The organism is Allobosea sp. GW822-FHT03F07 (assembly GCF_058801345.1).
In genome coordinates, this window is the sequence record NZ_JBXAND010000001.1 from 670,882 (window position 1) to 894,928 (window position 224,047).

206 protein-coding genes, 2 tRNA genes and 1 riboswitch (2 of these 209 running past the window's edge) are annotated in these 224,047 nt (G+C 66.3%); of the genes, 105 read left to right on the forward strand and 103 right to left on the reverse strand.

Annotation, left to right across the window (positions count from 1 at the left end; genetic code table 11):
- Positions 1 to 255, forward strand: partial view of a 2,3-bisphosphoglycerate-independent phosphoglycerate mutase gene (gpmI, locus tag AC1RMY_RS03210; protein WP_492862497.1) — the end only. It extends 1,260 nt beyond the left edge of the window; 255 of the gene's 1,515 nt are visible here — the last part of the coding sequence; the start codon falls outside the window, past its left edge; the stop codon is at positions 253 to 255.
- Between the two features lie 69 nt (positions 256 to 324).
- Here the strand turns inward: gpmI and AC1RMY_RS03215 are convergent, their stop codons facing one another.
- The 3 genes from AC1RMY_RS03215 to AC1RMY_RS03225 form a co-directional block, all read right to left on the reverse strand.
- A complete protein-coding gene (locus AC1RMY_RS03215) occupies positions 325 to 1,218 on the reverse strand; it encodes an outer membrane protein (protein ID WP_492862498.1) in 894 nt (297 codons plus the stop codon).
- Between the two features lie 383 nt (positions 1,219 to 1,601).
- Positions 1,602 to 2,945, reverse strand: coding sequence for a phosphoglucosamine mutase (glmM, locus tag AC1RMY_RS03220; protein WP_492862499.1), 1,344 nt, complete (start codon positions 2,943 to 2,945; stop codon positions 1,602 to 1,604).
- A gap of 139 nt (positions 2,946 to 3,084) precedes the next feature.
- On the reverse strand, positions 3,085 to 4,122 hold the full coding sequence (locus tag AC1RMY_RS03225; protein ID WP_492862501.1) for an L-idonate 5-dehydrogenase: 1,038 nt from the start codon (positions 4,120 to 4,122) through the stop codon (positions 3,085 to 3,087).
- A gap of 272 nt (positions 4,123 to 4,394) precedes the next feature.
- On the opposite strand from AC1RMY_RS03225, the gene AC1RMY_RS03230 reads away from it, so the two are divergent.
- Positions 4,395 to 5,162: an SDR family oxidoreductase gene (locus tag AC1RMY_RS03230; protein WP_492862502.1), complete on the forward strand. Its 768-nt coding sequence runs from the start codon at positions 4,395 to 4,397 to the stop codon at positions 5,160 to 5,162.
- Positions 5,163 to 5,171: 9 nt separating this feature from the next.
- Here AC1RMY_RS03230 and AC1RMY_RS03235 read toward each other — a convergent pair whose 3' ends face one another.
- Positions 5,172 to 5,582 carry a low affinity iron permease family protein gene (locus AC1RMY_RS03235; protein WP_492862503.1) on the reverse strand — a complete coding sequence of 137 codons (411 nt, stop codon included), beginning with the start codon at positions 5,580 to 5,582 and terminating at the stop codon, positions 5,172 to 5,174.
- Between the two features lie 76 nt (positions 5,583 to 5,658).
- Entirely contained in the window at positions 5,659 to 6,498 is an 840-nt protein-coding gene (gene fghA / locus AC1RMY_RS03240) for an S-formylglutathione hydrolase (RefSeq protein WP_492862504.1), read from the reverse strand.
- Between fghA and AC1RMY_RS03245 the strand changes: the two genes are divergently transcribed.
- Positions 6,497 to 6,676: a hypothetical protein gene (locus tag AC1RMY_RS03245; RefSeq protein WP_492862505.1), complete on the forward strand. Its 180-nt coding sequence runs from the start codon at positions 6,497 to 6,499 to the stop codon at positions 6,674 to 6,676. The two genes, fghA and AC1RMY_RS03245, sit on opposite strands and share 2 nt — an antisense overlap.
- A 20-nt stretch (positions 6,677 to 6,696) precedes the next feature.
- Here the strand turns inward: AC1RMY_RS03245 and AC1RMY_RS03250 are convergent, their stop codons facing one another.
- The 4 genes from AC1RMY_RS03250 to AC1RMY_RS03265 form a co-directional block, all read right to left on the reverse strand.
- Positions 6,697 to 7,809, reverse strand: a complete 1,113-nt coding sequence (locus tag AC1RMY_RS03250) for an S-(hydroxymethyl)glutathione dehydrogenase/class III alcohol dehydrogenase (RefSeq protein ID WP_492862506.1) — start codon at positions 7,807 to 7,809, stop codon at positions 6,697 to 6,699.
- A gap of 25 nt (positions 7,810 to 7,834) precedes the next feature.
- The gene (locus tag AC1RMY_RS03255; RefSeq protein ID WP_492862507.1) at positions 7,835 to 8,119 is read right to left on the reverse strand and encodes a metal-sensing transcriptional repressor; all 285 of its coding nucleotides are present in this window, start codon (positions 8,117 to 8,119) and stop codon (positions 7,835 to 7,837) included.
- 151 nt (positions 8,120 to 8,270) lie between these two features.
- On the reverse strand, positions 8,271 to 9,170 hold the full coding sequence (locus tag AC1RMY_RS03260) for a DUF6662 family protein (protein ID WP_492862508.1): 900 nt from the start codon (positions 9,168 to 9,170) through the stop codon (positions 8,271 to 8,273).
- Positions 9,171 to 9,346: 176 nt separating this feature from the next.
- The gene (locus AC1RMY_RS03265; protein ID WP_492862509.1) at positions 9,347 to 9,928 is read right to left on the reverse strand and encodes an NUDIX hydrolase; all 582 of its coding nucleotides are present in this window, start codon (positions 9,926 to 9,928) and stop codon (positions 9,347 to 9,349) included.
- A gap of 217 nt (positions 9,929 to 10,145) precedes the next feature.
- Between AC1RMY_RS03265 and AC1RMY_RS03270 the strand changes: the two genes are divergently transcribed.
- Entirely contained in the window at positions 10,146 to 10,928 is a 783-nt protein-coding gene (locus tag AC1RMY_RS03270) for a hypothetical protein (RefSeq protein ID WP_492862510.1), read from the forward strand.
- A gap of 4 nt (positions 10,929 to 10,932) precedes the next feature.
- Positions 10,933 to 11,415, forward strand: coding sequence for a hypothetical protein (locus AC1RMY_RS03275; protein ID WP_492862511.1), 483 nt, complete (start codon positions 10,933 to 10,935; stop codon positions 11,413 to 11,415).
- A gap of 60 nt (positions 11,416 to 11,475) precedes the next feature.
- Here AC1RMY_RS03275 and AC1RMY_RS03280 read toward each other — a convergent pair whose 3' ends face one another.
- The 3 genes from AC1RMY_RS03280 to AC1RMY_RS03290 form a co-directional block, all read right to left on the reverse strand.
- Positions 11,476 to 12,153 (reverse strand): isochorismatase family protein, encoded by a 678-nt coding sequence (locus AC1RMY_RS03280; protein ID WP_492862512.1) that lies wholly within the window; start codon positions 12,151 to 12,153, stop codon positions 11,476 to 11,478.
- 176 nt (positions 12,154 to 12,329) lie between these two features.
- Positions 12,330 to 12,986: a pyridoxamine 5'-phosphate oxidase family protein gene (locus AC1RMY_RS03285; RefSeq protein ID WP_492862513.1), complete on the reverse strand. Its 657-nt coding sequence runs from the start codon at positions 12,984 to 12,986 to the stop codon at positions 12,330 to 12,332.
- A 170-nt stretch (positions 12,987 to 13,156) separates the two neighbouring features.
- Positions 13,157 to 14,125 (reverse strand): MBL fold metallo-hydrolase, encoded by a 969-nt coding sequence (locus AC1RMY_RS03290; protein WP_492862514.1) that lies wholly within the window; start codon positions 14,123 to 14,125, stop codon positions 13,157 to 13,159.
- A 144-nt stretch (positions 14,126 to 14,269) separates the two neighbouring features.
- Here AC1RMY_RS03290 and AC1RMY_RS03295 point away from each other — a divergent pair, with 144 nt between their 5' ends.
- Complete coding sequence (locus tag AC1RMY_RS03295; RefSeq protein ID WP_492863550.1) at positions 14,270 to 15,175, forward strand: LysR family transcriptional regulator; 906 nt, start codon at positions 14,270 to 14,272, stop codon at positions 15,173 to 15,175.
- A 138-nt stretch (positions 15,176 to 15,313) separates the two neighbouring features.
- On the opposite strand, the gene aceB is transcribed toward AC1RMY_RS03295, so the two are convergent.
- Positions 15,314 to 16,936, reverse strand: coding sequence for a malate synthase A (gene aceB / locus AC1RMY_RS03300; protein WP_492862515.1), 1,623 nt, complete (start codon positions 16,934 to 16,936; stop codon positions 15,314 to 15,316).
- Between aceB and AC1RMY_RS03305 the strand changes: the two genes are divergently transcribed.
- From AC1RMY_RS03305 to AC1RMY_RS03315, 3 genes are all read left to right on the forward strand, one after another.
- Entirely contained in the window at positions 16,935 to 17,111 is a 177-nt protein-coding gene (locus AC1RMY_RS03305) for a hypothetical protein (protein WP_492862516.1), read from the forward strand. The genes aceB and AC1RMY_RS03305 overlap by 2 nt on opposite strands.
- Positions 17,112 to 17,223: 112 nt before the next feature.
- Positions 17,224 to 18,471, forward strand: coding sequence for a vWA domain-containing protein (locus AC1RMY_RS03310; protein ID WP_492862517.1), 1,248 nt, complete (start codon positions 17,224 to 17,226; stop codon positions 18,469 to 18,471).
- 203 nt (positions 18,472 to 18,674) lie between these two features.
- Positions 18,675 to 19,958 (forward strand): TadE/TadG family type IV pilus assembly protein, encoded by a 1,284-nt coding sequence (locus AC1RMY_RS03315; protein WP_492862518.1) that lies wholly within the window; start codon positions 18,675 to 18,677, stop codon positions 19,956 to 19,958.
- A gap of 60 nt (positions 19,959 to 20,018) precedes the next feature.
- On the opposite strand, the gene AC1RMY_RS03320 is transcribed toward AC1RMY_RS03315, so the two are convergent.
- The 3 genes from AC1RMY_RS03320 to ygfZ all read right to left on the reverse strand — a co-directional run bounded on the left by AC1RMY_RS03320 (position 20,019) and on the right by ygfZ (position 22,331).
- Positions 20,019 to 20,618, reverse strand: coding sequence for a YfbR-like 5'-deoxynucleotidase (locus tag AC1RMY_RS03320; RefSeq protein ID WP_492862519.1), 600 nt, complete (start codon positions 20,616 to 20,618; stop codon positions 20,019 to 20,021).
- Between the two features lie 172 nt (positions 20,619 to 20,790).
- A complete protein-coding gene (locus AC1RMY_RS03325; protein ID WP_492862520.1) occupies positions 20,791 to 21,450 on the reverse strand; it encodes a DNA-3-methyladenine glycosylase I in 660 nt (219 codons plus the stop codon).
- Complete coding sequence (ygfZ, locus tag AC1RMY_RS03330; RefSeq protein WP_492862521.1) at positions 21,447 to 22,331, reverse strand: CAF17-like 4Fe-4S cluster assembly/insertion protein YgfZ; 885 nt, start codon at positions 22,329 to 22,331, stop codon at positions 21,447 to 21,449. The genes AC1RMY_RS03325 and ygfZ overlap by 4 nt, the downstream gene beginning before the upstream one ends.
- Before the next feature lie 264 nt (positions 22,332 to 22,595).
- Between ygfZ and AC1RMY_RS03335 the strand changes: the two genes are divergently transcribed.
- Positions 22,596 to 23,936: a dihydroorotase gene (locus tag AC1RMY_RS03335; protein ID WP_492862522.1), complete on the forward strand. Its 1,341-nt coding sequence runs from the start codon at positions 22,596 to 22,598 to the stop codon at positions 23,934 to 23,936.
- A 155-nt stretch (positions 23,937 to 24,091) separates the two neighbouring features.
- Here the strand turns inward: AC1RMY_RS03335 and AC1RMY_RS03340 are convergent, their stop codons facing one another.
- A complete protein-coding gene (locus AC1RMY_RS03340) occupies positions 24,092 to 24,601 on the reverse strand; it encodes a 2'-5' RNA ligase family protein (protein WP_492862523.1) in 510 nt (169 codons plus the stop codon).
- A gap of 121 nt (positions 24,602 to 24,722) precedes the next feature.
- On the opposite strand from AC1RMY_RS03340, the gene AC1RMY_RS03345 reads away from it, so the two are divergent.
- From AC1RMY_RS03345 to AC1RMY_RS03360, 4 genes are all read left to right on the forward strand, one after another.
- Positions 24,723 to 25,835, forward strand: coding sequence for an ABC transporter ATP-binding protein (locus AC1RMY_RS03345; RefSeq protein WP_492862524.1), 1,113 nt, complete (start codon positions 24,723 to 24,725; stop codon positions 25,833 to 25,835).
- A gap of 32 nt (positions 25,836 to 25,867) precedes the next feature.
- On the forward strand, positions 25,868 to 26,998 hold the full coding sequence (locus tag AC1RMY_RS03350) for an ABC transporter substrate-binding protein (protein WP_492862525.1): 1,131 nt from the start codon (positions 25,868 to 25,870) through the stop codon (positions 26,996 to 26,998).
- Positions 26,999 to 27,216: 218 nt separating this feature from the next.
- Positions 27,217 to 28,047: an ABC transporter permease gene (locus AC1RMY_RS03355; protein WP_492862526.1), complete on the forward strand. Its 831-nt coding sequence runs from the start codon at positions 27,217 to 27,219 to the stop codon at positions 28,045 to 28,047.
- On the forward strand, positions 28,044 to 28,859 hold the full coding sequence (locus AC1RMY_RS03360; RefSeq protein ID WP_492862527.1) for an ABC transporter permease: 816 nt from the start codon (positions 28,044 to 28,046) through the stop codon (positions 28,857 to 28,859). Before AC1RMY_RS03355 ends, AC1RMY_RS03360 begins: the two co-directional genes overlap by 4 nt.
- 9 nt (positions 28,860 to 28,868) lie before the next feature.
- On the opposite strand, the gene AC1RMY_RS03365 is transcribed toward AC1RMY_RS03360, so the two are convergent.
- On the reverse strand, positions 28,869 to 29,780 hold the full coding sequence (locus AC1RMY_RS03365; RefSeq protein ID WP_492862528.1) for a LysR substrate-binding domain-containing protein: 912 nt from the start codon (positions 29,778 to 29,780) through the stop codon (positions 28,869 to 28,871).
- A gap of 132 nt (positions 29,781 to 29,912) precedes the next feature.
- Here AC1RMY_RS03365 and AC1RMY_RS03370 point away from each other — a divergent pair, with 132 nt between their 5' ends.
- Positions 29,913 to 31,190, forward strand: a complete 1,278-nt coding sequence (locus AC1RMY_RS03370) for a 2-methylserine hydroxymethyltransferase (protein ID WP_492862529.1) — start codon at positions 29,913 to 29,915, stop codon at positions 31,188 to 31,190.
- A 9-nt stretch (positions 31,191 to 31,199) separates the two neighbouring features.
- Here the strand turns inward: AC1RMY_RS03370 and AC1RMY_RS03375 are convergent.
- Positions 31,200 to 31,274, reverse strand: a tRNA-Gln gene (locus tag AC1RMY_RS03375).
- A 177-nt stretch (positions 31,275 to 31,451) separates the two neighbouring features.
- Here AC1RMY_RS03375 and AC1RMY_RS03380 point away from each other — a divergent pair.
- Positions 31,452 to 31,528: transfer RNA gene (locus AC1RMY_RS03380), tRNA-Pro, on the forward strand.
- A gap of 197 nt (positions 31,529 to 31,725) precedes the next feature.
- The gene (locus AC1RMY_RS03385) at positions 31,726 to 31,863 is read left to right on the forward strand and encodes a hypothetical protein (RefSeq protein WP_492862530.1); all 138 of its coding nucleotides are present in this window, start codon (positions 31,726 to 31,728) and stop codon (positions 31,861 to 31,863) included.
- 88 nt (positions 31,864 to 31,951) lie between these two features.
- Here the strand turns inward: AC1RMY_RS03385 and AC1RMY_RS03390 are convergent, their stop codons facing one another.
- Positions 31,952 to 32,578, reverse strand: a complete 627-nt coding sequence (locus tag AC1RMY_RS03390) for a biotin transporter BioY (RefSeq protein ID WP_492862531.1) — start codon at positions 32,576 to 32,578, stop codon at positions 31,952 to 31,954.
- Positions 32,579 to 32,705: 127 nt separating this feature from the next.
- Here AC1RMY_RS03390 and AC1RMY_RS03395 point away from each other — a divergent pair, with 127 nt between their 5' ends.
- Positions 32,706 to 33,620, forward strand: coding sequence for an MBL fold metallo-hydrolase (locus AC1RMY_RS03395; protein WP_492862532.1), 915 nt, complete (start codon positions 32,706 to 32,708; stop codon positions 33,618 to 33,620).
- 3 nt (positions 33,621 to 33,623) lie between these two features.
- Here AC1RMY_RS03395 and AC1RMY_RS03400 read toward each other — a convergent pair whose 3' ends face one another.
- Entirely contained in the window at positions 33,624 to 34,400 is a 777-nt protein-coding gene (locus AC1RMY_RS03400) for a DUF1499 domain-containing protein (protein WP_492862533.1), read from the reverse strand.
- Between the two features lie 189 nt (positions 34,401 to 34,589).
- On the opposite strand from AC1RMY_RS03400, the gene AC1RMY_RS03405 reads away from it, so the two are divergent.
- Positions 34,590 to 34,991 carry a MarR family winged helix-turn-helix transcriptional regulator gene (locus AC1RMY_RS03405; protein ID WP_492863551.1) on the forward strand — a complete coding sequence of 134 codons (402 nt, stop codon included), beginning with the start codon at positions 34,590 to 34,592 and terminating at the stop codon, positions 34,989 to 34,991.
- A 27-nt stretch (positions 34,992 to 35,018) separates the two neighbouring features.
- Here the strand turns inward: AC1RMY_RS03405 and AC1RMY_RS03410 are convergent, their stop codons facing one another.
- Positions 35,019 to 35,540 carry a YkgJ family cysteine cluster protein gene (locus tag AC1RMY_RS03410; RefSeq protein WP_492862534.1) on the reverse strand — a complete coding sequence of 174 codons (522 nt, stop codon included), beginning with the start codon at positions 35,538 to 35,540 and terminating at the stop codon, positions 35,019 to 35,021.
- Between the two features lie 215 nt (positions 35,541 to 35,755).
- Here AC1RMY_RS03410 and AC1RMY_RS03415 point away from each other — a divergent pair, with 215 nt between their 5' ends.
- Positions 35,756 to 37,135 (forward strand): aspartate aminotransferase family protein, encoded by a 1,380-nt coding sequence (locus tag AC1RMY_RS03415; protein WP_492862535.1) that lies wholly within the window; start codon positions 35,756 to 35,758, stop codon positions 37,133 to 37,135.
- A 491-nt stretch (positions 37,136 to 37,626) separates the two neighbouring features.
- Positions 37,627 to 38,520 carry a metallophosphoesterase gene (locus tag AC1RMY_RS03420; RefSeq protein ID WP_492862536.1) on the forward strand — a complete coding sequence of 298 codons (894 nt, stop codon included), beginning with the start codon at positions 37,627 to 37,629 and terminating at the stop codon, positions 38,518 to 38,520.
- 30 nt (positions 38,521 to 38,550) lie between these two features.
- Here AC1RMY_RS03420 and AC1RMY_RS03425 read toward each other — a convergent pair whose 3' ends face one another.
- Positions 38,551 to 39,147, reverse strand: coding sequence for a L,D-transpeptidase (locus AC1RMY_RS03425; RefSeq protein ID WP_492862537.1), 597 nt, complete (start codon positions 39,145 to 39,147; stop codon positions 38,551 to 38,553).
- Positions 39,148 to 39,375: 228 nt separating this feature from the next.
- Between AC1RMY_RS03425 and AC1RMY_RS03430 the strand changes: the two genes are divergently transcribed.
- The 5 genes from AC1RMY_RS03430 (at position 39,376) to ribB (ending at position 47,967) form a co-directional block, all read left to right on the forward strand.
- Positions 39,376 to 40,305, forward strand: a complete 930-nt coding sequence (locus AC1RMY_RS03430) for a histone deacetylase family protein (RefSeq protein WP_492862538.1) — start codon at positions 39,376 to 39,378, stop codon at positions 40,303 to 40,305.
- Between the two features lie 248 nt (positions 40,306 to 40,553).
- Complete coding sequence (locus AC1RMY_RS03435; RefSeq protein WP_492862539.1) at positions 40,554 to 44,576, forward strand: Pls/PosA family non-ribosomal peptide synthetase; 4,023 nt, start codon at positions 40,554 to 40,556, stop codon at positions 44,574 to 44,576.
- A gap of 52 nt (positions 44,577 to 44,628) precedes the next feature.
- Positions 44,629 to 45,414, forward strand: a complete 786-nt coding sequence (locus AC1RMY_RS03440) for a PhzF family phenazine biosynthesis protein (RefSeq protein WP_492862540.1) — start codon at positions 44,629 to 44,631, stop codon at positions 45,412 to 45,414.
- Between the two features lie 74 nt (positions 45,415 to 45,488).
- Positions 45,489 to 46,607 carry a chorismate synthase gene (gene aroC, locus AC1RMY_RS03445; protein WP_492862541.1) on the forward strand — a complete coding sequence of 373 codons (1,119 nt, stop codon included), beginning with the start codon at positions 45,489 to 45,491 and terminating at the stop codon, positions 46,605 to 46,607.
- Positions 46,608 to 46,689: 82 nt separating this feature from the next.
- Positions 46,690 to 47,967, forward strand: a complete 1,278-nt coding sequence (gene ribB, locus AC1RMY_RS03450) for a 3,4-dihydroxy-2-butanone-4-phosphate synthase (RefSeq protein ID WP_492862543.1) — start codon at positions 46,690 to 46,692, stop codon at positions 47,965 to 47,967.
- Position 47,968: 1 nt separating this feature from the next.
- Here ribB and AC1RMY_RS03455 read toward each other — a convergent pair whose 3' ends face one another.
- Positions 47,969 to 48,565, reverse strand: coding sequence for a histidine phosphatase family protein (locus AC1RMY_RS03455; protein WP_492862544.1), 597 nt, complete (start codon positions 48,563 to 48,565; stop codon positions 47,969 to 47,971).
- Positions 48,566 to 48,718: 153 nt separating this feature from the next.
- Here AC1RMY_RS03455 and folP point away from each other — a divergent pair, with 153 nt between their 5' ends.
- The 3 genes from folP to folK are packed head-to-tail and all read left to right on the forward strand — an operon-like array spanning position 48,719 to position 50,437.
- Complete coding sequence (gene folP, locus AC1RMY_RS03460; RefSeq protein ID WP_492862545.1) at positions 48,719 to 49,564, forward strand: dihydropteroate synthase; 846 nt, start codon at positions 48,719 to 48,721, stop codon at positions 49,562 to 49,564.
- Positions 49,561 to 49,935 carry a dihydroneopterin aldolase gene (gene folB, locus AC1RMY_RS03465; protein WP_492862546.1) on the forward strand — a complete coding sequence of 125 codons (375 nt, stop codon included), beginning with the start codon at positions 49,561 to 49,563 and terminating at the stop codon, positions 49,933 to 49,935. Before folP ends, folB begins: the two co-directional genes overlap by 4 nt.
- Complete coding sequence (gene folK / locus AC1RMY_RS03470) at positions 49,925 to 50,437, forward strand: 2-amino-4-hydroxy-6-hydroxymethyldihydropteridine diphosphokinase (protein WP_492862547.1); 513 nt, start codon at positions 49,925 to 49,927, stop codon at positions 50,435 to 50,437. Before folB ends, folK begins: the two co-directional genes overlap by 11 nt.
- A 59-nt stretch (positions 50,438 to 50,496) precedes the next feature.
- Here the strand turns inward: folK and fabI are convergent, their stop codons facing one another.
- The 3 genes from fabI to AC1RMY_RS03485 all read right to left on the reverse strand — a co-directional run bounded on the left by fabI (position 50,497) and on the right by AC1RMY_RS03485 (position 52,984).
- On the reverse strand, positions 50,497 to 51,339 hold the full coding sequence (fabI, locus tag AC1RMY_RS03475) for an enoyl-ACP reductase FabI (protein ID WP_492862548.1): 843 nt from the start codon (positions 51,337 to 51,339) through the stop codon (positions 50,497 to 50,499).
- 121 nt (positions 51,340 to 51,460) lie between these two features.
- Positions 51,461 to 52,381 (reverse strand): DnaJ C-terminal domain-containing protein, encoded by a 921-nt coding sequence (locus tag AC1RMY_RS03480; protein WP_492862549.1) that lies wholly within the window; start codon positions 52,379 to 52,381, stop codon positions 51,461 to 51,463.
- 141 nt (positions 52,382 to 52,522) lie between these two features.
- Complete coding sequence (locus tag AC1RMY_RS03485) at positions 52,523 to 52,984, reverse strand: RT0821/Lpp0805 family surface protein (RefSeq protein WP_492862550.1); 462 nt, start codon at positions 52,982 to 52,984, stop codon at positions 52,523 to 52,525.
- A 130-nt stretch (positions 52,985 to 53,114) separates the two neighbouring features.
- Between AC1RMY_RS03485 and pdxH the strand changes: the two genes are divergently transcribed.
- The 15 genes from pdxH to AC1RMY_RS03560 all read left to right on the forward strand — a co-directional run bounded on the left by pdxH (position 53,115) and on the right by AC1RMY_RS03560 (position 63,354).
- Complete coding sequence (gene pdxH / locus AC1RMY_RS03490; protein ID WP_492862551.1) at positions 53,115 to 53,729, forward strand: pyridoxamine 5'-phosphate oxidase; 615 nt, start codon at positions 53,115 to 53,117, stop codon at positions 53,727 to 53,729.
- Positions 53,730 to 53,743: 14 nt separating this feature from the next.
- Complete coding sequence (locus tag AC1RMY_RS03495) at positions 53,744 to 54,520, forward strand: SDR family NAD(P)-dependent oxidoreductase (protein WP_492862552.1); 777 nt, start codon at positions 53,744 to 53,746, stop codon at positions 54,518 to 54,520.
- On the forward strand, positions 54,501 to 55,019 hold the full coding sequence (locus tag AC1RMY_RS03500) for an NUDIX hydrolase (protein WP_492862553.1): 519 nt from the start codon (positions 54,501 to 54,503) through the stop codon (positions 55,017 to 55,019). The genes AC1RMY_RS03495 and AC1RMY_RS03500 overlap by 20 nt, the downstream gene beginning before the upstream one ends.
- Entirely contained in the window at positions 55,016 to 55,450 is a 435-nt protein-coding gene (locus AC1RMY_RS03505; protein WP_492862554.1) for a TIGR02301 family protein, read from the forward strand. The genes AC1RMY_RS03500 and AC1RMY_RS03505 overlap by 4 nt, the downstream gene beginning before the upstream one ends.
- Positions 55,451 to 55,667: 217 nt before the next feature.
- On the forward strand, positions 55,668 to 55,937 hold the full coding sequence (locus AC1RMY_RS03510) for a hypothetical protein (RefSeq protein WP_492862555.1): 270 nt from the start codon (positions 55,668 to 55,670) through the stop codon (positions 55,935 to 55,937).
- A gap of 42 nt (positions 55,938 to 55,979) precedes the next feature.
- A riboswitch (cobalamin riboswitch) is annotated at positions 55,980 to 56,192 on the forward strand.
- Positions 56,193 to 56,471: 279 nt separating this feature from the next.
- The gene (locus AC1RMY_RS03515; RefSeq protein WP_492862556.1) at positions 56,472 to 57,515 is read left to right on the forward strand and encodes an ABC transporter substrate-binding protein; all 1,044 of its coding nucleotides are present in this window, start codon (positions 56,472 to 56,474) and stop codon (positions 57,513 to 57,515) included.
- Positions 57,516 to 57,555: 40 nt separating this feature from the next.
- Positions 57,556 to 58,593 (forward strand): FecCD family ABC transporter permease, encoded by a 1,038-nt coding sequence (locus AC1RMY_RS03520; RefSeq protein ID WP_492862557.1) that lies wholly within the window; start codon positions 57,556 to 57,558, stop codon positions 58,591 to 58,593.
- Positions 58,590 to 59,375, forward strand: coding sequence for an ABC transporter ATP-binding protein (locus AC1RMY_RS03525; protein WP_492862558.1), 786 nt, complete (start codon positions 58,590 to 58,592; stop codon positions 59,373 to 59,375). Before AC1RMY_RS03520 ends, AC1RMY_RS03525 begins: the two co-directional genes overlap by 4 nt.
- Entirely contained in the window at positions 59,372 to 60,025 is a 654-nt protein-coding gene (locus AC1RMY_RS03530; protein WP_492862559.1) for a class I SAM-dependent methyltransferase, read from the forward strand. The genes AC1RMY_RS03525 and AC1RMY_RS03530 overlap by 4 nt, the downstream gene beginning before the upstream one ends.
- Before the next feature lie 94 nt (positions 60,026 to 60,119).
- Positions 60,120 to 60,413: a GNAT family N-acetyltransferase gene (locus tag AC1RMY_RS03535; protein WP_492862560.1), complete on the forward strand. Its 294-nt coding sequence runs from the start codon at positions 60,120 to 60,122 to the stop codon at positions 60,411 to 60,413.
- A gap of 38 nt (positions 60,414 to 60,451) precedes the next feature.
- Positions 60,452 to 60,757: a hypothetical protein gene (locus tag AC1RMY_RS03540; RefSeq protein WP_492862561.1), complete on the forward strand. Its 306-nt coding sequence runs from the start codon at positions 60,452 to 60,454 to the stop codon at positions 60,755 to 60,757.
- A 98-nt stretch (positions 60,758 to 60,855) separates the two neighbouring features.
- Complete coding sequence (gene blh / locus AC1RMY_RS03545) at positions 60,856 to 62,151, forward strand: bifunctional sulfur transferase/dioxygenase Blh (protein WP_492862562.1); 1,296 nt, start codon at positions 60,856 to 60,858, stop codon at positions 62,149 to 62,151.
- A 44-nt stretch (positions 62,152 to 62,195) separates the two neighbouring features.
- Positions 62,196 to 62,489 (forward strand): sulfite-sensing transcriptional repressor BigR, encoded by a 294-nt coding sequence (gene bigR / locus AC1RMY_RS03550; protein WP_492863552.1) that lies wholly within the window; start codon positions 62,196 to 62,198, stop codon positions 62,487 to 62,489.
- Entirely contained in the window at positions 62,486 to 62,893 is a 408-nt protein-coding gene (locus tag AC1RMY_RS03555) for a YeeE/YedE family protein (RefSeq protein ID WP_492862563.1), read from the forward strand. Before bigR ends, AC1RMY_RS03555 begins: the two co-directional genes overlap by 4 nt.
- Positions 62,890 to 63,354 carry a DUF6691 family protein gene (locus tag AC1RMY_RS03560; protein ID WP_492862564.1) on the forward strand — a complete coding sequence of 155 codons (465 nt, stop codon included), beginning with the start codon at positions 62,890 to 62,892 and terminating at the stop codon, positions 63,352 to 63,354. The genes AC1RMY_RS03555 and AC1RMY_RS03560 overlap by 4 nt, the downstream gene beginning before the upstream one ends.
- On the opposite strand, the gene AC1RMY_RS03565 is transcribed toward AC1RMY_RS03560, so the two are convergent.
- The 10 genes from AC1RMY_RS03565 to AC1RMY_RS03610 form a co-directional block, all read right to left on the reverse strand.
- Complete coding sequence (locus AC1RMY_RS03565) at positions 63,346 to 64,587, reverse strand: MFS transporter (protein WP_492862565.1); 1,242 nt, start codon at positions 64,585 to 64,587, stop codon at positions 63,346 to 63,348. The genes AC1RMY_RS03560 and AC1RMY_RS03565 overlap by 9 nt on opposite strands.
- Positions 64,584 to 65,567 (reverse strand): ABC transporter ATP-binding protein, encoded by a 984-nt coding sequence (locus AC1RMY_RS03570; protein ID WP_492862566.1) that lies wholly within the window; start codon positions 65,565 to 65,567, stop codon positions 64,584 to 64,586. The genes AC1RMY_RS03565 and AC1RMY_RS03570 overlap by 4 nt, the downstream gene beginning before the upstream one ends.
- Entirely contained in the window at positions 65,560 to 66,564 is a 1,005-nt protein-coding gene (locus AC1RMY_RS03575; protein WP_492862567.1) for an ABC transporter ATP-binding protein, read from the reverse strand. The genes AC1RMY_RS03570 and AC1RMY_RS03575 overlap by 8 nt, the downstream gene beginning before the upstream one ends.
- A gap of 4 nt (positions 66,565 to 66,568) precedes the next feature.
- Positions 66,569 to 67,408 (reverse strand): ABC transporter permease, encoded by an 840-nt coding sequence (locus AC1RMY_RS03580; protein ID WP_492862568.1) that lies wholly within the window; start codon positions 67,406 to 67,408, stop codon positions 66,569 to 66,571.
- Complete coding sequence (locus AC1RMY_RS03585; protein ID WP_492862569.1) at positions 67,408 to 68,412, reverse strand: ABC transporter permease; 1,005 nt, start codon at positions 68,410 to 68,412, stop codon at positions 67,408 to 67,410. The genes AC1RMY_RS03580 and AC1RMY_RS03585 overlap by 1 nt, the downstream gene beginning before the upstream one ends.
- A 33-nt stretch (positions 68,413 to 68,445) precedes the next feature.
- The gene (locus AC1RMY_RS03590; protein WP_492862570.1) at positions 68,446 to 69,990 is read right to left on the reverse strand and encodes an ABC transporter substrate-binding protein; all 1,545 of its coding nucleotides are present in this window, start codon (positions 69,988 to 69,990) and stop codon (positions 68,446 to 68,448) included.
- Between the two features lie 49 nt (positions 69,991 to 70,039).
- On the reverse strand, positions 70,040 to 70,783 hold the full coding sequence (locus tag AC1RMY_RS03595) for an SDR family NAD(P)-dependent oxidoreductase (protein WP_492862571.1): 744 nt from the start codon (positions 70,781 to 70,783) through the stop codon (positions 70,040 to 70,042).
- Positions 70,780 to 72,798, reverse strand: coding sequence for a hydantoinase B/oxoprolinase family protein (locus AC1RMY_RS03600; protein WP_492862572.1), 2,019 nt, complete (start codon positions 72,796 to 72,798; stop codon positions 70,780 to 70,782). The genes AC1RMY_RS03595 and AC1RMY_RS03600 overlap by 4 nt, the downstream gene beginning before the upstream one ends.
- The gene (locus tag AC1RMY_RS03605; RefSeq protein ID WP_492862573.1) at positions 72,795 to 74,858 is read right to left on the reverse strand and encodes a hydantoinase/oxoprolinase family protein; all 2,064 of its coding nucleotides are present in this window, start codon (positions 74,856 to 74,858) and stop codon (positions 72,795 to 72,797) included. Before AC1RMY_RS03605 ends, AC1RMY_RS03600 begins: the two co-directional genes overlap by 4 nt.
- Positions 74,859 to 74,970: 112 nt before the next feature.
- Positions 74,971 to 75,732 (reverse strand): SDR family NAD(P)-dependent oxidoreductase, encoded by a 762-nt coding sequence (locus AC1RMY_RS03610; RefSeq protein ID WP_492862574.1) that lies wholly within the window; start codon positions 75,730 to 75,732, stop codon positions 74,971 to 74,973.
- Positions 75,733 to 75,861: 129 nt separating this feature from the next.
- Between AC1RMY_RS03610 and AC1RMY_RS03615 the strand changes: the two genes are divergently transcribed.
- The gene (locus AC1RMY_RS03615) at positions 75,862 to 76,593 is read left to right on the forward strand and encodes an IclR family transcriptional regulator (protein WP_492862575.1); all 732 of its coding nucleotides are present in this window, start codon (positions 75,862 to 75,864) and stop codon (positions 76,591 to 76,593) included.
- A 251-nt stretch (positions 76,594 to 76,844) separates the two neighbouring features.
- The gene (locus AC1RMY_RS03620; RefSeq protein WP_492862576.1) at positions 76,845 to 77,153 is read left to right on the forward strand and encodes a hypothetical protein; all 309 of its coding nucleotides are present in this window, start codon (positions 76,845 to 76,847) and stop codon (positions 77,151 to 77,153) included.
- A 61-nt stretch (positions 77,154 to 77,214) separates the two neighbouring features.
- Here AC1RMY_RS03620 and AC1RMY_RS03625 read toward each other — a convergent pair whose 3' ends face one another.
- Complete coding sequence (locus AC1RMY_RS03625) at positions 77,215 to 78,429, reverse strand: glycosyltransferase (protein WP_492862577.1); 1,215 nt, start codon at positions 78,427 to 78,429, stop codon at positions 77,215 to 77,217.
- Entirely contained in the window at positions 78,378 to 79,001 is a 624-nt protein-coding gene (locus AC1RMY_RS03630) for a MarR family transcriptional regulator (protein ID WP_492862578.1), read from the reverse strand. The genes AC1RMY_RS03625 and AC1RMY_RS03630 overlap by 52 nt, the downstream gene beginning before the upstream one ends.
- Positions 79,002 to 79,324: 323 nt before the next feature.
- On the opposite strand from AC1RMY_RS03630, the gene AC1RMY_RS03635 reads away from it, so the two are divergent.
- The 14 genes from AC1RMY_RS03635 to galE all read left to right on the forward strand — a co-directional run bounded on the left by AC1RMY_RS03635 (position 79,325) and on the right by galE (position 98,439).
- Entirely contained in the window at positions 79,325 to 81,085 is a 1,761-nt protein-coding gene (locus tag AC1RMY_RS03635) for a type I secretion system permease/ATPase (RefSeq protein WP_492862579.1), read from the forward strand.
- On the forward strand, positions 81,082 to 82,437 hold the full coding sequence (locus AC1RMY_RS03640) for an HlyD family type I secretion periplasmic adaptor subunit (RefSeq protein ID WP_492862580.1): 1,356 nt from the start codon (positions 81,082 to 81,084) through the stop codon (positions 82,435 to 82,437). Before AC1RMY_RS03635 ends, AC1RMY_RS03640 begins: the two co-directional genes overlap by 4 nt.
- Before the next feature lie 325 nt (positions 82,438 to 82,762).
- Positions 82,763 to 83,557 carry a calcium-binding protein gene (locus AC1RMY_RS03645; protein WP_492862581.1) on the forward strand — a complete coding sequence of 265 codons (795 nt, stop codon included), beginning with the start codon at positions 82,763 to 82,765 and terminating at the stop codon, positions 83,555 to 83,557.
- A 157-nt stretch (positions 83,558 to 83,714) separates the two neighbouring features.
- Entirely contained in the window at positions 83,715 to 86,018 is a 2,304-nt protein-coding gene (locus tag AC1RMY_RS03650) for a glycosyltransferase family 2 protein (RefSeq protein WP_492862582.1), read from the forward strand.
- Complete coding sequence (locus AC1RMY_RS03655; protein WP_492862583.1) at positions 86,015 to 86,848, forward strand: class I SAM-dependent methyltransferase; 834 nt, start codon at positions 86,015 to 86,017, stop codon at positions 86,846 to 86,848. The genes AC1RMY_RS03650 and AC1RMY_RS03655 overlap by 4 nt, the downstream gene beginning before the upstream one ends.
- Entirely contained in the window at positions 86,845 to 88,098 is a 1,254-nt protein-coding gene (locus AC1RMY_RS03660) for a glycosyltransferase family 4 protein (RefSeq protein ID WP_492862584.1), read from the forward strand. The genes AC1RMY_RS03655 and AC1RMY_RS03660 overlap by 4 nt, the downstream gene beginning before the upstream one ends.
- The gene (locus tag AC1RMY_RS03665; RefSeq protein WP_492862585.1) at positions 88,095 to 88,847 is read left to right on the forward strand and encodes a hypothetical protein; all 753 of its coding nucleotides are present in this window, start codon (positions 88,095 to 88,097) and stop codon (positions 88,845 to 88,847) included. Before AC1RMY_RS03660 ends, AC1RMY_RS03665 begins: the two co-directional genes overlap by 4 nt.
- 4 nt (positions 88,848 to 88,851) lie before the next feature.
- Positions 88,852 to 91,032 (forward strand): glycosyltransferase family 2 protein, encoded by a 2,181-nt coding sequence (locus AC1RMY_RS03670; protein ID WP_492862586.1) that lies wholly within the window; start codon positions 88,852 to 88,854, stop codon positions 91,030 to 91,032.
- On the forward strand, positions 91,032 to 92,339 hold the full coding sequence (locus AC1RMY_RS03675; protein ID WP_492862587.1) for a glycosyltransferase family 4 protein: 1,308 nt from the start codon (positions 91,032 to 91,034) through the stop codon (positions 92,337 to 92,339). The genes AC1RMY_RS03670 and AC1RMY_RS03675 overlap by 1 nt, the downstream gene beginning before the upstream one ends.
- A 30-nt stretch (positions 92,340 to 92,369) precedes the next feature.
- Complete coding sequence (locus AC1RMY_RS03680) at positions 92,370 to 93,548, forward strand: polysaccharide pyruvyl transferase family protein (protein ID WP_492862588.1); 1,179 nt, start codon at positions 92,370 to 92,372, stop codon at positions 93,546 to 93,548.
- Positions 93,545 to 94,729: a hypothetical protein gene (locus AC1RMY_RS03685; protein WP_492862589.1), complete on the forward strand. Its 1,185-nt coding sequence runs from the start codon at positions 93,545 to 93,547 to the stop codon at positions 94,727 to 94,729. Before AC1RMY_RS03680 ends, AC1RMY_RS03685 begins: the two co-directional genes overlap by 4 nt.
- Entirely contained in the window at positions 94,726 to 96,186 is a 1,461-nt protein-coding gene (locus tag AC1RMY_RS03690; protein WP_492862590.1) for a polysaccharide pyruvyl transferase family protein, read from the forward strand. The genes AC1RMY_RS03685 and AC1RMY_RS03690 overlap by 4 nt, the downstream gene beginning before the upstream one ends.
- Before the next feature lie 93 nt (positions 96,187 to 96,279).
- On the forward strand, positions 96,280 to 97,314 hold the full coding sequence (locus AC1RMY_RS03695; RefSeq protein ID WP_492862591.1) for a GSCFA domain-containing protein: 1,035 nt from the start codon (positions 96,280 to 96,282) through the stop codon (positions 97,312 to 97,314).
- A 135-nt stretch (positions 97,315 to 97,449) separates the two neighbouring features.
- Positions 97,450 to 98,439: a UDP-glucose 4-epimerase GalE gene (gene galE / locus AC1RMY_RS03700; RefSeq protein WP_492862592.1), complete on the forward strand. Its 990-nt coding sequence runs from the start codon at positions 97,450 to 97,452 to the stop codon at positions 98,437 to 98,439.
- A 57-nt stretch (positions 98,440 to 98,496) separates the two neighbouring features.
- On the opposite strand, the gene AC1RMY_RS03705 is transcribed toward galE, so the two are convergent.
- Both AC1RMY_RS03705 and AC1RMY_RS03710 read right to left on the reverse strand, forming a co-directional pair.
- Positions 98,497 to 99,201, reverse strand: a complete 705-nt coding sequence (locus AC1RMY_RS03705) for an N-acyl amino acid synthase FeeM domain-containing protein (RefSeq protein ID WP_492862593.1) — start codon at positions 99,199 to 99,201, stop codon at positions 98,497 to 98,499.
- A 226-nt stretch (positions 99,202 to 99,427) separates the two neighbouring features.
- Positions 99,428 to 101,761 (reverse strand): putative bifunctional diguanylate cyclase/phosphodiesterase, encoded by a 2,334-nt coding sequence (locus tag AC1RMY_RS03710; protein WP_492862594.1) that lies wholly within the window; start codon positions 101,759 to 101,761, stop codon positions 99,428 to 99,430.
- A gap of 192 nt (positions 101,762 to 101,953) precedes the next feature.
- Between AC1RMY_RS03710 and AC1RMY_RS03715 the strand changes: the two genes are divergently transcribed.
- On the forward strand, positions 101,954 to 102,229 hold the full coding sequence (locus AC1RMY_RS03715; protein ID WP_492862595.1) for a hypothetical protein: 276 nt from the start codon (positions 101,954 to 101,956) through the stop codon (positions 102,227 to 102,229).
- A 4-nt stretch (positions 102,230 to 102,233) separates the two neighbouring features.
- Here the strand turns inward: AC1RMY_RS03715 and pepT are convergent, their stop codons facing one another.
- The 6 genes from pepT to AC1RMY_RS03745 form a co-directional block, all read right to left on the reverse strand.
- Positions 102,234 to 103,460, reverse strand: a complete 1,227-nt coding sequence (pepT, locus tag AC1RMY_RS03720; protein ID WP_492862596.1) for a peptidase T — start codon at positions 103,458 to 103,460, stop codon at positions 102,234 to 102,236.
- A gap of 88 nt (positions 103,461 to 103,548) precedes the next feature.
- A complete protein-coding gene (locus tag AC1RMY_RS03725) occupies positions 103,549 to 105,171 on the reverse strand; it encodes an ABC transporter ATP-binding protein (protein WP_492862597.1) in 1,623 nt (540 codons plus the stop codon).
- Positions 105,168 to 105,998, reverse strand: coding sequence for an ABC transporter permease (locus AC1RMY_RS03730; RefSeq protein ID WP_492862598.1), 831 nt, complete (start codon positions 105,996 to 105,998; stop codon positions 105,168 to 105,170). Before AC1RMY_RS03730 ends, AC1RMY_RS03725 begins: the two co-directional genes overlap by 4 nt.
- A gap of 4 nt (positions 105,999 to 106,002) precedes the next feature.
- Complete coding sequence (locus AC1RMY_RS03735; protein ID WP_492862599.1) at positions 106,003 to 106,980, reverse strand: ABC transporter permease; 978 nt, start codon at positions 106,978 to 106,980, stop codon at positions 106,003 to 106,005.
- Positions 106,981 to 107,020: 40 nt separating this feature from the next.
- Positions 107,021 to 108,628: an ABC transporter substrate-binding protein gene (locus tag AC1RMY_RS03740; RefSeq protein ID WP_492862600.1), complete on the reverse strand. Its 1,608-nt coding sequence runs from the start codon at positions 108,626 to 108,628 to the stop codon at positions 107,021 to 107,023.
- A gap of 96 nt (positions 108,629 to 108,724) precedes the next feature.
- Entirely contained in the window at positions 108,725 to 109,576 is an 852-nt protein-coding gene (locus AC1RMY_RS03745; protein WP_492862601.1) for a VOC family protein, read from the reverse strand.
- 324 nt (positions 109,577 to 109,900) lie between these two features.
- On the opposite strand from AC1RMY_RS03745, the gene AC1RMY_RS03750 reads away from it, so the two are divergent.
- Positions 109,901 to 111,229 carry an NAD(P)/FAD-dependent oxidoreductase gene (locus tag AC1RMY_RS03750; RefSeq protein ID WP_492862602.1) on the forward strand — a complete coding sequence of 443 codons (1,329 nt, stop codon included), beginning with the start codon at positions 109,901 to 109,903 and terminating at the stop codon, positions 111,227 to 111,229.
- Here AC1RMY_RS03750 and AC1RMY_RS03755 read toward each other — a convergent pair.
- The 3 genes from AC1RMY_RS03755 to pdxR all read right to left on the reverse strand — a co-directional run bounded on the left by AC1RMY_RS03755 (position 111,226) and on the right by pdxR (position 116,410).
- A complete protein-coding gene (locus AC1RMY_RS03755) occupies positions 111,226 to 112,629 on the reverse strand; it encodes an amidase family protein (protein WP_492862604.1) in 1,404 nt (467 codons plus the stop codon). The genes AC1RMY_RS03750 and AC1RMY_RS03755 overlap by 4 nt on opposite strands.
- A gap of 32 nt (positions 112,630 to 112,661) precedes the next feature.
- Entirely contained in the window at positions 112,662 to 114,695 is a 2,034-nt protein-coding gene (locus tag AC1RMY_RS03760; RefSeq protein ID WP_492862605.1) for a molybdopterin-containing oxidoreductase family protein, read from the reverse strand.
- Positions 114,696 to 114,847: 152 nt separating this feature from the next.
- Entirely contained in the window at positions 114,848 to 116,410 is a 1,563-nt protein-coding gene (gene pdxR / locus AC1RMY_RS03765) for a MocR-like pyridoxine biosynthesis transcription factor PdxR (protein WP_492862606.1), read from the reverse strand.
- A gap of 163 nt (positions 116,411 to 116,573) precedes the next feature.
- Between pdxR and fdxA the strand changes: the two genes are divergently transcribed.
- The 17 genes from fdxA to AC1RMY_RS03850 all read left to right on the forward strand — a co-directional run bounded on the left by fdxA (position 116,574) and on the right by AC1RMY_RS03850 (position 133,441).
- Positions 116,574 to 116,903, forward strand: coding sequence for a ferredoxin FdxA (gene fdxA / locus AC1RMY_RS03770; RefSeq protein ID WP_492862607.1), 330 nt, complete (start codon positions 116,574 to 116,576; stop codon positions 116,901 to 116,903).
- A gap of 44 nt (positions 116,904 to 116,947) precedes the next feature.
- Positions 116,948 to 117,721, forward strand: a complete 774-nt coding sequence (locus tag AC1RMY_RS03775) for a ferredoxin--NADP reductase (RefSeq protein ID WP_492862608.1) — start codon at positions 116,948 to 116,950, stop codon at positions 117,719 to 117,721.
- A gap of 36 nt (positions 117,722 to 117,757) precedes the next feature.
- Positions 117,758 to 118,546 carry a YggS family pyridoxal phosphate-dependent enzyme gene (locus tag AC1RMY_RS03780; protein WP_492862609.1) on the forward strand — a complete coding sequence of 263 codons (789 nt, stop codon included), beginning with the start codon at positions 117,758 to 117,760 and terminating at the stop codon, positions 118,544 to 118,546.
- Positions 118,547 to 118,675: 129 nt separating this feature from the next.
- Positions 118,676 to 120,175 carry a M81 family metallopeptidase gene (locus tag AC1RMY_RS03785; protein ID WP_492862610.1) on the forward strand — a complete coding sequence of 500 codons (1,500 nt, stop codon included), beginning with the start codon at positions 118,676 to 118,678 and terminating at the stop codon, positions 120,173 to 120,175.
- 32 nt (positions 120,176 to 120,207) lie between these two features.
- The gene (locus AC1RMY_RS03790) at positions 120,208 to 121,368 is read left to right on the forward strand and encodes a M20 aminoacylase family protein (protein ID WP_492862611.1); all 1,161 of its coding nucleotides are present in this window, start codon (positions 120,208 to 120,210) and stop codon (positions 121,366 to 121,368) included.
- An 11-nt stretch (positions 121,369 to 121,379) separates the two neighbouring features.
- Positions 121,380 to 122,528 (forward strand): M20/M25/M40 family metallo-hydrolase, encoded by a 1,149-nt coding sequence (locus AC1RMY_RS03795; protein ID WP_492862612.1) that lies wholly within the window; start codon positions 121,380 to 121,382, stop codon positions 122,526 to 122,528.
- 93 nt (positions 122,529 to 122,621) lie between these two features.
- Complete coding sequence (locus AC1RMY_RS03800) at positions 122,622 to 124,190, forward strand: ABC transporter substrate-binding protein (protein WP_492862613.1); 1,569 nt, start codon at positions 122,622 to 122,624, stop codon at positions 124,188 to 124,190.
- 33 nt (positions 124,191 to 124,223) lie between these two features.
- Entirely contained in the window at positions 124,224 to 125,165 is a 942-nt protein-coding gene (locus AC1RMY_RS03805) for an ABC transporter permease (protein WP_492862614.1), read from the forward strand.
- A 65-nt stretch (positions 125,166 to 125,230) separates the two neighbouring features.
- Positions 125,231 to 126,088, forward strand: coding sequence for an ABC transporter permease (locus tag AC1RMY_RS03810; protein ID WP_492863553.1), 858 nt, complete (start codon positions 125,231 to 125,233; stop codon positions 126,086 to 126,088).
- 14 nt (positions 126,089 to 126,102) lie between these two features.
- On the forward strand, positions 126,103 to 127,743 hold the full coding sequence (locus tag AC1RMY_RS03815; RefSeq protein WP_492862615.1) for an ABC transporter ATP-binding protein: 1,641 nt from the start codon (positions 126,103 to 126,105) through the stop codon (positions 127,741 to 127,743).
- 42 nt (positions 127,744 to 127,785) lie between these two features.
- Positions 127,786 to 128,571 carry an enoyl-CoA hydratase/isomerase family protein gene (locus tag AC1RMY_RS03820; protein ID WP_492862616.1) on the forward strand — a complete coding sequence of 262 codons (786 nt, stop codon included), beginning with the start codon at positions 127,786 to 127,788 and terminating at the stop codon, positions 128,569 to 128,571.
- 115 nt (positions 128,572 to 128,686) lie between these two features.
- Entirely contained in the window at positions 128,687 to 129,724 is a 1,038-nt protein-coding gene (rfbB, locus tag AC1RMY_RS03825) for a dTDP-glucose 4,6-dehydratase (protein ID WP_492862617.1), read from the forward strand.
- 29 nt (positions 129,725 to 129,753) lie between these two features.
- The gene (gene rfbC / locus AC1RMY_RS03830; RefSeq protein ID WP_492862618.1) at positions 129,754 to 130,311 is read left to right on the forward strand and encodes a dTDP-4-dehydrorhamnose 3,5-epimerase; all 558 of its coding nucleotides are present in this window, start codon (positions 129,754 to 129,756) and stop codon (positions 130,309 to 130,311) included.
- Positions 130,311 to 131,219 carry a dTDP-4-dehydrorhamnose reductase gene (rfbD, locus tag AC1RMY_RS03835; protein WP_492862619.1) on the forward strand — a complete coding sequence of 303 codons (909 nt, stop codon included), beginning with the start codon at positions 130,311 to 130,313 and terminating at the stop codon, positions 131,217 to 131,219. Before rfbC ends, rfbD begins: the two co-directional genes overlap by 1 nt.
- Positions 131,216 to 132,103: a glucose-1-phosphate thymidylyltransferase RfbA gene (rfbA, locus tag AC1RMY_RS03840; protein ID WP_492862620.1), complete on the forward strand. Its 888-nt coding sequence runs from the start codon at positions 131,216 to 131,218 to the stop codon at positions 132,101 to 132,103. Before rfbD ends, rfbA begins: the two co-directional genes overlap by 4 nt.
- Positions 132,104 to 132,118: 15 nt before the next feature.
- Positions 132,119 to 132,649, forward strand: coding sequence for a D-glycero-alpha-D-manno-heptose-1,7-bisphosphate 7-phosphatase (locus tag AC1RMY_RS03845; protein WP_492862621.1), 531 nt, complete (start codon positions 132,119 to 132,121; stop codon positions 132,647 to 132,649).
- Between the two features lie 537 nt (positions 132,650 to 133,186).
- Positions 133,187 to 133,441 (forward strand): hypothetical protein, encoded by a 255-nt coding sequence (locus AC1RMY_RS03850; RefSeq protein ID WP_492862622.1) that lies wholly within the window; start codon positions 133,187 to 133,189, stop codon positions 133,439 to 133,441.
- 7 nt (positions 133,442 to 133,448) lie between these two features.
- Here the strand turns inward: AC1RMY_RS03850 and AC1RMY_RS03855 are convergent, their stop codons facing one another.
- On the reverse strand, positions 133,449 to 134,618 hold the full coding sequence (locus AC1RMY_RS03855; protein ID WP_492862623.1) for an AGE family epimerase/isomerase: 1,170 nt from the start codon (positions 134,616 to 134,618) through the stop codon (positions 133,449 to 133,451).
- A 196-nt stretch (positions 134,619 to 134,814) separates the two neighbouring features.
- Between AC1RMY_RS03855 and AC1RMY_RS03860 the strand changes: the two genes are divergently transcribed.
- From AC1RMY_RS03860 to AC1RMY_RS03870, 3 genes are all read left to right on the forward strand, one after another.
- Positions 134,815 to 136,242 (forward strand): mannose-1-phosphate guanylyltransferase/mannose-6-phosphate isomerase, encoded by a 1,428-nt coding sequence (locus tag AC1RMY_RS03860; protein ID WP_492862624.1) that lies wholly within the window; start codon positions 134,815 to 134,817, stop codon positions 136,240 to 136,242.
- Positions 136,243 to 136,335: 93 nt separating this feature from the next.
- Positions 136,336 to 136,893 (forward strand): transglutaminase-like cysteine peptidase, encoded by a 558-nt coding sequence (locus AC1RMY_RS03865; protein ID WP_492862625.1) that lies wholly within the window; start codon positions 136,336 to 136,338, stop codon positions 136,891 to 136,893.
- Positions 136,894 to 137,423: 530 nt separating this feature from the next.
- Positions 137,424 to 137,708 carry a hypothetical protein gene (locus tag AC1RMY_RS03870; RefSeq protein WP_492862626.1) on the forward strand — a complete coding sequence of 95 codons (285 nt, stop codon included), beginning with the start codon at positions 137,424 to 137,426 and terminating at the stop codon, positions 137,706 to 137,708.
- 12 nt (positions 137,709 to 137,720) lie between these two features.
- On the opposite strand, the gene AC1RMY_RS03875 is transcribed toward AC1RMY_RS03870, so the two are convergent.
- The 13 genes from AC1RMY_RS03875 to AC1RMY_RS03935 form a co-directional block, all read right to left on the reverse strand.
- Positions 137,721 to 139,016 carry a hypothetical protein gene (locus tag AC1RMY_RS03875; RefSeq protein WP_492862627.1) on the reverse strand — a complete coding sequence of 432 codons (1,296 nt, stop codon included), beginning with the start codon at positions 139,014 to 139,016 and terminating at the stop codon, positions 137,721 to 137,723.
- A 48-nt stretch (positions 139,017 to 139,064) separates the two neighbouring features.
- Entirely contained in the window at positions 139,065 to 140,780 is a 1,716-nt protein-coding gene (locus AC1RMY_RS03880) for a heparinase II/III domain-containing protein (RefSeq protein WP_492862628.1), read from the reverse strand.
- Positions 140,781 to 140,825: 45 nt separating this feature from the next.
- The gene (locus tag AC1RMY_RS03885) at positions 140,826 to 141,794 is read right to left on the reverse strand and encodes an alginate lyase family protein (protein WP_492862629.1); all 969 of its coding nucleotides are present in this window, start codon (positions 141,792 to 141,794) and stop codon (positions 140,826 to 140,828) included.
- 152 nt (positions 141,795 to 141,946) lie between these two features.
- Positions 141,947 to 143,089 (reverse strand): glycosyltransferase, encoded by a 1,143-nt coding sequence (locus tag AC1RMY_RS03890; protein WP_492862630.1) that lies wholly within the window; start codon positions 143,087 to 143,089, stop codon positions 141,947 to 141,949.
- 135 nt (positions 143,090 to 143,224) lie between these two features.
- The gene (locus tag AC1RMY_RS03895; protein WP_492862631.1) at positions 143,225 to 144,550 is read right to left on the reverse strand and encodes a hypothetical protein; all 1,326 of its coding nucleotides are present in this window, start codon (positions 144,548 to 144,550) and stop codon (positions 143,225 to 143,227) included.
- Complete coding sequence (locus AC1RMY_RS03900; RefSeq protein WP_492862632.1) at positions 144,547 to 146,460, reverse strand: acyltransferase family protein; 1,914 nt, start codon at positions 146,458 to 146,460, stop codon at positions 144,547 to 144,549. Before AC1RMY_RS03900 ends, AC1RMY_RS03895 begins: the two co-directional genes overlap by 4 nt.
- 54 nt (positions 146,461 to 146,514) lie before the next feature.
- Positions 146,515 to 147,693, reverse strand: a complete 1,179-nt coding sequence (locus AC1RMY_RS03905) for a glycosyltransferase (protein ID WP_492862633.1) — start codon at positions 147,691 to 147,693, stop codon at positions 146,515 to 146,517.
- A gap of 73 nt (positions 147,694 to 147,766) precedes the next feature.
- Positions 147,767 to 148,615: an FkbM family methyltransferase gene (locus AC1RMY_RS03910; RefSeq protein WP_492862634.1), complete on the reverse strand. Its 849-nt coding sequence runs from the start codon at positions 148,613 to 148,615 to the stop codon at positions 147,767 to 147,769.
- Positions 148,612 to 149,598, reverse strand: coding sequence for a glycoside hydrolase family 26 protein (locus AC1RMY_RS03915; RefSeq protein WP_492862635.1), 987 nt, complete (start codon positions 149,596 to 149,598; stop codon positions 148,612 to 148,614). The genes AC1RMY_RS03910 and AC1RMY_RS03915 overlap by 4 nt, the downstream gene beginning before the upstream one ends.
- Before the next feature lie 4 nt (positions 149,599 to 149,602).
- The gene (locus AC1RMY_RS03920; RefSeq protein ID WP_492862636.1) at positions 149,603 to 150,532 is read right to left on the reverse strand and encodes a glycosyltransferase family 2 protein; all 930 of its coding nucleotides are present in this window, start codon (positions 150,530 to 150,532) and stop codon (positions 149,603 to 149,605) included.
- Positions 150,533 to 150,539: 7 nt separating this feature from the next.
- Positions 150,540 to 151,832 (reverse strand): lipopolysaccharide biosynthesis protein, encoded by a 1,293-nt coding sequence (locus AC1RMY_RS03925; RefSeq protein WP_492862637.1) that lies wholly within the window; start codon positions 151,830 to 151,832, stop codon positions 150,540 to 150,542.
- A gap of 40 nt (positions 151,833 to 151,872) precedes the next feature.
- A complete protein-coding gene (locus tag AC1RMY_RS03930) occupies positions 151,873 to 152,931 on the reverse strand; it encodes an NAD-dependent epimerase/dehydratase family protein (protein ID WP_492862638.1) in 1,059 nt (352 codons plus the stop codon).
- On the reverse strand, positions 152,928 to 153,944 hold the full coding sequence (locus AC1RMY_RS03935) for a Gfo/Idh/MocA family protein (RefSeq protein WP_492862639.1): 1,017 nt from the start codon (positions 153,942 to 153,944) through the stop codon (positions 152,928 to 152,930). The genes AC1RMY_RS03930 and AC1RMY_RS03935 overlap by 4 nt, the downstream gene beginning before the upstream one ends.
- A 298-nt stretch (positions 153,945 to 154,242) precedes the next feature.
- Here AC1RMY_RS03935 and AC1RMY_RS03940 point away from each other — a divergent pair, with 298 nt between their 5' ends.
- The 4 genes from AC1RMY_RS03940 to AC1RMY_RS03955 all read left to right on the forward strand — a co-directional run bounded on the left by AC1RMY_RS03940 (position 154,243) and on the right by AC1RMY_RS03955 (position 160,522).
- A complete protein-coding gene (locus tag AC1RMY_RS03940) occupies positions 154,243 to 158,277 on the forward strand; it encodes a family 16 glycosylhydrolase (RefSeq protein WP_492862640.1) in 4,035 nt (1,344 codons plus the stop codon).
- A gap of 189 nt (positions 158,278 to 158,466) precedes the next feature.
- Positions 158,467 to 158,730 (forward strand): spike base protein, RCAP_Rcc01079 family, encoded by a 264-nt coding sequence (locus tag AC1RMY_RS03945; protein WP_492862641.1) that lies wholly within the window; start codon positions 158,467 to 158,469, stop codon positions 158,728 to 158,730.
- A complete protein-coding gene (locus AC1RMY_RS03950; protein WP_492862642.1) occupies positions 158,730 to 159,119 on the forward strand; it encodes a hypothetical protein in 390 nt (129 codons plus the stop codon). Before AC1RMY_RS03945 ends, AC1RMY_RS03950 begins: the two co-directional genes overlap by 1 nt.
- Positions 159,120 to 159,121: 2 nt before the next feature.
- On the forward strand, positions 159,122 to 160,522 hold the full coding sequence (locus AC1RMY_RS03955) for an SGNH/GDSL hydrolase family protein (protein ID WP_492862643.1): 1,401 nt from the start codon (positions 159,122 to 159,124) through the stop codon (positions 160,520 to 160,522).
- Positions 160,523 to 160,540: 18 nt separating this feature from the next.
- Here AC1RMY_RS03955 and AC1RMY_RS03960 read toward each other — a convergent pair whose 3' ends face one another.
- Positions 160,541 to 160,801 carry a hypothetical protein gene (locus AC1RMY_RS03960; protein WP_492862644.1) on the reverse strand — a complete coding sequence of 87 codons (261 nt, stop codon included), beginning with the start codon at positions 160,799 to 160,801 and terminating at the stop codon, positions 160,541 to 160,543.
- 94 nt (positions 160,802 to 160,895) lie between these two features.
- Positions 160,896 to 161,552, reverse strand: a complete 657-nt coding sequence (locus tag AC1RMY_RS03965; RefSeq protein WP_492862645.1) for a transglutaminase-like cysteine peptidase — start codon at positions 161,550 to 161,552, stop codon at positions 160,896 to 160,898.
- Between the two features lie 316 nt (positions 161,553 to 161,868).
- Here AC1RMY_RS03965 and AC1RMY_RS03970 point away from each other — a divergent pair, with 316 nt between their 5' ends.
- On the forward strand, positions 161,869 to 163,071 hold the full coding sequence (locus AC1RMY_RS03970; protein WP_492862646.1) for a polysaccharide biosynthesis/export family protein: 1,203 nt from the start codon (positions 161,869 to 161,871) through the stop codon (positions 163,069 to 163,071).
- Between the two features lie 139 nt (positions 163,072 to 163,210).
- The gene (locus AC1RMY_RS03975; protein ID WP_492862647.1) at positions 163,211 to 163,981 is read left to right on the forward strand and encodes a metallophosphoesterase family protein; all 771 of its coding nucleotides are present in this window, start codon (positions 163,211 to 163,213) and stop codon (positions 163,979 to 163,981) included.
- Positions 163,982 to 164,069: 88 nt separating this feature from the next.
- Here the strand turns inward: AC1RMY_RS03975 and AC1RMY_RS03980 are convergent, their stop codons facing one another.
- Complete coding sequence (locus AC1RMY_RS03980) at positions 164,070 to 165,452, reverse strand: undecaprenyl-phosphate glucose phosphotransferase (RefSeq protein WP_492862648.1); 1,383 nt, start codon at positions 165,450 to 165,452, stop codon at positions 164,070 to 164,072.
- Between the two features lie 347 nt (positions 165,453 to 165,799).
- Between AC1RMY_RS03980 and AC1RMY_RS03985 the strand changes: the two genes are divergently transcribed.
- Entirely contained in the window at positions 165,800 to 166,060 is a 261-nt protein-coding gene (locus AC1RMY_RS03985) for a hypothetical protein (RefSeq protein ID WP_492862649.1), read from the forward strand.
- Between the two features lie 15 nt (positions 166,061 to 166,075).
- On the opposite strand, the gene AC1RMY_RS03990 is transcribed toward AC1RMY_RS03985, so the two are convergent.
- From AC1RMY_RS03990 to AC1RMY_RS04010, 5 genes are all read right to left on the reverse strand, one after another.
- A complete protein-coding gene (locus AC1RMY_RS03990) occupies positions 166,076 to 166,777 on the reverse strand; it encodes a hypothetical protein (RefSeq protein ID WP_492862650.1) in 702 nt (233 codons plus the stop codon).
- A gap of 3 nt (positions 166,778 to 166,780) precedes the next feature.
- Positions 166,781 to 169,111 carry a polysaccharide biosynthesis tyrosine autokinase gene (locus AC1RMY_RS03995; RefSeq protein ID WP_492862651.1) on the reverse strand — a complete coding sequence of 777 codons (2,331 nt, stop codon included), beginning with the start codon at positions 169,109 to 169,111 and terminating at the stop codon, positions 166,781 to 166,783.
- A gap of 308 nt (positions 169,112 to 169,419) precedes the next feature.
- Positions 169,420 to 170,157: a hypothetical protein gene (locus tag AC1RMY_RS04000; RefSeq protein ID WP_492862652.1), complete on the reverse strand. Its 738-nt coding sequence runs from the start codon at positions 170,155 to 170,157 to the stop codon at positions 169,420 to 169,422.
- A 66-nt stretch (positions 170,158 to 170,223) separates the two neighbouring features.
- Positions 170,224 to 171,591, reverse strand: coding sequence for an O-antigen ligase family protein (locus AC1RMY_RS04005; protein ID WP_492862653.1), 1,368 nt, complete (start codon positions 171,589 to 171,591; stop codon positions 170,224 to 170,226).
- A complete protein-coding gene (locus AC1RMY_RS04010) occupies positions 171,588 to 173,273 on the reverse strand; it encodes an FAD-dependent oxidoreductase (RefSeq protein WP_492862655.1) in 1,686 nt (561 codons plus the stop codon). Before AC1RMY_RS04010 ends, AC1RMY_RS04005 begins: the two co-directional genes overlap by 4 nt.
- Before the next feature lie 123 nt (positions 173,274 to 173,396).
- Here AC1RMY_RS04010 and AC1RMY_RS04015 point away from each other — a divergent pair, with 123 nt between their 5' ends.
- Together AC1RMY_RS04015 and AC1RMY_RS04020 are read left to right on the forward strand one after the other, a co-directional pair.
- The gene (locus AC1RMY_RS04015; protein ID WP_492862656.1) at positions 173,397 to 174,227 is read left to right on the forward strand and encodes an aldo/keto reductase; all 831 of its coding nucleotides are present in this window, start codon (positions 173,397 to 173,399) and stop codon (positions 174,225 to 174,227) included.
- Positions 174,228 to 174,344: 117 nt separating this feature from the next.
- Positions 174,345 to 174,971, forward strand: a complete 627-nt coding sequence (locus AC1RMY_RS04020) for a thermonuclease family protein (protein WP_492862657.1) — start codon at positions 174,345 to 174,347, stop codon at positions 174,969 to 174,971.
- 45 nt (positions 174,972 to 175,016) lie between these two features.
- Here AC1RMY_RS04020 and AC1RMY_RS04025 read toward each other — a convergent pair whose 3' ends face one another.
- Together AC1RMY_RS04025 and AC1RMY_RS04030 are read right to left on the reverse strand one after the other, a co-directional pair.
- Positions 175,017 to 176,327, reverse strand: a complete 1,311-nt coding sequence (locus AC1RMY_RS04025; protein ID WP_492862658.1) for an HlyD family type I secretion periplasmic adaptor subunit — start codon at positions 176,325 to 176,327, stop codon at positions 175,017 to 175,019.
- Between the two features lie 2 nt (positions 176,328 to 176,329).
- The gene (locus tag AC1RMY_RS04030; RefSeq protein ID WP_492862659.1) at positions 176,330 to 178,120 is read right to left on the reverse strand and encodes a type I secretion system permease/ATPase; all 1,791 of its coding nucleotides are present in this window, start codon (positions 178,118 to 178,120) and stop codon (positions 176,330 to 176,332) included.
- A 448-nt stretch (positions 178,121 to 178,568) separates the two neighbouring features.
- On the opposite strand from AC1RMY_RS04030, the gene AC1RMY_RS04035 reads away from it, so the two are divergent.
- Entirely contained in the window at positions 178,569 to 179,132 is a 564-nt protein-coding gene (locus AC1RMY_RS04035; RefSeq protein ID WP_492862660.1) for a WecB/TagA/CpsF family glycosyltransferase, read from the forward strand.
- A 109-nt stretch (positions 179,133 to 179,241) separates the two neighbouring features.
- Here AC1RMY_RS04035 and AC1RMY_RS04040 read toward each other — a convergent pair whose 3' ends face one another.
- The 3 genes from AC1RMY_RS04040 to AC1RMY_RS04050 all read right to left on the reverse strand — a co-directional run bounded on the left by AC1RMY_RS04040 (position 179,242) and on the right by AC1RMY_RS04050 (position 182,260).
- Positions 179,242 to 180,696, reverse strand: a complete 1,455-nt coding sequence (locus AC1RMY_RS04040) for an undecaprenyl-phosphate glucose phosphotransferase (RefSeq protein WP_492862661.1) — start codon at positions 180,694 to 180,696, stop codon at positions 179,242 to 179,244.
- A 275-nt stretch (positions 180,697 to 180,971) separates the two neighbouring features.
- The gene (locus tag AC1RMY_RS04045; RefSeq protein WP_492862662.1) at positions 180,972 to 181,346 is read right to left on the reverse strand and encodes a VanZ family protein; all 375 of its coding nucleotides are present in this window, start codon (positions 181,344 to 181,346) and stop codon (positions 180,972 to 180,974) included.
- Positions 181,347 to 181,513: 167 nt separating this feature from the next.
- Positions 181,514 to 182,260 carry a helix-turn-helix domain-containing protein gene (locus AC1RMY_RS04050; protein ID WP_492862663.1) on the reverse strand — a complete coding sequence of 249 codons (747 nt, stop codon included), beginning with the start codon at positions 182,258 to 182,260 and terminating at the stop codon, positions 181,514 to 181,516.
- A 184-nt stretch (positions 182,261 to 182,444) separates the two neighbouring features.
- Here AC1RMY_RS04050 and AC1RMY_RS04055 point away from each other — a divergent pair, with 184 nt between their 5' ends.
- Both AC1RMY_RS04055 and AC1RMY_RS04060 read left to right on the forward strand, forming a co-directional pair.
- Entirely contained in the window at positions 182,445 to 183,194 is a 750-nt protein-coding gene (locus AC1RMY_RS04055) for an aspartate/glutamate racemase family protein (RefSeq protein WP_492862664.1), read from the forward strand.
- Positions 183,195 to 183,317: 123 nt separating this feature from the next.
- Entirely contained in the window at positions 183,318 to 184,712 is a 1,395-nt protein-coding gene (locus tag AC1RMY_RS04060) for a DUF2793 domain-containing protein (RefSeq protein ID WP_492862665.1), read from the forward strand.
- A 15-nt stretch (positions 184,713 to 184,727) separates the two neighbouring features.
- Here AC1RMY_RS04060 and AC1RMY_RS04065 read toward each other — a convergent pair whose 3' ends face one another.
- From AC1RMY_RS04065 to AC1RMY_RS04080, 4 genes are all read right to left on the reverse strand, one after another.
- On the reverse strand, positions 184,728 to 185,474 hold the full coding sequence (locus tag AC1RMY_RS04065; protein ID WP_492862666.1) for an FkbM family methyltransferase: 747 nt from the start codon (positions 185,472 to 185,474) through the stop codon (positions 184,728 to 184,730).
- A gap of 197 nt (positions 185,475 to 185,671) precedes the next feature.
- Entirely contained in the window at positions 185,672 to 187,405 is a 1,734-nt protein-coding gene (gene araD, locus AC1RMY_RS04070) for an L-arabinonate dehydratase (protein WP_492862667.1), read from the reverse strand.
- Between the two features lie 172 nt (positions 187,406 to 187,577).
- Entirely contained in the window at positions 187,578 to 188,495 is a 918-nt protein-coding gene (locus tag AC1RMY_RS04075) for a dihydrodipicolinate synthase family protein (protein ID WP_492862668.1), read from the reverse strand.
- Positions 188,485 to 189,189 (reverse strand): GntR family transcriptional regulator, encoded by a 705-nt coding sequence (locus AC1RMY_RS04080; RefSeq protein WP_492862669.1) that lies wholly within the window; start codon positions 189,187 to 189,189, stop codon positions 188,485 to 188,487. Before AC1RMY_RS04080 ends, AC1RMY_RS04075 begins: the two co-directional genes overlap by 11 nt.
- 231 nt (positions 189,190 to 189,420) lie before the next feature.
- Between AC1RMY_RS04080 and AC1RMY_RS04085 the strand changes: the two genes are divergently transcribed.
- The 4 genes from AC1RMY_RS04085 to AC1RMY_RS04100 all read left to right on the forward strand — a co-directional run bounded on the left by AC1RMY_RS04085 (position 189,421) and on the right by AC1RMY_RS04100 (position 194,188).
- Positions 189,421 to 190,395 (forward strand): Bug family tripartite tricarboxylate transporter substrate binding protein, encoded by a 975-nt coding sequence (locus AC1RMY_RS04085; protein ID WP_492862670.1) that lies wholly within the window; start codon positions 189,421 to 189,423, stop codon positions 190,393 to 190,395.
- A 161-nt stretch (positions 190,396 to 190,556) separates the two neighbouring features.
- Positions 190,557 to 191,270, forward strand: coding sequence for a ribonuclease activity regulator RraA (locus AC1RMY_RS04090; RefSeq protein ID WP_492862671.1), 714 nt, complete (start codon positions 190,557 to 190,559; stop codon positions 191,268 to 191,270).
- 133 nt (positions 191,271 to 191,403) lie between these two features.
- Positions 191,404 to 192,495, forward strand: a complete 1,092-nt coding sequence (locus AC1RMY_RS04095) for an SMP-30/gluconolactonase/LRE family protein (protein ID WP_492862672.1) — start codon at positions 191,404 to 191,406, stop codon at positions 192,493 to 192,495.
- A gap of 139 nt (positions 192,496 to 192,634) precedes the next feature.
- Positions 192,635 to 194,188: a methyl-accepting chemotaxis protein gene (locus AC1RMY_RS04100; RefSeq protein ID WP_492862673.1), complete on the forward strand. Its 1,554-nt coding sequence runs from the start codon at positions 192,635 to 192,637 to the stop codon at positions 194,186 to 194,188.
- Here AC1RMY_RS04100 and AC1RMY_RS04105 read toward each other — a convergent pair whose 3' ends face one another.
- The 20 genes from AC1RMY_RS04105 to AC1RMY_RS04200 form a co-directional block, all read right to left on the reverse strand.
- Positions 194,189 to 195,220 (reverse strand): NAD-dependent epimerase, encoded by a 1,032-nt coding sequence (locus AC1RMY_RS04105; protein ID WP_492862674.1) that lies wholly within the window; start codon positions 195,218 to 195,220, stop codon positions 194,189 to 194,191. It abuts the gene before it with no gap.
- Positions 195,221 to 195,322: 102 nt separating this feature from the next.
- Positions 195,323 to 195,535, reverse strand: a complete 213-nt coding sequence (gene ccoS, locus AC1RMY_RS04110) for a cbb3-type cytochrome oxidase assembly protein CcoS (protein WP_492862675.1) — start codon at positions 195,533 to 195,535, stop codon at positions 195,323 to 195,325.
- The gene (locus AC1RMY_RS04115) at positions 195,532 to 197,739 is read right to left on the reverse strand and encodes a heavy metal translocating P-type ATPase (RefSeq protein ID WP_492862676.1); all 2,208 of its coding nucleotides are present in this window, start codon (positions 197,737 to 197,739) and stop codon (positions 195,532 to 195,534) included. The genes ccoS and AC1RMY_RS04115 overlap by 4 nt, the downstream gene beginning before the upstream one ends.
- 4 nt (positions 197,740 to 197,743) lie before the next feature.
- Positions 197,744 to 198,268, reverse strand: a complete 525-nt coding sequence (locus AC1RMY_RS04120) for a FixH family protein (RefSeq protein WP_492862677.1) — start codon at positions 198,266 to 198,268, stop codon at positions 197,744 to 197,746.
- A 36-nt stretch (positions 198,269 to 198,304) separates the two neighbouring features.
- Positions 198,305 to 199,747 (reverse strand): cytochrome c oxidase accessory protein CcoG, encoded by a 1,443-nt coding sequence (ccoG, locus tag AC1RMY_RS04125; RefSeq protein ID WP_492862678.1) that lies wholly within the window; start codon positions 199,745 to 199,747, stop codon positions 198,305 to 198,307.
- A gap of 2 nt (positions 199,748 to 199,749) precedes the next feature.
- Positions 199,750 to 200,637, reverse strand: coding sequence for a cytochrome-c oxidase, cbb3-type subunit III (ccoP, locus tag AC1RMY_RS04130; protein WP_492862679.1), 888 nt, complete (start codon positions 200,635 to 200,637; stop codon positions 199,750 to 199,752).
- Between the two features lie 18 nt (positions 200,638 to 200,655).
- Entirely contained in the window at positions 200,656 to 200,811 is a 156-nt protein-coding gene (locus AC1RMY_RS04135) for a cbb3-type cytochrome c oxidase subunit 3 (RefSeq protein WP_492862680.1), read from the reverse strand.
- An 11-nt stretch (positions 200,812 to 200,822) separates the two neighbouring features.
- Positions 200,823 to 201,587, reverse strand: coding sequence for a cytochrome-c oxidase, cbb3-type subunit II (gene ccoO, locus AC1RMY_RS04140; protein WP_492862681.1), 765 nt, complete (start codon positions 201,585 to 201,587; stop codon positions 200,823 to 200,825).
- Positions 201,588 to 201,598: 11 nt separating this feature from the next.
- Positions 201,599 to 203,290 carry a cytochrome-c oxidase, cbb3-type subunit I gene (gene ccoN / locus AC1RMY_RS04145; RefSeq protein ID WP_492862682.1) on the reverse strand — a complete coding sequence of 564 codons (1,692 nt, stop codon included), beginning with the start codon at positions 203,288 to 203,290 and terminating at the stop codon, positions 201,599 to 201,601.
- Between the two features lie 150 nt (positions 203,291 to 203,440).
- Entirely contained in the window at positions 203,441 to 204,406 is a 966-nt protein-coding gene (locus AC1RMY_RS04150) for a 2-hydroxyacid dehydrogenase (RefSeq protein ID WP_492862683.1), read from the reverse strand.
- A 31-nt stretch (positions 204,407 to 204,437) separates the two neighbouring features.
- Complete coding sequence (gene ggt, locus AC1RMY_RS04155; RefSeq protein WP_492862684.1) at positions 204,438 to 206,114, reverse strand: gamma-glutamyltransferase; 1,677 nt, start codon at positions 206,112 to 206,114, stop codon at positions 204,438 to 204,440.
- Positions 206,115 to 206,126: 12 nt separating this feature from the next.
- On the reverse strand, positions 206,127 to 206,807 hold the full coding sequence (locus AC1RMY_RS04160) for an RraA family protein (RefSeq protein WP_492862685.1): 681 nt from the start codon (positions 206,805 to 206,807) through the stop codon (positions 206,127 to 206,129).
- Between the two features lie 10 nt (positions 206,808 to 206,817).
- Positions 206,818 to 207,606, reverse strand: a complete 789-nt coding sequence (locus AC1RMY_RS04165; protein WP_492862686.1) for an ABC transporter permease — start codon at positions 207,604 to 207,606, stop codon at positions 206,818 to 206,820.
- On the reverse strand, positions 207,603 to 208,445 hold the full coding sequence (locus tag AC1RMY_RS04170) for an ABC transporter permease (protein WP_492862687.1): 843 nt from the start codon (positions 208,443 to 208,445) through the stop codon (positions 207,603 to 207,605). The genes AC1RMY_RS04165 and AC1RMY_RS04170 overlap by 4 nt, the downstream gene beginning before the upstream one ends.
- A complete protein-coding gene (locus tag AC1RMY_RS04175; protein ID WP_492862688.1) occupies positions 208,442 to 209,551 on the reverse strand; it encodes an ABC transporter ATP-binding protein in 1,110 nt (369 codons plus the stop codon). Before AC1RMY_RS04175 ends, AC1RMY_RS04170 begins: the two co-directional genes overlap by 4 nt.
- 75 nt (positions 209,552 to 209,626) lie before the next feature.
- Positions 209,627 to 210,685 carry an extracellular solute-binding protein gene (locus tag AC1RMY_RS04180; protein WP_492862689.1) on the reverse strand — a complete coding sequence of 353 codons (1,059 nt, stop codon included), beginning with the start codon at positions 210,683 to 210,685 and terminating at the stop codon, positions 209,627 to 209,629.
- A 74-nt stretch (positions 210,686 to 210,759) separates the two neighbouring features.
- On the reverse strand, positions 210,760 to 211,587 hold the full coding sequence (locus AC1RMY_RS04185; protein ID WP_492862690.1) for a creatininase family protein: 828 nt from the start codon (positions 211,585 to 211,587) through the stop codon (positions 210,760 to 210,762).
- Positions 211,588 to 211,622: 35 nt separating this feature from the next.
- Positions 211,623 to 212,426, reverse strand: coding sequence for an ABC transporter permease (locus tag AC1RMY_RS04190; RefSeq protein WP_492862691.1), 804 nt, complete (start codon positions 212,424 to 212,426; stop codon positions 211,623 to 211,625).
- Entirely contained in the window at positions 212,423 to 213,379 is a 957-nt protein-coding gene (locus tag AC1RMY_RS04195) for an ABC transporter permease (RefSeq protein ID WP_492862692.1), read from the reverse strand. Before AC1RMY_RS04195 ends, AC1RMY_RS04190 begins: the two co-directional genes overlap by 4 nt.
- A complete protein-coding gene (locus AC1RMY_RS04200; protein ID WP_492862693.1) occupies positions 213,376 to 214,920 on the reverse strand; it encodes an ABC transporter substrate-binding protein in 1,545 nt (514 codons plus the stop codon). Before AC1RMY_RS04200 ends, AC1RMY_RS04195 begins: the two co-directional genes overlap by 4 nt.
- Positions 214,921 to 215,137: 217 nt before the next feature.
- Between AC1RMY_RS04200 and AC1RMY_RS04205 the strand changes: the two genes are divergently transcribed.
- Positions 215,138 to 215,830, forward strand: coding sequence for a GntR family transcriptional regulator (locus AC1RMY_RS04205; RefSeq protein WP_492862694.1), 693 nt, complete (start codon positions 215,138 to 215,140; stop codon positions 215,828 to 215,830).
- Positions 215,831 to 215,834: 4 nt separating this feature from the next.
- On the opposite strand, the gene AC1RMY_RS04210 is transcribed toward AC1RMY_RS04205, so the two are convergent.
- A complete protein-coding gene (locus AC1RMY_RS04210) occupies positions 215,835 to 216,515 on the reverse strand; it encodes a flavin reductase family protein (protein ID WP_492863554.1) in 681 nt (226 codons plus the stop codon).
- 14 nt (positions 216,516 to 216,529) lie between these two features.
- Entirely contained in the window at positions 216,530 to 217,249 is a 720-nt protein-coding gene (locus tag AC1RMY_RS04215) for a GntR family transcriptional regulator (RefSeq protein ID WP_492862695.1), read from the reverse strand.
- 253 nt (positions 217,250 to 217,502) lie between these two features.
- Between AC1RMY_RS04215 and AC1RMY_RS04220 the strand changes: the two genes are divergently transcribed.
- From AC1RMY_RS04220 to AC1RMY_RS04245, 6 genes are all read left to right on the forward strand, one after another.
- Positions 217,503 to 219,104 carry an ABC transporter substrate-binding protein gene (locus AC1RMY_RS04220; RefSeq protein ID WP_492863555.1) on the forward strand — a complete coding sequence of 534 codons (1,602 nt, stop codon included), beginning with the start codon at positions 217,503 to 217,505 and terminating at the stop codon, positions 219,102 to 219,104.
- 179 nt (positions 219,105 to 219,283) lie between these two features.
- The gene (locus AC1RMY_RS04225) at positions 219,284 to 220,276 is read left to right on the forward strand and encodes an ABC transporter permease (protein WP_492862696.1); all 993 of its coding nucleotides are present in this window, start codon (positions 219,284 to 219,286) and stop codon (positions 220,274 to 220,276) included.
- A complete protein-coding gene (locus AC1RMY_RS04230) occupies positions 220,266 to 221,207 on the forward strand; it encodes an ABC transporter permease (protein ID WP_492862697.1) in 942 nt (313 codons plus the stop codon). The genes AC1RMY_RS04225 and AC1RMY_RS04230 overlap by 11 nt, the downstream gene beginning before the upstream one ends.
- 28 nt (positions 221,208 to 221,235) lie before the next feature.
- Entirely contained in the window at positions 221,236 to 222,432 is a 1,197-nt protein-coding gene (locus AC1RMY_RS04235; protein ID WP_492862698.1) for an amidohydrolase family protein, read from the forward strand.
- A complete protein-coding gene (locus AC1RMY_RS04240) occupies positions 222,429 to 223,928 on the forward strand; it encodes an amidohydrolase family protein (RefSeq protein ID WP_492862699.1) in 1,500 nt (499 codons plus the stop codon). The genes AC1RMY_RS04235 and AC1RMY_RS04240 overlap by 4 nt, the downstream gene beginning before the upstream one ends.
- Positions 223,925 to 224,047, forward strand: partial view of an ABC transporter ATP-binding protein gene (locus AC1RMY_RS04245; protein WP_492862700.1) — the 5' end (the start) only. The gene runs 867 nt beyond the window's last position; 123 of the gene's 990 nt are visible here — the first part of the coding sequence; the start codon lies at positions 223,925 to 223,927; the stop codon falls past the right edge of the window. Before AC1RMY_RS04240 ends, AC1RMY_RS04245 begins: the two co-directional genes overlap by 4 nt.

Here is a 224,047-nt window from a genome sequence, read left to right on the forward strand (position 1 = left end):
ATCGCGGAAGCGATCGCGCGGGCGGGAGGCGCGATGCTCGTCACCGCCGACCACGGCAATTGCGAACTGATGGTCGACCCCGAGACAGGCGCGCCGCACACGGCGCATACGACCTATCCGGTGCCGGTGATGGTCGTCGGGAGCAAGGCCACGGGGCTGGCGAATGGGCGCCTCGCCGATGTCGCGCCGACGCTGCTGGCGCTGCTGGGCGTCGCCCAACCGGCCGAGATGACCGGCCAGTCGCTGCTGCGCTGAGCTTTCCGAGGCCTCAAATGAAAGCAGCGCGGACCGGGGCCCGCGCTGCTCGTCGGTTTGTCGTCGCGCTCAGTATTTGCGGACCGTCGGCGCGTAGGCGATCGGCTTCTCGACCGGGCCGCAGCAGCTCGGATCGCTGAAGTTCCAGCGCATGCCGATGCGGATGTCGTGGCTGTCGATGTTCTTGAAGCGGACCGAGGAGCTCGGGTTGACGAGCAGGCCGTTGGCGCCGCCGAGGCCGACGGTCGGGCCGTCGCCCATGTTCAGATAGCGGTAGCCGATGTCGAGCTTGAGGTTCGAGGTGACGTCGTAGGAGACGCCGGCCATCAGCGCCCAGGCGAAGTTGGTCGTGCTGCGCGAGTCGCCATAGGCGTAGGAGACGTTGCCGAAGGCTGCGCCGACGGCCTGGTTGATGCCGTTGTCGGAGAGGCCGTTCACCGTGTGGTTGGCGAAGCCGATGCCGGCGCCGAGATAGGGTGTGAGGCAGTTCCAGGTGCCGAGATCGATATAGCCGTTGACCAGTCCGACGAAGGTCGCGATGTCCGCCCGATAGACGTTGGTCTGGTTGGTCGGAACGCCGAAATCATAGGAGATCTGATCGCGGCCGTTGAACGAGGCGCCACGATATTCTCCGGTCAGATCGAAGCGCAGCCAGTTGTTGAACTGGTAGCCGATGCCGACGCCGGCGAAGGCGGCAAAGCTGCGGTCCGGCTTGACGGTGGTGAAGGAGGTGACACCCGTGGTCTGAATGACCGGAGCGCCGTTCAGCTTCACATCCAGATCGTCATAGGACTGCGTGCCGACGCCGATGTCGCCGCGCAGGTAGAAGCCGCTGTTGATCGAGCCCCTCAGGACGGGCGGCTCCGCAGGCAGTGGGGCGGGATAGGCGAGGTCGGCGGCCGCGGCGGCGGATGCCCCGAGCGCCAAGGCGCCTGCCAGCGCAAAAGTTTTCAGGCTGCCCATGGCAGTGTCCCTCGAGTTTGCGCGGCGCCAAGAACGCAGCCCGCGCGAGTTACCGACGGGACGACCATGCCAGTGATTTCTTAAGCGAGACTTAACCTTAGCAATTAACCTCAAGAAAGTCTGAAATTCGGCTGAATACTTGCCGAGCCGTTAACGGCGGCGGTGCGTGACGCAAGGCAGGGTTCCTGAGCGTTCGGGCATGCGTGCTCAGGCACGTCGTCCTGCCTCGGAGACAGGCCGTCGTCCCGGGCGTAGCGCAGCGCAGACCCGGGATCATTCCCGGCCATAACCGACCTGCGCTCAGGCGTGGATCCCGGATCGGCGCCGCTGACGCGGCTTGTCCGGGTTGACCCGTTTTCTTGCCGGGCGCAGAACCGAGCGTCCTACGCAGCCGCCGTCGTCACCGCGTCGACGACGTTGTCGACCGCGCGCATGACGAGGTCGGCGTCGTCGCCCTCGGCCATGACGCGGATGACCGGTTCGGTGCCGGAGGGGCGGATGACGAGGCGGCCGCTCTCGCCGAGCATCTGCCGGGCGGCCTCGATGGCGCTGACGACGGGCTTTTCCGAAAGCGGCTGGCCCTGCTTGTAGCGGACGTTCTTGAGGATCTGCGGCAGCGGCTCGAAGGCGTGGCAGACCTCGGAGACCGGCTTGTCGTGGCGCTTGACGGCCGCCAGCAATTGCAGCGCCGCGACCAGCCCGTCGCCGGTCGTGCCGAAATCGGAGAGGATGATGTGGCCGGACTGCTCGCCGCCGAGATTGAAGCCGTGGTTGCGCATATGCTCCAGCACATAGCGATCGCCGACGGCGGTGCGGGCGAGGCTCAGGCCCAGCCCGGCCAGATAGCGCTCGAGGCCCAGATTGGACATAACGGTCGCGACCAGACCGGGCTGTGACAGGCGGCCATCCTCCAACCAGTCGCGCGCGATCACGGCCATGAGCTGGTCGCCATCGACGACATGCCCGAGCTCATCGACGATCAGCACGCGGTCGGCGTCGCCATCGAGCGCGATGCCGATGTCGGCGCGCAGCTCGCGCACCTTGGCGATCAGCGCGTCGGGAGCTGTCGAGCCGACATCCTTGTTGATGTTGAAGCCGTCGGGATCGACACCGATCGAAATGACTTCGGCGCCGAGTTCCCAAAGCGCCTCGGGCGCGACCTTGTAGCCGGCGCCATTCGCGCAATCGATGACAATGCGCAGGCCCTCCAGGCTCATATTGCGCGGCAGCGTGCGCTTGGCGAACTCGATATAGCGCGACTGGGCGCTGTCGATGCGCTTGGCCCGGCCCAGCGCGGGGGAGGCGGAGAGGCGGGGCGCGAGATCGGAATCGATCAGCTTCGAGATCTCGCTCTCGACCTCGTCGCTGAGCTTGTAGCCATCGGGGCCGAACAGCTTGATGCCGTTGTCCTCATAGGGGTTGTGGGAGGCCGAGATCATCACGCCGAGATCGGCGCGCATCGAGCGCGTCAGCATAGCGACGGCAGGCGTCGGCATCGGGCCGAGCAGCATCACGTCCATGCCGACGGAGGTGAAGCCCGCGACCATCGCGTATTCGATCATGTAGCCGGAGAGGCGGGTGTCCTTGCCGATCACGACGCGGTGCCGATAGTCGCCGCGATGAAAGGCCAGGCCTGTGGCCTGGCCGACCTTGAGGGCGAGGTCCGGGGTGATCGCGCCATTGGCGCGTCCGCGGATGCCGTCGGTTCCGAAATATTTGCGTGTCATTCTCGATTGCGTCCACATCGGGCGACGAGCCCGTTCCGACGCGTTTATAGCGGGGAATTCGTTTCCGCCTTCTCACATTTTGTGACGAATCCTATCCGGCGCCGATGGCGCCGGATGGTGTTCGCTTTGCTGGGCCGGCTCAGCCGAAGGCGAGTTGGACCTTCATCGCCTTCGACTTGTCGGCGGCGAGGTCGAAGGCCTCGATCGCACGCTCAACCGGAATCGTCGCCGTCAGCAAGGGGGAGAGGTCGATCGTCTTCGAGCCGATCATCGCCACCGCCCAGTCGAATTCCTCATGGAAGCGGAAGGAGCCGCGCAGGTCGAATTCCTTGGCGACGACGACATTCATCGGCAGGGTGAAATTTCCGCCGACGCCGATCTGGACGATGGTCCCGCCCGAGCGCAGCACATCGAAGGCTCCGGTCAGCGCGTGCTGGTTGCCCGAGGCCTCGAACATCACGTCGAAGGCGCCTTTCTCGGCTCCGTACTCGGCTTTCAGCAGGTCGGGCTGCGCCATCACGTTGATGGCCCGGCTCGCGCCCATCTTCAGCGCCGTCGGCAGGGGACCGTCGACGACATCGGTCCCGACGATCTCGGCCGCACCCGCCGCCTTCGCCGCGACGATCGCGAGGATGCCGATCGGCCCGGAACCGGTGACGAGGACACGCTTGCCGAGCAGCGGGCCGGCGCGCTTGGCGGCGTGGAGGCAGACCGCCAGCGGCTCGGCGAAGGCGGCCTCGGCTGCCGTGACGTGGTCGGCGACCTTCACAGCCTGCCGCTCCTCGATGACGAGCATTTCGCGGAAGCCGCCCTGGACATGGGGAAAGCGCATTGCGCTGCCATAGAACAGCATGTCGGTGCAGTGCTGCTGCAGGCCCATCTGGCAATAGCGGCAATGGCCGCAGGCGCGGCTCGGATTGACCGCGACGCGGTCGCCGACCTTCACGCGCGTGACCTCGCTGCCGACCTTCTCGACGCGGCCGGCGATCTCGTGGCCGAGGATCAGCGGTTCGCGGACCCGGATCGTGCCGAAGCCGCCATGCAGGTAGTAGTGCAGGTCCGAGCCGCAGATGCCGCCGGCCTCGATCTTGACGCGGACCTGCTGGGGGCCCGGCTCGCCGATGGCGACATCGTCGACGCGCAGGTCCTTCTCGGCATGGATGACGACGGCACGCATGGCGGCTTCTCCCTGGCTGGTCGGCATTCTTCTCGGCCCTCATCCTGAGGCGTGCTCGCACGAGCGCGTCTCGAAGGATGCTCCAGATGGTTCCGGAGCGTGCTGGTCCATCCTTCGTGGCGCCGCGTTCCGCGGCTCCTCAGGATGAGGGCTGAGAGAGTTTCGACCTCGTGATCGGTGTTGTCTAATCGTTTGAAAGCTGCTTACCCAGTTTCAATGGACCGGCGCAAACCCAAAGATGCCGGCTGCTTCAATCGTCGCGAGGATCGGCCATGTCTCTGTCGCTGTTCAATCTCGAGGGCAGGATCGCCCTGGTCACCGGCTCGGGGCAGGGGATCGGCCTTGCTCTGGCGGAGGGGCTGTCGGAGGCCGGCGCGCATGTCGTTCTGAACGGCCGCGACAAGGCCAAGCTGGAGCGAGCGGCGCAGGTCATTTCGACGGCGGGGCGCAAAGTCTCGGTCGCGCCCTTCGACGTCACCGACCATGCCGCCGTCGAGGCGGGGGTGGCGAAGATCGAGGCCGAGATCGGGCCGATCGATATCCTGATCAACAATGCCGGGATGCAGAAGCGCGCGCCGATCACCGAATTCCCGGTCGAGGGCTGGCATGAGCTGATGGCGACGAACCTGCATTCGGTGTTTTACGTCACTCAGGCTGTCACGAAGCGCATGGTGCCGCGCCGGAGCGGCAAGATCGTCAATATCGGCTCGGTGCAGAGCGAACTCGGGCGACCGACCATCATCCCGTACACCGCCTCGAAGGGGGCGGTGAAGATGATGACGCGTGGGCTCGCCGCCGAACTCGGCAAGCACAACATCCAGTCCAACGCGATCGGGCCGGGCTATTTCGCGACCGAGCTCAACGCCGCCCTGATGGCCGACGAGGCCTTTTCGAACTGGCTGTGCAACCGCACGCCCGCCGGCCGCTGGGGCGAGACCAAGGAACTGGTCGGCGCCGCGATCTTCCTGTCCTCGGCGGCGTCGGACTATGTCAACGGGCACCTGCTGATGGTCGATGGCGGGCTGACCGCGGTGGTCTGAGAGACGGCTTTAACGTTCCGCGTCCGAGAGCGGCTGATGATTGCGGGCCTGTTCGGCGCGCTGCTCGAACTCGCCCCGAATCGCCTCGATCTTGTCCTCGTCGAGCTCCTCGAGATCCATCAGCTCCTCGCGCGCGCCTTCGATCTTCGCAAGCAACTCGTCGAGCTTGATCTGCATCGCCGCCGTGTCGCGATTCTGGCTGTTCTGGATGATGAAGACCATCAGGAAGGTGACGATGGTCGTCGAGGTGTTGATCACCAGTTGCCAGGTGTCGTTGAAGCCGAAGATCGGCCCCGACACGGCCCACAGAACGATGATCGAGAGCGCGACGAAGAAGGTCTGCGGCTTGCCGGCCCAATGGGCGGTCGTCTGAGACAGCCGCGTGAAGAGCGAGCGATGCGGCTTTTGTCGATCGGCCATGGCATTTGCCCCGGTGCGCCGGAGCGGCGCATCCGGTCAACACGCGGGCAGGGCGATGCGTTCCGTGGAAGGTGGCTCAGAGCGCCGTCAATCGCTGGGCATGCCAGGCGATGTGCTGGGCCATGAAGGTCGAGATGAAGTTGTAGGAGTGGTCGTAGCCGTCGCGCATGTGCAGTTCGAGCGGGATGCCGGCGGCCGCACAGGCGATCTCCAGAAGCTGGGGCTTCAGGCCCTCGTCGAGGAAGCCGTCGGCGGTGCCCTGATCGACCAGCAGATCCCTGACGCGATGGCCGTCCGCGATCAGGAGGGTCGTGTCATAGGCGCGCCAGCTGCGCTCGTCGGTGCCGAGATACTTCTCGAAGGCCGGGCGCGACCAGCCGGCCGTCGAGGGCTGTACGATCGGCGCGAAGGCGGAGACGGAGGCGTAGCGCTGCGGGTTCTTCAGCGCGAGCGTGATGGCGCCATGACCGCCCATGGAATGGCCGAAGATGCCCTGGCGACCCATGTCGACCGGGAAATGGCGGGAGACCAGATCCGGCAACTCGTCGCGGATATAGCTCTCCATCCTGTAGTTCTTCGCATAGGGCTCCCGGGTGGCGTCGAGATAGAAGCCGGCGCCCACGCCGAACTGCCAGTTGTCCGGTTCGTCGGGAATGCCTTCGCCGCGCGGTGAGGTGTCCGGGCAGATGATGGCGATGCCGTTGGCGGCGGCTGCCGCGCGGTACTCGCCCTTGTCCATCGCGTTCTGGTGCGTGCAGGTCAGGCCCGAGAGATACCAGAGCAGCGGAACCGGCCCGTCCTCTATCTGATGCGGCAGATAGATCGCGAAGGTCATCGGGCAGGCGCAGGCGGCGCTGTCATGGCGATAGACCCGCTGCGAGCCGCCGAAGGCCTTCGAGGAGGAGAGGAGTTCCATGCGCTTTACCTTCTTGGTCGAGCTTGCGCGACAGCGCAGCGAAACCCGCGTCGTCATCCCGGACGCAGCGAAGCGGAACTCCGGGATCCATCGCAGGGAACTGCGCTCTACGATGGATCCCGGAGCAGCGCGGCTGCGCCGCTCGTCCGGGATGACGTCGAGCTTAGTGATCGACTGATACGGCGGAAGAACGGCGTCTCAGTAGACCACCACGCTCCTGATCGACTTGCCCTCATGCATCAGGTCGAAGCCGTGGTTGATCTCGTCGAGCGAGAGCTTGTGGGTGATCAGGTCGTCGATGTTGATCTTGCCCTCCATGTACCAGTCGACGATCTTCGGCACGTCGGTGCGGCCGCGCGCGCCGCCGAAGGCGGTGCCCTTCCAGACGCGGCCGGTGACCAGCTGGAACGGACGCGTCGCGATCTCCTTGCCGGCCTCGGCCACGCCGATGATGATCGACTCGCCCCAGCCGCGATGGCAGCATTCCAGCGCCTGGCGCATGACGTCGGTGTTGCCGGTGGCGTCGAAGGAGAAGTCGGCGCCGCCGCCGGTCAGGTCGACGATCGCCTGTACGACCTTGTCGTTGCCGATCTCCTTGGGGTTGACGAAGTCGGTCATGCCGAACTTCCGGGCCATCTCGACCTTGGCCGGGTTGATGTCGACGCCGATGATCTTGTCGGCGCCAACCATGCGGGCGCCCTGGATGACGTTGAGGCCGATGCCGCCGAGCCCGAAGACGACGACATTGGCGCCGGGCCAGACCTTGGCGGTGTAGATCACCGCGCCGATGCCGGTCGTCACGCCGCAGCCGATATAGCAGATCTTGTCGAAGGGGGCGTCCTCGCGGACCTTGGCGAGCGCGATCTCGGGCAGAACGGTGAAGTTCGCGAAGGTCGAGCAGCCCATATAGTGGAAGACCTCGCCGCCATCGCAGGAGAAGCGACTTGTCCCATCGGGCATGAGACCTTGCCCCTGGGTGGCGCGGATCGAGGTGCAGAGATTGGTCCGGCGCGACAGGCAGGACTTACAGTTGCGGCATTCCGGCGTGTAGAGCGGGATGACATGGTCGCCGACCTTGAGCGTGGTGACGCCGGCGCCGACCTCACGCACGATGCCTGCGCCCTCGTGGCCGAGGATAGCCGGGAACTTGCCCTCGGAATCGAGCCCCGACAGGGTGTAGGCGTCGGTATGGCAGATGCCGGTCGCCATCACCTCGACCAGGACCTCGCCGGCCTTCGGCCCGCCGATCTCGATGGTCTCGATGGTGAGGGGCTTGCCGGCTTCCCAGGCGACGGCTGCACGGGTCTTCATCGGGCGTTTCCTTCTTTTCGAGCGTTCATTTCAGATAGGGCCGGATGACGCGCATGATCTCGGCGATGGAGTCCGGGTTCTCGTCGCCTTCCTCGGCCGGGCGAACTGATGTCTGCATCGTTTCGCGCAGATGCATTTCGAGCACCTCCGCCATCAATCCGGTCGCAGCGCCGCGCAGGGCGGCGAGCTGCTGCAACAGCGCGCCACAATCCTCGCCGCGCTCGACGGCCAGGATCAGCGCGTCGGCCTGGCCTCTGATCCGGCGCAGCCGGGTGACGGCGCGCCGCTTGTCCTCGGGGCTGTGGGGCATACCGCAACCAATACTGGGGTGGAGTATCTCTACGCGATCGCTGATAGGATACTGGCCTGGAGTATGTCAACGTGATGGCGGCCCCGTACAAAACGAAAAGGCGGCCGCGTCGCCGCGGCCGCCTTTTCGAGCAGAGTGAAGGACTGGAGCCTCAGAAGCTGTAGGCGGCCTTCACCTTAACGAGGTGCTGGCTGAAATTGGTCAGGTCGAGATTGCCCGGCTCGTTTTTCGCCTTGCCCGCGACCTGGATGTTGTAGGCTGCCGAGATCGCGAACTGCTTGGTCGCCTGCCAGAACACGCCGGGGCCCGCGAAGGTGGCGTAGCCCGCCTCCTTGCCGAAGCCGAGCGTGTTGTGAGCGCGCTGATGGCGGACCTCGCCGCTGAGATAGACGCCGTCCAGCACCTGCCAGGCGAGCGAGCCACTGAGCGTGAAGGTCGAGGAGCGGGCGTAAGGGTCCGGCCCTGTCCAGGTCATGTCCTGCGAGAGGTTGAGCGCGGCGTAGAGCTTGCCGGGTACGAGCGTCTTGTCGGCGAAGAGGCGCAGGCCCGTGTTGTAGGTGGTGAAGCGTCCGGCGCCGTCGGGGTCGGTCCGGTTGAAGCTCGGGTCGATCACCACGGTCAGGCCGATGCCGTGCATGTCGCGGCCGAGGAGCTTGTACTTGGTCTCGATGCCGGCGCCGAAGCTGCGCTCGTCGGCGCTGACGCCGGCGAAGGAGGAGCGCGAGAAGCCGCCGAGCAGGTAAGGACCGACTTCGAGGCAGGGCGCGAGGCCGTATGAGCCCTGAAGCTGCAAGCCGTTGCTGTTGGACGAGCCCAGCCGCGTGCCATAGGCGCCGCCATAAGTCAGGCTCGCGCCAAAGGAGCCGGGATCGGCCACATCCGACCCGGTCGTGAAGCCGAAGGCGTCGGTGGGGATGCCCTCGCTTTCGGTACAGGCGGAGGCGACGGGCGGCGCGGCGGGGGCGCCCTTGCGCGAGGGCAGGTCGGCGGCGAAGGAGGCGGTCGCCGCGCCCGAGAGGAGGGCAGCGGCGGCGAGATGTTTCAGCGACATGGGGCAGGTTCCGGTTGCGTCGAGTCGATTTTATGCAAATGCGAATGATTTGCAATAGAGTCTGCGCGTTGACGTTGATTCAGTCTGCCCTTTGGCCGGGCTGCTGACGAGAGGATGCGGGCGCTAGAAATTGTAATAAAGTTACATGTTGCAATGCGGCAACATTGGGTCTTGGCTCAGCGCGGGGGCGTCAGGGTCCGAATCCGGGCGAGCGCGAGGGGGGCGATGTCCACGAGTTCCTCCAGCGGCTTCCAGGCGGCGGCATGGACCTCCTCGATCTGGGCGACGAGCGGCAGCGCCGGATCGGCCAGGAAGAGATATTGCAGGTCGTGATGGATATGGGCGGGTTCGGCCTTCGCCGGCTTGCCGGGCACGTCGTGGCTGTCGATGAAGAAGGGCAGGTCGCCGCCCTGGTGCCAGGGATGCAGCGCAAGGCCCTGTACGCCGGTCTCCTCCAGCGCCTCGCGTGCCGCAGACGCAGCGAAGGTCGGGGCGTCCTCCCAATGGCCGCCGGGCTGAAGCCAGCGGCCGATCACGACATGGTCGATCAGCAGGATGCGCGCATGGTCGGGCGAAAGCACATAGGCGCTGGTTGTGACATGGCCGGGGAAGGTGTCGCGCCGGTCGAGCGCATCGCCCTGGGCGATCTGCCAGCGCAGCAGCGAGAGATGCTCGCGCGGGCCCGCGACCTCGGCCCTGTAGCGCGTAACGGCCTCGGTCAGGCGGGCGAGGAAGGCGGTGTTCGCGGTGGTGCTCATGTGTCGGCAGTAGATGATTCGCCGCCGCCGTGCAGCGACCGCCTTCGGGCGCGGCGACAATTCGGCAACCGAATTCGGTGAATTTCGCCGGCTTCCGTAGCTGTCGCGGCGTGATTTGCTTGCGTCGGCAAGCGAGATGTGGCTTTTCGCGTGCGCTCTCCAAACAAGGCTGCGGATTTCGGTGCAGGACCAACTCGTCTGTCCCTATTGCGATGCCGTGCTCAACGGCAACGCATTGTCGTGCCGCTGCTGCGGCCGCGACCTGACGCCCGTCCTGCCGCTGCTGCGCCGCCTCAATGCGGCTGAGGCGCGCCTTGCCAGCCTCGATGCGTTCGAGGGGCGTATCGCCAGCTTGGAGCAGGCGCAGGAGCGGCGTCGCTTTCGGGCCGAGGTTGTGGAAGCCAGCGATGGCGGCGAAGCCGAAGCGGGGGAGAGTGCGGAAGTGGAGAGTCCTTTCCGGCTCGTCGCCGCACGCCGGCGCTTCTGGGTGCTCCCGATCGGCTTCCTCGCACTCATGGCCGCTTACTGGACGGTGGTTCTGGGGCTCGACCTGTCGCTCTCCGTGTTGCGGCTGTCCTCGATGGCCATCCCCTTCGCCACCGGCCTGTTCTATTTCGGCGTGCGCCCGCGCATGAGCGGGCTCGATGCGGCCGTCGCCGTGTTGTTCGCGATTTTTTCCGTCGCGGCGATGAACGCATTGCTGGGTTGGATCGACAACATCCCGTTGCTGCCGCAAGGAGTCGCCGCCTGGCGCGAAACGTCGTTCTACGCGCTGAGCATAGGCGCCTCCATGTTCGCCGGCATGTTGCTGCGCGTCACGCAGGCTGCCTTGAGCGCAAAGGGCCTCGCCTCGGTGCCGGCACTCCGAAAGGGGCTGCTCGCAGTGAACGGCAAGATGCCGATGGACACGCTCAAGGCCGTGGAGACGACCATCCTTCTCGCCAGCACCGCATTGTCGATCATGACCGGCCTAATCGCCGGTCTTCTGGGAGTGAAGTGAAACGATGACCAAGACGACGCTCATCCGGCACCTCCTGGCTGCCATGTTCGCTGCGGCTGTTGCCGCCGCCATTCCGTTCACCGCCGCGAAAGCCGCGGAGCCGGTCCAACTCATCACCCGCGAGGAGGCCGGATTGCCGGCTCCCGACGCGTCGGGCAGCGCCGTGCGCAACCTGACCCGCGGCCCTGGCATCGACACGCAGGGCACGCTGGGCTCGGGCGTCGCCGGCAAGCCGCTGCGGCTGGCGGTCAAGTTCCTGCCGAGCAATGGCGTCCCGATCGATCCCGAGAGCGTGCGCGTGATCTATCGCCGCCAGCCGGCGCTCGACGTCACCACGCGGGTCAAGGCGTTCATCACCGCGCAGGGCATCGAGGCGCCTGCCGTACTCGTGCCGCCCGGCAAGCATGTCATTGAGATCCAGGCTGTCGACAAGGAAGGGCGGGTCGGGCGCAGCCAGATGACCCTGAACATCGCGCCGGCGTCGTAGGGACGGGCTGCTACGCGAACCCCTGCCCCTCGTGGGAAGGGCAGGCGCGCGCCTGACCGGCTACCGCGCCTGCAAGGCTGCCTCCTGCGCCCGCTGATAGCTCTCCATCACCGCGGCATAGTTCGGAGCGACGAGCCCGTAGAGTTGGGCGAGGCTGGCAGCCTCCGGTCGAGCCCAGGTTCGGTGAAGTTCCGACAAGAGCGCGTTGGTCGTGGTCGGCTTGACGCCGCCTTGCACGAAGCGTGCGAGAGAGGTGCGCGACGCCATTTCACTCGGATCGCCCGACGCGTCGATCACGGCGTAGACATCGTATCCCGCCGCGCGTGCGTCGAGTGCAGGAAACATGACGCAGACGCTGGTCCAGACACCGGCCATGACGAGCGTCTTGCGGCCGGTCGCCTGGACCTGCGCCACGAAGTCCGCGTTGTCCCAGGCGTTCACCTCGCCCTTGCGCGCGACGTAGACAGCGTGCGGGGCGAGTTGATGGATCTCCGGCATGAGCGGTCCGTTCGTGCCGGCGGGTTCCGAAGCGGTGGTGACCACCGGAATGTTCAGCAGCGTGCACAGCCTGGCGATCATCTCCACATTGCGCCGAAGGTCGGCGACCGGGATATCCTTCACCGTCTGGAACAGCCCGGACTGATGATCGAGCAGAAGAACCAGCGTATCGGACGGGTCCATGAGCGCCGCGCCGCCGCCTGTCGGAAGCACGCTTGGCTTTTTCGACGACGATTCCATCGATCTTCTCCAATGTTCTCGTTGATGCGCTGGCGGGGTTGGCTGCGAAATCGAGTTGCTACGGAAGCTGCCCCCTTCGCGTGTTGCCTGAATTCATCGATCCAGGTGACGCTGCGTCTGTCGATGAGACATGACCGGCGTCGATTCAGGCCTCTTTGCGGATGCGAATAGGCTTTTCAAGCCGGCGGATTGGCGGTTCGAGTGGCGATCTCGCGCCGCAGGCGCTCGTTTTCCGCGCGCAGGCCCTTCAGTTCGTCGCGCACGGGTTCGAGCGCAGACTCCAGTTCGGCCTCGGTGAAACGCGGCGTGATGTGCTGGGGGCAGTTCCAGTCGAACGCCTCGACCGCGATCAGGACGAGGCGCTCGACGCGCCCCGCATAGCCCGGCACGGTCAGACGCTCTTCGAGAGCGGGGTCGTCCCCGGCGTCGATGACGCGCATGCGGCCGAAGACCTTCAGGCGCCTCTGGTGCAGGTAATCCATCAGGAAAAGCGACACACGGTCATTCGCCTGGACGTTGCCGGTCGTGATGTACTGACGATTGCCGCGGAAATCCGCGAAGCCCAATGTGCCGCTGTCGACGACACGCAGGAAGCCTGCAGGCCCGCCGCGAAACTGGACATAGGGCCAGCCCGACTCGGAGACGCTGGCCAGATAGAAGCCGTCGCGCGCAGCAATGAATTCCTGCTCGGCGGCGCCGATGCGCTGGTTGCGAACGGGCTCGTCGGGATTCGAGCGAGCGTCGGCGCGCGCCCACTGGTGGGCGCTGCCATAGTGCTCGCGCGCCGCCCTCACCGAGGGCGTCGACGCGATCTCGAGATATCTGTGACCCATGATGCCTCTCCCGATCGCGCCGCGAGCCGGCGAAGTCGTCCGAATGCGATGAACCCTTTAGATCATCGGACCGAACATCGTGCTCGGTCCGATGATCTAGCCTTTTGTTTTGCATCGGCTTTTCCGAAAACCGCATTCCACTTTTCGGGCCGATGCTCCAGGTTCCAAGGTCAGGTCTGGAGAGCCCAGTCCGCGACCTGCCAGCGCAACTGCCCGCGGTCGGAGACAATACGGCCGAGGCCCGGGAAGGGCATGTGCGTCGCGGCGATCAGCGCGCCTTCCGCTGCGGCGAGCGGAAAGAACCGGTCCCGCATCGCCTTGGCAGCCGCGCGATCCTGCTCGAACAGGAAGTTCACGTCGGTCGCGACGGGATGCACGACTGGAAAGACCATGTCGGACACCATGATGAGGCTCTGGCCGGCATCCTCGATCCGGACGCCGATATGCCCGGGCGTATGGCCGGTCAGATCGACGATCGAGATGCCGCGCAGGATGTCACGCGGGCCGTCGATCGCCTGCAGCCGCGGGTAGAGGCGCACGACATCCGTCGCCATGCGGAAGCTGGTCTGCAGATAGTCGGGGGCGGCGTTGCGCTTCGCCGGGTCGGTCCAATGGGTGACGTCGCGCCGGTCGATGTAGAGCTCGGCATTGGGGAAGTTGTTCTGCCCACCGGAGATCAGACCGCCCATGTGATCCTGATGCATGTGGGTCACGATCACGGCGTCGATCTGATCTCGACGCAGGCCGCGGGCGGCAAGCGCCTGCGGCAATGCGCCGGTCTGCCCGATCGACCCGGCCGGGCCTGTATCGAGCAGAATCCTGCGCTCGTCATCCTCGATCAAATACTGGTTGAACACGAAGCGGACACCGCTCGGCCGGGCGACGAACTGCGCGGTTGCCGCCTGCTCGACCTCGGCGGCCGTGCGGCCGGGGAAAAAGGTGTACGGCATGTCCGCATAGCCGTCGGTGAGCGCCGTCACGGTAAAGCGGCCGATCCGGATCTGCGCGAGGGGCGTCACAATGGCTTCCGCGGAAGGCGCGGCCACGCTCCGGGCTGGCGCGAGAAGAGGGACAAGGCCCCCTGCGAGGAGGCCGAGCGGAAGACCGCCCGCGAAGGCGCGGCGAGAAAGATTCGACATGATTTGCTCCGTCTGATCACTGACGCGACCTGAGGCGTGCCGTCCAGACTGGCCCCAACCGCCTGGTCCCTAAACTATTCCCTCCCTTCCAGTTGGAGTATCCTGCGGTATCGGGAGCCATCCTCCCGCATGGCGGGAGGAAAGATGGACAGGTTCGAGGCCATGTCGGTTCTGCTGGACGTCGTCGACGCCGGCAGTCTTTCGGCCGGAGCGCGGCAGTTGCGCGCCCCGCTCTCCACAGTCAGCCGCAAGATCGCCGAGTTCGAGCAGCATCTGGGCTCGCGGCTGTTGATCCGCACCAGCCGGGGGATTGCCCTGACCGACGCCGGCCGCGCCTTCGTCGCCGCCTCCCGGCGCATTCTGGGACAGTTGGAAGAGGCGGAGCGCGAGGCCGCCGGCGAACACAACGCGGCCCGCGGCGGGCTGCAGGTCACGGCGCCGATCGCCTTCGGGGAACGCCATCTCCTGCCTGTCGCCCTGGGTTTCCTGGCAGAACAGCCCGAAATCAAGCTGCGCCTGATCCTGGCCGACCAGCAGCTCAATCTGGCGGACGAGCATATCGACGTGGCCCTGCGCATCGGGCATCTGGCGGACAGCACGCTGATCGCGACCCGGGTCGGCACGGTGCGCCGGGTCATCTGCGCCAGCCCCGCCTACCTCGCCCGGCGCGGTGTCCCACGCGTGCCGGAGGATCTGGCGCTGCATGACGGAATCAGCTTCCAGGGCTTCGCGGTCGCCCCGGAGTCGCGCTACCGGCGGGACAGCGCGGCCTTCGCGGTCGACCCGCATCCGAGGCTTGCCGTCAATACGACGGAGGCCGCCATCCAGGCCGCCTTGGCCGGCTTCGGGATCGTCCGCCTGCTGTCCTATCAGGTGGAGGAGGAATTGCGCTCCGGCCAGTTGCAGGTCCTCCTGCCCGACTTTGCGCCGGAGCCGCTGCCGGTCAGCCTGATCTATCCAGAGGCGGACCTGCTGCCGCTGAAGGTGCGATGCTTCCTGGACTGGACCGTGCCGCGCCTCCGGGACCGGCTGGCCGCCCTCCATGCGTAGCGGTCGAGAGCAGGATGGCAGCAATGCCGGCAGACCGCGCGCGATCCGCCGGTGACACAGTGAGGGCTCTCCGCCATGCGTCGATGCGCGGCGAGGAAACCCGGCGCCACTCCGAGGTGGCGCCGGTCGATGTCGCTTTCAGCCCAGCTTCCCGTAAGCCGGCACGGTGAGGAAATCCTCGAATTCCGGCGCCAGCGACAGCTTCGAGAACAGCTCGATCGCTTCCGGGAAGCGGCCCTTGGCGTAGTTCTCGGCGCCGACTTCGCCCTTCACCCGCTCCATCTCCTCGGCGAGGCAGCGCTTGAACAGTTCGGGCGTGACCTTGGTCTTGCCGTCGACCTCGACGCCGTAGCTGACGAACTGCCAGATCTGGGCGCGGCTGATCTCGGCCGTCGCGGCGTCCTCCATCATGTTGTAGATCGGCACGGCGCCGCGGCCGCGCAGCCAGGCTTCGAGATATTGCACGCCGACGCGGATGTTCTCGCGGAAGCCTTCCTCCGAGCGCGTGCCCTCATGGACCTGCAGCAGGTCCTTCGTGCCGACATTCACGTCCTCGCGCTTCTTGTCGAGCTGGTTCGGCTGCGGCATCAGCCGGTCGAAGACCTCCATAGCGACGGGGACGAGGTCGGGATGGGCGACCCAGGTGCCGTCATGGCCGTTGCCGGCCTCGCGCTCCTTGTCGGCCTTGACCTTGGCGAAGGCCGCCGCATTGGCTTCCGGGTTGTTCTTGACCGGGATCTGCGCGGCCATGCCGCCCATGGCGAAGGCGCCCCGGCGGTGGCAGGTCTTGATCAGCAGCAGCGAATAGGCGTTGAGGAAGGCCTTGGTCATGACGACCTGCGAACGGTCGGGCAGGACATAGGCCGGGTTGCGGGCGAGCTTCTTGATGAAGGAAAAGATGTAGTCCCAGCGGCCGCAATTGAGGCCGGCCATGTGGTCGCGCAGCTCGTACAGGATCTCGTCCATCTCGAAGGCGGCTGGCAGCGTCTCGATCAGGACGGTCGCCTTGATCGTGCCGGTCTTGAGGCCGAGCGCGTTCTGGGCGGCGACGAAGACATCGTTCCAGAGCCGTGCCTCGAGGTGGCTCTCGAGCTTCGGCAGGTAGAAATAGGGGCCCGAGCCCGCCGCCAGCGCCGCCTTGGCGTTGTGGAAGAGATAGAGGCCGAAATCGACCAGCGAGCCCGAGGCGATCTCGCCGTCGATCTCGATATGGGCTTCCGGCAGGTGCCAGCCGCGCGGGCGGATGATCAGCACGGCGGGCTTCGGCCCGAGCTTGTAGGCCTTGCCGGTGGTCGGCTCAGTGAAGTCGATCCGGTTGGCCCAGCGATCCCGGAGGTTGATCTGGCCCTCGACCATGTTGGCCCAGACCGGCGAGGAGGCGTCCTCGAAATCGGCCATGAAGACCTTCGCGCCGGAGTTCAGCGCGTTGACGATCATCTTGCGGTCGACGGGGCCGGTGATCTCGACGCGACGGTCGAGCAGATCGGCCGGGATCGGCGCAACCTTCCAGTCGCCTTCGCGGATATGGCGGGTCTCGGCCAGGAAATCGGGCGTCTCGCCGGCGTCGAAGCGCTTCTGGCGCTCGGCGCGCAGCGAGAGCAGGCGCTTCCTCGTCTCGTTGAAGCGGCGCTGCAGCTCGGCCACGAAGGCGAGCGCGTCATGGCTCAGCACCTCGTCATAGCGGTCGGCGATGGCGCCCTTGACGACGACGCCCTTGGGAAGGGTGAGGGCCTTGGGCAAGGTGTGGGAAGGCTGCGACATGACCGTTTCCTTTCGACGCGGTGCCATCTGCGAGACTGCGACGGTTATGCGGCGAAAGCGGGTTTCTCGAAATCCGGAAAAGAGCGAGATCACCTTTGCAAAATTGGAAATAATCGAGCGCGCCGGCTGCGAGGCTGCGGCCGCGTTCGAGACAAATCGATACGAAAATGTCTGAAAAATCGGCAAATCGGAGGCTTGCAAACAATTTGACAGATTGATTTCAGCCCCGTGCAAGCCCCGCGGGCGCGTGCTTGGAGGCTGGAGTTGTCACCAGGGGGGATCAGGCAATGGCTCTGCGAGGCTGGCTGCTGAAGCGTCTGCGTGCGCTGCGTTCCGAAGAACGCGGCAATGTCCTCGTCATGTTCGGCTTCGCGCTGGTGCCCGTGATCGGGCTGACCGGCGCCACCATCGACTATTCGCGTGCCACCTCGGCGCGCCAAGTGCTCAACGCCGCGGTCGATTCGGCGGCGCTGATGGCGGCGCGCGATGCAGCCAAGCTCTCGGATGCCGAGCTGCGCAGCCGGATCGACAAGTGGATCGTGGCGAATCTACATGGCGATGCCGCGAAGGGCTTCACGAGCGCGACCACGGTGATCGACCGCACGGCGCGCACGATCGCCATCGAGGCGAAGCTCAACGTCGACACCAGCCTGACGCGGGTGCTCGGCAAGGACGCCATGACGATCAGCAGCAAGTCGCAGTCGACCTGGGGCACGAACACGATCGAGTTGGCGCTGGCGCTCGACAATACCGGGTCGATGGCGTCGTCCGGCAAAATGGATGCGCTGAAGACGGCGGCGACCAACCTGATCGACATCATGAAGGATGCGACGACGGAGACCGACCAGATCAAGGTCTCGATCGTGCCCTTCGCCACGCAGGTCAAGATCGCGACCAGCTTCAAGGACGAGACCTGGTTGCGCTTCGACCAGACCAAAGGCAGTGGCTGGAACAAGCAGACGATCACCAAATCCACCTGGACGGGCTGCGTCAGCGATCGCGACCAGCCCAACGACGTCAAGGACAACGAGACCATCCTCGCCTACGGGACGCTGTACCCGGCCGATTTCTGCGCGCAGTCGACTCTGGCGCCGATCCTGCCGCTGACAGCGGACTGGGCGGCCCTGAAGACCTCGATCAACGGCATGACTCCGGTCGGCAATACCAACGTCACGATCGGTGCGATCTGGGGCATGGCGACTCTGACGCCGGGCGTGCCTTTCACGCAGGCGCGCCCCTTCGCGACGCCGCGGCTGAACAAATACATGATCCTGCTGACAGATGGCGAAAACACGCAGAACCGTTTCACGAGCAACGGCGCCGCGATCGATGAGCGCACGAAGCTCGCCTGCCAGACGGCGAAGGATGCCGGCATCAGGGTTTACACCGTGCGCGTGATCAATGGCGACCGGACCCTGCTGCAGAACTGCGCCAGCGATGCGAGCATGTATTACGAGGTCAGCAGCGCCTCGCAGCTAACCCCGGTGTTCCAGCAGATCGCGCGCGAGATCAGCCAGGTGCGCCTGACGCATTGAGCCGGCGAAACATTCGAGGAAGTGCGTCTGCGCGGCTTGCTGCTTGTGGATTCGGGACAATGGCCCGGATCCGATGGTCGCACGAGCGTAAAATTTTTACCGAATTGAAGGTGAGGCCTGAATTCAGGCACCGATTTCATGGATTCGTAAGGTCCGATTCTCAAGGATCACGAAAGGTAAGGCGCACACCGAGGCATCAGGCTATGAACGGCCACGCGAAGCTGAAGCAGATCACCAAGTCCTTCGCGAGGGACCGGCGTGGCAATGTGGCGCTGATGTTCGCTTTCGCGCTGGTGCCGCTGATCAGCGCGGCCGGCGTCGTCATCGATTACAGCCGTGCCACGGCGGCGCGCGCGCGTCTCAACGCCGCTGCCGACAGCGCGGCACTGGCGGCGGTTTCGCAGGTGGCGATGCTGAAGACGGTGGCCGAGGCCAAGGCGGACGCCGAAAAGGTTTTCGACACCAATGCGGCCGAGTACAGGTCTATGCTCTCGATCCGCGAGGTCGAGGTCACCAATGTCGGGCTGAGCCGCACCGTCAAGGTGACCTATCGCGGCGATTTCCCGACGACGCTGATGTCGATGTTCGTCCCGTCCATGACTCTGGCATCGACCGCCGAGGCAGCGGGCGCGCGCGCTCCCTTCATCGATTTCTACCTGCTGTTGGACAATTCACCGTCGATGGGCGTGGCGGCGACGACAGCCGATATCGCGAAGATGGAAGCGGCGACCAAGTCCGTCCGGCAATGCGCCTTTGCCTGCCACGATCTCAGCAACCCCAACAATTTCTACAAGAAGGCGAAGCAGATCGGCGTCCAGATGCGGATCGACGTCGTTCGGAAGGCCTCGCAGGAGTTGATGGACACGGCTAAGTCGACGGCGACGCTGCCTCTGCAGTATCGCATGGCGACGTACACGCTCGGCCCATCCTGCGACGGCAAGAAATTGACCGAGATACAGGCGGTCACCAGCGATCTCGCCGCGGCGAAAACCTCGGCAAATGCGATTGACCTGATGACGATCCCCTATGACGGCTTCAACGCCGACCAGTGCACTGATTTCAACAAGGCGCTGCAGGATATCAAGGACATCATCCCGACTTCCAGGGATGGTTCGAGCCGAACCGATCCGCAAAGGGTGATGTATTTCGTTTCGGACGGCGTCGCCGACTACGCGAGCAGCAAGAGCGCCTGTTCGAAGAAGCTCTCCGGCAGCACGCGCTGCCAGGAGCCGATCAACATCCAGTATTGCGATGCGATCAAGAGCAAGGGCATCAAGATCGCCGTGCTCTATACGACTTATCTGCCGCTGCCATCCGACAATTGGTACAATACCTGGATCAAGCCGTTCCAGTCGGAAATTCCGAAGAAAATGGAAGCTTGCGCATCGCCGGGCCTGTTCTTCGAGGTCAGTCCGAGTCAGGGCATCTCCGAGGCGATGACGGCTCTGTTCCAGCGCATCGTGTCGAAGGCGCATCTCTCGCACTAGCGCCGGAGCCGATCAGGTCGAATCAACCTGATCGGCGCGCGCTCAAGGAAGCGGGCGACCTTACCCGGCGAGCGTGGTGAAGCGTTCGAGGAAGCGATCCTGCGCGGCTTGCGTGTCGAGCGGCGCGAGCAGGGCGGTGACATTGCGCGGCAGCGCCTGCGGGCGGCCGAAGAAGCGCAGCGCCTCCTCGCGTTCGAAACCCGCGAGTTCGGTCGCCTCGAGGAAGGCGGCGATGGTGTCGGCTTCCTTGGTCTTGCGCTTGAGCAGGGCCGGCGGCGCAGCGGGCAGGCCGAAGCGCAGATGGATCGCGCCGAGCAGCCTCGTCTCCACCGCCTTGTAGGCATCGCCCATCACGACCTTGAAGGGCGAGATCATGTCGCCGATGACGTATTCCGGCGCATCGTGCAGCAGCGCCATCAGCCGCCAGGCATCGGACCAGCCGGGGTTGAGATGATCGGCGATCGCCTCGACCAGCAGGCTGTGCTGGGCGACCGAAAAGGAATGCGGCCCTTGCGTCTGGCCGTTCCAGCGCGCGACGCGGGCGAGGCCATGGGCAATGTCCTCGATCTCGACATCGAGCGGCGAGGGGTCGAGCAGGTCGAGCCGGCGGCCGGACAGCATGCGCTGCCAGGCGCGGGGCGGGGCGGGAGCGCGGGCCATGCTCAGGCTGCCTCGATCGAAGCGCTCATCCCACGAGCCCTCATCCTGAGGAGCGCTTCGCAGGAGCGCGTCTCGAAGGATGATCCAGATGGTTCCGGAGCCTCCTCGACCATCCTTCGAGACGCCGCTCCGCGGCTCCTCAGGATGAGGGCTGAGAGGTGGAGATTCTGGGTCATGCCGGCCGCACGTCGCGCGCCAGCGCGGCGCATTCCTGCCAGCGGAAGCAGCCTGTGAGATGGTCGTTGACCAGTCCGCAGGCCTCCATGAAGGCGTAGACGATGGTCGGGCCGCAGAAGGTGAAGCCGGCCTTCTTCAGTTCCTTCGCCATCGCCTCGGAGAGTTTCGTCTGCGTTGGCACCTCGCTCTGCGAGCGAAAGCTGTTCTGCAGCACGCGGCCGTCGAGATGCTTCCAGAGGAAATCGGCGAAGGACTCGCGTTCGCTGACGGCTAGATAGGCGCGCGCGCTCCTGATCGTCCCCTCGATCTTGCCGCGATGGCGGATGATGCCGGGATCGGCCAGCAGCCGCTGCACATCGGCCTCACCGAAGCGGGCGACCGCCTCCGGCTCGAAGCCGGCAAAGCCGGCGCGAAAGGCGTCGCGCTTCCTGAGGATCGTGATCCAGGACAGGCCGGCCTGGAAGCCATCGAGGATCAGCTTCTCCCAGAGCGCGCGGGAGTCGTATTCCGGCACGCCCCATTCGGTGTCGTGATAAGCGAGGTAGAGCGGGTCGGTGCCCGGCCAGCGGCAGCGGAATTTGCCGTCCGGCCCCTGGATGGCGATGCGCTCTTCGCTCAAGGTCTTTGCCTCGCTTGCCGGCACTGCCTCGCTCATGTGGCGGCTCCGAAGCCGGCTTCGCCGGGGAAGGGGAAGCGGATGAAGTCGGGCTTGGCCAGGGTGAAGGCGAGCCCGCCGCCGAGCAGCGGTTCTCCCGCCGCCAGCGCATCCGCGACGCGGTCGAGCCGCAGCATGGCAAGGGCACGACCATTGGCGGCGGAGCCGACCTTGCCCAGCGTCTTGCCGCCCGCGGTCGCTTCCGAGCCCGTCTCGGCCGCGATGCCCTCGGTGAAGACGATCGGCACGACACGGGTGCGCGCCGTGCCGCGATGCTGCATGCGCGACACCACCTCCTGGCCGATATAGCAGCCCTTCTTGAAGGAAATGCCGCCGAGCTGGTCGAGCAGCGCCTCATGCGGGAAGGTGTCGCCATAGGCGAAATCCCTGCCGCCATCGGGGACGCCCAGCGTAATGCGCCGGGCGTGGTACGCATCGGCTGCCGCGCCGGCGACCGAAGCGACATCGTTGCGGTCGGTGATCGCGCGCTCGCCGAGCGCCGGCAAGCGCGGATCGGCATAGACGAGGCCGGCCTCGTCAGGCAGCGAGAAACCGCCGCTCGAGGCGACGACGGCCGCGATCTCGCTGAGATCATCGAGCGCGACCTTGGCGCGCAGCTTGTAGAGCTTCAGCCGTTTCATCAGATCGGGCACCTGCAGGAGCGGCACATCGAGGAGAAAGCCGCCGCGGTCCTCCTCCGGCACCGCGACCACGAGAAAATCGCCGATGATCTTGCCTTGCGGTGTCAGCAGCGCGCCATAGCCGGCTCGGTCGACCGTGACCGCATCCATGTCGTTGGTGACGATGTTCTGGAGGAAGTCGCGCGCATCCTCGCCGCTGACGCGGATGACGCCGCGATCGACCAGATGGGTGGCGGGCATGGACGGGGCTCCGATCCGGATTCGAAGGTCGAGGCGATAGGTAGGCGTATCGAGCCGTGTTCTCAACTCGCCTCCGCGCGCTCTTTCCGCTAACTCCCTTCGATCCGTTCAACCGCGCCGTCATCCCGGACGCAGCGAAGCGGAGATCCGGGATCCATGCCTGAACCGTTCCGGCATGGATCCCGGATCGGCGCCGCTTCGCGGCTTGTCCGGGATGACGGCGCGGTTCCTTCAGCAAGACCGCCCCCAACCCGGAGACCCGCCATGCCGCAAACCTTCGACGTCATCCTCAAGGGCGGCACCGTCGTGAATCATGACGGGCGCGTGCAGCGCGACCTTGGCATCACCGGCGGCAAGATCATGGCGCTGGGCGACCTGTCTCGCGCCTCGGCCGGCGAAGTGGTGGATTGCACGGGCCTGCACATCCTGCCCGGCGTGATCGACAGCCAGGTGCATTTCCGCGAGCCCGGCCTCGACCACAAGGAGGATCTGGAGACGGGCTCGCGCGCGGCGGTGCTCGGCGGCGTCACCACCGTCTTCGAGATGCCCAACACCATTCCGCAGACGGTGACGCCGGAGGCGCTCGCCGACAAGATCCGGCGCGGCAAGCATCGCATGCATTGCGACTTCGCCTTCTGGGTCGGCGGCACGCATGAGAACGTCAAGGACGTGCCGGAGCTGGAACGACTGCCCGGCGCCGCCGGCATCAAGGTGTTCATGGGCTCCTCCACCGGCGACCTGCTGGTCGAGGACGACAAGGGTGTCAGCGAGATCCTGAAGCGCACGCGCCGGCGCGCCGCCTTCCACTCCGAGGATGAGGGCATGCTGCGCGAGCGCATGCCGCTGCGCGTCGAGGGCGATCCGGCGAGCCATCCGGTCTGGCGTTCACCGGAGGTCGCGCTGACCTGCACGAAGCGGCTGGTCAGGATCGCGCGCGAGACGGGGGCGCGGGTGCATATCCTGCACATCTCCACCGGCGACGAGATGCTGTTCCTCAGGGACCACAAGGACGTCGCCACCGTCGAGGTGCTGCCGAACCATCTGACGCTGGTCGCGCCCGACTGCTACGAACGCCTCGGCACCTATGCCCAGATGAACCCGCCGATCCGCGACGACAGCCACCGCCAGCGCATCTGGTGGGGCGTCGAGCAGGGCATCGTCGACGTGCTCGGCTCGGACCACGCGCCGCACACCCATGAGGAGAAGCACCACGCCTATCCTGCCAGCCATTCCGGCATGCCGGGCGTGCAGACGCTCGTGCCGATCATGCTCGACCATGTGAATGCCGGGCGGCTTTCGCTGGAGCGCTTCGTCGACCTGTCGAGCCATGGCCCGCAGCGCATCTTCGGGCTGGAGGGCAAGGGCCGGATCGCAGCCGGATACGACGCCGATTTGACCATCGTCGACCTGAAGCGCCGTGAGACCATCACCAATGCCTGGGGCGCTTCGAAATGCGGCTGGACGCCCTATGACGGCGTCACCGTCACCGGCTGGCCGGTCGGCACCTTCGTGCGCGGCCAGAAGGTGATGTGGGAGGCGCAGATCGTGACGCCGGCGCAGGGCGAGCCGGCGCGGTTCCTCGAGGCGCTGCCGCGGGGCCTGTGATCGGCTGTTGAACCACTGCGTCATCCCGGATGCGGCGAAGCGGAACTCCGGGATCCATCGTAGGGAACTGCGCTCTACGATGGATCCCGGAGCGGCGCCGCTGCGCGGCTTGTCCGGGATGACGGCGCGCTTCTGAGGCTGGTCGAGACTTCGTCTCAACCCAGCATCGCCGTCTCGATGATGCGCCATTGGTCGATCGGCACATCCTGGCCCGAGGTGACGACACAGAGCCGGTCGAAACGGATCGGTCGCCCTGTGAGCAGCTTCGTGATCTCCGCGGCGGCTTCCGCCTTCGGCCCGGCCGCGACCGGCCCGTAGAGCAGCGAGACATGCGGCATGAAGGGCTCGCTCGCCTGTTCCTCGAGCAGCCGCTTCAGGGCCGCCAGCGGCGGGCTGACCGCGAAGCGCGCATAGAACGAGCGGAAGAAGGCCTCGCTCGTTTCAATTCCGGCGACGATCTCCGAGAAGGCCGCAACCTGCCGGGCCGCTTCCGCGATGGCGGCCGCCAGCGTCGGCAGAGGCAGGTCCGTGTCGCCCCTCACCGTCAGATGCGGCGTGAAGAGCGGCGTGCCGAAGCGCTGGGACAGCTCGGTCACGATGCCCGAGCAGAGGGTGCCGTGGGAGGCGTCCGGCATCAGCCAGATGGAATGGATCGGCGCTGTCATCAGAGGTTCACAAACCTATTGCACACGGTCGCTGCGGGGCGTTATGTTTGCTCCAAGCGTATCGGAAATGGAAGATACATTCCATTCATCCGGAAAAGATCGCGGCCAGGGAGACGGCGTCGTGCCAACGGATTTGCAGAGCGGGCCGCGGAGCGGCGCGGCCATCGCCGTGCGCGACCTGCAGGTCGCCTATGGCGGCACGCGCGTGTTGCACGGCGTCAGCATCGACTTCACGCCCGGCAGCTTCACGGCCCTGCTGGGCTCGTCCGGCTGCGGCAAGACCACGCTGCTGCGCTCGCTCTCCGGCTTCGTGCCGGTGGAATCCGGTTCGATCGTCGTCGGTGGCCAGGATGTCGCGGGGCTGCCGCCCGAGAAGCGCGGCATGGCGATGGTGTTCCAGTCCTACGCGCTGTGGCCGCATATGACCGTGCTGCAGAACATCGGCTACGGGCTGAAGCTGCGCGGCGCCTCCAGGGCCGAGATCGCGACCAAGGTCTCGGCGATGCTCGCGATGCTCGGCCTATCCGGCTATGAGGACCGCAAGGTCACGGCCCTGTCGGGCGGACAACGCCAGCGCGTCGCGCTCGGCCGGGCGCTCGCCATCGATCCCGGCATCCTGCTGCTCGACGAGCCCTTGTCGAACCTCGACGCCAAGATCCGCATGACGATGCGCCACGAGATCCGGGCGATCCAGCAGCGGCTCGGTCTGACCGCCGTCCATGTCACGCATGACCGCGAGGAGGCCATGACCATGGCCGACCGGCTCGTCATCATGCAGGCGGGCCGGATCGCGCAGGTTGGCACGCCGGAAGAGGTATATGATCGCCCGGCGACCGCCTTCGTCGCGAATTTCATGGGGGCGGAAAATGTCCTGCCCTTGCGCATCGAGCGTTCGGAGGCCGGCGCCTCGCTCACCATGGGCGATGCTTCGGCCACGCTTGGAGCGGAGCCGGCGCAGGCTTTGCCGGCCGGCGAGGCCGTCGCCTATTTCCGCGACGACGTCGCCCGGCTCGACGCTTCCGACGCCGCCGCTGGCGGGGATCTGCTGGTGTCCGGCCGGATCGCCGCGCGGGCCTATCCCGGCGGCGTCTACCGCTACCGCGTCGAGGCCGCCGGCCGCCAGATCACGGTCGACGACAGCGACCGCCACGAACTCGGAAGCACCATCGGCCTGCGCATTCCGCTGCAACGCCTCCACATCTTCCCGGCATCCGAGGCCGGGATCGCCGCCTGAACCAGCTTTCGAACCAACCCGGAGCCAGACCCATGCGCATCCTCACAATCGCCTGTTCGCTCGCAGCGCTGATGGCGGCGTCGCCGCTCTCCGCACAGACCCTCAATGTCGCCTCGGCCGGCGACCAGAACATGGTCGACTACGTCAAGGACTATCTCGGGCCGATGTTCGAGAAGGCCAATCCCGGCGTGAAGGTCGTCTCGGTCGGCACCGGCCCGGGCGATTCCGGCTCGCAGAAGATCTATGAGAAGCTCGACGCCCAGAAGGGCGCGGCCACGACCGATTTCGACGTCGTGGTGATCCACCAGAAGGCCGCCGGCCAGATGGTCAAGGAAGGCCTGCTGAACAAGTACACCGGCAATGTCGAGACGGCGAAGCTCGCCACCGGCGACAACGCCAGGAACGCGCTCGGCACCGACGTCTCGGGCTTCGTCATCCCGATGTTCCAGTCGCAGACGGCGCTCGCCTACAACGCCGACATGGTCAAGACGCCGCCGACGACCTTCGCCGAACTGGCCGACTGGGTGAAGAAGAACCCCAAGCAGTTCGGCTACAACGGCATCAAGGGCGGCATGTCCGGCGTCTCCTTCGTAGCCGGCTGGGTCTATGCCTTCGGCGGCGACGCCGACAAGCTGATGAAGGGCCCCTATGACGCCGCCACCAAAACCGGCTGGGACAAGGCCTTCGCCGATCTCAAGGACTTCAACAAGAATGCCGTCATCACCCCCGGCAACGCCGGCACGCTCGACATGCTGAACCGCGGCGAGATCGCGATCGGACCGGTCTGGGTCGACATGTTCTATTCCTGGCAGGCCGACGGGAAGCTGCCGCCGAACATGAAGCTGAAGCTCGTCTCGCCCGGCATGCCCGGCCAGCCCATGTATTACGCCGTGCCGGAGAAGTCGGCCCAGAAGAAGCTGGCCGAGGCCTTCATCGCGCTCGCGACCTCGCCGCAGGTCCAGGCCGACGGCATCGTCAAGAAGTTCAACTGGTATCCGGGCATCGATGCGAAGAACCTCGAGGGCAAGCTCGACAAGGCGGCCTGGGACAAGCTCTTCACCGACGTCACCCCGGCCGACCTCGCCAAGAACGGCAAGCCCTTCCCGATCGCGCCCTACTTCAACGACATCCTCGAGGGCTACGAGAAGAAGGTCTCGAACTGAGGTCGCTTTAGCTCGGAAACACGCGTCATCCCAGACAAGCCGCGCAGCGGCGTCGCTCCGGGATCCATCGTAGAGCGCAGTTCCCTACGATGGATCCCGGAGCTCCGCTTCGCTCCGTCCGGGATGACGGTGAGGTTCCGAGCCAGCGCCACTCCGCTTTGCAATCCTCCGGCCCGGCACATTGCCGGGCCGCCCCTCCCTCCAAACGGCGCTCGCCCATGCTCTCCCAACGCCATCTGGCGCTGATCCTGATCGCTCCCGGCCTGATGCTGGTCGCGGCGCTGTTTTTGTATCCGCTCTGCTTCTCGCTGGTCTCGGCCTTCACCAAGGATGGCTCCTTCACGCTGGAATGGTTCGCCAAGGCCTTCGAGCTCTATTCCACCGACATCGTCTTCACGGTGGTGATCGTCGTGGCCTCCTGTGCGTTGACGGCGATCGCGGCCATCGTGATCGCCGGCACGCTGACGCTCGGCGAGAACCGCGTCATCGTCGGCGTGCTGAAGGCGCTCTATCGCTGGCCGCTGTTCATTCCCTTCATCGTCGCAGCCCAGTGCATGCGCACCTTCCTCGCCAAGAACGGCCTGATGAACAACACCTTCGTCTCGATGGGGCTGATCGAGCCGCTGCAGGCGGTGAGCTTCCTCGACTGGCGCGGCATCATCGCGACCTTCGTCTGGAAGCAGACGCCCTTCGTCGCGCTGCTGCTGGCGGGCGCGCTCGCCTCGATCGACCGGGCGACGCTGGAGGCGGGCCGCAATCTCGGGGCGTCGCGGATGCGGGTGCTGCTTGAACTCGCGCTGCCGCAGGTGATGCCGACGCTGCTCGTCGCGCTGGTACTCTCCTTCGTGACGATGCTCTCGGTGCTGTCGGTGCCGATGATGGTGTCGGGCTCGCAGCCGACCATGCTGACGGTCGACATGGCCTTTCGGATCAACGCCTATGGCGACTACGCGACGGCCAACGCGCTCGGGGTCATCACCTATCTGATCTCGGCCGGCGCCGCGATCCTCTACCTCAAGCGCGGCCTATCGCAGGAGGCGCCGCGATGAGCCGGGTCACTTCGTCCGCGCGTATGGTGCTCGCGGTCTCGCTGCTCGTCGCCTTCGCCTTCGTGCTGATCGGCCCGCTGCTGAACCTCGCGCTCTGGTCCGTCGCCGAGCGCTGGTACACGCCCTACAAGCTGCCGGTCGTCTATGGCACCCGCTATTGGGAGCAGGTCTTCAGGCCGACCGGCGATGCGATGGTCTCGCTCGGCACCAGCGTCTGGATCGCGGTGCTGACGGTCGTCCTCGCGCTCGCGCTGTCGATCCCGGCCGGTTACGCGCTGGCGCGATTGAAGCTGCCGATGCGGGCGCTGTTCATGCTCGCCTTCCTGCTGCCGCAGGCGTTTCCCTCGGTCGCGATCTACATCAACGTCGCCCGGATCTTCTACCAGCTCGGCATCAACGGCACGGTGCTCGCGGTCGTTCTGGTTCATGCCGCGCATGGGCTGGTGTTCTCGGTCTGGATCGCGGCTGCGGCCTTCGCCGCGGTCGACAGGGATCTCGAACTCGCCGCGCGCAACATGGGCGCCTCGCCCTTGCGCGCCTTCTTCACCGTGACATTGCCGCTGGCGGCGCCGGGCATCATCGCGAGCGGCATCTTCGTCTTCCTGGAATCTCTCGACGAGTTCACCGGCACCTTCTTCGTCGGCGTGCCGCAGGTCACGACGCTGCCGTTGCTGCTCTACAATGCGGCGATGGGCGGCAACTATCAGGTAGCCTCGATCACGGCGCTGATCCTGCTCGTGCCCTCGGTGCTGTTCATGCTGTTCATAGAGCGCTTCCTGCGTGCCGACGTGCTGGCGAAGGTCGGCGCGTAGCGCCGCGCCTCAGGCCGGCGCAGGCCGGCTCGCCGCGGCCTGCGCCCCGATCTCTCGCATGAAGGCCTGCAAGGCGGGGCTGCGCTTCTCCCCCTTGCGGAAGGCCAGCGAGATGCGGCGCCGGATCTCGGGGACGAGCTGGCAGACCCAGACGTCCTGGAGATGGTGGCTGGCGCGGAGTCCCGGCAGCATCGAGATGCCGCAGCCCTCGCGGATCAGCGCGACCGTGACCTCGAAGCCGCGGCAGCGCGCGACGATATGAGGGTTGAAGCCGGCGGCCTGGCAGGCGGCGGCCAGCATCCGCGTATAGGTGTCCGAGGCGGTATCGATCGCCCAGCGTTCGTCGCGGAGTTCCTGCAAGGTCACGGTCGCGCCGCCGGCGAGCGCGTGCTGCTTCGGCAGCATGACGTTGAAGACATCCTCCATCAGCGGGATCGTCTCGACATTGGGATCGAGCGCACCGGTGGGGACGTTGAGATCGTCGATGATCGCGATGTCGGTCTGCCAGCTCCTGAGAGCTGCGAGGCTCTCGGCCGGCTCCATCTCGTCGAACTGAACCGTCAACTGGGGGTGAAGCCGCAGCAACTCGCGCACCGTGGCGGGTATCAGCGCAGCGGCGACGGAGGGAAAGGCCGAGACGCGGATTTCGCCGGCGATCTGCTTCTTGAGCTCGGCGATCTCGGCGCGGGCCGACTCCACTTCCGCGAAGATGCGTTCCGCCCGCTCAACGAGGTGCCGGCCGGCCGGGGTCAGGTGGACGCCGCGGCCGCGACGCTCGACCAGGGCGACGCCGACCTCGTCCTCGAGCAAGGCGATCTGCTGCGATACGGCCGATGGCGAGACATGAAGCGTCTCGGCGACCGCCGCCATGGTCCGGCGGAACGATAATTCGCGCAGCGCCCGCAATCGCGCGAGGTCCATCGTCCGATCCCGTTTTGGCTACACCGAATGATTAGCAAAACTGTATCTATGGACAAGTATTATTCACTTTTTCTGGCGGAATGGAGTCGCTACGGATTTCCACGCAACCACAGCAGGTTTCCGGAATCCGTCATGACCGACCAGACGCAGGCCTTCTTCTCCGCCACCGTGCATGAGCGCGACCCGCTCATCGCCCAGGCGCTGGACAGCGAGCGCAAGCGCCAGCAGAACCAGATCGAGCTGATCGCCTCGGAGAACATCGTCAGCCGCGCCGTGCTCGACGCGCTCGGCCATGAGATGACCAACAAGACGCTGGAGGGCTATCCCGGCAACCGCTTCCATGGCGGCGGCGAATTCGTCGATGTCGTCGAGCAGGCCGCGATCGACCGCGCCAAGGAGCTGTTCAGTTGCGGCTATGCCAATGTGCAGCCGCATTCGGGCAGCCAGGCCAATCTCGCCGTGTTCTTCCTGCTGCTGAAGCCCGGCGACAAGGTTCTGTCGCTGGATCTCGCGGCTGGCGGGCACCTTTCGCATGGCATGAAGGGCAATCTCTCGGGCCGCTGGTTCGAAGCCCACAGCTACAAGGTCAATCCGCAGAACGAGGTGATCGACTATGACGAGGTCGAGCGCACTGCCGAGGAGGTTCGCCCCAAGCTCCTGATCGCCGGCGGCTCGGCCTATCCCCGCGAGATCGATTTCGAACGGATGGGCCGCATCGCCAGGAAGGTCGGCGCCTGGTTCCTGGTGGACATGGCCCATATCGCGGGGCTCGTCGCGGGCGGGGTGCATCCCTCGCCCTTCCCACATGCCGACATCGTCACCTGCACCACGACGAAGACGCTGCGCGGCCCGCGCGGCGGCCTGATCCTGACCAACAACGAGGACTGGTTCAAGAAGCTGCAATCGGCCGTGTTCCCCGGCGTGCAGGGGTCGCTGCATAGCCAGGTCCTGGCCGCGAAGGCGATCTGCCTGGGCGAGGCGCTGCGCGACGATTTCAAGGTCTATGCGGCGCAGGTGAAGGCCAACGCCAGGGTGCTGGCGGCGACGCTGATGGAGCGCGGGGTCCGCATCGTCTCGGGCGGCACGGATACGCATCTCGTCCTGCTCGACCTGTCGAGCAGGGGGCTGAACGGCAAGCAGGCCGAGGTTGTGCTGGCGCGCGCCAACATCACCTCGAACAAGAACCCCATCCCGAACGACGGCCCGCGCCCGGCCGATTGGGTCGGCATGCGGCTGGGCGCCGCGGCGGCCACGACCCGCGGCATGAAGGAGGATGCCTTCGTGACGCTCGGCAACATCATCGCCGACCTGATCGAGGCCGAGGCCGCGGGCAATGCCGACGCCGCAGTCGAGGCCGCCAAGGCTGAGGTCGCGAGGATGACCGAAGCCTTCCCGGTCTACCGGAACTGAAAAGGAGGCTGGCTGGGGCGGGAGGATTCGAACCTCCGAATGGCGGTACCAAAAACCGCTGCCTTACCACTTGGCGACGCCCCAATACGCCGCGCCTTCTAGAACGCGTCGGGCTGTGGCGCAACCGGTCAGACGATCGACGGCCACCATGTGCCCAGCCCGATGTGATGATGGTGGGGATTACGGATAATTCGTCATCGACAGGCTCGCGACCTGTTGCGCCCGGCCGCAGCGCTGGCTATAAGCCCGCCACCAGTTGATCGGAGTGTGGCTCAGCCTGGTAGAGCACCTCGTTCGGGACGAGGGGGTCGCAGGTTCAAATCCTGCCACTCCGACCAAAATTTCCCGAAGTATTTCAATGCTTTGTGAAACAGGCCCTTCGGGGCCTTTTTCTTTTCCGGGCATGGATCCGGCCAGGTTCGATCCCCGTGGACGCGTCGGCCCTGCGTCTCTGATCGGCGCCACTGATCCGCCGCCGGTGGTCATCGCTGCGATTGCTCTCTAGGGTAGATCACCACCACCAGCGGAATCGATCATGAAGCGCGCCTTCCAACTCCTCGGCATTCTCGGACTGGCGACGCTGCTCGCAGGCTGCGACAAATGCGGCAATCTCGGCCCCTTCTTCACGGCGCCCGGGCAGAAGACATGCAGCAGTTCCGCTCCGAACGGCTGAGCGCGGATCCGGGCTGCTGTCCGAACGATCGACATGAAAAAGGCCGGGCATTGCCCCGGCCTTTTTCATGTTCGGCATTGCAGCAGGTTCAGCCGCGGCGCTGCAGCACCGACCAGCCGGCGCGCGCCAGGCAAGCGACCAGCGCGAGCTTGACGAGATCGCCGATGAGGAAGGGCTGGACGCCATAAGCGAAGGCCTTGGCGAAGCCGACGCCGGTTGCGCCCGACGCCATCTGGGCGCCGAAGGCGAGCCAGCCGAAGCCGAGCAGCATCATCACGAGTTCGGCTGCGACGAGGCCGCCGATCAGGCGCGGTAGCGAGGCATCGCGCGCGGCAGCCCAGCCGGCGATGGCGGCGGCAGCGACGAAGCCGACGAGGAAGCCGCCGGTCGGGCCGACCAGATAGAGCGGGCCGGCGGCGACCGGCGGGGTGTTGGTGAAGACCGGCAGGCCGGCGAGGCCATAGGCGATGTAGAGCGCGACGGTCGCGGCGCCGAGGCGCGAGCCCAAGGCGGCACCGAGGCCGAGCACGGCCAGCGTCTGCAGCGTCATCGGCACCGGCCAGAACGGCACCTTGATCTTGGCGGCGAGCACCAGCAGCAGGCTGCCGGCGACGGCGAGCGCGACATTGCGCAGCAGGGTCGCGCGCGGGCCAGAGACTGCGGGAAGAGCCGCGCCGGCCAGTGTCGGGGCTTGAAGGGGAAGCATCTGCGCCATGGGCATGTCATCCTGTTCGCGAAAGGCCGCGCCGCGCGACCATCTTTTCCGTCTATAGAAAATGCGGCAATGCCCCACAAGCGGCGTGCCGCGAGCGGGTGCGCCCAGCGGGAGTGCAGGATCACGCATGAGCGACGAGATTGAATTCGACCGCAGCGCCACGACTCCGCCTGGCGAGGTCGCGAGGCTGTCGCCGCTGGTTCGGCGCGTCATCGCCGGCAATGGCGGGCCGATGACCTTCACCGGCACCTGCAGCTACATCGTCGGGCAGGGGAGGGTGGCGATCATCGATCCCGGTCCCGACGATCCGGCCCATGTCGAGCGGCTCCTGGCGGCGGTTGCGGGTGAGAGCGTCAGCCATATCGTCGTCACGCATACGCATCGCGACCATTCGCCGGCCGTGCCGGCCCTGAAGGCGGCGACGGGCGCGATCGTGGTCGGCTGCGGGCCGCATCGCGCGGCGCGCGAGCTGGCCGAGGGAGAGATCAGCCGGCTCGATGCCGCCGCCGACCGCGACTATGCGCCGGACCAGGAGATGCGGGACGGCGATGCGGTGACCGGGCCGGGCTGGAGCCTCGCCGCCGTCGAGACGCCGGGCCACACCGCCAACCACCTCGCCTTCGCGCTCGCCGAGGAGGATACGCTGTTCTCGGGCGACCATGTCATGGCGTGGTCGACCTCGATCGTTGCCCCGCCGGACGGCTCAATGGCGGCCTACATGGCTTCGGTCGAGAAGCTGCGCGGCATGGAGCATGGCCTCTACCGGCCGGGCCATGGCGGCCCGGTGACCGAGCCGCAGCGCTTCCTGCGCGGTCTGGTGCAGCATCGTCGTCAGCGCGAGGCGGCGATTCTCAATCGCCTGCGGGCGGGCGACGAGCGAATCGCCGCGATGGTGCCGCTGATCTATCAGGGGCTGCCGCCGGCCCTGCACGGGGCGGCCGCGCTGTCGGTGCTGGCGCAGCTCGAGGATCTGGTGCTGCGGGGCGTCGTCATCTGCGACGAGCCGTTGCCCTCGCTGACGAGTCGTTATCGGCTCGCCTAAGCCTCAGCGCGCATCGACAAGCGTTTCGACCTCCTCGGCGAAGGCTGCGATGCGCGCGGCGTTGATACCGAGGTCGTGGCCGCCGAGGCGGGTCGCCGAGCGGATGTCGATGCGGCTGCCATCGGCGCGCGGCCGGATGCGGATGGTGATGTCCTCGGAGGTCCGCAGGATGCGCGATCGCGCGACCACCTCGATGCGGCCGGCGCCGGTGCGCCCGCCCGGCCGCGACGATTCGAGCACCTGCCAGCCGCGGGCCAGCGCCGCGCGGCGGGCGATGTCGAAGGCGATCTCGGCCGGCAGCTCGAGCACGATCGGCACCGCTTTCGGATAGGCCTGCCGCTGCAGGCGGCGTCGTTCGGGCGCGACATCGGGCGGCATGCGCCCGCTGCGGGCGTCGAGCGCGGCGCGCGAGCGGCTGAAGGCCGGAGGATCGTCGATATCGGTCGAGACATCGGCCAGGGCCGGCAAGGTTGCCAGCCGGAAACCGACAAAGGCGGCAGGCGCCAGCATCAGGACGCAAAGCAGGAAGGCGCCTGCTGCCATGCCGACGCCGCGATGGCCGGATTGCCAGATCCGCGCGAAGGCCAGCAGCGACAGGACCAGCGCCAGCAGGACGAAGAGATAGGCCGCGGCAACCGGCGCCAGGCCATCGAGGCTGGGCTCGCCGGTCCGGAAGACGAGGAGCGCGAGCAGCAGCACCGCGAGCGAAAACCAGGCCAGCCGCCGGCTCCAGAGCGCGGCGCGCGAGACAGGCTCCTCGAAGACGAGACGGCGGTGCATCGGCCATAGGTGACGCTGCGGCGGCGCGAAGGCAAGCCTTTGCCGGCAAGGCCTGCAGGCAGCCGATCTCGCCTCAGGCGGCGAGATGGTTTAGGCGTGATCTTTCTTGATGGGGGCAAGGCCGTGCCAGACTCGAAGACAGTGCAGCGCGTCGATGCGACCGAGCCGGATCGCGTATGGTTCCGCTTCATGCGGCTGCACCAGCGCATGCTGATCCAGATGACGGGGCGCATTCGCGCACTCGGCCTGTCGATCCCGCAATTCGACCTGCTCTCGACCCTGACCGAGCGCGAGGGCATCAGCCAGAACGAACTGGCCGAGCGGCTCTATGTCACCAAGGGCAATGTCTCCGGCCTGGTCGACCGGCTGGTCCAGGCCGGTCTCGTCGAGCGCCGGGCCATCGCAGGCGACCGGCGCTCCTACGCGATGCACCTGACGTCCGAGGGACGCAGGCTGGCGGAAGCCGGCATCCGGACGCAGCGCGAATTCGTGGCGCAGACGCTGGGCAAGCTGCCGGAGCGGGATCTCGCGGAACTTGATCGTCTCGTGCTCGCCTGGCGAGACCTCGCGCGCGCCGCCGACGAGCGATAGGACACGGACGAGAGACCGACGCCCTGGTCAGGCGCTCCGCCGGATCTTCTCCACGACCTGCCGTCCGCCGGGCAATTCACGCAGCACGATCCGCTCATCGGCTCCGATCTCGCCGAGCACCGTCTCGCCATGGGCTGTGAGGGCCGTGGCGAGCTTCCTGACGAAGACGATGACGGGGCGGTTGCCGGCCGCGGCCCAGCGCTTGAGCTGGCCGTAATAGGGCTCCTTGCGCCAGGCCTGTGCCGCGCCGGGGTCGGCCTGCACGAAAAGCCAGCGCGTTGCGGCATCCATGGTCAGGACGAAGCGGGCCTTGTCGGGCTTCCAGTCGGGGCCGAGGAAATCCTGGGTCATCCAAAGGCAGTGGAAGGCGCGGCATTGCTGCGGGCGCGTCTCGTAGATCTTGCAGCCGCGGCCCGGCAGGCAATTCGGGCACCAGTTGCCCGCCGTGGCCCCCGCATCAGGCACGTCATAGACCTTGCAGCAGAGGGTGCAGCTGCCGCAGGCCCGGCCGGGGGCGGGCTGGCTCATGGTTGCGACCGGATCAATCATGCGGCGTCTTTACAGGGATTCCAGATGCCGGACCATGGCGAGCGCGCTCCAGGCTGGCAAGCGATTGCGGCAAACGCCATGGCATCTGAAAAATCGCGTGCCAGCTCGTCGCCCTGCGGCAGAGTCTGCGGTGATGTGCGGTAAATTCGCTCAGCGCTTGCGGCATCGCCGATCTATGATGGCAAAAGCCACCAACCGCACTAGGGAACCGCACGATGCTGTCCAACCTCGCCGTCCGCGACATCGAGACCCTCGTCCATCCCTATACGAATCTCGCGACGCATCGCGAGACCGGGCCTCTGGTGCTGGAGAGCGGCAAGGGCATCTATGTCTACGACTCGGCCGGCAAGGAATATATCGAGGGCATGGCGGGGCTGTGGTGCACCTCGCTCGGTTACTCCAACCAGGAGCTGATCGAGACCGCCTATGAGCAGATGAAGAAGCTGCCCTTCCAGCATATCTTCGGCGGGCGCAGCCATGATCCGGCGATCGAGCTGGCCGAGAAGCTCAAGGAAATCTCGCCGGTTCCGATCTCCAAGGTGTTCTACGGCGCCTCCGGCTCGGATGCGAACGACACCCAGGTCAAGATCGTCTGGTACATGAACAATGCGCTCGGCCGGCCGCAGAAGAAGAAGATCATCTCGCGGCTGAAGGGCTATCACGGCGTCACCGTCGCGTCGGCCTCGCTGACCGGCCTGCCGAACAACCATATCGACTTCGACCTGCCGCTGCCGGGCATCCTGCACACCTCCTGCCCGCATCACTACCGCTTCGCCGAAGCCGGCGAGAGCGAGCAGGATTTCTCGTCGCGGCTCGCCGCTGAACTCGAGGAGATGATTCTGCGCGAGGGGCCGGACACGGTTGCCGCCTTCATCGCCGAGCCGGTGATGGGCGCCGGCGGCGCGATCACCCCGCCGGAGGGCTATTTCGAGAAGATCAACGCAGTTGTGGCGAAATACGACATTCTCTTCATCTCCGACGAGGTCATCACCGGCTTCGGCCGCACCGGCAACATGTTCGGGACGCAGACCTACGGCATGGCCGCCGACTCGATGTCCTGCGCCAAGCAGATCACCTCGGCCTATTTCCCGCTCAGCGCGGTGATGATGAACGAGCGCATCTATGAGGTGCTGGTCGACCAGAGCCGCAAGATCGGCACCTTCGGCCATGGCAACACCTATGCCGGCCATCCCGTCGGCTGCGCCATCGCGGTCAAGACGCTGGAGATCTACCAGCGCGACAGAATCGTCGAGCATGTCCGCAGCGTTTCGCCGACCTTCCTGCGCCGCCTGGACAAGCTGAACGAGCATCCGCTGGTCGGCGAGGCGAGGGGCGTCGGCCTGATCGGCGGCGTCGAACTGGTCAAGGACAAGGCGACCAAGGCGTCCTTCGAGACGAAGAAGGGCGTCGGCCCGAAATCGGTCATGTTCGCGCAGGAGGAAGGCCTGATCCTGCGCGCCATGGGCGATCGCGTCGCCTTCTGCCCGCCGCTCGTCATGAAGGAGGCCGAGATCGAGGAGATGTTCGACCGCTATGAGCGCGCCCTGAACAAGACGCTCAACTGGGTCAAGGCCGAAGGGCTGCTCGCGGCCTGAGGCCGGCGGCGAACGTTTTTCAATCAACCTCGTGCCGCCCTGTCGACTGACCGGGCGGCGTTACCTATCGACTTCTTGCTCGCTGCGCCGCAGCAATTCGTTCACAATTGTGGCGTTAGCCTGCGGAGCGACACAAATCGCCTTGAACCGATCACGATGGCGCCGTGGCGCCGTCCCGATCGCCGGTCAGGGTGGTTTCATGACGGTGGCCAGGAACCAGCGTCATCCGTGTGGCTAACGAAGTCGAGACCCATGACCTCCGCCGATCCGCGTCGCAAGACGCAAACGAATGCGAGTTTCCACGATGCATCCGCAAGGGAGGCCTATGCCTCCTGGTTCCGCCCGATCGCTTTTCCCGCAGTGGCGGCCGGAACCAGATCACCGGCTGCCGCGTTGGATAGACGTACGAAGGACGAACCATCCCGGCTTGCCGGGGTCCTTCGCCACGGTTTTGACGACTGAACATCGTAGACCCTTTTTCGAGACCCTCCATGTTTGACCGGCGCAGAGTCCTCAAAGCTCTCGCCGGTCTTTTTTTGTCCCTGCTGGGCCCCGGCGCCTACGCCGCGGCATGGGAGCCGGCGCAACAGGGAGTGACCCGTTACAGGCTGAGGCCGCGCGGCTGGCCCGAGGGCCGCCGCCTGCGACTGGTGGCGATTTCCGATCTCCATATCGGCTCGCTGCACGTGCCGCTCTCGCGCGTGACCGAGATCGTCGATACGGCCAATGCCCTCAAACCCGATCTGACGTTGCTGCTCGGGGATTTCGTGGCGAGCCGGAAGCGCGTCGACTCGGATCCCTCGATGCGCGAATGGGCGGCAGAACTGATCCGGCTCCAGGCGCGTGACGGGGTCTTCGCCGTGCTGGGCAATCACGACTGGTGGCAGGACGAGCGGGCGCAAAGCCTGCGCGCCGGCCCCTCGCTCGTCGGCCTGACGCTCGAGGACGCCGGCATCCCCGTCCTCGAAAACCGCGCCATGCGGATCGAGAGCGCCGCCGGCCCGCTCTGGCTGGCGGGACTGGGCGACCAGGTCGCCTTCATTCCGTGGCGACGCGGCCAGCGCAACAGCCTCGACGATTTGCCGGGCACGATGGCGCAGATCGCCGATGACGGCGCGCCGGTCATCATGATGGCTCATGAGCCCGACATCTTCGCCGAGATGCCGGATCGCGTTTCGCTGACGCTCTCGGGGCATACCCATGGCGGGCAGGTCCGGCTCCTCGGATGGTCGCCGATCGTGCCCTCGCGCTACGGCAACCGCTTCGCCTACGGGCATGTTCGCGAGCGGGGGCGCGACCTCATCGTCTCGGCCGGGATCGGCACGAGCAAGCTGCCGATCCGCTTCGGCATCCCGCCGGAAATCCTGCTGATCGAACTCGGCTGAGACCGGCGGCGGCCTCGCCGGCCGGCCGCGTCAGGTGACGATGACCTTGGTGCCGTTGGGCACGCGGTTGAACAGGTCGATCACGTCGATATTGCGCATCCGGATGCAGCCGGACGAGGCCGAACGGCCGATGGTCTCCGGCTCGTTGGTGCCATGGATGCGATAGAGCGTGTCGTGGCCGTTCTGGTAGAGATAAAGCGCGCGGGCGCCCAGCGGGTTGTCGGGGCCGCCCTCCATGCCGCCGGCGCGTGGCGCCAGATGCGGCCAGCGCGCGATCATCTCCGCGGGAGGCGTCCAGCGCGGCCACTCCGCCTTGCGCTGGATCACCGCTTCGCCGGTCCAGCCGAACGCCTCGTCGCCGGTCGCGACGCCATAGCGGATCGCCTTCTTGTTCGGCAGAACGTAGTAGAGATATTTCTCCTTGGTATCGACGACGATCGTGCCGGGCGCCTTGCCCGTCGGGTCGGCGATCTCATAAGGCAGATGCGTGATCTCATGCTCGAATTTCGGCACCAGCGCGATGTACTCGGCATCGCGGGCCGACAGGGCCGGAGCGTTGACGCTCTTGTACTGGCAAGCCCCCAGAAGGGCGGATATCGCCAGCGCAAGAATCACAGTCTGTTTCATGACGTCCTCAGAGCGGCCCGGAGGCGATCTTTATGGTGAATGCAGGGTTAATGCTTGGTTTCCGCCGCGTTCGGCAGGAGCATTGCCTGTTCGCCGATGCTCTAGGGCCCAAACCGGCATGGCGCAATTTCGGTTCCCGTCACGGCAGCCGAATCAGGCGTTTCGCAGTGCACCGTGGCCATGATGCCACGGCCCGCTCTCCTCGATCCCCGAAATGAGGCCTGCCCGGTGACGACGCTCCTGATCACGCACCCCTCGAGTCTCCTGCACGAGACCCCGCCCGGCCATCCCGAGCGCGCGGATCGCCTGCGCGCGGTCGAGGCCGCGCTGGAGGAGGAACGCTTCTCTGCACTGATTCGGGAAAGCGCCGCGCTCGGCTCGCTCGACCTGGTGAAGCTCTGCCATCCCCGGGATTTCGCGGAGGCGATCCTCGCCGCCTCGCCGGACAGCGGCCTCGTCCAGGTCGATGCGGATACGCTGATGTCACCGGGCACCGTCGATGCAGCGCTGCATGGCGTCGGGGCTGCGGCGCAGGCTGTCGACGAGGTGATGACGGGGCGGGTGGCGAATGCCTTCAGCGCGATGCGCCCGCCGGGGCATCATGCCGAGAGCGCCAAGGCGATGGGGTTCTGCTTCTTCAACAACGCCGCCATCGCGGCCCGACATGCGCAGCGACGCCATGGGGCCGAGCGGGTGGCGATCATCGACTGGGACGTGCATCACGGCAACGGTACGCAGGAAATCTTCTGGGACGATGCGAGCGTGCTCTACGCCTCGACCCATGAGATGCCGCTCTATCCGGGCACGGGGGCCGCCTCGGAGCGCGGCCAGCACGGTACGATCGTCAACGCGCCGCTGAGGGCCGGCGACGGCTCGGAGGCCTTTCGCGAGGCGATGGAGACGGCCCTGCTGCCGCGGATCGAGGCGTTTGCGCCGGATTTGATCGTCATCTCGGCCGGCTTCGACGCACACTGGCGCGATCCGCTGGCCAATCTCAACCTCAAGGAGCCGGATTTCGCCTGGGCCACACAGAGGCTGATGGAGATCGCAGATCGATCCTGCCGTGGGCGCATCGTCTCGATCCTCGAGGGCGGCTACGATCTCGAGGGGCTTTCCCGTTCGGCGGCCGCGCATGTCGCGGCGCTGATGCGGGGCTGAAGGAGCTCCTGCGCAGTGCCGATGCGGCAGCGTTCATCGCGGGTTCAGTCGTGCCCGAGCATGAGAAACATGCTAGTGGGGTGCCGTGTCGCGGCAGGTCGCTCGGCCGGGGGGTTCTACCGAACAGTTGCATCGGGGAGGTGCGCTTTTCGGATCAAGATGAGGTGCGGAAAGGGATTGCCGCATATGGAGGGCGCGCGATGCGGCGCTGCTCCTCGATGCGCCGGACCTGACTGCAGCGGGGCACGATGAACGATATGAGCAAGCTGTCGGCGACGACAGAGCTGGCGGCTGCCAGGCCGCTCGCCATGATGGCGGGCGAGAAGCGGCCGGACCTCCTGCGCGACGAGGTGCTTGGCGAGATCTTCGCGGCGACCGTGGCGGCGCGTGCCGCGCACCCGGCGCTGGTCGATGCGTCGCGCCGTCTGAGCTATGACGAGGTCTGGGCCGCGGCCGGGCGGCAGGCGCGCGGGCTCGCGCTCGCCGGCGTCGGGCCGGGCGATCTCGTCGGCCTGTGGATGCCGCGCGGCATCGACCTCTTGATCGCGCAGGTTGCGATCACGCGGGCGGGCGCGGCCTGGGTACCGTTCGACGCCGAGGCGCCGGTCGATCGCATCGCCATCTGCCTCAACGACGCCGAGGCGAAGGGTATCGTCACCGCCGCCGATTGGCAGGGGCGGGCAGCAGGTATCGGGCGCAGCGTCTGGACGCCCGAGGCCTTGGCGGCTGCCGATGACGGTGTCGCCATGCCGGCCCGCGCTGCCGGACTGACCAAGGACCACCCGGCCTATCTGATCTACACTTCGGGCTCGACGGGCACGCCGAAGGCGATCGTCATCAGCCACCGCAACATCTGCCATTTCCTGCGATCCGGGAACGCGCTCTACGAGATCGGTCCCGACGATGTCGTCTTCCAGGGGGCCTCGGTCGCCTTCGACCTGTCGATGGAGGAGATCTGGACGCCCTATCTGGTGGGCGCGACGCTGCATGTCGCCTCGCCGGAGATGATGGGCGACGCCGAGAAGCTGCCGGCGCTGTTGAGCGAAGCCGGCGTAACGGTCATCGACACGGTGCCGACGCTGCTCGGCATCCTGCCGGCTGACGTGCCGTCGCTGAAGCTGATCCTGCTCGGCGGCGAGGCATTGCCGCCCGCGACCGTGCAGAAATGGTCGAAGCCCGGCCGGCGCATCCTGAACACCTATGGACCGACGGAAGCGACCGTGGTCGCCACCGCGGCCGAGGTCACGCCCGGCGAGACGGTCACGATCGGCCGGCCGATCCCAAACTACACCGCCTATATCGTCAACGAGTCGATGGAGGTGGTCGGGCGCGGCGAGCAGGGCGAATTGCTGATCGGCGGCCCGGGTGTCGCCAGGGGCTATCATGGCCGCCCGGAGCTGACGGCCGAGAAATTCATCGCGAACCCGTTCGGCCATCCGTTCGGGAACGACGATCCGGTGCTCTACCGCTCGGGCGACGCGGTCAGCCTCGACGAGAACGGGAATATCGTCTTCCACGGCCGGATCGACGACCAGATCAAGATCCGCGGCTTCCGCGTCGAGCTCGGCGAGATCGAGTCGAAGCTCACCGAGGAGCCCGGCGTCAACCAGGCTGCCGTGGTGATGCGCATCGACGACGAGATCGAACGGCTCGTCGCCTTCGTCGTGGCCGAGCCGGGCGTCGCCGTCGACGGGGCGGCCTTGCGCGCCTCGCTGCGCGAGCAGCTACCGCCCTATATGGTGCCGGCCCATTTCGAGGCTGTCGGCTCGCTGCCGCGCATGGTCTCCGGCAAGGTCGATCGGCGGATGCTGAAGGCCGCGCCGCTGACGGCACCGAGCTCCGCCGGCGAGCAGGAGCCGCCGCGCAATGCGACCGAGGCCGCCCTGCTCGAAGCCGCCAAGCGCGTGCTGGGAGCATCGAGCCTGCCGCTGGACGCTGATTTCTTCGTCGATCTCGGCGGCCATTCACTGCTGGCGGCGCGCTTCATCTCGATCGTTCGCGAGAGCCCGGCCTATGCCGGTATCACGCTGCAGGACGTCTACGGCGCCCGCACATTGCGCGGCATGGCGGCCCTGCTCGACGGGCGCGGCATCGCCGAGACGCAGGACCTTTCCTTCACGCCGCCGCCCTTCATGCGGCGCTTCCTCTGCGGGCTGGCCCAGGCCGCCGTTCTGCCGGTCATCATCGGGCTCGCGACGGCGCAGTGGCTCGGCATCTTCGTGACCTACATGCTCCTGTCGGGCGAGGATCTGCCGCTGCTGGGGCAGGTTTTCGCACTGCTCGGCGTCTATGTCGCGATCACCATCGTCACCGGCCTGATCGCGATCGCGCTGAAATGGCTCGTGCTCGGGCGAACGAAGCCCGGGGTCTATCCGCTCTGGGGCGTCTATTATTTCCGCTGGTGGTTCGCCGCCCGGGTCGCCGGCCTCGTGCACATCAAATGGCTGCAGGGCACGCCGGTGATGCGGATGTACTGGCGCCTGCTCGGCGCCAAGGTCGGGCGCGACGTCATCATCTCCGACTATGAGGCCGGCGCGATCGATCTGATCACGATCGGAGACGGCACCAGCTTCGGCTCGAAAACGACCTTCGCCAATGGCGAGGCGGTCGGCGACAAGCTGGTCCTCGGCAGGATCACGATCGGCGAGGATGTCTGCGCCGGAGCTTCCGTCGTCCTCGGCCATGACTGCGTGATCGAGGACCATGCCGAGATCGGCGATCTGACGGCGATCGCGCCGCATGCCCGCATCGGCCGGGCCGAGATCTGGGATGGCTCGCCTGCCCGCAAGACCGGAATGGTCGATCTCGCCTCGCTGCCCCCGCAGGCCGAGGCCAGCCCGCAGCGGCGGGCCGCGATGACGGCTTTCTACGTCCTTATGCTCATCGTGCTGCCGCCGATCAGCCTGCTGCCGATCTTCCCGGCCTTCTGGCTGTTCGACAAGATCGACGACTGGATCGCGACCTGGTCGGATGTCAGCTATCTCTGGTATCTGCCGATCCTGACCTGGCCGACCGCGATCGGGCTGATCGCCTTCACCGTGCTGCTCATGGCGGGATTGCGCTGGGCGATCCTGCCGCGCGTGACCTCCGGCTCCTATTCGATCCATTCGAGTTTCTATGCGCGCAAATGGACCGTGGCGCTGGCGACCGAGGTGACGCTGGAAACGCTGTCCTCGCTGTTCGCGACGATCTATATGCGCTTCTGGTACCGGCTGATGGGCGCGCGCATCGGCAAGGGCGCCGAGATCTCGACCAACCTGTCGGGCCGCTACGACCTGACCGGGATCGGCGCCGGCAACTTCATCGCCGACGAGGTCGTCTTCGGCGACGAGGACATGCGGCGCGGCTATATGCGCCTCGACATGACTCGCACGGGCGAGCAGGTCTTCGTCGGCAATGATGCGGTCGTGCCGCCGGGCGCGTCGATCCCGGACCGGGTTCTGATCGGCATCAAGTCGAAGCCGCCGGCCAACGACCAGATGCAGCCGGGCGACACCTGGTTCGGCTCGCCGCCGATCAAGCTGCCGACGCGGCAGAAGGTCGATCTCGGGGCCGACTGGACCTACAAGCCGTCATGGCAGAAGCAGGTGGCGCGCGGGGCCTTCGAGGCGTTGCATACGTCGTTTCCGGCGATGCTGTTCATCACCTTCGGCACGCTCGCCGTCGATCTCGTGCTGCAGCAGAAGATCAACGAACAGGATTGGACCGGCCTCGTTTTGTCCTTCATGGGGGTGGCGATGCTGATCGCGATCGCCCAGGCGCTGATCTGCGCCGCCATCAAATGGCTGATGATGGGCGTCTACAGGCCCGTGATGAAGCCGATGTGGTCGTTCTGGGCGATGCGTACCGAAGCTGTCGCGGTGATGTATTGGGGGCTGGGCGGCAAGGTGCTGTTCGACTATCTGCGCGGCACGCCGTTCCTGCCCTGGTTCCTCAAGCTGTTCGGCGCGAAGTACGGCAAGGGCGTCTGGCTCGATTCGACGGATATCACCGAGTTCGACTGCATCACGGTCGGTGATTTCTGCACCGTGAACGCCCATTCCGCCCTGCAGACGCATCTCTACGAGGACCGCGTCATGAAGGTCGGCCGGGTGAAGCTGGGGAAGGGGGTCTGCGTCGGTGCGGGCGCCACCGTGCTCTACGACACCCATGTCGGCGACTATGCGCAGGTAGGCCTGCTGACGGTCATCATGAAGGGCGAGAATCTGCCGGCGCATACGCGCTGGGAGGGAGCGCCAGCGGTGCCGGCGAAGGCTGTGGCGGGGCATTGATCGGCTGGAGGAAATACTGGAGAACCCAGTCTCCGGCCACTACGCTGATCGCATGCAAGCTCGCCTGTTCCAACTCGATGCCTTCACTATCCGCCGATTCTCGGGAAATCCAGCGGCGGTCATGCTGTTCGAGGCGTATCCGGACGCGGCCGTGATGCAGGCGCTTGCCGCCGAGAACAATCTGGCCGAGACCGCCTTCCTCATCGCCGAAGGCGACGACTACCGGATACGTTGGTTCACGCCGACCGTGGAAGTTCCTCTCTGCGGCCACGCGACCCTGGCGAGCGCGGCGGTCGTGCTCGAGCGCCTGGATCCCGGGCGCGAGACGGTTACCTTTCATTCGCCCAGCGGACCGTTGATCGTCCGCCGGTCCGAGCGCGGCTACGTCATGGATTTTCCAGTGCGTCGCTGGGCGGCTGCGGAGGCTCCAGAGGGGTTGGCCGAGGCGCTGGGCGTCGCCCCAGCGGAAACACTGTGGGACGGGTTCAATTTCATCGCGCGGCTCGAAGCCGCTGACGCGGTGCGTGGCCTTCGTCCCGATCTGGCTGCGATCGCGCGCCTGCCTTGCGCTGGCGTCGTCGCGACTGCGGGCGGAGACGGCGTATACGACTGTGTCAGCCGCTATTTTGCTCCCGCCAAGGGTATTCCGGAAGACCCCGTCACGGGCGGCGCGCATTGTGCTCTCGTTCCATTCTGGGCGGAGCGGCTGGGCAAGCACGAGATCCATGCCTTTCAGGCCTCGGCGCGCGGTGGCGAACTGTACTGCCGGCTCGACGGCGACCGGGTGCATCTCGAAGGGGCCTGCGTCTTCTATCTGGAGGGTGTTGCGCGATGGTGAGCAGGGATGGGGGGCGGGGTTTCCTTGGCAGTTGTTAGCCCTTAAGAGCCTGCACGACAGTTCCGCAGGCAGCCATGTCCCACAACACATTCGGTCATCTCTTCCGCGTCACCACCTTCGGCGAGAGCCATGGCCCGGCGATCGGCTGCGTCGTCGATGGCTGCCCGCCGCTGCTGCCGCTGACCGAAGCCGACATCCAGGGCGATCTCGACCGCCGGCGGCCGGGCCAGTCGCGCTTCACCACACAGCGGCAGGAGCCGGACCAGGTCCGGATCGTCTCGGGCGTGTTCGCGCGCGAGGGCGACGGCGTCCAGGTGACGACCGGGACTTCGATCGGGCTGATGATCGACAATGTCGACCAGCGCTCGAAGGATTATTCCGAGATTAAGGACAAGTACCGGCCCGGCCATGCCGACTTCACCTATGATGTGAAATACGGCATCCGCGACTATCGCGGCGGCGGGCGTTCCTCGGCGCGCGAGACGGCGATGCGGGTCGCCGCCGGCGCCATCGCGCGCAAGGTTGTGCCGGGCATGGTCGTGCGCGGGGCGCTGGTGCAGATGGGCCCGCACAGAATCGACCGGAACAACTGGGATTGGGACGAGGTCGGCAACAACCCGTTCTTCTGTCCCGACGCCAAGGCGGCAGCGTTTTTCGAGGGGTATCTCGACGGCGTCCGCAAAGCCGGCTCGTCGATCGGCGCGGTGCTGGAGATCGTCGCCGAGGGCGTGCCGGCGGGGCTCGGTGCGCCGATCTATGCCAAGCTCGATTCCGAGATTGCCGCCGCGCTGATGAGCATCAATGCCGTAAAGGGCGTCGAGATCGGCGACGGCTTCGGGGCGGCAGAACTCTCCGGCGAGGAGAATGCCGACGAGATGCGCGCCGGCAACGATGGCAAGCCGCTTTTCCTCTCCAACCATGCCGGCGGCATCCTCGGTGGCATCTCGACGGGGCAGCCGATCGTCGCGCGCTTCGCGGTGAAGCCGACCTCGTCCATCCTGGCGACGCGCGCGACCGTGACCCGCACCGGCGGGGAGGCGGACATGTTCACAAAGGGCCGCCACGACCCCTGCGTCGGCATCCGCGCCGTGCCGGTCGGCGAGGCGATGGTCGCCTGCGTGCTGGCGGATCAGTTTCTGCGCCACCGCGCGCAGGTCGGTGTGATCGAGCCGAGGTGGCCGTTTCAAGGTTGACCGGCGTTCTTGCATTTCAGCAATACTGAAAATGCGCTCGTGCTTCATTGCGATTGAAGGCGCGTCGTATTATCCTGCCGGCATGAAGCTCGACGTCTGGCTCTCACAGAACAAGATCGCCCGCAGCGCCTTCGCCAAGCAGGTCGGCCTGTCGCCAGCCAGCGTGACGGCACTTTGTAACGACCAGGGCGCCTGGATTTCGCGCGAAAGCGCCGAGCGCATTGCCGCCGCCACGGGCGGCTCCGTCACACCCAATGATTTCCTCGGCCTCTCCGGGCCGCGCGAGGCTGCCATGTCGAACAATGTCACCGCCACCATCGAGGCCTTCGCCCGCGGCGAGATCGTCATCGTCACCGATGACGATGATCGCGAGAACGAGGGCGATCTCATCGTCGCGGCCTCGCTCTGCACGCCTGAGAAGATGGCCTTCATCATCCGCAACACCTGCGGCATCGTCTGCGCGCCGCTGACCGCGGCCGAGGCGCGGCGCCTGCGGCTCGACCCGATGGTGTCCTCGAACGACGCCCCGCTCGGCACCGCCTTCACCATCACGGTCGACGTCAAGCACGGGCTGACCACCGGCATCTCGGCCGAGCAACGCTGCAACACGGTGCGCGCGCTCGCCAACGGCAATATGGGCGCCGGGGATTTCGTGCGGCCGGGCCATGTCTTCCCACTGATCGCCAAGGATGGCGGCGTGCTGATGCGCTCGGGCCATACGGAGGCCGCGGTCGATCTCTGCAAGCTCGCGGAACTGCCGCCGGTTGGCGTGATCTGCGAACTCGCCAATGACGACGGCACGGTGATGAAGGGCGCGCAGATCACCGCCTTTGCCCAGAAGCACGGGCTGAAACAGATCACGGTCGCCGACCTGATCGCCTATCGCCAGTCGCGCGAGAAGCTGGTCGAGCGAGTGCATTCCTTCCCGGTCAAGACCGCCTTCGGCGAGATGACCGGCCATGTCTACATCACGCCCTTCGAGGACACGCAGCATTTCGCCTTCGTGATGGGCAAGATCGGCGATGGCGAGAAGGTGCCGGCCCGGCTGCACCGGGCCAATGTCGTCGAGGATGTGCTGGGAGGCGCGCCGTCGATCCAGTGCGCGCTGAGACGCTTCCAGCACGATGGCCGCGGCGTTCTGATCTATCTACGCGACGGTTCGGCCGGCGTGCCGATCAAGAGCGTCGAGGACGGGTCGGATGCGCTGCGCAACCAGCAGTGGCGCGAGGTCGGTCTCGGTGCCCAGATCCTGCGCGATCTCGGCGTCGGCTCGATCGTCAACCTCGCCTCGTCGCCGCGGTCCTTCGTCGGCCTGAGCGGCTTCGGGATCGAGATCGCGGACACGCAGCCGCTGGAGTGAGCTAGACCCACTCCGCCCGGTCGCCGGTGACCGTCAGGATCTTGCCCTGCCAGATCTCGACCAGCGCCGCCTTTTGCGGCGGCACGGCGCCGACCAGCGCGAGGATGGCGCGGGCGACGCCGCCATGGCTGACGATGACGCTCTCGCGCTGGAGCTCCTCCAGCACCGGCCGGACGCGCTCCGCCAGCATGCCGTAGCTCTCGCCACCCGGCGGCACGAAGCTCCATTTGTCGCGCTCGCGCAATTGAGCCTGCTCGCGCTCGGCCTTGCGGACGTCGCGCCAGGTGAAGCCTTCCCATTCGCCGAAGGTCAGCTCCTTCAGGCGATCGTCGATCCGGTAGGCGCCGGGCGCCAGATCCAGCGTGGTGCGCAGGATGTCCATGGTCTCGCGGGCGCGAAGCATGGGCGAGCCAATGTAATCCAGCGTGGCGAAGCTTGGGGCCAGCGTGCGCAGCCGGTTGGCTGCCTCGGCGGCCTGCTGCCGGCCGAGTTCGTTGAGAGGGATGTCCTGCCCGCCCTGCAGACGGCCTTCACGATTCCAATCGGTCTCGCCATGGCGGATGAGGATGAGCCGGTGCGGGAGCGTGATCGGAGGCATGGCCGGGCTTCTGCACGCTGCCGGCCGCAAGGTCAAAGCGTCATGCCGGATCGGGGCCATGCGCCGCAGCCATGGCTGCAACCGTCGGTTTCCGTTGGCCTGTTGCAATGCGGCGGTCTATAGGCGGCTCTCCGCCCTTTCGGATGGTTCCCGATGCCGCCGGCTCTCACCTTGCCCGATGGTCGCAGGCTCGCCCTCGACGCAGCGCCCCTGCTGATGGGCATCGTCAACATCACGCCCGATTCCTTTTCGGACGGCGGCATGCTGCGTGATGCCGCAGCGGCGGTCGCGCATGGCGAGAGGCTCGTCTCGGATGGCGCCGACATCGTCGATATCGGCGGGGAATCGACAAGGCCGGGCCACGCTCCGCTCGACGCCGGGACGGAGATCGCCCGCGTCCTGCCGGTGATCGCGGGGTTGCGCGAACGCGTGGCGACGCCGCTCTCGATCGATAGCTGGAAGGCGGAGGTCGCCGAGGCGGCGCTAAAGGCAGGCGCCTCGATCGTCAACGACGTCTGGGGCGCGCAGCGCGACCCTGCCATCGCAGGCGTCGCGGCCCGGCATGGCGCGCCGATCATCCTGATGCACAACCGCGAGACCATCGATCCTGCGCTCGACATCCTCTCGGACGTAATGCGCTTCCTCGAGCGATCGATTGCGATCGCGCTGGCCGCCGGTGTGCCGCGCGGGCAGATCGTCGTCGACCCCGGCATCGGCCTGTTCGGCAAGACGGCGGAGCAGTCCCTGCTGCTGATCCGCAAGTTGGCGAGCGTCAAGGAACTCGGCTGCCCGATCCTGCTCGGCGCCTCCCGCAAGTCGGTGATCGGCGCCGTCACCGGCCAGAGCGTACCGGCCGAGCGCGTCGCCGGCAGCGTCGCCGCCCATCTCTACGGGGCGACGCAGGGCGCCAGCATCATCCGCGCCCATGACGTCGCCGAGCATGCGCAGGCATTCAAGGTCTGGGCGGCCCTTTCACAGTCTTCGGAGCCTCGCCCGTGAGCGAAACCGGCATCATTCTGATCGAGAAGCTCGATATCTACGCCTATCACGGGTTCTTTTCGGAGGAGGAGCGGCTGGGCCAGCGCTTCGTTCTCGACCTCAAGCTGGAAACGGATTTGCGGGCCTCGGCCATCAGCGATGCGCTCGCCGACACCGTGAACTACGGCAAGGTCGTCGGCGTCGTCACTGAGGTCTTCACCAGCCGGCGCTTCAACCTGCTGGAGGCGGCGGCGCGGGCGGTGGCGCAGGCGATCCTCGATGGCTTTCCACCGGTCACCCGCGTCGAAGTCACCTTGCGCAAGCCGGCCCCGCCGATCCACGCTACGCTCGCCAGCGTCGGCATCACCTTGAGCTACCGTCGTGAGCGTTGAGGCGGCGCTTGGCCTCGGCGGCAATCTGGGCGATCCGCTGCAGGCCTTCGCAAGAGCGCTGCGCAGCCTCGACGACCATCCCGCAGTCACCCTTCGGAGATATTCGTCCGTCTATCGGACCAAGCCCTGGGGCATTGTCGAGCAGCCCGATTTCCTGAACATGGCGGCGCTGCTGTCGACGGATCTCGGCGAGGTCGAACTGCTCAATCTCTGCATGGAGCTGGAGCGGGCCAGCGGGCGCGAACGGCGCGAGCGCTGGGGGCCGCGCACGCTCGACATCGACATCCTGACCTTCGGCGATCTGGTGACCGACCGGCCCAGCCTGCAATTGCCGCATCCACGACTTGCGAAGCGCGCCTTCGTGCTCGTGCCGCTCGCAGAGATCGCTCCGGATCTGATGATCGGCGGGCAAAGCGTCTCGACGCTGAAGGCCGGGCTCGAAACCGACGACGTCACGCTGGACGAGGCGCAGACCGCTCGTCTCCAGGAGATGCTGGGCTGATTTGGGCAGGCGGCCGCAAGGCTCCGGCGGCCGGGTAGGCCGCAGAGTGCGCCTGCCCCTCACTCGCCCTTGTCGAGCGAGATGTCGGGTGCGGTCGGCACCTTCATGCCGACGACGTGGTAGCCGGCATCGACATGCAGGATCTCGCCGGTGATGCCGCGCGACATGTCGGAGACCAGGAACACGGCGGTTTCGCCGACCTCCTCGATCGTCACCGTGCGGCGGAGCGGCGAGTTGTACTCGTTCCAGCGCAGGATGTAGCGGAAATCGCCGATGCCGGAGGCGGCCAGCGTCTTGATCGGGCCGGCGGAGATCGCGTTGACGCGAATCTTCGAGGGGCCGAGATCGGCGGCGAGATATTGCACGCTGGATTCGAGCGCGGCCTTGGCGACACCCATGACGTTGTAGTGCGGCATCCATTTCTCGGCGCCGTAATAGGTCAGCGTCAGCATGGAGCCGCCATCGGTCATCAGCTTCTCGGCACGCTGGGTGACGGCGGTGAAGGAGTAGCAGGAGATCAGCAGCGACTTGGTGAAGTTCGCTTCGCTGGTCTCGACGTAGCGTCCGGTCAGTTCATCCTTGTCGGAGAAGGCGATGCAGTGGACGACGAAATCGAGCTTGCCCCAGAGCTTCTCGATCTCGGCGAAGACGGCGTCGATCGAGGCACCGTCGGTGACGTCGCAATGGCCGACGACATGGCCGCCGAGCTGCTGCGCCAGCGGCTCGACGCGCTTCTTCAGCGCATCGCCCTGATAGGTGAAGGCGAGTTCGGCGCCGGCATCGGCCGCGGCCTTGGCGATGCCCCAGGCGATCGAGCGGTTGTTGGCGACGCCCATGACAAGGCCGCGCTTGCCCTTGAGAAGATTGGCGGTCGGCCGGGCGACGGCAGTGGAATCAGGCATCTGGGACCCGCGAACTGGATAAAGTCGAGGGCGTCTCTTAGAGCATGAAGCCCGAAGTGGAAACCGGGTTTGGTGCGGGCGCGCGCCTGCCGGCAACGTCCGACTTGCCCGCGCCCAACGGCTATTCCGCCCGCGCCTTCATCAGAGCCGTCAATTCGGCGTCTGTCTGGGGCATCTCGATGTCGATGGCGACGAACAGGTCTCCAACCACGCCGTTTTCGCCCTTCAGGCCCTTGCCGCGTAGGCGGAAGGATTTCGTCGTCCCGGTCAGCGGTGGAATCTTCATCTCGACCGCGCCGGTCAAGGTCGGCACATGGATGGGGCCGCCAAGCACCGCCTTCGCGAGCGGAACCGCCACGCGCGTGCGCAGGTCGTTGCCCTCGATGGTGAAGCGCGAGTCGGGCTTGACCCTGATCGTCATGAGCACGTCGCCGGTCTGGCCGGAGAACGGGTCGGGCTGGCCGAGCCCGCGCAGGCGCATCACCTTGCCGTCGGCGACACCCTCGGGAATCGTGACCTCGACCTCGCGCCCGCCCGGCAGGCGGACACGACGCGTCGCGCCAGCCACGGCCTGGGCCAGTGTCACATCGAGCGAGAAGCTCTGCTCCGGCGGTTTCTGCGCCTCGGGCCGGGTCTTGCCCGCGCGCCTTGCCGCATCGCCGAAGAGCGAGCCGAAGATGTCGGAGGGGTCGAAGCCGGCGCCGCCGCTGCCGCCAGCACTTCCGAAGGGGTGGCCGCCACCATGGCCGAAATTGAACTCGAAGCCGCCGGCGCGCCCGCCGCGGCCCGCGCCCATGCCCTCGAAGCCCTGGAACTTCGGCTTGCCCTCGGCATCGATCTGACCGGCATCGAACTGCTTGCGCTTGGCCTCGTCGCCAATGATCTCATAGGCGCCGTTCAGCTCCGAGAAGCGGTCCTGCGCCTTGGGATCGTCCCGGTTGCGGTCGGGATGCAGATCCTTGGCGCGGCGGCGATAGGCCTTCTTGATATCCGCCTCGCTCGCGGTGCGGGCGACACCCAGAATCTGATACGGGTCGCGCATTCATGAACCCCATTTGGCAATGCTGACGGGCCGGCCGGGACGTGTGTCGGGGCCAACCTTGATCTCTGAAGCCTTATCTGGGAATGGTGTGGCCTGAACGCAACAGCTGGGCAAGGATGATCTCGGCCGGCCTCCTGGCTCTCAGGTCGTGCCCTTCCAGGGCTCCATGTCCTTGACGATCCAATCCCCGCCCGAAGGCCGACAGGCCGTGCCCTGGAGTTTGGCAGGTTTCGTCTGCGTCTGCACGTTCGCGATGAAGGCGCGGCAGATCTCGTCAGAACGCAGAAACGGCCCGCCGACGGGGATGAAGGAGCCCTTCACGCCGGTCTGCGGGTTGTCCCAGGAGACGGCGGCGCCATTGCCCTGCGGATCGAGAGCCACGGCCATCGCGCCATCGGCGCGACGGATATCCTCGGGGCCGAGTTCGGAGGCGAGCGAGGCGAGAGGACCGGGCTTGCTGGAACCGCGCGCCGGCAGCACCGAGGAGGTCGTGACGACGTCGTCCTCGGCCTTGCTCGACAGGCCGAGAATCGGGAACGAAACCGAACATCCGGCCGCGGCGAGACCGAGGCAGGCGGCGCCTGCGGCAGCAAACCGGCGCATGGCGGAAGCGCGCTGCGGAAGGCTTTGGAACCCCCTCGTCGCTGCCCTATATAGTCGTCCCGACCTGCCCAAGATCACCGCCTGCGCTCGCCCAAACGCAACACCCTGAAATTCACCGAGGATTAGACACGTGGAACGGTTAACGAGCGGTGACTTCACGCAGGAGCAGGATCCTTTCGCGCTGTTTCAGGAGTGGTTCGAGGAGGCGAAGAAGTCGGAGCCCAACGACCCCCATGCCATGGCGTTGTCCACGGTCGATGCCGAGGGCATGCCCAATAGCCGGATGGTGCTGCTGAACGGGCGTGACGGCGACGATTTCGTTTTCTACACGAACACGCAGAGCCAGAAGGGCGAGGAGCTGCTCGGCCAGCCCAAGGCCGCCGCCCTGTTCCACTGGAAGAGCCTGCGCCGGCAGATCCGAATCCGCGGTCCTGTCTCGATCGTCAGCGACGAGATGGCGGACGCCTATTTCCAGTCTCGCCCGCGCGACAGCCGGATCGGCGCCTGGGCGTCGCAGCAGTCGCGGCCGCTGGAGAGCCGTTTCGCGCTGGAGAAGGCCGTCGCGGTCCAGGCGGCCCGGTTCGGCATCGGCACGATCCCGCGCCCGCCGCACTGGACCGGCTTTCGCATCACGCCGGTCTATCTCGAATTCTGGAAGGACGGTGCCTTTCGACTGCATGACCGCGTCGCCTTCCGCCGCATTTCCGCCGGCGAACCCTGGGCGCGCGCGCGCCTTTATCCGTGAGGACACCCAGCCCAATGGCGATGCCCACATTCGATTTTCCCAAGACCGAGGCGGGCAAGCGCCCGGTGATGCTGCTGACGGGCGCGAGCCGCGGCATCGGCCATGCCACGGTCATGCAGTTCGCGATGGCGGGCTGGCGGATCCTGTCCTGTTCGCGCCAGGGCTTTTCCGACAAATGCCCCTGGCCCTCGGGCGCCGACGACCATGTCCAGATCGATCTCGGCGATCCCGAGGACACGATGCGGGGCATCGCCGAGATCAAGCGCCGGCTCGCGGCCGAGGGCGGCAAGCTCAATGCGCTGGTCAACAACGCCGGCATCTCGCCGAAGGGGCAGGGCGGTGCCCGCCTCGGGGCGGCGACGACCTCCTTCAACGACTGGCACAAGGTCTTCCAGGTCAATTTCTTCGCGCCGATCATGCTGGCGCGCGGGCTGCTGGACGAACTGACGGCGGCCAAGGGCACGATCGTCAACGTCACCTCGATCGCCGGCTCCCGCGTCCATCCCTTCGCGGGGGCCGCCTATGCGACCTCGAAGGCGGCGCTCGCCAGCCTGACGCGCGAGATGGCCTCGGATTTCGGCCCGCTCGGCATCCGGGTCAATTCGATCTCGCCCGGCGAGATCGACACGGCGATCCTGTCGCCGGGCACCGAGAAGATCGTCGCGACGCTGCCGCTGGGGCGCCTCGGCAAGACCGAGGAGGTCGCCAAGGCGATCTACTTCCTGTGCACGGATGCCTCGAGCTATGTCACGGGTTCCGAGCTGCACATCAATGGCGGCCAGCACGTATGAGCCGGGACCGCGCGCGATGAGCGGCGAGGGCGGGCAGGTCATCCGCTTCCCGGCGGCGGGCAAGGCGCCGGCCCGGCCGGTGCTGGCCGCCTCGGTCGCGGTCTTTCGCGACGGGAAGGTGCTGCTCGCGACGCGGACGAAGCCGCCGGCCGACCAACTCTGGTCGCTGCCTGGCGGCAAGGTCGAGGCCGGCGAGACGCTCGAGCAGGCGGCGCTGCGCGAACTGGAGGAGGAGGTCGGTGTTTCCGCGCGCATCGTCGGCTTCAACCGCCATGTCGAGATATTCGGCCGCAATGAGGCCGGCGAGGTCACGCATCATTTCGTCGTCGCCTCCTTCGTCGGGGAATGGCTTTCGGGCGAACCGCAGACCGGACCGGAAGCGGGGGCGGTGATGTGGGCCGACCCGCTGAAGCTCGGCGGCCTTGCGACGACGCGTGAACTGGCCGATGTGCTTCGGCGTGCACGCGGTATCCTGATCGGGGCTAGGGAAGGCGCATGAAGCGGGCGGCGCTGTGCCTGCTCGTGCTGCTCGCTGCGCTTCCATCCGGCGGGGCCGCGGCGCAGCAGCGCCCTCCGGTTGCGACCAAGGCAGCCGAGCCAGCGCCGGCGCCCGCACCCGAGCCGCCGCCACCACCCTATGAGCCGCAATTGCTGAAGCTCGCCGAGATCATGGGTTCGCTCGCCTATCTGCGCACGCTCTGCGCCGGCAAGGAGGCGCAGGACTGGCGCGAACGCATGGCCGCGCTGGTCGAGGCGGAGGGCCGGACGCCGTTGCGGCGAGAGCGCCTGACGAGCGCCTATAATCGCGGCTTCCGGGCCTATGCCCTGACGCACCGCTCCTGTACCCCCGGTAGCCAGGAAGCCTCGACGCGGCTGGCGGCCGAGGGAGAACGCCTCGCCCGCTCGCTGGCGGGCCGCTATGGCGGATAGGTGACAGGGCGCGGCGAACCATCGTTTTGCACCGGATTCTCGTGGCCGCGTTAACCTTTTCTAAACGGCGCGGTAGCGTCCCGCGCTGGCACGGCCTATGGTCCGAATGAAGTCGAGCGTTGCGAAGCGGGCCGAAACTGGCGCGATTCGCGCCACGCGAAACCGAAAATAGCGCGACAGAACGCCCATTCGAGCAAGCCGCAGAGTCTTCGCCTTCATGTCCATCATTTCCGACGACCTGCCGCTCGACATGACCCTCGCCGAGGACAGCCATGACGCACGCCGCGTCGCTTATGGTTATGTCGAGGACGCCTTCACGGAAGCGCAGCAGGATGGGCTCGACAGCGACGCGCTCGCCCATGCCGCGCTCTTCGCCGCTTTCCGCACGCTCGTCGAGACCTATGGCGAGGAGGCGACCGCCGTCTTCGCCGAATCCTTGCCGGACAAGCTGCGCACGGGCGCCTTCAGCAGCGGCACGCGCCACTGAGTTGTTCGCTCGGTCGCTCTTGACGGTGGCGGAGCGCGCTCTATCGTAAGTTTCGATCAAGGTTCTTCGGTCGTTCTCGGCCGAAGCTAAGAGGGAATTCGGTGAGGCGTTCCACGCCGAAGCCGAGGCTGCCCCCGCAACTGTAAGCGGCAAGCTTTCCGTCCATCGTCCACTGGCGCAGTTCGCGCCGGGAAGGCCGGCCGGAGTCAGCGTCGACCCGCGAGCCAGGAGACCTGCCCTGATCGACTGAACGGTCTTTCGGGCGGGGTGTCCTGATCGGTCGTGCGCGAACGGGCGGGCCTTTCACATCCCGCAAACGTATCGCGCGCGTCCGTCGCATGCCCCTCAATCGTCACGGGGTTAGCGATGATGCAGTCACTCTCCAACAGCCAAAACAGCGAGACATCAGGCTTGACGCGGCAGCTTGCCGCCGGTCATGGTAATTGTAATGTTATTACATCTCATTTAACCGATGCCGCTCCTGCACAGCGCGCCATTCCGCCTTCCTGCCTTCCTCCCAAGCCGGACCATGCCATGACGACATCGACCCGCAGCCTGCGCCGCCTCGTCCGTTCCGCCACGCTCGCTCTTCCGCTGCTGGCGCTCGGCATGGGCTTCGCCAGCGCGCAGGCGACACGCTATCCCGTGACGGTCGAGAATTGCGGGCATCAGGTCACCTTCGACAAGGCGCCCAAGCGCGTCGTGGCGATTGGACAGACCCAGACCGAGATCCTCTATGCGCTGGGTCTCGGCGACCGGGTCGTCGGCACGGCGGTCTGGTTCAGCCCGGTGGCGAAGCGCTTCGAGGCGGCGAATGCCGGGGTGAAGCGCCTCGCGGACAACGATCCGAGCTTCGAGGCGGTGGTCGCGCAGGAGCCCGATCTCGTTACCGCGATGTTCGAGTGGCATGTCGGCCCCAACGGCATCGTCGGCAAGCGCGACCAGTTCGCCAAGCTGAAGGTTCCAGCCTATGTCTCGCCCTCGGATTGCGTCGGCAAGGACAATTCCGGCGCCGGTGACGGCGTCCGCACGCAGATGTTCACGATGGAACTGGTCTATCGCAACATCCGCGAGTTCGGGCAGATCTTCGATGTCGCTGACAGGGCCGAGGCCTTGATCGGAGAACTCAAGGCACGCGAGGCCAAGGCCGTGGCGGCAGTCGCGGGCAATGGCGCCAAGGACATCCCGGTGACGGTCTGGTTCTCGAGCAGGGACATCAAGGGGGACGCTTTCCTCGCCGGCAAGAACGGCGTTCCCGCCTATATTCTGTCCAAGCTCGGCGCGCGCAACATCATCACAACCAATGAGGAATGGCCGCTGGTCGGCTGGGAGAGCGTGGCGGTTGCCAACCCCGCCGTCATCGTCGTGGTCAAGATGGACCGGCGTCGCTTTCCCGCCGACGACATCGAGCTGAAGCTGAACTTCCTCAAGACCGACGCGGTGGCGAGCAAACTCGACGCGGTCCGGAACAACCGGATCGTCGTGATGGATGTCGGCGCGACCCGCGCGGGGCTCGACACCGTCGACGGCATCGAGGCGCTGGCCAAGGGCATCGAGAGCTTCGGGCTGACCAAGTGAGTGGCGCCAGAGTGAGCCGGGCTAAAACGAGCCGCGACCTGTGAGCCACGCCCCTATCGAGCCGAACTGGCCGGCGCGCATCGCGATCGCGCTGGCGGCGTTGCTCGCGCTGGTGACCGCGATCGCGCTCGCCGTCACCATAGGCGAGATGAAGATCCCGCTGTCGACCGCCTTCCAGGCGCTCGGCAATGGGATGTTCGATCTCGGCTATCCCGTCAGCGCGATCCAGCAGGGGGTGATCTTCGACTACCGCCTGAGCCGGGCGCTGCTGGCGGCGCTCTGCGGCGGGACGCTGGCCCTGTCGGGCGCGATCCTGCAGGCGCTGCTGCGCAACCCGCTGGCCGAGCCCTATATCCTCGGCATCTCCGCCGGCGCCTCGACCGGAGCGGTGGCGGTGCTGATCCTCGGCATCGGTGGCACTGCGCTGACGCTGTCCGGGGGAGCCTTCCTTGGCGCGATCGCGGCATTGGCCGTGGTCGCGCTCCTCGCCGCAGGCGCTGGCGGTTCGAGCGACCGGGTGATCCTGGCCGGCGTCGCCGGCTCGCAGCTCTTCAATGCGGCGACGGCGACCATCGTGACCACGCTGGCGAATGCCGAGCAGGCGCGCGGCGTGATGTTCTGGCTGCTCGGCAATTTCGGCGGGGTGCGCTGGCCCGATGTCTGGGTCGCGACGCCGGTGGCGTTGATCTGTTTCGGCATCTGCATGCTGCATGCCAAGGTTCTGGACGCCTTCGCCTTCGGGGCGGATGCGGCGGCTTCGCTGGGAGTCGCCGTGATGCGGGTCAGGATCGTGCTGTTTGCGACGACGGCGGTGATGACGGCGACCATGGTCTCAATCGTCGGCACGGTCGGTTTCGTCGGCCTCGTCATTCCGCATGCGGCGCGGTTCCTGGTCGGCCCGGCACATGCCCGGCTTCTGCCTGCCTGCCTGGTGATCGGCGCGATCTTCATGATCCTCGCCGACATCCTCTCGCGCATCCTGGTGCCGCAGCAGATCCTGCCGATCGGCGTGGTGACAGCGCTGTTCGGCGCCCCGGCCTTCGCGCTCATCCTCTATCGGGCGAGGCGCGCGACATGACGCTCGCGGCGCATGATATCCGCTGGAGCGCGGCGCGGCGGATGATCGTCGACGGCGTGACGCTGCGCGCTGAGCCCGGACGCATCCTCGGGCTGATCGGCCCCAATGGGTCGGGCAAATCGAGCCTGCTGCGGCTGCTCTGCCGGTTGCGCAAGGTCGAGAGCGGGGTGGTCACGCTCGACGACCGCGATCTTTCGACGATGGCACGGCGCGACCTCGCCAGGCGGCTCGCCTTCGTCGAGCAGCAGGCCTCGACCGAGGTGCAGCTTTCGGTCTGCGATGTGGTCAAGCTCGGCCGGACGCCACATCGCGGTGCGCTGGCCTCTTGGACCGATGCCGACGAGGCGGCGGTGGAGGCTGCGCTCGAACGCGTCGGCATGAGCGAGCGGCATGACCAGCTCTGGCATACGCTGTCGGGCGGCGAGCGCCAGCGCGTCCATATCGCCCGGGCTCTCGCGCAGGAACCGCGCGAGCTGATCCTGGACGAGCCCACCAACCATCTCGACATCCAGCACCAGCTTTCGATCCTGGCGCTGCTGCGCAGGCTCGGCGTGACCTGCATCCTCGCCTTGCACGACCTCAACCTCGCATCGCTGTTCTGCGACGAGATCGCGGTGATGCATCAGGGCAAGCTGGTAGCTGCTGGTGCGCCGCCGGAGGTGCTGACGGAGGATCTGATCTCCAGCGTGTTCGGGGTCGCGGTCTGCATCCGCGAGGGTGCCTCCGGGCGGCGTCATATCGAGTATCTGATCGACCCATCCGACGAAGGCATAGCGCGATGAACGAGCCGACGCAGGACGCCGTCACGGCCTATTGGAGTGCCAGGGCGCCGCAATTCGATGGCGTCGCCTCCCATGTCGCGCAGCGCGAAATCTGGCGCGAGGTGCTCGAAGCCGCGTTCGAGGCCGACGGGCGCAAGGATGTCGTCGATCTCGGCACCGGCACCGGGGCCTGCGCCCGGATCGCGGCCTCGCTCGGCCATCGCGTGCGGGGTTATGACGCGTCGGAGGGCATGCTGGCGGTGGCGCGTGCCGCGGCGCGGACGATGAAGCTCGACGTCGCTTTCGAGGAGACCGTGATCGACGAGGCCGCGATCGAGCCGGCCTCGGCCGATATCGTCACATTGCGCAATGTGCTGTGGACGCTGGAGCGGCCGATGGACGCGCTGTTGCAGGCGCATCGCATTCTGCGCCCGGGCGGAAGGGTCGTCGTGTCGGACGGGCTGTGGTCGGTCGCACCGCAATACCGCTCGACCTACGAGCCGGGGCTGGCCGCCCGCCTGCCGCTGCATGACGGGCTGACCGAGGCGCTGACGCGGCAGATGCTGACGGATACCGGTTTCGGCGAGGCGCTCTCCTGGCAGCACATCTTCGCGACGCCGCCCTATCCGGGCGACGTGCCGATGTTCGTGTTGACGGCGCGAAGGGGGTAAAGACCCCCGCGCTTGGCTGGCGCCGGCGTTGTCCCCATCTGATGCTGCCAGGAACAAGCGCCGGCGCGCGCCGTTCAGGCACTGAAGGGAACGAATGATGGAGCTGGGCGAGGTGCAGGAAGTGATCGAGAACGTCGCCAGCAGCCGTTTCGAGATGGCTTTTCCGGGCGGACTCGCCTTCGCCAGCTTTCGCCGCGACGGCGACCGGCTGGTCGTCACCCATACCGAGGTGCCGCCCGCGTTCAACGGCCAGGGACTGGGCTCGCGGCTCGTGCTCGGCCTGTTCGAGAATGCGCGGGCGACGGGGCGACGGATCGTGCCGGGCTGTTCCTTCGTCGCCGCCTGGGCGCGCCGCCATCCCGAATTCGCCGATGTGCTCGCGCGCTGAGCCGTGATCACCGGCAACCTCATTGCTGCGAACTGACCATGTCCCGATCCGCCGGCAAACATGAACTCCGGGCCGCCTTCAAACGGCTCGAACGCGACCTGCCGCATCGTCTCGCTTCGGGCCTGCGCTTCCTGCGGCATCCGTCCTCGCGCTGGGCGCGGCTGCCGGCGGGGATCGCGCTGATCTTCGGCGGGATCTTTTCGTTCCTGCCGATCCTCGGCGTCTGGATGCTGCCGCTCGGGCTGATGCTGCTCGCGGCCGATGTGCCGTTTCTGCGGCGGCCGATGGCGCGCTTCACGCATTGGGTGATCGACCGGGTCGATGGCTGGCGGAAGAAGGGCTAGCATCCCGCTCCCGGCGCTCCTGCGGAGGCACAACATCGCCTGCCTTGATAATATACATTATAGTGATATGTATAATGATGAATTGAAGGGATGGATCGATGACGGACGCCAAAATCACCGAGACATTGACTGTCGCGGGGCAGCCCGCATTGCAGGCGTTCTCCGGACTGGCGGGCGATGGCTTTGCCGCCCTGGTCAATCTCCGGCCGGATGGCGAGGATCCAGGCCAGCCGGGCAATCCTGCCGAGAAGGCTGCGGCCGAGAGCGTGGGGCTCGCCTACCGCTTCGTTCCGGTGACCGGCGCGACCATCACGAGCGCCGACATCCGTGCCTTCCAGCATGCGCTGCGCGATGCGGGCGGGCCGGTCTTCGCCCATTGCAAGGGCGGTACGCGCGCCTTGACCCTGCATGTCCTCGGCGAGGTTCTCGACGGGCGGATGCGGCGCGGCGAGGTCGAGGCCTTCGGCCGGAGCCATGGCTTCGACCTGTCGGGCGCCGTGCGCTGGCTGGAGCGCGAGGTGCAGAGGCTGGCCCATGTCGAGGCCTTCTATGAGCCCGGTAGCGGCAGCATCCAGTATGTCGTCAGCGACCCCGCGACGCGGCGCTGCGCCATCATCGATGCGGTGCTGGACTACGACGAGAAGTCGGGCTCGACCGGCACGGCCAGCGCCGACGCGATCCTCGCCTATGTCGCGCGCGAGGGGCTCGGCGTCGACTGGATCCTCGATACGCATCCCCATGCCGACCATCTCTCGGCGGCGCATTACCTCAGCGGCAAGACCGGGGCGCCGAAAGCGATCGGAGCGCATATCACTGCCGTGCAGAAGCTGTGGAAGGAGATCTATAACTGGCCGGAACTCGCCACCGACGGCTCGCAATGGGACCGGCTGTTCGCGGACGGCGACCGTTTCAACGTCGGTTCGCTCGAAGGGCGGGTGATGTTCTCGCCGGGCCATACGCTGGCGTCGATCAGCTATGTCATCGGCGATGCGGCCTTCATCCACGACACGCTGTTCATGCCCGATTCGGGCACGGCGCGGGCAGACTTCCCGGGTGGGAGCGCCAAGGCGTTGTGGAACTCGATCCAGGCGATCCTCGCCTTGCCCGACGATATGCGGCTCTTCACCGGGCACGACTATCGGCCGAACGGTCGAAACCCGAAATGGGAAAGCACGGTCGCGGAGCAGAAGCGCACCAATCCGCATGTCGTCGGCATGGACGAGGCCGGATATGTCAGGCTGCGCGAGGCGCGCGACCGGACGCTGCCGATGCCGAAGCTGATCCTGCATGCGCTACAGGTGAATATCCGGGGCGGTCGCCTGCCCGAGCCGGAAGCGAATGGGAGGCGCTACCTCAAGCTTCCGCTCGATGCGTTGAAGGGAGCGGCGTGGTGACTGCCGTCGACGCGCCGCCGAGGGCCGGAACGGCGCCGGGCGACATGGAGGCCCGCGCGAGCGAGGCGGCCTCTTTGCTCAAGACGCTGGCGCATCCGGCGCGCCTGATGCTGGCCTGCACGCTGGCAGAGGGGGAATACGCCGTCGGGGAGCTGGAGGAAAAGCTCGGCATCCGCCAGCCGACGCTTTCGCAGCAACTCGGCGTGCTGCGCGATGCCGGCGTCGTCGAGACGAGGCGCGAGGCCAAGCAGATCTTCTACCGGTTGAGCGAAGCTAAGGCGGCGCGGCTGATCGAGGCGCTCTACGCGATCTTCTGCGCCGAGGAGGAGGGGCGATGAGCGCCTATTGGCCCGCGCTGATCGGAGGCATGCTGATCGGCGCCTCCGCCGTGCTTCTGCTGCTCGTCAACGGCCGCATCGCCGGCATCAGCGGTATCGTCGGCGGCTTGCTCGGCGGCCGGCAGGTTTTCGCCAATGGCGCCTTTCTGGCTGGGCTCCTGCTCGGGCCGGTGCTGTACGCCGCGGCGTCCGGCCGGTTTCCCGCGGTGACCGTCGCGGCGTCCTGGCCGGCGATCGTGCTGGCCGGCCTGCTCGTCGGCATCGGCACGCGCATGGGCTCGGGCTGCACCTCCGGCCACGGCATTCTCGGGCTGGCCCGGTTCTCGCCGCGTTCGATCGCGGCGACCGTGACGTTCCTGGTCACCGGGATCGTGACGGCCACGGCTGCGGGGCTGTTCCGGTGAGCGCGCAATCTCTTGCCCGCCTGTTCGTCGCGCTGCTGGCCGGGGCTCTGTTCGGGTTCGGTCTGTCGCTGTCCGGCATGGTCGACCCCGCGCGGGTCATCGGCTTCCTCGATATTGCGAGCGGCCACTGGGATCCGAGCCTGATGTTCGTGCTCGGCGGCGCGCTGACGATCGCCGTTCCCGGCGTCATGCTGCAGCGGCGGCTGGCACGCCCGGTTCTGGACGAGCGCTTTCGTCTGCCGGAGAGGGGGGCGATCGACCGGCGTCTCCTGATCGGATCGGGGCTGTTCGGCATTGGCTGGGGGCTGGCGGGGTTCTGCCCGGGGCCGGCGGTTTCGGCTCTGTCGCTGGGGCTCTTGCCGGTCTTCGTCTTCGTTGCGGCGATGGTCGTCGGCATGCTGCTGCATGACAGGGGGCTTGCGCCCCCGGGGTCACTGATAGCCCGTTCGATCTCAGCGTGAACGAGCCATGATGACGAGGCAGGCGATACCGAAACAGGCGGCCATCAGGAAGCCGAGATCGAAGCGGCCTGTTGCTGCCAACACCAGAGCGAAGACGGCCGGCGAGAAGACATAGCCGAGGAAGACGATCAGCGTCGCGCCGGCCGAGGCCTCCCGCACCAGATGAGACGGGCTGGCGCGGGCGACTTCGGACAGTTGCACGCCGTTCCAGCTCGATACGGTGATACCGGCGACGGCGGCGAGCAGGCAGAGCGCCGCGAAGGACCAGCCCGGTTCGACGAAGGCCATGGTCAGAGAGGTCAGGCCCGAAGCCAGGCCGATGAAGGCGAGCAGCCGGCGCGGGTTGCCGAAGTAGTCGGCGACCCAGCCGAGCAGGATGCGGCCGACGACGCTCGCCGCCTGCATAATCGCGAAGACGACGCCCGCGGCGCTCAGGCCGTAGCCCAGTTCCGAGACGGCGAAGGTCATCAGATAGGCGAACCAGACGCCTTGGCCGACCGCCATGCAGGCGCCCGCCATGCCCAGCCGGACAAGCGCGGTCGAGGAGGTCACGGCCGAGAGCGAGGACATCAGGTTGGCCGGCGAAAACAGGGTGCTCAGCGTCAGCGACTGGTCGCGCTTGCGCTCGGCGTCGAGGCCGGCGCGCATCGGCTGGACGCTCAGGATGACGACGAGCACGAAGGCGCCGGCGGCCAGCAGCGAAATGCGCCAGCCGAAGGCATCGGCGATCGGCGCCAGCGCGACGCCGGCGACGATCCCGCCGACGGGCACGCCGGCCTGCTTGATCGAGAAGATCATCGCGCGCCGGTTCGGTGGCGCGGTGCGATGCAGGACGTCGTTGCCGGCGGGCGAGGAGGGGCCGTAGCCCAACCCGATCAGGAGCGAGGCCAGCCCGGCCGTCAGCGCGAAAGGCGGCAGCAGCAGCGTGAGCCCGAGGATACCCAGGACGAGGCCAGCCTGCAGCGCGCGCACCGAGCCGAGCCGGTGCAGGAAAGGTGCGCCGAGCACGAGAAAGAGGATCGAGCCCAATGTGTTGAGGCTGGCGAGGTAGCCCACCACAGCATCTGACCAGCCGCGCTCGGCGGCCAGTGCCGGCGCCAGCGTCGGCGGGATACGCGAGAGGAAAGCCGTCGCCATCTGGACGGCGACCATGGTGATCAGTGCCGTGACCCAGGACGGCCCCTGCCCGGCAGACTCTGCTGTTGCGGGAGGCATCTTCGAGGGGGCGTTCACGCGGCCTGCTCGCGCCAGCGCAGGCAGGCGACGCCGTGCTCGCCCTCGAACTCGACCTGTGGCTCGGTCTGCGCGCAAGCCTCGACGGCGAGCGGGCAACGGGTGCGGAAGCGGCAGCCGGATGGCACGTTGGAGGGGTCCGGTGGCTCGCCCTGGAGCGCGAAATTCTCGGTGACGCGCGGCCCGCCGATGCGTGGCGCGGCCGCCAGCAGCGAGCGCGTATAGGGGTGACGCGGGGCGGCGAAGACGTCGGCCGTCCTGCCGATCTCGACGATGCGGCCGAGATACATCACCACGACGCGGTCGCAGATCGAGCGCACGACGGCGAGGTCGTGGCTGATGAACAGATAGGTCAGGTCGAATTCGCGCCTGAGATCGCGGAACAGCGCCAGCACGGTCGCCTGCACGGAGACGTCGAGCCCGGAGGTGGGCTCGTCGAAGATGATGAGCTGTGGCCCGAGCACGAGGATGCGGGCGAGGCCGACGCGGCGCTGCTGGCCGCCGCTGATCTCGTGCGGATAGAGGTCGAGATGGGCCTGCGGCAGGCCGACCGCCTTGACGATCGCCTGGACCTGCTCCTCGCGCTTGGCGCGCGGCCAGTCGGTGTGGATGATCAGCGGCTCGTGCAGAGAGCGGCGCAGCGTCCAGCGCGGATCGAGCGAGGCGCCGGGATCCTGATAGACATATTGAAGCTGCGCCCGGACGGCCGCTGCACGCTTCTGGCCGGGCGAGGCGATGCGGGCACCGGCGAGATGCACCTCTCCTTTCGTCGGCTCGTGAATGCCCATCAGCGTCTTGCCGAGGGTCGACTTGCCGCAGCCGGATTCACCGACGATGCCGAGCACCTCGCCCTTGCGGACCGAGAAGCTGACATCGTCCAGCGCGCGCAGCGTGCCAACCTTGCGGTTCAGGAAGCCGCGCACGGGGAAATGGCGGGCCAGCGCGGAGACGTCGAGCAGGGCAGGAGACGGCTCAGACATAGGCGGCCTCCGCGCTGGCGGTCACGGGATGATGGCAGGCGACGAGATGGCCGGCGGAGCCTTCCGTCAGGGCGGGCCGCGCTTCGCGACAAATGTCGGAGACGCGCGGGCAGCGCGGGTTGAAGCGGCAGCCGCCGGGCGGGGCGAGAGGGCTCGGCACAGCCCCGGGTATTCCGACGGGGTCGCGACCCGGCTGCGGCAGACTACCCAGCAGCATGCGGGTATAGGGGTGGCGCGGATCGGCGAAGAAGGCCTCGCGCGGCGCGATCTCGGCGGTCTGTCCGGCATACATCACGACGATGCGGTCGCAGATCTCCCAGGCGGCGCCGAGATCATGGGTGGTGAACAGCACGGAGACGCCGCGCTCGACCGCGAGCCGCCGCAGCAGGCCGAGGATCTGCGCCTGGACGGTGACGTCGAGCGCAGTCGTCGGTTCGTCGGCTATGATGAGCCTTGGCTGCGGCAGGAGCGCCATCGCGATCATGACACGCTGGCGCTGCCCGCCGGACAGTTCGTGGGGGTATTTCGCCAGAATGGCGCGCGGCCTCGGCAACTGTACGGCATCGAGCATCGCGATCGCCGCGTCCTCGTCGGCGCGGCGATGTCCGCCAAAGCGCGAGCTTTCGGGGCGCGGGGCTTTCCAGCGCATCAGGTCGGCGATCTGAGTGCCGATCCGGAACAGCGGGTTGAAGCTGGCGAAGGGGTCCTGCGGAACGAAGGTGACGACACGGCCGCGGATGTTCTCGGCCGCCTTGCCGCCGCGCAGCATGTCGACGCCATCGAGGCGGATATGACCGCTGCCGATCTCGGTCAGTCCTTCCGGCAGGGTGCCGAGGATCGAGCGCGCGAGCGTGGTCTTGCCGCAGCCGGATTCGCCGACGAGGCCGACGATCTCGCCGGGCTTCACGGCGAGATCGATCATGTCGAGGACGCGGGCCGGCCCCTTCTCCGTGCGGAAGCTGAGCGAGAACTTGCTGATGTCGAGGAGCGCGTTCATCGCCTCAGACGCTCCTGCGCGTGCGCGGGTCGAGGATGTCGCGCAAGCCATCGCCGAAGAGGTTGAAGCCGAGCACGGTCAGGAAGATCGCGATGCCCGGCGCCAGCGCATACCACCAGGCCTCGGGCAGGTATTCGCGGCTCTCGGCGATCATGCGGCCCCATTCGGGCGTCGGCGGCGGAGCGCCGAGGCCGAGGAAGCCGAGCGTCGCGGCCGTCAGGATCGTCGCGCCCATGCCGATCGAGGTGCGCACGATGATCGGCGAGGCGATGTTGGGCAGGATGTGCAGGACGATGACGCGCCAGGGCGAGGCGCCGAGCGCGACGGCGGATTCGACGAAGACCTCGTTTCGCATCGAGCGCGTCTCGGCATAGACGAGCCGAGCCCAGAACGGCCAATAGGTCAGCGACAGCGCCAGGATGACGTTTTCGATGGAGGGCCCGAGCGTCTGCGCGATCGCGATGGCGAGCACGATTTGCGGCACGGCGAGGAAGATCTCCGCGACCCGCATCAGCGCATCGCTGAACCAGCTCTGGTAGTAGCCCGCGATCAACCCGACCGGCACGCCGATCAGCAGGGCCGAGCCTACGGCGATGCCGGCCAGCATCAGAGTGATACGGGCGCCGAAGAGCAGCCGGCTGAAGATGTCGCTACCCATCCGGTCGGTGCCCATCAGGGCCTCCGGCGCGGGCGGCATCAGGCGCCGCTCGATATGGAAGTCGAAGACGTCGCCCGGATAGGGCGACAGCCACGGCGCGAAGATCGCGGCTATGACCAGCAGGCCGAGGAGGCTCGCGCCGAGCAGGGCGGCCTTGTCGCGGGCGAAGCGCTTGACCAGATCCATCAGGCGGCTCCGCGCGGATCGATCGCCGCCTGCAGCATGTCGACGAGGAGGTTGATGAAGACGAAGAGCGCGCCGGTGCAGAGCGTGAAGCCCATCACGGCGTTGTAGTCCGACTGCAGGATCGAGCGCACGGCATAGGCGCCGAGACCCGGCCAGTCGAACACCGTCTCGACTACGACCGCGCCCGCCAGCAGGATGCCGAAGATCAGGCCGAGCTGCGTCACCGTCGCGGTGAGGGCCATGCGCAGCACGTATTTCCAGACGATGACGCGGCGGGGAAGGCCCATCGCCGTCTGGTAGGCGACGGATGGCGAATTGATCACGCCGATCACGCCGTTGCGGGTGAAGCGGACGACCGTTGCCGCCGCCGGCAACGCCAGGGTCATCGCCGGCAGGATGATGTGGCGGAGAGCTGAGCCCAGCGCTTCGCCGTCGCCTGCGATCAGCGCGTCGACGACCATCAGGTTTGTGACGGGTTCCGGCGGAAAGCCGTCGATGCGTCCTGACAACGGCAGCCAGCCGAGTTTCATCGAGAACAGGAACTGGAGCTGCATCGCGAACCAGAAGGAGGCGACGGCCAGCCCGGAGACGGTGATCACGCGCAGCACATGGTCGAGCCAGGAATTGCGGTGCAGCCCGCAGAGGACGCCGAGCGGGATGCCGATCAGGGCTGCGACGAGCACCGCGACGAGGGTCAGTTCCAGCGTCGCCGGCAGCCTTGTCGCGAGGTCGTCGACGATCGGCTGCTGGGTGAACATGCTGACGCCGAAATTGCCCTGGGCGACGTCGCGGACATAGTTCAGGAACTGCACCGGCAACGGCTTGTCGAAGCCGAAGCGTTCCCTGACTTTCTGCACCTGCTCGACCGAGGCGTTCTCGCCCGCCGCGAGCAAAGCGGGGTCGATCGGCACGACACGCGAGAGCGTGAAGACGATGGCGAGCAGGCCGAGCAGGGTCGGCACGAACCAGATCAGCCGGTTCGCGACCATGGAGAGCCAGTTCATGCCATCGTCTCCGCCGCCATCAGCCCACCATCCTCATCGCTTCTGCGAGGCCCAGCGGATGTCCTGGCCGTTGCTCACGGGGGAGAAGCGGATGCCGTCGACCTTGCTGGAGTAGGGCCCGTACCATTTGGTGTTGTAGACGAAGATGCCGGCGGCATCGTCGTTTACCATCTGGGTCATCTCCTCGTAGAGCTTCTGGCGTTCCTCCTGGCTGCCCGCGACGAGAGCGCGGTCGAGGCGCCTGTCGAACTCCGGATTGCTGTAATAGGAGAAGGTGCGCGTGCCGTGATAGCGCGTGCCGAAGAGCTCGCCGACCCAGTTGTTGGGGTCGACGTAATAGGTGCTCTTCCAGAGCGGGATGATATCGGCCTGGGTCTGGGCGCTGCGCATCCGGCCCGACACCACCGACCAGGGCGAGACCTCGACGACGACCTCGACGCCGATCTGGCGCAGCGTGTTCTGGAACAAGGTCGCGGCCTGCTCGGATTCGCTGAAGCCGGCGAGCGCGTTGATGGTGATCGGCCGCAGCGGCTGCGTGACCTTCTTCAGTTCCTCGCGTGCCTTGTCGAGATCGTAGCTGTAGCCCTTGAGGCCGGCTGGCGTGCCCCAGATCGGGTTCGGGTTCGGGCCGGGATTGCGCGAGACCGAGCCCTTCATGATGTTGGCGATGAAGCCGTCATAGTCGAAGGCATAGGCCAACGCCTTGCGGAAATGGACGTCGTTCATCAGCGGCTTGCTGGTGTTCAGCGCCAGCGTGAAGACGCGCAGCGATTCCTGCTCGATGATCTGGACGTTCGGCGACTGGCGCAGCCGCTGGATCTGGTCGTAGGGCAGGTAGCCGTCGGCGCCCTGAAAGTCGCCGCGGATCAGGCCGAGCACGCGGGTGTTGGTCTCGAGCACGGTGCGGAATTCGAGATCGTCGAAGGGCTGGCCGGCCCAGCCGGCGAAATGCTCGGGGAAGCGGCGCGCCGTCCAGCCGACGGCCGGATCGTGGCGACGGAGTGCATAGGAACCGCTGCCGGCCTCGTTGCGGGCGAGCCAGACCTCGCCCCAGTCGCCGTCCTTCTCGTTGGCCTTCACCAGCGCGCTGTTGACGATCAGGATGTCGGGGACGGTGGTGAGGAAGATCGCCGAGGGCTGGGCCAGGTTGAAGACGACGGTATGGGCGTCGGGCGCCGTGGTCGAGCCCGGCTTGATCGCATCGAGATAGAGGCTCGCCGGCCCCTTCTTCAGCGCGATGATGCGCTCGATCGAATAGATCACGTCGGCGGAGGTGAGCGGCTTGCCGTCGTGGAACTTGGCGTTCTGGCGCAGCTTGAAGGTGTAGACCTTGCCGTCCTGCGAGACGGTATGGCTCTCGGCGAGCCAGGGGATCATCTTGGGCGGGTTGTCGACCCAGCGATACAGCCCGTCATAGAGGTTGAAGCGGGTCGCGGCACGGGCCGTGTCGAAAATCGTGTGCGGGTCGAGATTGTCGTAGGGGCTGTTGTTCGCATAGACGAACTTGCCACCGGCTTGGGCAGAGGCGCCCTCGAGGCCCACAGCAGAGAGGGCGACCGAGCCAAGAACCGTCTTCAAGGCGTCTCTTCGTGTCGTCGTCATGCCGTCCTCCAAGGGTTTGCTGGTTTCAGGGGCTGCCGGTTACGGAAAGCGTCTGTCCGGTGATGAAGTCCGCATAATCGGAGGCGAGGAACATCACGGCATGCGCGATGTCCTGCGGGGTGCCGGCGCGGCGGCGTGCGGTGCCCGCGATCAGGCTCTCCTGCTGCTCCGGTGAATAGGAGTTCCACTGCCTCTCATAATCGGGGCTGGTGCGCTGGAAGCCGGGCGCCACCGCGTTGACGGTGATGCCGAAGGGGCCGAGCTCCTGGCCGAGCTGGCGGGCGAGCCCGATCTCGCCGGCCTTGGCCGAGGCATAGGCCTGGATGCCGGTCAGCGAGGTGCGCAGCCCCGCGCCGCTGGCGATGAAGACGATGCGGCCCTTGCCGGACTGCTTCATGCCGGGCGTGACGGCTTGAGCCGAGAGGAAGGCGCCGGTCAGGTTGACGTCGAGCACGGCGCGCCAGGCGGCCTCGTCGACATCCTCGAGCGGCGTCGCGCTCTGGCCGAGCACGCCGCCGGCGACATAGACCAGCACGTCGGGGCTGCGGCCCGACACTGTCTCGCTCTCTCTAACCCAGCCGCGGACCTGCGCCTTGTCGAGGAGGTCGAGTTCGGTCTGGTGCGCTGGCAGCCCGTCCATCTCCTTGCCCAGCCGGTCGCCGGCGAAGACGTTGGCGCCGCGAGCGGCGAAGGCCTCGACGATGCCGCGCCCGATGCCGCGGGCCGCGCCCGCGACCAGGACCGTCTGCCCGGCGAAATCGATGTTCATGCGGCCTCTCCGAGATTGCGCGGGGCGATCTGCGGATAGAGCAGCAGAAGGCTGGCATAGGCACGCCCGATCGCCGCGACCGGATCGACTTTGGCGGCGGGGTCGGCGTTCACGAGTGCGAAGATCTCGTGCTTGAGGAAGAAGCGCCATTCGATCGGCAGGGCGAAGAGCAGGCTCGAGAGATGGTCCCAGGCCTCGCTGGACCACATCGTCTCGAACGACAGGCGCTCATCGTCGAAGACGAGACCGCTCGGGCGTTTGCCCGGCTGGTCACGCAGAGCCTGCGTCGCGGGCTCGTCGAGAATGCCGTCTCGCACGACGACGCCGTAGCGGCGGGCGCCTTCCTCCGAGACCTTGCCCTGCGCGACGTCGTCCATGACCTCGGTGACGGGACGGGTGAAGGGATCGCCCCAGCCGCCTGCGCCGGCTGCCGAGATCATCAGCACGTCGCCCGGCGCGCAGCGCACGACATCGGTGTTGCCGAGGCTTTCCTCGCGTTCCGTTCCGGGGTTGCGCAGGAAATTGCAGGTCGCGCCGGGTTCACCGCCTTCGAGCCCCCAGCAGGAGAAGCGCACCCGGTCGCGGTTGCGCGCGGTGACGACCGAGTTCGGGGTGAACATCTTGAAGGTCATCTGCGCCGCGAGGCCGCCGCGATAGCGCCCGGCGCCGCCGGAATCGGGCACGAGTTCATAGCTGAGCACGCGGATCGGCACCTCGGATTCGGTGATCTCGATCGGCGTGTTCTTGAGGAAGGAGTTGGAGCCGTCCTGCCCGTCCTCCCTGGCCCAGCCGCCGCCGCCGCCGGTGATCGGGTTGATCGAGGCCATGGCTAGCCGCCCGGTCCGGCTGTCGGTGGTGCGGACATTGAGGATGCCGCCGCCGCCCGCCGGGCCGGCCGGCAGCCTGTCGGGAAGTGCCAGCGAGAAGGCGCCGACGACCATACCCTGGACACGGGCGCAGGTCAGGCTGCGCATGCCGGTCGCCGCCGGATAGACCGGGTTGACCACGGAACCTTCGGGCAGGATGCAGCGTACCGGCCGCAACAGCCCGGCATTGAGCGCGACGGTCGGGTCGAGCGAATAGACGACGTAATTGTAGCCGACCAGCGGCAGGATATGGCGCGGCAGGCCGCCGGTCGGCATATTCAGCGCCGATTGCAGCTGCGGATCGCTGCCGGTGAAATCGAACACTGCCTCGTCGCCGCTGACGCGCACGGTGAGCTTCAGCCGGCAGGGCACGCCACCGGGGCTGTCTTCGTCGATATAGTCGGTGAAGACATAGTCGCCGTCCTGCATCGAGGCGAAGAGGCGGCGCGCCTGCCGGTCGGCGAGGTCGAGCACGCCATAGGTCGCCGCGCAGACGGCCTCGACGCCGAAGCGGGCGATGGCGTCCCTGATCTTGCGCTCGCCGGTCTTGAGCGAGGCGATCTGGGCCTTGAGGTCGCCCCAGTTCTGGTCGGGCATGCGGACATTGCGCAGCATGATGGCGAGCACCTGCTCGTTCGTTACGCCTTGCTCGACCAGTTTCATCGGCGGGATGCGGATGCCCTCCTGCTGGACCTCCGTCAGCGCCCGCGACAGCGAAGCGGGCACCGCGCCGCCCATGTCGGTGTTGTGGATGTGGCCGACGGCAAAGCAGACCAGCCTGTCGCCTTCGAAGATCGGCATCCACAGATGCACATCGGGCGCGTGGGTGCAGACATAGCCGGAATATGGGTCGTTGGTGATGCAGATGTCGCCGGGCCTGTAATCGGCGATCGCGTCGATGGCCCCCTTGTAGTCCAGGCCGATGAACCAGGTCGCGCCGAGATCCTTGGGGCTGGCGAAGGTCTGGCCGCAGGGCGTGGTCAGGCCGCTTGTGAAGTCCTCTGTTTCCTTGACGAAGGCGGAATGGGCCGTGCGCAGCAGGGTGTAGCCCATGCTTTCGGCTGCGGCCTCGAAATGGCTCTTCAGGATCTGGAGCGTGACCGGATCAAGCAAGGGCGTGATGGCGGATGTCATGGTGTGGGCCGTCATGACGCCCGCTCCTTGTTCAGGATGAGGTTGCCATAGCCATCGACCGACCCGCTGAAGCCAGGTGGCGCCCAGGTCGTCGTGTCGTCCTGGAGGATGACGGCGGGGCCGGCGAAGCGGCTGCCGGGCTTCAGGTCGCGTCGCCGGAACAGGGCGGCCGCGATCTCGCCGCCGCGATGGGTGACCGCGACGGTGCCTTCCGGAGCCACATCCAAGGGTGCGATCTCGCGGGCCGGGAAGGAGGGCTTCGGCGTCCTGCCGGCGATGACGACGCGCAGGGCAACGAGCTGCACGTCGGCCTTCTCGTCGGCATGCCCGTAGATCTCGGCATGGCGGGCATGGAAGGCGGCGATGATCGCCTTGTCGTCGCCGTCGGTGATCCAGCTCTCGGCGATCGTCGTCTCGATCTCGTAGGACTGGCCGCGATAGCGCATGTCGCCGGAGATCGTCAGCGTCGCTTCGCCGTCAAAGCCCTGACCGCCATGACCCTGGCTGCCGTGCAGCCAGTCGCGCGCCTCGGCCGCGAGGCCCGCAAGGGCGTCGCCGATCGCCGGCATGGTTGCGGCATCGACGTCGAGGAAGGTGACGCGGACGAAGTCGGAGCGCACATCGGCCAGCAGTCCGCCGAGCGCGGCGAGCACGCCGGGCGTCTCCGGAATGATGACGGTTTCCATGCCCATGGCTTCGGCGAGCAGGCAGCCCATCATGGGTCCAGCCCCGCCGAAGGCGAGCAGGGCATAGCCGCTCGGCTCCTCGCCGACCTGCGAGAACAGGCGGCTGACCTCGCGGTACATATTGGCGACGGCGAGATCGATGATCGCTTCCGCCGTGGCGACCGCGCTGCGCGCGAGCCCTTGCGCCAGCGGCTCGACCACGGCGAGCGCCTTCGCGCTATCGACGTTGACGGCGCCATAGCCGAGCTCGGCTGCGCCGAGCACGCCCTTGACCGCGAAGGCGTCGGTGATGGTGGCACGCTCGCCGCCGCGTCCGTAGCAGGCGGGCCCAGGTGTCGAGCCGGCGCTCTCGGGGCCGACGCGTAGCACGCCGAGCGCATCGACGCTGGCGACCGAGCCGCCGCCGGCACCGATCGAGGAGACCGAGACCGTCGGCAGATAGATCGGATACTGGCCGACCAGCTCGCCGGAGCGGAAATCGGGCATGCCGTCGCGCAGCAGGGCGACGTCGGCGCTGGTGCCGCCGATGTCGAGGCTCATCACGCGGGGGAAGCCGGCGCGCTCCGCGACGAAGCCCGCGCCGATCACGCCCGCCGCCGTGCCCGAGAGCAGCATCTCGATGCTGCGCTCCTTGCCGGCGGCGGCGGTCATGACGCCGCCGTTCGACTTGGTGATCATCGGGGCCGGCGCGACGCCGCGCTCGCGCAGTGCGGCCTCGAGCCGGCCGATATAGTGCGAGACGCGCGGCTGCACCGAGCCATGGATGCAGGCCGTGATGGTGCGTTCGTATTCGCGCACGATCGGCCAGACATCGGCCGAACAGAACACCGGCAGATCGGGGCGCAGACGCTTCAGCGTCTCCTTCACCAGCAGCTCATGCGCCGGGTTGGAATAGCTGTGAAGGAAGGCGAGCACGATGCCCTCGGCCCCGGCAGCCTCCGCCTTTGCCAGCGCCGCGACGATCGCGGCCTCCTCGGGCACGATTTCGGCTCGGCCATCGGCGCTCATGCGCTCGCGCAACGGGATGACCCGGTCGCGCGGCACCAGCGGTGGGGGGCGGCGCGAGAACAGGTCGTAAGGGTCGGGGATCTTCAGCCGGGCGAGTTCGAGGACGTCGCGGAAGCCTTCGGTCACGAACAGGCAGAGCCGGGCGCCGGTGCCCTGGATCACGCTGTTCACGCCCACGGTCGAGCCATGGGTGAAATAGGAGACATCCTGCGGCGCGATGCCGAAGCGACGTTCGATCTCGTCCAGTCCCTGCAGCACCTCGGCACCCGGCGCATCCGGCCGCGACAACACCTTCAGCGTTCGCAGCGCGGCGGATGCCTCGTCGAAGACGCAGAAATCGGTGAAGGTGCCGCCGATATCGACGCCGATGCGATAGCCCACGGCTCAGCTCCGTTCCGTCGCGGCGAGTGATTCAGGCAAAGCCTGTGCCGTCTCGACAACGGGTCGGCGTAGGCTGGGGTCGGTCGTCGGACGCATCATCATGCTCAAGCGCTCAACAATTGAACTGGAAGCCGTCGACGACGAGCGCCTGGCCGGTCATGAAGCAAGGTTCCGACGCAGCCAGGAACAGCACGAGCTGGGCGACGTCCTCCGGCTTGCCCATGCGCTGCAGGGCGATGCCTGCCTGGGCGAGCGCCGCACCGCGCTCGCGCGTCAGCGTGTTGCCGAGCTCGGTCTCGATCACGCCGGGGCAGATCGCGTTGACCAGGATATTCGGGCCGAGTTCCTTGGCGAGTGCCTTGGTCATGCCGATGATGCCGGCCTTGGCGGCGGCATAGGCGAAGCGGCTGACCGCGGCGGTGACGCCGCCGGTATGGGCGTTGAGCGAGGACATCGAGACGATGCGGCCGTTCCCTTGCGCCTGCATCACCGGCGCAACCGCGCGGATGTAGTTGAAGCAGCTCTTCAGATTGATCGCGATGGTGCGGTCGAACTCGTCCTCGGTGATCTCGAGGATGCCTTTCGGCATCGAGCGGCCGGCATTGTTAACGAGCACGTCGATGCGACCGAGCTGTGCGACCGTCTCGTCCGCGATGCGCTGAGCCTCGGCGAAGGAGGAGACGTCGGCCTCGAAGGTCAGGACTCCGCGGCCGAGCGCGCGGATCTCATCGGCGGTGCGATCGAGTTCGGGGCGGAGCAGATCGACCAGCGTGATGTCGAAGCCGGCTCCGGCGAGCGTCTTGGCGCAGGCCCGGCCGATGCCCCTGGCGCCGCCGGTCACGATCGCCACGGATGGGCTGCGCGATGCCTTCATCTGCCGAATTCACCCCGTCTAAGGTCTTGAATTCATCTCGATTGAAGGAGAGCCTATCGTCGGCTAATTTGTTCGACAAGTTGGATCAGGTTCACATATATGAATACTGAAGTGAAATCGGCGGCTCGTATGCTCGACCTTCTCGAGTATCTCGCGGGCTGCGCCGAGCCGGTGAAACTCAAGGACATCGTCGCCACTCTGGGCTTTCCAAAGAGCAGCGCGCATGCCCTCGCGCAGACGCTGGTCTCGCGCGGCTACGCGATCCAGGACTCGACCGAGCGCTATGTGCTGGTGCATGCCAGCCGGCACCGCTCGGCCACGCGCGCCCATGAGGCGCGGCTGCTTTCGGCGGCGCATCCGGTCATGGAGAGCCTGCGCGACGCCTCGGGCGAGACGGTGGTGCTGGCGGTGCGCAACACGCGCGGCGAGGCCAAGCGGCTGGCGAAATGCGTCAGCCGGCAGGCCATCCGCTTCGATGTCGATCTCGATGGCCAGAGCGATTCCTACTGCACCGCAACCGGCCGGCTGTTGCTGGCGCATTGGGACGAAGCCCTGACTGAGGCCTATCTCGCACGCGTGCCGCTGCTGGCGCGCACGCCGAAGACACCGACTGATCCGGACGTGATCCGCGCCCTGTTCGTCCGGATCCGGGAGGAGGACATCTCCATCTGCGACGAGGAGCATGTGCTCGGCTCGACCGGGCTCGCCACGCCGGTCCGGGCGCGCGACGGCAGCGTGGTCGCGGCCCTGAACCTCGGCGTCGTCACGATGCGCTACCATCAGCGCAGCAGCGAACTGGTCGCCATGCTGAAGGACGCTGGCCGGCTGATCAGCACGCGACTCGGCTTTCGCGAGGCGTGAACGATCGGCCCGGCATTGCCAATCGCACCAGATGCCACGCCCGTCCACCACCTGCACTGACTGGCGCATGGTCTTCGGCCCGGACGGCGACATGGTCAATGCCAGCTTAATCCATCGCGGGACTTTGCCTCGGTATGCAATCACATCCAGATATTATTCAGCAAATTCCGGCATCCGCTTAGCCGGATGGCGCGTATTGTGGCAAACAGCGTTGCCGCAGGACGCGGCTAGACGAACAGGGATCACGTTCGATGTTGAGGGGGACGGAACCTCTCCAGATCTGGGAGATCATCTCATCGCCGGCCGGCCATGCGGCGCTGCAATACGCCGCCGAAAGCGGGGCGCCGCCACTCGAGCCGCTGATCGGGCTGATCGAGGAATGGTGGGGCAATTGGCTCGACGATGATCGCGAGGATCACTTGCAGCGCCTGCACAGCATGGTCTCGCGCCTGATGGCGGCCGATGGCTGGGAAGAAGCGGGCGTCCGTCCGGTGCGTTCAGGCCGACTGATCACCGAGGCGATGACCTTCCGGAAGGCCGGCTACACCACCCTGCAGTAGGGCGGCCAGAGCTTTTTTTTCACGCGGGGTGGACGCCGGGTCGCTCGAAAATGCTCTGGCGTCACGCCGGCACGGCTTCACGCTGCTGGCCGAGGCCTGCGATCCAGCCGAGCTGACGGTCGACGCAGCGTTCGCGCTCATAGCCCGAGACGACGGTCGCGCGCGCGGCGCGGCGTAGCCCGCCCAGCATGGGGCCTCTGCGAAGCGCCTCCTCGATCCGATGCGCCAGTGCGGCCGTGTCGTGGAAGGGCGCGAGCAGCCCGTTGACGCCGTCGGTGATGACCTCCCGAACCGGCGGCGTATCGGAGCCGACGATCAGGCTGCCGCAGGCCATCGCCTCCAGCAGCGACCAGGACAGGACGAAGGGCACGCTCAGATAGACATGGGCCGCCGAGACCTGGAACAGCCGGACCAACTGGTCGGGGGCGAGCCAGGGAATGTGGGCCATGCGATCCGCCAGACCTGTCTCCTCCAGCATCACCTCGCGCCAGAGGCGGCCATCCTGCCGCGCTCGGCCATAGCCTGGACCATCGCCGCCGACCGTGACGAACAGGGCGTCGGGATGGCGCGCGGCGACCTGTGCAGCTGCGCGCATGAACTGGGGATAGCCGCGATAGGGATCGAGATCACGGGCCGCGAAGGTCACTACCGGATCGCCGTGCCGCAGCACGCGCCCGTCGGGCAGGCGCAGAACGGCCGCCGGATCGGGGTGGCAGAAATTCGCATCGATGCCATCATGGCAGACGGCGATGCGCTGGCGCAGATGCGCGGGGTATTGCTGCTGCTGCCAGCGCGTCGGCGTGTAGGCGGCGTCGAGCGTCTCCAGCGTCAGCAGCTGCGCCGCGTTGCGCATGCGGATGCGATGGCGCTCGGCATCCGGGATCGCGGATCCGGGATCGAAGTCGAGATCGGAGCCTTCGCTGTTGTAGTAATACTCGCAATAGCCCATCAGCGGCACGTCGGGCAGCGCATCGCGCGCGAACAACAACCCGCCCCAGCCGATGTGACCGATGACGACATCGGGCGGATCGGTCTGGGCGAGCCGGCCGAGCAGGCCGGCGACGGCCTCGCCGGTGCGCATGTGGTAATCCGTCGCCGCCAGCGCGGCATGCGTCGTGGTCGATTGCCCGACCGCATAGGTCAGCTGCCTGACGCCCGCCTGGTGGGGCGCCGCATGCTCCGTCAACAGCGTGACCTCCGCGCCCTCGGAAACGAGGCGCGCGATCAGGTGAGCGAATTGACCAGATCCGGAGCGATGTACGAATAGGACATGCATGATGCGAGCAGAACGCCTCCAAAACGCAACGAGTCGCTCCACCACTGCTCGAGCCGGCGCAGCGTGTCATAGGTCGTCTGAAGATCGGCCTCGGCGTTGAAATCGAGGTTCTGGCCGAACGGGTTCGAATCGTCGATCAGGCGCAGCCGCTCGCAGAGCATCTGGCCCTTGAGCGAAAGGGATATGCGCGCCAGCCGCCGGTCGCGCGGCGAGGCCCCGCGCTCGAGATAGCCGCTCTCGACCAGCTGCTTCAGGTTGTAGGAGGCGTTGGAGCCGACATAATGGCCTCGATCCAAGAGATCGCGGACCGCGATCTCGCCTTGCCCGATCGTGAGCAGGACCATGACCTGCGACGGTGAGATATCGTCCACGCCGAGCTTGGTCAGCTCCAGCCGCATATAGTCGAGGAATCTGCGGCTGACCCGCTCGATGACCCGCGCGAGATCGAGCGGGGAGACGCCGACGCGCCGCGATACGCTGTCCGCGTCCCGTGGAGGCTCGGGCGCCCTGGGGTGATGGCCGTTCAGTACTCTGTCCAGGACTTGTTCGCTGCCATGCGGCTTGGGCTGCATTTCCTACTCCGCCTGCTTGTCAAAATGGGTAACCCCGACCCGAACGAATCCCACATCCGATGATTAGCCTACACGCAAAGCACATGCCACCTCAGATCGCGATATTTGTAGATTTTATCGTAAGATGAACCGGATCGAACTGTTTCGAATTTCAAATTGTTTCGATTTTTCGCCTTAATTTTCGATATTAACCGGGATTTATCAGGCAGTGATCTGTCATTGTCTTGCCATCACTGACGTGTCAACCTGCCAATTGGCTGGCGTCAGGTTCTGCTTCGCGGCGGCTCCTTGCCTAATTGCGGGCTTTCGATCCGGAGATCTGAATGGAGGCGAAGACATTGGCGCCCGACGTGTTGATCCGAGGCTTGCAGCGCTCTTTCGTGGGAGGCCTGGCCTATGCGGGTTTCCTCAGCATGTTCGTCAATCTGCTGCTGCTGATCGTGCCGCTCTTCATGATGCAGGTGCAGGACCGCGTGGTCGTCAGCCGCAGCTACGACACGCTGACGATGTTGCTCGTCATCGCGGTCGTCGGGCTGGCACTCTATGGCGTGATCGAGTTCATCCGCTCGCTGACCTTCCAGACGATGGCGAGCATCTTTGCGCGCCAGCTTAACCTGCCGGCGCTGCAGGCGGCGGTCAGTGCGTCCCTCGAGCAAGGCTCCGGGCAGGCGACCCAGGCGATCCGCGACCTTAACGACATTCGCTATTTCATCGCGAGCTCGGCCGTCGCGACACCGCTCGAAGCGGCCTGGTCGCCGATCTTCCTCGCCGTGCTTTTCGCCCTCCATCCTGTCTACGGCCTCGTCGGCCTGGTCTCGCTGGTGATCCTGCTGGTGCTCGGCGTGCTCTCCGACGTGCTGACGCGGCGCGTGCTGAAGGAAGCCAATGCCGAGGGGGTCGCCAGCATCAACGAGGTCGGCGCAAGCCTGCGCCATGCCGAGACGATCGAAGCGATGGGCATGCTGCCGGCTCTCGCGAGCCGCTGGAAGAGCCAGCAGCTCGCGATGATCGAGCATCTCGACGTCGGCACGCGGCGCGGGAAATTCATCGCCGCACTGACCCGATCCTCGCGCATGACGATGCAGCTCGCAATCTATGCCACGGGGGCGGTGCTGATCATCCGCAACGAGGTCACGGCGGGCACGCTGATGGCCGCGAGCATCCTGCTCGGCCGTCTGCTCGCGCCTTTCGATTCGATGATCTCCGACTGGCGCCAATGGGTGCTGGCGGCGACGGCCTGGAACCGGGTCAAGGAACTGCTGCAATCGCGCAGCTCGCAGCGCCAGACCGTGCCGACGCCGCCGACGCAAGGCGAGCTGGTCGTGGATCGTGTCGTCTTCGCTCCGTCAGGCTCGGAGCAGACGGTCATCAAGAGCGTCGCCTTCTCGCTGCAGCCCGGTGAGGTGCTCGGCGTCGTCGGCCCCTCCGGGGCGGGCAAGTCGACATTGGCGCGGCTGATGGTCGGCGTGCTCAAGCCGAATGTCGGCGGGATCTATCTCGACGGCCACAATGTCTATCTCTGGGAGCGCGGCTCCTTCGGCGCGATGGTCGGCTATCTGCCGCAGTCGGTCTCGCTGCTGAACGGGACGATCGCGGAGAACATCGCGCGTCTGCGCAAGCCCGATCCGCACGCGATCCTGGAAGCCGCCCGCATCGCGGGGGTCCATGAGCTCATCGGGCGGCTGCCGCTCGGCTATGACACCCATGTCAACGATGGCGACTTCAAGCTCTCGGGCGGCCAGCGCCAGCGCATTGGCCTCGCGCGCGCGCTCTACGGCATGCCGCGGCTCATCGTGCTCGACGAACCCAACGCCAATCTCGATGCCGAGGGAGAGCAGAGTCTGGTCCGCGCCATTGTGGCTGCGCGCGAGGCCGGGGCGATCGTGGTGCTGATCGCCCATCGCCCATCCGTCATGCAGGTGGTCGACAAGATCCTCGTGCTGCGCGAGGGCCGGGTCCAGCAATTCGGGCCGCGCTCCGCCATCGCCGGAATGATCACGCCGGGCGGCATCGTCGAGATCGAGCCCGCCAATAGGCCCTTGGTCCCGGCGGCCGCCGGGGCCATTCGCGAGGTGAGCGCATGACCGGCCAGGCTCTGGTCAAGCTGCAGGACCGTGCGCTCGCCCTGGCGGCGCTGCCGGACGATCAGGAGGAGCGCCGGCCCTCGCTGCGCACTCTGGTTCTGGCGGGCGTGGCGGCGATCGGTGTCGGCTTCGGCGGCTTCGGCGCCTGGGCGGTGACGGCGCGGCTCGACAATGCCGCGGTCGCGAGCGGCGTGGTCGCCGTCGACAGCAAGCGCAAGACGGTGAGCCATCTCGAAGGCGGCGTCCTCAAGATGCTGCTCAAGACGGAGGGCGAGCGCGTCGCCAAGGACGAGCCGCTGTTGCGGCTCGAGGATGCGCGCGCCGGCGCAGAGCTGCATCAGCTCCGGGCCAAGCGCGTCGGCCTCGAGGCCAAGCTGGCGCGGCTCAGGACCGAGCAGGCCAATGCGGCGGAGGTCGATTTCCCCGACGACATCGAGAGGGACCAGACGCCGATCGCGCGCGAGGTCGTCCGCGCCGAACGCGGGCTCTTCAAGGCGCGCACGCAGGTCTACGACGGCAAGATCCGCATCCAGCAGCGCGTCATCGAGCAGCATCAGGCGGAGGCCGAGGCGCTTCAGGCCCAGATCGATGCGATCCGCTACCAGCGCACGCTGATCGACGAGGAGACCCGCGTGATGGCGGAGCTCTACGAGAAGCGCTACGCGAAGCGCACGCAGCTCGTCGATCTCCAGACCCGTCAGAGCGAGCTCGCCGGGCGTGCCGGCGAGAACGCCGCACGCAAGGCCAAGGCGGAGCAGCAGGTGGCCGGTGCCAATCTTGAGATTCTCTCGATCACCCTCGAACGCCAGAACGAGATCGCCCGGGAGATCCAGGACAGCCAGCTCGCGCTCTCCGAGGTGAACGAGCGGATCGTCCAGGCGGAGGACGTGCTGCGCCGGCTTGTCCTGCTGTCGCCGCAGGAGGGTATCGTCGCGAATATCAGGATGAGGACAGCCGGCAGCGCGATCGCGGCTGGCGAGGCCATCCTCGACATCGTGCCCGAGCAGGAGCCGCTGGTCGTTGAGGCCAAGGTCGACCCCCGCGACATCGACGTCATCCGCGTCGGCGCCGAGACGCGCATCCGGCTGACGGCGTTCAACTCGCGGCTTCTGCCGCCGCTTCTGGCGAAGGTGAGCTACGTCGCCCCGGACCAGCTGATCGACGAGAAGACCAACGCCGCCTATTTCGTCGTCCGCGCGGAGATCAGTCCAGAGAGCCTGCGCGAAAATAAAATCGTGCTCCATGCCGGCATGACGGCGGAGGTGCTGATCGTGAACGGCTCCCGCCGCGCGATTGACTATCTGCTCGCGCCCTTCACCGACAGCTTCAATCGGGCTTTTCGCGAAGACTGATTTATCTCTTGAAATCAATAAGTTAGACCTCCTTCATTTCGCTCGTGCAGCATTCTGATTAAATGCATGCGAGTTTATATTTCGATTTTCGATGCTATTTCGTTTGAAGCCATAAGTATAATGCTATCGAAATCAAGCTTAAATCGTTGTGCGTCGCAAAATGGTCAGAATTAAAAGCTTGCTGCACTGCAATCATCGAGTATTCTTTCAGCTGTCGAGCGGTGGCGTGCAGTGCGCATGTCGTCGGAACGGTGCCGTATCCGGTGCGTGGCGATCAAGTCGCCGGGCTTCGGGGGGCGCCCTGAGATCGCCGAGGAGGTGACGAATGGCTACGATCGAAGGAAGTGCTTTCGACGATTTTCTGGTGGGAAGTCGATTCAGTGACGTGATCTTCGCCGGGGCGGGGCATGATGTCGCCCATGGCGGAAGCGGGAACGACTCGCTGTTCGGTGAGGAGGGTGACGATGTTCTCTTCGGCGACAGCGGTGACGATGCGCTGTTCGGCGACGAGGGTGATGACGTCATCTTCGGCGGGCAGGGGGACGATTTCCTGAGCGGAAGCGCAGGCGATGATGTGTTGTTCAGCGGCGCCGGCAGCGATGTCGTGCAGGGTGGCGCTGGCAGCGACCTGCTCCTGGGTGGGGCGGGTGCCGACATCCTCCAGGGCGGTGCGGGCGACGATCTCCTGATCGGCGGCGCCGGCAGCGACATCCTCCAGGGCGGTGCGGGCGACGATCTCCTGATCGGTGGCGCCGGCAGCGACATCCTTCAGGGTGGTGCTGGCGACGATATCATCCAGGGCGGAGCCGGCGACGATCTGCTCTTCGGCGGCGCGGGCGACGACATCCTGTCGGGCGGCGCCGGTTCCGACATCTTCAGCTTTACCGGAGGGGGCGGCAACGATGTCGTGCTCGACTTCCATGCCGGTGACGATCTGCTGAAGATTTCTTCCGACATCAACGGGACGGGCATCAGTTCTGCCGAAGATCTGGCGGCACGTACCAGCACCGTCGGCGGCAATGCCGTCATCGATCTCGGCAATGGCGACACGCTGACCCTGGTCGGGGTCACGGCCGAGGACATCCAGAGCGATCCGAACTCCTACTTCACGGTCGCCTGACGATCGTCATCCGCGGCGCCGGCCCGATCGAGGCCGGCGCCGCACCGGATCATCGGCTCCATACCGGATCCGATGATCCATCCCTTTGGTTTTGCATCGGCTTTCCCGAAAGCCGCGTTCCACCTTTCGGGCCGATGCTTCGGCGGGATCGAATTTCATGCTCTCACAGGCGCCCGTCGTCATGGCGGACTCATGCCCGACGCATCTCGAACTGCACCGGCTCGGTGGCTCGGTCTTCCTGCTGTGCTGGACGCGCGAGGTCTCGCCTTTCGGCAAGCCCGCGATCGCGCTGTCCGGTAAGGGCAGGCGGCTTCCTTCGGCCTCGATCATGCTCGGCTTGCGGGACGGGCGCGAGCGGCTTGCGGTGGCGTTCCGCCATAATGGCCATGACGGCATCGTCGCGACTTTGTCCGACCAGGGCCCGCAGGGGGAGGTGACCGCGACCTTCGACCCGGCCCTGGTCCATAATCTGGCCGACCCCGGGGAGATTCTGAGCGAGCTGACGGCAAAGGCGAGGCTGTCGCTGGCCGGCGCGCTCTCCGGGCCGTGGCCCGCGCTGTTCGGCCTGACGACGACGGCGCAGTATCTTTCCTTCCTGCGCCAGTTCCTGACTGTCCTTTTTCCGAAGATCGCCCCCGCAGCGCCCGTGGCGACGCTGGTCGACGGCAAGCTGCTGTTCGAGACCGCGCTGCCGTCCGACTTCGGAGCGCTTCGTGCAGCCGCCCGGCTGGACGGTGCCGGCCTCGCCCGCCTCGACCTGCGCTCGCGGCTGGGCTCCGCCGACCGCAAGGGGCGGCACGAGTTCCACTTTGTCCTGGACGAGCCGCCCGTGCGTGGCGGCGGTATGCTGGTCCTGCAAGGGGAGGGCGGGCTGGTCGTCAGGACGTTGCCGCCCCGGCAAGGCTCGCAGTCCGCCTCGCAGTCCCTCGGTCGCTGGTGGGCGAGCAAGGCGGCGAGCCGCGACGGCCTGCGCAACTGGCTCGTCGAGCAGCTCGCCGGACTGTCGGAGCAGGGGCGGCTTCTTGCAATTGAGATGCAGAGGCGTTTGCCGCTCGCAGTGCAGAATGTTCACCGCAACGACGATCTGCCGGCGGCGGAACTCGACCTCGCGGTCTGCAACAAGGCCGGCCTGCTGATCGGCGGCTGGCTGCGCGATCCCGACGGGCTGCTCGACGAGATCATGCTGCATGGCGGCGGGCGTTCACCGATGCCGATGCTCGATCGAATCAGGCGCTTCCCGGCGCGATTGCCGCCCGGGCCGGATGGAACGGTGCGGTCGGCGATCGGCTTTGCAGCTCTCGCGCCGCATTACGCGATGGGCGCGCCCGTCCTGCAGCCGCGCTGCGAGGTCAGGCTGAAATCCGGCACGACGCTGATGCTTCGCCCGCCGGTGCAGCCGGCCGATCCCGCCGCTATCCGGGCAAGGGCGCTGGCGGCCATTCCTCCGCAGTTCCTCACGGCGGATGCGCTGGAGACCACGCTCGCGCCGCTTCTGGCGGCGTGCCAGGCAGAACTTCACGAGACCCTGCCCGAGCCGCAGGTCCGAGGCTTCGGCAGACAGGTCGCGGCGCCAGCGGTCTCGGTCGTGATCCCGCTCTACCGCGTCTACGAATTCCTGCGTGTGCAGGTCGCGGCCTTCGCTGGCGATCCCTGGTTCGTCGGCAAGGCCGAGCTGATCTATGTGCTCGACTCGCCCGAGCACGAGGCGGAAGTCACGCATCTGCTCGGTGGTCTCCACCTCGCCTACGGCCTGCCGATGCAGCTCGTCGTCATGGGCCGCAATGGCGGCTTCTCGGCGGCCTGCAATGCGGGGGCGAAAGTGGCGCGCAGCCCGGTCCTGGCGCTGGTGAATTCGGACGTGATCCCGGCCGCCAATGGCTGGCTGCCGATGCTGAGCGAGAAGCTGAGCCCGCGCGACAGGATCGGCGTCGTCGGCCCGAAGCTGCTTTATGATGACGGTTCGCTGCAGCATGCCGGCCTGTTCTTCAAGCGGGACAGCAAGGGCACCTGGCTCAACCATCACTACTTCAAGGGCATGCCGTCGAACTATGAGCCGGCCAATGTCGAGCGGCCCGTGCCGGGCGTGACCGGCGCGTGCATCGTGATGCTGCGGGAGCTGTTCCAGGATGTCGGCGGCTTCGACCACGGCTATGTCATCGGCGACTACGAGGACAGCGACCTCTGCCTGAAGGTTCGCCGCGCCGGCTTCGGCATCGTCTACGTGCCTGCTGTGGCGCTCTACCATCTCGAGCGCCAGTCCATTTCGAAGAGCGGCGACTACATGCGGGGCGTCGCCTCCCAGCACAATGCCTGGCTTCAGACGCGGCGCTGGGACGCGCAGATCGACGCGTTGATGGGCGCGATCGACGGCACGGTGCAGAAGCCCGCCCCGCGCGAGCCGGCGCCACGGGAGAGCGATTTCATTCCCCGCGTCAATCTCAGGAGAGCGACAGCAGCATGACGGCGATAACGGCCCTGAGACAGATCGCGCCCGATCAGGCGCGCCCGGATGGCATCAGCGCAGCCGAGCTCGGCTACCTGATGGCCTCGGTTCAGACCAACCGCTTCCTGCCGCATCCCCCGCCGGGCAGCATCTTTGTCGGCGACGGCGATTATCGCGCGATCGGGGCGGAGTTCCTCGGCCACTACATCCGTCTGGGGCGGCTGCGCCCGGATGAGCGCATCCTCGACATCGGCTGTGGGATCGGCCGCATGGCCGTGCCGTTGACTCAGTATCTCGATCCCGAACGCGGCAGCTATGACGGGGTCGATCCCGTCATGGAGGGCATTCTGTGGTGCGCCCAGACGATTACGCCCGCGTATCCGCGCTTCCGTTTCCAGCGGCTGGACATCGCCCATCCGCTCTACAATCCGCAGGGTTCGCTGCCGGGCACGGAAGTCCAGTTCGGCTTCGCCAATGGCAGCTTCGATTTCGTCACGATGGTCTCTGTCGCGACTCATCTGCCGCCGGATGAGCTCGTCGTCTATCTGAACGAGGCCTCGCGGCTGCTCGCTCCCGGCGGGCGGCTGTTCCTCACCGCTTTCGCGATCGACGGCGCGAGTACCGGCCAGGAGCGGCTCAAGTTCAAGCGCTGGCAGGACGGGCCGGGCTGGTATGCGATCGAGGAAGCGCCGCTGGCGGCGGCCGGCATCGACACGGACTGGCTGCTCGATGCGGCGGGGGCGGCCGGCCTTGCTTCCGAAGGGCTGCGGCGCGGCCATTGGCGGGGCACGACCGCGGCCCATTACCAGGATCTGCTGATCGCGACGAAGCCCGGAGGTGGGAAATGACGCGCCGCATCCTCGTCGTCGCCCATAACCATCCCGACCTGCATCCCGGCGGGACGGAAATCTTCGCCCATGATCTCGCGCAGGCCTATCGCGAGCAAGGCTGCGAGGTGCTGTTCCTCGGGGCGACCAATGCGATCCATCGTCAGCCGCATCCCGGGACCGCGTTTCAGGCGACGGGCGAAGCGGGCGACCTGCTTCTCTGGAGCGGCCATTTCGACCGTTTTCATCTCAGCCAGATCGATCACTATGGCACGCTGCAGGACCTCGCGACCTTGCTGAGCGAGTTCCGGCCGGATGTGATCCACATCCATCATCTCGTGCTGATCGGCGCGGAATTCCTGGCGCTGGCGCGCCGGCTCCTGCCGCAGGCCGCGCTGGTGATGACGCTGCACGACTACTATCCGATCTGCCACCATGATGGGCTGATGGTGCGGCCGAGCGACAAGCAGCGCTGCACCGGCGCCTCGCCGAGTTCCTGCCATGGCTGCTTCCCCGACATTGGCTCCGACCGCTTCCTGCTGCGCGAGCGCTTCCTGAAGACGCATCTGGCCGCCGTCGACCGTTTCGTCGCGCCGAGCCGCTTCCTGCGCCAGCGCTATGTCGACTGGGGTCTGCCGGCGGAGAGGATCGAGGTCATCGCCAATGCGCGCCCGGCCCGGAGCACCGCTGCGCATCGAGCGACCAGGGGGCGGCGCGGCAATTTCGGCTATTTCGGCAACCTCAACCCCTGGAAGGGCGTGCTGCCGCTGCTCCAGGCGGCGAAGCTGATCGCGGACCGGGGCGACGGCGATTTCTCGCTGCGGATCCATGGCGGGGCGCCTTTCCAGAGCGAGGCCTTCACCACGGCGCTCGGTCAGGCGTTTTCCGAGGCCGGCAGTGCGGTGACGCAGTGCGGGCCGTACGCCCGCGAGGACGTGCCGGAGCTGATGGCCGAGATCGACTGGGTGGTGATGCCGTCGGTCTGGTGGGAGAACGCCCCGCTGGTGATCCAGGAGGCGTTCCAGCATCGCCGGCCGCTGATCGTCAGCGGCATCGGCGGCATGGCCGAGATGGTGAGGGACGGCGTCGACGGCCTGCATGTCCGGCCGGGGGATCCGGCCGACCTCGCCCGCGCCATGCGCCGCGCCCTCGACGAGGAGGACCTCTGGCAGCAGCTCGTCGACGGCATCGTCGAGCAGCCGGCGCTCGCGGAATGCGCGACCCGGCATCTCGCCCTCTTCGACAACCTCAAGCTCGCGGAGGCGGCATGACGGCGACCCAGAACCGCGACGACACCATCCGCCTGCCCAATGTCACGCCGGCGCGCCTCAATGGCCGCGTCGATGCCCTCGACGGCAATCGCCTCCATGGCTGGATATGGGACGAGGCCCGGCCCGAGGAGCATCTGCTGGTCAGGGTTTTCCGCGATGGCGCCCTGGTCCAGGAGAGCAAGGCCGACCAGAATCGGATCGATCTGCGGCGCAATGGCATCGGTGACGGCCGGCATGCCTTTTCGATGGAACTCGACGATGCGCTCGTCGCAGCGCGGGACACGCTGACCGTCGTCGGCGTCTCCGATGCGACCGGGATGGAGCTGGAGCTGCGGTTGCCTCCGCCGGCCGAGCTCGCGGCGGAGGCCGCGATCGCCGTGCCGCTGGCGCGCTTCTTCGATCGTGTCGAGGCGCTGATCGCGCTGAACCGGCGCGCGCAGCTCGCGCAGAAGGAACTCGGTGAAAAGCTCGACGGGATCGCCGCCCAGCTCGAGCAGAGTCGGGCGCCCGCTCGCGATCCCGAGGCCGATGCGGCCGCGGAAGGGCAGATTGCCCAGCGCCTGGCCGAGATCGACGTCTTCCAGCTCCGCTTCGACGCGACGCTCAGGAGCTTCGACGAGCGGTTGGCCGTGATTCGTAAGGAAGCCCGCGCCCCGCTACGGCAGGTGACGGTCGTCCTCGGCTTCCTGTCCGGTCTGGCGGCCGTGATCTCCTTCGTCACGCTCGCCGTTCTTCTGGTTCGCAGGTGACATGATGAACGAGGTGATCGTCCCGGAAAGAACCCATATCAGCCCTGCCCCGACGGTGGCCTGGACGCCGCTCGGCGAGAACGCGATCCTCATCATGGGCGCCTGCGACGCGATCCCCGGCAAGGTGCCGGTCGCGATCGACGGCAATCCGCGCAGTCGCGTCGAGACGATGGCGCTGACCTGGCGCCGGCCGAAGGCCGAGGCCTCCGTCGGCGTCGGCTTCATCTGCCTGGCGCCGGCCCCTATGCCGGATCGGCCCGGGGCCGGAGCGGTCCTGCTTGGCCGGCCAGGCCGGCCGCTGCGCCTGATCCTGACGCCGAAGCCGCTCGCCCTGCCGGCTTTCCTAGAGGGGCTCGCAGAGGAGGCGGGGCAGGCGTTCCCGAGCGTCGTCGACGGGTTGCTCGAGGTGCTGCTGGCCGGCAAGTCCAATCCGCGGCGGTTGCGCGCGGTCGGGCTGCTCCTGCAATCGGTCGCCAAGCCCGGCGGCTTCATCGAAGTGATGGGGCCGCTCGACGACAGCGTTTTCCTGCAAGGCTGGACCTCCAATTTCGCGGCAGGGCGGACGAAGCTGCTGATCGCCCATGGCGGCCTCTCGCCGGCCGTGCTGGAGGCCGGCACCTTCGAGCGGGACGACCTCGGAGACGGCGCGCGCGGCTTCTTCGGTCTGCTGGAGGATTGCCCGGTCCGCCATCCCGGCGAGATCGAGCGCCTGTATTTCCGTGGCAATGACGGCTGGCGGGCCCTCGAGGTCTATGAGCGTCATGTGCTGCTCGAACCGATCACGGTTCCCGGCCATCTCCGCGACGGCCTGCAGAACGGCGTCGCGCCGCAGGGCACGACGGAGAAGCTGCGGCGGGCCTCGCAGCGCTTCGACGGGCGCGACACGGTTTGCCTGCTCGACGTGCCGGTTCGTGCGGGCATCGATGACGCGACCGTCATCGAGGATGCCGGCGTCCTGATCATCGGCTGGCTGTTCGATCCGGAACGGAAGGTTACGGCGGTGACCTTGCGCAGCGGCTCGCAATCCTGCGTCGTCGATCGCCTCTGGACGCGCGTCCAGCGGCCCGACGTGACGAACGCCTTCATGGAGGATCCGCGCTTCGGCCCTGCGCTGGCGGCGCGGCGCAACAGCCACGGCTTCATCGTCTTCGCGCCGAAGCTGATCCCGGAGCCGGGCCAGCCGCTTTACCTCGAATTCGAGGTCGACGGCACCGGACCGGCCTTCCTGCCGCTCGATCCGGGCCGCGGCCAGGCGCGCAGGACGCTGGAGCGCCTCTTCGGCCTGCTCGATCCGCGCTCCTCAACGGCGAACACCGTCGTCGAGAGGCAGATCGCGCCGGCCCTGCAGGCGGCCGAGATCGCGCCGCCACGTGCGGTGGAAAACCTCGATATCGGTGCTTTCGATGCCGAGGCGCCGCTTGGCCTCGTGATCGGGCTCGACCACCGGCACCGCGAGCTTTCGGCGTTGTTCGCGCTGCTGGCCATAGACCCCGAAATCCGGCCGCTGCCGATCGTGATCGCGGCGCCGGCCGAGAGCTTCGACCGCACCGGCGCGGAGGCGCGGCGGCTGGCGCGCTTCTATGGCCTCAGCGTGCGGCTCGTCGTCGTCGAGGGCGTCGAGGATGCCTGCGATGCGCTCGAGGCCGGCGTCCGCGCCTGCCGCTTCCAGACGGTGGCGCTGCTCTCGGGCGCGGCCCAGATCCGGATGCCGGGCTGGCTCGGGCGGCTGGAGCGAGCCTATCGCGGGCGCGGCGGGCAATGCGTCGCGAGCCCGACCCTGCTCTTCGAGGACAATTCGATCCGCTGGGCCGGCGCCTGGCTCGAAGGCGAGGGCGCGCAGCGCCACGTCGTCAACCGCTTCGTCGGCTATCCGCTGGAAGCCATCGGCAATCTCGGCCCGATGGAGGTCGCCGCCGGCGCCAGCGAATGCTGCGTGCTGTCGCGCGCGGCCTTCATCGAGGTCGGCGGCTTTGCGCGCAACTACTTCACCACGGCCGAGAAGGGGCTCGATCTCTGCCTCAAGCTCAGGATGAGCGGGGCGCCCTCGCTCTGGGTCCCGGAGGTCGAGGTCTATGTCGTCGACGATGCCGAGACGCGACCGCATATCGGCGCACTCACGCAGCTCGCCGACCGCACCAGCTTCGACCGCCGTTGGGCGCTCGCCATTTCCAACATGAGAGGATGATGATGCGCGTACTTGTGGTGTCCCATGCGCATCCGTCGCTGTCGCTCGGCGGTGCGGAAGTCGCTTCCTACAATCTCCACAAGGGCCTGCAGGCCGCCGAGGGCGTCGAGACCCATTATCTCGCCCGCACCGGAGCGCCGACGCCGCGGCATGCCAGCACGGCGCTGATGAGCCTGCGCCAGCGCGGCGGCGAGTTGCTCTACTATGCCGAGGACTATGATCACTTCCTGATCTCGAACCGGGCGACCGAGGAGATCGAGCGCGATTTCGTCCGAGTGCTGCGCGACCTGAAACCCGATGTGGTGCATTTTCACCATTTCATCGGGCTCGGGCTCGAATGTCTTTACGCGGCGCGCGATACGCTGCCCGATGCGTTGATCGTCGTGACCTTCCACGAATATCTCAGCATCTGCCACCATCACGGCCAGATGGTGAAGACCGGTGCGTTCAAGCTCTGCTACCGGGCCTCGCCGACCGACTGCAATGGCTGCTTTCCGGACATCTCGCCGGCCCGCTTCCTGGCGCGCGAGACCTTCATCAAGGGCGTGCTCGGCCTCGCCGACCATTTCATCTCGCCGAGCCGCTTCCTCGCCGAACGCTACAAGGAATGGGGCCTGGCGGAGGAGAGCCTCTCGGTGATCGAGAACGGCATCGACGTGGCAGTCGCCGCGCCGCCGCGCCCGCTGCCTGACCCGGCGGCACGACGCTCGCGTTTCGCTTATTTCGGCCAGTTGACGCCCTACAAGGGGGCCGACGTCCTGATCGACGCCGTGACACGCATCCCCGATGCGGTCTGGGGCGATGATGCGATGCTGCTGGTCTATGGCGGCAATCTCGAGCGCCAGCCGCAAGCCTATCAGGACAAGTTCGCCAAGCTCGTCGAGAGCGCCGGCCGGCGCGTGCGCTTCTGCGGCCCCTTCCAGAACCACGAGATGCCGAACCTGATGCGCTCGGTCGATTGGGTGGTGATGCCGTCGGTCTGGTGGGAGAACTCGCCGATCGTGATCCAGGAGGCCTTCTTCCATGGCAGGCCGCTGCTCTCCAGCAATCTCGGCGGCATGGCCGAGAAGATCACGGATGGGGTCGACGGCCTGCATTTCCGGGCGGGCAGCCCGGAGGATCTCGTCGATTGCATGACCCGGGCACTGACCGAACCGGATCTCTGGTCCCGCCTGCGTGGCGGCATCACCCAGCCGCTGAACCATATCGACTGCGCCGCGACGCATCTGGCGCTCTACCGGCGCCTGATCGCCAAGCGAGGCGTCCCGATGCCGGAAAGCCGCGTGGCGGCGCCGATGATCGCCTGATTTCAAGCGGACAAAAGAGGGAGAAAATCCATGGCCCGCATCCTCGTCATCAGCCCGTCAGGGGAGGTCTACGACCACGACAATGTGCGCTGGTACGACTATGCCAATCTCGCTGAGCATATCGACCACTATCACAACATCGGCGATGCCTTCGTCTTCGATTCCTCGCTCAAGCTCTTGAATTTCGAGCGGCTCGACGTACTGCCCATCGAGCAGGTCGATGTCGCGGCGATCGACCGGGCGAACGCCGAATACGACTATGTCTTCCTGCGCGGCTCGAACTATGTGCATTCCGAGATGGAGTGGGGGCAGGCGCCGGAAGTGCTGCGCCGGCTGAAGATTCCGGTCATCGCCTTCGGCATCGGCGCGCAGGCGCCGGTCAGCGGCAAGCTCGAACTGAGCCAGGATACGAAGGCGGTGCTGCGGCTGATCGCGGATTCGACCGCCTCGGTCGGCGTGCGCGGCACCTACTCCGCCGATGTTCTCGCGGGCCTCGGCATCAAGAACGTTCGCATCATCGGCTGCCCGACGGCGTTTCGCGCCAACGATCCCGCTCTCGCGATCAAGCTGCGGCCGCTCGATCAGATACGGACGGCGGGCGTGACGCTGCGGCGCGAGGTGTCCACGACCTATGCGCAGGATATCCAGCGCTACCTCACCTTCCACCGCGACCTCGTCAAGGCGATGGCGGGCCGGTTCGACGTGACACTGATGGCGCAGGGCGAGGCCGAGGAGAAGAAGCTCGCGCTCGGGACCGCTACCCAGAAGGAAGAGGCTATCGCCGCGCTGCGCGACAATGGCTGGGCCAGCCAGTGGTATCTCGATGAGGAGATGGAGCGGCTCTACCGCAGCCGGATGTTCTACTCCGACGTCGTTGCCGATTATGAGAAACTCGTGCGCCGGCTCGACCTCGTGCTCGGCTACCGGCTGCACGGCAATCTGATGGCGCTCGCGAATGGCACGCCGTCGATCTATTTCACCTATGACAGCCGTACCGTCGAGTTCGCGGAGACCTACCAGATCCCGAGCTTCGACGTCTTCTCGGGCCAGGAGTTCCGGCTGGAGGAGTACTGGGAGCAGGCGCGTTTCGACCGCTTCAACGCCACGCACGCGCAGGTCTATACGGCGATGTCCGACTTCCTGTCCGAGAACAGGGTCGACCACAAGATGGTCAAGCGAGCCGCTGCGCCGGAGCGGAAGGTCGCATGAGGCGGCAGCGTGCATCGCTGAGCGGCCTGCTCGCGGGAGCGCTCGTCGCCGCCGCGTCGCTCGCGGCTGCCGCGCAGACGCCGACCTATCGCGTCGAGATCGTGCCCGAGGCCGTCGAAGAGACTGTCTTCGACTGGTCCAGCCAGCGCTGCGAGCAGTGGCATATTCCCGATGCGCCTTTGCGGGCCTATCGCGACGACCGCAACGAAGTCGTCGCCTTCGCGAGCCATCACCGCAGCCGTGCGATGACCGGCCCCGGGCTGGAACGGCTGGCGACCTCCTGCGCCGTCGCCTTCGAGGGCAAGCATAGCGCCGACCCCAGCGCCTACAGCGATTTCAGCTGGATCGGCGCGACCTGGACGGGGAATGGCCGCGACGTCTTCGCCCTGATGCATGACGAGTATCATGCCAACGAACATCCGGGCGCCTGCCGCTTCAGGGAGGCGATGAGCTGCTGGTACAATGTCGTGACCGCGGCGCGCTCGCGCGATGGCGGGCGCAGCTTCACCCCGACCCAGCCGCCATCGCTGGTCGCGGCCCCCGCCTTCCGGCAGGAGGTCGGGCAAGGGCGGCATCGCGGCTTCTTCAATCCCTCCAACATCGTCACGCAGGATGGTGCCTGGTTTGCGCTGATCGCGACGACCGGCGGCGAGGGCCAAAAGCCCGGCGTCTGCCTGTTCAAGACGATCCAGATCGAGGATCCGGCTTCGTGGCGGGCCTTCGATGGCGCGGATTTCGCCCTGCGCGCCGTGGACCCCTATCGTGAGGACGCCGCGACGGCGAAGCCCTGCCAGCCGCTGAGGCACCTGCCGACGACGGTGGGCTCGGTGACGCGGCACGAGGCCAGCGGGTTGTGGCTCGCCATCTTCCATCTCGGCCCCGACCCGGCGCAGGGCGTCGTCGGCGGCCGCGTCGCCTATAGCTGGTCGCGCGACCTTCGTAACTGGACGACGCTGCGTACGCTGGTTTCGCATCCGACGATGTGGAGCAAGGATTGTGGCGACCAGGTCCGCTATGCTTATGGGGCGATCGCCGACCCGGCCTCGTCCTCGCGCAATTTCGAGACGACGGGCGATGAAGCCTTCCTGTTCATGACGAAGATGCGGGTTTCCGACTGCAAGGTCGGGCCGCAGCGCGACCTCGTCCGGATCAGGGTCCGGATCGTGAAGGAGACACCATGAACGCGCCAGTCCGCGAACTCGCCACCGCTGCCTCATTGGAGCCGGTCATGAAGATCCTGCGTGCGACGACAGGCGAGGTGGTCGTGTCCGTGACCCGGCCCCAGGGCGCGGGCTGGCCGGCGCTGCGCCTCCTGCTGGACGGGCTGGACTACGCCACGATCCAGCCCGGCGCGCTGGTCCCCGGCGATGCGAGGGTGGCCGAGCTGACCATTCCGTTGCCGAGCCTGCCCGAGGGGCGGCTGCGCTCCATCGCCGTCGCGGATGCCGCGACCGGCCTGCTCGCGCCGGGCTCGCATCTGCGGCCCGTCGCCACCACGAGGCCGCTTCGGGCGCTGGTAATCTATCCGGCGGGCGAGGTCTACGACCACGACAAGGTGCGCTGGTATCGCGCGCCGATGGAGAAACTGCTCTCCGACTATTTCAACATAGGCGACATGATCGTCTACGATTCGACGCTGAAGCTCCTGCGCTACGCGCATCTGGAGCCGATGAAGATCATGAATCCGACCGAGGCCGATATCGAGCGCTACGCCAGCGAGTTCGACTATGTCTTCGTGCGCGGCTCGAACTTCATCCATGAGAAGATGGAGTGGTTCCGCGCCATCGAGGTGCTCGAGCGCGTCAAGCTGCCGGTCTACGCCATCGGTGTCGGCGCCCAGGCCAGCCAGAACCGCGCCATCGAGCTGCCGGACGGCTCGAAGCGCTTCTGGCAGATTGTCGGCGACCGCTGCGCCTCCATCGGCGTGCGCGGCGCCTTCAGCGCCGAGACGCTGCGGCACAACGGCGTCAGGAATGTCGAGGTCGTCGGCTGCCCGTCGATCTTCCGGACGCGCCGTCGCGATCTCGCCATCAAGGTTCCCGACCAGCGCGAGATCCGCAAGGTCGCCTTCAGCTTACGCCGCGAGTTCGACAACACTTACACGGCCAACCCCGAGGCCTATCTGCGCAATCAGCGCCAGGCGCTGCTCAAGGTCGACAGCCAGAGCGAGATGGTGATGTCCTCGCATGGCGAGCAGGAGGAGAAGGCCTTCTTCCTGCGCGACGAGGCCGCGAAAGCCAAGGCTGTCGCCGAGTTCGTCCATAGCGGCTGGTGGGAAGGGCCGGACGATGCCCGCATGCGCGACATCTACGAGCGTCGGCTGTTCAGCTTCTTCGATGTCGAGCGCTATGACGAGTTCGCGAAAAGCCTCGATCTCGCCGTGGGCTATCGCGTCCATGGCGTCCTGCCGGCGGTGGCGCATGGCGTGCCGGGCGTCCTCGTCGCCTATGACACACGCAGCCAGGAACTGGCTGAGACGCTGAAGATCCCGGTCGTGCCCGAGGCGGCCCTGGCCGATGGCGGCTGGCGCGCGGTCTATCAGGACACGGCGCTGCACGCGCTCTCAAAATCCTATGCCCAGTCTTACGACCGGATGAGCGGCTTTCTCGACCGGAACGGGATTCCGCACCGGATGTGAGGCCGAGCCATGCCGGCGGAGCAGCCAGCTCCGCCACCAAAACCGAGGGGGACCGCGGCGCAGGGCCGGCGGCCATAGCGGCAGGAGAAGACGATGAGGATCGAATACGACGCCGGCACCGCGCTCTCGATCATGCGGGCCAATCCCGTCCGCGGCTGGAACTCGGGCAAGGCCGAGCGCATGGCCAAGGACCGGCTGACGACGGGCGGCTTCCTTGAGGTCGATCATCGCGCGAAGTTCCAGATCGATCCGTCCTGGCCGATCTTCACCATGGGGTCCTGCTTCGCCCGCGAGGTCGAGAACGTCCTGATGATGCGCGGCCTGTCGCTGGTCACGAAGGGCCATGGCGTGCCGGCCGAGCATTTCGAGACCTGGAACGCCACGACCGGGCGCGGCGGCGGCGCGGCCGGCGGCGAATTGAGCCGGGGCGCGCTGAACAAATACTCGGTGCGTTCGATGACGCATGAGCTCAGGCGCGTGCTGCAGGACGAGAGCTATCCGAATGACGGGCTGATCGAACTCGCAGCCGACCAGTGGTTCGATCCGCATGCGAGCGGGTTGCGGCTACTCGACCGCGAGACCGCCTTCGCCAACCGCAAGCGTCTGACGGCGGCGACCGCGACGATCAAGCAGGCGCGCATCTGCTTCTTCACATTGGGCCTGACCGAGACCTGGCTCGATTCCGAGACCGGCCTCGCGATGAACGCCCATCCCGGCCCGGCCTGGCTCGCACGCATGCCGGAACGGTTCCGCTTCGTCGACTACGGTTACGACGAGACGCTCAAGGACATGCTGTCGATCATCGAGATGATCCGCACGCATTGCCATCCGGAGATGCGCTTCGTCGTCACCGTCTCGCCGGTGCCGCTGGGGGCGACCTTCAAGGATGCCGATGTCATCGTCGCCAACAGCGCCTCGAAATCCGTGCTGCGCGCGGTCGCGGAAGAGCTCTACCGGCGCTTTGATTTCGTCGACTACTTCCCGAGCTACGAGATCGTGCTGAACTCGCCGCGCGCGCTCGCCTTCCAGGAGGACCAGCTCCATGTCGCCCGCGACATGGTGGCGGGCGTGATGAGCGCTTTCGAGCGCAGCTATTTCGGCGAGGCGGCGCAGACGAAGGCGGCCTGATCAGGCTGCATCGGCCTCTCCACATCAACCGAATGCCCAATCTGCAAATGGGCTTCTGCTGGGCGTCTGCCGCGCGCATCATGGGCGTGGCGGTGATGATTTTGCACGGACACAAGTCCGCAACGGGGTTCTGCGATGGCTGTACTGGTTTCGGGTGGGGCGGGCTATATCGGCAGCCACATGGTGCTTGAACTGCTCGACCGTGGCGAGAGCGTGGTCGTGCTGGACAATCTCTCGACCGGCTTCTGGTGGGCCGTGCCGAAGGAGGCCGTGCTGGTCCAGGGCGATATCGCCGACCAGGAACTGGTCGCGCGCGTCGTCGCCGAGCATGGCATCACCGAGATCGCCCATTTCGCCGCCAGGATCGTGGTTCCGGAATCGGTCTCCGATCCTCTCGGCTACTACCTTAACAACACGGTGAAGACGCGAGCCCTGCTGGAGAGCGCCGTGCGCGGCGGCGTCCAGCGCGTGATCTTCTCCTCGACGGCCGCGGTCTATGGCGAGCCGGCGCTGAGCCCGGTGCCGGAGGAGATCGCGCTTGCCCCGATCAACCCCTATGGCCGCTCCAAGCTGATGAGCGAATGGATGCTGGAGGACGTCGCCCGCGCCCATGGCCTCGGCTTCGTCGTGCTGCGCTATTTCAACGTCGCCGGCGCCGACCCCAGGGGCCGCTCCGGCCAGTCCTCGCCGAACGCCACCCATCTGATCAAGGTCGCCGGCCAGGCGGCGCTCGGCCAGCGCGCGATGCTCGAGGTCTTCGGCACCGATTATCCGACGCCGGACGGCACCTGCATCCGCGACTACATCCACGTCACCGATCTGGCCCGCGCGCATCTTGCCGCGCTCGATCATCTGCGCGCCGGGGGCGCCAACCTGACCCTCAACTGCGGCTATGGCCGGGGCTATTCGGTCAAGGAGGTCGTCGACGTGGTCAAGCGGGTCTCGGGGGTGGATTTCCCGGTGAAGCTCTCGGGCCGCCGCGCCGGCGATCCGGCCTCGCTCGTCGCCAAAGCCGACCGCATCCGCAACGAACTCGGCTGGCGGCCCGAACATGACGACCTCGAGCAGATCGTCCGCCAGGCCCTGAACTGGGAGGACAAGCTCAGGACGAGGAATGCCGCCTGAGAGGAGCCGGGGCCGGATTTCCGGGGCGGCCGGACGGAGAATCTCGCCTGCGCGGGATCAAGTCCCCGGCGCCGCGACGGCTGACAGGGTGGGGCGGGCCGCCGATGCCTCCACAGCCGCCGGCGACCAGGTGAACTCGTTCGCGCCGAAGATCGCCGCGCGTTCGCCGGGGCGGGCGCGGAAGAAGGGATACAGCGCCTCGACCCGGGGCGACGCCTTCGCGTAGTCGAGCTGCGACAGCATCACGGGCTTGGCGAGACCCGGATAAAGTCGCGGTGGGCTGATCACGGTGTTGCCCCAGAGCCGGCGATAGAACGGATAATGCTCCGGCCTCACCGCCGCCAGCATGATGTCCGCGTTGAAATGCTCCATCGCCAGCCAGGGCAGCCGCAGCGTCAGATAGGCCAGCTCCGGCAGTTCTCGCGACCATTGCGCGTCGGCCACGAAGCGCGTCGGATCGACCAGCACGCGGCCGGCCTCGATCTGCGGCAGCACCGAATCCGGAAAGACGCCGGCGGTGGGGATCTGCGGCAGGCCGGGCACGGAGATATTGAGGCGGATCGCGCCCGCCAGCTCGCCATCGACATGGACGCCGAAGACGAGGCAATTGGGGTGCTCGTCGACCGGATCGGTGAAGAGCTGCGCTTCGTTGGCAGCAATGGCGCCCTCGCGCAGATAGGCCTGATAGCGCAGGCGGAAGACGCTTTCGCGATCCTGGGGGCTGACGGCCATGCGGTATTCGACGCGCTCGAGCGCGCGCATGACACGATCGCTCAGGGACAACGTTTGATGAGCGACGGCGTGAACCATGCTGCAGCCGAGGGTGTAGTTAATCAGTGATTAACAGTCGTCGCGATGGGGGCGTGCCGTCAAGCCGTTGGCTGCACAAGATTCAGCCTGCCACGGCATTGCGTGCCGCAGCAGGGGGCTAAGCGTGACGGCTGGATGACCGCCGCCGCCTCAGATGTCCCCGCGTCCGGGAATACGCTCAGGGCGCGCGTCGGCGCAGCGGCTTATGCTCGACCGAAGCCGTCAGCGAGCGCGCAGCGAAGGCCGATATCAGTTCGCGCACCAGGGGAGAGGGCTGGGGCCGGGCGAGCAGAAAACCCTGAACCTCGTCGATCGCTCCCATCTTCGTGAGAGCGTCGAGTTGGTCGACCGTTTCGACGCCCTCGGCGACGACGGTGAGCCCGAGTTCCTTGCAGAGCCGCGCGATGCCGACGAGGAGCGTCTGGTCCTTCTTCGTCTCGCGACCGCCCGAGACGAAGGAGCGGTCGATCTTGATCTTGTGCAGCGGGAAGGACTGCAGATAGCTCAGGCTGGAATAGCCGGTCCCGAAATCGTCCAGCGCGATCTGCACGCCGATGTCGCGCAATTTGGTCAGCGTCGACATGGCCTGCGCGTCGTCGTGCATCAACGCCGATTCCGTCAGCTCGATCACGAGGCGTGAGGGCTGCAGCTTCGACCTCGCGAGCGCGGCGGCAACGTCCTTGACGATGACGTCGCCGCGGAAATGCGTGGCGGAGATGTTGACTGCGACCGAGACGGTCTCCGGCCACAGCATCGCCTCGCGACAGGCCTTGTAGAGCACCGTCCGGCCGATCTGGTTGATCAGCCCGACCTCCTCGGCGATGCCGATGAAGTCGCCGGGGACAACGATGCCCCGCTCGGGATGGCGCCAGCGCAGCAGCGCTTCGCAGCTCGTGATCCTGCCGGACCCGATCGCGACGACCGGCTGGTAGAACAGCTCGAACTGGTCGTGAGCCAGCGCCTCGCGCAGGTCGAGTTCGACGATGCGCCGCGTGCTGGCGGCCTCGATCATGCTGCTGTTGTAGAAGCGCGCGCAACCGCGCCCGCTGGATTTCGCGGCGTAGAGAGCCAGATCCGCGTTGCGGATGACGATGTCGGGGTCGCGGCCGTCATCGGGGCTTATCGCGATGCCGATGCTGGCGCTGCTGACGATGGCGTTGCCGTCGATCTCGTGGGGCTGGCTCAGGCTGGCACTGACGCGTGCCGTGATCTGTTCGAGCGCCTGCCGATCGACGAGATCGGGAATGACGACGACGAACTCGTCGCCGCCGAGCCGGGCGATCAGCGAAGCGGCGCCGAGCAACAGGTTGAGACGGCGTGCGACCTCGACGAGCAGGGCATCGCCATAGGGGTGCCCCAGCGTGTCGTTGACCTTCTTGAAGTGGTCGAGGTCGATGAACAGGATCGCGAAGCCCTGGTCCGGATTGGCCATCAGCGTCTGCAGATGCGATTTCAGCAGGCTGCGGTTCGGCAGGCCGGTGAGCGGGTCGTAATGCGCGAGCTGGCGGATCGTGTCTTCCTGCTGGCGCTGCTCGGTGATGTCCTCGATCACGACCACGGTGCCGGTGATGCCCGATGTGCGAAAGGTCAGTTCGAGGACGCGGCCATCGGCCAGGCTCGTGGTCAGCCGGGCCTCGTTGTGATCGCGCAGGGCCAGGCGCGCGGCGAGGACGAGGCTGCGCAGCTGGGCCCGGCCGATCAAACCGGCGCGCTGGCAGCGGACGAGAAAGCGGCCGACGCCGCGGCCAGGCTCGGCCAGGCCTGCGGGCAGGCCGACGATCGCGGGCAGGCGCCGGTTGACGATGGAGAGCCGGCCGCCCCGTTCGAACATGCACAGCCCATGCGCCATGTTGTCGAGCGCCGCTTCGAGTCGGGCAGCCAGCAGGCGCTCGCGCTTGGCCGAGATGACGGCGGTCGTCAGCGTCGCGCGCAGCTTGTCGGCGATCGACTTGAAGCTCAGCAGGAACGGCCCGAGGACGCAGGCGACCACCGCATAATGGGCGTTGCCGGCCAGGACCAGCCCCGCGAGGAGGGGCACGCCCGCGCAACTGAGCTGGGTCGCAACCAGCATCCGGCTGCCATAGTTGCGTCCGGCGACGCCGATCATGTTCGCCAGCGTCATCGAGAAGGCGAGGAGCTGGACCGGTGGGCTCGCCTGCAGCGCAAAGGTCAGGAACGACCAGAGCCCGAGCACGAAGACATAGACGGACGAGAAGACCGTGTAGCGAAGTTCCCAGCGGGCGGCGCCGTCGCGGTCGCGCATCTGGTGGGCCGCGGCCTTGAACTGCGCGACGTCCGCGGCTCGCGTCAGCGTGAGGCACAGCAGGATGACGGCGCAGATATAGAAGGCCGGCTGACCGGTCATCCCGGCGCTGAGAAACGCTGCCAGTACCGTCCCGCTGGACCCGATGATCAAGGTCCTGGGGTCGGCATAGAGCGAACGTACCAGCGAAATGTAGACCTCGTCGCGTAATCCTTGATCGATCACACGAGGGGAGGTTTGGGGAGGCATGGGTCATCCCTGCAGGCCAAGTCCCGAGCAAGATCGCCGCTGAGCGTTAAGATGTAGTTGTGATCTTGCGGATACGAATTCGCGGTTCGCGACTACGTTCCGACGATCGATCGGAATGAATTAACAGGTCGGTTAGGCCACCCGTGCAAATGTTCGTGCAGAGCTGCACCGTGGCGCGGCTGGAGTTGATCGATGACAGTTTCAGCCCGCCCCAACGTCATCGTGGTGAAGGGCAAGGCGGGCCTGCCTTGTGCGTCTTGCCTGTTTGACCTTGGCGAGGCCTCGGGAATGGCCGGAGCCGCGGCATGCCCGCTGAAGAGCGCGCTGCTGCGCCGCCTCGCGGGACATGCCGTTGTCGGTCATGCGGCCCGCGATGCGTCCTGCGATGCCTTCGCACCGGGCTTTTTTGAGGCTGAAGCCGGCCAGGTCGGTGCCGACGAGACCGAGCGTCGGGCGCGTCTGTCCTGACGGGTTATGACCGGGTCGACAGCGCGCAGATCGCGCGCGCGACCTCGAAGGACTTCTCGAAGGCCGGGATCGGCAGGAACTCGAAGCGGGAATGGAAATTATAGGCGCCGGTGAAGAAGTTCGGCGTCGGCAACCCTCGGGCCGATAGCGCGGCGCCGTCCGTGCCGCCGCGCATCGGGATCAGCTTCGGCTCGATCTGCAATTCGGCCATCGCCGCCAGCAGGAGATCGACCGAGCGGCGGTCGTCCCCGAGGCTGTCGGAGATGTTACCATAGGTGTCGGTGACGCTGCATTCGACACGGCCGGTCGGATAGCGCGCGGCAATCTCGCGCGCGACGGCCGCGACCCGCTGTTTGCGCTGTTCGAAACGCTCCCTGTCGAATTCGCGGATCATCACCTTGAGGCGGGCCTGGCTGGCATTGGCCGTGATGTCGTTGAACCAGAAATAGCCCTCGCGGTCCTCGGTGCGCTCTGGCGTCTCCGCGCGGTCGAAGGCGGCGATGAAGTCCTGCGCCATCAGTAGCGGATTGACCATGACGCCCTTCGCCGACATCGGATGGGCGCTGACGCCGGTGAAGACCAGTTCGCCGGCTGCGGCGTTGAAGTTCTCGATGACGACCTCGCCGACCTCGCAACTGTCGATCGTGTAGGCGAAATCGCAGGGGAAGCGGGCGAGGTCGAGCGCCTTGGCGCCGCGCAGGCCGATCTCCTCGTCCGGCACGAAAGCGACGAGGACGTCGCCATGGGCGTCGTCGGGCCCGAGCGTCGCCAGCAGCGTCATGACGATCGCGACGGCGGCCTTGTTGTCGGCGCCGAGCACGCTGGTGCCGTCGCTCGCGATGATGTCGGCGCCCCACCAGGGCTCGATCTCGGGATGCTCGGCGACGCGCAGCCAGATGTCCTGCTGCGCGTTAAGGCAGAGATCCGTGCCCTCGAAGCGCAGGATCTGCGGGTGGATGACCGGCGAAAGCCCTGAATCGACCGTGTCGAGATGGGCGATGAAGCCGATCTTCGGCGCTTCCGGCCGCGTGCCACGCTTCAGCGCCGTGACGGTCGCATGCTCGTCGACGACGACGTTCTCCAGCCCCAGGCCGCGCAGCTCCTCCGCGAGCAGGTCCGCGAGGCGCTGCTGGCCCGGCGTACTCGGCAGGGTCGTGGCTTTCGCGTCGCTCTGGCTCTCGACCGCGACATAGCGGAAGAAGCGCTCGATCAATTGCTGGCGAATAGTCATGGCGTCTCCGATGATTCAGCTCTTTGCATCGGCCTGAAAGCATCCCACGTTTCGTGGCCGATGCATGGCCGCCGCCGGACGCTTCGCGTCAGGCGCTCTCGAGCTGATCCCGCATACCGAATTCCCGTCCCGGAATCGAGGCGAGCAGCGCCTTCGTATAGGCATGCCGGGGATTGCCGAAGACCTCGCCGATCGGGCCGGATTCCACGACCTCCCCGCTCTTCATCACCGCGACGAGGTCGCAGACCTGCGCCGCGACGCGCAGGTCGTGGGTGATGAAGACGATCGAGAGCCCGAGACGCTGGCGCAGTTCGGCCAGCAGTTTCAGCACCTGCGCCTGGACGGAGACGTCGAGCGCCGAGACCGGCTCGTCGGCGACGAGGACGCGCGGTTCGAGCGCGAGCGCGCGGGCGAGCCCGATGCGCTGGCGCTGGCCGCCCGAGAATTCATGCGGGTAGCGTTCGGTTGCGGCGGGGTCGAGCCCGACCAGGGCGAACAACTCCTTGGCGCGGATCATGGCTTCGGGCCGAGGCCTGCCATGGACGATCAGGCCCTGGGCCACCGCTTCGCCCGCCTTGCGGCGCGGGTTCAGGGAAGCGAAGGGGTCCTGGAAGACCATCTGGATGTGGCGTGTCGCGGCGCGTAGTTCGGATTTGGAGAGGCTCGCGAGGTCGGTGCCGCCGATGCGGATAGCGCCGCTTTCGGGATCGATCAGGCGCACGAGGCAGCGTGCCAGCGTCGACTTGCCCGAACCGGACTCGCCGACGATGCCGAGCGTCGCGCCTTTCGGCAGCACGAGCGAGACGTCCTTGACCGCATGCGTCACGCGCTGACCGCGGCCGAGGAAGCCGCCGGTGCGGTAGGTCTTCGAGACGTGCTCGATGGTCAGGATGGGTTCGGCCGCGAGCTGGCGCGGAGGCGGCGCCTTGAGGGGCGGGACGGCGGCGATCAACTGCTTCGTATAGGCGTGCTGCGGGTTGCCGAGCACGGCTTCGGCCGTGCCCTGCTCGACGACGCGGCCCTGGCTCATCACCGCGACGCGGTCCGCGATCTCTGCGACGACGCCGAAATCATGGGTGATGAACAGGACGGCGGTGCCCTTGCGCTTCTGCAGGTCGCGGATGAGTTCGAGGATCTGCGCCTGGGTGGTGACGTCGAGTGCGGTCGTCGGTTCGTCGGCAATCAGCACCTTCGGATCGAGCGCGAGCGCCATCGCGATCATGGCGCGCTGGCGCTGGCCGCCGGAAAGTTCATGCGGATAGGCTTTGGCGGCCGCTACGGGATCGGGAATGCGAACCTCTTCGAGCAAAGCCTGGACCTTGCCCCTGACCTGCGCCTTGCCGAGATCGGTGTGCAACTCGAACATCTCGCCGATCTGGTCGCCGATGGTGCGCAACGGGTTCAGCGCCGTCATCGGTTCCTGGAAGATCATGGCGATGCCGGCGCCGCGGACCTTGCGCATCTCGGGTTCGCTCAGGCCTGCGAGATCGCGGCCTTCGAACAGGATGCGCCCGCCATCGATGGCGACGCCCGGCGGCAGCAGACGCATCACGGCGTTCGCCGTCATCGACTTGCCCGAGCCGGATTCGCCGACGATGCAGAGAATCTCGTTGGCCTGGAGGGAGAGCGAAACCTCGCTCATCGCATGCGGCCGGTCGGCATTGTTCGGCAGCCTTACGCTGACGGCGTCGAGAGTGAGGATTGCGCTCATCGGCCCTTCAGCCTCGGGTTCAGCGCGTCGTTCAGGCCCTGCCCGACCAGCGAGACGGCGAGCACGGTGACGAGGATCGCGACGCCGGGGATGGCCGAGACATACCATTGCACCCTGAGCACATCGCGGCCGGCGCCGATCAGGTTGCCCCAGGAGGCGACGTTGGGATCGGAGAGCTTGAGGAAGGCGAGCGCGCTCTCCAGCAGGATCGCGATCGCCATCACCACGCTGGCGTAGACGATGACGGGGGGCAGCGCGTTCGGCAGGATCTCGCCGAAGATCAGCTTGACGTCGCGCAGCCCCAGCGTCCGCCCGGCCTGGACGAATTCGCGGTTGCGCAGGGAAAGGAACTCGGCCCGCGTCAGCCGTGCCGAAGCGGGCCAGGAGACGATGCCGATCGCGATCGTCACCGTGGTGATCGTCGAGCCGAAGACGGCGACCAGCACCAGCAGCAGGATGAAGTTCGGCAGGGTCTGGAAGGCCTCGGTGACGCGCATCAGGGCGGTATCGACCCAGTCGCCGTAGTAGCCGGCGAAGGCGCCGATGGTGATGCCGATCATCACCGAGATGATCGTCGCGACCATACCGATCAGCAGCGAGATGCGGGCGCCGTGGAAGATCTGGGCGGCGATGTCGCGGCCGGAATTGTCGGTGCCGAGCAGGAAACGCGGATTGCTGAACGGCCAGATCAACGGCCGGCCTGCCAAGGCCAGCGGATCGCGCGGATAGAGCCAGTCGGCGGTGGCGGCCATCGTGAGGACGAGGATCAGCAGCAGGAGGCCGATCACGGCCGGCGGGCTGCGGAAATAGAGCTTCAGGAAGGACATGGCTTCAGCCCCCCGTCGTGATGCGCGGGTCGAGCCGGGCATAGAGCAGGTCGACGATGAAATTGACGGCGATCACGAGCAGCGCCGAGACGAAGACGATGCCGAGCAGCGTGTTGAGATCGCGCTGGATCACCGATTCATAGGCGAGACGGCCGAGGCCCGGCAGCGAGAACACGCTCTCGACCACGACCGATCCGCCGAGCATCGTGCCGGCCTGCAGGCCGATCAGCGTGACCATCGGCAGGAGCGCGTTGCGCAGGACGTGGCGCACGACCACGCGCGTCTCGTCCATGCCCTTGGCGCGGGCGGTGCGGACGAAATCGAGCGTCAGCACCTCGAGCATCGAGCCGCGCATGATGCGCAGATAGATCGCCATGTAGAACAGGGCGAGCGTCAGCGTCGGCAGGACGAGATGGCTGGCGATGTCGAGCGTTCGCGCCAGCCCGGCGCGGGCGACCGTGATGTCCTCGAAGCCGCCCGCCGGCAGCCATTGCAGGTAGATCGAGAAGATGACGATCGCCATCAGGCCGAACCAGAAGGTGGGCATGGCGTAGAAGACGAGGCCGAGCGTCGAGATCAGCGTGTCCGGCCAGCGGTTGACGCCGCGCGCGGCAATGACGCCGAAGATCAGGCCGAAGACAAAGGCGAGCGAGAGCGAAGCCGTCATCAGGAGGATCGTCGCCGGCAGGCGTTCTGCGATCACGGTCGCGACCGGCTTGCCGTAGATCGCGGAGAAGCCGAGATCGAGCCGTACCAGCCGCCAGAGATAGTTGCCGAGCTGGGCCCAGGCCGAAACGTCGAGCCCGTAGTACTCGCGCAGCTGTTTGGCCGTCTCTGCGTCGCCGCCGCCCATCTGCGCCATCAGCGCATCGACCGTGTCGCCTGGCGCGAACTGCAGGAGGACGAAGACCCCGATCAGGATCAGTACCAGGGTCGGGATCGAGGCGGCGAGACGCCGCCCCGCAAGGGTCAGGATGCGCATAGGGACCGACTGTAGCAGGCCGTTTCGGAAGACGAAGCGTTCACTCCGCCAACCACAGATCATGCCAGGAGCTGGAACCCCAGCGCGGCGTGTTGGAATGGTTGCGCGCCTTGGCGCTGATCGCGGTCAGGAAGATCTGCTCGATGGGGGTCCAGATCGGCAGTTCGGTATTGGCGCGGCGGACGAAATCGCCATAGAGCGCCTTGCGCTTGGCGACGTCGACCTCGGTGGCCGCGTCGTCGATGATCTTGTCCATCGTCTCGTCGGTCCAGCCCCACTGGTTGGTCCAGGGCGCGCCCTTCGGCTGGCCCGAGCGATACCAGACCGTGGTCGAGACCGCGGGGTCGTTGCGGTACTGGTGCCAGCCGGTGGCAAGGTCGAAGGCGTGCTCGTCATAGACCTGCTTCAGGAAGCCGCCGCCATCCGTCCGGACGACCTCGACCTTGATGCCGACATCGGCCAGCGACTGCTGGATGAAGGTCGCGAACAGGGTGATGTCCTCGCCCCAGGGGGCGGGCAGCAGGCGCAGTGTGAAGCGGGTGCCGCCGGCGCCCGCCTTGAAGCCAGCCTCGTCAAGCAACTGGGCGGCGAGCTTCTTGTCGAATGGATACTGGGGACCGTTGTCGGCCGGGTAGAAGTCCGTCGAGACGGAGGGGACCGGGCCGGTGCCGCGCTTGGCGAAGTCGCCGAGGAAGTTCTCGATGAAGAAGGGAATGTCGAGCGCATGCGCGATGGCGCGGCGGACCCGGATGTCGGCGAGTTCCTTGCGGCGGAAGTTGAACTCGATCGTGTTGGTGCGGGCGTTGCCCTCGTTACCCTTGGTCGAGACGATGAAGCGCGGATCCTTGCCGAGGCGGGCGGAGTCCGAGATCGTCAGGCCGGAGAAGGGGCTGTAGTGGATCTGGCCGGCTTCCATCTGGGCGGCGGCCGCCGAACGGTCGGTGACGACGCGCCAGACGATGCGGTCGAGATAGGGGGCGTTGGGGCGCCAGTAGTCTGGGTTGCGGTCGGCGATGACGTGCTGGCCGCGCTCATAGGTGACGAACTTGAACGGACCGGTGCCGACGGGCGCGAGGTTGAGCGGGTTCTGGCGGATGTCGCCCTTGCCTTCGTAGAGATGGCGCGGCGAGACATAGCCGAGGTCCGGCAGGGCGCGCAGCAAGAGGTTGAGCGGCATCGGGCGGTCATAGCGGAACACGGCGGTCAGCGGATCGGGCGTGTCGACGGCGGTGAGGAAGAGCTGCAGCGTGGTGCCGTAGTTCAGGATCTTCTTCCACATCTCCATGGCGGTGAACTGCACGTCCGCCGAGGTGAAGGGCTTGCCGTCATGCCACTTCACGCCCTCGCGCAGCTTGAACGTGATGGTCTTGCCATCGGGCGCCGCTTCCCAGCTGGTCGCCAGCACGCCGACCGGATTGCCGGCCGCGTCGAGATCGACGAGCTGTTCCTGGATCTTGCCGCCGATGATGTAGACGCCGGTCGAGGCCTGCAGGCTCGGGTTGAGCTGGCGCTGCTCGGCGCCGTAATGGACCGTGAAGACGCCACCCTTGCGCGGGGTCTCCTGCGCGAAAAGCGAGCGCATCGGAAAGGCGACGCTGGATGCGATGGCAGCGCTGGTCAGCAGCGCGGCGCGGCGGGTCATGTCCATGGGGAAATCCTCGGTCCTGAGGTCACGTAAGGGAAACGATGGGCGCCGTGGCTGTACCCGTCAACGGTGGTCGCGCCCAAAAAGCAGGCGCGCGTGCTATTGCGGCAGGAAGCTCACGACGATGCCGTTGGCGGCGCTCGCGGCGACGCTGACGGCGCCGTCATGGGCGGTCGCGAGTGGTCCGAGCGCAGCCTTCGCACCATCGATATCGTTGCTCGCCAGGACGAGTGCGGCCGCCCCCTCGCTCGCCGCGCCGTCGCGCACGGAAGCAGGGTAGCGGCGCGCGAAGCCCGCGGCGTCGTAGAACAGGATGTCGGCCCGCTCGCCGCCGGAGGGCACGAGCCAGCCGTCGCTATCGGCGCGGACGGGCTCGTCGATCAGGCGGCCGAGATGTTCTGCCGCGGCCTTCGGATCGGAGCTGAGCACTTCGAGGCGGACGATCCGCTGCGCGCCGTTGGCATGGCTCTGCAACTCGGGAATCCAGACGGTTTCGCGCGTCAGATGCTGGCAGGCGAAGATGCGCAGGCCGCCGGGGGCTTCATCCAAGGGCCAGCGGAACACATTGAATTTCGCTTCTCCGATGCCGCCATCGGGCAGGTCGACCGGGCGGCTGAAATGCACGGGGCCATCGGCGTCGACGCCGCGCGCCTGTAGTTCCAGGACGCCCGCAGCCGCATCGTCCGTCGTGAAGGCCACGCGCTCGACGCCCTCGCGCGCCTTCAGGAAATTCCGCATCGGCTTGTTGTGCTCGGTCTCGGTGAGAATGCCGAGCAGTTCGAGATAGTCGTCGCCGAACATGATCGTATAGTTGCCGGAGCCGAGATGCGGAGAATGCGTCCCGCGCGGCGAGACCGTGAAGCCGAGGCGCCGCCAGGCCGCCGCAGATGCATCGAGATCACGCACTGTCACCATCACATGGTCGAGGCCGAGAATATGCTTGAGAGGCATGATGGCGTCCTGATCCGAAATCCGTCGGAGGCCGAGTTCATCCGAAGCGACGACGTGGCGCAACCGGCCGTCTCGACGTTTCCGGCAGCCCCCTGCTGCACTGCAGACATAGCGGGACGGGGATGAATATTCCAAGTGGAGAATGATATATCGCAAATTTTGGAAGGAATTATTTGTTTGATTGCAAAATTAGGGAATATCGATCTCCGTCACGTTCCCGAGTGAGAGAAGCCCTCTTGCCTCGGCCGGAACAGGCGGCAAGTCTGCGGCGCAGACGGCGTTTCCCATCCTGCGCCGGCTGAACAGCTCCCGGAAAAAAAACGCATGTCCGCTTCCGCCTCTGTCACCTGGCCGCCCTCGCTCTGGGCCGCGACGGCCCCAGCCGGTCCCGCGTTGAGCGCGCTGGAGGGTGACATCCAGGCCGATGTGGTGGTGATTGGCGCGGGCTTCACCGGTCTGTCGACGGCGATCCATCTGCGCGAGAGTGGCGTCGAGGTCGTGGTAGCCGAGGCGGCCGAGCCGGGCTGGGGGGCGTCGGGGCGCAACAACGGCCAGGTGATCCCGACGCTAGCCGGGCATGATCCTTCCGCGATGGTTGCGCGCCATGGCGAGGCGGGCGAGCGCTTCAACGCGGTGCTGCGCGACAGCGCGCAGTATCTGTTCGATCTCGTGCGCAAATACGATGTTCCGGCCGAGGCGGAGCAGGCGGGCTGGGTGCAGCCGGTGCATTCGCCGGGGCGGTTCAAGCTCGCCGAGAAGCGGGTGCGCGAATGGTCGGCGATCGGCGCGCCGGTCGAGCTGCTGGACCGTGCGGCAACGGCAGAGATGACCGGTTCGGACGCTTGGTTCGGCGGCTTTTGGAACCGGACGGGCGGCCATATCAATCCTCTGGCGCTGGCGCGCGGGCTGGCCGGGGTCGCGCTTGAGCTCGGCGCGACGATCTATGCGCGCTCGCCTGTCGCCAGCATGGAGCGCGAGGGCGACCGCTGGGTTGTCAGGACGGCGAAGGGGTCGGTGACGGCGCGCGCGCTGGTGCTGGCGACCAACGCCTATACCGGCGAGTTCGAGCGCGGGCTCGCGCCGGAGATCGCAGGCGAGGTCATCCCCGTGCTGTCCTGGCAGATGGCGACCAAGCCGATCAGCGACAACATCGCCAAGACGATCATCCCCGGCCGGCAGGCGCTATCCGATACGCATCGCGAGCTCTATTTCGCCCGCTGGGATGCGCGGAATCGGTTGGTGACGGGCGGCGCGGCGGTCTTTCCCGGGGCAGGCGGAAACAATCTGCGCGGGCCGGTCGGGGACCGGCTGAAGCGGCTCTGGCCGCAACTCGGCGAGGTCTCGTTCGACTATGTATGGTCGGGCTATATCGGCATGACGCCCGACGACGTGCTGAAGCCGCAGGTTCCGGGCTATCCGCGCATCCACCAGCTCGGGCCCAACGGCTTCGGCTGGGTCGGCTGCAACGGCCGGGCGGTCGCGCTCTCGATCTCGCTCGGGCGCGAATTGGCGCAGGCGACGCAAGGGACGCCACTCGGTACGCTCGGTCTGCCGCTGTCCGAGCCGAAGCCGCAGCCGATGCGGGACGTGATCCGCCGGATCGCGCCTTTGGCCCTGCCGCTTTACCGGGCGCTGGATGCCAGGGAAATCTAGGGCAGCGCGGCAAAGGGCCGGGCCGCCAGGAAGGCGCGGGCAGCGCGCAGCACCAGCGGGTCGGCGAGGCGCGGGCCGACGATCTGGAGGCCGATCGGCAAGCGGTCCGACGTCAGGCCGCAGGGCACCGAGACTGCCGGGCAATGCGACAGGTTGAAGGGATAGGAAAACTCCGCCCAGGCCAGCCAGTCCCAGGGATGGGCGGGCCAGTGATCGGGCACCTGCCTGCCATGTGGGAAGGCGGCGACGGAGGCTGATGGCGTCAGCAGCAGGTCCCAGCCTTCTGCAAACCAGCGACCGACTGCTCCCGCATAGGCATGGCGGCGCGACTGGGCGGCGTGCAGATCGCGCCATGAGGCCTGGCCGGTCTCGCGCAGGCAGGCGACGAAGCCCGGATCCATGGCGGCCTCAGTCGCGCCGTTGGCCGGGACATAGGACAGAAGCGGCGGCCCCCAGAGCGCGCGGATCAACTCGGGGCCGAGGGGCCCCCAGGCCGGCGTCGCATATTCGACGCTCGCGCCGAACTCCTCGAAGGCGCGGGCTGCCGCTTCGACCGACGCGGCGATCTCGGGATCGACGCGGGCATGGCCGAGATCGGGGCTATAGGCGATCCGCAGGCCGATCAGATCAGGGTCCGCGGGGTCGCGCCGGAAGCCGCCGGGCAAGGTGGTGTGGTCGGCGGGGTGAGCGCCCGCCATCACTTCGAGCATCAATTCGGCATCGGCTGCGTCGCGCGTGATCGGGCCGATATGGGAGAGCGCGCCGTTGTTGGGCACGGGCACATAGGGCACCATTCCGAAGGTCGGCTTGAAGCCGATGACGCCGCAGAAATGTGCGGGCAGGCGCACCGAGCCCGCGCCGTCCGTGCCGAGATGCAGCGGCCCGCAGCCGGCGGCGGCGAGCGCGGCTGCGCCCGAGGAGGAGCCGCCGGCGGTATAGCCCTGCTTCCAGGGATCGTGGGTCGCGCCGCTGAGTGGGTTCTCGCTGACGGCGGTCCAGCCCTGCTCGGTCGTGGCGGTCTTGCCGAGGATGACGGCTCCTGCGGCGCGAAGCCTTGCGACGGCAGGCGCATCATCGGTGGCCGGAGTGGCGTCGGAGTGCCGGGAACCCCGGCGGGTCGGCAGTCCCGCGACAGCCTGGACGTCCTTGATCGTGACAGGCACGCCATGCAGGCGGCCGAGCGCATCGCCGCGCATGACGGCAGCTTCCGCCTTGCGCGCCGCCGTCCGTGCGCCCTGGACATCCAGCGCCACGAAGGCGTTGAGCCGGGGTTCGAGCGTGGCAATGCGGGCCAGCACGTCCTCGACGATCTCGACCGGCGAGGCACGTCTCGATCGCACCAGTTCAGCCAGCTCATGGGCCGAGAGCGAGGCGAACCGGCTGGTTTTGGTCGTGTCCACCGCGGGCTCTCCGATGGGCGCCGCTGCCGGCTTCAGGCCCGTTTCTCCCAGGCTTCGACCTCGAGGAAGGTGCTCTGGTAGGAGGCGCCTTCGCCGATATCGGTCAGGCGGTCGGAGCAGAGCATGTTGACGGTGCCGTCGACCGCTTCTGTGCCGGGCCGCTGGCCGGGCACGAGGATGACGCCGGGCTGAATCTCGTCGGCGACGCGCAGGACTAGGCCGATCGCCGCGCGCTGGTTGAACAGCCTGACCTTGGCGCCGCTTTCCAGCCCGCGCCGGGCTGCGTCCTCGGGGTGAAGCACGCAGAAGGGCTCGCCCTCGCGCTTGCGCAGGAAGGAAACCCCCGAGAAGGCGGTGTGCGGCTGGAAATAGGACGGTGCCGTCAGCAGGCGTAGCGGCCAGGCGCCTGCGTCGGCGACCTCCTGCTCGTCGGGCTGCCAGTCCGGCATCGGCGAGACGCCTTGATCCGCGAGAGCCTGCGAATAGATCTCGAGCTTGCCGGAGGGCGTGCCGAAACTCTGCCCGGCGGGCGGGGCCACCTTCACCGGGACGCCGTCGAAAAGGCTCGACGGATCGACGGCCGCGACCGCGCCGGTCGAGCCTTTGAAGAACTCCGGCAGGATCCCCTTCTCGCTCTTCGAAAAGATCGGGTCGGTCACGCCCATGCGCCGGGCGAGTTCCTGCGCCAGGCGGAAGTTCGACCAGGCCGCACCCTGAGGCGCGACGGCGGCGGGCGAGTACTGCATGTAGTAGTTGCCGTAGCCGCGGTAGAAATCCTCCGTTTCGAGATAGGTCGTTGCCGGCAGGACGATGTCGGCATAGGCCGCAGTATCAGTCATGAACGGGTCGTGGACCACGGTGAAGAGGTCCTCGCGCGAGAGACCCTCGCGGACCTTGCCGGCTTCGGGGCAGGTCACGGCCGGGTTGTTGGCGGCGACGAAGAGAGCGCGCAAGGGCGGCTCGTTCATCTCCAGCAATTCGCGTCCAAGCAGGCTCTGGTTGACGAGGCGCGTCGCAGCCGGGCCGGAGGGCGGCTTGCGGACGGCGGAGAAATTGAAGTCCATCGAGCCCGCCGTCAGCAGCAGGGCGCCGCCGCCGGGGCGGCCATAGGCGCCGGTGACGGCGGGAAGCGTGGCCACCGCTCGCAGGGCCTGGCCGCCACGGGCAAGCCGCGTCATGCCTTCGCCGATGCGGATGAAGGAGTGCTTCGCCGCGCCATACATGGCGGCGAGCTTCTCGATGTCGGCGACGGGTAGCCCGGTGACCTCGGACACATAGTCCGGCGTGAAGCGCGGCACGGTTTCGCGTTCCCATTGGTCGAAACCGAGAGCGTTCGCCGCGAGATAGGCGCGGTCGCAGAGGCCGTCGCGGACGAGGATATGGACGATGCCCAGCGCCAGCGCCGCATCGGTTCCGATGCGGATCGGCAGGTGCCAGTCGGCGCTGGCGGCGGTGCGGCTGCGGCGCGGGTCGATGACGACGACCTGCACGCCGCGCTTGCGGGCGATTTCGAGCTTGGCCCAGAAATGCACGTTCACCGCCATGAGGTCGCAGCCCCAGGCGATGACGAGATCGGAATCGACGACGGATTCAGGATCCGCGCCGCCGACGGGTCCGAGCGTCATATCCCACGCCGTTTCGCAGCAGCTGTCGCAGACGGTGCCGGCCTGCAGGCGGCTCGTGCCCATCGCGTAGAACAGGCCGTTGACGATGTGGCGGTTCATCTGGCCCTGATGGGCGCTGTAGGCGTAACCCAGTAAGGCCAAAGGGCCGGATTCGGCGATGATCGCCTTCCATTTCGCCGCGATTTCGTCGAGCGCCTCGTCCCAGGTGATCGCTTCGAACTGCCCGGAGCCTTTCGGGCCGCTGCGGCGCAGCGGGGTCTTCAGGCGCTCGGGCGAATGCACCAACTCGGCGTCGCGGTTGACCTTGGCGCAGGCGAAGCCAGCGGTGAAGGGCTGGTCCGGATCGCCCGAGATCTTGGTGATCCGGTCGCCTTCGACATGGGCGATGAGGGAGCACATGTCGGGGCAGTCATGGGCACAGGCCACGCGGACGGTCTTCATCGGGCATCCTCCGGCATGACCGCGGACATATTCCAGGCATGCGCGCTCATCTCAGTTGCGAACTGGAACAGGTGCAATGACCACTTTGCGCGGAGCTGGCGGACCAGTTGTGGCCCGCGGCGACGATCCCGATGCGATTGGCAGTGCAGGACCTAGCTACTGATCGCTACCCGGAGAGATGCCGTTTCGCAGGCTGTGGATCGTATGGCCTCGCTGGTCCCGCCATCGCTGACGGCCCGCGCGATGCGGCCGAGTTCGGCGGCGGCGGCGCGCAGCTTGTGGTTGTCGAAGCCGGAATAGCCGAGCACGAGACCCTGCCGGCGGGGCGCTGCCATGTAATGCGGGCTGACCGGCTTGACGATGAGACCCTGATGGCGCGCGGCCTCGGCGACGGCGATGTCGGAGAGCCCGTCGCGGAAATGGATCACGAGCTGGATGCCGCATTCCGGCACCTCGATGTCGACGAGGTCGCCGAGATGGCGGTCGATCGCCTCGACGACGACGTCGCGGGCCTCCTTGTAGCGCTGGCGCATGCGCCGGATATGGCTGGTCAGGAAGCCCTGCCGCATGAATTCGGCGGTCATCGCCTGCTGCAGCGTCGGCGGGGAGCGGTCGCTCAGGAAGCGGGCGCCACGGAAGACGTCGATCAGATGATGCGGGACGACGGCGAAGCCGAGCCGGATGCCGGGAAACAGCACCTTGCTGAGCGTGCCGACATAGACGACGCAGCCGCCGCGATCGAGCCCCTGCAGGGAGGCGAGCGGGCGGCCGGCATAGCGGAACTCGCTGTCGTAATCGTCCTCGATGATCCAGGCCCCGGTCTGCGAGGCCCAGGCCAGCAGTTCGAGGCGGCGCGACATGCTCATGACCGCGCCGGTCGGATACTGGTGCGAGGGTGTGATGTAGACGGCGCGGGCCTGGCTCGCGACGGCGATGCCGGCGGCGACATCGAGCCCGTTCTCGTCGACGGGGACGGGGACGAGTCCCGCTCCTGCCGCGGCGAGAGCTTCCCGCGTCGCGCCGTAGCCGGGATCCTCGATCCAGACGGGATCGCCGGGGTTGAGCAGGGTGCGGATCGACAGGTCGATGGCCTGCTGGGCGCCCGACAGGACGATGACCTGATCCTCGTCGCACTGGACGGCACGGGCCGCACGCAGATAGGCGGCAATCTCCCGGCGCAAAGGGGCCTCGCCGCTGGGGTCGGCATAGGACAGGTTGACCGGATCGAACTGGCGCATCTGCTCGGCGCCGATCCGCCGCCAGGCCTCGACCGTCTTGGCATCGACCGAGCAGCAGCCGGCCGCGAAGGGCAGGCTTCCGGGCGGCGTCAGTTCAGCCGCGAAGCGGCCGTAGCGGGCGCCGGCTTCCGAGACAATCTGGCGCGTCGCAGAACCGGCGACGCCTGTGAACCGCGTGGGCGTGGCGATGACCGAAGGGACATCGTCGGAGACATAGGTGCCCGAACCCTCGCGGCCGACGACATAACCCTCGGCAAGGAGCTGGTCATAGGCCGAGACCACCGAGGTTCGCGAGACCTTCAGCCGCTGGGCGAGGTCGCGGCTGGAGGGCAGCTTGCTGCCGGGCGCCAGCGTGTTCGCCACCACCGCCTCGCGCAAGGCGAGGTAGATCTGCTGGAAGATCGGGCGCGCGCTGGTGTGATCCAGGGTCAGGTGGAACAGGTCGGACCATTTGGCGCGGGATGGCTTTTGTCGCATCGGACGGGCTCTCCCCGGGAACAATTCCAAGCAACCGCCATGCCATGTCAAGGCGCCGGCCGTTCAAGGTGGCCTGCACGATCGCTTCGAAACTGGCTCTTCTGCAAACCACTCACCTGCGCTTTCGTGCCGCTGCGCCCGATCTCGCAGCGCCGGAGCAGCCATGCCCTATGTCGTTACGGAAAACTGCATTCGCTGCCAGTACATGGATTGCGTCAGCGTCTGTCCGGTCGATTGCTTCCGCGCGGGCGAGGCGATGCTGGTCATCCATCCCGACGAATGCATCGACTGCGGTGTCTGCGAACCGGCCTGTCCGGCCGAGGCAATTCGTCCCGATGACGACAAAGAAGGCATGCGATGGCTTGCGTTCAACGCGCGCTTCGCAGAGGAGTGGCCGCGCATCTGCGAGAAGGGCACCCCTCCGGCCGATGCCGACGACTGGCGCGGCCGCCCGGGCAAATCCGCGATGGTCTTCGGCGCAGCGGGGCCTTGATTGCGGAAGCGCGGAACGAAACGGGTTGGACGGAAGAAGCGAGCATGAGCAACCAGTATGTCGAGAAGGTCCTGTCGGTTCATCATTGGAACGACACGCTGTTCAGCTTCCGCACGACCCGCAATCCCGCCTTCCGCTTTGAGGCCGGCCAGTTCGCGATGATCGGGCTGATGGTCGAGGGCCGCCCGCTGCTGCGCGCCTACTCCATGGCCTGCGCGCCTTATGACGACGAACTCGAGTTCCTGAGCATCAAGGTGCAGAACGGCCCGCTGACCTCGCGGCTGCAGAAGATCGTGCCGGGCGACGAGGTTCTGATCGGGCGCAAGGCGACCGGCACGTTGCTGCATGACAACCTCGTGCCTGGCCGCAACCTCTATTTCCTCTCTACCGGGACGGGGCTCGCGCCCTTCATGAGCCTGATCCGCGACCCTGCGACCTATGAGCGCTTCGAGAAGGTGGTGCTCGTTCATGGCGTCCGGCTGGTGTCTGAGCTGGCCTATGAGACCTTCATCCGCAAGGAACTGCCGGCCGACGAGTTGATCGGAGAGATGGTCTCCTCGCAGCTGATCTACTATCCGACGGTGACGCGCGAGGAGTATCCGAATCGCGGCCGTGTCACCGAGCTGTTCGGCTCCGACGATTGGTTCGCCTCGCAAGGGCTGCCGGTGGTCGATGCCGAGTATGACCGGGTGATGCTGTGCGGCAGCCCCGCCATGCTCGCGGATATGAAGGTCATGCTGGAGGGCAAGGGCTTCGTCGAGGGTTCGAGCTCGACGCCTGCGAGCTATGTGGTGGAGCGCGCCTTCGTCGAAAAGTGACGGACGCCATCACGATTCTTCGGGGGAGGAGGATCGATGGAGCAGGCCGGTGATCTGGAGGCTGAGATCCGTTCGCGCTTCGGCGAGGATCCGGAGCGGACGCTGCGCGACAACCTCGCTGCCGTCGAGGAGCGGATCGTGGTGGCCTGTGCCCGTGCCGGGCGGGCCCGCTCGGCGGTCAGGCTGCTTCCGGTCAGCAAGACGGTTCCGGTTGAGGTCGTCAGGCTCGCTGTCGGCATCGGCATGACCACGCTCGGCGAGAACAAGGTCCAGGAAGCGAAGGGCAAGGCCGAGGTGCTGGCCGGACACGGGGTGAACTGGAGTGTGATCGGCCATCTCCAGACCAACAAGGCGAAGGCGATGGTCTCCTTCGCCTCGGAATTCCAGGCGCTGGACAGCCTGCGGCTGGCGGGCCTGCTGCATGAGAGCCTCAGCGCCGCCGGCCGCACGCTCGATGTCTTCGTGCAGATCAATACCTCCGGCGAGGAGAGCAAATATGGCATCACGCCCGAGGAGGCGGATGCCTTCGTCGCTGAACTCGGCCGCTTCCCCTCGCTGAGGCCGAAGGGCCTGATGACGCTGGCGATCCTCAAGGGCGGCCCCGAGGAGATGCGGGCCTGCTTCCGCCGGCTCCATGCGGTGCGCGAACGCCTGCAGAAGACGAAAGCCGACTGCGGCATTACCCAGCTTTCGATGGGCATGACCGGCGATTTCGAGATCGCGATCGAGGAGGGCGCCGACATTGTCCGGGTGGGGCAGGCGATCTTCGGCAAACGCCCGACTGCCGATGGCCATTTCTGGCCGGGGCTGTTGCCGGTGACCTGAGGGCACTGGCCGGCCACGATCCGACGGTGCTGCCCATCCATTGTGCAGCCGGCGAGATTTCGCCCTTGGAGCCGCGCGGCGGGCGTGATTACCTGCGCCGTCTCGCATTTCGCAGGGAGCCTCCGCCTCATGTCGCCACGTATCGCCTTCGGCGGGTTCCTGCACGAGACCAACACCTTCGCGCCGAGCAAGGCGCCGCTCGATGCCTTCATCCAGGGGGGCGGCTGGCCCGCATTGGCGCGGGGCGAGGCGATCTTTGCCGCGGTCCACAGCGTCAATGTCGGCGCGTCCGGCTTCGTCGAGACGGCGCGCGGGCTGGGCTGGGAGATCGTGCCGACGCTGTGGTGCGCCGCGAGCCCGTCAGCCGAAGTTACGGCCGAAGCTTTCGAGACGCTGCTGGACGAACTGGTCGAGCGGATTACCGCTGCGTTGCCGCTCGACGGCGTCTATCTCGACCTGCATGGCGCGATGGTCGCGGAAGGTTTCCCGGATGGCGAGGGCGAGACGCTGCGGCGGGTGCGCGAGGCCATCGGCCCTGATGTGCCGCTGGTCGCGAGCCTCGACCTGCATGGCAATGTCACACAGCTCATGGTCGACAGCGCCGACGCGCTCGTCGCCTACCGGACCTATCCGCATGTCGACATGGCGCTCACGGGGAGCCGCGCCACGACCTATCTCGCCCGGCTGATCGGCACCACGAAACGCGACGCCAAGGCCTTCCGCCAGATCCCCTATCTGATCCCGATCGCCTGGCAGGCGACCGCGATGGAGCCGTGCAAGACGATCTATGGCGAACTCGCCGCGCTCGAAGACGAGAGCGTGCCGACGCTCTCCTTCCTGCCGGGCTTTCCGGCGGCCGATTTCGCCGATTGCGGGCCGACCGTCGTGGCCTATGGCGCGACGCAGGCCGATGCCGACCGGGCGGCGGATGCCGTGACGGCGCGCGTGATGGCGAGCGAGGCTGCGTTCAACGGTAAGGTGTTCGAACCCGACGCTGGCGTTCTAGAAGCCATGGCGCTGGCGGCCGGAGCGACGAAGCCGATCGTGATCGCCGACACGCAGGACAACCCGGGCGCCGGCGGCGATTCCGATACGATGGGCATGGCGCGGGCATTGGTGCGCAATGGCGCGATGCGCGCCGCCATCGGCCTGATCGTCGATCCGGAGGTCGCGGCGCAAGCGCACAAGGCTGGCATCGGCGCGACGATCAAGGCGGCGCTGGGGGCGAAGTCCGGCATTCCCGGCGATGTCCCGCTCGAAGGCCAGTTCACGGTCGAGCAGCTTTCCGATGGCCGCTTCGTCGCGCCCGGCCCGTTCTTCGGGGGATCGCGGATGAATCTTGGGCCTTGCGCGGCGCTGCGCATCGGCGGGGTCCGCATCGTCGTCGCCTCGCGCAAGGCGCAGATGGCCGACCAGGCGATGTACCGCCAGGTCGGCATCGAGCCGACCGAGCAGGCGATCCTCGTCAACAAGAGCTCGGTGCATTTCCGCGCCGATTTCGAGCCGATCGCGCAGGCTGTTCTGGTCTGCGCCGCGCCCGGCCCGATGCCGGTCGACCCCTCCGTGCTGCCGTGGAAGCATCTGCGGCCGGGCCTGCGCACGGCGCCGCTCGGCCCCGTCTTCGGCTGACCATTTCCTTTCCTTCCGGAGTTCATCGCTTCATGCCTGCCCTTCCCGAGATCGACGCCTTCAAGGACGACCTCGTCGCGATCCGCCGCGACATCCACGCCCATCCCGAGATCGGCTTCGAGGAGGTCCGCACCTCCGGCATCGTCGCCGAGAAGCTCGCGTCGTGGGGCATCGAGGTGCATCGCGGCATCGGTGGCACGGGTGTCGTCGGCATCCTCCATGGCAAGGGCGGCCCCGGCCGGCGCATCGGGCTTCGCGCCGATATGGACGCGCTGCCGATGGACGAGACCACGAACCTGCCCTGGCGTTCGACCATCCCCGGACGGATGCATGCCTGCGGCCATGACGGGCACACGACGATGCTGCTGGGCGCGGCGCGGTATCTGGCCGAGAACCGCAACTTCGCAGGCACGGCCGTGTTCGTGTTCCAGCCGGCGGAGGAGGGGCTTGGCGGCGCGCGCGCCATGCTCGCCGACAATCTGTTCGAGCGCTTTCCCTGCGACGAGATCTACGGCATCCACAACGCGCCCAATCTCGAACCCGGCCAGATCGCGGTCTTTCCGGGCGCGGCGATGGCGGGCGCCGACTTCTTCGACATCAAGATCACCGGCAAGGGCAGCCATGGCGCGATGCCCCATGTCGGGCGCGACCCGGTCATCGTCGCGATCTCGCTGGCGGCTGCCTTGCAGACGATCGTCAGCCGCAATGCCGATCCACGCGAAGCCGCCGTGCTCTCGATCACGCAGATCCACGCCGGCTCGGCCTATAACGTGATCCCGGAGGAGGCGGCGCTCGCCGGCACGGTGCGCACCTTCTCGCCGGAGATCGCCAAGCTCGTCCGCGAGCGCATGCGTGAAATCGCTGCCGGCATGGCGCTGAGCTTCGGCGTGCAGATCGATGTCGAGATCCGCTCGATCTTCGACGTGCTGGTCAACCATCCGGCGCAGGCCGAGGCGACGGCAGCGGTCGCGGCCGAGATCGTGGGGGGAGGGAATGTCCTGACGGAGCCGAAGCCGGTGATGGGCAGCGAGGACTTCGCCGACATGCTGCGCGTCGTGCCCGGTGCCTATGCCTGGGTCGGCCATGCCGGAAGCGTGCCGGTGCACAACCCCGCCTTCGTGCTCGATGACGGCATCCTGCCGATCGGCGCGAGCCTGCTGGCGCGCCTCGTCGAGACGCGGACCGTGGCCTGAGGACTAGCACCATGCCTGCCGATTTCCGTCCCGCCGAGCTGGCGCTGGATACCGATGCCCTGGTCGCCGGCCTGAAGCCATGGATCGAGTGCGAGAGCCCGACCTTCGACCCGGCTGCCGTCAACCGGATGATGGACCTCGCCACTGCCGAACTGGCGGCGGCCGGCGCCGTGGTGACGCGCATTCCCGGTCCGCCGGGGCTCGGAGACTGCGTGCGCGGCGACTTCCAGCATCCGCGTCGGGGTGAGCCGGGCATCCTGATGATGTCGCATCTCGACACCGTCCATCCGGTCGGCACGCTGAAGGTGCTGCCGTTCAAGCGCGAGGGCTCGCGCTGCTACGGGCCGGGCATCCTCGACATGAAGGGCGGCGCCTATGCCGGGCTGCAGGCTATCACTGCGCTGGCAAAGGCCGGGGTCGAGACGCCTTTGCCGGTCAGCGTGCTCTTCACCAGCGACGAAGAGATCGGCAGCCCGGGCACGCGCGAGATTATCATGGCCGAAGCGCGCAAGCACCGCTTCATCCTGGTGCCGGAGCCGGGGCGGCCGGGCAATGGCGTCGTCACCGGGCGCTATGCGATCGCACGCTTTGACCTCACCGCCGAGGGGCGGCCGAGCCATGCCGGCTCGCGGCTTAAGGACGGGCGCTCGGCGATCAGCATGATGGCGAAGCAGTTGCTCGCCATCGAGGCGATGACCGACGAGGATTGCACCTTCAGCGTCGGCGTCATCTCCGGCGGGCAATGGGTCAACTGCGTGCCGACGATGTGCCGGGCGGAGGCGCTCAGCATGGCGAAGCGGCAGGAGGACCTCGATCGTGGCGTCGAGCGCATGCTGGCGCTTTCGGCTAAGAACGAGGATGGCACGCGCTTCACCGTGACGCGCGGTGTCACCCGCCCGGTCTGGGAGCCGGACGCCGAGACGCTGAAGCTGTTCGGGCTGGCGCGTGAGATCGCCGGCGAACTCGGCTGGACGCTGGAGCACGGTTCGGCCGGTGGCGGCTCGGACGCCAACTTCACCGGCGCGGCCGGCATCGCCTCGCTCGACGGGCTCGGCCTGCTCGGCGCTGGCTACCATACGCTGGAAGAGCATATCGAGGTTGACAGCCTCGCGCAGCGGACAAGGCTGATGGCCGGCTTGCTGGCTCGGTTGACCGGCTGATCACGCCGGGTCAGCATGTCCTACTTGTGGCACAGAGCCTGCATGCAGTCGGCGCACGAATATATCACTGAAACGAGTGAGGGGAAAACCAGCATGGCATGGCGTTTGAAATCACTCGTGGCCGTGGCGGCGCTCGTCGCCGGTGCGTCGCTTGCGCAGGCGCAGACCACGCTGAAGGTGGTGATGCATTCCGACGTCAAGATCGTCGATCCGATCTGGACCACCGCCTATATCGTCCGCAATCACGGCTACATGATCTACGACACGCTGTTCGCGATGGACGAGGCGGGCGCGATCAAGCCGCAGATGGTCGAGAGCTTCAGCGAGTCGCCGGACAAGCTGACCTACAAGTTCACCCTGCGCGACGGCCTCATGTGGCATGACGGCAAGCCGGTCACGACCGCGGACTGCATCGCGTCGATCAAGCGCTGGTCCGCCAAGGACCCGGTCGGTCAGAAGCTGATGACCTTCGTCGACACGATCACGGCCGACGACGTCAAGAGCTTCACGGTCAAGCTGAAGTCGCCGACCGGCCTGCTGATCTTCGGCCTCGGCAAGCCCTCGTCCAACGTGCCCTTCATGATGCCGGAGCGCGTGGCGAAGACCGATCCGAACACGCAGATCTCGGAATTCATCGGTTCCGGCCCCTTCGTGCTCAAGCAGGACGAATGGAAGCCCGGCGACAAGATCGTCTACACCAAGTTCAAGGACTACAAGCCCCGCGCCGAGCCGGCCTCGGGCCTCGCCGGCGGCAAGGTCGCGAAGGTCGACCGCATCGAGTGGCTCGCGGTCGCTGACCAGCAGCAGGCCGTCAATGCGTTGCTGGCGGGCGAGATCGACATGGTCGAGCAGCCGGCTTTCGACCTGATCCCGCTGGTGCAGGGCGACAGCAACATCAAGCTGTGGAACTACAACCCGCTCGGCCTGCAATATACGATGCGCTTCAACCATACGCAGCCGCCCTTCGACAATCCGAAGGTGCGCCAGGCCGTGACCTATGCGCTCAACCAGAAGGACTTCCTCGAGGCGACGGTCGGCAATCCCGAATACTACAGCGCCTGTAAGGCGATGTTCGTCTGCAAGACGCCGCTCGCCAGCGAGAAGGGCATGGAGGGGCTGCTCGAGTCGAACTTCAAGAAGTCGCAGGAGTTGCTGAAGGAGGCTGGCTATGACGGCAAGCCGATCGTGCTGCTGCATTCGACCGACCTGCAGTCGCTGACCAATCTCGGCCCCGTCGCCAAGCAGTTGCTCGAGAAGGGCGGCTTCAAGGTCGATATGCAGTCCTCGGACTGGCAGACCGTCGTCTCGCGCCGCGTTCGCAAGGACCCGGTCGACAAGGGCGGCTGGAACCTGATGCAGACCTCCTGGGTCTCGGCCGACATCCTGAACCCGGTGATGGCCGGCTTCTTCAATGCGAGCTGCGACAAGGCCGCCTTCGGCTGGCCCTGCGACGAGCAGATGGAGAAGCTGCGCGACGATTTCGCCCGCGAGCCGGATGCGGCCAAGCAGAAGGCCATCGCCGAGGCCGTGCAGATGCGCTGGCGCGAGGTCGTCACCCACGTCCATCTCGGCCAGTACAATGTGCCGATCGCCGCGCGTAAGAACCTGTCCGGCATTCTCACCGCTCCGGCGCCGGTGTTCTGGAATGTCGAGAAGAAGTGAGGTGGCGGCGCTGATCACGCGGAACCGGCGCTGATGCTCGGCTACATCTTGCGGCGCCTGCTGGCGACGATCCCGGTCCTTGTGATCGTCGCCGTCCTCGTCTTCCTGATGCTGCGGTTGACGCCGGGCGATCCGGCGGCGGTCATCGCCGGCGACAACGCCACGACCGAGCAGATCGCGCTAATCCGCAGCCGGCTCGGCCTCGACCAGCCGATCCTGACGCAGTTTGCGATCTGGGCCGGCAATCTCGCCCAGGGCAATCTCGGCGAGAGCTTCTTCTTCAAGAAGCCGATCGGCGAACTCATCGCCGGCCGTATCGAGCCGACGCTGTCACTCGCCTTCGCGACGATGCTGATCGCGATCTGCGTGGCGATCCCGCTCGGCGTGCTCGCCGCCTACAAGCACGGCTCCTGGATCGACCGCATCGTGATGGGGTTCTCGGTGCTGGGCTTCTCGGTGCCGGTCTTCGTCATCGGCTATGCGCTGATCTACGTCTTCGCGATCACCCTGGGCTGGTTCCCGGTGCAGGGCTACCAGCCGCTGTCGGGCGGGTTCGGAGGCTTCGTACAGCGGCTCGTGCTGCCGGCGGTGACGCTGTCGGTGATCTACATCGCGCTGATCGCGCGGATGACACGTGCCAGCGTGCTGGAGGTGCTGAACGAGGATTATATCCGCACGGCGCGGGCCAAGGGGCAGGTCGAACGGAAGATCCTGTTTCGGCATGCACTGAAGAACGCGGCGGTGCCGATCGTCACCGTCGTCGGCATCGGAATCGCGCTCCTGATCGGCGGGGTGGTGGTGACCGAGAGCGTGTACTCGATCCCCGGCCTCGGACGCCTGACGGTCGATGCCGTGCTGGCGCGCGACTATCCGACGATCCAGGCCGTCATCCTGCTGTTCTCGGGCGTCTATGTCGGCATCAACCTGTTGATCGACCTCGCCTACAGCCTGTTCGATCCGAGGATCCGCTATTGAACGCCGAACCCAGCATTCTCGCGCCGGTCGCGGCCGAGCCGGTGGTGCCGTCCCGCACCGTGCTGATGCGGCTCGTCCGCAACCCCGTCGTTGCGATCGGCGGCACCGTGCTGATGTTGATGACGCTGCTCGGCCTGTTCGCGCCTTGGCTCGGCACGATCGACCCGACGGCGATCAATCCGAGCACGCGCAACCGCGTGCCGGGCTTCGAGCGGACGATCCGCGCCGATGACGGTTCGACCACGACCTTCAAGCACCGCATGGGCACGGATTCGCTCGGCCGCGATGTCTATAGCCGGGTGGTCTACGGTGCCCGTGTCTCGCTGCTGATCGCGCTCTCGGTCGCGTCGGTCTCGATCGCGATCGGGCTCGTGATCGGGCTGATCGCCGGCTATGTGCGTCCGCTCGACGGCGTCATCATGCGCTTCATGGACGGGCTGATGGCGATACCGGGCATCCTGCTCGCGATCGCCGTCGTTTCTCTGTTCCGCAGCGGGCTGACGGCGGTGATCATCGCGATCATCGTGCCGGAAATCCCGCGCGTGGTGCGGGTCGTGCGCTCGATCGTGCTGTCGGTGCGCGAGGAGCCCTATGTCGAGGCAGCGATCATGGCCGGCACCCGCCTGCCCAAGCTGATGGTCCGCCACATCCTGCCCAATACCATCGCGCCGCTGATCGTGCAGGGCACCTTCATCGCGGCTTCGGCGATCCTGGTCGAGGCGATCCTGTCCTTCCTCGGCATTGGCATCCCGCCGGAAATCCCGACCTGGGGCAACATCATGGCCGAGGGACGCAACCTGTTCCGCGTCTTCCCGCACAACATCCTCTATCCCGGCATCTTCCTCGGCCTGACCGTGCTGGCGGTGAACATGCTGGGCGACGGGCTGCGCGATACGCTCGATCCCAAGATGGCTGGACGATGAAAGATGGCCGGCCGATGAGCGACGCGAACACACCCGTCCTGGAGATCTCCGGCCTCAGCATCGCGCTGCCGGGCGGCGGAGACCGTGCGCGGGCCGTCGACGACGTCTCGCTCAGCGTCGGCGCCGGCGAGATCGTCTGCGTCGTCGGCGAGTCGGGGTCCGGCAAGTCGGTCACCGCGTTTTCGGTGATGGGCCTGCTGGCGAAGGTGCTGAAACCCGTCGCGGGCGCGATCAGGCTGGAGGGCGAGGACGTCCTCGCGGCGACGCCGCAGCGATTGCGGGCGCTGCGCGGCGACCGCATGGCGATGATCTTCCAGGAGCCGATGACGGCGCTCAATCCGGTGCTGACGATCGGCGATCAGATCGAGGAGGTGCTGCGCATCCACACCGACCTCGGTCCGTCCGAGCGACGCGCCAAGGTTCTGGCCATGCTGGAATCCATGCGCCTGCCCGAGCCGGAGCGCATGCACGCCTCCTATCCGCACCAGATCTCGGGCGGGCAGCGCCAGCGCGTGATGATCGCGGCGGCCCTGATCCTCGACCCGGCCCTGCTGATCGCCGACGAGCCGACAACGGCGCTGGACGTGACCACGCAGGCGCAGATCCTCAAGCTGATCAAGGAGATGCAAGGGCGGCGTGGCACAGGCGTTCTGTTCATCACGCATGATTTCGGTGTCGTCGCCGAGATCGCCGATCGCGTGGTGGTGATGGAGAAGGGCAAGGTCGTCGAGCAGGGGCCTGCCGCCGACATCCTGACGCGACCGCAGCATCCTTATACGCAGATGCTGATCGGCGCCGTGCCGAGCCTGAAGCCGGCGGAACGCAAGCCAGTGCTCGGTCCGCTGGCGCTGGAGACCGCCGGCCTCGGGAAGACCTACAGCTCCAAGGCGCTGTTCCGGAAGGAGCGCGTCGTGCATGCGGCGAAGGATGTGGCAATCCGGGTGCGGCGCGGCGAGACGGTCGGCATCGTCGGCGAATCCGGTTCGGGCAAGACGACGGTCGCACGCTGCGTCGCCCGGCTGATGCCGCCGAGCGTGGGCTCGATCCTGGTGCCGGACATCGACATCGCCAGGCTGTCGGAAGGCCGGCTGCGGCCCTATCGGCGCAAGATCCAGGTCGTGTTCCAGGATCCGTTTCGTTCGCTCAATCCGCGCCGCACCGTCGGGGCATCGATCATCGAGGGGCCGGTCAATTTCGGGCTGGGCACGGCCGAGGCGATGCAGCGCGCGCGGGACCTGATGACGCTGGTGGGTTTGCAGCCGGCGGCGCTGGAACGCTATCCGCACCAGTTCTCCGGTGGCCAGCGCCAGCGCATCGCGATCGCGCGTGCGCTCGCGATGGAGCCGGAGATCCTGATCGCCGACGAGGCGGTCTCGGCGCTCGACGTCTCCGTGCAGAAGCAGGTTCTGGCGCTGCTGGCGGATGTGCAGGAGCGCTTCAACCTGGCAATTCTGTTCATCACCCATGACCTGCGGGTCGCGGCGCAGATCTGCGACCGGATCGTGGTGATGGAGAAGGGCGTGATCGTCGAGCAGGGGACGACACGCCAAGTCTTTTCCGCGCCGGCCCATGCCTATACGCGCGCCCTGATCGAGGCGGCGCCCGGCCGGGATTTCGCGACCGGCGCTGCCGCCGTTGACGCTGTGCAGGCCTGACCGGATAGTCCCGCTCCCTTTTCGACTACGGAAGTGAGCGCCATGGACGACGATATTCTCTATGCGGTCGCAGGCGGGGTCGGCACGATCACGCTGAACCGCCCGCAGGCGCGCAACGCCCTGACCTTTGCGATGTATGAGCGGCTTGCCGCGATCTGCGCCGACCCGGCCGCGCATGGCGCGCCCAAGGTGCTGATCGTCACGGGCGCGGGCGACAAGGCGTTCGCGGCAGGGACGGACATCTCGCAGTTTCGGGCGTTCGACAAGCCCGAGGACGCGCTCGCCTATGAGAACAGGATCGAGCGCGTCATCACCGCGATCGAAAGCTGCCAGATCCCGACCATCGCGGCGATCACCGGCGCAGTGACGGGCGGCGGCGCCAGCATCGCCTGCGCCTGTGACCTGCGGGTCGCGACGCCTTCGGCGCGTTTCGGCTTCCCGGTGGCGCGGACGCTCGGCAACTGCCTCTCCATGGCGAACTACGCCAGGCTCGCGAGCCTGCTCGGGCCGGCGCGGGTCAAGGATATCGTCTTCACCGCGCGGCTGATCGAGGCGGAGGAGGGTCATCGCATCGGCCTCTACAACGAGATCGTCTCCGACCATGCCGCCCTGATGGCGCGAGCCCACGAGTTGGCGACGCTGATCGCCGGCCATGCCCCACTGACGATGCGGGCGACCAAGGAGGCCTTGCGCCGGCTGGGCAGCGGCGTGGCTGCCGCTGCCGGCGATGGGGACGACCTTGTGGTGATGTGCTACTCCAGCGCGGATTTCCGGGAGGGCATGGAAGCCTTCCTCGGCAAGCGCGTGCCGCTATGGCAGGGCAAGTAGAAAGGGGAGTCCGGGCGGCCCTGGCCAAGGCCGGGCTTACGATCCGCAGCGGAATCCCCTATATCCGCGCCGAACGGGAGCGAGAGCGGTATTGCCGGCATCTTCGAGAGTTCTGGTGACCGGCGGGGCGGGCTTCATCGGCTCGGCCGTGACGCGCAAGCTGATCGCGGAGACCGGCCACAGCGTCTGTGTCGTCGACAAGCTGACCTATGCTGGCAACATGGCCTCGCTCGCGCCGGTCTCCGGCGATGCGCGCTTCCGGTTCGAGAGGGCCGATATCGGCGACGGCGCGCGGATGCGCGCGATCTTCGCGTCGTTCGATCCCGACATCGTCATGCACCTCGCCGCTGAAAGCCATGTCGATCGCTCGATCGACGGGCCGGCCGCCTTCATTCACACCAACATCGTTGGAAGCTTCGTCCTGCTGCAGGAGGCGCTGCGCCATTGGCGCGGGCTTGGGCCTGAGCGCCGCGAGCGCTTCCGCTTCCATCATGTCTCGACCGACGAGGTCTTCGGTTCGCTCGGGGACGAGGGCTTCTTCCGCGAGGACACGGCCTATCAGCCGACCTCGCCTTATTCGGCATCGAAGGCGGCGTCCGACCACCTCGTTCGCGCCTGGCACCACACCTATGGCCTGCCGGTGCTCGTCAGCAATTGCTCGAACAATTACGGACCGTATCATTTCCCGGAGAAGTTGATCCCGCTGACGATCATCAACGGATTCGAGGGCAAGCCGCTGCCAGTTTATGGCAACGGCGCCAATGTGCGCGACTGGCTTTATGTCGACGATCACGCCGACGCCTTGCTGCTCGTCGCCGCGAAGGGCAGGCCGGGCGAGACCTATGCGATCGGCGGGCACAACGAGATGGCCAATATCGACGTGGTCAGGGCGATCTGCGCCCTGCTGGATGAATTGCGCCCCGATGCGGCCGGCCCGCATGAGCGGCTGATCTCCTATGTCACCGACCGGCCGGGGCATGATGCGCGCTACGCGATCGATGCCAGCAAGATCGGTCGCGAGCTCGGCTGGGCGCCGAAGCAGAGTTTCGCGAGCGGCTTGCGCCGAACGGTCGAATGGTATCTGGCCAATGCGGGCTGGTGGGGCGATATCCGCTCCGGCGTCTATCGCGGAGAACGGCTCGGGACGGGCTGAACGGCTGGGATCGCCAGAGGACCAAACGCATGCTGCACGTCGAAGCGACCGCGCTGCCGGATGTGAAGATCATCCAGCCGAAGAAGTTCGGCGACCATCGCGGGTTCTTCTCGGAGACCTATAGCCAGAAGGCCTTCAGCGAGGCGGGGATCGATCTCGTCTTCGTGCAGGACAACCACTCGCTTTCGCCTGTCGTCGGCACGCTGCGCGGCCTGCATTTCCAGTCGCCGCCCTTCGCTCAGGACAAGCTGGTTCGCGTGGCGCGCGGCCGCATCCTCGACGTCGCCGTGGATATTCGCGCCTCCTCGCCCGATTTCGGCAAGGCCGTCGCCGTCGAACTCTCGGCCGAGAACTGGCGCCAATTGCTGGTGCCTGCCGGCTTCGCGCATGGTTTCGTGACGCTCGAGCCCGATACGGAGGTGCTCTACAAGGTCAGTGCGCTCTATGCGCCGGCCCATGATCACGGGCTCGCTTTCGACGATCCTGCCCTCGGGATCGACTGGGGCCTGCCGACGGAACGGCTGACCCTGTCGGAGAAGGATCGCGGGCATCCGCGTCTTGCCGAACTGCCACGGTATTTCGACTGATGACACTTCGCATCGCCGTCACCGGTTGGACCGGCCAAGTCGTCTGCGCCATGCTGGAGCGTGTACCCGTGGGCGTCGAGGTCATCGCGCTGCGCCGCCCGGGCTTTGACCTCGCCGTTCCCAAGACGGTCGCGCCGGCCTTGCGCGCGGCCAGGCCCGACGTCATCGTCAACACGGCCGCCTATACGGCCGTGGACCAGGCCGAGAGCGAGCCCGACCTCGCCATGCGCGTCAACGGTGAAGCGGCCGGCGAAGCGGCGCGGGCTGCGGCCGCCTTAGGCATTCCCGTCATCCAGCTCTCGACCGACTATGTTTTCGACGGCGCGCTCGACCGGCCCCTTCGCGAGGATGACGCGACCGGCCCGATCTCGGCCTATGGCGCGAGCAAGCTCGCCGGCGAGCGGGCGGTCGCGGCGGCCACCGACAATCACGCGATTCTGCGCACCGCCTGGATCTACAGCCCCTTCGGCAAGAACTTCGTCAAGACGATGCTGCACCTTGCCGAAACGCGCGACGAGATTGGCGTCGTGGCAGATCAGGCGGGATGTCCGACCGGTGCGCTCGACATCGCCGATGCGATCTTCGCCGTTGCGCGCAACCTGACCAGCCGGGCGGACGACTCTTCCCTCCGTGGCGTGTTCCATATGAGCGCGGCGGGCGCGGCGGTCTGGGCCGATGTCGCCGAAGCGATTTTCGCCGAACGGGAGCGGCATGGCGGCAAGCCGGTCCGGGTCAAACGCATCTCGACGGCCGATTATCCGACACCGGCGCGCCGACCCGCGAATTCCAGGCTCGATTGCGGCAAGCTCGCGCTCGCCCATGGCGTGCGGCTGCCGGAGTGGCGCGGCTCGCTCGCCGCTTGCGTGGCGCGCCTTCTCACAGACGAACGGACAGGGCGGGGATCATGAAGGGTATCATTCTGGCCGGGGGCTCGGGCACCCGCCTCCACCCGATGACGCTGGCGATCTCGAAGCAGCTGCTACCCGTCTACGACAAGCCGATGATCTACTATCCGCTGACCACGCTGATGCTGGCGGATATCCGCGAGATCCTGATCATCTCGACGCCTTCCGACCTGCCGCATTTCCAGCGACTGCTCGGCGACGGTTCGGATTGGGGATTAAGCCTGAGCTACGCCGAACAGCCGTATCCGGGCGGCCTGGCCCAAGCCTATCTGATCGGAGCGGATTTCGTCGCGGGCGGATCTTCGGCGCTGATCCTCGGTGACAACCTGTTCTATGGTCACGGCTTGCCTGAGATGATGGATCAGGCGCGCAAGTGCGAGACGGGCGCCACGGTCTTCGCCTATCAGGTGCGCGACGCCGAGCGCTATGGCGTGGTCAGTTTCGATGGGCAGGGCAAGGCGGTTTCGATCGAAGAAAAGCCACGGAAGCCACGCTCGAACTGGGCGGTGACCGGTCTGTATTTCTACGATGCGCAAGTCGTGGAGATCGCGGCCTCGCTCAAGCCGTCAACACGGGGTGAACTCGAGATCACCGACGTCAACCGGGCCTATCTCGAACGCGGGCAGCTTTCGGTGGAATGCATGGGTCGCGGCTTCGCCTGGCTGGATACCGGAACCCCCGACAGCCTGCTGCAGGCCGGCGAATTCGTCCGGACACTGGAAAGCCGCCAGGATTTGCGGATCGCCTGCCCGGAGGAGATCGCCTGCCGGCGCGGCTGGATCGATGTCGAGCAACTTGGCGCCCTCGGAGCCCGGCTCGCCAAGAGCGATTACGGCCAGTATCTGCTGCGGATGGCGGCCGAGATCGGGCAGACGCCGACAGGCTAGATCAGGATAGAGACGATGGCAGTCATCCCGCAGCCCGGCGCATTGGCGCCGATGGTGTTCCTTGATCGCGATGGCGTGCTCAACGAGGATGTCGACTACGCCTATCGCATCGACCAGATCGTCTGGGTGCAGGGGGCCTTCGCGGCAATACGGCGATTGAACCAGCATGGCTATCGTGCCGTCGTGGTGACCAACCAGTCAGGCGTCGGGCGTGGCTTCTACACCGAGGAGGATGTGCGCATGCTCCATGTCGAGATGAACCGGATCATGGCGGAGAACGGGGCGCGGATCGACGCGTTCTATTATGCGCCGCATCATCCCGATGCGACAGTCGAGGCCTATCGCAGCGACCATGAGGATCGCAAGCCGCGGCCGGGTATGCTGCTCAAGGCGATGCAGGCGTTCCCGACGGAGATGCGGCGGTCGTTCCTGATCGGCGACCGCACGACCGATCTCGAAGCGGCAAAAGCCGCGGGCGTCGCCGGTTTCCTGTTCAAGGGCGGCGATCTGGATGCTTTCGTCACAGAATGCCTGGCCGCCCTATAGGGCCGCGACCGCGTCGAAGAAGTCGACTGGCCCCATCTGGCCGCCCTTCAGCACGATGGCGAGCCAATCGGGCGGTCGCCGCTATGGGTCCGGCAGAGCAGAGCGCCTGGCACAAGCGGTGTGCGATAGGACAGGCCCCGGACGGCGGGCTCGACAACCGCTCGGCGAGCCGCGCGGCCGGCGATCTGCTTTCGCGATTTATCGGTCCGAAGTCGGCCAAGGGCGCGATGATCGCGGGAAGCGCGAGCTATCGCACGCATGAGGAGCGCGAGATGGGCCTGCGCCTGTTCGAGGACATGTTCCCGGCGATCCAGGTGGGGGCCTGCGCGAGCGGCATGATGAGGAGGCCAGGAACGACCGCCAGACGCGTACAGCGCCCGTTCATGCGCCAGTTGATACCAGACGAGCATAGTTTTCGCCGCGCAGGCTGGATCCGGTGTCGAAATCGATCGAATTTGCCCTCGTTTTGCGCAAATGCTATTGGCCTCGATATTGCTCGCTCAATTTTATCGATTGATCGGCAGTGGGGAGAGTTTGATGACCAACCTGCCTGCAAAGGCGCAATTCGCGGCCTGCGAATGTGGCTCTCCCTCGATCATCATTCCCGCCGACATCGCCGATGACGCGCCGGTCTCTTGCGGCTGCGGGCGCGTGATCGGCTCCTGGCTGGGCTACAAATCCTTCGTCAGCCGCTCGATCAGCCTCGAGGCGCATGGGCTGCCGAACGCGCCGATCATCTGCGTCGATCCGATCCTGAAACAGCCGCTGGAGGATGCGCTGCCCGAGCGATGAGGCTCGATCAGGCCGGCTGTCCTGCCGCGAGGCGCGGCGACGCCGGGGGCGCCGAGGCGTGGAGCGTTGCATCCGCCTCAACCGCGGCGGCGAAGACATGGTAGAGTGTGCTCGCGGGAATCCGATCCACCATCGGGCGTCCGTTCTCGTCGACCTGGTCGATCCAGCCGCCGGGCAGAGGCTTGCCGAGATAGTTGGCCGACAACTGGTTGAGCGCATGCGTGGCCTTCGCCTGCGCGCCGTCGCGCCCGACGCGCTGCTCAGAGAGCCAGGCCTTGATCCATTCGGTCTGGGGCCAAAGCCTCCGGCTCCGGCGAGACGGCGTTCCGTCACTCAGCGCCTCGTCGATCAGAAAGCCGGTCGACGGGTCGGCTGTCGTTTCGGCGGCGGCGATGAGCGCTGAAGGCAGTTCGCCGGGTGGAAGCCCGACAGCGCTTTCGTAACGACGCAAAAGCCAGCACCACTCCGCCTGATGTCCGGGTTCGACGATATGGCCGGCATCGCCGGGCATTGGCGCCCAGTCATCGTCAAAGAATTCGTGAAGGATCGGTGCAGGCAGCAGGAACCTGTTCATCAGCATCGAGCGGAGCTTGCCGGCTCGCTCGAGGGCGCCGGGGAAAGCGAGCGTTTCATGCAGCGCCAGCATGGCCTCGAAGAGATGCATATGCGGGTTCTGACGACGCGGCAGGGTTGCGGGACGGCCTTCGCGGTAGGAGCCGTCAGGGCACAGCATCTCTTCGTCGAGGAAGGCGAGCGTTGTGTCGATGAGGGCGCGCGCCTGCGCATCGCCGCTCGCCTTGGCGTACCAGGCCAGCGCCAGCAGGATGAAGGCGTGATCATAGGTGTCGCGCAGCGGATTCGCGATGCTGCCATCGGGCTTCAGCAGATGGACGAAGCCCGATGCATTCCCGTTTGGGCGGGCCTTGGCCAGCAACCAATCCAGAATGTCGCCGGCGAAGGCGATACCGTCGAACCAGCCCAGAGCGGTGGCATGCGAATAGCAGTAGATCTGCCGGGCCTGGACCCGGACCCTCTTGATCGCAGTGAAATCGGGTGATCCGTCCCAATGCAAGCACTCATGGACGCCGCCGAACATGTGGTCCCGGCCATTCGACTGCCAGAATGGCAAGGCCTCCTTGCAGACCCATCGGGCGAGGTTCGAGCTTGGTTGCGCCATGGAACTGCTCATCGCGATCGTGCGCTACCGGCTATATCGGCCGGCGCCGGTGGCACAAGGCAAAGCGGGGGGCAGGGACAATTCACGATCTCGATTTCGCGCGCGATCCAACGATAGGTCTTGGTGAGGAATTCCTAGCAAGATTGCGTCTAAACACACAGCCCGGCCAGTCTCTTTGCGCGGAGCGCAACTCATCATGATCGATTCGAGTTCCTTTGGGACCATTCGTCCCGTCATCATGTGCGGTGGTTCGGGGACGCGTTTGTGGCCGGCTTCGCGCGAGGCCTTTCCCAAGCAGTTCGCGCCGCTGCTGGGTGCCAGGTCGACCTTCCAGGACACCGTGGCGCGGGTCAGTGATTCCGATCTCTTCGGCAAGCCGCTCGTCGTCACCAACAAGATCCATCGCTTCATGGTCGAGCGCCAACTGTCCGAAATCGGGCTTGCGGCGGATATCCTGTTGGAGCCGGTTGCGCGCGACTCGGGCCCGGCCATCCTGGCGGCCAGCCTTTATGTGAAGGCGAACAGCCCGGATGCCTTGATGCTGGTTCTCGCCGCGGATCACGTCGTTCTGGACGTGCCGGCCTTTCGCGCGGCCGTCCGCTCGGGTGTCGATGCGGCCGGGGCAGGCAGGATCGTGACCTTCGGTATCGTGCCGAACGCCGCAGCGACCGGCTATGGCTATATCGAGGCCGGCAAGGCCGATACGGAAACGGCTCGCGACGTGGTCCGCTTCGTCGAGAAACCCGACGCTGCAACGGCGCAGCGCTATGTCGAGGCCGGCTATCTCTGGAATTCCGGCAATTTCCTCTTCAGACCGGATACGATGATCGCCGAATATGCCGGCCATGACGAAGAAAGTGTGAGGCATGTCCAGGAGGCCCTGGATCAGGCGACGACCGACCTCGGCGTGCCCGTCCTCGACGAGGCCTGCTTCACTGCCGCCAAGAAGATTTCGATCGATTACGCGGTGATGGAGCGGACAGCGCTCGCCAGCGTCGTTCCTGGCGATTTCGGCTGGTCGGATATCGGCGGCTGGGACGCGCTCTGGTCCATCACTCCGCAGGATGGCGCCGCAAATGCCGCAGTCGGGGACATCACATTCATCGACAGCAGCGGCAACTATGTATCGAGTGACGGGCAACTGGTTGCGGTTCTCGGGATGAGCGATACGGTCGTCGTCGCCATGCGCGATGCCGTGCTCGTCGCGGACAAATCGCGCTCGGGAGACATCAAGGGACTTGTCGAGCGCCTGAAGAAGGCCGGGCGTATCGAGGCGACGCAGCATGCCCGCGTCTACCGGCCCTGGGGCTGGTATCGGACGCTTGAGCATCAGGACCGGTTCCAGACCAAGCGCATCGTGGTCTATCCGGGTGGGCAGTTGTCGCTGCAGAAGCATTTGCACCGTTCGGAGCACTGGGTCATCGTGAAGGGCACGGCGAAGGTGACCGTCGACGACAAGGTCAGCGAATTGTCGGAGAACGAATCGATCTATATTCCGCGCGGGGCGAAGCATCGCCTCGAAAATCCAGGGCGGATCGACCTCGAGGTCATCGAGGTGCAGACCGGCAGCTATCTCGACGAAGACGACATCATCCGCTTCGAGGATGTCTATAATAGGCCGTGAGGACGGGCCGGCGGCGCGGCAGCCCGCCTCCACCGTGCTTGGTTCGGGAACCCTGGTGCGCTTGCTGGCAGTGACTGAGCGGTGAGGTTTTGCATGAAATACGCTGTGGGCGGCGCCCTGATCCTGGCCGGTAGCCTTGGCGCCTGTGCGCCGGGGCCGCAGGTGGAGATCGAGCGATCGCCGCTGCCCGGCGCATCCCAAGGTCGCAATGCCCTCGCGCCGCTCGAATATGTCCGCTTCTGCCTGACCTATGCGGGGGATTGCGCGGCGGGGACACCCCATGCCGTCGTGACGCTCACCCCGGAGACGCAGGCGGCGATCGAGAGGGTCAACCGTGATGTCAATACGAGGATCCGGCCGCGGACGGGGCTCGGCGAATGGCGCATCGATCCGTCAATCGGCAACTGCAACGACTACGTCGTCACGAAGCGCCATGAACTGCTGCGACTGGGCTTGCCCGCGTCCGCCTTGCTCATCACCGTCGTGCAAACGCAAGCCGGCGAGGGCCATCTCCTGCTGATCGTCAGGACGGACCGTGGCGAGTTCGTGCTCGACAATCTGACCAACGAGATGAAGCCGCGCGGGCAGGCGAGCTATGTCTGGAAAATCCGGCAATCCTCTGCCGGTCCGATGATCTGGGAGCGGATGTAATCCAAGATCTGGCTGGAGGGGGGCGAGCGGTCGCGCCAATCCGAGTTCAGATGGTGTTCGACGACGCAGGATGCGCGTCCTGGAAACACCGTCAGTCCATCTCGGGCGCGCGCTCCGCCAGTTCCAGGAACAATGCGAAGCATGCCAGATGGACGATCATGATCGAGATAAGCATATGCGCCTCGCCTTTCGATATGTGATCGATACGCGAGTGCCTCTAGGGAATCGTTGAGGTGGATAGCTAAATTTTAGTTATTCGGATCTTTTAGAGAAAATCTCGACGAAATTCGATGATTTACTTTGCTCTTACCATAGTGCGCTCGACTTCATACAATATTCCTCGCTGGTCCTGGTCGAGCTCGCGACGGGGCTGCCCGTATTGCGAGGCCGCCCGGACGCCGCGCCGGCTTTTCCGCGCTCGGGTCCGAATACACGGCATTTTAGCGATCGCGCCGTTGAACGGCTAACCGGTTTTCTGAACCGGACTCTTACACATCACCGTCATGTTGCGTTCAACAGGAGAACGAGACATGGCGCAGATCTGGCTGACTTACAGCGAATTGGCTCAGGCTTTCGGTGGTACCCCGCATGAGGCGCGCGAGGCCGCGATCGAGAACGGCTGGGCGCGCTCCAAGGGTCGCGATGGCGTCGCTCATGTCCGGCTGACCCCGCCGATGGCGCAGGACTATCTGCTGCGCCAGTTGATGCTGCTCCAGCGCCGCGAGAACGATGCGATGACCGACCTGATGGTCACGTCGCTGCGCGCAATGCTTCCGGCGCCGCGCCCCGCGCTTGCGGCCAGGGTGGCGGCTTAGCCGCATCCCCTTTCAGGACGCCGCGGGGACGCGCCGGATCATCTCGAAGGACAGCCAGGCGCTGAAGCAGGCGCATAGGCCGAAGAATGCCGCATAGATCCAGATGATCTGCGTAATCGGCGGCATGATCGCGACCACGACCGCGACGAAGACCGCGAGCGCCACGCTGCACAGCAGCGTGAAGCGGCGGATGCCCTGCTCGTAATTGCCGTAGCTCAGGAACAATGCGGTCGGCTGGTAGATTCCGCTGATCGCGATGATCGCGGCTGCGGCGAGCGAGGCTTCCGGCGGCACGACGTTGTTCTGGCCGAGCAACAGCGAGAACACGAGCGGGCCGGCGAAGGCGACGATCCCGGCTGGAACGAGCGACAGCACCACGCAGACCGTGCCGGCAATGGTTGCCGCGCGCATGGCATCGCTGCGCCGGCCTTCGATGAGGGCACGGGTGAACCGGGAGAGGAATATCTCGGCGATAGTCCGCGAGCCCGCCATGGTCAAGCGCGTCAGCTTCATCACGGAGTCGTAGACCACGACCACCGGCCCGACGCCGAAGAGGAATGTCAGGAGGCCATAGGGCGAGTTGAGGATGATGAGCTCAGACAGCGCGTTCAGGAACGACGTTCCGATATGGCGCAGATGGGTTCCGATCGCCCGCCATGACAGTGTTCCCCAAGCCGGCCAGAGCGGAATAAAGGAATGTCGCGAGATCAGTGCCATCGCCACAATGTGGCCGATGACGACTGCGGCGAAGGTGATCAAGCCGAAAACGAGCAGGCTGCCCGTCAGCCAAAGCGCGGCTAGTGCGACGAAATGGACAGCACGCCGCAGGATCGAGATGATGGAGAAGCTGCGCTGCAGATCCACCGCCCAGGCGGTCGATTGCAGGTTGAAGGCCCAGGCGCTCATAAACAACGCCTGCATCAGGAACAGGACGTTCTCGAGATAAAGCGCTGGGCCGGCGCGGCCCAGCGCGAGCGGCGCCAGCAGGCAGACGGCTGTCAGCAGGGCAACATGGCCGAGCAGGAAGGTGGAAATGTCGTCGCGCGGGCTTTCGAGCCCGCGCGCGACCTTCTGCTGACGCAGCACGACATAGCTGGCGCGACCGAGGCTCTGGTCGAGAGGCTGGAGGTAGAAGGCAATCGAGACGAGAACGATGATCTCGGCATAGCGCCATGGCTCGAGAACGCGCGCCAGGACGAGCATCTGGACGAAGGTGTAAACGAGGTTGAGGCCGGCCGTCAGCGCGTGAAGCGGCGCGAATCCGGTCAGGCGTGCGGCGAGCCGCCCCGCGACGGCACGCTGAATCATGCGCGCTCGCTTCCGGCGAGCAAATTCGTCGAGAGCGGCGGTGATGGCTCAGCCATTCGGCGCGGGGGCTCCAGCGAGAGAAAAGCGAACCTCTAGGCTGTCGCCGCGCGGCGTCAACACGATCTCATGGGCCTTTTCTTCGACGCGATAATACAGCGACCAGGTGGCGTCGCCGACCGCGAGGTCGCAGTCGGTCCAGCTCACGGTCACGACATCCTTGCCCGCCCGCAGCAGGATCGCATCCTGCTGGCGCTCGAGTGCCCAGTCGGCGGGAATAAGGAATCGTGTGCGGCGGGTGCCAGCGCCGGTCCATTCGTCGCGGATCGTCATCGTGCCCTCGAACAGGGAGGCCGCGCGCGCGACGCGCACGTTGTTGAAGGCGAGCGAGCCTGTTGCGCGTTGGGTGCCGTCGGGATCTTCGCCGGCTTCGTCGAGGACTGCGGCGGCGTGGCGCCCAACCTTGAATGAATCAATGAAGGTCACCGGGCGCTCGCCGACGAAGACCGGGCCGTTATGCGCCTCCCAACTGCGCAGGTTGTCGCGCAGGGGACCTGCCGTATAGAGCAGCGTGCCAGGGTCTACGATGAAGCGCCTCTCGCCGATCGACGCCTCGATCGAGAGATAATCGGCGTGGCCATGGCCCGGATTTTCATAGGGGCCGATCGGCCCGGCATCCATCACGGCAACCCAGCGGCCTTTTGCGAAGCGCACATAGCCACCTTGGGGCATGACGTGGAAACCGATCCGGCGGTCGCCGACGATGTCGCACGTCGCAGGGTTCTCGCCAAGCCAAGCATCGTTGAACATCATGGGATAGCCGTCGCCCAGCGTCAGCGCCGCAAGCGTGGTCTCCAGATCGGCGAGGCGCTTTTCGAGCAAAGCTGCCTGTTCGGCCGACCAGATCGGCAGGGCGCGGTAAATCCGGAAGCTCTCGATGGTGAGCGCGTGGTACATGCCCGAGCGTTCCTCGGGCACGCCGTCATCGCAGATGGTACGGCGGACGACAGCATCGAAGGTCGCTTGCAGCGTGGCGACGATGTCGGTGGGCGGCTTCGCGCAGCATAGGCAGAACAGCGCCAGGGCAGCAAGATTGCGCTCGAGATGGTTGAAGCCGAGATCGACCTCGAGATTGCGCTGAACATAGACAACATTGAAGCGCATGAACGCCTCGATGTCCGCCCAGTCAGCCGTGCCGCGCAGATGCTGGGGAGCCAGCAGCAGCACAGAGGCTAGCGAGAGGACCCGGCGCGACGCGATGTAGGGATGCCAGATTTCGACGAAGTCGCGGCTGATTTCGAAGCGCGCGGAGGCGCGGAACTGGCGCACGAGCTTCGCCGCGAAGGCGAAGGCACGCTCGGGCTCGCTTTCCATCGCGACGGGTAGATAACCCATCTGCGACAGGTTGGAACGCCAGATCTGCCGCGCACCCTCATCAGCGGCGATACGCCAGTCGATCGCCTCGACGGAGCCGAAATCGACGATCTTGCTCATCAGGTTGAAGCGACCGTCAAAACATGACGGCACGGTTTCGTGGTATTCTGCCCCGTAGAACTGCGTGATCATCCGTGCCAGTGGCTCTGCTGCGGCGACAGGCGCGAAAGGGGGCAGCACAGCGGCAGCCTGCTCTAGTCCGGCGCGGTAGCGGCTGGCGAATTTTGGCATGATCTTGTTGCGCGCCCGCCGGCGGAGGTGACCGTAGATCTGTTCCGGCCGCAGACGCAGGATCGCGCCGAGCTTGACGAGAGCTCCGGAAGGGCTGGGCATGGTCGGACTCCAAGGGCGGCAGGCGCGAGTTGTCGAGGCAGAGGATTATCGTGCAGGTGTTGCAGTGGGCTCGATCAGGGGGCTGACGCCTTTCGGCCCAGGGCCGAGTGGCACGCCGAAGGCGGCGCTGATGTCGCCGCCGAGCCAGATGATGCTGAAAGGGCGCAGAGCGCGAATCCAGGGTTCCGCCGCAGGGTCCTTCGTCAGCCTATAATAGAGCTCGATCCAGCCCATGCTGTTCTGGTCGCCGCGCGTGAAGGGCGACTGTGGCGAGCCCGTCCTCTTCTCGAAGATCGAGGGATCCGCTAGGCCGGCGAAGACGCGCCGCGCCAGCCGGCCGATCGCGCCGTTGCCGGCCGTCAGCATCTTGCCGCCATTGGCCGCGTCGAATGCCACCGCCTGGACGAAGGCGCTGGCTGAGAAGGCGTGGTAGACCAGAGCGAGCTTGCCGCGCTCGAGTTCGAGCGGCAGGAAGCCGTCCTGATCGATCGCCGCGATCCCCTGTTCGATCCGGTGGGCGCCCCAGGCGTAGAATTTCGGATCCTTCAGCACAGTGCCGACGGCCATGCCGGCCAGTCCCGCCCAGTAGAAGTGATTCTGTTTATGGACTGCGCTGTCGGGATACTGCTCGGGGAAAGGCGCGGAGAGCGCACGCAGCCATGCGGCGATGGGCCCGGGCAGTGGCGGAGCCTCGGCTGCGCCGGCATGGAGCTGCAGATACATCTGGGACAGTGCGATCACCGTCCACTTCACCTCATATTGGCCTTCCGGCCAGACGACCTTGCCGCGCAATGCACCGCCTTCCGCCCAGGCAGATATCCAGGACAAAAAGCAAGCGCGGATCGGCTCGCGGGCAGCCTCGGGCAGTTGCATCGCGGCATTGGTCATGCCGGCGAGCCTGGTGAGGTAGTCGTGCAGCGGCTTCGTCGCGGCCTGGCGGGCGGCGATGCGCTCGGGAATCTTGTCGTTCCACTGGCCCCGGACGAAGATCGATTCGATCACGAGGTCGCGCATGGGGGGCGCAGGAGCAGGGCAGGCCTCCGATGACTTCGCGACTCGTCGCAAGCCAGGGGAGATTTCGTAAGGGGATTTGAAAGATGCCGCGGAGGTCTCGCCCGTGGCGAGTGCAAGCAGCGCGAGCGCCGCCAACCCCTTCAGCATCGTGGTCACTTACGGCTCGACGACGCGACCGTCCAAGTCTGGAAGCGTTCGCCCCGCAGTGACAGCGCGACACCGTAGGCGGTCGCCATGGTGTGGGTCACGGCTTCCATGATCGGGCTCACGACCGGAATCGCGAGGCGCGTCGCGGCGAGGTAGCCGAGGCCGAGCGCGACGAGGTAGCCGAAGAAGCCGGCCCAGCCGAACGCCATGGCGGCGATCAGCGAGCCGACGACCATGGCCGCGATCAGGATATAGCCCGAGAGCCAACGGATGAGCTTGTGCGACACGTATTTGTAGAGCGTCAGCGCGTCGAGCTTGCGCAGGCGCGGCCAGAACAGCCTGTGGCAGTTGAAGACACGGCAGCCGATGCGCACGCGCCGGCGCAACTCATCCTTCTTGACGCTCGCGGCCTGCTCATAGGCGATCAGATCGTCGGCGCTGATGTTGCGGTAGCCGGCGCAGAGGACGGTCAGGGCGGTGTGGAAATCGTCGGTGATGTCGTGCGGCACCGGCGCGAAGAGCTTGCGGCGCAGCGCGAAGAGCGTGCCGTCGGTGTAGACGACCGTGCCGGTATCGGTCTCGAGCTTCTTCAGCACCTCTTCAAAACCACGATAGGTGGTGCCGATCTGCGCGGTCTGGCTCTCCGCCTTATTGATGTAAACGAGGTGGCCGGTCGCGCAGCCGACTTCGGGATCGCGGAAATATTCGCCGACGCCGCCGATGCGGTCGACATCGATCATCACATTGGCGTCCGTGAAGATGACGATCTCGGCGTCGGTCATCGAAAGCAGGCGGTTCATGCCGGCGCTCTTGCCACCGCGCTTTTCGGCGATGGAAACGGTGATGCGATCCTGATGCGCCAGCAGGATCTCGTTGGTGCCGTCGGTGGAGCCGTCGCTGTGTACGAGAATCTTGCAGTCGCCGAGCTTGTCGCGCACCGCGTAGAGGTTCTCGATCTTCTGCTCGATGTCGCGGCGCTCGTTATAGGCGCAGCAGACTACGGCGAAGCGGGTCGGCGCGGGCAATGAAGGCTTGAGCGGCACAGGGCCACGGATCGCCCGGACCAACCGCAGGCTTGCGGGATACAGGATGTAGGGGTGCAGGAAAAGCGCGACGAGGAGGATGAACAAGGCAATCAGGATCGTCATTGGTTCACCCCCATGAGCGCAATGTGACGGACGAAGCCCGAGGGGCCGGATGTAGATTTCATCGCGCGCAACGATGCCCGAACCGATGCTGCAGTGCAACAGAAGAAGCGAGCTATAAAGGCGAATATTTGCCGATCAAGACGACTGCTCGTGGTGGGAGGGCTGTACTCGGGCCGTTGGGAACGAATTATCCTGAGTGACGCGGTCCTTCACGATCAGGAATGCGCCGGAGAGCAGCAGGCAATAGATCGTGTGAATCGGGACCGCCAGCGCGCCATTCAAGAGATGGTACTGGATGAACAGGGCCCACGAAACGACAAATGGTACCCCCGGTCGGAAGACGCCGAGGCATATTAGCGCGAACCAGAACACTGCGACGATGATGCCATATTCCACCACGACCTTGGCATAGGGCGCCCAAGCAAAGGACGCGAGACCGGTGTTCGAGCCGCGTGGCATCGATCCGGCACCCTTGCCCAAGATGAAGTCGTCGGCAGGGCCGGTCGCGGCATTGCCGACAGCCTGGATCGGCATGATAAAGCGGATATTGCCGCTCGCGTTGGTCTTGTCGAATTCGTCGAGCCGTTTCATGGCGTTGTCGAGGAAGCCGATCTGCATCGCGACGAGCAATGCGATCGGAAGGCCGATCAGGGCAATCAGCCACTGCCCGATCCGAAGATGCTTGGCCAGGAAGGGCGCGCAGAACAGCAGGATCGTGATGCCGGTGCCACCGAATGTTCCAAGCAGCGAAAAAGTCAGGAACGCGAGATAGCGAAGGCGACGGAAGAAGACGAACTCGCAGATGAGCCCAGTCGCTATGAACTGTGACGCGTGCGATGTCTCCAGGAAAAAAATGCCGTTTGGCTTGTATCGGATCGGTCCGAACCACATCCTGTTGATATAGTTGTAGTCGCGATACTGAAGTTCATAGGGAATTAAGAGATTAAGGTTCGGTTTTCCTAAGCCAATGATCTGAAAGGCCCACTCGAGCCACACCAGTGCGCCTGCGATTATGGCGAGTAAGATAAAGACACGGATTATCGTCAAGTAGTGACGCTGCTCGATTGGGATCACGAAGGCATAGAATGCCAGGATGACGAAGACTAAGCCAATCGAGGTGGGCGAAAAGTCCGTTGCCGGCAATCGGATATGAAAAATGAAGGCACATCCCATCATGGCTAGGAAGAGTGAGAGCCGGAGGGTGTCGACCCGCAGCAGTCCTTTCATCCCGAGATACGCATAGGCTGCGATGTGGAGTAGCAGCGCCAAGGCGACCTGCGCCTTTCCACCGAGTGGGATCGCGAGCTTTTGCGTCAGGACGACAAGCGCAAGCTCGATCGAGAATATCCGGGCAACGATGGCACCGGCTTCTTGGGATTGCCAGAAGGTCTTCCAGGAACCCGTTGCCCTCGGAGAAATAGGCCCTTGCAGACTTGGCCGCATATAATTCGGCATCGTCATGGCCGGTGTGCTCCGCTTACGGCTCCTCGGCGGTTGTCGGCACTTCGCCCGGGGGCCGAGGAAGGCCCGAAGAAGCGGGCAATTGCGATGTCGGCGCCTTCTGCAGACAGATGTCCAAAGTCCTCGTAGAGAAAGCGGCCCTTGTCGAGGTAGGGGCAGACTACGCCCTTGCACAGCTTGTCGAGCGGATCCACGTAGTTCGCATCAGCGGCCACCGTGATCCGGCGGAGTTCGGCGTTGATGCGTGGATCGAAGGTGATGGGCCAACGACCAGGCTCTACACCTTCGCGCCCTTGTCTATAGGCGAGGGCTTGGACGTCGATCGGGAATTCCGGGGATTGACCGATGACATAGACAGCAACGCCGAGCATTCTGAGGCGCTCGAGTGTCTCGCCGAGTTCTTCGATGCCACGTCCGCGTAGAGCGTGCCAGCGTGCTGCTATGATGACCTGCGCAACATTGGCGTCACGGATGATGTCAACGACGCGTTGATTGAAATCGTGGCAGTTCGGTAGAGAATACGAGACGAAGGATAGGATCGGCCGGCATCCCGCGGCCGTGTATTGAATGAGGTTGCCCGGCAGCGTCGATCCATTGCGGATGAGCCCCGGCACGTAATGCGCTGCGAAACTGTCGCCCCATAACAAGATGTTGCGATCATGTCCCGTGGTCCTGGTGCAGGCATTGGCATCCCAAGCCTGCCATTTCTGGTCGGAGGAGAGGAAGCAGGTGCGCGTCATCCACTCGTCGCGGCCTGCGATCTCTTGCGTCTGGAAATCGGGAAAGCGCTGGGGAATTCCCTTGAATGCCATGCCAATGCCGCCGACCAAGACGATCGCGGCCATGGCACCGGCGCCACTCCACAAGATGCCGGCCGACCTGGCGTCTGGGCGCGGGTGCCGGAAGGGCTGTTCGATGAAGCGATAGGAAAGATACCCCAGCATGCCGCTGGCGAGGATCAGAAGGGTCGTGTCCATCGCGGTGAAGTCGCGCAGCAGGATGTGCCGCGTGAAGACGGTCGCCGGCCAGTGCCAGAGATACATTGAATAAGAGATCAAGCCGACCCAAACCAGCGGCTTTAGCGCCAGCAAGCGGGTCGCCAGGGTGCGATGGCGGCCCTCACCGAGATAGATCAGCAGCGCTGCGCCGACGCAGGGGAAGAGCGCGTTAACACCCGGAAAGGGCGTATCCTCGGTGAAGGCGAGGACCGCATAGACGATGAGGCCGAGGGCAAGCATGCCAAGGCCCTCAGCGGCTGTCCGCGACCGCAGAGGCTGCAACGGAACCATGACAAGAAGCGCGCCCAGCAGCAGCTCCCATGCGCGGGTCGGTAGCAGGAAGAAGTTCGCGGTCGGTGCTACCCTCGTGGCGAATATGCTGAGCGCAAGTGAGGCTAGGGCGGCGGGAATGAAGAACAGGCCCCAGCGTTGTTTGCCGAAGCGGGCGACGGCAAAGACCGCCAGCGGCATGAAGATGTAGTACTGTTCCTCGACGGCGAGCGACCAGGTGTGAAGCAGCGGGCGCAGCAGTGCCGATGCGTCGAAATAGCCGGAGTTGCGCCAGAAATAGAGGTTGGAGACGAAGAGGCCGGTTGCGGCTGTGCTCTTCGACAGGTCTTCGAACTGTGGCGGCAGAAACAGGAATGCCGCCACCGCCCAGGTAGCAAGGACCATGCAGAACAGGGCCGGAAAAATCCGGCGGATCCGGCGGACGTAAAAATCTGCAATCGAATAGCGGCCGGCGCCCGCATCATCGAGAAGGCGGCGGGTGATCACGTAGCCGGAGATGACGAAGAAGACATCGACACCCACGTAGCCGCCGCCGAGAGCGGCGACGCCTGCGTGATAGATGACGACGGCCAGCACTGCGACTGCTCGCAATCCATCGATGTCCGCACGGTATTTAGTCAAGCAAGGCTCCGCATCAAATGCCGGTTGAGCTGGTGTGCAGCGACACGCCGACGTTCAGCGCGGCGTCTCCGACGACGGCGCCTTCTGCCAGTCGCGCGACGACGGGGCGATGACCCAGGTCCTGAATTGCTCGCCCCGCAACGCAAGATTCACGCCATAGGCCACCGCAAGGGCGACGAAGACGGCCTCATAGCCCGAGCTTATGACAGGAATGCGGAAGCGCGCGGCGAGCAGGCAGAGGAGCCCGCCGAGGGCCACGATGACAAAGGCGGCCGCAAGGCCGAAGAGGCTGGCAACAAGCGCCGCGAAGCTCAACGCGAAGCCGACCAGAAAATAGCCGGCAAACCAGCGGATTAGCTTGTGCGAGACGTATTTGTAAAGCGTCAGGCGATCGAGTTTGCGGATCTGCGGCCAGAGCAGGAGATGGCAGTTGAAGACGTGGCAGCCGATCCGCACGCGGCGGCGCAGTTCGTCGCGGCGCACCGTCGCGGCATGCTCATAGGCGACGAAATCCGGGACCGCGATGTTGCGCGCGCCCTTCACCAGAACCATGATCGCCGTGTAGAGATCGTCGGTCAGGTTGGGCGGAACGGGTGTGAACAGGCTGCGGCGCATCGCGAACATGGTCCCGTCCGTGTAGACGACCGAGCCGGTATCGGTCTCCAGACGCTTGATCATCTCCTCGAAGCCGCGATAGGCCGTGCTGACCTCTGCGGTCATGCTGGCGTCGCCGTTCAGGAAATGTAGGCGGCCGGTGACCATGCCGACGTCGGGGTCCAGGAAGTAGCGTGCCAGGTTGGCCGCAGAGGCGGGGTCGGCCATCACATTGGCGTCGGTGAAGATGACGATGTCGGCTTCGGTCATCGACAGCAGCAGATTCATGCCGGCAGTCTTGCCGACCTGCTTATCGCCGATGACGGCCCGTATGGGGGCCGGGCATGTACGCAGATATTCCGAGGTGCCGTCGCTCGAGCCGTCGCTGTAGAACAGGATCTCGCAATCGCCGAGCACCTCACGCACGGCCAGCGCGTTCGCGACCTTCCGCTCGATCACGGCGATCTCGTTATAGGCGCAACAGACGATAGCGAAGCGCGTTGGCGCCGGTTGGGTGGCCAGAAGGCGCGCCGGGCCGCGAACGCGCCGGATCAGGCGCAGCGACAAGGGGTAGAACGTGTAGGGATGAACGATCGCCAGGGCGAAGACGCATGCCAACAGCGCGAAAGTCGTCGTCATACGGTCTCCCCGCGGAATGGGATGGCGGGACGCAGCGGGCCGTCTCCTGCAGCGTGAGGATGGGGGAAGGCGATCATTGCTTGACACCCGAACGCTCGCGGAGCGCACCTTCCGCGGAGCGCCCCGTGAGGCGGTGAAGCAGTGTACGCAAGCCGAGCCGCCGCAACAGGTGCTTGGCGGCGAATTTCGGCGCAGCGGCGGCAAAAGCCCGCCAGGCCTCGCCGACGCTGGTCTTGCGGGCCACGAACTGATGCGCCTCGCCGAAGCGCTTGGTGGCGAAGCCCGACCGGCGCAACAGCGCTAGGACATGGTGTGGATAGCGCCCGATCTCCGTATCGCCCCAGGCATGGAGTTCGATGACGAGCGCGCAGCCCGGCTGCGCGAGATGGGCGGCAGCACCCATCAAGGTCCGGTACTCGAAGCCCTCGACGTCGATCTTGAGGACCGTGCCGGGCTCTGGCGGCAGCAGCCGATCGAGCGGCCGCACCGGCACATCGATCGTCCGGGCGCCCGTGACGGCGTAGTCGCTCAGGGTGAAGGAGCCGAGCGTGTCCTCCAGGCCCAGCGTAAAGGGCAGGCTCGCCTCGCGATCGCCCGCAGCGCAGGCCAGGACGCGAACCCGGTTTCTGCCGGTCTGCGGCCAGGATGAAATGGCCTGTTCAAGATCGCGCGCCAGATCGGGATTGGCTTCGATCGCGATGATCTCGCCGTCTTTCAGCAAGGCGTTGGCGACATAGGAATAGAGGCCGCGATTGGCGCCGACGTCGATGAAGCGGCGCGCGCCGCGGAGCACCTCCGGCAGGCGGCGGAGCTGCTCGTCTTCGTAGTCGGGCGTGAAACCGAACCGGTCACGCGCTTCCGCCAGGACGGCGTCGATCGAGAGGGAGGCCGGAGCGGCGGCGCCCGTGACGGCATTATTCATTTCGGCGCTCCGAAGACTTTCCTGAACATGGCAGACGACCGGGGATAGCGCCCGCCTTCGGACAGTTCCGCGTCATAAGTTGGGGAGGGGTCGTCCCAATAGTTCTGATAGAGCGGCTTCACCTCTGCGATCCAGCCCGCCATCTGCTGCACGAAATGGGGGTTGTCGCCCGAGCCGTGCCCGTCGGGACGCTGGCCAACGCCCCATTCGCTATAGGCCATGGGCTTGCCATGCGCCTTAGCGAAGTCGCGATGCCAGGCGAGGCCAAAGGGCTGGTCGCGGTAATAAGCCCAGCGCATGGTCGGGTCTCGCATATTGTCGGTCCAGATCTCGTCATAGACATCCATCCCGATGACATCGACATAGGCGTCGCCGGGATAGACTTTGGTCGGGTCAATCGCGTGGCGGCCGTGATTTGGCGTCCATTCGAATTTGAAGCGCTGGCCGGGGACGCCGCGCATCAGGATGACGATGCGCTGAAAATACTTGACGTAGCTCTCCGGATCCTTGTCGGCCCGCCACGGCATCCAGTTTCCATTGAATTCCCAACCGATGCGTATCACGGCATCGTGATAACCATTCGCGACGAGATGGAGCGCGGTGTCCGTGAAGACCTTGTCGTGCTTGCCGGCAACGCCATCCGCCAATTTGCCGGCATCCTTCATCGGCAGCATCGGCACCGACAGTGTCAGCGCGCGCCCGCTGCCCTTCCAGCAGGAGATCACCCAGGGGATGCTGCTCGTCAGATCGCTCCAGTCTCCGAACCAGTTCAATGCGTCGACGGTACGCTCGACCTTGCGACCGGCGAAGGCCTCGAAGCTTGCGATGCGGTCGCGTCCCTTGCAGCCGGGCCCGCGATAGACGCCGAATTCCGTCGCCGAAGCGTCGCCCCGCATGCCGGCCAAGGCCCAGCATGCGGCAAGCAACGACATTGTCGCCCGAGCCTGGCTGCGCCTCACGATGCGGCTGACGACGACGTCCACCACTCTATTTCCAGGCCTGCCCGCCGCAGGCATCGATATAGCGCAGTGCGGTGGGGCTGATCGGCTTGCGGCGGCCCGGGTGCCGGCGAACCCAGCTCACGAAGTCCCAGACCGCCTTGGCCACATTGATGCGGCCACGGTTCAGATAGGTCACATAGGCCGAATAAAGGGCCATGTTCATCGGGACATAGGGCAGCGGCAGGTATTTCCAGGTAATGATGAGCTTGTTGGTCAGCCGCATCTCCTCGACCTCGCGCTTGGGCTTGCGTCCGCCGGGGTCGTTGTGTTCGAAAACCCAGGCGCGCGGCTCGTACCAGATTTCGTAGCCGGCATCGACGACGCGGAAGGCGTAGTCGATCTCCTCGAGCCCGTAGAAATACTCGTCCGACATCGGGCCGACGGCTTCGTAGGCCTCCCGGCGCATGGCGAAGCCGTTGCCCTGGAAGCGGAAGGTCTTGAACGGCTGGTCCTTGGGAAGAGATTTGTCGGTATGCGGGAAGGAGGCGCGGGGCGTCTCGCCGGTATCGGCGTCGCGATGTCGCGCGGTGACGATCGCGACCTTGGGGTGCTCTGCGAAAGCCGCTTCGTAGACATCGAAGGCGCCGACGGGATTGAGGAAGGCATCGTCGTCGACGAAGACGATGAAGCGGCCCTCCGCGGCCTTCGCGCCGTCGTTGCGGGCCGGGACACCTTTGTTGCGGCCGAGCTTGACATAGGTCCAGCGCTCGAAGCCGGAGAGCCAGCCGGAGCGATCGACCTCGTCGGGATTGTTGTCGACCAGAACGAACTCGATGTCGCGCCGTTCGCCCGCCGCGGCTGCGACCTGCGCGACTGCGTTCGGCGCGATATGATCGCGCGCATAGGTTACCATCGACACGGAGAAGGTCGGCGCCGGCGCGCCGGCTGCGCGCGGGGATTTGCGGATCTCTTCCATGGCGGCGCTACACCTCGTCCTTCGCTGCTGCATCCGTGGTTTTCAAGGCTAGGCCGTTATGGCGGCGCAGGGCCAGCCAGGCGACCGTCCAGTAGACCGCTCCGACCGCCCCGGCGCTCAGCAGCGCGGCGGCGACAGCGCCGTCGAGCTGCCATCTGGCGATCAGGATGACCGAGATGCCGACCCTGAATGCAGTCGTCGACAACTGCATGGCGGTCTGGAAGCCGGCGCGATCCGAAGCGAGAAAAAGCTCGGACCCGATCTCGGCGAAGGACCGCAGCAGCGGCAGCGCCGCGATCAGCGGAAGGATATGGCCCAGCGTCGCGTATTTCGGGCCGAAGACCCAGACGACGAGCGGTGTCGCCACCACCACGCCGACCCAGGCGGCGATTCCGAACAACAGGATCAGCGGAACGATGCCCGCGACGATCTTCAAAACGGCAACCGAGCCGCCGGAGCCGGCCCTGTACATACGCGCTTGAAGGGTCTGCTTGAGTGCGCGTGTTGGCGCATAAAGCCCGTCCATCAGGCGTGCTGCGACGGCGTAGACGCCGACATCGGCCGGGGTCGCGAAGAAGGCCAGGATGAGCTTGTCGCTTTCGACCTGCACGGCGGCGTTGAACGAGGTCAGAGCGAAGCTCGCGCCCCCAAGCAGGTCGAAGGGGCGCAGGAAAAGCCGCAGTCGCCCGGCTTGGCCGAGTGTGTAAGCCAGGGCGCACAGCATCGAGACGAAGGTCGAGACCAGATAGGCGATGGCGAAAGCGAAGAGCGGATGCACTGGCGCCACCGAGATGACGATCAACGCCGCGACGAGCCGGCCGAGCGGAATGAACATGCCGACGAGCGCGGCGCGGAACTGCTGGCCCCGACCGATGAAGACCTGCTGGCAGTTCATCGCGATGCGCCAGGAGACGAGTTCGGAGAAGCCGATGCAGAGGGCAAGCCAGATCGGCATCGGACCCGGCGAGACAGCGAACATAATCGCAATCGTGATTGCGCCGACGAGCGGGCTGACGGCGAGTGTCCAGGCGATCGACTGCCCTAGGAAATCCCCCGCTTTCTCTGGTTGACGCGCGGTCAGGCGCAGGACCAGCCCGCCAGCGCCGAAGCCCGACAGCGCCATCATGATCGTGCCCACCGAGGCGCAGAGCATCAGGTAGCCGAAATCCGATGGCTCGAGGGTGCGGGCGGCGACTATGGTATAGACCAGCTGCAGCACCGACGGGCCGAGCAGGCCGACAAACGCCCAGATCGTGCCGACGATGTCGTCCTTGCCGGCGCGCTTGAGAAGCCGCAGCATGAAGCCTACCACGCCGGCCGGACGAGCGCGGCGCGCGACGTCACGCGGCGAGCCTCATGCTCTTCGCCCATTCGACGCTGAGCGCGATGCCTTCGTCGACCGAGACCTGCGGCAGATAGCCGAAGGACGCCGCCTTCTCCATCGAGTAGGTCACGTCCATCGCGTAGCGCTGCATGTCGTCGTCATTGGGCTTGAGCTTCAGGTCCTCTTCCGTCTTCTTCATCAGCGCCTTGAGGCGCGGGCTGCGGTTGGAGGCTTCGACGAGCAGATTGCGGTGGTTGGCGAGCAGATACTTGCCGACGGCGCGCACAGGCCGGCGCACCACCACCTGCAGCCCGAGATTGGACGAGGGCGCGGCGAGCGGCGGATGGCCAAGCGCGGCGTTGAAGCGCTCGAGATAAGAGTTCCAGGTGCAGATCTCGGGGCCGTTGCCGTTGAAGACCTGGTAGGGGCCGACGTCGTTCTCGATCAGGAAGCGGGTCTGGCGCACGAGATCGCCGACATAGACGAGATTGCACTTGCCTTCGCCCAGCGCACCCAGCGCACGCCATTTGCCGGAGGCGAAGCGGGTGATGTAGGGCGTCGTCCAGAGATCGGAGAACGGCCCGTAGACCAATGTCGGCCGGATGATCGAGATGGCGAGGTTCTCGTCCGCGAACTCCTTGCACATCGCCTCGGCCTGGCGCTTGCCTTCGCCGTAGATGCTGACGGGCGCTGTGGGCGGTGTATCCTCGGTGACGATGCCGGTGGCCTCGCCATAGGTCGCGACCGAGCTCATGAAGATCATCTTCTTCACGCCGGCAGCCTTGACGCGCTCCAGCAGCAGCCGCGTGCCGTTCAGCGTGACCGTGTTGTCATTGCCCTTGGCGCGGGCGCAATGGACGACGATGTCGACGCCCTTGAGCGCCGCATCGAGCGAATCCTTGTTCATGATGTCGCAGCGGACGATGTCCATCGGGAAGCGGGCGATGCGCGCGGCGCTCGACCAGCGGCTGATGCCGGCCTTGACCTCGGCCCAGCCGCCGAGATGGAAGGCTTCCGCGATCCAGCCGCCAATGAAGCCGCCGGCTCCCGTGATGAGGACGACAGGCTTTTTCACGCCACCCACTCCTTGTAATAGCGTGGCATCTGCTCGACGGCGTTCTCGTAGATCGCGTCGATCGCAGCCAGGGCGGGAACAACGCTCTCGGCCTCGATCAGCAGCTTCTCCTTGCCCTCGATCGCGGCCAGAAAATTGCCGACGAAGCGACGGGCATGATCGACGCGGCTGGTGCTGCCGGGCGCCGCGATACGGTTCCAGGAACCGCCCTGCGGCTTGAACTCGATCGAATCCACATCGGCCGTCTTGCCGCGGATCGACCCCTTGGTGCCCTCGATCAAGTAGCCGTTCTTCAGCTTCTCAAGGAAGCTGATCGCGATATCGACCCTGGCGGTGGAGGTCGCGAGCTGCGCGGTGACCATGGCTTCGGGGCCGCCATAGCCATCGACCGTGGCCGCCTTCACGGAGAGCTCCTCGCCGAGCCACCAGGCGATCATGTCGAGGACGTGCACGCCGATGTCGAGCAGCGCACCGCGCGGACGCCCCTTCGGCCAGGGGCGGCGGAAATTGAAGCCGGACTGCGTCGGCCAGTCGAAGCGGTGGCCCTCTTCCCAGGTCAGCGACGTCACGGTGCCGAGCTTGCCGCTCGCGATATAGTCCTTCGCCAACAGATAGGAAGGCCCGAAGCGGCGCAACTGGTTGACGGTCAGTTTGCAGTTGTGCCCGGCGGCGGTCGCGATCAGCCCGCGGGCCTCATCGGCGAATTCAGCCAGCGGCTTCTCGACGATGACGCTGACGCCGCGAGCGAGCAGCGGTGCCGTGGTGACGACATGGACATGGCTGGGCGTCGCGTTGATCGCGGCGGTGACGGCGGGCGGCAGCTCGTCGATACTGGAAACGCACTGGCCGGCCTCGAAGCCGTTTGCCGATGCGAGCTTGTTGCGGCGCTCGACGGAGGGCTCGACCAGCCAGACAGCCTTGCGCCAGACGGGATCGGCCGAGAGGACGGGGAAATAATAGGCTTCGGCGATCGCGCCGCAACCGATCACAGCCAGAGAGAAATCCTGCGCCATCCGCTCAGCCCGTCGTCAACCGCTTCATCCCGATGCCGGGTTTCGCAGGCCGAAGGATGCTCCCCCAACGTCGCCGCCCGGTCGATGGCGCCACTCTTAGCGACTCCATCTGTCGAGGCAAGTGCATTTGTGCGACGCACAAACCGTGCGCCGCCCTACCGAATTCTTACTGCGATGCACAAAATGCGCCCGGCGGGGTCGAGAGGCCATTTGCCACGGTAGGCAGGGAGCGGCGCGACGGGCGGTTTCCCATCAAATTCTAGCAAAATGCGCCCGCCAATCTTAAGCTCGATACCGCGTGATCGAAGCCGGGGACAGCTATCGGGACGAGATCGACGTTATGGCGCAAATTCAGGCAGGTGCAAGCATCATTTCCGCGACCGCTGCTACGAGCGGCGACAAGATCGTTGGCGGCGCCGGCGACGATATCCTTTATGGCGGGCGTTTCGCTCATGTGCTGACCGGCGGTGCGGGCCGCGACAGCTTAGTGCTGACGAAGGGCAACGGATCGGCCACAATCTCTGACTTCAATCCGGCCGCCCTGGAAACGCTCCGCCTCCAGGGATACGGCTTCGGCAGCCTCAAGGATGTGCTCGCCGCGGCGAAAGCAGTGGGGGCCGATCTCGTCGTCAATCTCGGCAGCGGTGAGACGCTGACCTTGAAGAATGTCTCGGCCTCGCAATTGACGGCCGCCAATCTCCGGCTCGACGTAGCGGAGCCGACCACCGCTGTTTCCAAATGGCTTTCCGCGTCCAAGAATGGCGTCACCGTCAACGGCTCGACCGGCAACGACCAACTCGCCAGCACCGAGACGACCTCGCACGCCACCCTCGCCGGCGGTCAAGGCGATGACGTCTATTACGCCTACGACATGAACACCAAGGTGGTCGAAACGGCGGGAGGCGGCAACGACACCGTCATCACCTACAGCGCCGATGGCTTCGTGCTGCCGGCGAATGTCGAAAATCTGGTCATGCGCGGCGACTGGCGCTCGTCCGCCATCGGCAACGACCTCGACAACACGATCACCGGCAACGCGCAGGACAATCTGATCATCGGCGGCAAGGGCAACGACATCCTGACCGGAGGCAGCGGCAACGACATTTTCGCCATCGGCAAGGGCGATGGCCAGGACTCGATCCTCGACTTCAAGACTGGTACCGGCGGCGACGTCCTGCGCCTCGATGGCTCCGTCTTCGGCAGCTTTGCCGAGGTCAAGGCGGCCATGACGCAGGTCGGGAAGGACGTCGTCCTGTCGCTCGGCAGCGGACAGACCGTCACCTTGCAGAACGTTACGCTGGCCCAGGTCGTTCCGGCGAACATCGCGCTGCCCATCAACACCAGTGCGATGGTCCAGACCTTCCGCGACGATTTCAAAAGCTTCGACCGGGTCGTGAATGGGCAGGGAACCTGGAGCACGACCTCAGAGGGCTCGTTCGACCAGGCCTATACGATGCCGGTCAACGACGAGCGGCAGATCTACACTGACGCCGATTTCAAGGGGCTCACCGGTGTCACGGGCCAGGAATCGCTGGGGCTCAACCCCTTCACGATCGTCGATGGCAATCTGATCATTACCGCCAGCCCGATCGATTCGTCCCTTTCGGCGCAGACCAAGGGCTATGACTTTTCGTCGGGATATATCTCGACCCAATCCAGTTTCGCCCAGACCTACGGCTATTTCGAGATCCGCGCCGAGCTTCCCGAAGGCAGGGGGGCATGGCCCGCCTTCTGGCTGCTGCCGGTGCAGCATGTCGCGGGGCCGGAGATCGATGTGATGGAAGCCTTCGGCGACAGGGCCGGAGAGGTGCATCACGGCGTGGTCTCGGCGAACGGTTCGCAGACCGATGGTAGCTGGGCGCGTGGACTCGGGCTGGATGACGGCGGGATGCATACCTATGGCGTCAAGTGGACGCCCTATGAGATCTCCTACTATGTCGACGGCAAGCTGACGATGACGTTTGCGACGCCGACCGACCTCAACAGCCCGGCCTATCTCATCGCTAATCTCGCCATGGGCGGGGCAAACAGCTGGCCGGGCGAGGCTGCCGGCGACCTGACCGCGCAGTTCAAAATCGACTATATCGCCGCCTACCAGATTTCCGAGTACACGCTCGCCGGGTACACGCTGAAGACCTCCGGAGCTTCGACCAATTACATCTCCGGCACGCTCGGCAATGACAATCTCGTCGGCACGGCGGGTAACGACACGCTCAACGGTCGCCTCGGGCTCGACACGTTGGCGGGTGGAGCGGGAGACGACACCTATATCGTCAACAACAGCGCGACCAAGGTCGTCGAGGCATTTGACGGCGGCATCGACACGGTCGTCGCCTCGACGAGCTACACGCTGTCCGACAATGTCGAAAATCTGACCGCAGTTGCGGGCACGGCCTGGTCCAAGCTGACCGGCAACGGCCAGGCGAACATTATCACAGGAAGCACTGGCACCAACATCATCACCGGTGGTGAGGGGAACGACATCCTGACCGGCGGGGGCGGTAGCGATGTCTTCGTCTTCAGTCGCGGCGACGGCTCCGACATCATCACGGATTTCAGGGCCGGCAAGGGCGCGGGCAACGTCATCCAACTCGAGGATTTCCGCTTCTCGACCTTCGAGGAGGTCAAGGCGGCGATGACGCAGGTCGGTGCCGATACCTATATCGCGCTCAACGAATTCGAGACACTGGTGCTGCGCAACACCAAGATCCAGGACTTCGTAGCCGAGAATTTCCGCCTCAACGCCGTCCCGGCCGAAAGCCAGGCTGTGACGCGATGGCTGCTCGGTTCGAGCGCCGGCGAGACGCTTTATGGCTCCTCGGCGAATGAGCGCTTCGAACCAGGTGGGGGGGCGGTCGCATTCCATGGCGGCAAAGGCGACGACAGCTACCTGATCACGGCCTCGGACCAGGTTGTTGTCGAGCGTGCCAATGAAGGCATCGACACGGTGCAGTCCTATGTCTCTTACGCACTCTCCGACAATGTCGAGAACCTGACCATGATGGCAGGCGGCGGGACTGGAGTCGGCAATGGGCTGGCCAACCGCATGATCGGCTCGAGCGGCGCCGACACGCTGAACGGCAAGGGCGGCAACGACTACATCACCGGCGGCGCCGGCAACGACGTATTCGTCTATGAGAAGGGCAGTGGCTTCGACTGGATCACCGACTTCCATGGCTCGCAGGCCGGGCTGGCCGAGCGCGACACGCTGCGCCTCGTCGGCTACGCGCCTGGTGCCTATCTCACCAATATCGGCGACGTCTGGACGGTCCATCATGACAGCGGCACGGACATCTTCCAGCTGGATGGCGTCACGAGCCTGAGCCAGGCCGATTTCGTGTTCGTGACGGACATTGTCTCGGCCAGCAACTCGGTTTCGGGCCAGATGGTCTGGACGAGTGACGTCAACACTACGCTCTATGGCGGCGCCGGCGACGACCGTCTCTTCGGCGGGGCAGGCGCAGACTCGCTTTATGGCGGCGCTGGCAATGACACCCTCTACGGCGGCGCGAGCGATGACCGGCTCTTCGGCCAGGACGGTGCGGATGTCCTATATGGCGAGGCGGGCAACGATACTCTCGATGGCGGTGCTGGAGATGACCAGCTCTTCGGACAGGATGGCAACGACACACTCTATGGCGGCGCGGGTGACGATTGGCTCTATGGCGGCGCCGGCGACGACAAGCTCTATGGCGGCGACGGCAAGGACGTTTTCTTCGGGGAGGATGGGAACGATACGCTCGATGGCGGGGCTGGCGACGATCAGCTCTTCGGCCAGAACGGGAACGACACGATCTATGGCGGTGAAGGTGGCGATTTCATCGACGGTGGAGCCGGTGATGACACACTCTACGGCCAGAACGGCAACGATACGATCTATGCTGGTGAAGGAGCCGATGTGATCGATGGCGGGGCTGGCAACGACGCGCTCTATGGCGGCGCGGGCGATGACCGCATCTCCGCCGGCATCGGCGACGACTGGATCTATGGCGGACCCGGCAACGACATCCTCAGCGGGGGTGATGGAGCGGATGTGTTCGTCTTCGAGCCGGCGATCAGCAATGGAATCGACACGATCAGCGACTTCAAGGCCGGTGCCGATCACCTTGCCTTCATGGGCAGCGAATACGGCTTCGCGACGCTGGCCCTCGGCGACAACCTCATCATCAGTTCCAAGGCCGTGGCGACGGGCTCCGGCCCCACGTTGCTCTACGACAAGACGACGGGTCTGCTGAGCTTCGACGCTGACGGCGCCGGAGGGGCGGATGCCTTCGGTATCGCAACCTTGTCGAACCGGCCGGTGCTGACCGAGCATGATTTTCTGCTGATCTGATCATTCTGCCGGTCTGATCACTCGGCCCGGCGTCAACGCCGGCAATCCCGCTACCAAGGATGTCTCAGGCGGCGGCCCCACAGGGCCGCCGCCTTTTTTGTTGTCTGAGGCGTTAACAATCTTGACTTTAGTCCTATTTATGATAGGATAATGATCCTATCAAATTCAAGCGAGCCTTGGAGCGACGACATGGCGGATTTCTACGACACGCAGCAGCCGGCATTGGGCACACCGCTGATCGGCGCCTTTGCCGTCACACCCAGCGATGCTGCGGACCTGCCTTTCGTGACCCGGCAGATCCGGATCACCGGGGCGGGCGGCGTCATCGCGGCGGTCTGGGCCGGGGGCGTCGAGACGTTGGAGCCTGTCGCGGGTGGCGACGTCTTTGACTGGCGGCTGCGCCGCATCAAGGCGACAGGCACGACGGCGACCGGGCTGCGGGGCTACTACTGATGCCAGGCCCGGGACCACGCATCGGCCGTGCCCGCGGCGGCGGGGCGGCGATCCGGCTGGAAACGCAGTCGATCGAGGAGGACGCTGCGCCCGGCGCCGTCGTCGGAGGGCTTTCGGTCCGGCGCGGCGGCACCGCCGATTGGACGCTCGACCTGCCCGACGACGCAGCCGGGATGTTCGCGCTCGCCGGCAGCGACCTCGTCGTCGGAACGACGCCGCTCAGCCATGTCGTTGCCCCCGCTCCGATCGTCCGGGCCAGGGCCGATAGCGGCATCCGCGCCATCGAGGCGTCCTTCACCATCTCCGTGCGGCTCTCCGCCGCCGCCCTGCTCGACGAGGCCGACGCACCTCTCCTCGACGAAGGCGATTTCACTATCACAGGAGCCTGACCATGCCTCGCGCTGCCACCTATCCCACGCGCACGCTGTCGCGCCTGCTCGGCATCGATGCGGCGGGCCAAGTCGGTCTCGCGCCGGCGCCGCCGCCTGCCAACCGCCGCGTCGCCTTCCTCGGCGACAGCATGACTTGGCAAGGGTCCATCAACGACGCCGGGAATTTCGGCCATGCGACCGGCGGGATCCAGAGCTGGCTGCGTTTCCTGACCGGCCAGCGGTTCGACTACGATCCCGGCTACGGCGTCACCCTGTCGTCCCCGGTCGTTCAGAGCGCCGTCGCGGGGGGCATGAATTTCGGCGTGCCGAGCGACACCACCGCGATGATCCTCGCCCGCACCGATGCGGCTCTGTCCTGGTCCGACGCTGCGCTCTGGGTCGTCTTTGCCGGAACCAACGACCCGGCGAACACGGTGGCGAGCAGCGCGACCGTGGCGAACCTCGCCGCGATCCGCGACAAGATCCTCGCCGCGGGCCGCACCGTCATCTTCGTGGCGCCGACGCCGCGCGGCTCGCAAACCTATAATTCGGGCTCCGCGCCCCTGACCGGGCAGCGCCTGGCCTGGCACCTGCGCAATCGCCAGTGGATCATCGATCAGCGCAGCATTCCCGGCGTCTATGTCGCCGATCCCTGGCGCGATGTCGCCGACACCTCGTCGCTGGCGAACAATAATGCCGGCTATATCGAGGAGGGGCTGACGCGCGACGGTCTACATCAGATGACGCCCGGCGCCTATCGAATCGCTCTTTCTATCGCCGATCAGATCAAGGCGATCCTGCCGCCTGTCGACATCCTGCCGATGAGCGGCGCCGGGGCGTGGAGCGTCGACAATCCTGGCGGCCTGCTGACGTCCAATCCACGCTTGCTGGGTACCGCCGGGACGATCACGACGCAGGCGGGCGTCACGACCTCCGGCATGCTCGCGGACGGTTGGACGACGCAGTTCTCCACGGCCACCGCCGGTTTGACGCTCGCTTACTCGAAGGTGACGGGCAGCGGCGGGCCGATGCAGCAGGTCGTGGTTTCCGGCACGCCGACCGCGACGTCGCCGGCATTTGATCTGATCCGCTACGGCGGCGCTGTGCCGAATATCGTGGCCGGCGACCTCATCGAGGGCGTAGCGCAGGTCGAGATCGACGCGCCGGCCAATGTGCGCGCGGTTTCGCTGTTCATCTACGATGCGACGGGCATCCGCTTCCATGGCGACATGATGAACACGATGACCGATGCGGGTGACCTCCTGCCGAACGTCAATCTCAAAGGCGTCATGCGCACGCCGCGCCTGACTGTGCCGAGCGGCGCCAATCTGCGTTTCGGAGTGATGCTGCGCGGGGTCCAGAACCAGGCCATGGGTGCGACGATCCGCATTGGGGCACTGGCGCTGCGAAAGCTGGGGTGAGGGCTTGCGCCCTACTCGCTAGTGATGGCCACGGCGGAAGGCCTCGCGGCGGCGGTAGGACACGAAGGCCCGGAGCAGATAGCCGATCGCACCGGCCGCCAGCAGGAGCAAAACCACGCCGAAGGACCACGCCACAGCCATGACGAGGCACCCGGCCACCAGCCCCGTGAGGAAGATGGCGAGAGCATAGACGCGCAGGGTCTTGGCCGGGTCGTCTCCCGCCAGGCGCCGGATCAGCGCAACACGCCGCTCGTCGAGAAAAGCCTTGAACTGCTGCATGGTGCCGTTGCTAGCAGTCAAAAGGCGATAACGAAAGTCCGAACGCGGCACGTGGATGACCGCCCCGCCTGACGGAACGGAGAAGGCCTTAGCCTCAGTAGACCAGGGCGGTGGCCATCGCCTGAGCCGCAGCGAGCGTCACCGCCGGGCGCTGGCGCACCGGAGGCTCCCGAGCCGGGCCGACGGTCGTCCAATATTGCGGGTTCTCGCTGGACTGGCGCTTGAGCCAACGATAGCCGGTGGCGTTCCAGGGACGGATCTGGCTGGTGAGGTTGTCCAGCACATAGTCGCCGCGGTCGGTCCGCACGACGAGGACGAGATGGCCTTCTCCGGCTCGGGTCTGCACCACCGCCAGCAGGAGCGCGCTGGCTGGCATGCCGAGCCGCATCAGTTCGTGACGCTTGCTGACCGCATAGTCGTTGCAGTCGCCGTCGCCAGGATTGATCGACCAGGTTCCCGCTCCCTCATACGACTTCATGGTCGGGCGGATCTGGTCGTTGACCCGGAAATTGACTTCGGTAAGCGTCACGAAGAGTTCGCGATCGAGGCCCAGAACCTCGTCCGGCGAAGCCTCGCATTGCTGCTTCTGCTCAATACAGAACCTCACCGCCGAAAGCGGGGCAAGTGTCGCCGGGCCGCTTCCCATCGCCGATGCGAGAGGTGGGAGGCGCAGGAAGAAGTACGTGGCAGGTGAGGCGGAGGCTGAGGCTGCGCCGAAGGTCAATCCGGTGCAGATCCCGGCAATCAACATGGCGCTCTTCAATCTAGACACGATGAAACTCCTTTCGCCTGTCCGGAATTTCATAGAGTCCGCGCGATAATTTTGGCCTGCGCTTCAAATTCGCTTTTTTGCTTGCATTTTAGTTTATTGTTAATTGGCCTGACTTAGGGCGTGATTAACCAATCAAGCCCTTGTGTTTGAAGCCTTTTGCGTCGCAGCAACCGTCACGATTTATGTTGCAGTTGCGATACACTCCCGGATTCATGCTTTCGGAAGGCTTGCTTTTGGGCTGTCGGGCCTATTCTTGGAGTCCCAAACCTATCCAATATCGGGCGAGTGGAACTTCATGTTCGGCAATCACGGTGACCGCATGGGGCTGACCGGCGCCAAAGCGCTCATGATCGTTGCGACGGCCCTGGTGCTCGCGGGCTGCGAGGCGTTTCCCACGCAAGGTCCCAATCCGCTGACCCTGAAGGCCGAGGAGTCCCAAAGCGAGCAGCGCACGGGTTATCTGCTGGTCGATCTCGCCCCTGGCAACATCAGCGTGCTGGAGAAAGTGGGTCCGAAGGCGCTGGGCGACAGTTTCGCGCGTCTGGGACCCGGAGGGACGCCGAACCTCGTCCTGGGTACGGGCGATCTCGTGAACGTCACGATCTTCGAAGCTGCCGCGGGCGGCCTGTTCATTCCGGCGGAGGCGGGGTCCCGCGCCGGCAACTTCGTCACGCTTCCGGTACAGGAGGTCGACCGCAACGGTATGATCCAGGTCCCGTTTGCCGGCTACGTAAAGGCGAGCGGGGTTGGTCTGGCCGATGTCAAGAACACGATCGAGCAGCGGCTTCGCAATCGCGCGATCGAGCCACAGGCGGTCGTGACCCTCCAGGAGTCTCGTTCGACGCTGGTTACCGTGACCGGTGAAGTCAATACGCCGGCCCGTTTCGCGCTGGCGCGTTCAAACGACCGCATGCTGGATGCCATCACGCGCGCAGGCGGCTCGAAATGGCCGCCCTACGAGACCTATCTCACCCTGCAGCGCGGGTCTAAGACAACCAAGATCTATTACAATCGCCTGCTCAACGAGCCGTCGAACAACATCTATACCAAGCCCGGCGACACCATCAGCGTGTCGCGCGAGACCCGGTCCTTCCTGGCGCTCGGCGCTTCCGGCCAGAACGGCTTCATCAATTTCGAGAACGAGACGCTGACGCTGTCGCAGGCCGTCGCGCGGGCCGGCAGCATTCTCGACTCGCGTGGCGATCCGGCGCAGACCTTCGTCTACCGGATCGAGAGCCGCAGTGTCGCCGAGAAGATGGGCTACAATACCGCCGGCTTCACCGACGACAAGATTCCGGTGATCTATCGCGTCAATCTGCGCGATCCGCAGGGCTACTTCCTGGCGACCAAATTCCCGGTTCTGGACAAGGACATCCTGTTCGTTTCGAACGCCCAGAGCGTCGAGCTGACGAAGTTCCTGCAGGTGCTGCAACTCATGGCCAACACGGTCACCGACGCGGATGCCAGCCGCATCATCATCAAGGGTTACCGCCAGTAATGGCCACGGTGCGCGGACGAGGCGCTCCGATCCGACCCTTTCGACATCCCGGCCGGAGGGTTCTCCCGCGGCCGGGATTGCCTTGTTCGGCACTGCGGCTTGACCTGGCCGTCGGCAAGGCGCGGTTGCGAAAATGATCATGGCTTCGTGGCCGGAGTGGCTTGGAGTTCGTCGCGAAGGGGGCGGGTCGCCCCTGCCACGCGGGCGGATTCCGCCCGGTTCCCGGGTCTACGCGATCGGTGACATCCACGGCCGTCACGATCTGCTGGCGGCGCATTTCAGGCGGATCGACGCGCATCGCCGCGAAAACCCGGTGGAGCGGGCGATCGAAATTTATCTCGGCGACTATATCGACCGGGGGCCGAACTCCTGCGCGGTCATCGACATGCTGGTCGCAAGACGCGAGAGCGTGGAGACCTGCTTCCTCTCAGGCAATCACGAACAACTCATGTTCGCGGCACTTCGCGATCCCGAGGTCGTCATGGACTGGGTCCGGGTCGGCGCCACCGCCACCTTGATGTCGTATGGTCTCGCGGTTCCGGCACAGCCGGACGTGCAGCGGCTTGCCGAAGCCGTCGCTCGTCTGGGCGAGACATTGCCTGCCTCGCACCGCGCCTTCTTTGACAGCCTCGAGATCAGCGTCGTGTTCGGGGATTACTTCTTCGTCCACGCCGGCGTGCGGCCCGGCGTGCCGCTGTCGTCTCAGCGCCTCGAGGACATGCTGTGGATCCGCGGCGAATTCCTCGACCATCAGGAATCCTTCGGGAAGATCGTCGTCCACGGCCATTCGCCGGTGTCCGCTCCCGAGATTCGTTCGAACCGGATCAACATCGATACCGGCGCCTATGCCAGCGGCCGATTGACCTGCATGGTGCTGGAAGGTGACGGCGTCATGTTCCTGGGGCAGTAGGCGCCTTCCGAACTCGTGGGAGTTGGATCGGCAATCTTGGCCCAAGCAGAATCTGCCGAAGCAGACCTAGCCCCCCGTGTAGCCGGGCTCAATAGACCTTCTTGACGTTGACGAGTTGCAAAGCCGTCATGACGAGAATCCTGATGTCGAGCAAGGCCGTGCAATTGTTGACGTACCAGATGTCGAGCTCGATGCGCCGTGCCATGGCGTCCAGCGTCGGTGTCTCCCCGCGGCTGCCATTGACCTGCGCCCAGCCGGTCAAGCCCGGCTTCACATGCTGCCGGAACGGATAGTCCGCGAGCAGGTTCTCGTAATAGGCATCGTGCGCGGCGGCATGCGGGCGTGGGCCGACGAGCGACATCTCGCCACGCAGCACGTTCCAGAGCTGGGGCAGTTCGTCGATGCTCGTGCTGCGAATGATCTTGCCCACGCGGGTCACGCGTGAATCGTTGCGCGTTGCCTGCTTGACCGTCTCGCCGTCTTCCATGACCCGCATGCTGCGGAACTTCAGGATCTTGAACGGGGTGGTGTTGAAGCCGTGCCGCGTCTGGCGAAACAGGACGGGGCCGCGGCTGTCCAACTTGATCGCGAGGGCCGTCATGACGAGAAGCGGTGACAGCAGGAACAGCGCGGTTCCGGCGACGGCGATGTCGAAGGCTCGCTTCAGAGCGCGCTCAGTGCCGCTCTGCGGCGCCCGCTGCATCTGCACGGTCAGGAAACCGCCGTTCATCCGCACGGGCTTCAGGGCCATGGCGGAGGTCGCCGGATCGATCACCAGTCGCACGGGCAGCGGAAGCGCGCGCAGACCCTCGGCGACGCGCGCGGCATGGGTCAGCCGACGCAGCGACGTCGATACCACGATCTCGTCGAGATGCAGGCCGCGGAACTGTGCGATCGCGCGATCGACGGTTTCGCGGGCGAGCTGCTTCCCGCCGCTGTCGCTGGGGATGCTGACATGCCGGACGATCTCGTAGCCCCACTGCTCGAGACGGCTCAGGAGCTGCTTGCGGTTGACCTCCGAGCCGTCGCTGATCAGCGCGACGCGGCGGGCGGCGACAGCCCCGGATGTCAGCCCGGTGCGGAGATAACGGCTCCAGAAGATACGGTTGCCAATCAGAAGCAGAAGCGAACACGCCACGAACAAGCTGACACCGCCTCGAGAGAAGCTGGCGCCGATCTTCAGGGCGAAGGCGCAAAGCGTCAGGAAGGCGATGGCCGAGAACCAGATCGTCAAGAGCTTCACGATCTGCCCGGCCGTGTCGCCGATCCTCATGGGATCATAGCTGCCGCGCAACTGCGAAAACGGCACGACCAAGGCGGCAAAGACGAAGCCGATCGCGGTATAGTGCAGGGCGTCGCGATCAGCGTCCACGATCAGCGAATGATAGCCCAAGCTGGCGATCTGCGCGGCGACGAAGATGAGGATGACGTCGCAGGCCGCCATTGCGTGGCCGACGACCTCATAACTCACTCGAACCGGGGGGCGAGCGGGACGCAAGGCCCGCTTTTCGTGAGCTACGGAGTTCGGCATCGTCAATCCTAAAGGCTTACTCAAATTTGCTCGAATTTTTTGTGCATCGCAACACATATCTCCAATTTGCATAAAATTTGAACAGCTTAGCTGACTTTGCTCATCCGATGGCGGCGACCAGGTCAGGAGCGGCCTGGCGTGTGCCGCGTCCGACAATGTCCGAAGGTGGATCGGGCGCCGCGTGACTATTTTTTGATCGGCGAATCATTGTGACAACTGCGCGGGATTTCGATCGAGAAGCAGCCGCAGCCCCTTGCGCAAATGAGGCGACGGCCCGACCTAGTGCAGTGCAGGAGGTCGCGATGGGCATGGGTGCAGTGATATTCAGGCGGGCCGCCGTGGCGAGCTTGGCGCTTGCTGCGGCTTCCGGCATCGCGGGCGAGGCCTTGGCCGAAACGAAGCGGGATGTGGCGCGGGATATCCATGAGCGGCGCCTGATCGAGCGGCGCGCCGTGCAGCGCCAGAATCAGGACCAGATCCGGCCCGAACAGCCGCGGCCCGTTCCGCCGAGGAACCCTAACTCCCAGGTGGTGCCGAACCGGCCCTGAGCGGCGGCTGTCCGTTCAGCGCGGAGGAAGGCCCGCGGCGACGGCGCGGGCGAAACCGGCACGTATGGCTGGCGGCGTGATCGCAAGCGCCAGATCCAGTTCACGCGTCGCGTCGGCGTCGCAGATTTCGTAGAGTTTCGCAGCGCGCCGAAACTCCAGCGCTCCAAGCAGGGTCGCGAAATCAGCTCGCAGGACCTCAGCGATCGTTGCCGTGGCTGTGCGGCCAGCGGCGCATGCAAAAGCCAGCCGGCGTTCGACGACCCAGCCTTCAAGCGGAGCATTGGCCTTCGACGCACGTAGCAGTGCGGCTGTCCTGTCGCTGCTCTCGCCCTGGAGAGCCGAGATCTCGGCGAGGAGGAGCCAGGCGTTGCCATCGGCCGGCGAGCAGGCGAGGCGTTCCTCGATGCTGCCACGTGCCGTCGCGCGGTTTGCGGGATCGTCCGGGGCGGTGCCGAGCCGGATCAGCGCGACGGCCATTGCGCCGCGCCGGAAATCCGCCAGGCAATCCCCGTCGCGGCGCCCGGCCGAGGCTTGTGCGGCCTGGACCATCGCGGCCGGCGCAGTACCTGTGCTGGCCAGGGCCAGTTCGAGCGAGGTCAGATTGAGCCGATCGGGCTGGTCGCGCAGGCGGCTCACCGCAAGGATAAGGCAGGCGGCCGCGCAGATGAACGTGGTGCTCCTGAAAACCAGCGTTGTCAGCGAGCGCTGCCGCCGCATGCCTCAGTGGCTTTCGGAATAAGCGCCGAAGCGATGGTAATCGTAATATTCGTTGCCGGCTTCGTTCTTGCTGTAGAGGCGGAGCGCCTGCATGTTGGTCTTGTTCAGGATGACGCCGAGCAGCTTGTCATGCAGGCTCGGTACGGTCTGCATGGCCTGCTGGACAGTCGAGCTGGACGTCTTGCCCCACTCCACCACATAGACGAAGCCGTCGATGAGCCGGGCGATGACGCGCACATCGACCACGGGCGCCAGGGGCGGCAGGTCGATGATGACGAAGTCGTAGGTGTTGGAGAGCATCTCGAGGAGCCGCCCCATCTGCGCACTCCCGACGAGTTCCGCCGTCTGCGCGACGCTGATCCCGCCATTCGCAGGCAGGAAGGACAGTGGCTTCGTGGGGTCCGCCAGAATCGCCTGGCTGATCGTCGAAGAGTCGATCAGGTATTCGAGCAGGCCTGAATCGCGCTGCGGTGCCACCATGTTGCTCAAGCTCGGATTGCGCAGGTCACCGTCAATCAGGAGGACCGATTTGCCGGACATGGCGATGAGCTGCGCCAGGTTCATCGAGACGGTCGATTTGCCCTCGTTCGGAATCGAGGAGACGATGCCGATGACCTTCATCTTGCCGTCGAGCGCGGCCAGGTCGGCTGCCACCTTCACCGCGCGCAGCGTTTCGGCAAAGCGCGAGAGCGGCGCCGTCGCGACGTAGGACAGGATACCAAGATCAGCGGGCAGAGTGCCTGGTTCCTTGGCTACCGCGCCTCGCGTCAGCTCCTGCGCTGCACGACCGGAGAGCTTCGGCAGCACGCCGAGGCAAGCTGTCTGAAGCTTGTTCTCGACGTCCGACGGTGTGCGGAAGGCGCTGTCGGTCATGTCCATCAGGATGGCAAGTCCGAAGCCGAGAATGGTTCCGCCGCAGGCGGCAAGCACCAGGATCAGGCCCGTCTTCGGCGCGCTCTTCTCGCGCGGCTCGGAGGCCTCGGTCAGGATCCGCGCCTCGGTGATCGGGAAGCTCTGTTGCTGGATCGCCGTGGCGTAACGGTCGCTGAAGGACTGGTACAGATTCTGATAGGTCTGTGCCTCGCGCTCGAGTTCGCGCAGCTTGACCTGGATGATGTTGACTTCGCTGGCATCTCTCGCGAGCTGGTCGCGGTTCCCGACGGCGGAGGCCTGGCGCGCCTTGGCCGTTTCGAGATCGGCGAAATAGCTCTGCGCGATCCGCCCGAGTTCGGCGGTCACCCCCTCGGCCAGGAGCCGGTTGGCTGCGATGAGCTGCTGAACGGCCTCGTGGTTGATACCGTAGCGCTTGGTGAATTCCGCCTGGCGCTGCGCGTTCTCCGCCATCTTGAGGCGCAGCCGGGTGATGACCTCGTTGTTCTGCGCGTCCGCCACGTTGAAGTTCAGGTCGCCCGCGCTGATGGCCCGCATGATCTGATCATAGCGAGCCTGCTTCTGCTCTGTGTCGCGGCGGGCCTCGGCCAGGTCCTGATCAGCCTTGTTCAGGCGCGTGTCGCTCAAGTTCTGCGACTGGGAATCGGCCATGCCGGTGCGCGAGCCGGTGATCTGGAGGCTGTTGTCCTTCTTGAAATTCTGGACCGCGAGGTCGGCCTTGTTGGCGAGCTGCCTCAGCTCTTCCTTGCGGGCCTCGAGCCAGGTCGATGCACGCTTGATCGAGTCGAAGCGCGCGTCGAGCTGCTCGTCGAGATAGGCGTTTGCGACGGCATTGGCGATGTCGGCTGCGAGTTTGCGCTCCTCGGCGTCGAAGCGGATATTGATCACATAGGTTTCGTCCGCGCGCTTGATTGTCAGGCGCTTGGCGAATTCGTCGACCACGTCGCGGGAGATGCCCTTGGTCTTGACCTCGACCGACGAGCTGCCGCCGAAAGACAGGATGCCGCGCAGTTGCTGCAGGCCGGCGGCGACCGCAGCGACCATCAGGCTCTTGGGCTGCGTGAATTCGGGGCGCTGGTCCAGCTTCCAGGCCTTGATGACCTTGAGGGCGAGCTCTTCCGATTTAAGGATCTGAACCTGGCTTTCGATCGCTGCCGCGTCGAGGCCGAGCTGCGTCGGAGTGACGCTGACATTGCTGGGTTCGATCACGCGCGCATTGCGCGCGTCAATGATGACGTCCGCCGAGGCCGAATACATCGGGCGGGTGGTGAGGGCGTAGACCAACGCCAGCGCGATGACCACGACAGGCGTGACCGCCAGAAGAATGCGATAGCGACGCACCACTCCGAGCAGTGCCGACAGGGTCAGCTTCGACTGGTCGGCGGACTCGTTGCTCGGCGGAAATCCACCGGAACTCCACCCCCGGGACGTGTGCATCAGCATGCGGCTTCACCCGTCGAGCAGGTTTGAGGGAAGGGCGGTCGCTTTTTGACATTCAGGAATGAGGAAAACGTATACTCACGGCCTGTGTGCAATGCAACATAAAGGCCATGCGACGATTTCTCCCGCTCATCGGCCGGAAATCGATGGCCAGAGCGCGCGGCGGCGCTGACTATTGGCAGTTCAGCCGCCAAATAGGTCATTTCCGGCGATGTCAGGATATTCGACGAGTGGGGTCCGACGCACCAAAACGCCGCTGCAAGCCCGCGACTCGCGCCACGGTGCTTTCCAGATTGGCGTGCCCGAATTGCTCAGAAGCCGTTGATCGAGGCAGGGCTGCCCGACACATTGATCGTACGGGTGATCAGCGTTGTGGTCGACGTCGATGTCGAACCCGTCGTCCGGGTGGCGAGCGTGGGCGCGGTGCCGTCTCCGGGATCGACCGTGAAATCGCTGTTCCGGAAAGAACTCGATCCGGTGCTGGGCGAGCTGCCGCGGTTCGACACCAGGCTGGTGAGGGTGATGCCGCTGCCGCCATTGCTGCCGCCCTGAGATGCGCCCGCCGCGGTGGCCGTCGTCGTCGGATCGGCGCTCGCCCGAGCGAATTCGGCCTGGAAGGCGGTGTCGAACTGGGTGAGGACAGTTGCCTGAATCGCTGTCGCAAGATCCGGCTGCCTCGCATCGACGCAATCCTTGGCGGCTGCAGCCAGGCCGCGCGCAATCGCACCGGACTGGGCCGGCATCGCCCTAGCGGCAGCGGCCAATGCGGAGGAGCCGTCCGGCCCGGTGGCCGAAACGACGCCCGGGTTCTGGGCCACCAGCCGCCGAACCACATCGGCGACGTCTCTTTCGCCAGATGCCAGACCAGTGATGAAGGATTGGGGATCCGTCCTGAACGCTGCGGAGAACTGCGGAGCAAACAATTGCGCACCACCCGAGCAGCTTGCCGCAGCCTGGGCGAAAGCCGGGGCAGCGCCACCCACGCCCGAGAGCGCAATCGCAAATGCCAGAACACGGAACGAGGGCATTAATGGAACTCCGCTATCCAATCCCGGCTGATTAGCACGGAGTGTATCATTTAGGGAAGTGAATGCCTTACGCCCGCTAAGACTTAGTTAACGATGCGGCACGGGCGACTCCTCCGCCTGCCGCCAGGCGGCGCCCAGGAAGACGGCGGCCGGAATGGCGAAGCCCGGAATCTGGAGCGAGAAATCGACCAGGCTGTGCAACCCCGTCAGCGTCATCACGGCGAAGGCGAGAGCCGGCAGGACGAAGGCGTCCTGCTCGCGGAAGTAGCGCCGCAGGAACGTCGCCATCATCAGGCACCACAGACCCACGACGATGATGGCCGCAGGCAGTCCAAGTTCGACCGCCAGTTCCAGCGGCGTGTTGTGGGCGCGTTCCCAGACCAGCATGAGCCCGGCGGGAGAATTCCTAACCAGGGGAAAGGCCTCCTTGAAGGTTCCCAGCCCGGTTCCGAGCCAGGGATGGGCCACGAGCAGGTCGAACGTCGCGAGCCAGGCCTTGAGGCGTCCGTCCTCGTCGAAACCACCTGCCAGGCGCGTCCCGATCTGGCCGCCGCCGAACAGTTCCGTCACGATCAGCAAGGCGAGGATGCCGAGGCCGATCTGCCAGATCCGCCTGTTCCCGGTGCCCTTGCTCATGAGCAGCACGACCGACAGGGCTCCGGCGCAGAGCGTGGCGGCTGCCCCGGCGCGCGAGCCCGTCAACAGCATCGACGCGATCAGCCCGGCGGCGACCGCGCTCCACCCCATCGTGGGAGAGGTCATCTGATAAATCGCAAAGCGGAAGCGCTCCCGATGCGGCAGGGAGCCTCCTGGCCAGGTGCGCCGCCAGATCCGGAAGGCCAGCGCGATCGCCACGAGGGCGCTGATTCCGAAATAGGTCGCCGCCGTGTTCCGGTTGACGAAGGTGCCGGTGATGTTCTCGCGATAGGCCACCTTCTGTTCGAGCAGGACGTGGCCCGGATAGAGTTCGGCGAGCACCAGTCCGAGCACGGCCCAGACGAGACTCGATATCGCCAGGGTCCGCGCCAGACGCCAGACGAAGGCTCGCCGGTAGGCCTGGAGATAGCCGCCCGAGAAAGCGAGCAGGGTCAGCAACGGCGCGGCCAGGGCCTCGATGGGGGCGCCGGCGTCGAGCGTCAGCCGGGGCTCGATGCCGGGTATGCCGAGGCGGGCGGCCTGAGACCATGCGGGGTGAGTCCAGGCCGTCGGCAGGCCGGTACTGACCTGCAGCAAAACGGTGCAGACCAGAGCCAACCCGAGCAGCACTACGACGACGATCGTGACGAGCCTCTCGGGCAGTGGCAGGGCTAGAGCCTGGCCGGCAACGATCGCGCCGAGGGCAGCGAGCCAGATCAGCGTCCAGCCGCTCGAGGCGGAGCCATAGGGAAGCGGCGCGAGGCAGACGATCGTGAGAAGCAGAACGCCGAGCGCGCTGCGGAACGCCGTCGCGGTCACAGCGCTTGCTGCGCCGCGACCGGCTCCGGCTTGGCAGTGTGCAGTTCGCCGGCCAGATGATCTGCGAGCCGGAGCGTCAGCGCCACGATGGTCAGCGTCGGGTTGGCCTGGCCCGAGGTCGGGAAGACCGAGGAACTGGCAACATAGAGATCGCTGACCCCATGGACACGCAGATCAGCATCGACGACACCCGATTGTGGGTCGACCGACATGCGGGTGGTACCGATGTGATGTCCGCCCACCACGCCGTGGCGGCGGGTGCGCGCTTCGAGATCGTCCGGATCGTAATCGAGACGGCCGGTGCCGGTGCGGGCGAGTTCCTCCTGCAGCAGCGCATAGCTCCGCTTCAGGCTCGCGATGTCGAGATCGGTGATCCGCCAATCGACCTTGAGCCGCGGCACACCGGCGGCGTCGCGCTCCTGCGAAAGCATTAGCCGGCTATCAGGGTTCGGAGCCTGCTCGGCATGGAACTCCAGCACATAGCGGTTCAGCGACGAGCCCAGCACGACAGAGGGTATCTTGCGGTCCGCGAAGGTGCGCCCGCGCAGCCAGTTGATGCCGAAGCGGGCGAGGCGCAGCGGTTGGCTGAGGATGTTGCGCAGGTGCCGAGCGCGCGCGGCGAGCGTCACGCGGCCCTCCTGGAACTTGCGGGCGTATTCATAGAGGACGAGATCCTTGACCAGGAACATCGCCGAGAGAATGGCGTCGCCATGAGCCGGATTCGCCGGCTCGGGCAGATGCGTGCGGAAGGTCGTGTTGAGCAGGCCGAAGCGCTCTTGCGCCGTCTCGGTCAGCGCCAAGCGGCGGCGGACATAGATGCCGAGTTCGTCGCGCTCGTAGTCGTAGGCAATCGCGTCCGGGCGGCCGGAAAAGGTGACCACGCCGGCCGTCGTGCAGAGATGGCTCATATAGTTGCGACCGAGTTGGTCGGAAGCGTTGCCGACCCCGCCCGGTACGACGTCGTTGGAAGCCAGCATCAGCCGGGTTGTCTCCAGCCCGCCCAGGGCAAGTACGTAACGACGCGCCTTCACGGCCAGAACCTTGCCTTCGGGCCCGGCGACATCGAGCCGCGCGACGGAGCCGCCGTCCTGCGTCAGGCGGATGCCGGTGACAGGGGCTTCCCGCACGATATGGACATCGGCAGCGGTACGCAGCGCCTCGCCATGCAGGCGCCAGAAATTGGTCGGTTTGCTGAAGCGTTCGACGGTCGTCTCGATCAGTTCCCCATCGAGCGAGGGAGCGAGTTCACGCTGGGAGCCGGGGAGGGCCTCGGCTGGACGAAAGGCGGGACGGCCGGCTTCCGTCTCCGGTACGGCGCGCCGGTAATAGGGCTCGAGTTCGTCGAAGCCGAAGGGCCAGCCGGAGCCGGGCACCCAGCCGCGCGCCTCGAAGTCGATCGGATCGAAGGGGATGGTCCGGCCGCCCCAGATCCGGCTGGAGCCGCCGATCGCGCGCACACGATAGCTGTCGATCCAGGGATGGACCTCGGGATCGACGATCTCGCCGCGATAGAATTCCTGGCTCGCCTTGGTGCGCTTGTCGCCGCCGGCCTCGAGGAGGACGATCTTCAGACCCTTGCCGGAGAGCTCGCGCGCCAGGGTCAGACCGGCCGCCCCGCCCCCGACGATGGCAACATCATAGGCCGTGCCGACCGCCGCCAATTGCCCGACGTCAAGAAGCATGCGCGCTCACCCCCGACGGTCCCGCCAGACGGTCCCGCAGTTATTGTGCAATTGCGAAGACAGCGTGTATATCAACTCGGCGCGGCCTGACAACAAAGCGTCCGCGAGAGCGGAGCGACCCTGATGTCTGCAAGCCCCGTCGCTGGCCCGGCGAAAACAATCTCTCGTGTAGGGCTCGGCTGCAGCCGGATCGGCTCGTTCAACAATCCCACCTCGACAGCGGATCTGCGGCGGCTCCTCGATGCGAGCTTCGACATGGGAATCACGCTCTACGACACCTCCGACGTCTACGGCCAGGGCGACAGCGAACGCGAGCTCGGTCGTTTCCTCGCCGCCGGACGGCGCGACAAGGCCTTCGTCGTGACCAAGGCGGGCAAGCAGTTTTCCTGGAAAATGCGATTGCTGCGGCCGTTCAAGCCGCTGCTGAAGCCATTGATGTCGCGCAGGGCGAGCGAATCCGTAACGGCCCGGCGAGGCGACAATATCGGGCAGGATTTTTCGCCTGCCCATCTCGTGGCGGCGGTCGAGGGGAGCCTGAGACGACTGCGCGTCGAACGGTTGGACGGTTTCCTGCTGCACAGCCCGCCGGCCCAGGCCGCGGGCGACCATGCCGTGTGGGAAGCCCTTGCCGGGCTGAAGAAGGCGGGCAAGGTCGGTGCCTACGGTGTCTCCTGCGACGATGTCGCGACGCTGGAGGCGGGGCTGCCGATGCCGGGCCTGACCCTGCTGCAACTGCCTTATGACGTGCTGGCCGAGGTCAAGGGCTCGCCCTTGGCCGAACGTCTGGCTGCGCCTGCGCTGACGGTGCTGGCGCGCGAGGTCATCCGGATGCAGCCGGAACTGGGCGCCGGTGACGCGGTGCGTGCCGCATTCGGGCTGCCGGGGGTCGACTGCGTGCTGGTCGGCTCGTCGAATATCGCTCACGTCAAGGCGATCGTGGAGGCAGCGGGCTGAGCCAACCAGCCGCGAATGGCAATTGGGTGATTGCTCGCGATGAGATTGCCGCCTGTCGCATTTGTTCTCCGGCGCAAGCTGCGCCGCTCGAACGCCAGGATCATCGCGGTCCAGATCATGATCGCTCTGGTGGGCAGTGCCCTGGTGGTCATGGCCTGGGGCAGCCGGCCCGACGCAGTCCCTGCAGCCACCGGGAATCCCGCGACACAGGAGAGCGGGTTCAATAGCGCTGCCGATGCCTCGGCCTCCAAAGTGGTCGCGCGAACGGATGCCGCTGTCATCGCTGCCGCAGCAAGCGCCCAGGCGCCCAGCAGAGATATCGCCGCTCAGCCTGCCTTCGATATCGGACCGCCGGTGGCGACGATCGACGGCAAGTCCGTCAGGTGGAACGACGTCATCATTCGCCTGCACGGGGTCGAGGGGCCGCGCGCCGACCAGGTCTGCCTCAACGAGGAGGGATATCGCTGGGCCTGCGGACTCCAGGCCCGTGCGGCGCTGCACAACCTCGTCGCGCGCGTCGGGATGAGATGCAAGCCGGTCAGATGGGCGGGCGACGCGGAGATGGAGGCGGCGTGCGATCTGCAAGGCCAGCCCTCGCCACCGGCCGGCGGCATCGCGCGCCAATTGGTGCTGCAGGGCTGGGCCAGACCCAATCCCGCGGGAGCGGGGCTCGCAGAGGAGGTCGCGCAGGCCCGCTCCGGGCGGCTGGGTCTCTGGCGCGGCGGCTGGAGGATCTCTCAGTAGCGCATTGTCGCGTCCGCAGATCGCCCCCGTCCACGCAAAATTGCCTCAGCTTTCCCGGAACGCCCGGCGCATCTGGTCCGTCAACGGCTTGGTCAGGTAGGATATGACCGAGCGGTCGCCGGTCCGGATGAACGCTTCCACCGGCATGCCCGGCATCAGCTCCTTGCCTTCGAGCCGTTCGACCTGCCCCTCGGCGAGGCGGATGCGGGCCGTATAGTAGCTGATCCCGCTGCGCTGATCCTGGGTGAGATCGGCGCCGATGCGGACGAGAACCCCTTCGAGCTCAGGCGTGGTGCGCTGGTTGAACGCCGAGAGACGCAGCATGACCGGCTGGCCAGGGTGGAGATGGCTGATGTCCTGGGGCGTGATGCGGACATCGACGGCCAGCGCATCCAGGTCGGGAACGATCGTCATCACGGTTTCGCCGGGTGTGATCACTCCGCCGACGGTGAAGACGCTGAGATCATGCACGATGCCGTTCTGCGGCGCCCGCAGGTCTATGCGCTGAAGCTGGTCCCTGGCGGCAACCTGGCGCTCGACGAGTTCGGCGATCTTGTCCTGCGTTTCGCGCAGCTCCTTGGCGACCTCGGTGCGCATCTGTTGCTCGATCTGCAGGATCTGCAGATTGGTCTCGTTGATCTTGCCCTTGGCCGATGCGGTGGTCGAGATCAGCAGTCCGCGCTCGCCTGCGAGCCGGGCGGCATCGCGCTCGAGCGCCGTGACGCGCGTCACCGGGATGAGATTCTTGCGGTAGAGTTCCTGTACCCCGCCGAGCTCGGCCTTGATCAGCTCGATCTCCCGTTCTTTGGCCAGGCGCTGCTCGGCCTGTCCGGTGATCTCGGCATCGAGCTGGAGGACGCGCTCGCGCAACTGCGAAATCTGTCCGTCACGCGCTGTCTTGCGGAGTGAAAAAAGCTGCTGCTCGCTGCGGATCAGGACTTCGGCTGCCTCGTCGCGCACCATGCCGCGCAGTTGTGGGGCCGGGATCTCCGCCTGCCCGTCGCGTTCGGCCAGAAGCCTGGCCTCGCGGGCCGCGAGCTGAAGCAGCGTGTTTTCGACGATGCTGAGATTGGCGCGCGCCACCGTGGGATCGAGCCGCAGCAGCACATCGCCGGCCTTGACCCGCCGGCCTTCCTCGATCTCGATCGCGCCGACCACGCCCCCGGTCGGATGTTGGACCTTCTTGACGTTCGATTCCACGACGAGCTGGCCGGAGGTCACGATTGCGCCGGAGATCTCCGTTGCCACCGCCCAGCCGCCGAGGCCGAAGACGAGCAGGACCGTTAGCCCGTAGCTCCAGCGCAGATAGTGCCGCACGGCCAAAGCGGGGTCGCTGGGTTCGTTCAAGCGAATCATGGTCAGCTCGCGATCCGCTGGGCGTCTCGGGACGCTGGAGGTTGAAGGCCGTGTTGAGGCCGTTGCGTCACGGAGGCGAGAACCTCTTCCTTGGGGCCAAACATCTGGCGACGTCCGCCGGCCATCATCAACAGCATGTCGCAGGCCGCGATCGCAGACGGGCGATGCGCGATGACCACCGCGATGCCGCCTCGCGACCTCACACTCGCGATGGCGCGGGTCAAGGCGGCGTCGCCCTCCTCGTCGAGATTGGAGTTGGGCTCGTCGAGGACGACGAGGAAGGGATCGCCGTAAAGTGCGCGGGCGAGCGAGAGACGCTGCCGCTGACCGGCGGAAAGCATGCAGCCATGCTCACCGATCTGCGTGTCATAGCCTTGCGGCAGGCGCAGTACGAGATCGTGCACATCGGCGGCCCGTGCGGCGGCGAGGACCGCCTCCGACGTCGCATCGGGGGAAAAGCGCGCGATGTTCTGAGCGATCGTGCCTTCGAACAGCTCGCTCTCCTGAGGCATGTAGCCGATATGGCGCCCGAGGAGGCCTGGCGACCATTGGTCCAGCCCGGCATTGTCGAGCCGCACCGAACCCTTGACCGGTGTCCAGACGCCAACAAGGGCGCGCGCCAGCGACGATTTGCCTGAAGCGCTGCGTCCGATGACGCCGAGCGCGCTGCCCGCCGACAGGGTCAGAGACAGGTCGAAGACATTGGGAACCTGGGCGCCGGGTGGCACGAGCATGATCTGCTCGACGGTCAGTGTCCGGGTGGGCGCCGGAAGCGTCATGATGCGTGCGGGAGCATCGGTCAGTAGCGCTTCCAGCCGGCTCCAGGCCGCCCGGGCCGCGACAAAGCCCTTCCAATGCCCAATCACGGTTTCGACCGGGGCAAGCGCGCGTGCGACCAGGATCGAGCTCGCGATCATGATGCCGCCGCTCGCTTCGTGATTGATCACGAGCCAGGCGCCGAGCGCCAGCACCATGGATTGCAGCGCAGTGCGGAAGACCTTGGAGGCGGCACCAAAGCTCGCCACCACGTCGGATGCGTTGCGGCTGGTGGCGAGATAGTCGCGATTGGCGTTCTGCCACCGTTCGCCCATCGTGCCCTTCATGCCCAGAGCATGGATCAGCTCGGCGTTGCGCCGCGAGGCTTCCGCGATCCGGGATCGCGTCTCGGCATGTCCAGTGCCCGCCCTGGACGCGGCCTGCGTGCCCCGATCGGTGAGGACGGTCAGGGCAACGAGGATGAGCGCGCCGACGAGTGCTGCCACGCCCAGCCACGGATGGAACAGGAAACAGATCAGCAGATAGAGCGGGATCCAGGGCAGATCGAGGAAGCCGACAGGCCCGCCGCTCCAGAGGAACTGCCTGATCTGATCGAGGTCCCGAGACGGCTGGAGCGCATCGATCTTGCGCTGATGAACGGCGAGGTCGACGACCGTGCCGTATATGCGGTCGCTCAGGCGCGCATCGAGCAGGGAGCCGATGCGCACGAAGATGCGCCCACGGAGCGTGTCGAGCAGGCCCTGGAAGACGTAGAGAACGAGCACGATGACGCAGAGCGCCAGAAGCGTCGGGATGCTGCGGCTCGGTATGACGCGGTCATACACCTCAAGCATGAAGAAGGAGCCGGTCAGATACAGCAGATTGATGATGGCGCTGACCATGGCTGCGCCGATGCAGGCGTTCCTGCATTCCGCCAGCGCGTCGGCGAGCTTCGGCTGCGCGGGCGGGGCGCTGGGCGCGAACTCCGCTGCCAGCTTCTGCCTGAGCTCGAGAACGGGATTTCTGGTCAAACGCATACCTTCGACTCTGGAATGATCAACAATGCCGCGGCAGAGGTTGCAGTCATGCTTGGCATTTCCGCCTCACCAGATGCTTAATGATGCCTGCCTAAAGATGAAGCAAATCGGCGCTTTCGAGGTGTTCATCATGTCATCGAGGCGCCGATTACTTTGGTTTCACGCGATGATCCGGACGGAAACGAGAGCATCGCGACACGTAATTGCGGCTCTTTGGGCTTGCGAGCGGAGCGGCCTCGCGCGTGCGAGCCCGGGCCTGAATGCAGCCAGGGTCCGAAGGGTTCCCTCGCGCGATGGAGCTGCTGCTTTTGCCGTCGGTTTGCATATGGTTAACTTTTTTGGAATTGTTGTCTCGATAGAGAGTAGTCTTGATCGCGAGGCGCCGCATGTCGGCGGTTCGTGATGGCTTCCCACCTCGTTTGTTTTGAGATCGCTCTGGAGTTCGTTCTTGTCGGGCAGCGGATCATCGGGAGACGGCGCATCCGCGGTCGGCGAGGTGACCGGCTCGCCCGCCATGTGCGAGATGTATCGGCTGCTCGATCGCTGCGAACGTGACGGAACGGCCGTCTTCTTCTTCGGCAGCGAGGCGCGGATCGTCTACATGCTGCGTGACGCGGTCGGCGCGACATTCCCCCAGCTGAAGATCGCGGGAATTTGCGATGCCGATTTCGAAGGCAGTGCCTCGCCCGCCATTGTCGATTTCATCGCGGGCACGAAGCCCGGACTGATTATTCTCGACATGGCCGAGCGCGACGCTGCTGCTTTCTCCCGGGCGAACGGCCATCGGTTCGCGCAGGCGCCTCTCGTTCATCTCGATGGGGCTTTCAGCGCCTATGTGCTGCCGCGCGGCGAGCGCGCGATGCTGCGGCGTGGTGGCTCGCGCGTCAGTGTGGCGCTTCGCCAGAGCCTTGCCGCGATCCGCTTCGGCGGGATCATCCTCGCCCAGTTGCTGCAGGGCGGAATGTCACGGGTACGGGTGGCGCGCAGCGGCGCCGCGATGCGGCGCGACTGACAGTGCCCTAAATCACCGGAGCGGATGTTTCATCCGGCCCGATGATGTGGCGCTTTGGTTTGGCATCGGCTCTTCCCGAAAACCGCGTTCCACTTTTCGGGTCGATGCCTCAGCGCGCGTTCAGGAACGCCTTCTTGCTCAGCACGGTCCGGAACAGGATCGCGATGTCGAGCCAAAACGACCAGTTGTCGATGTACCAGTGGTCAAAGGCGACGCGCTTGGCCATTTTCTCGTCGGTGTCCGTCTCGCCGCGCAGGCCGTTGACCTGAGCCCAGCCGGTGATCCCCGGCTTGACGTTGTGGCGCCGTGCATAGAGCGCGATCTTGCGCTCGAACTCCTGGTCATGCGCCAGCGCATGGGGGCGCGGTCCGACAAGCGACATCTGCCCGGCGACGACGTTGAGCAATTGCGGCAGTTCGTCGAGGTTGTAGCGCCGCAGAACGCGGCCGATGCGGGTGACGCGCGGGTCGTTCTGCTTCGCCTGGACGATGACGTGGCCGTCATCGGTGGTCGTCATGGTCCGGAACTTGAAGATGCGGAAGGCCTGCTGGTTGAAGCCGTAGCGGCGCTGGCGGAACAGCACGGGTCCCGCCGAGTCGAGCCGGATCAGGGCGGCGAGGGTCAGTAGCAGCGGCGCGGAAAGGATCAGGATCAGCGAAGCCGCGAGGATGTCAAAACCGCGCTTCAGGGCGATCTCCGAGAGCGAAAGCGGCGGCCGCGTCAGGCGCAGGCTGGAAAGGCTGCCGGTGCGGACGATATGCGGCGTCTCGAAGCGGTCCATGATCTTCTCGGGCGTGAGGTGGATCGCGACGGGAAGGTTCATGAAGGCATCGATGCATGCGTCGATGGTCTCCTGGTCCGACCAGGGCAAGGCGATGAAGACCGAGTCCGGCCGTTTTGCGCGGCAATTGGCGACCGCGTTGGCGAGATCGGCGGCGCGAGCGGCTGCCGGGTCGCCTGTGCGGTGCATGTCATTGCTGCGCAGGAAGGCGACATCCACGATGGCGAAGCCGACCTTCCAGGGCTGGTGGCGCGAGACGAACGACATCACGTCCGGCTCGCGGCCGATCAGGAAGACGCGCTCGCTGGTGATGCGCCCGGTCTTGCTGGCGATGGAGACGGTCCGGACCATCGCCGAGCGCGTCAGCGCAATCACCGGAATGCCCGCAAGGTAACTCGCGATGATCACGACGCGGGAATAGTGGTCGACGATCTTGGTGAGGAAGAGGATGGCGACGAAGGCTATCAACGTCACGTTCCAGACCGAGAAGGCCGAGGCGATCTGGCCCTTGGTCGAGAGGTAGTTGGCGAGCTGGTAGCGGCCACGCATGGCGTTGACGAACACGAAGATCGCCGCGAGCATCGTCGCCAGCTCGAGCGTGGTCTGGTCCGCCGGCGCCATGCCATAGGCCTGCAGGTGGTAGGCGAGCGAGACCAGCCCGACCGTCGCCACGACCACGAAGCCGTCGGTGATCGCGGTGACCAGCCAGAGCCAATATCGCAGGCTGTTGGCACGTTCCTCGGTTTCCGTGCCCGCGGCAAGATTCAGTTCATTGACGGTCATAGGGGTCGATCGCTCCGGCATGTCGCGCACAGCCTGGCCTGTGTGGTTCCGGATGCCCCGCTCCGGCACAACGAGCCTGCGCGGGGGCACCCGCGAAAGCAGATCGCAAGCGGTATGCCGTTGCGGCATGCTCCAGATTGGCAACCCCCCGGGAATGCCACCGTCATTTTTGGCGGATTGGCTCAGTCATGCTGCAATGCGGGGATATGGCATAGGTCGGGCGTTCCATTCTGGAACAGGCTGGCACGATGTCGGGTGACCGAGCCGGGTACGGCTCAGTAAGCGCGGCGCCGGGCGCGCGCGACCTTGTCGGTCAGGAGAGCGAGCGCGCCGCCCGCCATGACGCCCAGGATCTTGACGATGGCGTCGCGGGGCCTGCCGTGACGCGTTGGCTCGAAGAATTGGGCTGCCTCGAGCCCGATCACGAACCCGATCGCAAGCACGATGACCAGGGCGATCCGTTTCGGATAGGCCAGGGACAATGCGCCCGACAGAAGGAGGAAGGCGAGGAAGCGCTCGATATCGGGGTCCGAACCGGGAAAATGCGGCCGGCTCTCGATCGGCGCCAGTGTGACGAACGCAATGGCTGCCACCGCACTCCAGCCGATGACGGTCGCGATCCACCGGAGGGTCGTTTCCATGTCGCTCAAGCGCTGTTTCTCGTCTCTTTGGATCCTTGCGCCTGCTGCAGGCAAGGATCGCATCGCGCTGCCGCGCGTCGGTGAGCGTGCACTGAGCACTTTATGAGCATGCCCGGTGCGGGGTACAAGCCCCGGAGCCTATCCGGCAAGGCATCGGAGCTTTGGTGTCGACGATCTCACGCGGCGGCGACCATCGCCATATGGCTGCTGTTCAACAGCCTGACGCCGTTCGGCACGATCAGGATCACGCGGTTGCGGGCCAGCCGGGTCAGCGTCCGGCTCACGGTCTCGATGGTCAGGCCGAGGAAATCGGCGATGTCCTGCCGGCCCATGGGCAATGGCACGGTCACGGAGGCAAGCCCGATCCTGTTCCAGCGTCGCTGCATCGCCAGGAGGAAGCAGATGACCTTTTCCTCGGCGCTGCGGCGGCCGAGCAGCATCATCTGCTCTTGCGCCAGAGTCAGCTCATGGTTCGCCATGTCGTGGAGACGCCGCAGCAGGAATGGCTTCGAGTCAGCCAGCACCGAATAGGCGACGCGCGAGAAGGCGCAGGCGGTGACCGTGTCGAGCGCATCGGCGGAGATGCTGGCGGTCTCCTGCATCGACAGCCCGATGAAGTCGCCCGGCAGCGCGAAGCCGACGATCTGGCGGCGTCCGTCCGGCAGCAGGGAGTAGAGGCGCACGGTGCCGGAGGTGATGTTATAGACGGTGGCGGCCGATTGTCCCTGAAGCAGCAAGGCCTCCTTCGGGCCAAAGCGAACCTGGCTCGCCAGCGCTTGCAGCGTTGCCAGTTCGTCCGTCGAGAGGGCGGCGCAGGCGCTAAAGGCCCTGATTTCGCATGCCTGGCAGCTCTGCCAGGCATGGTCACCGATTTGGGCGCCGAGAGGGATGCCGTCACAGCCATGTGTCAGGTTGCGATTCACTCATCGTCCTCGAAGGCCGTTGCGATCCTTGTCCGCGGCGAAGACCCGGCATGAATTCATAGCCGGTTATCCGTGGCCGTTCGTTTCGGCTATTGCAATGCGGCAAAAAGTCGGCCGCCCGACATTGGCTTCCAAGAGGCGTCCGCGCTACCTCTCGGCGGCCATCCATCTAGGGGAATCAGCCATGACGATCACCGCTGTCACATCTCGGAGCGGGCGGATCGCGCGCGGCGGAAAAGCGATCTATGGCGCGCCACTCGGCATCCTGATGCTGGAGGCGCGGTTCCCGCGCATCCTCGGCGACATGGGCAATGGCGCGACCTGGCCGTTTCCGGTGCTGTATCGTGTCGTCGGCGGCGCCAGCCCGGACAAGGTCGTGCTCAAAGGGGCAGCCGGGCTGCTGCCGGATTTCGTCGCCGCGGCGCAGGATCTCGTGCGCCTCGGTGCGGAAGCCATCACCACCAATTGCGGTTTTCTCGCCCTGTTCCAGCATGAACTTGCCGCTGCGGTCGGCGTGCCGGTAGCGACTTCCTCGCTGATGCAGGTGCCCTCGGTGCAGGCGACGCTGCCGCAGGGCAAGCGCGTCGGCGTGGTGACGGTTTCGGCCGGCAGCCTGACTCCGGCTCATCTCGAAGGCGCCGGTGTGCCGCTCGACACGCCGATTGCCGGCACGGAGAATGGGCTGGAGTTCTTCCGCGTGCTGATCAAGGCGGAAAAGGACGACATGGATATCGACCTGGCCGAGCGGGATGTCGTCGACGCGGCGCTCGACCTCGTCGCGCGCAATCCCGATGTCGGGGCGATCGTCCTGGAATGCACGAACATGCCGCCCTATGCGGCGGCCGTGCAGGCGGCAACGGGGCTGCCGGTCTACGACATTTATTCGATGATCACCTGGTTCCACGCGGGCCTGCGGCCTCGCGTCTTTGGGTAGGATAGAATCGGGCCTGCGGCCGCGCGCCTTCGGCTGAGCGCGGGGACAAGCGGGCGGAGTTATCCCCGCCGGGTCAGGCAGAGCGAATGATGCGGTTCGCAATTCGAACCCTCGCGAGGCCCCATGATCGCTACGCCGCGGCTTTCGCTGCCCTTGCTCGCCGCCGGGCAGGCGCAGAAGCATGTCACCCATAACGACGCCCTGACGCGGATCGACGCGCTGATCCATCTCGTCGTCGACAGCCGCACGCAGGCGACGCCGCCCGCCACGCCGACGGAACTCTCGGCCTATATCGTGCCGGACGGAGGCAGCGGGGCTTTCGCCGGCCGCGCCAACCAGGTCGCGCTGTTCGAGGACGGGGGCTGGACCTTCCTGGTCCCCCGGCCCGGCTGGCAGGCCTGGGTCGCCGACGAGGGCGAGCATCATCTCTGGACCGGAACGGAATGGCGGCGCGACAGCCCGCTCAGCAGCCTCGGCGCGACCTTGTGGGGCGTCAACGGCACCGCCGACGCCACGACACGCTTCGTCGTCCAAGCGCAGGCCAGCCTGTTCAACCATGCCGGTGCCGGGCACCAGATGAAGCTCAACAAGGCCGCTGCGGGCGATACCGCAAGCCTGCTGTTCCAGGACGGCTATTCCGGCCGGGCCGAGATCGGGCTCGCGGGCGATGACGACCTGCATGTCAAGGTGAGCGCCGACGGCTCCGGCTGGGCCGAGGCGATGGTGGTCGACCGGGCGACGGGCGAGGTGGCGCTGCCGGCGACACCCTGGGCCGGTGGGCAGAACCTGCTGATCAATGGGGATCTGCAGATCAACCAGCGCGGCTTTGCCGGTGGTGCGCTGGCCGTCGGCGCCTATGGCTTCGACCGCTGGAAGGCCGGCGGGGCGGGCGCGACGCTGTCGCTCGCCGGACATGTGCTGACGCTATCGAGCGGCGCCATCGTCCAGCCTGTCGAGCCGGCCTTGTGGGGCGTCGCTTCCTTCGCCGGCCTGCCGCTGACGCTTTCGGTGGAGGGGCTGGCGGGGGGAAACCTCTCGGTCGCGATCGGTAGCGCGTCAGGCGTGATCGCGGCTGGAAGCGGGCGCCGCGGCGTGACACTGACACCTGCAGTCGGCGATGCGGGGCCGCTGGCGGTGTCGATCGCACCGGCGAGCGGAGCGGTGACGCTGGCGCGCATCAAGCTCGAATTCGGCAGGCAGCCCAGCCCTTGGGTGGCGCGGCCGGCGACGCTGGAGGAGGCGCTCTGCGGCCGATACCATTGGCGGCCGGACAGCGCGCTCGCGCTCGACGCCTATCAGGCCGCCGGCGGCGCGGCGCAGCAGATGGTCCTGCTGCCGGTGCGGATGCGGACCGCACCCTCCGCTGCATTCGCGATCTCGGGAGCATCCAATGTCGCCGGTGGCAGCGAGATGATCACCGTTCTGTCGCGGCGGGAGGCGTGGGCGAGCGTCACGGCTGCGACGACGGGGCGCGTGCAGGCTGCGTTCGGGAGTATCGCCTTCGACGCCGAGTTGTGACGCGGTCGAGGTGGTTCAATCCTGATAGATGCTCTTTACATGGGCGTGGACGGCGGCGATGTCGGGGAGGGTGCCGCCATTGCGTTCGCGCAGATGGCCTTCGTGCCAATACCAGTCGTCGAAGCCGACATTCAGTCTGTCATAGCCGGCCTCTGCGAGCAGGACGCGCATCGTCTCGCGGCGCGGCTCGGCGAAATTATGCTCGATGGTGAAGAGCGCGATCTGGTGGCGGGTGAGATCGATCGTCCGGAGGATGTCGAGCTCGGAACCTTCGGTGTCGAGCGAGACATAGTCGAAGCCGCTGCCAGGGCGGCCATCGGCAGCGTCCATCTCGTCGAAGGTGACGGTCTCGACCGTGATCAGGCCGTTCTCGCTGATCGCCCGCCGGCGATCCTCGGCATAGCGGTCGGATTCGGCGTATTCGGCAAGCGTGCCGATCTCCTGAGACGCGACGAAGGAGAGGAGCTGCCCGCCTTCGCGATGTACCGCGCGCTCGAGGCAGGTCGCGCGGCGACTGGCCGCGAGCTTCGCGAACAGGAGCGGGTTTGGCTCGACCAGAACGCCGCTCCAGCCGTGATCGGTCTCCAGAAAATAGGTGTTGCTGTGGAGCACGCCGTCGAAGGCGCCGATATCGGCGAAGCGCCCGCCGCGCCGGCCGAGACACATCGCCAGCACCCAGCGCTCCTGCTCGATCTGGGAATTGGTCGGCGCCTCGAAGGCGGCTTGCCAGGAGAGGCGGGGCGAGGGCGGTGTTGACGACACGGGGCATGTCTCGCGAGAGCGGGACGGCAGCGTAGGTCAAACGGCTTTCCGACGGAACCTGTGCGTCACCCCGGACAAGCTGCAGAGCAGCGCCGTTCCTGGATCCATCGTAGAGCGCGGCGGCCTTCGATGGATCCCGGGGCAAGCCCGGGATGACGGTGCGAATATTTTTCGATGGGGAGGCTATTTCGCCGCGTTCAATGAATCTCCGGCTCGGGAATCTTCGCCGTGCCTTCGAGATAATCGAAATCGCAGCCCTTGTCGGCCTGGCGGATATGGGCAGCCGACATCTTGCCCCAGCCACGCGGGTAATCGCGGTCGGGCGGGGTCCAACTCTTCAGGCGCTCGGCAATCTCGGCATCGGTGAGGCCCACCGAGATGCTGCGTGCCTCGACGTCCACGGTGATGATGTCGCCGGACTTAACTGCGGCGAGCGGGCCCTTGATATAGGCCTCGGGCGCGACGTGCAGGACGCAGGCGCCGTAGCTGGTGCCGGACATGCGCGCGTCCGAGATGCGCAGCATGTCGCGCACGCCGTGCTTCAGGAGCTTGCGCGGGATCGGCATCATGCCCCATTCCGGCATGCCTGGGCCGCCGACGGGGCCACAGTTCTTCAGCACCATGATGTGGTCGGGCGTGACGTCGAGGCTCTCGTCGTTCACCGCCTTCATCATCGCATCGTAGTCCTCGAAGACGAGGGCCGGGCCTGAATGCTTGAGCAGGCGCGGCTCGGCGGCGGACGGCTTGATGACGCAGCCATCGGGGGCGAGGTTGCCCTTGAGGACCGCGAGTCCGTTGGCGGTGGTCACGGCGTTGTCGAGGGGGCGGATGACGTTGTCGTCATAGACCGTGGCGAGGGCGATCGTCTCGGCGAGCGGCTTGCCGGTGACGGTCATGGCGTCGGTGTGGAGCTTGCTCTCGAGCTGCTTGAGCAATGCGGGCAGGCCGCCGGCATAGAAGAAGTCCTCCATCAGGAAATCGCCGGAGGGTCGCAGATTGGCGATGACCGGGACCGTACGGGAGAACTTGTCGAAATCGTCGGGCGTCAACGAGACGCCGGCGCGGCCCGCCATGGCGATCAGGTGGATGATCGCGTTGGTGGAGCCGGCGACCGCCATATGCACGGTCAGCGCGTTCTCGAAGCTCTTGCGGGTCAGGATGCGGTCGGGTGTCAAATCCTCCCAGACCATCTCGACGATGCGCTTGCCGGCGGCGGCTGCCATGCGGGGATGGGCTGCGTCTGCCGCAGGAATAGCGGAGGCGCCGGGCAGCGTCAGGCCCAGCACCTCGGCATGGCTCATCATGGTCGCGGCGGTGCCCATCACCATGCAGGTGCCGTGCGAGCGGGCGATGCCGCTCTCCATGTCCTTCCACTGGTCGTCGGTGATGTTACCCGCTTCCTTCTCGGCCCAGTATTTCCAGACGTCGGCGCCGGAACCCAGCACCTTGCCGGCCCAGTTGCCGCGCAGCATCGGCCCCGCCGGGACATAGATGAAGGGCAAGCCGGCCGAGCAGGCGCCCATGATCAAGGCGGGCGTGGACTTGTCGCAGCCGCCGAGGAGGACTGCGCCGTCGAGTGGGTGGGAGCGGATCGATTCCTCCGTCTCCATCGCCAGGAAGTTGCGATAGAGCATGGTGGTCGGCTTCTGGTACTGCTCGGAGACCGACATTACGGGGATTTCGACCGGGAAGCCGCCGGCAGCCCAGACCGCGCGCCTGACGGCATCGGCGCGGTCGCGCAGATGGGTGTGGCAGGGGTTGATCTCGGACCAGGTGTTGATGATGCCGATGACCGGCTTGCCCATGAACTCGTCATGGGAAAAGCCCATCTGCAGCGCCCGCGAGCGATGGCCGAAGGAGCGCAGGTCGCTGGCGCCGAACCAGCGCTTCGAGCGCAGCGTGTCGGGCGTTTTCCTGGGATGGGATGGCATCGGCGTTTCCTTCAGACTTGTTCTTTTCGCTCTCGAACCGCAGCGTCATCCCGGGCAAGCGAAGCGCAGACCCGGGATCCATCGTAGAGCGGTGCGGCCTCCGATGGATCCCGGATCTGCGCCGCTTGCGCGGCTTGTCCGGGATGACGGGGAGGGTAGTGGGGCGGTGATGCTACTCGGCCGCCGCTTTCGCCGCGCCCCAGCTCGCGACGATGGCGCGCAGCTCGGCCTTCTCGGCGGCGTTCAGCTCCGGCAGGCCGGGCAGGCGGACGGGGCCGACATTCGTGCCGAGCAGGCCGAGCGCCTCCTTGACCACGGTGACATTGGCGCCGTTGCCGTATTTCGTGCGCAAGGTCTCGAAGCCGGCGATGGCGTCGACCTCCAAGCGGGCCGCGGCGTAGTCGCCCTTTTCGAGTGCGCGCCAGACGGCGAGCGAGCGTTCCGGCGCGACATTGATCAGGCCCGAGGTGAAGCCGCGCGCGCCGAGCGCATAGAATGGTGCCGCCCAGCCTTCGGCGAGGCCGCAGATCCAGTTGGCGCTGGTGCCTTGCGTCGCGCGCACGCATTCGGCCAGCAGCATCATGTTGCTGGAGGCGAATTTCACGCCGGCGACGTTCGGATGCGTCGCGACGCGGACGAGATCCTTCACGCCGATGGCGTCGGAGCGGATATAGGCGACGAGGGGGATCGTCAGCGCCTCGGCGATGGCGATGACGTAGTCGGCCTGCGAATGCGGCGCGGCGAATGGGTCGAGCGGGTGATGGACCATCACCGCGTCGCAACCGGCCTTGGCGGCGAGCTTTCCGGTCGAGATGGCCTCGCGAAGCGAGCGGCCGATGCCGGCCGTCACCAGCGCCTTGCCGGCGGCGGCTTCGGCCGCGACGGCGTGGCTGCGCACCACTTCGTCCGTCGTCATGGGGTAGAACTCGCCGGTGTTGCCGGCCGAGACGATGTTGTGGATGCCGGCCTGCGCGATACGCGCGACGATCTTGCCCGTCACCGCCCAATCGGCCTCGCCATCGGTGCCCCAAGCGGTGACATGCACGCCGGAGATGCCGCGGAGTGCGCCTCTCACCTTGTTATTCGTCATAGTCCAACCCTTCCGCATCGGCACCGAACACCTGCCGCACATGGGCTTTCGCCGAGCGGACGATGTGGCGGCGCATTCTCTGTTCCGCGAGCGCGGGCTCGCGCTCCCTGAGCGCCTCGAAGATCGCGCGATGCTCCTCGAAGCCCTGGCCCCGTTCGGAGGGCTCCGACAACAGCGCGATGCGCTGGGCATGGTCGTACATGCGCTGTCCGTCGAGCCTGCGCTCCAGATAGGTGCAGCCGGAAATCCGGTGGATCGCGCCATGATAGGCCTCGTTCAGCATGACGAGGTCCTCCAGCGCGCTGTGCTGCGTGGCATGGGCCATCTCCTCGATCAGCCTTGCGATCTCGGCGATGTCGGCGTCGCCGATCCGGTTCGCGGCGATGTGAGCCATGACGCTTTCGAGCGCGGCCCGGCCGAGCGCCATCTCCAGGGCCTGACGGGCCGAGAATTCGACGAAGACGCCGCGCCGCGCCTCGGTGCGCACCAGCCCCTCGCTTTCCAACTTGCGGATGGCGTCCTTCACCGGCGTCGTGCTGACGCCGAGCATCTCGGCGAGATGGCGCTCGTTCAGCCGCTCGCCGTTGCGGAACTGGCCCGCGACGATCGCCCGGCGCAGCCGCTCATGCACGTGCTCGCGCAGGGAGCGCAGCAGATGCGGGGCGACAGGTTCGATCGTGAGCGTGTCAGACATCGTGGTTCCGAAAGGCGGCGCCGGTCTTGACCGCGAATCCGTGCCGGAGGGTCGCGCGGTCCCGACGCCATTTCCGCATCACTCACCACAAAGGACAAGCGGCGGCAAGTCTGAAATTTCAGATTTCAAATCTGGAATCATGTGCTATTCGGTTTTCCAAGGGTCCGCGAACGGACCACGCCGGCCGCAAACGCGCCGGTGCGAGGACACGCAAAAACCGGAGGAAGATCGATGACGACGACACGCAGGGCGATGATCGCAGCCGCCGCATGCCTGATGGCCGCGCCGGGCGCGCTGGCGCAGGCCGACTATCCCGGCAACAAGGTGGTGACCATCGTGGTGCCGTTCGCCGCGGGCGGCACGACCGACCTCCTCGGTCGCGTGCTGGCCGACCGGCTCGGCGCCAGGCTCGGCGGCAAGTTCATCGTCGAGAACCGCCCGGGCGCCGGCGGCAACACCGGCGTGGCGGCAGTGGCGCGGGCGGCGCCGGACGGCTACACCCTGACCATGGGCACGGTTTCGACCCATGCGATCAACCCGGCCGTCTACGTCAAGATGCCGTTCGACCACATCAAGGATTTCGCGCCGATTTCGCAGGTTGCCAGCGTCCCGAACATCCTGATGGTCAATATCGACCTGCCGGCGAAGACGGTTCCGGAACTGATCGACCTGCTGAAGAAGAACCCCGGCAAATACTCGTTCGGCTCGTCGGGTGCCGGCACCTCGACCCATATGGCGGCCGAACTCTTCAAGGTCTCGACCGGAACCGACATGGTGCATGTGCCCTATCGCTCGAGCGGGCAGGTCACCCAGGACCTGCTCTCGGGCCAGATCCAGATCACCTTCGACAACATCACCATCGCCTGGCCGCATGTCGAGGCTGGCAAGATCCGCGCGCTGGCGACGGCCACGCCGGAGCGGCTCGCCGTCGCCAAGGACATGCCGGCGCTGGCCGAGTTCATTCCGGGCTACGCGGCTGCCTCCTGGCACGGCTTCTTCGCGCCGTCCGGCGTGCCCAAGGAGATCGTCGCCAAGCTCTCGACCGAGGTTCAGGCGATCATGCGCGAACCCGCCGTCATCGACCAGATGAAGAAGCTCGGCGTCGATCCGGTCGGCTCGACCCAGGAGCAGTTCACCGCCCATATCGCCGCCGAAACCAAGCGCTGGGCCGATGTAGCGCAGAAGGCGAACGTCAAAATCGAGTGATCGAAGGGCCGATCATCCCGCCAGCGCGGCCGCCTGACGCGGCGGTCTGCGCTTCCGGTGCTCGCGGACCGAGGTCCGCTCCGCTCCGGTTCTCGACCGCCACGCCATTCGTCTCACGCTGACGACATGCTCGACCCTTCGCTGGAGCCTTAGCCAAGATCATGACTGCCCTGACCGACGAAAACCGCAAGAAGCTCAAGCGCGTCTCGACCGCGACGCTGACGACCGCCCTCTTCAAGCGCGGCTTCCGCAACGTCTTCATCCAGGACGTGCGGCCGCTGAGCCAGAAATCCGAGAGCATGGTCGGCGAGGCCTTTACGCTGCGCTACATTCCCGCCCGTGAGGATCTCGACCATCTCGGCACCTTCGAGGGCACGCAGCATCCGCAGCGGCGCGCCGTCGAGGATTGCCCGGCCGGTCATGTCATGGTGATCGACAGCCGCAAGGACCCGCGCGCGGCATCGGCCGGCGGCATCCTGGTCTCGCGGCTGATGCAGCGCGGCGTCGCCGGTATCGTCACCGACGGCGGTTTCCGTGACAGCCCGGAAATCGCCGGCATGGCGATCCCGGCCTATCACAACCGCCCGAGCGCGCCGACCAACCTGATCCGCCATCACGCGCTGGACATCAACGCGCCGATCGCCTGCGGCGATGTCGCCGTCTATCCCGGCGACATCATCGTCGGCGATGGCGAGGGGGTCTGCGTGATCCCGGCCCATCTCGCCAACGAGATCGCGCCGGAGGTCTATGAGCAGACCGCCTATGAGGACTTCGTCGCCGAGCGCGTGCGCGGGGGCCAGGGGATCTTCGGACTTTACCCGGCGAATGCCGAGACCAAGGCCGAGTTCGCGAAATGGCGGCCGGGCTGGTCGTAGCCCGATCGAAAGCCTGCCGAACCAAGGCCCAGCCGGACAGAGGAGACAGGGAGGGCGGACGCCATGGCGCGTCCGCGCATGGCAATCACGGACGAAAAGAAGTGTGCAACGACACAAAAACCTGGAGGGAACAATGATCGAAACATCACGTCGCCGGCTGCTCGCGGGCGGCCTCGCCGCCGCTGGCACCGCGATCGCCGGCCCGGCTTTCGCGCAGGCCTTTCCGTTCAAGCCGAACCAGCGCTATCCCGACCCCTCGGTCGAGATCCTGGACCCGAGCTTCGCAAAGTACCGGATCTATTCGAGTTCGATCGAACAGCTCGCCAGCGGCATGCGCTGGGCCGAGGGGCCGGTCTATTTCCCGGAAGGGCGCTATGTCCTCGTCAGCGACATCCCCAACAACCGGATCATGAAATTCGACGAGGTGAAGGGCTCTTTCACGGTCTTCCGCGACAACGCGAACTTCGCCAATGGCAACACGCGCGACCGGCAGGGCCGCCTGGTCACCTGCGAGCATTCGGTGACGCGTCGCGTCACCCGCACCGAGAAGAACGGCAAGATCACGGTCCTCGCCGATGCCTTCGAGGGCAAGCGCCTCAACGCGCCCAACGACATCGTAGTGAAGTCCGACGATACGATCTGGTTCACCGATCCGCTGTTCGGCATCAATGGCGAATGGGAAGGCTCGCGCGCCAAGCCGGAGCAGGCGACGACGAACGTTTATCGCATCGGCAGCGACGGCAAGCTGACCGCGGTCGTCACCGACCTGCTCAACCCCAACGGCCTCGCCTTCTCGCCGGACGAGAAGAAGCTCTATGTCGTCGAGTGGCGCGGCACGCCGAACCGCTCGATCTGGAGCTTCGACATCGACGCGCAGGGCAAGGCCTCGAACAAGACCAAGGTGGTCGACGCCGCCGATTTCGGCGCGCTCGACGGCTTCAAGGTCGATCGCGACGGCAATCTCTGGTGCGGCTATGGCAGCAATGGCGCGCTGAACGCCGAAGCCACCGATGCCGGAGGCCGCAAGGTCTTCACGCTGAGGGGCAAGCCGGAAGACCTCGACGGGGTGATGGTGTTCAGCCCGGCGGGCAAGCCGCTCGCCTTCATCCGCCTGCCGGAGCGCTGCGCCAATCTCTGCTTCGGCGGGCCGAAGGGGAACCGGCTCTACATGGCGAGCAGCCACTCGCTCTATGCGCTCTATGTCGAGGCGCATGGCGCCGTCTGAGCGACCTCGATCTGAGGTGCGGCGGCGGTTCGACGCTGCCGCACCGCCGCGTTAACCCCCGTTTGAGACCTCTCTGCGAGGGTCTAGCCGCATCGATGCGCGGGGGAAGGCGGTTCATGACGACGCGGGCCATCCGGCCATGATCACGAGCTCGACCCTGGCCAGTCGCTACGACGCCTGGGTCAATCGCCAGTTCGGCATGTCCAGGCTGAGCGAAGCCGATACGGCCGCCCTGCGCATGGCGCAGGCGGACATGTTTGCGCGCGTTCTTCCCGCCATCCTGGTGTCGAATCTGCTCTCGGCCGTCCTCGTCGCGATTGCCGCGATGTTCCATGGCTGGTTGTGGTTTCCGCTGCTGTGGAGTGCCGGGGTCGTCGCCAGCGGCCTGCTGGGCATCCTGCGGATCCAACGAGTCAGGGAGCGCAAGCGCGAGGATGCGCCCTCAGTGAAGTTCAACGACCGGATCCTGACCGATACCGTGATCATGGCGGCACCCTGGGTCGTGATGGCCGTGGTCATCAATCCGGCCGCCGTGCCGCAGATGGAGGTGCTGACGGCGACCTTGCTGGCAGGGCTGGTCTGCGCGGGCACCTTCACCATGGCGAGCATGCCCTCGGCCGCGCTGCTCTTCGCCGGGCTGATCCTGGGGGCGCGCATCGTCCATATCGCGCTCTCGCCGCCCGACCATATGCTGGAGAACCTCGTCTTTCAGGGGATCTATGGCTCAGTCATGCTGGTCTCGCTGCGCAGCATGGCGCAGCTCTTCATCGATCGGGTCCGTGCGATCAGAAGTGCGCAGGCGCTCGGTCTGGAGGCACAGGCCCAGGCGCGGCTCGAAGAGGCGCGAGCCGAGTGTGTCGAACGGCAGGCGGACGTGTTCCGCCACGAGATCGGCACTATTCTCCAGCCCGTCTTCCAGTCGGTAGGCCACATGAACGGCGCGGCGGAGCAACTCGTCGCGATCTCGCAGAGGTCGCAGGACCAGCTTGCGGGCGTACTGACGAAGGTTGGTGAAGCCAGGACCGGCATTGTCTCCGTCGAACTGTGCTCCCACCGGCTGAACGAGACGATCTCCCTGATCCGGAACGAGGCCGATCGGACGACGGAACTCGTGCGGACGGCGGCCTCGGACGTCGATGCCTCGGTGGCCGTCAAGGCGCAGTTGACGCAGGCGGTACACGACATCGGCGAGGTTTCGGACCTGATCCGGGAAATCGCGGCCCAGACCAACCTGCTTGCCCTCAATGCGACGATCGAGGCGGCACGTGCCGGCCTGGCTGGGCGCGGCTTCGCGGTCGTCGCGACCGAGGTGAAGGGGTTGGCGGCCCGCACGGAGGCGGCGACGCAGGAGATTTCGGAGCGGATCGGCGAGGTTCGCGCCGCCACCGAGCGCTCAATGGCCGCCGTCATGAACATCAGCGTCTCGACCGAGGCGATCGTCGGGGCGACCGGCGGCATCGTTGTGGCGGTCGATCAGCAGGCCGAAGCGATCCGTACCATGGTGGATGTGCTCTCGCGCACGGTACAGGAAACGGAACAGGCGGCTGGTGCGATCGATCTCGTCGTCGCCGATGCTGCGCGCACGATGGGCAATGGCCGGCAGGTTTCCGAGGCAGCCGCGGAGGTCGATGCCTCGGCGCGACGGCTCGATGAATCCGTCGCCCGGTTCTCCCGCGACGTGGTCAGGGGCTGATCACGCCGCCGTCCCGGCCTCGTAGAATTCCCGGTACCAGGCGACGAAGCGGGCGATGCCGGTCTCGATCGGCGTGTCCGGCCTGAAATCAACCCGCGCCATCAGGTCGGAGACGTCGGCATAGGTGGCTCGCACGTCGCCGGGCTGCATCGGCAGATGCCGCTTGATCGCCTGTTTGCCGCAGGCGGCTTCGATCACGGCGATGAAGCGGTCGAGCGGGACCGGGGTATGGTTTCCGATATTGTAGATGCGCCAGGGTGCGGCGGCCGTGGCGGCGTCGTCCGGCTGACCGACAGGCGCGGAGACCGGCACCGGCGGCAGGTCGGTGAGCCGGGCGATCGCCTCGCTGACGTCGTCGACATAGGTGAAGTCGCGGCTCATCTCGCCTTCGGCGTAGACGTCGATCGGCGTTCCCTCGAGGATCGCCTTGGTGAACTTGAAATAGGCCATGTCGGGCCGGCCCCAGGGACCGTAGACCGTGAAGAAGCGTAACCCCGTCGCGGGTATGCCGTAGAGCTGCGAATAGCTATGCGCCATCAGCTCGTTGGCACGCTTGGTCGCGGCATAGAGCGAGACCGGATGGTCGGCGCCGTCGTGCTCGCTGAACGGCACCTTGGCGTTGGCACCATAGACCGAGCTCGACGAGGCGTAGATCAGATGCGCGACCGGGTGGTGCCGGCAAGCTTCCAGCACCGACAGGAAACCGTCGAGATTGGAGTGGGCATAGGCGCGCGGATTGTCGAGCGAATAGCGCACGCCGGCCTGTGCCGCGAGATGGATGACGACCTCGGGCCGGAAGGCGGCGAAGGCAGCCTGCATCGCATCGTAATCGGCAATGTCGATCGGCTCGAAGCTGAAGCCGTTGCGCGGCATCAGCCGGTCGAGACGGGCCTGCTTCAACGTCGGGTCATAATAGGGCGTCAGGTTGTCGATGCCGAGGACCTGGCTGCCCCGGGCCAGCAACGCTTCCGTCACATGGAAGCCGACAAAACCGGCGGCTCCCGTCAGAAGCACGCGTTGCGGAGAAACCATGGTTGTCAGGCTCGCCGCCCCTCAGGGCGAATGATGACAGAAGATCGTCCGGAACGATCCCCGGAAGCCAAATCCAATGTTTCAGATCGCTCGGCGTGTCAATCAAGCAGGGCGGGCACGCTCGGCGGCAGCTTCGTCATCCAGCCGGTCGTCCACAAGTCTGTTGTCGATGCCGAGGTCGTCATCCTGCAGGACGCGCCAGCCCGAGCCTTCGAGATCGGCATATTGGCCGTTGCGCATGCACCAGAAGAACGCCGCGAGCCCGATCAGGCCGAGGCCGAGCGCGAGCGGGAACAGGACCACCAGGATGTTCATGATGTGGCCTCCTCGGAGGTTTGCGGCGCCCGCCTCGCCGCGCGCAGGGCATTGAGCGTGACGACCAGCGAAGAGCCCGACATGGCGGCAGCCGCGACCAGCGGCGTCGCCAGTCCCGCGATCGCGATCGGGACCGCGACGGCGTTGTAGAGAACCGCGAACCAGAGGTTCTCCATCATCAGGCCCCGCGCCCGGCGCGCGATGCCGATGCTGGCTGCGACGGGAGCGAGGCTGTCGCCCAGGAAGACGATGTCGGCGGCCGCCTGGGCGAGATGCGTCGCGCTGATCGGCGAGATCGAGACATGGGCCTTGGCCAGCGCCGGCGCGTCGTTCAGCCCGTCCCCGACCATCAGCACCTTGCGGCCGCGCGCCGCGAGGCCGTCGAGCGCATGCAGCTTCTCGTCGGGACGAAGCCCGGCTTTCCAGGTGGCGATGCCGAGATCGCGGGCGACGGTGGCTACGGCCGTCTCGCGATCGCCGGAGAGGATCATGACCTCGATTCCGAGGCGTCCGAGCGCATCGACGCAGGCGCGGGCCTCCGGCCGCAGCCGCTGGCCCACCGCGAAGACGGCGCAGGTTTCTCCGTGCCGCCAGCAAATGAGCGAGGCGGTGGGGTAGGCCGCACCGACCTGCGCGGCCAAGCTTTCCGTCTCGCAGAAGCTGGCGCTGCCGAGGCGCATCTCCTGGCCGTCGACGATGGCCGCGAGGCCTGCCCCATGATGCTCCTGCGTATCGGCAATGGGCGCAGGGCTCCCGGCGGCGCGGCTGATCGCCTGGGCGAGGGGGTGGCGGCTCGCCGCCGCCAGCGCGGCCGCGACTTTGATCGCCTCGGTACCGACCTCCCTCGCGTTGAGCAGGTCCGGCTCGGGCAGGGTCAGCGTGCCCGTCTTGTCGAAGACCACCATGTCGGCCTCGGCCAGGCGTTCGAGCGCGTCGCCCTCCTTCAGCATGATCTGGCGGCGGAACAGTGCCGAGGCTGCGACCACCTGTACGGCGGGGATCGCGAGGCCGAGCGCGCAAGGGCAGGTGATGATGAGCACGGTGATGGCGATGATCAGCGCCTGCTGCCAGGCGAGGCCGAAGGCGATCCAGCCGATCAGCGTCGCCAGCGCCGTGGCGTGGACCAGCGGCGCATAGAGCCGCGCGGCCCGATCCGAAAGGCGGACATAGCGCGAGCGGGTCTCGACGGCCTGCGCCATGAGCCGGTCGATCTCGTCGAGGAGCGTGCCGGTGCCGGCGGCCTCGACGCGTATGGTCAAGGCTCCCGACAGGTTCATGGTGCCGGCATGGACCTGCGCTCCGGCCTCGATCGCGGCGGGATCGGTCTCGCCGGTGATGAGGCTGCGGTCGATCTCGGAACGGCCGTTCTCGACGATGCCATCCACACAGACGCGCTCGCCCGGCTGCACCAGAACGAGATCCCCCGGCGACACTGCAGCGATCGGCAGGATCGTGGTGGTGCCGTTTGGCATCAGCTTGGTCGCGGTCTCGGCCTTGAGCGCGGCGAGATTGCCGGCGAGGTCGCGGGTGCGCCGACGCATCATCTGGTCGAGATAGCGGCCGATCAGCAGGAAGAAGATCAGCATGACCGCGCCGTCGAAATAGGCGTGCTGCGAGTGGTTGGCCGTCTCGACCACGGACATCCCCAACGCCAGCACGATGCCGAGCGTGATCGGGACGTCCATGTTGACGGCTCCGGCCCGCAGTGCCCTGACCGCACTTTCGAAGAAGGGCCGGCCGGCATAGGCGGCCGTGGGCAGAGCGATCAGCGCCGAGAGCCAGTGGAAGAAGTCGCGCGTGACCGGGCTGATGTCGCCATTGTTGCCCGACCAGACGGAGACCGAGAGCAGCATGATGTTCATCGCCGCGAAGCCGGCGACGGCGAGGTAGCGCAGGAGGCGCCGTTCTTCCTGGGTGACGCTGTCGCGCTCGGCCGAAGGCAGGAAGGGATAGGCCTTGAAGCCGAGGGCGCCCAGGCGCTCGATCACGGCCTCGGGCCTGAGCGCGCCTTCCTTCCATTCGACGGTGACGCGCTTCAGGGCGAGATTGACGCGCGCCTTCAGGATCGCGGCATCGCGGCCGAGGCCGTTTTCGATCGCCTGCATGCAGCCGGCGCAGCGGATGCCCTCGACCGCCAGCTCCATGCCCGCGACGCCACCCTCGCCATGGCGGACGAAGACCGAGAGATCCTGCTGCGTGGCCATGAGCTCAATCCTTCAGGACGATGCGGCTGCGCGAGACGAAGACGCGTTCGTCGCCGCTCAGCGCTTCGATGGCGAGCGTCCAGCCGCCGCCATGGATGGCGGGGATCGTGGCGGCGTAGTCGCCGGGGGCCGTCTCGGCGAGGAGGGCCTCACGGTCCTCCCGGCGGGTCGCGGGATGTTCGAGCCGCGCATCGACCGCCAGGCCGGTGACGGGTGCACCGTTGCGGTCGCGCAGCGAAAGCGTCACCACGGCGTCGGGACCGGAGCGGCGAAGCTGCGCACTGGCCTGCCAGCCGCGCTCGACCTGCGCCTGCATGCGCGCGATCTCGCCGTTGAAGCGCTGGCTCGTCTCATAGGCGCTCTTCACGTCGACGCCCGGCATGGTGCGGATGGCGACGGTCATCATCACAGCGTTGGCGCCCGCGACGACCAGGAAGAAGCCGACCATGCCGGCGAGCACCATGCGGCCGCTGAGGCGGAAGGGGCGGCTTGGTGGGTGTTCCACGGGGGCGGTGAGATCGACGGGCATGATGAAGCCTCCGCAGCAGGACATGGCCTTGCCCCCTCAGGGTGCGATGAAGTGATCCCGGGCGGTCACGGTCTCGCCGGCGAACAGATCGGCGACGGTGAAGGTGATCATCTGGGACTTGTCGGGATGGCTGTCGGCCGGCAGCGTCACGAGGACGCGGACCTCGCGGGAGGTATCGGGCTCGACCGTCACGATCGGGCGCAGGTCAGCCGTCGCCGCGACGCCGACCGTCTCGACGCGGAGGCCCGGCAGTCCCTCGACGCTCAGCGCGAAGGGGCGCTCATGCGGCCGCTTGTTCAGGATCCGGATGGTGTAGGCGTTGCGGATCGAGCCGTCGCTCAGCCTGACGAAGAGAGGCGAGCGCTCGTGCAGCACCGAAAGCTCGACCGTGCGTCGCGTGGCGAGCTGATAGACCATCGCGCCGCCGACCAGCAGGATCAGCGCGGCGTAGGTCACCGTGCGCAGGCGCAGCGGTTTGTAGACCGCCTTCTCGCCGGCGATACGGCGCTTGACGTTGTCCTCGGTGTCGTAGCCGATCAGCCCCTTCGCCCGGCCGATCTTGTCCATGACGTTGTCGCAGGCGTCGATGCAGAGGCCGCACTGGATGCAGTCGAGCTGGGCGCCGTCGCGGATGTCGATGCCGGTCGGGCAGACCGCCACGCATTGCCGGCAGTCGACGCAGTCGCCAGCCGGCTGCCCCTGCGCACGCAGGCGCTGCGCCTGCTTGAACGAGACGCGCGGGTCGCCGCGGTCGTAGCGATAGGTGACGTTGAGGGCCTCGTCATCGGTCAGGGCCGCCTGGATGCGCGGCCAGGGGCACATATAGGTGCAGACCTGCTCGCGCATGATGCCGGCCAGCGCATAGGTCGTGAAGGTGAGGATCGCGATCGACGCGTAGGCGACGAGGGGCGCCTCGAAGCTCGCCAACTGGCGCACCAGCGTCGGCGCATCGGCGAAGTAGAGCACCCAGGCGCCGCCGGTCCACCAGGCGATCAAAAGCCAGACCGTGTGCTTGGCGCTCTTGCGCCAGACCTTGTCGGCATCCCAGGGGCCTTCGTCGCGTTTGATACGCTCGCGCCGGTCGCCCTCGAAGAAGCGCTCGACCGCGAGGAAGAGGTCGGTCCAGACCGTCTGCGGGCAGAGATAGCCGCACCAGACGCGGCCTGCGAGCGCATTCATCAGGAACAGCACGAAGGCGGCCAGGATCAGCAGGCCGGTGAAGTAATAGACCTCCTGCGGCCAGAGTTCGATGAAGAAGAAATAGAAGCGCGCATTGGCGAGATCGGCGAGCACCGCCTGGTTGGGCAGGTTCGGCCCGCGATCCCAGCGCAGGAAGGGCAGCAGGTAGTAGATGCCGAGGCAGAGCGCGAGGATCAGCCACTTGGCGCGCCGGAAGGGGCCGGACACGCTCTGGGGATAGACCTTCTTCGTCGCCGCGAAGAGCGGCAGGTCGTCTGCATCGGCACCGGGGGCGGCCATGACTACTGGCCTCCCCCCAGCGAATGCACATAGATGGTCAGGGCTTTGAGCGTGGTCGCGTCGAGGCGGTTGCCCCAGGCCGGCATCACGCCTGCGCGGCTGTTGGCGATGGTCTCGGTCAACGAGGCCATGTCCATGCCGTAGAGGGAGATGGCGTCGGTAAGGTCGGGCGCGCCGAGCTCCTTGTTGCCCTTGCCGGCCTCGCCATGGCAGGCGGCGCAATTGGCGGCGTAGAGCTCGCGGCCCTTGGCGAGGTCCGCCTTGGCCTCGGTGGGCAGGCCGGCCAGTTCCCGGACATGGTTGGCAACGGTGCGGATCTCGGCCGGCTTGAGCATGCCGTCCTTGCCGAAGGCCGGCATCTGGCTAATCCGGGTATCGTTGTTGCCGGCGACGCGGATGCCGTGCTCCAGCGTCTGCCGGATCTGGGCGAGAGTGCCGCCCCAGAGCCAGTCGTCGTCGTTCAGGTTGGGGTAGCCCTTGGCGCCGGCCCCGCCGACGCCGTGGCAGGCCGCGCAATTGTCGCCGAAGGCGGCCCTGCCCTGCGCCATCGCGATGCGGAACAGCGCGGGTTCGGCCTTGATCTGCTCCAGCGAGGCTTCCGCCAGCCCGCTCGCCTGGGTGGCGCGGTATTGCTGGAGCAAGGCGAGGTCCCGCGCGATCTCGCTGCGCGTGGCGTAGCCGATCACGCCTTTGGTCGCGTCGTTGATCAGCGGCCAGGCGGGATAGACCACCCAGTAGCCGACCGACCAGACGATCGTGGCGTAGAAGATGCCGAGCCACCAGCGCGGCAGCGGCGTGTTGAGTTCGCGGATGCCGTCCCATTCATGGCCGGTCGTGGTCTGGCCGGTATGGGCGTCGACGTCGTGAGGCGTGTCCGGATGCTTGTTCATGGCTCGGTCGTCCTTGGCTCAATCGTCCTGCAGCGGGGTGCGGGCGGCCTGCTCGAAACGGGCGCGATTGGCCGGCCAGAAGGCGTAGATGCAGACGGCGAGGAAGATGCCGACGAAGTAGAGGAGGCCGGCGGACTGGGCGAAGCGCGCGAGCCACTGATAGGTTGTGTCCATGATGACCTCGCTCAGCGGATGTTGGCTTTGCCGTCGTAAAGCTTGAAATCGACGAGTGTGCCGAGGACCTGGAGATAGGCGATCAGCGCGTCGGCTTCGGTGATGCGGGCGGGGTCGCCGTCGAAGTCGCGCGCCTGCACCTTCGGGTAGCGCGCCTCGAGTTCGCCCGCCTTGGGATGGTCCGGCATGGCCTGGGCCCGCAGGTCGGTCGCTGCCTGCGCGATCATCTCGTCGGTATAGGGCACGCCGCCGCCGCGATTGGCGCGCAGCTCGTTGGCGATGTCGGCATAGCTCAGCTCGGTCTGCGCCAGGAAGGGATAGCCCGGCATGATCGACTGCGGCACCAGCGAGCGCGGCTCGGCGAGATGCACGCGCTGCCACTCGTCGGAATACTTGCCGCCGACGCGGGCGAGGTCCGGCCCGGTGCGCTTGGAGCCCCACTGGAAGGGCTTGTCGTACATGCTCTCGGCGGCGAGCGAGTAATGCCCGTAGCGCTCGATCTCGTCGCGCAGCGGCCGGATCATCTGGCTGTGGCAGTTGTAGCAGCCCTCGCGGACATAGATGGCGCGGCCGGCCAGCTCGAGCGGAGTGTAGGGGCGCATGCCCTCGACCTTCTCGATCGTGTTCCGGAGGTAGAAGAGCGGCGCGATCTCGACGAGGCCGCCGACCGAGATCACCAGCAGCACGCCGATGATCAGGATGATGGAGTTGGTCTCGAAAATCTTATGCTTCGACCAGAGCGACTGGCGCGGAGCCTTGTGTTCGATGCTCGTCATGGAGGCGGTCCTTACTCGGCCGGCACGAGGCGGGGCTGCAGCGGCGCGTTGTCCTGGGTGAGGTCGCGGACGCTGTCATGGGTGCTTTCGGGCGTCCCGCTGCGGATCGTCATCCACAGGTTGAACACCATGATCAGCGCGCCGGTCAGGAAGAGCGCGCCGCCGAGCGCGCGGATGACATAGAAGGGGTGCATCGCGGCGACGGTCTCGATGAAGGAGTATTCGAGGAAGCCGAGCGAGGTATAGGCGCGCCACATCAGGCCCTGGAGGATGCCCGAGACCCACATCGCGCAGATGTAGAAGACAATGCCGAGCGTCGAGATCCAGAAGTGCCAGTTCACCAGCTTGAGCGAATACAGCTCCTTGCGGTTCCAGAGCCAGGGAACGAGGCAGTAGATCGCGCCGAAGGAGATGTAGGCGACCCAGCCGAGCGCGCCGGAATGGACATGGCCGATGGTCCAGTCGGTGTAGTGCGACAGCGAGTTGACCGCCTTGATCGACATCAGCGGACCCTCGAAGGTCGACATGCCGTAGAAGGCGAGCGAGACGACCATCAGGCGCAGCACGGGGTCGGTGCGCAGCTTGTCCCAGGCGCCCGACAAGGTCATGACGCCGTTGATCATGCCGCCCCAGGAAGGCATCCAGAGCATGATCGAAAAGGTCATGCCCAGCGTCTGCGCCCAGTCGGGCAGGGCGGTGTAGTGCAGGTGGTGGGGACCTGCCCAGATGTAGATGAAGATCAGCGCCCAGAAATGGATGATCGAGAGCCGGTAGCTGTAGACCGGCCGGTTGGCGCGCTTGGGCACGAAGTAATAGACGATCGCGAGGAAGCCGGCGGTGAGGAAGAAGCCCACCGCATTGTGGCCGTACCACCACTGGAACATGGCATCCTGCACGCCCGACCAGACGATGTAGGAACGCGGCGAGAAGATCGAGACCGGCAGGGCCAGGTTGTTGCCGAGATGCAGGACCGCGATCGTCAGGATGAAGGCGAGGAAGAACCAGTTGGCGACATAGATGTGCGGCTCCTTGCGCTTCGCCAGCGTCATCAGGAAGACCAGCAGATAGGTGACCCAGACGATGGTCAGCCAGAGATCGGCATACCATTCCGGCTCGGCGTATTCCTTGCCTTGGGTGATGCCGAGCAGGTAGCCGGTGCCGGCGATGACGATGAAGAGGTTGTAGCCGAGCACCACGAACCAGGGCGACAGGTCTCCCGCGAGGCGGGCGCGAGAGGTGCGCTGCACGACGTAGAAGGAGGTTGCGAGCAGGACATTGCCGCCGAAGGCGAAGATCACCGCAGAGGTGTGAAGCGGACGCAGGCGGCCGAAGTTGATCCAGGGCAGATCGAAATTCAGTGCCGGGAAGGCGAGTTGCAGCGCGATGATCAGCCCGACCGTGAAGCCGGCGACGCCCCAGAACATCGCGGCGAGGGTGGCGAACTTCACCGGCTCCATGTTGTAGTTGGGCCGGCCGTCGATCTCCTGCGGGGCCGGGACAACGCCCGGCCTGAAGCAGCGATTCGCGATACCGAAGATCGTGGCGAGTGCGGCCGCCATGCCGATGAGCGCGTGGAAGGCGTAGCCGGAATGGTCTGTCTTCGCCGCGATCAGCAGCAGCCCCACAAAGGTCGCGGCCGCCAGCGCCATGCCGGTCAGCTCGCCCATCGTCGCCTGCCTGATCGGATTGCCCGTCGTCGCCATGCTCAACCCCTGCTCGCATTGCGGCGCTGTGCGCGCACGCCGTCAGGAGCGACGCATAGCTGGGGCGGGGCGGGGAGGCGTTGATTCAGGTCAAGCGGACGTGCCGGGGCGGCGCGGTTGTCCGCGGCGCCACGGGCGCAGGGTCAGCCGTCAGACCACGACGTCCTTTTCCGGAACTGCCTCACCGCGCGAGACATGGGCGATGTTGGCGAACATGCGCGAGACGGTGGGGGCGAAGTTGTCGGCGGCCATCGCGGCGAGATGGGGCGTGACGACGATGTTGTCGAGCGTCAGCAATTCGCTGTCGGCGGGCAGCGGCTCGATCGAATAGACGTCCATCGCGGCGCCCGCGATCACGCGGTCGCGCAGGGCGACGACCAGTTCTGCCTCGTTGACGACGCCGCCGCGCGCGCAGTTGATCAGCACGGCGGTCTTCTTCATCGCGGCCAGGGCCTTGGTGCCGATCAGATTGGTGGTTTCCGGCGTCAGCGGGCAGTGCAGCGAAACCACGTCCGACTGCGCCAGGATCTCGTCGATCGTGGCATATCTGACACCGAGCGCGGCTTCCTCGGCGGCGCTCAGCGGCTGGCGCTTGGAGTAGAGGATCGTGCAGCCGAAGCCCTTGAGCAACTTCGCGACATTCTGGCCGATCGCACCGAAGCCGACGATGCCGACCGTCTTGCCCGACAGCATGAAGGTGTCGCCGGGCAGGTGGCCCGTGCTCCAGTGACCCTTCTTCAGCTCGGCATGGCCGTAGCCGATATAGCGCAGCGACGAGAGCATCAGCCCGAGCGCGAATTCGGCGACGGGGAGCGCGTTGCTGCCGGTGGTGCGCGCCACCTTGATGCCGAGTTCCCTGGCGGTCGCGATGTCGATGTTGTCGTAGCCGACGCCCCATTTGTGCAGGAGCTTCAGCTTCTTGGCTGCGCGCAGCACATCGCCGGAGACGGCGACCTGACCGGAGATGGCGTAATCGGCATCGGCGATGATCTGCTTCATGTGCTCGTCGCCGCGCTCGGTGCCGTGGGTCAGCACGAAGCCCGGCGGCAGCAGCGCGCGCAGCCTGTCGGCGCGGGCCGGGGTGGTCATGTCGAGGAGGCAGATGGTTTCGGTCATCGGGCAGTCCGTGTTTGGCGAAGAATCGGAGTCAGATCGTGAAGCGGGCACCGGCCCGGGCGAGGCCGCCGGAGATGGCGACGGGGGTGCCGTCGGCGCGCCAGCAGGCGGCGCCGGTCAGCGTGCCGTCCTCGTTGAATCGGATCGCGTTCATGCCGCCGGCGATGCGGGGCATCCGGACAATGCGATGACCGCGTGCCCGCAGCGCTTCGGCGATGGTTTCCGGAAACGCTTCTTCCAGTTCGAGCGCGCCGCCTTCGGTCCAGATGCGCGGCGCCTCCACCGCCTCCTGCAGACTCATGCCGTGGTCGATCAGGTTGACGATCGCCTGCATCGCCGAAGGGAAGATGCGCAGGGCGCCGGGCAGGCCGAGCGCGAAGCACAGCCTGCCGTCCTTCAGCACGATCATCGGCGCCATCGAGGTGAAGACGCGCTTGCCCGGCGCGATCGAGAGCGCACGGCCGGGATGCGGATCGAAATTGAACATGTAGTTGTTGGTCAGCATCCCCGTTCCGGGGATCTGGGTGCAGGCGCCGAACAGCCCGTTGATGGTCTGCGTCGCGGTGACGACGTTGCCGTCGGCATCGGCGACCGTGACATGAGTGGTGTCGTTCGACTCTCCTGGCGCCAGCCCCGGCGACCAGAATTTCGCTTCCTCCATGGAAATCAGCGCGCGGCGTTCGTCGGCATAGGCCTTGTCGATCAGTCTGGCGACGGGAACCACGACGAAGGCGGGGTCGGCGGTGGCGACGGCCCGGTCGGCGAAGGCGATCTTGAGCGCTTCTGCCAGAAGGTGGACGCCATCGGGACAGCCGAAACCGAGCGCGCCGATGTCGTAGCCCTCGAGGATGTTCAGCATCTGCGCGATATGGACGCCGGAGGAGGCCGGCGGCGGCGGTCCGACGATCTCGTAGCCGCGATAGCTGCCCCGGATCGGCTCGCGGGTCTCGATTCTGTAGGCAGCGAGGTCGTCCTGGCCGATCAAGCCGCCATTCGCCGCCATGAAATCGGTCAGCGCCTTGCCGAGCGGGCCGTCATAGAGCGCGGCCGGGCCGCGCTCGGCGATCAGGCGCAGGCTCGCGGCATAGTCCGCCTGAACCAGCCGGGAGCCCTCCGGAAGGGCCCTGCCATCCTTCAGCAGAAGCGCTGCGAGGCCCGGATCGCGGGCGAGATCGGCGACGTTGTCGGCGATGCAGTTGGAGAGATAGGGCGTTACGACGAAGCCGCGCTCGGCCAGCGCGATCGCGGGCTGGAGCACATCGGCCAGGGGCAGCGTGCCGAAGCGCGCCAGCGCCTCGCACCAGCCGGCGAGCGCGCCCGGAACCGCGACGGCCTTCGGGCCGACGACATTCTCGCGGTCGCGCACGTCGCGCTGCTTGCCAATCTCGTCGGAGAGGCAGTCATACATGTTCGGCGTCGCCCGCAGCGGAGCGGTGGAAAGCCCGTCCAGCACGACATGGCGACCGTCGGCCATGCGAATGTGGCTGAGGCCGCCGCCGAGGATGCCGACCATCATCGGCTCGACCACCGTCAGGGCGAACAGCGACGCCACTGCCGCATCGACCGCGTTCCCGCCGGCGAGCAGCATCTGCGAGCCGGCGGCCGAGGCGAGTGGATGGTTGGTCACGACCATGCCGCGCGAGCCGGTGGCCGGCTTTTTCTCGCAGGTGAAGATGGTTGCCCGCGGCGCGGGAGCGATGGCGTTCATGCGGCTTCGACCTCAGCCCTTGGCCGCTGCGATGGCGTCGAGCACCATCTTGGTGGCGCCCGAGAGATCGCCGAGCTTCTCGCCGTTGCGGACGCGGTCCTGGTTGCGCTCGCCGCGCTCCTGCCGGGCGATCGCTGCATCCGCAATGGCTTCCGCCTCGTCGCGTGGCAGCACCAGCACGCCGGATTCGTCGGCGAGGATGACGTCGCCGGCCTTGACCGGGACATTGCCGCAGGAGATCGGCAGGTTCAGCGTGCCGCCGAGATTGTAGAGCCGCGTCGTGATCGGCGACATGCCCCGGCACCACATCGGGAAGTCGCTGTCCTCGATCTCGGGCAGGTCGGTGCAGGGGCCGTCGACGATGCCGCCGATCGCGCCGGCTGCCTTCGCCGCGACGGTGACGCCGCCGCCCCAGCAAGCGTGTTTGTCGTCGCCCAGCCTGTCGACGACGAGGATGTCGCCGGGGCGCAGCAGGCCGAGCGTATGGTGCAGCAGCGTCGAATCCTGGCCGGGGATGGCGAGCGTCACGGCGGCCGCCGCGATGCGCCTGCCGCGCAGCAGCGGCTGGATGCCGCGATCCATGAAGCCCCAATGCTGGGAGTGGCCGATGGTGGCGGTCTCGACCTTCTGCAGTTTCTCGACGAGGGCGGCCGGAAGCTGTTCCGGCATGGGGGCGATACGGTAGTCAGGCATCGGTTTTCTCCTATTTGCCGACGGCGCGGGCGACGCCGACAAGGCGTTCGACCGCGACGACGACGATCAGCGTGGCGATGATGAGGACGACGGACAGGGCCGCGATCAGAGGGTCGGTGCGACCCTCGACATAGCGCACCATCTCGACCGGTAGCGTCGAGGCGCGCGGGCCGGAGATGAAGAGCGAGATCACGGTCTCGTCGAAGGACAGCAGGAAGGACAGGCAGGCGCAGGCGATCAACCCCGGCGTCGCCAACGGCAGCGTCACCCGCCGCACCACGCGCCAGGGCGTCGCGCCGAGCGTCGCGGCGGCGGCCTCGATGTCGTGAGGCAGGTTGGAGAGCGCGGTCGTCATCATCCGGATGACGAAGGGCACGGTCACGGTCATGTGCCCGAGCACGAGGCCCGGCAGCGTCGCCGTGAGCCGCAAGGGCGTGAAGAACAGCAGCAAGGCGAGGCCGGTGATCAGCGTCGGCAGCAGCAGCGGCGCCAGGAAGAAGCCCGTCAGCGCGTCCTTGCCACGGAACTCGCCCTTGGCCAGCGCGAGGGCCGCCGGCACGCCGATCGCGAGCGAGAGCAGCGTCACCACGCAGGCGACCTGCACGCTCAGCCACAGCGCCGAGAGCAGCGGCGCATGCGAGGCCAGGGCCTGGAACCAGCGCAGCGAATAGCCAGATGGCGGGAACAGGATGAAGTTGTCGGCCGAGAAGGCGAGCATCACCACGACGATGATCGGGGCCAGGATCAGCGCATAGACCAGCGCGGCGATGCCGGAGAGGACGGGGCCGGCGCCGTTCATCGCCTCAGCCCCCGCGCCAGCAGGTGGGAGAGGACCAGCAGCAGGAGCAGCAGGCCGAGCGTGTAGATCGCCAGCACGGCCGCCACCGGCCAGTTGGTGTTGGTCGTCGCCTGCTCGAAGATCTCGGTCGCCAGCACGAAGACGCGCCCGCCGCCGAGGAGCTTCGGCGTGATGTAGGCCGACATCGAGAGCACGAAGCCGAGGCCGGCAGCGAGCGCCAGAGCGGGCAGGCTGAGCGGCAGGGTCACCCGCCAGAAGGTGCGTAGCGGTGAGGCGCCGAGCGAGCGCGAGGCTTCTTCCAGCGTGCGGTCGAGCTGGCCGAAGCCGGCCAGCAGCGCCAGGATCATATAGGGCATGATGCTCTCGGCCAGGCCGATCGTGACGCCGGTCCAGTTGAAGACGAGGCGAAGCGGCGCCGAGATCAGTCCGAGCGACTGGAGAGCCGTGTTGACGAGGCCGCGATCACCGAGGATGGCGAGCCAGCCGAAGACGCGCACCACGCCGGATATCAGCATCGGCAGGATGGCGATCACCGCGAGCAGGCCGCGAAAGCGCGAGTTGGTCCGGAACAGGAAGAGCGACAGCGGATAGGACAGCGCGAGCGCGATGGCGGTCGAGCTGAGCGAAAGCTGCAACGAATTCAGCGTCAGCTCGAAGGTGAAGCCGTCGGCGAAGGTCTCGGTCGCCGTCTTAAGCGACCAGGCCTCGACCATCGCGCCGGTCGGCCCGACCTCGTTGAAGCCGTTGCGCAGCAGCAGCAGCGTCGGCCAGGCATAGATGGCCAGGACGAAGAGCGCCGCCGGGAGGAGGAGCAGCGGAAGGCGCGTAGCTCCGGTCATGCTGCCTCGCGCACGAAGGGCAGGCTGTCCTGTGCCTGCCAGATTACGGCAATCTCCTGCCCCTCGGCGGGGGCTGCCGTGCCCGAGGGCATCTCGACGGTGAGCTGTCCGCCCGGACCTTCGACCAGCACCTCGACATGGTCGCCGACGAAGACGCTGCGCAGCACGCGCCCTGCCACCCGAACGGTCGAGCCGCCGGCCGGCTCCGAGACCGGCACGAGACGCATGCGCTGCGGGCGCACGAAGAGGTCGAACTCGCCCTGCGGCGGAGCTGCGACCGGCTGGGCCGTGCCCCAGAGCATGACCCTGCCCTCGCTGTCGCGCGTCGCCGGCAGGGCGTTCGCACGGCCGACGAACTCGGCTACGAAGCGGGTGGCGGGGCGTTCGTAGATGTCCTCCGCCGTGCCGATCTGCGCGATGCGGCCGCGATTCATCACGGCGATGCGGTCGCACATCGTCAGCGCCTCGACCTGGTCATGGGTCACGAAGAGGGTGGTGATGCCGAGCGAGCGCTGGATCGAGCGGATCTCGTGGCGCATCGTGTCGCGCAGCTTGGCGTCGAGATTGGAGAGGGATTCGTCGAGCAGCAGCACGGAAGGGTGGATCACCAGCGCACGCGCCAGCGCGACGCGCTGCTGCTGGCCGCCGGAGAGTTCGCGCGGACGCCGGCCGCCGAGACCGGCGAGGCGCACCAGCGCCAGGCCTTCCTCGACCTGCCTCGCAATCTCGGCCTTGCCGACGCCGCGTTCCTCGAGCCCGAAGGCGACATTGCGAGCGACCGTCAGATGCGGGAACAGCGCGTAGGACTGGAAGACATAGCCCATATTGCGCTTATGCGCGGGCAGCTTGGTGATCTCGCTGCCGTCGACGCGGATCGTGCCGCGATCGGGGTCGATCAGCCCGGCGAGCATACGCAGCGTCGTCGTCTTGCCGCAGCCGGAGGGGCCGAGCAGAGCGACGGACTCGCCCTTCGCGACCGACAGCGAGACATCGTCGACCGCGACGGCGCTGCCATAGCGCTTCTGCAGGCTGGTCAGTTCGAGATAGCTCATGTCCGAGATGTTCCGGGCTGTGCCGTCATGGTCGGGCTTGTCCCGACCATCCACGTCTTCCTTCGTCGAGTGCGGTGTTCAAGGCGTGGATGCTCGCCGCAAGGGCGAGCATGACGCTGCGCCCGCGACTCACCGCGCGGCCGAGATGACTTCGCGGCGCCACCTGTTGTTCCACTGGTCGCGGACCTTGAGGATGTCGTTCCAGTCGACCGGGATCATGTTGGCGCGGCTTTCGGGCGCCGCCGCCGTGCGCGCCACGGCCTTCGGGTCGATCTGCGCCTGGGCGTTGGTCGGCGCGTAGAACATCCGCTCGGTGAAGGCCTTCTGTGCGGATTGCGAGAGCGCGTGCCTGACGAAGGCAGCGGCGGCCGCACGGTTCTTCGAGCCCGCGGTCAGGTTGATCGTGTTGATCTGGAAGACAGAGCCCTCGGGCGGCAGCAACGTCCCGATCTTGCCCCCCGACTGGTCGCCATAGAGTTGCGAGCGGGCGTTCCAGCCGGTCGCGACCTTCACCACGCCGTTGAGGATCAGCGAGTAGCCGTCCGGATTGGGCTCGAAGGTGTTGACCGAGGGGGCGAGCTCCTTGAGCCGCTTCATCGCCGCATCGATCGACTTGCGGTGATCGCCGCCCTCCATCTTCTCGACCATGGCGGTCAGCGCCAGGCCCTGGATGTTCGGCGGGGCCGAGAGCGCGATCTGGCCCTTGAGGTCCGGCCGCCAGAGATCGGCGAGCTTGGCGAGCGGCGGCGTGAGGTTCTGGGTGTCGTAGACCAGCACGAGATGGTCGAACGTCACGGCCGGGCCGAACTCGCCGCCGGCCGCGCGGGCTTCCGGAGCCAGTTCGTCCAGAACCGGGAACTCCGCCGGCGTCAGCTTTTCGAACAGGCCCTCGATGTTGCCGATGCTGGAGGTGGTGACGTCCATGATGACGACGTCGATCTGCGGGTCGGCCTTCTGGGCGCGAACCGAGCCGACCATCTGCGCCGAGGTGCCACCCGGTGCGTAGTTGACCTTGACGCCGGGATTGGCGGCCAGGAAGGGCTCGATCACCGCCTTGGTGTAGTTGTCCTGGAAGATGCCGGCATAGGACATCAGCGTGATCTGCCCGCTCAGGCTTTGCGCCCGCAGCACCGCCGGCATGGCGATGGTGGCGAGACCCGTCTGGAGAATGAGGCGGCGTGTCGGCATGGGGACCTCCTGTCATTGGCGCGTTCGCGGGCGGATGAAGAAACGGCGCCGCGGAGGCCGCGGCGCCGTCATGGTCAGGCTTCGACCTTGCTGGCGAAATGCGCGATGAAGCGGGCGCAGATGTCGGTCAGCTTCTCGGTCAGGGCGGCGCCGGTCTCTGCCGAGCACAGGCGGGGATCGCCCTTGGCGACGCCGAGATTGTAGGTCTCGTCATATTCGTTGGGCATCGCGACCTCGTGACCCTCGAAGCTCGCCAGGCCGAGTCCGGTGAACTGCAGGTCGAGCACCGGGTCCTTCTTCAGCGGCTTGCCGTCCGGGATCAGGTCCTTGCGGATCAGCTCGGGGAAGAGATGCAGGCCGATCGAGGTCAGCGGGTCGGAGCCGTGGCCGGCGACGGCCGCCGCCTTGTCCGCGCCGCCGAGGATGCCCGGCAGCAGGCCGTAGCCGATGCGCCAGAGATAGAGGCTCGGCAGCACGATCTGCTCGCGCTGGTAGAGTTCGCGCGCGACCTCCGAGATCGGGCCGACATTGCCGCCATGGCCGTTGATCACGATGATCCGGGTCAGGCCGTTGCGATGCAGCGAGTCGATCATCTCGGCGATGACGGTGGTCAGCGTCGCCTGCGAGATCGCGATGCCGCCGACCATCGGACCGAACCAGTCGGCGCCGCCGAAGGGCAGCACGGGGGCGACCACGGTGCGCGTGCCCGCCTTGGTGGCGCGGATCGCGGCGAGCTCGGCGATCTTCTCGGCGAGCAGGTAATCGCCCATCGGGGCATGCGGCCCCTGATCCTCCTGGCTGCCCATCGGCAGCAGGATGATCGGGTTCTCCTTGTAGATTTCGCGGGCCTCCCCGCCCGTGATGGTCCCCATATGGACGAGGGGATCTGTCTTGGCAGCCATGGGCTTGGTCCTTGCTGGTTTGGATTACGTTGAGATCAGCGGCCGGCGGTGCGCGGATCGAGCGCGTCGCGAAGGCCGTCGCAGAGCAGGTTCATGGCGAGAATGGTCAGCGTCAGCGCGGCGCAGGGCCAGACCAGCAGCAGCGGGGCCTGCTCCATGGTGGCGCGTGCGCCCCTGATCATCAGCCCCCAGGACGGGGCCGGCGGCACGACGCCGAGACCGAGGAAGGAGAGCCCGCTCTCCAGCACGACCGCCGCCGCGACCGCGAGCGAAAGCTGGACGAGGATGGGGCCTGCGATGTTGGGCAGCACCGTGCGTAGCAGCAGGTAGGAGGGACGGGCGCCGAGCGCGCGCGTCGCCTCGACATAGTCTCTGCCCTTCACCGAGAGCACCTCGGCATGGGTGACGCGGGCGAAGCCCGGCAAATAGAGCACTGAGAGAACGAGGATGAGCGTCGCCGCGCCGGGGCCGAGCAAGGTCACGACCAGCAATGCGAGCAGAATCGGCGGAAAGCACAGCACGATGTCCATGCTGCGCACCGACAGGAAGGCAGCCGCGCCCTTTCCCCAGCCGCCGATCAGCCCGAGCAGGACGCCGATCAGGCCTGCCGTCAGCGCCGAAGCGAAGGCGACGGTGAGGCTCGTCCGTGCACCCCAGACCAGCCGCGAGAAGACGTCACGGCCGAATTCGTCGCGGCCGAGCCAGGAGCCCGCCATCGGCCCGGCGAGCCGGTTGGCGACGTCCTGCCGGATCGGGTCGGGCAGGGGAAAGAGCGGCGCGCAGAGCGCGGCCAGAACGATCAGCGCGACGAAGCCGCCGGGAAGCCAGAGCCGTTTCATGCGTGTGCCACCCGCGGGTCTAATGTCGCGTGGATGATCTCGACCAGGAGATTGATCAGCAGGAACAGCACCGAGATCGTCAGGACGATGCCGACCACCATCGGATAGTCGCGGCCCTCGACGGCGCGCAGCAGCGGCGTCGACATGCCCGGCCAGTTGAAGACGTATTCGACCAGCACCGTGCCGCCGAGCAGCGTGCCCATATGCAGGCCGAGCACGGTGACGACCGGGTTCAGCGCGTTGCGCAGGACATGGACGAAGATCACGCGGTTGGGCGACAGTCCCTTGGCGCGGGCGGTGCGGACATAGTCGTTGGCGAGCGCATCCAGCATCGCGGCGCGCGTCATTCGGAACAGCACCGCGGCGAGGCCCTTGGCAATGGCGATGGCCGGCAGGGTCAGGAGTTTGAGATGCTGCGTTGGATCCTGCGAGAAGGCGACGAAGCCGCCAGCCGGCATGATCCGCAAGGTCTGGGCGAAGAGCAGGACCAGCAATGTGCCGACGACGAAGACCGGCACGGCCAGCAGCAGAGCCGTGACGCCCGAGGCGAAACGGTCGAACCGGCCGCCGCGATCGAGCGCGGCATAGACGCCGGCCGGCACGCCGACGAGGACGGCGATGAGCGTCCCGGCCGCGATCAGCTCCAGCGTGCGCGGCAGGCGCAGTGCGATCTCGCTGAGCACGGGATAGTCGTCGACCAGCGACGTGCCGAGGTCGCCGCGCAGGAGGTTGCCGATGAAGGTGGCGTATTGAGCGAGGATCGGCCGGTTGAGGCCGAGCTTCTCGCGCAGCTCCGCCACCGATGCGGGGTCGGGCGAGACGCCGCCGGTCGAGAGCAGAAGCTCGGCCGGGTCGCCCGGCACCATGTGCAGCGCCAGGAAGACGATCGTGGCGACGAGCCAGGCGAGGCCGATGACCGTCGCCAGCTTGCGCGCGAGCCAGGCGGCGCTCATCCGAAATAGGTCTCTTCGAGCATGTTGCCCGAGGAGTTCGAGAGCGCGCCGGGCAGGTTGGTGAAGCCCATCACGCCCTTATCCATGCCGTAGCCTTGGCTGCGCCAGGCCAGACCGACCAGCGGCACCTCCTCGAGGGCGGCGCGCTGCATCTCCTTGTAGATCTCGACCCGCTTGGCCTGGTCGAATTCGGCGCGGCCCCTGGCCAGCGCCGCGATCGTCCGGGGCGCGTCGACCTTGAAGGAGCGGCCATGGCTGGGCGAGAGCGTGGTGTCGAGCACCACCGTCAGCCCGTCCGGGTCGTTGTTGTCGGAGGAGACGCCGTGGATCGCCATGTCGTACTGTCCGCGCGAGCCGCGCGAGACGCGCGTCGACCAGTCGGGAAGCTGCAGCTCGCACTGGATGCCGATGGCGGCGAGGTGCTGCTGGACGATCTCGGCGGTGTCCTTGTGCATGCCGAACTGCGCGGTGGCGAGCAGCGTGGTCTGGAAGCCGCTGCCGAAGCCGGCTTCGGTCAGCAGCGCCTTGGCGCGGGCCGGATCGTAGTTCCAGCCATGGGCGAGCTCCTTGTCCCACCAGGGCGTGCCCTCGACGATCGGTAGGCCTTCGAGCGGCTTGCCGCGGCCGAAGAAGGCGACCTTGACGATATCCTCGCGGCGTACGGCATGGGCGACGGCACGGCGCACGCGCGGGTCGTTGAAGGGCGGCTTCGTGCCGTTGAAGAGCACGTCCATGAACGGCCCCTCCTGGCTCAGCAGCTTGAGTCTCGGATCGGCTTCGACCGCGGCCATCGACTGCCAGGGGACGTATTCGATCATGTCGACGTCGCCGGACTGCAGCGCCGCATAGCGCAGGTTCTCGTCGGCATAGACGACGAACTTGATGCCTTTCAGCTTGGGAATGCCGGGCTTGTAGAACTTGTCGAACGCCGCGATCTCGACCGAAGAGCCGCGCTCCTGGCCGACGAGGCGGAAGGGGCCAGCGCCGATCGGCTCGGCAGTCGTCGATTTCCGCGACAGGATGAAGGTGTTGTAGTTGCCGAACCAGCTCGGCAGCGTCGCCTGCGGCGTCTTCGTCACCAGCCGGATCGTGGCCGGGTCGGGGATATCGACGCGCTCCACGCTCTGGAACTGCGAACGCATATAGGCGGTCGATTTCTCGCTGGCGATCTGCTCGATCGACCATTTCACGTCCTCGGCGGTGACCGGGTCGCCATTATGGAAGAAGCAGCCGGGCCGCAGCTTGAAGACCCAGGCGCCGTCGCCGTCGAGCGACCAGGAGGTCGCGAGTTCGCCGCGCAGATTGCCGTCCGGGCCGTAGGAGACCAGGCTGCGATGGATCAGCATCTTGACCGTACCAGCGGAGGCGCCGGTCGAAACCCAGGGCTGAAGGTTCGGCGGGAAGGCGGAGAGCCCGTAGCGCAGGATGCCGGCAGCGCGCTGGGCGCGGGCAGGGCTGGAGAGGATCGGCAGGCCCGCGACGGAGGCGGCCATGCCGGCCCCGAGCACAGCGCGGCGTGAAATCAGGCGTGAGTCCGTCATGGGTTTTCTCCTCGCTGTCGTCGTGTCGCCGATGCGCTTGATGCGTCTGTCCGGCGTCCCCGTTCTGGCAAGAAGAGCGCCATTCGCGTCCGTGTGCCAGTCCTCTGGCGCATGCTTGTCATGCGTCGCGTATACGTGATGGATTTTTGATGTCGGCGCCGGAACGGCTTAAGCTCGGACCGAAACACTCATGTGGAGGTCGCAGGCGGTGAATGTCATGACGCCGTTGCCGGCGCAGGAAGCAGAGGGGCGGCCGGCGCGCGAGCGCGTCTACGCCTATGTCCGCGAGCAGATCCTGCGTGGCGTCTTCGCAGGCGGCTCCTTCATCGAGGAGGAGGAGATCTCGTCGGCGATGGGCGTCTCGCGCACGCCGGTGCGGGAGGCCTTCCACCGCCTCGAGGCGGAACGCTTCATTGATCTCCTGCCACGCCGGGGCGCGCTCGTGCGGCAGGTTACGGCGCAGGAGCTCGCAGACCTCTACGAAACCCGCCGCATGATCGAGGGCTATGCGATCGCGCGGATCTGCCGCGAGAAGATCGAATTGCCGGCGAGCATGGAGGCGATCCTCGACCGGCTCGACGAGATCGCCGGCAGCGACCATTTCGCCCGGGTCGAACTCAATCGCGAGTTCCATTTCGCGATGGTGCAGGCCCTCGGCAACGAGGTGTTGTCGGAACTGTATCAGTCGCTGGGTGCGCGACAGCAGCGCGTGGCGATGCGCGCGCTCGCGGCCGATCCCGGCCGGATCGAGCGCATCCGGCGCGAGCACCGCGATTTCATCGCCGCCTTGCGCGCCCATGACGAAGTCCGCGCGCGCGCCGTGCTCGACGAGCATCTGCGCCCTGTCACGGGCGTCATCTCGCGGCTCCCTGGCTATGTGCTGACCGGCGGGGCCGACGAAGGGGCGTGATCGGTCAGCGCCGCCGGTTGGCGGCTGCGGGATCGGCCGCGAAGGTCGCGACCGACATCGTCGGCAGGTCGAAATAGTCGCGCGTTGTCACGTAGCCATGGCCGCCCATGCGGCCGATCGCATCGAGCGCTGCCGGATCGACATGGAGATTGCCGGCATCGACTGTATCGGCCCTGAAATGCGCGTAGACGACCTCGCCGAGGATGATCTCGCGCGAATTGCCGATGCCGAGCGTCGTATGGTGGCGGCATTCGAAGGCGGCCGGCGCCTGGCCGATCCAGGGGCAGGGCACCTTGACGCCAGGCATGGCGATGAGGCCGGCGGCAGCCAGCTCGTCCGTCCCCGGCTCGAACGGCGTCGCGCAGATGTTCATGCCTTCGATCAGCGCATCCGAGACGATGTTGACGGTGAAGGACAGCGTTTCCCGGACATTGCGGCCGGTGTCCTTCTGCGCGCCGGTCGGGCGGTATTCGACGCCGAGCGCGAGGATCGCCGGGTCGGCGGAGAGGCAGTTGAAGAAGCTGAACGGGGCGGCGTTGACGATGCCTCTGGCGTCGACCGTCGTCACCAGCGCGATCGGGCGCGGCACGACCGCGCCGATCAGGAGCTTGTAGCGCTCGCGCGGGGTGAGGCTGGCGAAGTCGAAGGTCACGGCCTTCGCCGTGTCGCCCGCCGGGGCTGTCATGGTCGGCGCGTCGGTCACGGGGGCGTCAATCCTTCGCTGAGGGCATAGGGGGCCAGCACCTCGCGGATGTCGCGCTCGCCGCGCGGCGTCAGCAGGGCCCGCGTCACTACGGCCTGGAGATGATGGTCCATCAGATGGGCTGCATGAGCGGCGTCGCCGGCGCGCAGCGCCTCGATCAGTTGCCGGTGCTCGGAGACGGCGCATTCGGAGGAATGCGGCCGGCCATAGATCGCGAGGATCAGCGAGCAGCGCGACGAGACCTCCTGGACATAGCGCAGCAGGAGCGCATTGCCGGTCATCTCGGCGAGCTTGATGTGGAACTCGCCGGCCAGCCGGATCGATTCCGGCCCGTCGCGGCCATGCGCCTTTTCTTCGAGCCCGACATGGGTCTCTAGTTCGGCCGCCTGCGCCGGGGTCAGATTGCCGGCCAGCGTCTCTGCCACCATGCGTTCGAGGCCGCGGCGGACATCGAAGACGTCGCGCGCCTCCTCCAGGGTCGGATAGGCGACGGAAGCGCCGCGATTGGGCTTGAGCTCGACCAGGCCCTCGACCGCCAAGCGGCCGAAGGCCTCGCGCACCAGCGTGCGGCTGACGCCGAGCTGCTCGCCGATCGAATCCTCAGGCAGCTTCATGCCGGGCTTCAGCGCCTGCTCGATGATGGCGCGGCGCAGGGCCTTGTAGACCGATTGCGCGCGCTGCCCCGGTTGGCGGCTCTCCGACATTTTCGCCGACATCTTGGCCCGTCTTTTCTCTGGTTCAGCCCTTTGGGGCTCACTCCATGTCACGGGATTCGGCTCCGCTCCAGTTTTCCGCTTGTCTTCAATTATCGTATACAATACGCTCATTCAATCGCATGCAAGAATGATTATCAATCGCACACCGACTGCCGCAAGAATCGCCAGAACGGTCGAAAATGCAGCAGCCACGAAGGCAATCCGCGCAGGCGCCACTGATGCTGCCTCCGGTCTCGCAGGGGAGAGAGTGACGATGAAGCCGGGCCTGACACGCAAGAACCGTCTGACGAGGACGAACTGGCTGCTTGCGGCGGCTGCCGCGTTCGCGTTGAACGGCGCGGCCGAAGCGAAGACGCTGAAATGGGGCGCTGCGCGCGAGATCGCCTCGCTCGATCCCTATTCCTTCGGTGAGACCTTCACGCTCTCGGTGCTCAACCACGTCTATGAAGGGCTGGTGCGCTATACCGGCGATCTCAAGATCGAGCCGGCGCTGGCCGAGAGCTGGGAGACGGTGTCGCCGACGGTCTGGCGCTTCAAGCTGCGTCAGGGCGTCAAGTTCCACAATGGCAACCCGTTCACCGCAGACGACGTCATCGCCTCGCTGGAGCGCGTGACGCACGACACCTCGCCGCTCAAGGGCAATTTGCCGGCCTACAAATCCTCCAAGAAGATCGACGACTTCACCGTCGAGATCGAGGTCAACGGACCTTATCCGCTGCTGCTCAACGACCTGACCAACATCTTCATCTTCGACAAGGAGTGGATGGAGGCGAACAACAGCCTGCTGCCGACCGACTCCGGCAAGGGCGTGAAAGGCTACGCCACCGACAACGCCAACGGCACAGGGCCGTTCTCGGTCGAAAGCCGCCGCGCCGATTCCAAGACCGTCTATGTCAAGAACGCGGCCTGGTGGGACAAGCCGCAGCACAATATCGACCGGATCGAGTTCACGCCGATCACCTCCGCCTCGACCCGTGTCGCGGCCCTGCTCTCCGGCGAGATCGATTTCACCAATGTCGCGCCCTTGCAGGATCTGCCCCGGCTTTCGGCCTCGCCCGAGGTCAAGGTTCTGCAGACCAACGAGCTGCGCTCGGTCTTCTTCGCCTTCAACCTCAGGGACACGCTGTTCGAGAGCGATGTGAAGGACAAGAACCCGCTCAAGGACATCCGCGTCCGCGAGGCGCTCTATCGCGCGATCGACATCGACGCCGTGCAGAAGCGGGCGATGCGCGGCCTGTCACGGAACACAGGCGCGCTCGTCGCGCCGGCTATTCCCGGCTATGAGCCCTCGCAGGACGTGCGTCTGCCCTTCGATCTCGACGGCGCCAAGAAGCTGCTCGCGGCGGCCGGCTATCCGAACGGCTTCTCCTTCCAGTTCAACTGCCAGAGCGACAGCCTCGTGAACGAAGAGGAGTTCTGCCAGGCGGTCGCCTCGATGTGGTCGCGCGCCGGGCTGAAGCCCAATCTGAGTCTCGCGCCGCGCAGCCAGCAGGCACCCAAGCGGGTGAAGGGCGATTTCGACGTCATCTCCTTCGGCTGGGCCAATGAGCCGATGATCGACGCCTATTCGTTGCTGGTGCAGGTCCTGCGCTCCAAGAGCGGCACGGGCGGCGTGTTCAACTGGGGCAATTGGGGCGATCCGCGCATCGACGCGCTGATCGACAAGGCCGGGGTTGAACTCGATACGCCCAAGCGCATCGCGATGATGAAGGAGGCGCTGAAGATCGCCAAAGCCGAGCACCTGTTCGTGCCGCTGCATCAGCAGCCGATGGCCTGGGCGATGCGCTCGACGGTCGCGAACACCGTGCAGGCCTCGGACAACAAGCCGCGCCTGTGGCTGACGACGATGAAGTGACGGGTTCCGGTTCTCCTGGGCCTTCGTCTCACGCGTCCGTCATCCCGGACGAAGCGAAGCGTCGATCCGGGATCCATGCCTGAACGGTTCCGGCATGGATCCCGGGTCTCCCTTCGGTTGCCCGGGATGACGCTGCGGAGAGCCGAGCCTGAAGTCCGCCCCTCCAGACGGAGCCCCCCATGCCGGCCTTCCTCCTCAAGCGATTGCTGAACGCGGCCGGCGTGATGCTCGCGGTGGCGTTCATCGCCTTCTTGATCTTCCGATTCGTCGGCGATCCGGTCGAGCTGATGCTGAACGAGCAGGCGAGCCAGGCCCAGCGCGACGCGCTGCGCGCAAGGCTCGGTCTCGACAAGGGCTTCCTGATCCAGTTCGCGACCTTCGTCGGCAATGCGCTGCGCGGCGATTTCGGCATCTCCTATCGCAACCAGCAGGAGGTGTTCACCCTGATCGCGGAGCGTTTCCCGGCGACCTTCGAACTGGTGCTGGTCGCGACCTTCCTGTCGCTGGCCATCGGCATTCCGCTGGGCGTCTATACCGCGATCCGGCGCAACAGCCTGCTCGCCAAGGCGCTGCAGTTCATCTCGGTGCTCGGGGTGTCGCTGCCGAGTTTCGCGCTCGGCATCCTGTTCATCCTGGTGTTCTCGGTAACGCTGCAATGGCTGCCGGCCTTCGGGCGTGGCGATACGGTGCAGATCGGCTGGTGGAGCACGGGGTTGTTGACGGCTTCGGGCCGCAAGGCGCTGATCCTGCCGGGCGTCACGCTCTCGCTGTTCCAGATCACGCTGGTGATGCGGCTGGTGCGAGCCGAAATGCTGGAGACGATGCGGACCGACTTCATCCGCTTCGCCCGGGCGCGGGGGCTGACCGCGCGGGCCGTCAATTTCCGACACGCGCTGCGCAACTGCCTGATGCCGGTCATTACCGTCACCGGCCTGCAGATCGGCAATCTGATCGCCTTCGCGCTGGTTACCGAGACGGTGTTCCAGTGGCCGGGGATGGGGCTGCTCTTCGTGCAGGCGGTGACCTTCGTCGATATCCCGGTGATGGCGGCCTATCTGATCGTGGTCTCCTTCATCTTCGTTTCGCTCAACACGCTGGTCGACCTGACCTACGCCTATGTCGATCCACGCCTGCGCGAGGACGCATTGTCGGGAGCCGCGAATGCTCGCTGAAAAGGAGACAGCCCGGAAGCCGTCACGGCTCGCCCGCTTCCTCGACAGTGACATCGGCTGGAGCTTTCGCCGGACGCCAGCCGCGTGGCTCTCGGCGCTGGTGCTGGCGCTCCTGATCCTGAGCGCGTTGTTCTGCCCGCTGATCGCGCCGCAGAACCCGCATGACCTCTCGCAGATCTTCATCGACAAGGCAGAGATCCCGCCGATCTGGTCGGCGGATGGCGAATGGCCCTTCCTGCTCGGCACCGACCCGCAGGGCCGCGACGTGCTCTCGGCGATCCTCTACGGCACGCGGGTCTCGCTGGTCATCGGCTTCGCGGCGGTGCTGGTCTCGATGACGCTCGGCGTGACGATCGGGCTGATCGCGGGTTTCCATGGCGGGCGCATCGACAATCTGCTGATGCGGCTCGGCGACACCGTGCTGTCGATCCCGACGCTGCTGATGGCGATCCTGGTCTCGGCGATCTTCCGCGAATTGCTGCCACCGGCCCTGCGCGAGCCTTTCGCCGCCGTCGTGCTGGTGATGTCGATCTCGCTGACCAACTGGGTGCAGTATGCCCGCACCGTCCGTGCCTCGACCATGGTCGAGCGGCGCAAGGAGTATGTGCTGGCGGCGCGCATCATCAAGGTGCCGGCGGTCAGGATCATGGCGCGCCACATCCTGCCGAACACGCTGACGCCGGTGATGGTGGCCGCCACGCTCAATCTGGGGCTGGCCATCCTGTCGGAAGCGACGCTGTCGTTCCTCGGCGTCGGCATGCCGATCACCCAGCCTTCGCTCGGCACCCTTATCCGCATCGGCAACCAGTATCTGTTCTCGGGCTCCTGGTGGCTGGTCGTGTTTCCGTCGCTGCAACTGGGGCTGATTGTTCTGAGCGTGAACCTGCTCGGCGACTGGCTGCGCGATGCGCTGAACCCGAAACTCCGCTGACAAGAAAAACCAAGAGGAAACGCCTGCGATGACCGCCTCCCTGCTGCTGCGCAATGTCCGCCCCTATGCCGGTCCTGCCGTCGACATGCTGATCGAGAACGGCAAGATCACGCGCATCGCCGCGGGCATCGAGGCGCCGGCGGGTGCCGCGGTCGAAGATGGCAGGGCTGAGATCGTCATTCCCGGCCTCGTCGAGGCTCATACCCATCTCGACAAGAGCCTGTGGGGCCTGCCCTGGTACAAGAATGAAGTCGGCCCCAAGCTGCTCGACAAGATCGACAACGAGCGCGAGAACAAAAAGCGGCTGAACATCGACCCGGCGCGCCAGTCGGCCCGGCAGTCGATCCAGTCCTCGCTGATGGGCTCGACCCATATCCGCAGCCATGTCGATGTCGATACCGAGCACGGGCTCTGGGGCGTCGAGGGCGTCATGGCGACGCGCGACGGCTATCGCGACATCATCGACATCGAACTCGTCGCCTTCCCGCAATCGGGGCTGCTGCGCCGGCCGGGCACGCTGGAGCTGATGGATCAGGCGATGAAGGCCGGCTGCGAGATCGTCGGCGGGCTCGATCCCTGCGCCATCGACCGCGATCCGAAGGGACATCTCGATGCGGTCTTCGATCTCTGCCAGCGCTATGGCAAGCCGCTCGACATCCATCTGCACGAGCCAGGCGAGATGGGCATCTTCTCGTCGGAGCTGATCTGCGAGCGGACCCGCGCGTTTGGCATGAAAGGCAAGGTCACGATCAGCCATGCCTTTTGCCTCGGAGCCGATCCGGCGCTGGTCGATCCGCTGATCGAGCAGCTCGCGGAACTCGACATCGCGATCATGACGACGGGACCGGCGAGCCGCCCGGCCCCCCCGGTGAAGAAGCTGCTCGCGGCCGGCGTGCGCGTCTGCTCTGGCAATGACGGCATCCGCGACACCTGGGGCCCCTATGGCAATGCCGATATGCTGGAGCGGGCGATGTTCGTCGGCTTGCGTAACAATCTGCGCCGTGACGACGAGTTGAGGCTGGCGCTCGATGTCTGCACCACGGAAGGCGCGAAGGTCATGGAGATCGCCGGCTATGGCGTCAGTGAGGGCGACACCGCCGACCTCGTGATCCTGCCCGGCGAGACGTTGGCGGAGGCGATTGTCACGCGTTCGCCCAAGCGCCGCGTCGTGAAGCGCGGCAAGGTCGTCGCCCGCGACGGCGTCTCGATCAGGACGGCTCCATGAGCCTGCAGCCGGCCAAACGTCCCGAGGGGCGCATCCTGCTGACGGCGCGCTGGCTCGTCGGCCATGCGCAAGGGCGTCATCGCCTCTACGAGAATGGCGAGATCGTCTTCGAGGACGGGGCGGTGATCTTCGTCGGCCACGGTTTTCCCGGTGAGGTGGCGAGCCGGATCGACTATGGCAACGCCTTGATCGGGCCGGGCTTCGTCGATCTCGACGCGCTCTCTGACCTCGATACGACCGTCCTGGCCTATGACAACCAGCCGGCCTGGAAAAAGGGCCGGGTCTGGCCGCGCTCCTATCTCGAGGCCGGTCCGTACGAGATGTACTCGCGCGAGGAGCTGGCCTTCCAGAAGAAGCACGCCTTCGCGACGCTGATCCGCAACGGCATCACCACCGCATTGCCGATCGCCTCGCTGTTCTACCGCGCCTGGGGCGAAACGGTGCAGGAGTTCGAGGATGCGGCGGCGGCGGCGGCCGAACTGGGCATGCGCGCCTATCTCGGCCCTGCCTATCGCACCGGCAACCAGCTGGTCGAGGCGGACGGGCGCATCGTCACCCATTACGACGAGGCGCGCGGGCTCGCGGAACTCGATGCGGCGATCGATTTCGCGCGGCGCCATAATGGTGCGGCGGGTGGGTTGATCCGAGGCATGTTCGCGCCCGACCGGATCGAAACCGCGACTTCCGAGCTGCTGCGGCGGACGGCGGCGGCGGTTCGCGAGCTCGACATCCCCGTGCGGCTGCATTGCTGCCAGTCCAAGATCGAATACGACCTCGTCCTCGCCCAGCACGGCATGAGTCCGCCGGAATGGCTGGCGAGCCTCGGCTTCCTGAGCGAGCGCTGCCTGCTGCCGCATGGCACGGTCGTCTCCGGTAGTCGCCTTGTCGATCGCCCTGGGCGCGACCTTGAGATCATCCGCGATGCGGGTGCGGCGATCGTGCATTGCCCGTTGGTCTCGGGGCGGCACGGCAATGCGATCGATCATTTCGGCCGCTATCGCGAGATGGGACTGAAGATCGGCATGGGGACCGATACCAGCCCGCCGGACATGATCATGAATCTGCAGGTCGGGATGATCCTCGCCCGGACCATGGCCGGCAGCGCCGGCGCGGTTCGCTCGGAGGACTACTACGATGCCGCCACGGTGGGAGGGGCCGATGCGCTGGGGCGGCCCGATCTCGGCCGCTTGCAGCCGGGGGCGCGGGCGGACATCACGGTGTTCGATCTCGACCGCCCGCATCTCGGCCAGGTGATCGACCCGATCCAGACCATGCTGCTCGCCGGCCATGGCCGCGATTTCTCGACCGTCGTCATCGATGGCCGCTTCGTGATGCAGGGGCGTGTCATCCGCGGCGTCGACGAAGCCGCCGACAATGCCCGTGCCCAGAAGCAGTTCGAGGGCGTGATGGCGCGCTATCCGGAACGGACGCTCGGCCATCCGCCGGCAGAGGCGATCTTCTCGTCGAGCTACCCGGTCGAGAGGGCAGGGGCATGAACGGGACCGCGCCGCTGCTTTCCGTGCGCGACCTGCGCATCGTCTTCGACGGCCGCCACGGCCCGCTGACGGCGCTGGACGGCGTCTCCTTCGACATAGCGCCGGGGGAAATCCTCGGC

What these genes read in the sequence shown, in the direction of transcription:
- AC1RMY_RS04185 (WP_492862690.1), bottom strand. Translation starts at nt 211,587, where the DNA reads ATGGCTGCCAAGACAGATCCCCTCGTCCATATGGGGACCATCACGGGC.
- AC1RMY_RS04240 (WP_492862699.1), top strand. Translation starts at nt 222,429, where the DNA reads ATGAGCCTGCAGCCGGCCAAACGTCCCGAGGGGCGCATCCTGCTGACG.
- glmM (WP_492862499.1), bottom strand. Translation starts at nt 2,945, where the DNA reads ATGACACGCAAATATTTCGGAACCGACGGCATCCGCGGACGCGCCAAT.
- AC1RMY_RS04210 (WP_492863554.1), bottom strand. Translation starts at nt 216,515, where the DNA reads ATGACAGCCCCGGCGGGCGACACGGCGAAGGCCGTGACCTTCGACTTC.
- AC1RMY_RS03920 (WP_492862636.1), bottom strand. Translation starts at nt 150,532, where the DNA reads ATGGAAGAGATCCGCAAATCCCCGCGCGCAGCCGGCGCGCCGGCGCCG.
- AC1RMY_RS03230 (WP_492862502.1), top strand. Translation starts at nt 4,395, where the DNA reads ATGTCTCTGTCGCTGTTCAATCTCGAGGGCAGGATCGCCCTGGTCACC.
- AC1RMY_RS03440 (WP_492862540.1), top strand. Translation starts at nt 44,629, where the DNA reads ATGCAAGCTCGCCTGTTCCAACTCGATGCCTTCACTATCCGCCGATTC.
- AC1RMY_RS04120 (WP_492862677.1), bottom strand. Translation starts at nt 198,268, where the DNA reads ATGCCCGTCGATCTCACCGCCCCCGTGGAACACCCACCAAGCCGCCCC.
- AC1RMY_RS03295 (WP_492863550.1), top strand. Translation starts at nt 14,270, where the DNA reads ATGGACAGGTTCGAGGCCATGTCGGTTCTGCTGGACGTCGTCGACGCC.
- AC1RMY_RS04030 (WP_492862659.1), bottom strand. Translation starts at nt 178,120, where the DNA reads ATGCGTTTGACCAGAAATCCCGTTCTCGAGCTCAGGCAGAAGCTGGCA.
- AC1RMY_RS03400 (WP_492862533.1), bottom strand. Translation starts at nt 34,400, where the DNA reads ATGCACCGCCGTCTCGTCTTCGAGGAGCCTGTCTCGCGCGCCGCGCTC.
- AC1RMY_RS03280 (WP_492862512.1), bottom strand. Translation starts at nt 12,153, where the DNA reads ATGGAATCGTCGTCGAAAAAGCCAAGCGTGCTTCCGACAGGCGGCGGC.
- AC1RMY_RS03760 (WP_492862605.1), bottom strand. Translation starts at nt 114,695, where the DNA reads ATGAAGACCGTCCGCGTGGCCTGTGCCCATGACTGCCCCGACATGTGC.
- AC1RMY_RS03585 (WP_492862569.1), bottom strand. Translation starts at nt 68,412, where the DNA reads ATGAACTGGCTCTCCATGGTCGCGAACCGGCTGATCTGGTTCGTGCCG.
- AC1RMY_RS04010 (WP_492862655.1), bottom strand. Translation starts at nt 173,273, where the DNA reads ATGCTTCTTGACGTCGGGCAATTGGCGGCGGTCGGCACGGCCTATGAT.
- AC1RMY_RS03780 (WP_492862609.1), top strand. Translation starts at nt 117,758, where the DNA reads ATGGAGCAGGCCGGTGATCTGGAGGCTGAGATCCGTTCGCGCTTCGGC.
- AC1RMY_RS04025 (WP_492862658.1), bottom strand. Translation starts at nt 176,327, where the DNA reads ATGATTCGCTTGAACGAACCCAGCGACCCCGCTTTGGCCGTGCGGCAC.
- blh (WP_492862562.1), top strand. Translation starts at nt 60,856, where the DNA reads ATGACGGACGCCAAAATCACCGAGACATTGACTGTCGCGGGGCAGCCC.
- AC1RMY_RS03245 (WP_492862505.1), top strand. Translation starts at nt 6,497, where the DNA reads ATGCGCTTTACCTTCTTGGTCGAGCTTGCGCGACAGCGCAGCGAAACC.
- AC1RMY_RS03635 (WP_492862579.1), top strand. Translation starts at nt 79,325, where the DNA reads ATGGAGGCGAAGACATTGGCGCCCGACGTGTTGATCCGAGGCTTGCAG.
- AC1RMY_RS03750 (WP_492862602.1), top strand. Translation starts at nt 109,901, where the DNA reads ATGTCCGCTTCCGCCTCTGTCACCTGGCCGCCCTCGCTCTGGGCCGCG.
- AC1RMY_RS03695 (WP_492862591.1), top strand. Translation starts at nt 96,280, where the DNA reads ATGAGGATCGAATACGACGCCGGCACCGCGCTCTCGATCATGCGGGCC.
- galE (WP_492862592.1), top strand. Translation starts at nt 97,450, where the DNA reads ATGGCTGTACTGGTTTCGGGTGGGGCGGGCTATATCGGCAGCCACATG.
- AC1RMY_RS03810 (WP_492863553.1), top strand. Translation starts at nt 125,231, where the DNA reads ATGCGGCTCGTCCGCAACCCCGTCGTTGCGATCGGCGGCACCGTGCTG.
- AC1RMY_RS03350 (WP_492862525.1), top strand. Translation starts at nt 25,868, where the DNA reads ATGCGCATCCTCACAATCGCCTGTTCGCTCGCAGCGCTGATGGCGGCG.
- AC1RMY_RS03485 (WP_492862550.1), bottom strand. Translation starts at nt 52,984, where the DNA reads ATGCGCCGGTTTGCTGCCGCAGGCGCCGCCTGCCTCGGTCTCGCCGCG.
- AC1RMY_RS04115 (WP_492862676.1), bottom strand. Translation starts at nt 197,739, where the DNA reads ATGGCCACGCAGCAGGATCTCTCGGTCTTCGTCCGCCATGGCGAGGGT.
- AC1RMY_RS03965 (WP_492862645.1), bottom strand. Translation starts at nt 161,552, where the DNA reads ATGTTGATTGCCGGGATCTGCACCGGATTGACCTTCGGCGCAGCCTCA.
- AC1RMY_RS03255 (WP_492862507.1), bottom strand. Translation starts at nt 8,119, where the DNA reads ATGCCCCACAGCCCCGAGGACAAGCGGCGCGCCGTCACCCGGCTGCGC.
- AC1RMY_RS04075 (WP_492862668.1), bottom strand. Translation starts at nt 188,495, where the DNA reads ATGACGAATAACAAGGTGAGAGGCGCACTCCGCGGCATCTCCGGCGTG.
- AC1RMY_RS03250 (WP_492862506.1), bottom strand. Translation starts at nt 7,809, where the DNA reads ATGAAGACCCGTGCAGCCGTCGCCTGGGAAGCCGGCAAGCCCCTCACC.
- AC1RMY_RS03275 (WP_492862511.1), top strand. Translation starts at nt 10,933, where the DNA reads ATGACCAAGACGACGCTCATCCGGCACCTCCTGGCTGCCATGTTCGCT.
- AC1RMY_RS04095 (WP_492862672.1), top strand. Translation starts at nt 191,404, where the DNA reads ATGATCGAAACATCACGTCGCCGGCTGCTCGCGGGCGGCCTCGCCGCC.
- ccoO (WP_492862681.1), bottom strand. Translation starts at nt 201,587, where the DNA reads ATGACGAGCATCGAACACAAGGCTCCGCGCCAGTCGCTCTGGTCGAAG.
- AC1RMY_RS03385 (WP_492862530.1), top strand. Translation starts at nt 31,726, where the DNA reads ATGAAGCGCGCCTTCCAACTCCTCGGCATTCTCGGACTGGCGACGCTG.
- AC1RMY_RS04090 (WP_492862671.1), top strand. Translation starts at nt 190,557, where the DNA reads ATGACTGCCCTGACCGACGAAAACCGCAAGAAGCTCAAGCGCGTCTCG.
- AC1RMY_RS03660 (WP_492862584.1), top strand. Translation starts at nt 86,845, where the DNA reads ATGACGCGCCGCATCCTCGTCGTCGCCCATAACCATCCCGACCTGCAT.
- AC1RMY_RS03600 (WP_492862572.1), bottom strand. Translation starts at nt 72,798, where the DNA reads ATGACGGCCCACACCATGACATCCGCCATCACGCCCTTGCTTGATCCG.
- AC1RMY_RS03640 (WP_492862580.1), top strand. Translation starts at nt 81,082, where the DNA reads ATGACCGGCCAGGCTCTGGTCAAGCTGCAGGACCGTGCGCTCGCCCTG.
- AC1RMY_RS03730 (WP_492862598.1), bottom strand. Translation starts at nt 105,998, where the DNA reads ATGTCCTTCCTGAAGCTCTATTTCCGCAGCCCGCCGGCCGTGATCGGC.
- AC1RMY_RS03615 (WP_492862575.1), top strand. Translation starts at nt 75,862, where the DNA reads ATGCTCGACCTTCTCGAGTATCTCGCGGGCTGCGCCGAGCCGGTGAAA.
- AC1RMY_RS03905 (WP_492862633.1), bottom strand. Translation starts at nt 147,693, where the DNA reads ATGACGACGACTTTCGCGCTGTTGGCATGCGTCTTCGCCCTGGCGATC.
- AC1RMY_RS03435 (WP_492862539.1), top strand. Translation starts at nt 40,554, where the DNA reads ATGAACGATATGAGCAAGCTGTCGGCGACGACAGAGCTGGCGGCTGCC.
- AC1RMY_RS03235 (WP_492862503.1), bottom strand. Translation starts at nt 5,582, where the DNA reads ATGGCCGATCGACAAAAGCCGCATCGCTCGCTCTTCACGCGGCTGTCT.
- AC1RMY_RS03725 (WP_492862597.1), bottom strand. Translation starts at nt 105,171, where the DNA reads ATGAGCGCAATCCTCACTCTCGACGCCGTCAGCGTAAGGCTGCCGAAC.
- AC1RMY_RS03340 (WP_492862523.1), bottom strand. Translation starts at nt 24,601, where the DNA reads ATGACAGCGCCGATCCATTCCATCTGGCTGATGCCGGACGCCTCCCAC.
- AC1RMY_RS04055 (WP_492862664.1), top strand. Translation starts at nt 182,445, where the DNA reads ATGACGATCACCGCTGTCACATCTCGGAGCGGGCGGATCGCGCGCGGC.
- AC1RMY_RS03650 (WP_492862582.1), top strand. Translation starts at nt 83,715, where the DNA reads ATGCTCTCACAGGCGCCCGTCGTCATGGCGGACTCATGCCCGACGCAT.
- AC1RMY_RS03575 (WP_492862567.1), bottom strand. Translation starts at nt 66,564, where the DNA reads ATGAACGCGCTCCTCGACATCAGCAAGTTCTCGCTCAGCTTCCGCACG.
- AC1RMY_RS03970 (WP_492862646.1), top strand. Translation starts at nt 161,869, where the DNA reads ATGTTCGGCAATCACGGTGACCGCATGGGGCTGACCGGCGCCAAAGCG.
- AC1RMY_RS03415 (WP_492862535.1), top strand. Translation starts at nt 35,756, where the DNA reads ATGCTGTCCAACCTCGCCGTCCGCGACATCGAGACCCTCGTCCATCCC.
- AC1RMY_RS04230 (WP_492862697.1), top strand. Translation starts at nt 220,266, where the DNA reads ATGCTCGCTGAAAAGGAGACAGCCCGGAAGCCGTCACGGCTCGCCCGC.
- AC1RMY_RS03260 (WP_492862508.1), bottom strand. Translation starts at nt 9,170, where the DNA reads ATGTCGCTGAAACATCTCGCCGCCGCTGCCCTCCTCTCGGGCGCGGCG.
- AC1RMY_RS03515 (WP_492862556.1), top strand. Translation starts at nt 56,472, where the DNA reads ATGACGACATCGACCCGCAGCCTGCGCCGCCTCGTCCGTTCCGCCACG.
- AC1RMY_RS03735 (WP_492862599.1), bottom strand. Translation starts at nt 106,980, where the DNA reads ATGCGCATCCTGACCCTTGCGGGGCGGCGTCTCGCCGCCTCGATCCCG.
- AC1RMY_RS03525 (WP_492862558.1), top strand. Translation starts at nt 58,590, where the DNA reads ATGACGCTCGCGGCGCATGATATCCGCTGGAGCGCGGCGCGGCGGATG.
- AC1RMY_RS04080 (WP_492862669.1), bottom strand. Translation starts at nt 189,189, where the DNA reads ATGTCTGACACGCTCACGATCGAACCTGTCGCCCCGCATCTGCTGCGC.
- AC1RMY_RS03880 (WP_492862628.1), bottom strand. Translation starts at nt 140,780, where the DNA reads ATGCCCAGCCCTTCCGGAGCTCTCGTCAAGCTCGGCGCGATCCTGCGT.
- AC1RMY_RS04215 (WP_492862695.1), bottom strand. Translation starts at nt 217,249, where the DNA reads ATGTCGGCGAAAATGTCGGAGAGCCGCCAACCGGGGCAGCGCGCGCAA.
- AC1RMY_RS03865 (WP_492862625.1), top strand. Translation starts at nt 136,336, where the DNA reads ATGAAATACGCTGTGGGCGGCGCCCTGATCCTGGCCGGTAGCCTTGGC.
- AC1RMY_RS03405 (WP_492863551.1), top strand. Translation starts at nt 34,590, where the DNA reads ATGCGGCTGCACCAGCGCATGCTGATCCAGATGACGGGGCGCATTCGC.
- bigR (WP_492863552.1), top strand. Translation starts at nt 62,196, where the DNA reads ATGGAGGCCCGCGCGAGCGAGGCGGCCTCTTTGCTCAAGACGCTGGCG.
- AC1RMY_RS04235 (WP_492862698.1), top strand. Translation starts at nt 221,236, where the DNA reads ATGACCGCCTCCCTGCTGCTGCGCAATGTCCGCCCCTATGCCGGTCCT.
- AC1RMY_RS03390 (WP_492862531.1), bottom strand. Translation starts at nt 32,578, where the DNA reads ATGGCGCAGATGCTTCCCCTTCAAGCCCCGACACTGGCCGGCGCGGCT.
- AC1RMY_RS03815 (WP_492862615.1), top strand. Translation starts at nt 126,103, where the DNA reads ATGAGCGACGCGAACACACCCGTCCTGGAGATCTCCGGCCTCAGCATC.
- ccoP (WP_492862679.1), bottom strand. Translation starts at nt 200,637, where the DNA reads ATGAACAAGCATCCGGACACGCCTCACGACGTCGACGCCCATACCGGC.
- AC1RMY_RS03480 (WP_492862549.1), bottom strand. Translation starts at nt 52,381, where the DNA reads ATGCGCGACCCGTATCAGATTCTGGGTGTCGCCCGCACCGCGAGCGAG.
- AC1RMY_RS04015 (WP_492862656.1), top strand. Translation starts at nt 173,397, where the DNA reads ATGTCTGCAAGCCCCGTCGCTGGCCCGGCGAAAACAATCTCTCGTGTA.
- AC1RMY_RS04170 (WP_492862687.1), bottom strand. Translation starts at nt 208,445, where the DNA reads ATGACCGGAGCTACGCGCCTTCCGCTGCTCCTCCTCCCGGCGGCGCTC.
- AC1RMY_RS03710 (WP_492862594.1), bottom strand. Translation starts at nt 101,761, where the DNA reads ATGCCTCCCCAAACCTCCCCTCGTGTGATCGATCAAGGATTACGCGAC.
- AC1RMY_RS03685 (WP_492862589.1), top strand. Translation starts at nt 93,545, where the DNA reads ATGAGGCGGCAGCGTGCATCGCTGAGCGGCCTGCTCGCGGGAGCGCTC.
- AC1RMY_RS03935 (WP_492862639.1), bottom strand. Translation starts at nt 153,944, where the DNA reads ATGGCGCAGGATTTCTCTCTGGCTGTGATCGGTTGCGGCGCGATCGCC.
- AC1RMY_RS03800 (WP_492862613.1), top strand. Translation starts at nt 122,622, where the DNA reads ATGGCATGGCGTTTGAAATCACTCGTGGCCGTGGCGGCGCTCGTCGCC.
- ccoN (WP_492862682.1), bottom strand. Translation starts at nt 203,290, where the DNA reads ATGGCGACGACGGGCAATCCGATCAGGCAGGCGACGATGGGCGAGCTG.
- AC1RMY_RS03850 (WP_492862622.1), top strand. Translation starts at nt 133,187, where the DNA reads ATGACCAACCTGCCTGCAAAGGCGCAATTCGCGGCCTGCGAATGTGGC.
- AC1RMY_RS03870 (WP_492862626.1), top strand. Translation starts at nt 137,424, where the DNA reads ATGGCGCAGATCTGGCTGACTTACAGCGAATTGGCTCAGGCTTTCGGT.
- AC1RMY_RS04195 (WP_492862692.1), bottom strand. Translation starts at nt 213,379, where the DNA reads ATGAGCGCCGCCTGGCTCGCGCGCAAGCTGGCGACGGTCATCGGCCTC.
- rfbA (WP_492862620.1), top strand. Translation starts at nt 131,216, where the DNA reads ATGAAGGGTATCATTCTGGCCGGGGGCTCGGGCACCCGCCTCCACCCG.
- AC1RMY_RS03910 (WP_492862634.1), bottom strand. Translation starts at nt 148,615, where the DNA reads ATGAATAATGCCGTCACGGGCGCCGCCGCTCCGGCCTCCCTCTCGATC.
- AC1RMY_RS03670 (WP_492862586.1), top strand. Translation starts at nt 88,852, where the DNA reads ATGAACGAGGTGATCGTCCCGGAAAGAACCCATATCAGCCCTGCCCCG.
- AC1RMY_RS03410 (WP_492862534.1), bottom strand. Translation starts at nt 35,540, where the DNA reads ATGATTGATCCGGTCGCAACCATGAGCCAGCCCGCCCCCGGCCGGGCC.
- AC1RMY_RS03355 (WP_492862526.1), top strand. Translation starts at nt 27,217, where the DNA reads ATGCTCTCCCAACGCCATCTGGCGCTGATCCTGATCGCTCCCGGCCTG.
- AC1RMY_RS03855 (WP_492862623.1), bottom strand. Translation starts at nt 134,618, where the DNA reads ATGGCGCAACCAAGCTCGAACCTCGCCCGATGGGTCTGCAAGGAGGCC.
- AC1RMY_RS03945 (WP_492862641.1), top strand. Translation starts at nt 158,467, where the DNA reads ATGGCGGATTTCTACGACACGCAGCAGCCGGCATTGGGCACACCGCTG.
- AC1RMY_RS03510 (WP_492862555.1), top strand. Translation starts at nt 55,668, where the DNA reads ATGTCCATCATTTCCGACGACCTGCCGCTCGACATGACCCTCGCCGAG.
- AC1RMY_RS04200 (WP_492862693.1), bottom strand. Translation starts at nt 214,920, where the DNA reads ATGACGGACTCACGCCTGATTTCACGCCGCGCTGTGCTCGGGGCCGGC.
- AC1RMY_RS03620 (WP_492862576.1), top strand. Translation starts at nt 76,845, where the DNA reads ATGTTGAGGGGGACGGAACCTCTCCAGATCTGGGAGATCATCTCATCG.
- ribB (WP_492862543.1), top strand. Translation starts at nt 46,690, where the DNA reads ATGAAGCTCGACGTCTGGCTCTCACAGAACAAGATCGCCCGCAGCGCC.
- AC1RMY_RS04220 (WP_492863555.1), top strand. Translation starts at nt 217,503, where the DNA reads ATGAAGCCGGGCCTGACACGCAAGAACCGTCTGACGAGGACGAACTGG.
- AC1RMY_RS03955 (WP_492862643.1), top strand. Translation starts at nt 159,122, where the DNA reads ATGCCTCGCGCTGCCACCTATCCCACGCGCACGCTGTCGCGCCTGCTC.
- AC1RMY_RS03320 (WP_492862519.1), bottom strand. Translation starts at nt 20,618, where the DNA reads ATGGCCCGCGCTCCCGCCCCGCCCCGCGCCTGGCAGCGCATGCTGTCC.
- ggt (WP_492862684.1), bottom strand. Translation starts at nt 206,114, where the DNA reads ATGAACGCCATCGCTCCCGCGCCGCGGGCAACCATCTTCACCTGCGAG.
- ccoS (WP_492862675.1), bottom strand. Translation starts at nt 195,535, where the DNA reads ATGAACATCCTGGTGGTCCTGTTCCCGCTCGCGCTCGGCCTCGGCCTG.
- AC1RMY_RS03495 (WP_492862552.1), top strand. Translation starts at nt 53,744, where the DNA reads ATGGCGATGCCCACATTCGATTTTCCCAAGACCGAGGCGGGCAAGCGC.
- AC1RMY_RS03875 (WP_492862627.1), bottom strand. Translation starts at nt 139,016, where the DNA reads ATGATTCAGCGTGCCGTCGCGGGGCGGCTCGCCGCACGCCTGACCGGA.
- AC1RMY_RS03540 (WP_492862561.1), top strand. Translation starts at nt 60,452, where the DNA reads ATGTCCCGATCCGCCGGCAAACATGAACTCCGGGCCGCCTTCAAACGG.
- AC1RMY_RS03645 (WP_492862581.1), top strand. Translation starts at nt 82,763, where the DNA reads ATGGCTACGATCGAAGGAAGTGCTTTCGACGATTTTCTGGTGGGAAGT.
- AC1RMY_RS04040 (WP_492862661.1), bottom strand. Translation starts at nt 180,696, where the DNA reads ATGACCGTCAATGAACTGAATCTTGCCGCGGGCACGGAAACCGAGGAA.
- AC1RMY_RS03975 (WP_492862647.1), top strand. Translation starts at nt 163,211, where the DNA reads ATGGCTTCGTGGCCGGAGTGGCTTGGAGTTCGTCGCGAAGGGGGCGGG.
- pdxR (WP_492862606.1), bottom strand. Translation starts at nt 116,410, where the DNA reads ATGCGACAAAAGCCATCCCGCGCCAAATGGTCCGACCTGTTCCACCTG.
- aceB (WP_492862515.1), bottom strand. Translation starts at nt 16,936, where the DNA reads ATGTCGCAGCCTTCCCACACCTTGCCCAAGGCCCTCACCCTTCCCAAG.
- AC1RMY_RS03665 (WP_492862585.1), top strand. Translation starts at nt 88,095, where the DNA reads ATGACGGCGACCCAGAACCGCGACGACACCATCCGCCTGCCCAATGTC.
- araD (WP_492862667.1), bottom strand. Translation starts at nt 187,405, where the DNA reads ATGCCATCCCATCCCAGGAAAACGCCCGACACGCTGCGCTCGAAGCGC.
- aroC (WP_492862541.1), top strand. Translation starts at nt 45,489, where the DNA reads ATGTCCCACAACACATTCGGTCATCTCTTCCGCGTCACCACCTTCGGC.
- AC1RMY_RS03325 (WP_492862520.1), bottom strand. Translation starts at nt 21,450, where the DNA reads ATGAGCGAGGCAGTGCCGGCAAGCGAGGCAAAGACCTTGAGCGAAGAG.
- AC1RMY_RS04085 (WP_492862670.1), top strand. Translation starts at nt 189,421, where the DNA reads ATGACGACGACACGCAGGGCGATGATCGCAGCCGCCGCATGCCTGATG.
- ccoG (WP_492862678.1), bottom strand. Translation starts at nt 199,747, where the DNA reads ATGGCCGCCCCCGGTGCCGATGCAGACGACCTGCCGCTCTTCGCGGCG.
- AC1RMY_RS03680 (WP_492862588.1), top strand. Translation starts at nt 92,370, where the DNA reads ATGGCCCGCATCCTCGTCATCAGCCCGTCAGGGGAGGTCTACGACCAC.
- AC1RMY_RS03305 (WP_492862516.1), top strand. Translation starts at nt 16,935, where the DNA reads ATGACCGTTTCCTTTCGACGCGGTGCCATCTGCGAGACTGCGACGGTT.
- AC1RMY_RS03790 (WP_492862611.1), top strand. Translation starts at nt 120,208, where the DNA reads ATGCCTGCCCTTCCCGAGATCGACGCCTTCAAGGACGACCTCGTCGCG.
- AC1RMY_RS03580 (WP_492862568.1), bottom strand. Translation starts at nt 67,408, where the DNA reads ATGGATCTGGTCAAGCGCTTCGCCCGCGACAAGGCCGCCCTGCTCGGC.
- AC1RMY_RS03795 (WP_492862612.1), top strand. Translation starts at nt 121,380, where the DNA reads ATGCCTGCCGATTTCCGTCCCGCCGAGCTGGCGCTGGATACCGATGCC.
- AC1RMY_RS03630 (WP_492862578.1), bottom strand. Translation starts at nt 79,001, where the DNA reads ATGCAGCCCAAGCCGCATGGCAGCGAACAAGTCCTGGACAGAGTACTG.
- AC1RMY_RS03675 (WP_492862587.1), top strand. Translation starts at nt 91,032, where the DNA reads ATGATGCGCGTACTTGTGGTGTCCCATGCGCATCCGTCGCTGTCGCTC.
- AC1RMY_RS03860 (WP_492862624.1), top strand. Translation starts at nt 134,815, where the DNA reads ATGATCGATTCGAGTTCCTTTGGGACCATTCGTCCCGTCATCATGTGC.
- AC1RMY_RS03805 (WP_492862614.1), top strand. Translation starts at nt 124,224, where the DNA reads ATGCTCGGCTACATCTTGCGGCGCCTGCTGGCGACGATCCCGGTCCTT.
- AC1RMY_RS03845 (WP_492862621.1), top strand. Translation starts at nt 132,119, where the DNA reads ATGGCAGTCATCCCGCAGCCCGGCGCATTGGCGCCGATGGTGTTCCTT.
- AC1RMY_RS03215 (WP_492862498.1), bottom strand. Translation starts at nt 1,218, where the DNA reads ATGGGCAGCCTGAAAACTTTTGCGCTGGCAGGCGCCTTGGCGCTCGGG.
- AC1RMY_RS03425 (WP_492862537.1), bottom strand. Translation starts at nt 39,147, where the DNA reads ATGAAACAGACTGTGATTCTTGCGCTGGCGATATCCGCCCTTCTGGGG.
- AC1RMY_RS03705 (WP_492862593.1), bottom strand. Translation starts at nt 99,201, where the DNA reads ATGCGCGCGCTCGAGCGCGTCGAATACCGCATGGCCGTCAGCCCCCAG.
- AC1RMY_RS04020 (WP_492862657.1), top strand. Translation starts at nt 174,345, where the DNA reads ATGATCGCTCTGGTGGGCAGTGCCCTGGTGGTCATGGCCTGGGGCAGC.
- AC1RMY_RS04190 (WP_492862691.1), bottom strand. Translation starts at nt 212,426, where the DNA reads ATGAAACGGCTCTGGCTTCCCGGCGGCTTCGTCGCGCTGATCGTTCTG.
- AC1RMY_RS04165 (WP_492862686.1), bottom strand. Translation starts at nt 207,606, where the DNA reads ATGAACGGCGCCGGCCCCGTCCTCTCCGGCATCGCCGCGCTGGTCTAT.
- AC1RMY_RS03885 (WP_492862629.1), bottom strand. Translation starts at nt 141,794, where the DNA reads ATGCGCGACCTCGTGATCGAATCGATCTTCGTCCGGGGCCAGTGGAAC.
- AC1RMY_RS03365 (WP_492862528.1), bottom strand. Translation starts at nt 29,780, where the DNA reads ATGGACCTCGCGCGATTGCGGGCGCTGCGCGAATTATCGTTCCGCCGG.
- AC1RMY_RS03610 (WP_492862574.1), bottom strand. Translation starts at nt 75,732, where the DNA reads ATGAAGGCATCGCGCAGCCCATCCGTGGCGATCGTGACCGGCGGCGCC.
- AC1RMY_RS03265 (WP_492862509.1), bottom strand. Translation starts at nt 9,928, where the DNA reads ATGAGCACCACCGCGAACACCGCCTTCCTCGCCCGCCTGACCGAGGCC.
- AC1RMY_RS03555 (WP_492862563.1), top strand. Translation starts at nt 62,486, where the DNA reads ATGAGCGCCTATTGGCCCGCGCTGATCGGAGGCATGCTGATCGGCGCC.
- AC1RMY_RS03505 (WP_492862554.1), top strand. Translation starts at nt 55,016, where the DNA reads ATGAAGCGGGCGGCGCTGTGCCTGCTCGTGCTGCTCGCTGCGCTTCCA.
- AC1RMY_RS04135 (WP_492862680.1), bottom strand. Translation starts at nt 200,811, where the DNA reads ATGGACACAACCTATCAGTGGCTCGCGCGCTTCGCCCAGTCCGCCGGC.
- AC1RMY_RS03925 (WP_492862637.1), bottom strand. Translation starts at nt 151,832, where the DNA reads ATGCTGCGGCTTCTCAAGCGCGCCGGCAAGGACGACATCGTCGGCACG.
- AC1RMY_RS03890 (WP_492862630.1), bottom strand. Translation starts at nt 143,089, where the DNA reads ATGACGATCCTGATTGCCTTGTTCATCCTCCTCGTCGCGCTTTTCCTG.
- AC1RMY_RS03570 (WP_492862566.1), bottom strand. Translation starts at nt 65,567, where the DNA reads ATGTCTGAGCCGTCTCCTGCCCTGCTCGACGTCTCCGCGCTGGCCCGC.
- AC1RMY_RS03990 (WP_492862650.1), bottom strand. Translation starts at nt 166,777, where the DNA reads ATGCGGCGGCAGCGCTCGCTGACAACGCTGGTTTTCAGGAGCACCACG.
- AC1RMY_RS03530 (WP_492862559.1), top strand. Translation starts at nt 59,372, where the DNA reads ATGAACGAGCCGACGCAGGACGCCGTCACGGCCTATTGGAGTGCCAGG.
- AC1RMY_RS03820 (WP_492862616.1), top strand. Translation starts at nt 127,786, where the DNA reads ATGGACGACGATATTCTCTATGCGGTCGCAGGCGGGGTCGGCACGATC.
- AC1RMY_RS04180 (WP_492862689.1), bottom strand. Translation starts at nt 210,685, where the DNA reads ATGCCGACACGCCGCCTCATTCTCCAGACGGGTCTCGCCACCATCGCC.
- AC1RMY_RS03690 (WP_492862590.1), top strand. Translation starts at nt 94,726, where the DNA reads ATGAACGCGCCAGTCCGCGAACTCGCCACCGCTGCCTCATTGGAGCCG.
- AC1RMY_RS03595 (WP_492862571.1), bottom strand. Translation starts at nt 70,783, where the DNA reads ATGAACATCGATTTCGCCGGGCAGACGGTCCTGGTCGCGGGCGCGGCC.
- AC1RMY_RS04100 (WP_492862673.1), top strand. Translation starts at nt 192,635, where the DNA reads ATGATCACGAGCTCGACCCTGGCCAGTCGCTACGACGCCTGGGTCAAT.
- AC1RMY_RS03740 (WP_492862600.1), bottom strand. Translation starts at nt 108,628, where the DNA reads ATGGACATGACCCGCCGCGCCGCGCTGCTGACCAGCGCTGCCATCGCA.
- ygfZ (WP_492862521.1), bottom strand. Translation starts at nt 22,331, where the DNA reads ATGCCCGCCACCCATCTGGTCGATCGCGGCGTCATCCGCGTCAGCGGC.
- AC1RMY_RS03310 (WP_492862517.1), top strand. Translation starts at nt 17,224, where the DNA reads ATGGCTCTGCGAGGCTGGCTGCTGAAGCGTCTGCGTGCGCTGCGTTCC.
- AC1RMY_RS03370 (WP_492862529.1), top strand. Translation starts at nt 29,913, where the DNA reads ATGACCGACCAGACGCAGGCCTTCTTCTCCGCCACCGTGCATGAGCGC.
- pepT (WP_492862596.1), bottom strand. Translation starts at nt 103,460, where the DNA reads ATGACTATTCGCCAGCAATTGATCGAGCGCTTCTTCCGCTATGTCGCG.
- fghA (WP_492862504.1), bottom strand. Translation starts at nt 6,498, where the DNA reads ATGGAACTCCTCTCCTCCTCGAAGGCCTTCGGCGGCTCGCAGCGGGTC.
- AC1RMY_RS03395 (WP_492862532.1), top strand. Translation starts at nt 32,706, where the DNA reads ATGAGCGACGAGATTGAATTCGACCGCAGCGCCACGACTCCGCCTGGC.
- AC1RMY_RS04105 (WP_492862674.1), bottom strand. Translation starts at nt 195,220, where the DNA reads ATGGTTTCTCCGCAACGCGTGCTTCTGACGGGAGCCGCCGGTTTTGTC.
- AC1RMY_RS03785 (WP_492862610.1), top strand. Translation starts at nt 118,676, where the DNA reads ATGTCGCCACGTATCGCCTTCGGCGGGTTCCTGCACGAGACCAACACC.
- AC1RMY_RS03655 (WP_492862583.1), top strand. Translation starts at nt 86,015, where the DNA reads ATGACGGCGATAACGGCCCTGAGACAGATCGCGCCCGATCAGGCGCGC.
- AC1RMY_RS03420 (WP_492862536.1), top strand. Translation starts at nt 37,627, where the DNA reads ATGTTTGACCGGCGCAGAGTCCTCAAAGCTCTCGCCGGTCTTTTTTTG.
- AC1RMY_RS04205 (WP_492862694.1), top strand. Translation starts at nt 215,138, where the DNA reads ATGACGCCGTTGCCGGCGCAGGAAGCAGAGGGGCGGCCGGCGCGCGAG.
- AC1RMY_RS03285 (WP_492862513.1), bottom strand. Translation starts at nt 12,986, where the DNA reads ATGGGTCACAGATATCTCGAGATCGCGTCGACGCCCTCGGTGAGGGCG.
- AC1RMY_RS04150 (WP_492862683.1), bottom strand. Translation starts at nt 204,406, where the DNA reads ATGACCGAAACCATCTGCCTCCTCGACATGACCACCCCGGCCCGCGCC.
- AC1RMY_RS03455 (WP_492862544.1), bottom strand. Translation starts at nt 48,565, where the DNA reads ATGCCTCCGATCACGCTCCCGCACCGGCTCATCCTCATCCGCCATGGC.
- AC1RMY_RS03290 (WP_492862514.1), bottom strand. Translation starts at nt 14,125, where the DNA reads ATGTCGAATCTTTCTCGCCGCGCCTTCGCGGGCGGTCTTCCGCTCGGC.
- AC1RMY_RS03775 (WP_492862608.1), top strand. Translation starts at nt 116,948, where the DNA reads ATGAGCAACCAGTATGTCGAGAAGGTCCTGTCGGTTCATCATTGGAAC.
- AC1RMY_RS03335 (WP_492862522.1), top strand. Translation starts at nt 22,596, where the DNA reads ATGCCGCAAACCTTCGACGTCATCCTCAAGGGCGGCACCGTCGTGAAT.
- fdxA (WP_492862607.1), top strand. Translation starts at nt 116,574, where the DNA reads ATGCCCTATGTCGTTACGGAAAACTGCATTCGCTGCCAGTACATGGAT.
- AC1RMY_RS03315 (WP_492862518.1), top strand. Translation starts at nt 18,675, where the DNA reads ATGAACGGCCACGCGAAGCTGAAGCAGATCACCAAGTCCTTCGCGAGG.
- AC1RMY_RS03715 (WP_492862595.1), top strand. Translation starts at nt 101,954, where the DNA reads ATGACAGTTTCAGCCCGCCCCAACGTCATCGTGGTGAAGGGCAAGGCG.
- AC1RMY_RS03500 (WP_492862553.1), top strand. Translation starts at nt 54,501, where the DNA reads ATGGCGGCCAGCACGTATGAGCCGGGACCGCGCGCGATGAGCGGCGAG.
- AC1RMY_RS03625 (WP_492862577.1), bottom strand. Translation starts at nt 78,429, where the DNA reads ATGCATGTCCTATTCGTACATCGCTCCGGATCTGGTCAATTCGCTCAC.
- AC1RMY_RS04160 (WP_492862685.1), bottom strand. Translation starts at nt 206,807, where the DNA reads ATGCCTGACTACCGTATCGCCCCCATGCCGGAACAGCTTCCGGCCGCC.
- folP (WP_492862545.1), top strand. Translation starts at nt 48,719, where the DNA reads ATGCCGCCGGCTCTCACCTTGCCCGATGGTCGCAGGCTCGCCCTCGAC.
- AC1RMY_RS03995 (WP_492862651.1), bottom strand. Translation starts at nt 169,111, where the DNA reads ATGCTGATGCACACGTCCCGGGGGTGGAGTTCCGGTGGATTTCCGCCG.
- AC1RMY_RS03960 (WP_492862644.1), bottom strand. Translation starts at nt 160,801, where the DNA reads ATGCAGCAGTTCAAGGCTTTTCTCGACGAGCGGCGTGTTGCGCTGATC.
- AC1RMY_RS03895 (WP_492862631.1), bottom strand. Translation starts at nt 144,550, where the DNA reads ATGACGATGCCGAATTATATGCGGCCAAGTCTGCAAGGGCCTATTTCT.
- AC1RMY_RS04225 (WP_492862696.1), top strand. Translation starts at nt 219,284, where the DNA reads ATGCCGGCCTTCCTCCTCAAGCGATTGCTGAACGCGGCCGGCGTGATG.
- AC1RMY_RS03225 (WP_492862501.1), bottom strand. Translation starts at nt 4,122, where the DNA reads ATGCGTGCCGTCGTCATCCATGCCGAGAAGGACCTGCGCGTCGACGAT.
- AC1RMY_RS03745 (WP_492862601.1), bottom strand. Translation starts at nt 109,576, where the DNA reads ATGCCTCTCAAGCATATTCTCGGCCTCGACCATGTGATGGTGACAGTG.
- AC1RMY_RS04060 (WP_492862665.1), top strand. Translation starts at nt 183,318, where the DNA reads ATGATCGCTACGCCGCGGCTTTCGCTGCCCTTGCTCGCCGCCGGGCAG.
- rfbD (WP_492862619.1), top strand. Translation starts at nt 130,311, where the DNA reads ATGACACTTCGCATCGCCGTCACCGGTTGGACCGGCCAAGTCGTCTGC.
- fabI (WP_492862548.1), bottom strand. Translation starts at nt 51,339, where the DNA reads ATGCCTGATTCCACTGCCGTCGCCCGGCCGACCGCCAATCTTCTCAAG.
- rfbC (WP_492862618.1), top strand. Translation starts at nt 129,754, where the DNA reads ATGCTGCACGTCGAAGCGACCGCGCTGCCGGATGTGAAGATCATCCAG.
- AC1RMY_RS03360 (WP_492862527.1), top strand. Translation starts at nt 28,044, where the DNA reads ATGAGCCGGGTCACTTCGTCCGCGCGTATGGTGCTCGCGGTCTCGCTG.
- AC1RMY_RS03950 (WP_492862642.1), top strand. Translation starts at nt 158,730, where the DNA reads ATGCCAGGCCCGGGACCACGCATCGGCCGTGCCCGCGGCGGCGGGGCG.
- AC1RMY_RS03535 (WP_492862560.1), top strand. Translation starts at nt 60,120, where the DNA reads ATGATGGAGCTGGGCGAGGTGCAGGAAGTGATCGAGAACGTCGCCAGC.